This window comes from Sorangium sp. So ce385, assembly GCF_051474135.1.
GTDB lineage: Bacteria > Myxococcota_A > Polyangia > Polyangiales > Polyangiaceae > Sorangium > Sorangium cellulosum_D.
On the sequence record NZ_CP150337.1, the window covers coordinates 13878045 to 14108730 of the forward strand.

The 230686-nt window shown below is 72.3% G+C and carries 153 protein-coding genes, 1 other RNA gene and 1 pseudogene (2 of these 155 only partly in view); 85 read left to right on the forward strand and 70 right to left on the reverse strand.

All coding sequences use genetic code 11. From position 1 onward, the window contains the following. Both WME83_RS50860 and WME83_RS50865 read left to right on the forward strand, forming a co-directional pair. Positions 1-1777: the 3' portion of a protein kinase domain-containing protein gene (locus tag WME83_RS50860; protein WP_437316935.1), read on the forward strand. Its footprint begins 2546 nt before the window's first position; 1777 of the gene's 4323 nt are visible here — the last part of the coding sequence; its start codon lies off the left edge, out of view; its stop codon occupies positions 1775-1777. Between the two features lie 56 nt (positions 1778-1833). Further along, positions 1834-3306: a hypothetical protein gene (locus WME83_RS50865; RefSeq protein ID WP_437316936.1), complete on the forward strand. Its 1473-nt coding sequence runs from the start codon at positions 1834-1836 to the stop codon at positions 3304-3306. 88 nt (positions 3307-3394) lie between these two features. Here WME83_RS50865 and ffs read toward each other — a convergent pair. Then, positions 3395-3484: signal recognition particle sRNA small type (gene ffs, locus WME83_RS50870), an RNA gene on the reverse strand. Positions 3485-3788: 304 nt separating this feature from the next. Here ffs and WME83_RS50875 point away from each other — a divergent pair. Further along, on the forward strand, positions 3789-4577 hold the full coding sequence (locus WME83_RS50875) for a hypothetical protein (protein WP_437316937.1): 789 nt from the start codon (positions 3789-3791) through the stop codon (positions 4575-4577). Positions 4578-4667: 90 nt separating this feature from the next. Here the strand turns inward: WME83_RS50875 and WME83_RS50880 are convergent, their stop codons facing one another. Continuing rightward, positions 4668-5591 (reverse strand): hypothetical protein, encoded by a 924-nt coding sequence (locus WME83_RS50880; RefSeq protein WP_437316938.1) that lies wholly within the window; start codon positions 5589-5591, stop codon positions 4668-4670. 104 nt (positions 5592-5695) lie between these two features. Between WME83_RS50880 and def the strand changes: the two genes are divergently transcribed. Further along, complete coding sequence (gene def, locus WME83_RS50885; protein WP_437316939.1) at positions 5696-6271, forward strand: peptide deformylase; 576 nt, start codon at positions 5696-5698, stop codon at positions 6269-6271. A gap of 27 nt (positions 6272-6298) precedes the next feature. Beyond that, complete coding sequence (locus tag WME83_RS50890; RefSeq protein WP_437316940.1) at positions 6299-7891, forward strand: bifunctional metallophosphatase/5'-nucleotidase; 1593 nt, start codon at positions 6299-6301, stop codon at positions 7889-7891. A gap of 55 nt (positions 7892-7946) precedes the next feature. On the opposite strand, the gene WME83_RS50895 is transcribed toward WME83_RS50890, so the two are convergent. The 3 genes from WME83_RS50895 to dnaK all read right to left on the reverse strand — a co-directional run bounded on the left by WME83_RS50895 (position 7947) and on the right by dnaK (position 12809). Continuing rightward, on the reverse strand, positions 7947-8372 hold the full coding sequence (locus WME83_RS50895; RefSeq protein ID WP_020742079.1) for a TraR/DksA family transcriptional regulator: 426 nt from the start codon (positions 8370-8372) through the stop codon (positions 7947-7949). A 236-nt stretch (positions 8373-8608) separates the two neighbouring features. After that, positions 8609-10633, reverse strand: a complete 2025-nt coding sequence (locus WME83_RS50900) for a hypothetical protein (protein ID WP_437316941.1) — start codon at positions 10631-10633, stop codon at positions 8609-8611. A 256-nt stretch (positions 10634-10889) separates the two neighbouring features. Further along, positions 10890-12809 (reverse strand): molecular chaperone DnaK, encoded by a 1920-nt coding sequence (dnaK, locus tag WME83_RS50905; RefSeq protein ID WP_437316942.1) that lies wholly within the window; start codon positions 12807-12809, stop codon positions 10890-10892. A 565-nt stretch (positions 12810-13374) separates the two neighbouring features. Here dnaK and rpmE point away from each other — a divergent pair. The 5 genes from rpmE to WME83_RS50930 all read left to right on the forward strand — a co-directional run bounded on the left by rpmE (position 13375) and on the right by WME83_RS50930 (position 17371). After that, on the forward strand, positions 13375-13581 hold the full coding sequence (rpmE, locus tag WME83_RS50910; RefSeq protein WP_012241637.1) for a 50S ribosomal protein L31: 207 nt from the start codon (positions 13375-13377) through the stop codon (positions 13579-13581). A gap of 280 nt (positions 13582-13861) precedes the next feature. After that, positions 13862-14995: a DUF1385 domain-containing protein gene (locus tag WME83_RS50915; RefSeq protein ID WP_437316943.1), complete on the forward strand. Its 1134-nt coding sequence runs from the start codon at positions 13862-13864 to the stop codon at positions 14993-14995. Between the two features lie 60 nt (positions 14996-15055). Then, entirely contained in the window at positions 15056-16159 is a 1104-nt protein-coding gene (gene prfA, locus WME83_RS50920; protein ID WP_437316944.1) for a peptide chain release factor 1, read from the forward strand. Next, a complete protein-coding gene (locus WME83_RS50925; protein WP_437316945.1) occupies positions 16156-16719 on the forward strand; it encodes a hypothetical protein in 564 nt (187 codons plus the stop codon). The genes prfA and WME83_RS50925 overlap by 4 nt, the downstream gene beginning before the upstream one ends. 313 nt (positions 16720-17032) lie before the next feature. Beyond that, positions 17033-17371, forward strand: a complete 339-nt coding sequence (locus WME83_RS50930) for a histidine triad nucleotide-binding protein (RefSeq protein ID WP_437316946.1) — start codon at positions 17033-17035, stop codon at positions 17369-17371. Positions 17372-17386: 15 nt separating this feature from the next. Here WME83_RS50930 and WME83_RS50935 read toward each other — a convergent pair whose 3' ends face one another. Genes WME83_RS50935 through asd form a run of 3 tightly spaced genes read right to left on the reverse strand, consistent with a single transcriptional unit; the run spans position 17387 to position 22519 of the window. Then, positions 17387-19441 (reverse strand): FAD-binding protein, encoded by a 2055-nt coding sequence (locus WME83_RS50935; RefSeq protein WP_437316947.1) that lies wholly within the window; start codon positions 19439-19441, stop codon positions 17387-17389. Positions 19442-19463: 22 nt separating this feature from the next. Continuing rightward, complete coding sequence (locus WME83_RS50940) at positions 19464-21797, reverse strand: methyltransferase domain-containing protein (protein ID WP_437316948.1); 2334 nt, start codon at positions 21795-21797, stop codon at positions 19464-19466. Beyond that, positions 21794-22519 (reverse strand): archaetidylserine decarboxylase, encoded by a 726-nt coding sequence (asd, locus tag WME83_RS50945; RefSeq protein WP_437322141.1) that lies wholly within the window; start codon positions 22517-22519, stop codon positions 21794-21796. Before asd ends, WME83_RS50940 begins: the two co-directional genes overlap by 4 nt. 555 nt (positions 22520-23074) lie before the next feature. Between asd and WME83_RS50950 the strand changes: the two genes are divergently transcribed. After that, positions 23075-23917, forward strand: coding sequence for an MBL fold metallo-hydrolase (locus WME83_RS50950; protein WP_437316949.1), 843 nt, complete (start codon positions 23075-23077; stop codon positions 23915-23917). Positions 23918-23949: 32 nt separating this feature from the next. Beyond that, on the forward strand, positions 23950-25455 hold the full coding sequence (locus WME83_RS50955) for a sigma-54-dependent Fis family transcriptional regulator (protein ID WP_437316950.1): 1506 nt from the start codon (positions 23950-23952) through the stop codon (positions 25453-25455). Positions 25456-25540: 85 nt separating this feature from the next. On the opposite strand, the gene WME83_RS50960 is transcribed toward WME83_RS50955, so the two are convergent. The 4 genes from WME83_RS50960 to WME83_RS50975 all read right to left on the reverse strand — a co-directional run bounded on the left by WME83_RS50960 (position 25541) and on the right by WME83_RS50975 (position 32061). Further along, positions 25541-26146: a hypothetical protein gene (locus tag WME83_RS50960; protein ID WP_437316951.1), complete on the reverse strand. Its 606-nt coding sequence runs from the start codon at positions 26144-26146 to the stop codon at positions 25541-25543. A gap of 123 nt (positions 26147-26269) precedes the next feature. Continuing rightward, the gene (locus WME83_RS50965; RefSeq protein WP_437316952.1) at positions 26270-27760 is read right to left on the reverse strand and encodes a hypothetical protein; all 1491 of its coding nucleotides are present in this window, start codon (positions 27758-27760) and stop codon (positions 26270-26272) included. Between the two features lie 77 nt (positions 27761-27837). Further along, on the reverse strand, positions 27838-30699 hold the full coding sequence (locus WME83_RS50970) for a DUF4175 family protein (protein WP_437316953.1): 2862 nt from the start codon (positions 30697-30699) through the stop codon (positions 27838-27840). Between the two features lie 78 nt (positions 30700-30777). Next, positions 30778-32061 carry a GNAT family N-acetyltransferase gene (locus tag WME83_RS50975; RefSeq protein WP_437316954.1) on the reverse strand — a complete coding sequence of 428 codons (1284 nt, stop codon included), beginning with the start codon at positions 32059-32061 and terminating at the stop codon, positions 30778-30780. A gap of 208 nt (positions 32062-32269) precedes the next feature. On the opposite strand from WME83_RS50975, the gene WME83_RS50980 reads away from it, so the two are divergent. From WME83_RS50980 to WME83_RS50990, 3 genes are all read left to right on the forward strand, one after another. Further along, on the forward strand, positions 32270-34249 hold the full coding sequence (locus WME83_RS50980) for a DsbA family protein (protein ID WP_437316955.1): 1980 nt from the start codon (positions 32270-32272) through the stop codon (positions 34247-34249). 289 nt (positions 34250-34538) lie between these two features. Beyond that, complete coding sequence (locus tag WME83_RS50985) at positions 34539-35978, forward strand: DUF6882 domain-containing protein (RefSeq protein ID WP_437316956.1); 1440 nt, start codon at positions 34539-34541, stop codon at positions 35976-35978. A 124-nt stretch (positions 35979-36102) separates the two neighbouring features. Continuing rightward, the gene (locus tag WME83_RS50990) at positions 36103-37434 is read left to right on the forward strand and encodes a phosphoribosyltransferase family protein (RefSeq protein ID WP_437316957.1); all 1332 of its coding nucleotides are present in this window, start codon (positions 36103-36105) and stop codon (positions 37432-37434) included. A gap of 174 nt (positions 37435-37608) precedes the next feature. Here the strand turns inward: WME83_RS50990 and WME83_RS50995 are convergent, their stop codons facing one another. Continuing rightward, a complete protein-coding gene (locus WME83_RS50995) occupies positions 37609-39129 on the reverse strand; it encodes a hypothetical protein (RefSeq protein WP_437316958.1) in 1521 nt (506 codons plus the stop codon). Positions 39130-40014: 885 nt separating this feature from the next. Between WME83_RS50995 and WME83_RS51000 the strand changes: the two genes are divergently transcribed. The 9 genes from WME83_RS51000 (at position 40015) to WME83_RS51040 (ending at position 54382) form a co-directional block, all read left to right on the forward strand. Beyond that, the gene (locus tag WME83_RS51000) at positions 40015-41310 is read left to right on the forward strand and encodes a DUF1552 domain-containing protein (protein WP_437316959.1); all 1296 of its coding nucleotides are present in this window, start codon (positions 40015-40017) and stop codon (positions 41308-41310) included. Positions 41311-41369: 59 nt separating this feature from the next. Continuing rightward, the gene (locus WME83_RS51005; RefSeq protein ID WP_437316960.1) at positions 41370-43793 is read left to right on the forward strand and encodes a DUF1592 domain-containing protein; all 2424 of its coding nucleotides are present in this window, start codon (positions 41370-41372) and stop codon (positions 43791-43793) included. Positions 43794-44025: 232 nt separating this feature from the next. Continuing rightward, positions 44026-44568, forward strand: coding sequence for an inorganic diphosphatase (locus tag WME83_RS51010; RefSeq protein WP_020742099.1), 543 nt, complete (start codon positions 44026-44028; stop codon positions 44566-44568). 635 nt (positions 44569-45203) lie between these two features. After that, the gene (locus WME83_RS51015; RefSeq protein WP_437316961.1) at positions 45204-46901 is read left to right on the forward strand and encodes a DUF1592 domain-containing protein; all 1698 of its coding nucleotides are present in this window, start codon (positions 45204-45206) and stop codon (positions 46899-46901) included. 51 nt (positions 46902-46952) lie between these two features. Then, entirely contained in the window at positions 46953-48281 is a 1329-nt protein-coding gene (locus tag WME83_RS51020) for a DUF1552 domain-containing protein (protein ID WP_437316962.1), read from the forward strand. Positions 48282-48414: 133 nt separating this feature from the next. Beyond that, on the forward strand, positions 48415-49704 hold the full coding sequence (locus WME83_RS51025; RefSeq protein ID WP_437316963.1) for a DUF1552 domain-containing protein: 1290 nt from the start codon (positions 48415-48417) through the stop codon (positions 49702-49704). A 104-nt stretch (positions 49705-49808) separates the two neighbouring features. Continuing rightward, positions 49809-52199 carry a methyltransferase domain-containing protein gene (locus WME83_RS51030; protein ID WP_437316964.1) on the forward strand — a complete coding sequence of 797 codons (2391 nt, stop codon included), beginning with the start codon at positions 49809-49811 and terminating at the stop codon, positions 52197-52199. Positions 52200-52637: 438 nt separating this feature from the next. Next, on the forward strand, positions 52638-53315 hold the full coding sequence (locus WME83_RS51035) for a hypothetical protein (protein WP_437316965.1): 678 nt from the start codon (positions 52638-52640) through the stop codon (positions 53313-53315). A 263-nt stretch (positions 53316-53578) separates the two neighbouring features. After that, the gene (locus WME83_RS51040) at positions 53579-54382 is read left to right on the forward strand and encodes a phytanoyl-CoA dioxygenase family protein (protein WP_437316966.1); all 804 of its coding nucleotides are present in this window, start codon (positions 53579-53581) and stop codon (positions 54380-54382) included. A gap of 537 nt (positions 54383-54919) precedes the next feature. On the opposite strand, the gene miaA is transcribed toward WME83_RS51040, so the two are convergent. The 3 genes from miaA to WME83_RS51055 are packed head-to-tail and all read right to left on the reverse strand — an operon-like array spanning position 54920 to position 58823. Beyond that, positions 54920-56029, reverse strand: coding sequence for a tRNA (adenosine(37)-N6)-dimethylallyltransferase MiaA (gene miaA / locus WME83_RS51045; protein ID WP_437316967.1), 1110 nt, complete (start codon positions 56027-56029; stop codon positions 54920-54922). Next, positions 56026-58155: a DNA mismatch repair endonuclease MutL gene (gene mutL / locus WME83_RS51050; protein ID WP_437316968.1), complete on the reverse strand. Its 2130-nt coding sequence runs from the start codon at positions 58153-58155 to the stop codon at positions 56026-56028. Before mutL ends, miaA begins: the two co-directional genes overlap by 4 nt. Next, on the reverse strand, positions 58152-58823 hold the full coding sequence (locus WME83_RS51055) for a hypothetical protein (protein ID WP_437316969.1): 672 nt from the start codon (positions 58821-58823) through the stop codon (positions 58152-58154). The genes mutL and WME83_RS51055 overlap by 4 nt, the downstream gene beginning before the upstream one ends. Before the next feature lie 145 nt (positions 58824-58968). On the opposite strand from WME83_RS51055, the gene WME83_RS51060 reads away from it, so the two are divergent. Both WME83_RS51060 and rsmI read left to right on the forward strand, forming a co-directional pair. Then, positions 58969-60264 (forward strand): RNA polymerase factor sigma-32, encoded by a 1296-nt coding sequence (locus WME83_RS51060; RefSeq protein ID WP_437316970.1) that lies wholly within the window; start codon positions 58969-58971, stop codon positions 60262-60264. Positions 60265-60267: 3 nt separating this feature from the next. Next, positions 60268-61146 (forward strand): 16S rRNA (cytidine(1402)-2'-O)-methyltransferase, encoded by an 879-nt coding sequence (gene rsmI / locus WME83_RS51065; RefSeq protein ID WP_437316971.1) that lies wholly within the window; start codon positions 60268-60270, stop codon positions 61144-61146. 16 nt (positions 61147-61162) lie between these two features. On the opposite strand, the gene WME83_RS51070 is transcribed toward rsmI, so the two are convergent. Continuing rightward, positions 61163-62320, reverse strand: coding sequence for a mannose-1-phosphate guanylyltransferase (locus tag WME83_RS51070; protein ID WP_437316972.1), 1158 nt, complete (start codon positions 62318-62320; stop codon positions 61163-61165). A 66-nt stretch (positions 62321-62386) separates the two neighbouring features. Further along, on the reverse strand, positions 62387-63211 hold the full coding sequence (locus WME83_RS51075) for an undecaprenyl-diphosphate phosphatase (protein ID WP_437316973.1): 825 nt from the start codon (positions 63209-63211) through the stop codon (positions 62387-62389). A 302-nt stretch (positions 63212-63513) separates the two neighbouring features. Here WME83_RS51075 and WME83_RS51080 point away from each other — a divergent pair, with 302 nt between their 5' ends. Genes WME83_RS51080 through WME83_RS51095 form a run of 4 tightly spaced genes read left to right on the forward strand, consistent with a single transcriptional unit; the run spans position 63514 to position 66325 of the window. Continuing rightward, positions 63514-64020 carry an NADH-quinone oxidoreductase subunit A gene (locus WME83_RS51080; protein WP_437316974.1) on the forward strand — a complete coding sequence of 169 codons (507 nt, stop codon included), beginning with the start codon at positions 63514-63516 and terminating at the stop codon, positions 64018-64020. Beyond that, complete coding sequence (gene nuoB / locus WME83_RS51085; protein ID WP_437316975.1) at positions 64017-64565, forward strand: NADH-quinone oxidoreductase subunit NuoB; 549 nt, start codon at positions 64017-64019, stop codon at positions 64563-64565. The genes WME83_RS51080 and nuoB overlap by 4 nt, the downstream gene beginning before the upstream one ends. 48 nt (positions 64566-64613) lie before the next feature. Beyond that, complete coding sequence (locus WME83_RS51090; protein WP_437316976.1) at positions 64614-65162, forward strand: NADH-quinone oxidoreductase subunit C; 549 nt, start codon at positions 64614-64616, stop codon at positions 65160-65162. Next, the gene (locus WME83_RS51095; RefSeq protein WP_437316977.1) at positions 65159-66325 is read left to right on the forward strand and encodes an NADH-quinone oxidoreductase subunit D; all 1167 of its coding nucleotides are present in this window, start codon (positions 65159-65161) and stop codon (positions 66323-66325) included. Before WME83_RS51090 ends, WME83_RS51095 begins: the two co-directional genes overlap by 4 nt. Positions 66326-66343: 18 nt before the next feature. Here WME83_RS51095 and WME83_RS51100 read toward each other — a convergent pair whose 3' ends face one another. The 10 genes from WME83_RS51100 to WME83_RS51145 form a co-directional block, all read right to left on the reverse strand. After that, positions 66344-66934: a hypothetical protein gene (locus WME83_RS51100; protein WP_437316978.1), complete on the reverse strand. Its 591-nt coding sequence runs from the start codon at positions 66932-66934 to the stop codon at positions 66344-66346. Positions 66935-67179: 245 nt separating this feature from the next. Beyond that, a complete protein-coding gene (locus tag WME83_RS51105; protein WP_437316979.1) occupies positions 67180-67581 on the reverse strand; it encodes an MmcQ/YjbR family DNA-binding protein in 402 nt (133 codons plus the stop codon). Between the two features lie 60 nt (positions 67582-67641). Continuing rightward, positions 67642-68691 (reverse strand): methyltransferase, encoded by a 1050-nt coding sequence (locus WME83_RS51110; RefSeq protein ID WP_437316980.1) that lies wholly within the window; start codon positions 68689-68691, stop codon positions 67642-67644. A 190-nt stretch (positions 68692-68881) separates the two neighbouring features. Continuing rightward, the gene (locus WME83_RS51115) at positions 68882-69289 is read right to left on the reverse strand and encodes a hypothetical protein (protein WP_437316981.1); all 408 of its coding nucleotides are present in this window, start codon (positions 69287-69289) and stop codon (positions 68882-68884) included. Positions 69290-69708: 419 nt separating this feature from the next. Beyond that, positions 69709-70515, reverse strand: a complete 807-nt coding sequence (locus WME83_RS51120; protein WP_437316982.1) for an SDR family NAD(P)-dependent oxidoreductase — start codon at positions 70513-70515, stop codon at positions 69709-69711. A gap of 23 nt (positions 70516-70538) precedes the next feature. Next, the gene (locus tag WME83_RS51125; RefSeq protein ID WP_437316983.1) at positions 70539-71441 is read right to left on the reverse strand and encodes an oxidoreductase; all 903 of its coding nucleotides are present in this window, start codon (positions 71439-71441) and stop codon (positions 70539-70541) included. A gap of 31 nt (positions 71442-71472) precedes the next feature. After that, entirely contained in the window at positions 71473-72462 is a 990-nt protein-coding gene (locus WME83_RS51130; protein WP_437316984.1) for an AraC family transcriptional regulator ligand-binding domain-containing protein, read from the reverse strand. 77 nt (positions 72463-72539) lie between these two features. Then, positions 72540-73406 (reverse strand): helix-turn-helix domain-containing protein, encoded by an 867-nt coding sequence (locus WME83_RS51135; protein ID WP_437316985.1) that lies wholly within the window; start codon positions 73404-73406, stop codon positions 72540-72542. 225 nt (positions 73407-73631) lie between these two features. After that, positions 73632-74822 carry an SUMF1/EgtB/PvdO family nonheme iron enzyme gene (locus WME83_RS51140; RefSeq protein WP_437316986.1) on the reverse strand — a complete coding sequence of 397 codons (1191 nt, stop codon included), beginning with the start codon at positions 74820-74822 and terminating at the stop codon, positions 73632-73634. Positions 74823-74847: 25 nt separating this feature from the next. Next, entirely contained in the window at positions 74848-75393 is a 546-nt protein-coding gene (locus tag WME83_RS51145; protein ID WP_061621161.1) for a TlpA family protein disulfide reductase, read from the reverse strand. A 232-nt stretch (positions 75394-75625) separates the two neighbouring features. Here WME83_RS51145 and WME83_RS51150 point away from each other — a divergent pair, with 232 nt between their 5' ends. The 11 genes from WME83_RS51150 to WME83_RS51200 all read left to right on the forward strand — a co-directional run bounded on the left by WME83_RS51150 (position 75626) and on the right by WME83_RS51200 (position 98967). Further along, positions 75626-78316: a HEAT repeat domain-containing protein gene (locus WME83_RS51150; RefSeq protein ID WP_437316987.1), complete on the forward strand. Its 2691-nt coding sequence runs from the start codon at positions 75626-75628 to the stop codon at positions 78314-78316. 242 nt (positions 78317-78558) lie between these two features. Continuing rightward, complete coding sequence (locus WME83_RS51155; protein ID WP_437316988.1) at positions 78559-78939, forward strand: hypothetical protein; 381 nt, start codon at positions 78559-78561, stop codon at positions 78937-78939. Continuing rightward, entirely contained in the window at positions 78933-81179 is a 2247-nt protein-coding gene (locus WME83_RS51160; RefSeq protein WP_437316989.1) for a M20/M25/M40 family metallo-hydrolase, read from the forward strand. The genes WME83_RS51155 and WME83_RS51160 overlap by 7 nt, the downstream gene beginning before the upstream one ends. Beyond that, positions 81176-82297 (forward strand): formylglycine-generating enzyme family protein, encoded by a 1122-nt coding sequence (locus WME83_RS51165; RefSeq protein WP_437316990.1) that lies wholly within the window; start codon positions 81176-81178, stop codon positions 82295-82297. Before WME83_RS51160 ends, WME83_RS51165 begins: the two co-directional genes overlap by 4 nt. Positions 82298-82509: 212 nt before the next feature. Beyond that, the gene (locus WME83_RS51170; protein ID WP_437316991.1) at positions 82510-82986 is read left to right on the forward strand and encodes a hypothetical protein; all 477 of its coding nucleotides are present in this window, start codon (positions 82510-82512) and stop codon (positions 82984-82986) included. Between the two features lie 1053 nt (positions 82987-84039). Then, a complete protein-coding gene (locus WME83_RS51175; protein WP_437316992.1) occupies positions 84040-90570 on the forward strand; it encodes an RHS repeat-associated core domain-containing protein in 6531 nt (2176 codons plus the stop codon). A 747-nt stretch (positions 90571-91317) separates the two neighbouring features. Then, positions 91318-92370, forward strand: a complete 1053-nt coding sequence (locus WME83_RS51180) for a DUF1566 domain-containing protein (RefSeq protein ID WP_437316993.1) — start codon at positions 91318-91320, stop codon at positions 92368-92370. Positions 92371-92574: 204 nt separating this feature from the next. After that, the gene (locus WME83_RS51185; protein ID WP_437316994.1) at positions 92575-94140 is read left to right on the forward strand and encodes a protein kinase domain-containing protein; all 1566 of its coding nucleotides are present in this window, start codon (positions 92575-92577) and stop codon (positions 94138-94140) included. Between the two features lie 7 nt (positions 94141-94147). Continuing rightward, complete coding sequence (locus tag WME83_RS51190; RefSeq protein WP_437316995.1) at positions 94148-95212, forward strand: hypothetical protein; 1065 nt, start codon at positions 94148-94150, stop codon at positions 95210-95212. A gap of 350 nt (positions 95213-95562) precedes the next feature. Next, positions 95563-96078, forward strand: coding sequence for a hypothetical protein (locus WME83_RS51195; protein WP_437316996.1), 516 nt, complete (start codon positions 95563-95565; stop codon positions 96076-96078). A 558-nt stretch (positions 96079-96636) separates the two neighbouring features. After that, complete coding sequence (locus tag WME83_RS51200; protein ID WP_437316997.1) at positions 96637-98967, forward strand: LamG-like jellyroll fold domain-containing protein; 2331 nt, start codon at positions 96637-96639, stop codon at positions 98965-98967. 45 nt (positions 98968-99012) lie between these two features. On the opposite strand, the gene WME83_RS51205 is transcribed toward WME83_RS51200, so the two are convergent. From WME83_RS51205 to WME83_RS51215, 3 genes are all read right to left on the reverse strand, one after another. Beyond that, on the reverse strand, positions 99013-100854 hold the full coding sequence (locus WME83_RS51205) for a sigma 54-interacting transcriptional regulator (RefSeq protein WP_437316998.1): 1842 nt from the start codon (positions 100852-100854) through the stop codon (positions 99013-99015). Positions 100855-101060: 206 nt separating this feature from the next. Continuing rightward, positions 101061-101912, reverse strand: a complete 852-nt coding sequence (locus WME83_RS51210) for a ketopantoate reductase family protein (RefSeq protein WP_437316999.1) — start codon at positions 101910-101912, stop codon at positions 101061-101063. 8 nt (positions 101913-101920) lie between these two features. After that, complete coding sequence (locus tag WME83_RS51215) at positions 101921-103015, reverse strand: NADH:flavin oxidoreductase (protein WP_437317000.1); 1095 nt, start codon at positions 103013-103015, stop codon at positions 101921-101923. Between the two features lie 316 nt (positions 103016-103331). Here WME83_RS51215 and WME83_RS51220 point away from each other — a divergent pair, with 316 nt between their 5' ends. From WME83_RS51220 to WME83_RS51230, 3 genes are all read left to right on the forward strand, one after another. Beyond that, positions 103332-103907: a TetR family transcriptional regulator gene (locus tag WME83_RS51220; RefSeq protein ID WP_437317001.1), complete on the forward strand. Its 576-nt coding sequence runs from the start codon at positions 103332-103334 to the stop codon at positions 103905-103907. A gap of 324 nt (positions 103908-104231) precedes the next feature. Beyond that, complete coding sequence (locus WME83_RS51225; RefSeq protein WP_437317002.1) at positions 104232-104540, forward strand: hypothetical protein; 309 nt, start codon at positions 104232-104234, stop codon at positions 104538-104540. A gap of 158 nt (positions 104541-104698) precedes the next feature. Next, positions 104699-105670, forward strand: coding sequence for a trypsin-like serine peptidase (locus tag WME83_RS51230; RefSeq protein WP_437317003.1), 972 nt, complete (start codon positions 104699-104701; stop codon positions 105668-105670). Between the two features lie 136 nt (positions 105671-105806). Here WME83_RS51230 and WME83_RS51235 read toward each other — a convergent pair whose 3' ends face one another. Continuing rightward, positions 105807-106799 (reverse strand): fatty acid desaturase family protein, encoded by a 993-nt coding sequence (locus WME83_RS51235; RefSeq protein ID WP_437317004.1) that lies wholly within the window; start codon positions 106797-106799, stop codon positions 105807-105809. 192 nt (positions 106800-106991) lie between these two features. Between WME83_RS51235 and fumC the strand changes: the two genes are divergently transcribed. From fumC to WME83_RS51250, 3 genes are all read left to right on the forward strand, one after another. Beyond that, complete coding sequence (gene fumC / locus WME83_RS51240; RefSeq protein ID WP_437317005.1) at positions 106992-108392, forward strand: class II fumarate hydratase; 1401 nt, start codon at positions 106992-106994, stop codon at positions 108390-108392. 185 nt (positions 108393-108577) lie between these two features. Next, positions 108578-110119: a porin gene (locus WME83_RS51245; RefSeq protein ID WP_437317006.1), complete on the forward strand. Its 1542-nt coding sequence runs from the start codon at positions 108578-108580 to the stop codon at positions 110117-110119. 9 nt (positions 110120-110128) lie between these two features. After that, positions 110129-113692 (forward strand): PHP domain-containing protein, encoded by a 3564-nt coding sequence (locus WME83_RS51250; RefSeq protein ID WP_437317007.1) that lies wholly within the window; start codon positions 110129-110131, stop codon positions 113690-113692. A gap of 69 nt (positions 113693-113761) precedes the next feature. Here WME83_RS51250 and WME83_RS51255 read toward each other — a convergent pair whose 3' ends face one another. The 3 genes from WME83_RS51255 to WME83_RS51265 all read right to left on the reverse strand — a co-directional run bounded on the left by WME83_RS51255 (position 113762) and on the right by WME83_RS51265 (position 120199). Continuing rightward, positions 113762-118879, reverse strand: coding sequence for an AAA family ATPase (locus WME83_RS51255; RefSeq protein ID WP_437317008.1), 5118 nt, complete (start codon positions 118877-118879; stop codon positions 113762-113764). 139 nt (positions 118880-119018) lie between these two features. Next, positions 119019-119210, reverse strand: coding sequence for a hypothetical protein (locus WME83_RS51260; protein WP_437317009.1), 192 nt, complete (start codon positions 119208-119210; stop codon positions 119019-119021). Between the two features lie 167 nt (positions 119211-119377). After that, complete coding sequence (locus tag WME83_RS51265; protein ID WP_437317010.1) at positions 119378-120199, reverse strand: arylamine N-acetyltransferase family protein; 822 nt, start codon at positions 120197-120199, stop codon at positions 119378-119380. 86 nt (positions 120200-120285) lie between these two features. On the opposite strand from WME83_RS51265, the gene WME83_RS51270 reads away from it, so the two are divergent. Next, on the forward strand, positions 120286-121281 hold the full coding sequence (locus tag WME83_RS51270; protein WP_437317011.1) for a LysR substrate-binding domain-containing protein: 996 nt from the start codon (positions 120286-120288) through the stop codon (positions 121279-121281). Between the two features lie 302 nt (positions 121282-121583). Here WME83_RS51270 and WME83_RS51275 read toward each other — a convergent pair whose 3' ends face one another. Both WME83_RS51275 and WME83_RS51280 read right to left on the reverse strand, forming a co-directional pair. Next, positions 121584-123041: an HTTM domain-containing protein gene (locus WME83_RS51275; RefSeq protein WP_437317012.1), complete on the reverse strand. Its 1458-nt coding sequence runs from the start codon at positions 123039-123041 to the stop codon at positions 121584-121586. Then, positions 122932-123951 (reverse strand): hypothetical protein, encoded by a 1020-nt coding sequence (locus WME83_RS51280; protein ID WP_437317013.1) that lies wholly within the window; start codon positions 123949-123951, stop codon positions 122932-122934. Before WME83_RS51280 ends, WME83_RS51275 begins: the two co-directional genes overlap by 110 nt. A 461-nt stretch (positions 123952-124412) precedes the next feature. Between WME83_RS51280 and WME83_RS51285 the strand changes: the two genes are divergently transcribed. Further along, positions 124413-125450: an oxidoreductase gene (locus WME83_RS51285; protein ID WP_437317014.1), complete on the forward strand. Its 1038-nt coding sequence runs from the start codon at positions 124413-124415 to the stop codon at positions 125448-125450. 214 nt (positions 125451-125664) lie between these two features. Here the strand turns inward: WME83_RS51285 and sucD are convergent, their stop codons facing one another. The 5 genes from sucD to murA all read right to left on the reverse strand — a co-directional run bounded on the left by sucD (position 125665) and on the right by murA (position 131078). After that, complete coding sequence (sucD, locus tag WME83_RS51290) at positions 125665-126546, reverse strand: succinate--CoA ligase subunit alpha (RefSeq protein ID WP_020742152.1); 882 nt, start codon at positions 126544-126546, stop codon at positions 125665-125667. Between the two features lie 95 nt (positions 126547-126641). Then, a complete protein-coding gene (sucC, locus tag WME83_RS51295; protein WP_020742153.1) occupies positions 126642-127841 on the reverse strand; it encodes an ADP-forming succinate--CoA ligase subunit beta in 1200 nt (399 codons plus the stop codon). 259 nt (positions 127842-128100) lie between these two features. Continuing rightward, the gene (locus WME83_RS51300) at positions 128101-129051 is read right to left on the reverse strand and encodes a hypothetical protein (protein ID WP_437317015.1); all 951 of its coding nucleotides are present in this window, start codon (positions 129049-129051) and stop codon (positions 128101-128103) included. A gap of 126 nt (positions 129052-129177) precedes the next feature. Beyond that, the gene (gene hisG / locus WME83_RS51305; RefSeq protein ID WP_061626578.1) at positions 129178-129813 is read right to left on the reverse strand and encodes an ATP phosphoribosyltransferase; all 636 of its coding nucleotides are present in this window, start codon (positions 129811-129813) and stop codon (positions 129178-129180) included. Further along, positions 129810-131078 carry a UDP-N-acetylglucosamine 1-carboxyvinyltransferase gene (gene murA / locus WME83_RS51310; protein WP_437317016.1) on the reverse strand — a complete coding sequence of 423 codons (1269 nt, stop codon included), beginning with the start codon at positions 131076-131078 and terminating at the stop codon, positions 129810-129812. Before murA ends, hisG begins: the two co-directional genes overlap by 4 nt. A 185-nt stretch (positions 131079-131263) precedes the next feature. Between murA and WME83_RS51315 the strand changes: the two genes are divergently transcribed. Both WME83_RS51315 and WME83_RS51320 read left to right on the forward strand, forming a co-directional pair. Continuing rightward, positions 131264-132445 carry a thrombospondin type 3 repeat-containing protein gene (locus WME83_RS51315; RefSeq protein WP_437317017.1) on the forward strand — a complete coding sequence of 394 codons (1182 nt, stop codon included), beginning with the start codon at positions 131264-131266 and terminating at the stop codon, positions 132443-132445. Positions 132446-132496: 51 nt separating this feature from the next. Further along, complete coding sequence (locus WME83_RS51320; RefSeq protein WP_437317018.1) at positions 132497-132985, forward strand: DUF2452 domain-containing protein; 489 nt, start codon at positions 132497-132499, stop codon at positions 132983-132985. Between the two features lie 16 nt (positions 132986-133001). On the opposite strand, the gene WME83_RS51325 is transcribed toward WME83_RS51320, so the two are convergent. Further along, a complete protein-coding gene (locus WME83_RS51325) occupies positions 133002-133988 on the reverse strand; it encodes an NAD(P)H-quinone oxidoreductase (RefSeq protein WP_437317019.1) in 987 nt (328 codons plus the stop codon). A 9-nt stretch (positions 133989-133997) separates the two neighbouring features. Further along, the gene (locus tag WME83_RS51330) at positions 133998-135158 is read right to left on the reverse strand and encodes a serine/threonine-protein kinase (RefSeq protein WP_437317020.1); all 1161 of its coding nucleotides are present in this window, start codon (positions 135156-135158) and stop codon (positions 133998-134000) included. Between the two features lie 463 nt (positions 135159-135621). On the opposite strand from WME83_RS51330, the gene WME83_RS51335 reads away from it, so the two are divergent. The 5 genes from WME83_RS51335 to WME83_RS51355 all read left to right on the forward strand — a co-directional run bounded on the left by WME83_RS51335 (position 135622) and on the right by WME83_RS51355 (position 145283). Continuing rightward, positions 135622-137292 (forward strand): serine/threonine-protein kinase, encoded by a 1671-nt coding sequence (locus tag WME83_RS51335; protein WP_437317021.1) that lies wholly within the window; start codon positions 135622-135624, stop codon positions 137290-137292. A 349-nt stretch (positions 137293-137641) separates the two neighbouring features. Beyond that, positions 137642-140728, forward strand: a complete 3087-nt coding sequence (locus WME83_RS51340; protein WP_437317022.1) for an AAA family ATPase — start codon at positions 137642-137644, stop codon at positions 140726-140728. Positions 140729-140918: 190 nt separating this feature from the next. Continuing rightward, positions 140919-143159, forward strand: a complete 2241-nt coding sequence (locus WME83_RS51345) for an SLC26A/SulP transporter family protein (RefSeq protein WP_437317023.1) — start codon at positions 140919-140921, stop codon at positions 143157-143159. 222 nt (positions 143160-143381) lie between these two features. Beyond that, the gene (locus WME83_RS51350) at positions 143382-144350 is read left to right on the forward strand and encodes a polyamine ABC transporter substrate-binding protein (protein WP_437317024.1); all 969 of its coding nucleotides are present in this window, start codon (positions 143382-143384) and stop codon (positions 144348-144350) included. Between the two features lie 348 nt (positions 144351-144698). Beyond that, a complete protein-coding gene (locus tag WME83_RS51355; RefSeq protein ID WP_437317025.1) occupies positions 144699-145283 on the forward strand; it encodes a GNAT family N-acetyltransferase in 585 nt (194 codons plus the stop codon). Between the two features lie 443 nt (positions 145284-145726). On the opposite strand, the gene WME83_RS51360 is transcribed toward WME83_RS51355, so the two are convergent. The 4 genes from WME83_RS51360 to WME83_RS51375 all read right to left on the reverse strand — a co-directional run bounded on the left by WME83_RS51360 (position 145727) and on the right by WME83_RS51375 (position 152147). Further along, a complete protein-coding gene (locus WME83_RS51360; RefSeq protein ID WP_437317026.1) occupies positions 145727-148822 on the reverse strand; it encodes a TonB-dependent receptor domain-containing protein in 3096 nt (1031 codons plus the stop codon). A gap of 499 nt (positions 148823-149321) precedes the next feature. Continuing rightward, positions 149322-150149 carry an ABC transporter permease gene (locus WME83_RS51365; RefSeq protein ID WP_437317027.1) on the reverse strand — a complete coding sequence of 276 codons (828 nt, stop codon included), beginning with the start codon at positions 150147-150149 and terminating at the stop codon, positions 149322-149324. Continuing rightward, positions 150146-151039 carry an ABC transporter permease gene (locus WME83_RS51370; protein WP_437317028.1) on the reverse strand — a complete coding sequence of 298 codons (894 nt, stop codon included), beginning with the start codon at positions 151037-151039 and terminating at the stop codon, positions 150146-150148. The genes WME83_RS51365 and WME83_RS51370 overlap by 4 nt, the downstream gene beginning before the upstream one ends. Next, positions 151032-152147 carry an ABC transporter ATP-binding protein gene (locus tag WME83_RS51375; RefSeq protein ID WP_129580871.1) on the reverse strand — a complete coding sequence of 372 codons (1116 nt, stop codon included), beginning with the start codon at positions 152145-152147 and terminating at the stop codon, positions 151032-151034. The genes WME83_RS51370 and WME83_RS51375 overlap by 8 nt, the downstream gene beginning before the upstream one ends. 478 nt (positions 152148-152625) lie before the next feature. Here WME83_RS51375 and WME83_RS51380 point away from each other — a divergent pair, with 478 nt between their 5' ends. Further along, positions 152626-156459, forward strand: a complete 3834-nt coding sequence (locus WME83_RS51380) for a serine/threonine-protein kinase (protein ID WP_437317029.1) — start codon at positions 152626-152628, stop codon at positions 156457-156459. 22 nt (positions 156460-156481) lie between these two features. Here WME83_RS51380 and WME83_RS51385 read toward each other — a convergent pair whose 3' ends face one another. The 3 genes from WME83_RS51385 to WME83_RS51395 all read right to left on the reverse strand — a co-directional run bounded on the left by WME83_RS51385 (position 156482) and on the right by WME83_RS51395 (position 159054). Continuing rightward, positions 156482-156790: a hypothetical protein gene (locus tag WME83_RS51385; protein WP_020742172.1), complete on the reverse strand. Its 309-nt coding sequence runs from the start codon at positions 156788-156790 to the stop codon at positions 156482-156484. A gap of 147 nt (positions 156791-156937) precedes the next feature. Continuing rightward, complete coding sequence (gcvPB, locus tag WME83_RS51390; RefSeq protein ID WP_437317030.1) at positions 156938-158431, reverse strand: aminomethyl-transferring glycine dehydrogenase subunit GcvPB; 1494 nt, start codon at positions 158429-158431, stop codon at positions 156938-156940. Between the two features lie 14 nt (positions 158432-158445). Further along, a complete protein-coding gene (locus WME83_RS51395; RefSeq protein WP_437317031.1) occupies positions 158446-159054 on the reverse strand; it encodes a hypothetical protein in 609 nt (202 codons plus the stop codon). 278 nt (positions 159055-159332) lie between these two features. Between WME83_RS51395 and WME83_RS51400 the strand changes: the two genes are divergently transcribed. After that, the gene (locus WME83_RS51400; protein WP_437317032.1) at positions 159333-161000 is read left to right on the forward strand and encodes an FG-GAP repeat domain-containing protein; all 1668 of its coding nucleotides are present in this window, start codon (positions 159333-159335) and stop codon (positions 160998-161000) included. A gap of 91 nt (positions 161001-161091) precedes the next feature. On the opposite strand, the gene hemL is transcribed toward WME83_RS51400, so the two are convergent. Beyond that, a complete protein-coding gene (gene hemL, locus WME83_RS51405; RefSeq protein WP_437317033.1) occupies positions 161092-162408 on the reverse strand; it encodes a glutamate-1-semialdehyde 2,1-aminomutase in 1317 nt (438 codons plus the stop codon). A 391-nt stretch (positions 162409-162799) separates the two neighbouring features. Here hemL and WME83_RS51410 point away from each other — a divergent pair, with 391 nt between their 5' ends. After that, on the forward strand, positions 162800-164296 hold the full coding sequence (locus tag WME83_RS51410) for a serine/threonine-protein kinase (protein ID WP_437317034.1): 1497 nt from the start codon (positions 162800-162802) through the stop codon (positions 164294-164296). A gap of 29 nt (positions 164297-164325) precedes the next feature. Here the strand turns inward: WME83_RS51410 and WME83_RS51415 are convergent, their stop codons facing one another. Continuing rightward, positions 164326-164889 (reverse strand): GNAT family N-acetyltransferase, encoded by a 564-nt coding sequence (locus tag WME83_RS51415; RefSeq protein ID WP_437317035.1) that lies wholly within the window; start codon positions 164887-164889, stop codon positions 164326-164328. A gap of 107 nt (positions 164890-164996) precedes the next feature. Between WME83_RS51415 and WME83_RS51420 the strand changes: the two genes are divergently transcribed. After that, positions 164997-165548 carry a hypothetical protein gene (locus tag WME83_RS51420; RefSeq protein WP_437317036.1) on the forward strand — a complete coding sequence of 184 codons (552 nt, stop codon included), beginning with the start codon at positions 164997-164999 and terminating at the stop codon, positions 165546-165548. Between the two features lie 52 nt (positions 165549-165600). On the opposite strand, the gene WME83_RS51425 is transcribed toward WME83_RS51420, so the two are convergent. The 5 genes from WME83_RS51425 to WME83_RS51445 form a co-directional block, all read right to left on the reverse strand. Beyond that, the gene (locus WME83_RS51425; RefSeq protein ID WP_437317037.1) at positions 165601-166251 is read right to left on the reverse strand and encodes a glutathione S-transferase family protein; all 651 of its coding nucleotides are present in this window, start codon (positions 166249-166251) and stop codon (positions 165601-165603) included. Between the two features lie 73 nt (positions 166252-166324). Then, positions 166325-167656, reverse strand: a complete 1332-nt coding sequence (locus tag WME83_RS51430) for a hypothetical protein (RefSeq protein WP_437317038.1) — start codon at positions 167654-167656, stop codon at positions 166325-166327. Further along, the gene (locus tag WME83_RS51435) at positions 167623-167934 is read right to left on the reverse strand and encodes an Imm10 family immunity protein (RefSeq protein WP_437317039.1); all 312 of its coding nucleotides are present in this window, start codon (positions 167932-167934) and stop codon (positions 167623-167625) included. The genes WME83_RS51430 and WME83_RS51435 overlap by 34 nt, the downstream gene beginning before the upstream one ends. Positions 167935-168251: 317 nt before the next feature. Continuing rightward, on the reverse strand, positions 168252-173678 hold the full coding sequence (locus WME83_RS51440) for an FG-GAP-like repeat-containing protein (protein ID WP_437317040.1): 5427 nt from the start codon (positions 173676-173678) through the stop codon (positions 168252-168254). Beyond that, positions 173678-174439 carry a SpvB/TcaC N-terminal domain-containing protein gene (locus WME83_RS51445; RefSeq protein ID WP_437317041.1) on the reverse strand — a complete coding sequence of 254 codons (762 nt, stop codon included), beginning with the start codon at positions 174437-174439 and terminating at the stop codon, positions 173678-173680. Before WME83_RS51445 ends, WME83_RS51440 begins: the two co-directional genes overlap by 1 nt. 471 nt (positions 174440-174910) lie before the next feature. On the opposite strand from WME83_RS51445, the gene WME83_RS51450 reads away from it, so the two are divergent. The 4 genes from WME83_RS51450 to WME83_RS51465 all read left to right on the forward strand — a co-directional run bounded on the left by WME83_RS51450 (position 174911) and on the right by WME83_RS51465 (position 180882). After that, complete coding sequence (locus WME83_RS51450) at positions 174911-176401, forward strand: ferritin-like domain-containing protein (RefSeq protein WP_437317042.1); 1491 nt, start codon at positions 174911-174913, stop codon at positions 176399-176401. Between the two features lie 237 nt (positions 176402-176638). Then, on the forward strand, positions 176639-177832 hold the full coding sequence (locus WME83_RS51455; RefSeq protein ID WP_437317043.1) for a PAS domain-containing protein: 1194 nt from the start codon (positions 176639-176641) through the stop codon (positions 177830-177832). A gap of 256 nt (positions 177833-178088) precedes the next feature. Beyond that, the gene (locus WME83_RS51460) at positions 178089-179027 is read left to right on the forward strand and encodes a DUF4142 domain-containing protein (RefSeq protein ID WP_437317044.1); all 939 of its coding nucleotides are present in this window, start codon (positions 178089-178091) and stop codon (positions 179025-179027) included. Positions 179028-179412: 385 nt separating this feature from the next. Beyond that, a complete protein-coding gene (locus WME83_RS51465; RefSeq protein ID WP_437314353.1) occupies positions 179413-180882 on the forward strand; it encodes an IS4 family transposase in 1470 nt (489 codons plus the stop codon). A 31-nt stretch (positions 180883-180913) separates the two neighbouring features. Here WME83_RS51465 and WME83_RS51470 read toward each other — a convergent pair. Then, positions 180914-181006, reverse strand: a pseudogene (locus WME83_RS51470) (GNAT family N-acetyltransferase); the annotation flags it as partial. A 27-nt stretch (positions 181007-181033) separates the two neighbouring features. Further along, positions 181034-182476 (reverse strand): aldehyde dehydrogenase family protein, encoded by a 1443-nt coding sequence (locus WME83_RS51475; RefSeq protein WP_437317045.1) that lies wholly within the window; start codon positions 182474-182476, stop codon positions 181034-181036. 81 nt (positions 182477-182557) lie between these two features. Here WME83_RS51475 and WME83_RS51480 point away from each other — a divergent pair, with 81 nt between their 5' ends. The 8 genes from WME83_RS51480 to WME83_RS51515 all read left to right on the forward strand — a co-directional run bounded on the left by WME83_RS51480 (position 182558) and on the right by WME83_RS51515 (position 197401). Then, positions 182558-183979, forward strand: coding sequence for an aminotransferase class III-fold pyridoxal phosphate-dependent enzyme (locus WME83_RS51480; RefSeq protein ID WP_437317046.1), 1422 nt, complete (start codon positions 182558-182560; stop codon positions 183977-183979). Beyond that, entirely contained in the window at positions 183976-184959 is a 984-nt protein-coding gene (locus tag WME83_RS51485; RefSeq protein ID WP_437317047.1) for a hypothetical protein, read from the forward strand. Before WME83_RS51480 ends, WME83_RS51485 begins: the two co-directional genes overlap by 4 nt. Positions 184960-185177: 218 nt before the next feature. Further along, entirely contained in the window at positions 185178-186251 is a 1074-nt protein-coding gene (locus WME83_RS51490) for a formylglycine-generating enzyme family protein (RefSeq protein WP_437317048.1), read from the forward strand. Positions 186252-186368: 117 nt separating this feature from the next. Further along, a complete protein-coding gene (locus WME83_RS51495) occupies positions 186369-187820 on the forward strand; it encodes a protein kinase domain-containing protein (RefSeq protein WP_437317049.1) in 1452 nt (483 codons plus the stop codon). Between the two features lie 84 nt (positions 187821-187904). Then, on the forward strand, positions 187905-188960 hold the full coding sequence (locus WME83_RS51500; RefSeq protein ID WP_437317050.1) for a tetratricopeptide repeat protein: 1056 nt from the start codon (positions 187905-187907) through the stop codon (positions 188958-188960). Positions 188961-188973: 13 nt separating this feature from the next. Further along, positions 188974-191325 (forward strand): DUF2169 domain-containing protein, encoded by a 2352-nt coding sequence (locus WME83_RS51505; RefSeq protein ID WP_437317051.1) that lies wholly within the window; start codon positions 188974-188976, stop codon positions 191323-191325. A gap of 44 nt (positions 191326-191369) precedes the next feature. Then, positions 191370-192662, forward strand: coding sequence for a hypothetical protein (locus WME83_RS51510; protein WP_437317052.1), 1293 nt, complete (start codon positions 191370-191372; stop codon positions 192660-192662). Next, on the forward strand, positions 192659-197401 hold the full coding sequence (locus WME83_RS51515) for an RHS repeat-associated core domain-containing protein (protein ID WP_437317053.1): 4743 nt from the start codon (positions 192659-192661) through the stop codon (positions 197399-197401). The genes WME83_RS51510 and WME83_RS51515 overlap by 4 nt, the downstream gene beginning before the upstream one ends. Before the next feature lie 14 nt (positions 197402-197415). On the opposite strand, the gene WME83_RS51520 is transcribed toward WME83_RS51515, so the two are convergent. After that, positions 197416-199926 (reverse strand): type VI secretion system Vgr family protein, encoded by a 2511-nt coding sequence (locus tag WME83_RS51520; protein WP_437317054.1) that lies wholly within the window; start codon positions 199924-199926, stop codon positions 197416-197418. Positions 199927-200372: 446 nt separating this feature from the next. Between WME83_RS51520 and WME83_RS51525 the strand changes: the two genes are divergently transcribed. Genes WME83_RS51525 through WME83_RS51540 form a run of 4 tightly spaced genes read left to right on the forward strand, consistent with a single transcriptional unit; the run spans position 200373 to position 205981 of the window. Further along, positions 200373-201263: a formate dehydrogenase accessory sulfurtransferase FdhD gene (locus tag WME83_RS51525; protein ID WP_437317055.1), complete on the forward strand. Its 891-nt coding sequence runs from the start codon at positions 200373-200375 to the stop codon at positions 201261-201263. Further along, positions 201260-203584 carry an FdhF/YdeP family oxidoreductase gene (locus WME83_RS51530; protein ID WP_437317056.1) on the forward strand — a complete coding sequence of 775 codons (2325 nt, stop codon included), beginning with the start codon at positions 201260-201262 and terminating at the stop codon, positions 203582-203584. Before WME83_RS51525 ends, WME83_RS51530 begins: the two co-directional genes overlap by 4 nt. A gap of 34 nt (positions 203585-203618) precedes the next feature. Then, positions 203619-205025, forward strand: coding sequence for an aminotransferase class III-fold pyridoxal phosphate-dependent enzyme (locus WME83_RS51535; RefSeq protein ID WP_437317057.1), 1407 nt, complete (start codon positions 203619-203621; stop codon positions 205023-205025). Beyond that, entirely contained in the window at positions 205022-205981 is a 960-nt protein-coding gene (locus tag WME83_RS51540; protein WP_437317058.1) for a histone deacetylase family protein, read from the forward strand. Before WME83_RS51535 ends, WME83_RS51540 begins: the two co-directional genes overlap by 4 nt. Before the next feature lie 93 nt (positions 205982-206074). Here the strand turns inward: WME83_RS51540 and WME83_RS51545 are convergent, their stop codons facing one another. Together WME83_RS51545 and WME83_RS51550 are read right to left on the reverse strand one after the other, a co-directional pair. Then, positions 206075-207904 carry a toll/interleukin-1 receptor domain-containing protein gene (locus WME83_RS51545; RefSeq protein WP_437317059.1) on the reverse strand — a complete coding sequence of 610 codons (1830 nt, stop codon included), beginning with the start codon at positions 207902-207904 and terminating at the stop codon, positions 206075-206077. Between the two features lie 256 nt (positions 207905-208160). Next, the gene (locus WME83_RS51550) at positions 208161-208715 is read right to left on the reverse strand and encodes a Uma2 family endonuclease (protein ID WP_437317060.1); all 555 of its coding nucleotides are present in this window, start codon (positions 208713-208715) and stop codon (positions 208161-208163) included. Positions 208716-208930: 215 nt separating this feature from the next. Here WME83_RS51550 and WME83_RS51555 point away from each other — a divergent pair, with 215 nt between their 5' ends. From WME83_RS51555 to WME83_RS51575, 5 genes are all read left to right on the forward strand, one after another. After that, on the forward strand, positions 208931-209941 hold the full coding sequence (locus WME83_RS51555) for a GAF domain-containing protein (protein WP_437317061.1): 1011 nt from the start codon (positions 208931-208933) through the stop codon (positions 209939-209941). Positions 209942-209985: 44 nt separating this feature from the next. Continuing rightward, positions 209986-212682 carry a type VI secretion system Vgr family protein gene (locus tag WME83_RS51560; protein ID WP_437317062.1) on the forward strand — a complete coding sequence of 899 codons (2697 nt, stop codon included), beginning with the start codon at positions 209986-209988 and terminating at the stop codon, positions 212680-212682. 63 nt (positions 212683-212745) lie between these two features. Continuing rightward, a complete protein-coding gene (locus tag WME83_RS51565) occupies positions 212746-213180 on the forward strand; it encodes a DcrB-related protein (RefSeq protein WP_437317063.1) in 435 nt (144 codons plus the stop codon). Positions 213181-213193: 13 nt separating this feature from the next. Continuing rightward, positions 213194-214813, forward strand: coding sequence for a PAAR domain-containing protein (locus tag WME83_RS51570; protein ID WP_437317064.1), 1620 nt, complete (start codon positions 213194-213196; stop codon positions 214811-214813). Positions 214814-214824: 11 nt separating this feature from the next. Further along, entirely contained in the window at positions 214825-215154 is a 330-nt protein-coding gene (locus WME83_RS51575) for a hypothetical protein (RefSeq protein ID WP_437317065.1), read from the forward strand. Positions 215155-215181: 27 nt separating this feature from the next. On the opposite strand, the gene WME83_RS51580 is transcribed toward WME83_RS51575, so the two are convergent. Then, positions 215182-217437 carry a DUF2169 domain-containing protein gene (locus tag WME83_RS51580; RefSeq protein ID WP_437317066.1) on the reverse strand — a complete coding sequence of 752 codons (2256 nt, stop codon included), beginning with the start codon at positions 217435-217437 and terminating at the stop codon, positions 215182-215184. 40 nt (positions 217438-217477) lie between these two features. Continuing rightward, entirely contained in the window at positions 217478-218710 is a 1233-nt protein-coding gene (locus WME83_RS51585) for a hypothetical protein (RefSeq protein WP_437317067.1), read from the reverse strand. 57 nt (positions 218711-218767) lie between these two features. Between WME83_RS51585 and WME83_RS51590 the strand changes: the two genes are divergently transcribed. The 4 genes from WME83_RS51590 to WME83_RS51605 all read left to right on the forward strand — a co-directional run bounded on the left by WME83_RS51590 (position 218768) and on the right by WME83_RS51605 (position 224791). After that, on the forward strand, positions 218768-220120 hold the full coding sequence (locus WME83_RS51590; RefSeq protein ID WP_437317068.1) for an NAD(P)/FAD-dependent oxidoreductase: 1353 nt from the start codon (positions 218768-218770) through the stop codon (positions 220118-220120). Between the two features lie 110 nt (positions 220121-220230). Continuing rightward, a complete protein-coding gene (locus tag WME83_RS51595; protein ID WP_437317069.1) occupies positions 220231-221316 on the forward strand; it encodes a serine/threonine-protein kinase in 1086 nt (361 codons plus the stop codon). A gap of 54 nt (positions 221317-221370) precedes the next feature. Next, entirely contained in the window at positions 221371-222714 is a 1344-nt protein-coding gene (thrC, locus tag WME83_RS51600; protein WP_437317070.1) for a threonine synthase, read from the forward strand. A 157-nt stretch (positions 222715-222871) separates the two neighbouring features. Continuing rightward, positions 222872-224791 carry a sensor histidine kinase gene (locus tag WME83_RS51605; protein ID WP_437317071.1) on the forward strand — a complete coding sequence of 640 codons (1920 nt, stop codon included), beginning with the start codon at positions 222872-222874 and terminating at the stop codon, positions 224789-224791. 147 nt (positions 224792-224938) lie between these two features. On the opposite strand, the gene WME83_RS51610 is transcribed toward WME83_RS51605, so the two are convergent. The 5 genes from WME83_RS51610 to WME83_RS51630 all read right to left on the reverse strand — a co-directional run. Next, positions 224939-226783: an STAS domain-containing protein gene (locus WME83_RS51610; RefSeq protein ID WP_437317072.1), complete on the reverse strand. Its 1845-nt coding sequence runs from the start codon at positions 226781-226783 to the stop codon at positions 224939-224941. A 92-nt stretch (positions 226784-226875) separates the two neighbouring features. Continuing rightward, complete coding sequence (gspN, locus tag WME83_RS51615; RefSeq protein WP_437317073.1) at positions 226876-228174, reverse strand: type II secretion system protein GspN; 1299 nt, start codon at positions 228172-228174, stop codon at positions 226876-226878. Then, entirely contained in the window at positions 228171-228773 is a 603-nt protein-coding gene (gene gspM, locus WME83_RS51620) for a type II secretion system protein GspM (protein ID WP_437317074.1), read from the reverse strand. Before gspM ends, gspN begins: the two co-directional genes overlap by 4 nt. After that, entirely contained in the window at positions 228770-230284 is a 1515-nt protein-coding gene (pilM, locus tag WME83_RS51625) for a type IV pilus biogenesis protein PilM (protein WP_437317075.1), read from the reverse strand. Before pilM ends, gspM begins: the two co-directional genes overlap by 4 nt. 27 nt (positions 230285-230311) lie before the next feature. Beyond that, on the reverse strand, positions 230312-230686 hold the 3' portion of the coding sequence (locus WME83_RS51630) for a general secretion pathway protein GspK (protein ID WP_437317076.1). 1131 nt of this gene lie beyond the right edge of the window; the window shows 375 of its 1506 coding nt (coding positions 1132-1506); its start codon lies off the right edge, out of view; its stop codon occupies positions 230312-230314.

The window sequence follows — 230686 nt, forward strand, 5'->3', positions numbered from 1 at the left end:
CATCGACGTCGGCGCCCTCGAGCGGCGCGACGGCGAGCCGTGGATCCTGCACGAGGAGAAGCTCGCCCGGCTCTCGCTGCCGGCGACGATCCAGGGCGTCGTCCAGGCGCGGCTCGATCGGCTCGACGGCGAGGCGCGGGCCGTCCTGGCGCACGCGGCCGTGGTCGGCAGGACGTTCTGGAAGGGCGCGATCGACCACCTCCGCGGCGTCGCGCCGCAGGGCGCCGGCGCCTCGAGCACCGCAGACGTGCTGCGCCGGCTCCGGGATCAGCAGATCATCCGCGCGCGAGACGCGTCGACCTTCCCCGAGGACTGCGAGTACGTCTTCGCCGAGGCGGCGACCCAGGAGATCGCCTACGACACGCTCAGCCTCAAGGTGCGCCGCGCGATGCACCGCGCGGTCGCGGCCTGGCTCGACGGCATGTCGGCGGCCCCGCGGGGGCTCGGGGAGGTCGGGGCGGCGCTCGCGGCGCTGCACCACGACCGCGGCGGCGACGCGCGGAGCGCCGCGCTCGCCTACGCCCGCGCCGCGGCGAGCGCGGCGTCGCTCGGGCAGAACGCCGAGGCGCTGCGCCACTTCGAGCGGGCCCGGGAGATCCACGCGAGCGCCGAGGGCGGCCCCGAGGCGAGCGGCCCCGAGGCGCGCGGCCCGTCGGCGGCCGCGCCGGCGGGGGGCGAGCGCCGGCTGTTCGCGTGGCACGAGCGCGCCGGGCTCCTGCTCGACGCCGGCGACGCGCTCCGGCGGGCGGGCCGCCTCGACGAGGCGGAGCGCGCGTACCACGAGGCGCGGGCGCGGATCCTCCGCGTGGAGCGGCGCGCCTCCGCGCCGCCCGCGCGCGACCCGAGCGCGCCGCTGCTCTGGGACGCGCGCGTCGATTACCGCCTCGCCCTCGCGCTCAAGGTGCGCGGCGCGACGGCCGAGGCGCGCGCGCTCGTCGAGCGGGCGATCGCGCTCGCCGAGCGCGGCGGCGCCGCCCCGGAGGCGCTGCCGATGGTCGGCCTGCTCGCGGCGCTCCACCGGCGCGACGGCGATCTCGACGCCTGCCGCGCGGTCGCGCTCCGGAGCCTGCGCGTCTGCGCGGCGCTGCCGCCCGGCGACGGCCGCCGCCGCGAGGCCGCGTCGCAGCTGCTCCTCGCGCTCGGGACGGTGTTCTACTCGCGCGGACGGCTGGTGCAGGCCGAGCGCTGCTACCGCCAGGCCGCGCGCGCGGTCGACGATCGCGCGTCCCCGCAGGCGCTGAGCTTCGCGCTGAACGGCGTCGCGGCGGCGCTGTTCGCGAGGGGCGACCTCGGCGGCGCCCGCGAGGTGTTCGCCCGCGCGCTCGCGCTGAAGGAGCGGCTCGGCGATCTCCAGGCGATCGCGTCCGGGCACAACAACCTCGCGGAGGTCGAGCTCCGGCTCTCGCGCCCGCGCGCCGCGCTCGAGCACGCGCGGCGCGCGGTGACGCTGGGCGAGCAGGCCGGCGCGGGCGCAGACCTCCCGGACGCGTACCGCAACCTGGCCGCGGCGCTGCTCGCGGTCGGCCACGTCGGCGAGGCGCTCGAGTCCGGCTGCGCGGCGCTGCGCCTCGCCGAGGTGGGCGGCGGGCGCGTGTACCTCGCCGACGTGGCGCTCGGCCTCGCGACGATCTGCCGCGCGGGGCTGCGCGACGCCGCGACGCGCCCTCGCGCCGAGGCCGCCGTCGCGCAGCTCTCCGCCTCGCTGGCGGCGCATTTCGTGGAGGGCGAGCTCGCCGCGCGGGCGCGCGAGTGCCGCGCGGTGCTCGCGGGTTCCTGAGGGGCCGCGCCTTTTCTCGACAGGCAGCGCGGCGTGCCGCGCAGGAGACGTTCGTCATGATCAAGGCTTGGAATCAGGCAGCTCTCGTTTTGACCGCCGTGGCGGCGCTCGGCCCGGCGGCGCTCGGGTGCGCGTCGGACCCTGAACCGACGAAGGGCGCGTGCCCGGGCGCGCTCACGGCCTCCGGCGCGTGCGTCGGCGTCCCCGCCGGCGCGCTCTGCGACGGCGACTTCTGCGCCGGATCCGCCGATTGCGCCGAGGTGATCGAGGTCGCGAGTCCCGCGGCGCTCTCGCCGGCCGCCGCGGCGGCGGAGCCCGGGGCGTGCATCGCGCTCGGCCCCGGCGCGTATGGCGCCGTCGATCTGCCGCCCGGCGTGAGCCTGCTGGGCAGGGGCGCCGGCTCCGTGACCGTGGCGGCGGTCTCGCTCGCGGCCGGCGATGGCGCCGTCCTCCGCGGGCTCACGGTCGGCGAGGGCGGCGTCGCGCTCGCGGCCGGCGCGCGGGCGCGGATCGAGGCGGTGCGCGTCGCCGGGAGCGCGGCCGACGGCGTGACGGTCGGCCTCGGCGCGACGCTCGACCTCGTCGACGCGGCGATCGAGGGCTCGGCGCGCTACGGCCTGAGCGTGTTCGACGCCGACCGCGTCTCGGTGGTGCGGTCCGTCGTCTCCGGCTCGCGGGGGCCGGGGCTGTGGGCGCAGTGCACCGGCGGCTGCGACTGCGACGCGACGGTGGACCTCGAGGTCGAGGACGCGGTCCTCCGCGACAACAAGGTGGTCGGCGTGTCGCTCGTCGGGGCGCGCGCCTCGCTGTCCCGCGTCGAGGTGAGCGGCAACGGCCTGAGCGGGTTCGATCCGAGCGGCGGCGTCTCCGTGTCCGCCTGCGCGAGCCTCGAGGCGGCCTCCCTCAAGGTGGCCGACAACAGCGGCTTCGGTCTGCTGATCGACGGCGCGAGCGCGGCCATCGGCGGGGACGGCGCGGGGTTCGAGGTGAGCGGCAACCAGCCCGGGATCTGGATCCAGAACACGACGCCGGAGCAGCCCGTCGCGCTCCGCGGGGGCGTCCTCGAGAAGAACAGGGCCATCGGCCTGGGGATGAGCGGCGAAGCGCGCGGCATCATCATCGACGGCATGCGCATCGCCGGGACCTTGGCCGACTCGGCGGTGGTGAGCGCGAGCGGCGAGCACGCCCAGGAGGTCGTGGGCGACGGCGTGAGCTGGCAGGAGCGGGCGCAGGCGGCGATCCACGGGCTCGTCCTCAGCGGCAACGGGCTCGAGTCCAGCAACCCGTCCATCGACCCGTCGCGCCGGGCGAGCATGCTCATCGACGGCGACGTCGGCCGGGACAGCCGCCTCGGGGCCATCACGCTCGAGGGCGGCGACGAGGAGGCGGGCATCGTGCAGCAGCGCCTGGCCGCCGGCGGCGTCAGCCCGCTGCGGAGCACGGATGTCCCGCGCATCACGACGAGCCCGGACGCGCTCTTCTCCGTGCCCGTCGCGCCCATCGCGCCGACGGCGCTCGAAGCGCCCTGATGGGCCGGTCGTGCCCGCGGCGGCGACCTGGCACCGGGCTCCGCGAGCGCACCCGAGGTGGGTGCGGGAGCGCGTCGAGCCCACAAAAAGCAAGTGGGCCCGCCACACCCGCTTTCCGCTACCGTTGCTCCCTTCCGGGCCTGGCGGGGTTCACGGCGCGCTGTCGGCGGACCCATGAGGTCCAGGCTTTCGCCTGACGCACGGACTACGTAGTCGAACCTCTGCGCCGTGTCGAGCCCCATGAAGCGCGCCGCGGCGCTTCGTGAGCGCGACGGCGGCTCGGCCGCGCGGCGAACGCTCGAGGGTCTGCCTCCCCGCGCTCTCCCGCCGCGGGCCATCCGGCTGCAGTCGGAGCGCAATTCGGCGCCCGCGCGCGGGGTGGGGCGCCCGCGCGCGGGGTGGCGGGGTGGGTGGAGTGGCGCCGGAGCGCGCGTCGCCCGGGACTTGCCTCGTTCGGGAAGCCCCGTACGCTTGGAAGTGTCGTGGATCCGTTCGATTCCGAGGACGAGGGGCGGAGCAGCCGGCTGATTCCGGTGCTGCTCTTCACCGGCTCCGCAGCGCTGGCCGCGGCTGCGCTCCGGTTCGCCTGGCAGCAGCCGGTGATCATGGCGGCGGTGCTCGGCCTGGTCCTCGCGTTCGCCGCGGCCCGCTGGCTCGCTCGCCGCAAGCTGCGCCGGCTGCTCCGCTCGGGCGACGTGCGCTCGGTGCTGCAGCGCTGGTCGCCGACGCTGCACCGCATCCCGCACCCCGCCACGATGGCGCCGCTCATGACGGCGACGGCGTTCGCCGCCTACGGCTGGGTCGAGAAGGCGCGGGCCGCCATGGCGGCGGCCGAGCGGGGGCCGGCGTGGGACGCGGCGCTCGAGCACCGGCTCTTCCTGGACACGCTCCTCTACACGTTCGAGGGCGATCGCGACGCGGCCCTCGAGCGCGCCGGTCGCCTGGAGCGCCTCCCGCTCCCGAACGTCAGCTCTCCTTTCCGCGACCGGGTGGTCACCTTGCGGGCGGCTGCCGGCGCGCTCGCCCGCGCCTTCGCGCACACGAGCGTGCCGGGCGACCGCGCGCTCCTGGAGCGCGCGAGCGAGGTCAGCCCGCTCGTCTTCTGGGCCATGCGCTACGCCGCGGCCGTCATCGCCATCGACGAGGGCGAGCTCACCCGCGTCGGGGAGCTCCTTGCCAACGCGCCTTCGTGGCCGCAGGAGTCGACGTTCCGCGCCTTCCACGACGAGATCGCCGACCGCGCCGGCCTCCCGCGCGCGGCGAGCGCGTAGCGCGCCCGGCCGTCGCGCGTGGGCCGCGCGCCGCCGGCCGGCCCGCGCCGCCGCGCTCTCCGGCGGCGGCACGCTCGCCCGAGGGCCCGCTCAGCCCTGGAACAGCGTGCGGATGTAGCAGTACGCGCGCGCCTCGGGGGCGGCGCTCTCGGCGCCGTGCGGCGGGTCCGGCACGAACGCGCCGAGCGCGCCGAGCGCGCCGTCGATCGCGAACGTGCGCAGCACGATCCTCGCGCGCGCGCCCGCGAAGCACGGCTTGCGGTAGGCGACCTCCACCCTGCGGGCGAGCACCGCCGTGCCGTGCCCGTGCTGCGCGAGCCGCCGGAGCGCCGCCTCCGCGAAGAGCCGCGGGTACACGAGCGAGTTCACGTGCTGGTTCCCGTCCGTGTGATCCAGGCCGAACGCGATCGGGGTCGGATCCAGCGTCGGCTCCGGGTCGAACGGCTCCGCGCCCGCCGGCAGCCCCATCAGCGCCTCCGGCGAGCGCCAGGCGTAGCGCTCCGGCGGGACCGGCGGCAGGTCCGGCGCGTCGAAGCGCAGCACCTTGCGCGCGCCGGGCTCGGCGAAGGGCCGCGTGAACACGTGCTCCGCGAACACCCGGCCGACCTGGATCGGCTCGCCGGCGCCGGGCGGCGGTGGGCCGTAGGTCCGGCTGCGGCGCGCGCTGGCCGAGAGCCACATGGCCAGGATCAGCCGGTTCACCTCCGACGCGGCGTCCTCCGTGCGCGCGAGCTGGTAGCTGCCCTTGAGTTCCAGCGGCTCGCGCGCCGCGATCGGGCCGTCGCCGCCCTCGATGATGAGGCGGGTGAGGATCGGGATGATCCCCTGCGTGGTCATCAGCGCCTCGACGGGGCTCGCCCGCAGGAGCTTCACCCAGACCGCGGGCCCGAGGCCGTGCGGCAGCGCGTCCAGCATCACCCGTCCGTTCTGGCTGACGTCTTCGAAGCGGAGGTGCATCACGGCGGTCGCCTGCTGCTGCGCGGGGACGTGGGGCTCTTCGGGGAAGTCGTGCATGGCCCCTCTCCATAGCTGACGCTCCGGCGCGCCGCATGGCCGCGCGCGCGAGCGCGGCCCCGCGGGACGGGGGCGGCGGCGCGCCCGTATGGTACGATCGGCGCGTGACGCTCCTGAAAATCGCCCACATCGGCAACCCCGTCCTCAGGCAGCGAGCGCGCGAGGTCACGCCGGAAGAGCTCTCCTCTCCCGCCATGCAGGCGTTCATCGACGACCTGGTCGAGACGATGCGCGACGCGAACGGCGCGGGCATCGCCGCCCCTCAGGTCCACGCGCCGCTGCGCATCTTCGCGGTCGAGGTGCAGGACAACCCACGGTACCCGTACAAGCCCAACATCCCGCTCACGATCGTGGTCAACCCCGTGATCGAGCCGCTCACGCAGGAGACGTTCGAGAACTACGAGGGGTGCCTGAGCGTCCCGAACCTGAGGGGCGTCGTCGATCGCACTACCGAGATCCGCCTGACCGGCCTGGATCGCGACGGCAAGCCGATCGACCGCGTCGTGCGCGGGCTGTCGGCGGGCACCTTCCAGCACGAGAAGGACCACGTCGACGGCGTGCTCTTCGTCGACCGCGTGAAGGATCCCCGCACGCTCTGCACGTGGGCGGAGTTCGACCGCTACCACAAGCAGCCCTTCGTCGAGCGCATCGTCCCGTTCATCCAGCGGATGGGCGGCTGAGGTGCCTCGCCGCGCGGAGCCTGCGCGATGCCCCTGAGCGCGGAGCCTGCGCGACGGCACCGCGCCGCGCGCGCGATCGCCGCGCTCTCGCTCGGCGCGCTGGCGCTGCTGCCCCTCTCCGCGTGCGAGCCCAGGGAGGCGGCGACGGCCGCGAAGGCGCCGCCTCCGGCCGAGCGCGCGCCGGCGGCGGTCACCCTCCTCTACACGACCGACGAGCACGGGTGGCTCCTGCCCACCGCCGAGGGGGGCAGGGTCCTCGGCGGCGCGGCCGAGGTGCTGGCCGTGTGGCGCTCGCGGGAGGGCCATTGCGCGGGCCCTTTGCCCGGGGCTCCGCCCGATCTCCCGCCTTCGCCGGCCTGCAAGGACCCGTCGACGCTCGCGCTCTCCGGCGGCGACAACTGGACCGGCCCGGCGATCTCTTCCTATTTCATGGGCGCGCCGATGGCCGACGCGATGGCGCGGATGGGCTACGCCGCGTCGGCCTTCGGAAATCACGAGTTCGATTTCGGCAGGGACGCCTTTCTTCAGAACCGGACACGGTCTCGCGCCACCTACCTGGCCGCGAACCTGCGCGTGACCGATCCGGCGCTCTCCGCCTTCGCGTTGCCTTCCTTCGCCGTGTTCGAGCGGCGCGGGCTGCGCATCGGCGTCGTCGGCCTCTCGACCTCGCGCACCCGCGAGGCCGCGACGGCGAGCCGCTTCGAGGGAATCGATTTCGAGGGCGAGGAGGCGGCGCTCTCGCGCGCCATCCCCGAGGCGTGGCGCGCCGCGCCCGACGCGCTCGTGCTCGTCGCGCACCAGTGCCAGGACGTGCTCGCGCCGATCCTCGCGCGTCACCCCGAGTGGCGCCTGTCCTTCGTCGGCGCGGGGCACTGCCACAAGAAGGCCGAGCTGCGCGTCGGCGGCGTCCCGCTCGTCAACCCCGGCTGGCGGCTGCGCAGCTACGCCCGCGTCGCCCTCGAGATCGACCCCCGCCGTCCGCTCCAAGAGCGCGTGGTGTCGGTCGCCGCGGAGGTGGTCGACGTGGCCCACCCGGAGGGCGCGCCCGCGGCCCCGCCGGACGAGGCGCTCGCCAGGGCCGCCGCAGGCTGGCAGCGCGAGCTGGAGGCGGCGCTCGGCGAGCAGATCGGGTATTCGAGCGACGGCATGGAGCGCGACTCCGCCGAGATCCAGCGCTGGATCGCGGGGTCGTGGCGCGAGCAGCTCGGGGTCGACATCGCGATCCTCAACAAGGACGGCATCCGGCAGGCCGTCCCCAGGGGGCCCATCACGAAAGCGACGGTGTTCTCCGTCCTCCCGTTCGACAACAAGCTCGTCATCTGCTCGCTGCGGGGCAGCGACATCCTCGAGACGCTCCGCCACCGCGACGCGGTGCTCGTCGGCCTATCGCCTTCGGACGGCGGTCGTTATGTCCTGCACGACGGGCGCCTCTTGGACGAAAACCGCCGCTACACCGTCGCGACGATCGATTTCCTCTACTACGGTGGGGACGGCTTTCGCTTCCAGGCGCAGGACCCATCCCCGCAATGGACCGGGCTCGACTGGCGCGCGCCGGTGATCGCGTGGACCAAGGCGCTCGGCACGAGCTCGAGCGCCCCGCTGGACGCGCGCTTCCGCTAGCGCCGGCTGCACGCCCGCGCTCGGCGCGGGGCGTGCAGCGCGCTGGCGGTCGGGCTCAGGAGCCGCCGCCGGTCCGCTCCTCGCGCTCGATCTGCTCCTGGTAGGCGACGCTGTAGCGCGCCCACGGGCGCAGCTTGAGGCGGCGGTAGCCGATGGGCTCGCCGGTGCCCTCGCACATCCCGTAGGTCCCTTCCTTCATCTTGGCGAGCGCGCGATCGATCTCGGCGAGCACCCGGACATCGCGCTCCAGGAGCTTCGACGTCAGCGAGGTTGCGCCTTCGGCGTTCGCCTCGTCCATCTCGTCGCCGACCTCCCGCGAGACGTCGCGCTCTGCGTGCTGCCGCTCGTCGATGTTGGCGACGAGGCTCGCCCGGCGCTCCTCGAGCGCCTGCCTGAGCTCGCTCAGCTGCTCCGGCGTCAGCTCGGGCAGATCGGAGTCGTCCGTATCGGGCGCCGCGCGGCGCACGGGCGGCCTCGGCATGGGGGCTGCCGTCGTGGCGTTCCCGGACGTCTCCGGTCGCGCCGGGCTCGTTCCGTCGCGATTCGCACCTTCACGGTTGTTCATGGTTTCCTCTCATCTCTTCAGGGCGCTGGGCAATTCGCATACCGGTCTTGAACGTGGGCGGAGGGCGCACGCGCCGCGTGCGTCCTCCGGAGGACACGACCGAGCAGGAGCGGCCACGCTGGGCTCCTGGCTGTGATAGCGCATCCGCGGGCTTATGGCTTCGTGATGCCGGCCAGCTGGAGCCCCGCCGCGAGGAGGGCGCCGATGTCCTCGAGCACGGGCTTCGACACGTTGATGGCGATCTCGGCGCGCGGCGCGGCGCCGCCCTGATCCTGCGTCGTGATGAACATCAGCCCTTCGCCCTTGTGGGGGAGCTTCGCCAGCGCCTCGCCGAACCGCCGCGCCTCCGGCGGCAGCGCCATCGGCGCCGCGCCGGGGCTGTCCAGGGTCGTGAGGACGCTCTGCAGCGTGCGGGTGATCGGGGCGAGCGTCGAGAATCCACCCGAGACGAACTTCCCGGCCTTCAGCTTCTCGAGCCCCGGACGCGACGCGAGCGTGTCGGTGTCGGGGGCGCCCGCTTTCACCATGGCGAGCCGCCTCAGCAGCTCGCGCTTGTCGTGCCCGAACGCGATCCACGTCGTCTTCTCGTCGCCCATGAGGAGGAGGTGCAGCGTCACCGTGACCTTGGGCTTCGGCTTGGCCTTGCCGCCGGGGGCCTGCGCCGCGTCGGCGTCGGGCGACGGCAGCTCGCTCGCGATCTGGATCTCGACGGCGAGCGACGCCTTCCCGAGCTCCTTCGGCGCCTGCACCGTCTTGACCGTCGGCAGGTCCTTCGGATCGATGTCGAGCTCGGGGAGCCGCTTGCGCAGCGCGGGCGTGTTGTAGGCGGTGACGGCGTTCTTCAGGTACTTGATGAGCGCGTCCGGCGCCTCCTCGAACCCGAACAGGTTCCAGCCGACGAAGCCGCCCATCATGCCGTCGAGGAGCTCGTTCGGCGACGGCTTGCCGGTCTTCGCGGCGGCGGGCGGCGCGTCGACGTACCCGTGCGCGGACACGCTGGGCGTCCGGTTGATCGGCAGCGACAGGACGTCGGCGAGCGCCTTGCGATCGGCGGGCTTGCCGATCTTCTCCTTCTCGAGCCACCCCTCGAGCATCTCGCGCAGCGTATTCAGGATGCCGGTGTAGTGCGCCGGGTCGTAGCCGTGGTCGAAGAAGGCGCCGTGGCTGTCCTTCGGCACGCGCCAGTAGAGCGCCGGCGGGGGCGCGGCGCGGCTCGCGCCGTCGGCCATCGTCTTCGCGAGCCACGACGACTGGCCCCGCAGCTCCAGGGCCGCCGTGAGGTTCACGCAGGTCTGGTTGTCGACCTTGAGGTCGACGACCGCCCTGCTCGCGTCGTTGATCAGCGCCTCGAGCTCCGCCTGGACGGCGGTGGTCGCGTCGGTGAGCGCCCGGTCGAACTGGGGCTGCCCGATCGAGAGCTGGCTCTGCGCGAGGATCGGGAGCCCGCCGAGCTGCTGCTTGGCCATGTCGCCGTACTTCGTGCTGAGCGGGACGAAGCGGACCTCGCCGTGGAGGTCGCGCGCCTCGGGCGCGAGCGTCGGCAGCGTGCGCGCGAGGTACGGCCCGAGCGTCGTCACGTCCCGGTCTCGATCGCCGCAGAGGAGCCGCGCCGGCGTCGAGCCCGCGGACGCGGCGAGGAAGCAGCTCGACGACGCGGGCTCCTTGCCGCCGATCTTCCACAGGCCCGGCTTCACCTCGGTCAGGGTGGCGCCGGCCTCGAGCGCGCCCCTGGCCCGCTCCAGCGACGTGAGCCCGAGCGACACGGCCGCGACCGGGTTGCCCCGCTTCGAGCTGTCGTCGAGCGCGACGACGAGGTGGACCGGCGCGTCGAGCGCGACCACCGCGGCGAGCTGGTTGGCGTCGATCGAGGGGCTCACGAGCTCGCTCAGGACGCCCGCGGAGAGCCCCTGCGCGCCCGCCTCGGCGAGCGCCGGCGGCATCCCGGCGCAGGCGGCGACGCTCGACAGCGTGGCCGCCGGGTTGCTCCAGCGGAGCACGCCCACGATGTCGGCGGGCTCGGCGACCGGGGAGAGATCGAACGCGGGGCTCGCGGGCTGGGAGGGCCCGGCCTTGACCTCGCCTTGTGCTCCTGTCGGCGCGGCAGGCGTGGGGGCCGGCCCGCAGGCGACGGGACCGGCCATCAGGACCAGGGTGGCGAGCGGCAGGAGAGTTCGCATGAGCGCCGGTTATACGGCCCCCGGACATCCGAGTCGACGCCCAAGGCGCGCACCGCGGGGGAGAGGGCGGTCCGCGCCGCCCCGGAGGGTGAGGCGCGGCCGCAAATGCAAACGAGCGCGGACGAAGCCGCGCTCGTTGCTCGTTCACCGTTGTGCCGGTCGCGCCAGTACCATCGGGGACGCCGGTCGCGTGAGCCGCGTCGGTTACGCCGGTTGCGCCGGCGTAACCGGCCGAGGACCGCTCACCCCGCGGCCGTCAGTTCGACTCCTCGAACTCCGCGTCGATGACCGAGTCCTTCCCCTTGCCGCCGCCGGCGGGGGGCGGCGGCTGGCCGCCCGCGGCGCCGGGCGCGGCGCCTCCGCCGTCCTGCGGCGGGCCGGCCTTCTCGTACATGACGCTCGCGATGCGGTGCGCCTCCTTCTCGAGCCGCTCCAGCGCCGCGGTCACGGCCGCGTCGTCCTGCTTCTCGATGGCCGACCGGCTCTCGGCGATGATCCCGTTCAGCGCCGAGACGTCGCTCTCCGGCAGCTTCTCCTTGTTCTCGCTGATGGTCTTCTCCAGCGTGTAGCAGAGGTTGTCGAGCTTGTTGCGCCGCTCGATCTCCTCGCGGCGCCGCTTGTCCTCGGCCTCGTGCGCCGCCGCCTCGCTGACCATCCGGTTGATCTCGTCCTCCTTCAGGCCGCCCGACGCCGTGATCGTGATCCGCTGATCCTTGCCGGTGGCGGTGTCCTTGGCGTGCACCGACAGGATGCCGTTCGCGTCGATGTCGAAGGTCACCTCGATCTTCGGCACGCCGCGGGGCGCCGGCATGATGCCTTCCAGGTGGAAGCGGCCCAGGGTCCGGTTGTAGCGGGCCTCGGTGCGCTCGCCCTGGAGGACGTGGACCTCGACGCTCGGCTGGCTGTCGGTCGCGGTCGAGAAGATCTCCTTCTTCTGCGTCGGGATCGTCGTGTTCCTCGCGATCATCACGGTCATCACGCCGCCGAGCGTCTCGACGCCGAGCGAGAGCGGGGTGACGTCGAGCAGCACGAGGTCCTTCACGTCGCCCGAGAGCACGCCCGCCTGGACCGCGGCGCCGACGGCCACGACCTCGTCCGGGTTGACGCCCTTGTGCGGCTCCTTGCCGAAGAACTTCTTGACCGTCTCCTGGACCAGCGGGATGCGGGTCGAGCCGCCGACCAGGACGATCTCGTCGATCTGCTGCGGCGTCTTCTTCGCGTCCGCGAGCGCCTTGCGGGTCGGCTCGAGCGTGCGCTCGATGAGCGGCCGGATCATCTGCTCGAGCTTCGCCCGGGTGAGCTGCTTCTGGAGGTGCTTCGGCCCCGAGGCGTCCGCGGTGAGGAACGGCAGGTTGATCGTCGTCTCCTGCACGTTCGACAGCTCGATCTTCGCCTGCTCCGCGGCGTCCTTGAGCCGCTGTACGACCATCTTGTCGTTCGAGACGTCGATGCCCGTGTCCTTCTTGAACTCGGCCGCGAGCCAGTCCATGACGAGGTGGTCGACGTCGTCGCCGCCGAGGTGGGTGTCGCCGTTGGTCGAGATGACCTGCACGACGTTGTCGCCGACCTCGAGGATCGAGATGTCGAACGTGCCGCCGCCGAAGTCGTAGACGGCGATGACCTGCTCGTTCTTCTTGTCGAGCCCGTACGCGAGCGCGGCCGCCGTGGGCTCGTTGACGATGCGCTTCACCTCGAGGCCGGCGATGCGGCCGGCGTCCTTCGTGGCCTGCCGCTGCGAGTCGTTGAAGTACGCGGGCACGGTGATGACGGCCTCGGTCACCTTCTCGCCGAGGTAGTCCTCCGCGGCCTTCTTCAGCTTCTGCAGGACCTTCGCCGAGACCTCGGGGGGCGACATCTGCTTGCCGCGCACCTCGATCGAGGCGTCGCCGTTCTTGCCCTTGCTGACCTTGTACGGGACGCGCTTCGTCTCGTCCTGCACCTCCTCGGCGCGGCGACCCATGAAGCGCTTGGCGGAGTAGATGGTGTTGGTGGGGTTCGTGACCGCCTGGCGCTTGGCGATCTGCCCGACGAGCACCTCGCCCTTGTCGTCCCAGGCCACGACGGACGGCGTGAGGCGCGAGCCCTCCTCATTCACGATGACCTTGGGCTCCTTGCCCTCCATCACCGCGACGACGCTGTTGGTCGTGCCGAGATCGATGCCGATGATCTTGCCCATGACGTTGAACCCTCCGAGGAATGTTTGCGCGACGGCTTGGTCGCCGCCGGGGGGGCGAGAAGACCCGACCGGCCAGCAGGGCCCGGCTGACAGCTGCCGCGAGCCCCTGCTCCAGAGCCGTCAAAAACCGCTGGGAATTCGGATACTTTCGCCGGATTTCGCGAGCTCGCTGGCTCGCGACCGCGAAACTAACCATGTGCATCCGAGCGTCAACGCCGCCCCTAGCAATTGCCGTGCGCGCGGGCCAGCCGGGCCGGACGCTTGACGGGAGCGCCCTCGGGCCGCACGTAGAGCGTCCACGCTCCGCGCCGTCGAGCGCCTCCAGCCGGCGCTCCGGTTCGAGGTGCCGCGTCGGTGCGGAGCGGCGGGCTCCGCGGGCCACGCCAGGACCTCTCCGGCCGCGCGACCTCCTCACGCAACCCGCGCCGAACGCCCGTCCGGCAGACTCCGGCGCGGGAGCACGCCGCGGGAGCGCGTGAAGACGCGGCGCGCTGGAGGGGCTTCTTGCGGTCCGAGACGCCCTGAGCTATAGGCGCCCTCCCTCGCAACACCCGAAGGACTCACCATGAAGCCCGGCATCCACCCCGAGTACAAGGCCTCCACGATCACCTGCGCGTGCGGCGCCGTCGTCGAGACCCGCTCCACCCGCGGCAGCTTCACGACCGACGTGTGCTCCGCCTGCCACCCGTTCTACACGGGCAAGCACAAGATCATGGACGTCGCCGGCCGCGTCGACCGCTTCCGCAAGAAGTACGCGACCGCTGGCAAGTAGGCGGGCGGCTCGTCCCTTCCTCGACATCCCCTCTTTACAGATGCGCCCGTCACGCCGCCCCGCCCGGGGCGTGCCGACGGCCCGCGCTCGTCCCGAGCGCGCTGCCCGGCCCGAGCGGCCGACCTGCGCAGCGCGAGCGGCCGAGACGTCGCCCATCCACCTTCGCGGCGCTGATCGGCCAGGCCGATGCGAAAGCCGCGTGATGCGCTAGATTGGAACGCGTATGAGCGATCAGCCTGCACGTCCGTATATCGGCGGCCAAGCGGTGATTGAGGGGGTCATGATGCGATCGCCGAGCTCGGTCGCGATCGTCTGCCGGCGCCGCTCGGGGGAGCTCGTGGTGCGCGAGCAGCCGATGACCGCGGTTTCCAGGGGGCCGCGCACGTGGCCGTTCGTGCGGGGGGTCGCGACGCTCGTGGAGTCGCTGCGCCTCGGGTCTCAGGCGCTCCGCTGGTCCGCGGATCTCTACGAGCAGGATCTGGCGGCCGAAGAGGCGGCCCCGGCCAAGGGGCCGGCCTCCAAGCGCTCGAGCGCCGGCTCGGCGAGCGGAGCGAGCCTCACCTCCCTGGCGCTCAGCATGGCCGCGATCGCGACGCAGGACGTCGAGCCCGCGCAGGTCGCGGGCGGCCCGGCGCCCGGCGGCAGCGGCGCGGACGGAGGCGCGGATGGAAAGAAGAGAGGCGGGGGGATGGGCGTCATCCCGATCCTCTTCGCCGTCCTGCTCTTCGTGGCGGCGCCTCAGGCCGGCGCCGAGCTGGTCAACAAGGTCTTCGGCCTCGGGCTGGAGGTCACGTCGCCGGGGTTCCAGGCGATCACCGGCGTGGCGAAGCTCGCCATCGTCGTCGCCTACCTCCTTCTGATCCGCCAGATCTCCGAGGTCCGGCGCGTTTTCCAGTACCACGGGGCGGAGCACAAGGCGATCTCCACCTACGAGGCGCGCGAGGCGCTCGAGGTCGAGAACGCGCGCCGCAAGACGGCCATGCACCCCCGCTGCGGGACCACGTTCCTGGTGATGGTGGCGCTCGTGTCGATCGTGGTGTTCTCGGTGGCCGGGGCGTCCCTCGGGGCGTTCCTGCCCAAGCTGCCCGGCGGCCGGCTCGTCGAGAGCGTCGGCTTCTTCTTGATGAAGCTGCCGTTCCTCCCGCTGATCGCCGCGGTGACCTTCGAGATCCAGCGGCTCTTCGCCCGCTATTGCACCACCGGCCCGCTCCGCGTGCTGCTCTGGCCGGGGTTCCTGGTCCAGAAGATCACGACGGCGGAGCCGGACGACGCGCAGCTGGAGGTCGCCCTCGCCTCGCTCCGCGCGACGCTCTGGCGGGAGGAGTCGGTGACCGCGCCGGCCCAGCCCGATCGGGTGTTCGCGGACTACTCCAAGCTGCTGGCCGACCCCGGCTACGCTGGCGCCCACGGCTAGCGCGCGCCAGCGCCGCCGCACGCCGCCGCCGTCCACCTCCGCGTCGTCTTCGGATTGCAGATGCTACCTATCGCGAAACTCGAGGCGGTCCAGCGCCGCTTTCAGGAACTCGAGCACCTCATGTGCAGCCCGGCGGTGCTCTCCTCCCCGGCCGAGCTCCAGCGGCTCAACCGCGAGCGGACCGAGATCGAGCCCGTGGTCGTCGCCTTCGCGCGGCTGCGGGACGTCGAGCGGCGCATCGCCGAGGACCGCGAGGCGCTGAACGATCCCGACCTGTCCGAGCTCGCCCAGGCGGAGCTGCCCGAGCTCGAGACGGAGCGCGAGCGGCTCGCCAGCGAGCTCGAGGTGCTCCTCCTGCCGAAGGACCCGAACGACGCGCGCAACACCGTGATCGAGATCCGGAGCGGCGAGGGCGGCGAGGAGGCGGCGCTCTTCGCCGCCGACCTCTTCCGCATGCTCTGCCGCTACGCGGAGACGAAGCGGTGGAGGGTCGAGGTGCTCAACCTGAGCGAGGCCTCCGCCGGCGGCTACAAGGAGGTCGCGGCGCTGATCTCGGGGCAGGACGTGTACTCCCACCTCCGTTACGAGGGCGGCGTGCACCGCGTGCAGCGGGTCCCCTCGACGGAGACGCAGGGGCGGATCCACACCTCGACCGCGACCGTCGCCGTCCTGCCCGAGGCGGACGAGGTCGACGTGCACATCGACGACAAGGACCTGGAGATCTCGATCGCCGCGTCGGGCGGCCCCGGCGGGCAGGGCGTCAACACGACGAACAGCGCCGTGCAGATCAAGCACCTACCGACGGGCATGATCGTGAAGTGCCAGGACGAGCGCTCGCAGCTGAAGAACAAGGCGAAGGCGATGAAGGTGCTCCGGAGCCGGCTGCTCGAGATCGAGCAGCGCCGGCAGGAGGAGGCCCAGAGCGCGGAGCGAAGGACCATGGTCGGCACGGGGGAGCGCGCGCAGAAGGTGCGGACCTACAACTTCCCGCAGAACCGCGTGACGGATCACCGGATCGGCCTCACGCTGCACAAGCTCGACAAGATCATCGAGGGGGATCTCGACGAGCTCATCGGCGCGCTGCGCACGCACCGCCAGGCGGAGCTCCTGCGGCGCGGCGGGCTCTCGGGGCCCGCCGGCGGCGCGGTGGAGCCCCTCACGTGAGGGGGACGCCGCCCATCGATCTGGAGGCGCTGTTCGTCGCGCTCGTGCTGGCGCCGTCCACGTTCTCGCGGAACCGCTTCTACGCGCTCTATGCCGATCCCGAGGCGCGCCGGGTGCGGCGGCGGGCGGCGCTGCTCAGGAGCATCGTGCGGCAGCTGGTCGGCGGCGCGGGCCGCGCCGGGCTCGCGCCCGCGGCGAGCGGCGGCGCGCTCCTCACCTACGACGTGCCGTCGCTCGGGCTGAAGCGCACCGCCGCGCTCGACGACCTCGAGCTCGCCGTGCTCCGCATCGCGGTCGCGCGCGGGACGGTCCCCCGCGCCGTGCAGCAGGACGCCGGGGGCGCTGCGCCGAGCCCGGCGGCGGGCGCCGCGCTGCCCGACGACCTGCTCCCCGAGCCGGCGGACACCTCGCGGATCGAGCGCGCGCTCGCCCGGATGCTGCCCAGGGAAGGGCAGGGCGGCGCGCTGGAGGCCCCCGGCCAGGGAGAGCCGGGAGAGCCGGACCCGGCGACCAGGGCGCTGCCCCGCGACCGGGAGCGGCGCGACACGCAGGCGCCCTAGGACACCGAACGGGCTGAAACCCCGAGAAAATGAACCACAGAGGCACAGAGGACACAGAGAAAGAGAGAGCTCAGAATCCTTTCTTCATCCCTCTGCGCCCTCTGTGCCTCTGTGGTTCCAATCTCTTCACTCTCGGGCGTTTCAAGCTGATCGGCGCTCTAGCTCCCCGCCGAACGGCGGGCCAGGGATGGCGCGGACGCCTCGCGGGCCCGGCGGCCCCGAGCAGACCGCCGCGCGCCGTCCGCGGGGCGGCGGACCGAAATCCTGTTAGGGGTTCCTGACGCGCGGTACGGCGCGGTACTAGGAGGCGACCATGTGCATCTTCTGCAAGATCGCGAACAAGGAGATCCCGTCGAAGGTCGTGCTCGAGGACGAGCACGTCATCGCCTTCCACGACGTGAACCCGCAGGCGCCCACGCACGTGCTCGTCATCCCGAAGCGCCACATCGCGGGGATCGCCCAGGCCGCGCCCGAGGACGAGGCCGTCCTCGGGCGGCTGCTGCTCGCCGCGCGGCAGGTCGCAGAGAAGACCGGCATCGCGGAGGCCGGCTTCAGGACCGTCGTGAACAGCGGCGCGAACGCCGGCCAGACGGTCTTCCACCTGCACGTCCACGTCATCGGCGGCCGGCCCATGGCCTGGCCCCCCGGCTGAGGCGGCCGGCGCCGCTCAGCGGACGTCGCGGGCGGCGCTCACCACGGCGTCGAGCCACGCCGCCTCGGCCTGGCCGAGCGGCGGCTGCCGCGGCAGCGAGGTCGGCAGCGCGCGCGGCCGCGACGCGCCGTGGGCGCGCAGGTGCACGGACGTGACGGCGCCGACGCGCCCGCCGACGCCGAGGAGCAGCGCGAAGAGATCCGGACCGACGGCGCGCCGCGGGGCGGGGCGCACCGCGAGCTCGGCGCCCGACGCGAGGCGCGCGGTGAAGCCGGCGACGAGGTGATCGACCGGATCGCTCCACGGATCCGGCGCGCCGGGGGCGCCCGCCGCGATCCACGCGTCGAGCGTGAGCTCGCGCGAGGCCGCGCCGAAGTCGAGCGCCAGCGTGAGGCCGCGCTGCTCGAGCGCGCGCTCGACCTCGCCGAGGCGAGCTTCGCCGGCGGCGTGCACGAGCAGCGAGTCGCGGTCGATCACGGGCGACGCGGGCGGCGGCGGCACCGGGCGGCGCGCGGCGCGGGCGGCCTCGCGCGGGAGCAGGTTGCCCGGGTTCATGATGCCGGCGGGGTCGAAGACGCCCCGGAGGGCGTGGACGACGTCGGCGCCAAGGCCGAGCTCGGCGCCGAGCCGCGGCGCCTTGCTGCGGCCGACGCCGTGGTGGTGCGAGAGCGTGCCGCCGGCGTCGACCGCGGCGTCGAGGGCCGCCCGCCAGGCCGCGTCGTACTTCGCCTCGGCCTGCGCCACGGTCGGCGCGCTGCCCGCGAAGGTGAAGTAGATGCTGCAGCCGTCCGGGTAGGCGTGCGACAGGTGCGCCATCACGAAGACGTGGCGCCCGAGCGCCCCGCGCACCGCGCGGTAGAGCGCGTCGAGGCGCGACCAGGGCGCGGCGACCTCCATCGTGTCGCTGAACGCGCCGGCCATGAAGACCGGCGCCTGGCGGTAGCTCACGCTGTAGCGGTGCGCGAGCCAGTGGCGCGCCGGCTCCTCGCCGAGCGGCCTGGCCCCGGCGCGCCCGGCGATCGCCGCGGCGCGGGCGAGATCCTCGGCGCTCGCGCGGGCCGTGCCCTCGAAGATGAGGATGAGCGTCGCGCCGCGGAGCACGCGCGACCCGACGGCGTCCACGGCCTGGTTGAGGAGCCCCGGCGCGCGCAGGAGGCCGCGCAGCACGGCGGCGCCGGTGCCCGGGCCCCGCGCGCCGCGCGCCCGCGCGGCCGGCCCCTCGGTCGGCTCGTCGCCCGCGCCGGCGTGGCCGCGCTGCCGGCGCACGGCGCCGAGCCGGGCCATGAAGGAGTCGAACGGGTCGTAGAGCCGCGAGACCGCCGGGCGAAGGCCGGCCTGGAACATCTCGCGCATCGCGCTCCACCCGGCCTCCAGCGTGGGGAAGGAGAAGGCGGCGAACGCGCGCGCCGGCGGGGCGGGGTGCAGCCGGAGCGTCGCGGCGGTGACCACGCCGAGCACGCCCTCGCTGCCGATGAGGAGCGGCGTCAGATCCGGGCCGCGCGTCCGCCGATCGAAGCGGACGACCTCGCCGCGGCCGACGACGCACTCGAGCGACGCGACCATGTCCTCGATCTTGCCGTAGAGCCCCGAGCACTGGCCGGCGCTGCGCGCCGCGACCCAGCCGCCCACCGTCGAGCAGAGGATCGACGACGGGAAATGGCCGAGCGTGAAGCCCTCGGCGTTGAGCTCCTCCTCGAAGCGGATGCCGAGGGCGCCGGCCTCGATCTCGACCGAGGGGGCCTCGCGATCGAGCGAGCGGCGGCGGGAGAGCCGCTTCAGGTCGAGCACGACCGTGCGGTCGTCCGGCAGGACGCCGCCGCACACGCCCGAGCCCGCGCCGTACGGCACGAGCGGGAGCCCCTCGTCCGCGCAGAAGCGGACCACCCGGGCGACCTCCTCGGTGGACGCCGGCCAGAGGATCATCCCGGGCCGGTGCTCGGCGACGCGGCCCTCCGTGACGGCGAGGTGGTGCCGCGGCCAGAGATCGCGGGCGTAGGCGATCTGATCGACGGGGGAGGCGCTGGCCGGGATCCCCGGGAGCGCGCGCGAGATCGCGGCCTCGAAGCGCATGCGTCAGGAGCCCCCTAGCGCGTCAGCTGCGCTCGGCAAGGATGATGAGCCGCGGCGACTCCGAGCCGAAGAAGACGCCCGGATGCGCGGGGTGGCCGGTCACCTCGGTGACCTTGAAGCCGGCTTCGTGGAGCATCTTGCCGAGCTCGTGCAGCCCGTAGAGGCGGATCGAGTAGTCGATCTCGCGCGAGCGGCCGTCCTCGAACATGACCGTGCGCTTCACCTTGAGCCGGCTCGTGAAGAAATCGACCTGCATCTCATCCATGCAGACGCAGCCGTCCCCCTCGAACCAGACGAGGCTCGGCTGGCGGGACGCGACGTAGTCGCGGTTCACGATGTCGAGCAGGAGCATGCCGCCCGCGCGGAGGGCGCGGCGGATGCGGGCGAGCACGTCCGCGTTCTTCTCGTCGTCGAAGTAGCCGAAGCTCGTCGACCAGCAGTAGACGCCGTCGAAGGTCTCCTCGAACGTCATCTCGCGCATGTCGCCCTGGAGGAAGTTCAGCTTCTGGCCGCGGTCCTGCGCGTCGTCGGCGGCGCGGGCCAGCATGGCGAGCGACAGGTCGAAGCCGACCACGCTGTAGCCGCGGCTCGCGATCTCGATCGCGTGGCCGCCCGCGCCGCACGCGAGGTCGAGGATCACGGCGCCCTTCTCGACGCCGAGCCGCTCCTCGATGAAGTCGACCTCGCGGCGAACCACCTTGCTGTCGATCTTGTCGAGCGTGCGCAGGAAGTCGTCGCCGAAGAGCTCCTCCCACCACGGGCGCTTGCGGCGCGCGGCGGGCTCGGTCGACGGGCCGGAGTTCGGCTCGAGATCGAGCGGCTTGGCCGCGGGCGGCGCGGGGGGAGCGGAGATGCGCGCCGAGGGATCGCCGTGCGGCGGCGGCACGGACACGGGCGGCGGCGGCACCGACGTGAACGTCGCGAGATCCGGCGAGGCGAGCGCCTGCGCGCGCGGGCGCCGCGGCGGCGGCGGGGGCGGCGGCGGCGGCTTCTTGGGATGCGCCGCCTGGGCGTCGGCGCGGGCGGCCCGGCCCTCGTCGGTCAGCTCGGGCTCGACCTCCTCCAGCTCGACCTCGCTGCTCTTCGGCGGCAAGGTGATGCGCGTCGGGTCGACCTGCTGCGGCTCGCCTCCGCCTGCCCCGGGCGGGACGCTCGTCGCGTCGGCCCTGGCCTCGTCGGCCTGCTCGGGCTCGGGCTCGACCTCCGTGAGCTCTTCCGGGCTCGACCCGGGCCGCCAGTCGAGCGGGCGCGCCTCGATCTCCGGCGCCGAGGGCTGCGGCCGCCTGGGCTCGGGCTGGAGGGCGTCGAAGGCGGCGTCGCGCGCCGTCGGCGGGCCCTCCCCCGGGCCCTCCTGGTACGGGTCGAGGCCCAGCACAGTCTGGCGCGAGTCCGGCCCGATCCGGAACTGGAGCGGCGGCCACTCGTGCTCGGTCGGGTCGGTCAGCAGCGGCGGCCTGGCGGGCTCGGGCTGCGGCTCGGCCTGCGAGGTGACCGGCGGCAGGTTCGACTCGATGCTGAGGATCTGGAGCGGCCGGATCACCGCGACCGAGTCCGGGTCGATGATCAGCCCCGGCGTCGGCATCGGCGGGACGCTCGAGGACTTCGGCGACGGCCGGGGGACCGCCCGCGGCGCGACCAGCTCCGCCAGGTTCGGCGGCGGCGCCGGCTTGCTGGCGGTCTTGGGCACCTCGATCGCCGGCTCGCTGGGAGGCCTCGCGGCGGCGCTCAGCCATCCGTCGTCCTCCACCTCGTCGAGCCCCAGCGATCGCGGCGTCGCCGTGTCCGCTTGCGGGGCGCCCGCGTCGAGCGCGGCGTCCGCGTCGAGCGCGGCGCCCGCGTCGAGCGCGGCGCCCGGATCGTCGCCCTGCTGCGCCGCGTCTCCGGGCACGTTCACGAGCCGCCGCGAGCGGCGGCGCGCGGTCTTGGCGCCGTCGCCGCGCTCTGCCTCCGTGGCCCGCTCCACCTCCGCGGCCAGCGATTGCCAGGCCCGCCTCGAGGTGGGCGTTGCCGGCAGGGGGGTGCCGTGGCGCGAGCGCTCCGTCGGCGGCCCGGCGATGCGCGGATCGAGATCGAGGTCCGGGATCTCCGAGAGCGGCCGGCCGGAGCTCCCGTCGGCCATGCCCGGGATGACGTCGAGGCGCGGCAGCGGCGTGGTGGTCGCGAGCTGCGGGCGCACGCTGGGCGTGCGCTCGGGCCGCGGAGCGACGGACGAGCGCGCGGGGAGCGAGCTCTCTCCCTGCGGCGCGAGCGCGGCCGCGTTCCCTGCCTCGCCCGGCGGGGGCGCGCCGGGCTCTCCGGAGGCGCCGCCTTCCTGGGCGGCCTGGGCCAGGGGGTTGCGCGGCCGCTCGCTCGTCATTGCTTGCCCCCTCCGTCCATCGGCTCACCGTAGAGGACCGGCCCAGGAGCCCTGCTCCAGGGGGGCGACACCCCGCGCTCCACGAACAGGACCGCGGTGGAGCCGAGGTGGAACTTGCCGATCTCCTCGCCGCACGCGACCGGGAGGGCCGGCGAGATCGGGTGCACGCCGAGCGGCACGTCGCGCGCGTCGATGGCGCTCACCGTGATCCGTCCGACGATCATCGCGCCCACCATCACGACCGTCACGCGCCCCTGGCGCTCGGTGTCGATCACGATCGCGACGCGCCGGTTGCGCGCGAACAGGCCCGGGATGTGGCGCTCGCCGATCGCGTTCACCGGGAACAGCTCCCCCGGCATCGAGCGGATGAGGCTCACCTGGCCGGCGACGGGCGAGTGGACCCGGTGGTAGTCGCGGGGCGAGAGGTAGACGACCGCGAACTGCCCGCCGTCGTAGCGCGACGCCTCCGCGGGGTCGCCGACGAGGTCCTCCACGCGGTAAGGCTGCCCCTTGATGAGCAGGCGCCCGCCCTCGGTCACGGGGCCGAGCGACTCGATCCGGCCGTCGGCGGGGCTGGTGATGGCTCCGGGATCGGAGCAGACAGGGCGCATCCCCTCGCGGAGCTTGCGCGTGAAGAACGCGTCGAAGCTCTCGTAAGGGCTCGTCAGCACCTCGGCGGCGTCCATGTCGACGCGGTACGCGCGCGCGTAGAGCTTGACCACCGCGTTCAAGACGGCGGCGGGTGCTCTGGCGTCGCAGAGGCGGCCAACGGCCCGGGTAATGCGCTCTCGCGGAAGCACCCGCAACAGCTGTGCGGCGGCGTAGGTGGCAACGGTCATTGTGCGGAGCGGCGGTAACAATGCGGGAAAGAGAGCGGTGCAGGAATGCTAGGCCTCGGGACGGACCTCGGTCAACGCTCGGGTCAGGCGAACCTTTCCGCGCCGGCGCGGTCCCCCCATCCAGCGAAGGAGCTCAGCCTTGACGCGACGCGCGACGCTCAGCGCGATCCGTGGCGCGACGAAAGGCCCGTCCCCCGCGCTCCACGTTTCTCCACGTCGCCGCGAGGGCGTCAACCGCGAAGCGCCGCCCCACGCAAATGGCGGCGCGAGCGCCGGCAGACCGCGCCGGCCGCGCGCTCCATTCTGAAGCGCCGATCCGGACCCGGCGCTGCAACTTCGATCGGCCCGCCCGGGGGCAGCAGAAAAGCGGAGCGATTTCAAGTCCCTGCGCCCTGGCACGCCGCTCGCTGAAGGGAGCCCAGGAGGCACGCGACGACGATGGAGATCAGGTTCTGGGGGGTTCGCGGGAGCATCGCTTCGCCTGGGCCGGAGACGGCGGCGGTGGGCGGAAACACCAGCTGCGTGGCGGTCCGCTGCGGATCGACGCAGCTCATCCTCGACGCCGGGACGGGCGTTCGCAAGCTCGGAGATGCCCTGCTCCGGGAAGGGCCGGTGGAGGCCACGGTGCTGCTCTCCCACCTGCACTGGGACCACATCCAGGGCCTGCCGTTCTTCGTGCCGGCGTACCTGCCGAGCTCGAAGCTGTCGATCGTGGGCAGCGCGCACGGGGTCGGGACCCTCCGCGAGGCGCTGTCGGCGCAGATGGCGGCGCCGAGCTTCCCGGTCCGGCTCGACGAGCTGGGCGCCCAGATCGCCCTGCGCGAGACGCGGCCGGGCGAGGCGTTCGACGTGGGCGAGGTGCACGTGCGCACCGCCAAGCTCAACCACCCGGGCGGCGTGCTCGCCTACCGCCTCGAGCACGCGGGGAAGAGCCTCGTCTACGCGACCGACACCGAGCACTACGCCTGCGTCGATCCGGCGCTGCGCGCGCTCGCGGACGGCGCCGACGTGCTCATCTACGACGCGCAGTACACCCCGGAGGAGTACCGCGGCGACGCCGGGCGATCGAGGGTCGGATGGGGGCACTCGACGTACATCGCGGGCGCCGAGATCGCGCGGGCGTGCGGCGCGCGTCAGCTCGTACTCTTCCACCACGACCCGCAGCGGACGGACGCTGGCGTCGCCGAGATCGAGCGCCTCGCGCGCGAGCTCTTCCCTGCCTCGGTCGCCGCGCGCGAGGGGCTCTGCATCGACGTCGAGGCCGTCGCGCGGGCCGCGTGATGACGCGGGTGACGACAAGGGCGGCGACCTCTATGCTGGATCCTGCTCCGCTATCCATGTCGCGCCTCTCGCTGCTCGTCGATCTCGCCTCCCTCCTCGCCCGGGAGGTCGACTTCGACGCCCTCCTCGGCACGGCGTGCGAGCGGCTCGCGAAGGCGCTCCGCGCCGACCGCGCCACGATCTGGCTCGTCGACGCGGAGCGCGGCGATCTCGTCACGCGCGTCGCCGTGCTCCCCGAGCTCCCCGCGCTCAGGCAGCCGCTCGAGCGAGGCATCGCGGGGCACGTCGCCAGGACCGGCGAGGTCGTGCGCGTCGACGACGCGGCGCGCGATCCGCGCTTCGATCCGTCGGCCGATCGGGCGACGGGCTACACGACGCGCTCGATGCTCGTCGCGCCGATCCGCGAGGACGCCGCCGCGCCGATCCGCGGCGTCGTCCAGCTGCTGAACCGCGCGGGGGCGCCGTTCGACGAGGAGGACGAGCGCTACCTCGTCGCGCTCGCGACGCAGCTCGCCCGCGCGCTCCTCTTGACGACGCTCCGCGCGGCCGAGGGCGGCGGGCCGGGGGTCGTGCTGCAGGGGCCGTTCAACCGGATCGTCGGCCGCAGCGAGCGGCTCGCCGCCGTGTACGAGAAGGTCCAGCTCGCGGCGCAGACCGACGCGACCGTGCTCCTCCGCGGGGAGACCGGCACCGGCAAGAGCCTGTTCGCGCGGGCGATCCACGTCAACTCGCGGCGTCAGACGCGGCCCTTCGTCACGGTCGACTGCACGACGCTGCCGGCGCAGCTCGTCGAGAGCGAGCTCTTCGGCCACGAGCGCGGGGCGTTCACCGGCGCGGACCGGCGCGTGCCGGGCAAGGTCGAGCTCGCGGAGGGCGGCACGCTGTTCCTGGACGAGCTCGGGGATCTGCCGCTCGACATCCAGGGCAAGCTCCTGCGCTTCCTGCAGGATCGCTCGTTCGAGCGCGTCGGCGGTCGGCAGACGCTCCGCGCCGACGTGCGCGTCGTGTGCGCCACGCACTGCGACCTCGAGCGCGCGGTCGCCGAGGGCCGCTTCCGCAAGGACCTCTATTACCGCGCGCGCGTGGTCGAGATCGATCTGCCGGCCCTGCGCGAGCGCGGCCCCGAGGACGTCGAGACGCTGGCCCGCCACTTCGCGGACGTCTACGCGACGCGGTACGGCAGGCCCGCGCCGCGCTTCGATCTGGACGCGCTCCGCCACATCCGCGCCCACACCTGGCCGGGCAACGTGCGCGAGCTCGAGCACTGGGTGGAGAGCGCGATCGCCCTGGCGCCGGACGGCCGCATCTCCGCCGGGCACCTCCCGGCGCGCCGGCGCGGGGGGGCCCCGCCGCAGGCCGCCGCGGCGCCCGAGGGCGACGATCAGGTGGCGCTGCCGCTCGGCCTCACGCTCGACGAGGTGACGCGGCGCTACGTCGAGGCGATGGTCCGCGCGTGCGAGGGGAACAAGACGGAAGCGGCGAAGCGGCTCGGCGTCGGCAGGAACACCCTGGCGCGCGCGCTCCGCACGAAGAGCTGAGGCGGCCGCGCAAGCGCCTCCGGCGAGGCGCCCGCGCCGGGCGGGGGCCCGCGCCGGGGCGCCTCGGCGCGCCGGGAGGCCTGCGTCACTCCGGGTTCAGGCGGAACCAGAGGCCGACGCCGACGATCCCCGCGACGTAGGACGCCCGCCACCTCTCGATGGAGTCGACCCTCACGTGAGGGCGCTCCAGGACGGCGTGCAGCTCGAGGAAGCTGCGCAGCTCCAGGTGGCGGACGAGGGGCCACGCGGCGCCCCCGCGCAGGCCGGAGGTGACCATCCAGGAGAGCTCGCCGCCGTTCGTCGGCTTCAGGTCCTCGTCGACGTCCGCGGCGACGACCCCGGTCTGGAAGGAGGTGCACACGAAGACGGCCTCCTCGTGCCTGCAGATCGACATGACCCCGAGGCCGGCGGTGCTCTCCGGCCCCAGGATCGAGGCGGCGCTCGGGCCGCGGCCCAGCGCCCGGAGCACCCGCGCCTCGACCGACAGGGACGCGTCGAGCCAGCGGAGGGTGGCCTCCAGCGAGGGGCCGACGCTCGCCGCAGGCAGCAAGCCGAACGCCAGCACGGACGACGCGCCGAGCTCGCCGACCCTGCGCGGCGCCGAGGAGGGCGGCGTGTCGGCGGCGCGCGACCGGGCCGGCAGGGCGAGGCTCAGCGCGACCACGAGGGCGATGCGATCCAGGTTCGGCACGCGCGCGACCGTAGGAGCGCGCTCCAGCGCGACGGAAGCCGGAGCGCGCGCGCTCGCGCGGAAACCGGCGAGCGCACGCCATTGCGTCGAGCGGCGGTTTTTCCTCGCCTCGCGGTCGATTGATCAGCGCGCCCTGCGGCGCGCGGCCTCGCAGAGGGCCGACCGGGTGGGGTCGCTGGGGAGCTCCGGCGGCAGCTTCTCCTCGCAGGCCACCTCGGGGCTCAGCGGGTCGAGCGCGACGCCCGCCGAGAAGGCGCTGCCTCCGTCGGCGCCGCCGTGGAGCAGGCCGTGCAGCGACCACCACCGACCGTGGCGGCTGTTCACGTCCTCGACCCGCTCGACCAGCGGGGCGGCGCTCGCCCGCTCGCCGGAGGCCAGCAGGGCGGCGGCGAGGAAGCAGCGCACCGCCGGCTCGTGCGGCGCGAGCGCCTGCGCGCGGGCGTGCTGGACCGAGGCGGCGGCGTGGTGGCCGCGATCGTGGAGCAGCTGCCCGAGCCGCACCCGCTTGGCGACCTCCTGCCGGTGCGGCATGTCCCCGCCCGGCGCGAGGTCGGGCGGCACGCTCGCCGGCACCGTGGCGAGGTAGGCGCGCCACCGCTGGTCCCAGGCCGCGAGATCCGCGCCGGAGATGTCGGCGATCGCCCGCTCCAGATCCGCGTCGCTGCTCGCGTCCTTGAGCCGGCGCACGAGCTCGGGCAGCGCCGTGTCGCCCGCCTCCCTCGTCCAGTACCGGATGAAGCTCGCGACCTCGGCGAACACGATCGCCGCCTCCTCCGCGCTCGGGAGCATCGCGATCGAGGGGCCGATCTTGTCGAGCGGGCGCCCGAGGCCCTTCTGGATGCCGAGGAGGGCGACCGCGTCCGCGGACGGCACGTCGTCCAGCGGGTCGGGCTCGCGCCAGCGGACCTCCTCGCGCTTGGCCACGCCCTCCTGCAGCCACAGCGGGGCGTTGTCCCGCGTGCCGCGCGAGAGCGCGAGGTGCGTGATCTCGTGCGCGAGCGTGTCCAGCCAGGGGTAGCCGTTCGGCGTCGCGCGCGGCGAGAGCATCGTCACCCGCCCCCACTTGGCGATGGCGACGGTGCCCGTCGTGCGCGCCGCGTCCTCGGGCAGGCCCGTCATCGCGGAGAGCGTGAACTGATCCCGGACGAGATCGATCCGCAGCGGCCGGAGGAGCTCGACCCCGAGGTCCTTCGCGAGCACGTCGCGCGTCTTCGCGGCCACCTCGACGAGCAGCGGCACGAGCGCGCGATCGTCGTCGTCCTGGAGCCGCACCCACACGCCGCGCGCCTCGTCGTTCACGACGACCGTCGCCGCGGTGGCGCGGGCGCAGCCGCGCGCGATGTCGCCGAGCGCCGCGCCCTCCGCCGTCGCCGCGAGATCGGGGCGCGCGAGGATCGCCGCGGCGGCGTCGCAGTCGCCCTCGTAGATGGCGAGCCGGCCGCGCTCGAGCGCGAGCGCGGGATCGGCGGGATCCGTGCCCTCGAGGAGGCCCCGCGCCGCCGGGGCGTCGATCTCCAGGATCGCGGCCCGCGCCCGCGCCGCGCGATCGAGGTCGCCGACCGTGATGCGGCCGGACGCGGTCGCCGACACGGTCGCGAGCGCGGCGAGGACCACTGCCCGCAGGCCGCGCCTCGCGAGCGCCGTCGCCCCGCGCGGGGCCCTCGCCGGGGCCGCCATAGCGCCGGCGCGCGTCATTTCAGGAGCCCCTCCGCGTAGCGCTTGACCGCCTCGCGCAGCCGCGGCTCCGAGGCGCTCCCGAGCCCCTCGAGGACGCGCCGGCGGAACTCCTCGGGGCCCTTGTGCTTGTCCTTGTCCGGGATGTCGGCCTTCCTCGCCATGTCCCTGCTCCCTTCCGACTCGGCGTCGCCGTCCTGGCTCTGGTCGTCGCTGCGCGACATCTCGAGCAGCCGCTGCGCGTCGCGCTGGCGCTCGTTGCCCTGCTCGCCTTCCCCCTCGGAGAGGGCGCGCTGGGCGTCGCGCATCGCCTGCTCGGCCTCCTCGAGGCGCTCGAGCATCTCCTCCGGCATCCGGCCGTCGCCCTGCTCGCCCCGCCTGCGCAGCTCGCGCGCGCGATCCGCGAGCGAGCCCTCGCGCTGGCTCGAGCGCGCGAGGCCCTCCCGAGCCCGCTCCGACGCCGCCTGCCGCAGCTGGCGCAGCGCCTCCTCGGCCCACGCGAGCTCCCGGGCGAGCGCCTGCTGCGCCTCGCCCGCCTCGCGGCCGGCCCGCTCCTCGGGGAAGAAGCCGCCGCCCTGCGCGCCGAGCCGCTTCGCCTCGCCGAGCGAGCGCGCCGCGCCCTGGCCGCTCTCGACCGCCTCCTCGAGGCGGCCCTGCTCCAGCGCGCCGGCCATCGCCTCGGCCTGCTCCCTGCCGGCCGCCGCGGCGGACTCGGCCGATCCCGGCGCCCCGCCGGGCTGCGGCAGCTCCTGCACCGCCTCGCGGATCGCCTCCGCGCGCTTCTTCGCCTCCTCGCGGAGCGCCGCGACGTCCTCGGGCCGCGAGGCGCGCATGAGCTCCTCGGCGACCGCGTTCGTCTCGGCGGCGTGATCGCGCGCGAGGTCCTCGAGCTCCCGCTCGCTCTGCGCGACGCTCTCGTCGGCGCGCGAGGCCTCCCCGGGATCGGGCCCGCCGCGCGGCGCCCCGGACTCCACCCCGCCGCGGCCGCCGCCGCCGAACGAGGGATCCGGCCGCCGGAGCCGCGCCGCGAGGTCGCGCGCCGCGAGCTCGGCGTGCGCCCAGTCGCCGGCGCCGCGGGCGCGCGCGACCCTGCGCAGATCGCTCGCGACGATCTCGCCGAGATCGAGGCCGAGCTCGCCGAGCTTGCGCAGCTCGGCGCCCCCGCCGCCCAGCACGGTGACGGCCGCCTCGAGGCGGACCTCGCCGCCCTCGCGGTCGCCGCCGCCTCGAAGGAGCTCGGCCGCGGCCGCGGCCTCGTCCGCGACGTCGGCGAGCCGCTGCGCGACGGCCCGGGCGTCCCGGACGCCGAGGCCGCGCAGGCCGGCGTCGAAGGCGAGCAGCACGCCCTCGGTCTCGTCGAGCAGCTTCTGGTGCGCCGCGCGGGTGGTCGATTTCCGCTCGGCGGCGAGCGCCGCGTCGAGCCGGGCGAGCTGGCCGCGCGCGAGCGACGCGACGCGCCCCCGCACCCGGAGCCCGCCGTAGTCGGCGGAGAGCGCGCGCTCGACCTCCGCCTTCGCGGTCGCCTGCGCCTCGGCCTCGTGCGCCGCGTGCGCCGCGGCGCCGCCCGCCTCCGGCGTCCGCTGGCCGATGCGGTCCGCGAGCAGGTCGGTGAGCGCGTCGCGCGCCTTCGCGAGCGCGGCGTAGCGCCGCGCCTCGGGCTCGCCGACCTGCGGCGGGATGACCACGATCGCCTCGCTCCTGCCCCACTTCGGGCCCTCGATCGGATCGTTGTCGCGCGCCTCGATCCGCACCTCGATGGGCACGTACGTCCTGCGGAAGAACGGATCGCGCGCCTTGAGCTCGTAGCCGCCGCGGTCGATCCTCGCGTCCCCCGCCGGCCGCGAGAGCACCCGCCGCTCCTCCTTCGCGCCTGCGCGCAGGACGAGGTCGACCTCGCGCAGGCCGTGATCGTCGGTGATCTCGTAGCGGAGCGGGATGCTGGGCTCGTCGAGGAGCCTGACCGTGCGCGGCGCGCCCTCGAGCGTGACGCGCGGCGCGTCGTCCGGGATCGACACGACGCGCTGCGCGTCGGCCTGCCGGACGCGGACCTGCCCGAAGCGCGCGGCCGCCTGGAGCGTCGTCGAGTCGCCGAGGGTCCAGTGGGCGATCACGCCGCCCTTGCCGTCGTCGACGAACGGGACCTCGGCGCCGCCGTCGGTCAGCACGAGCGCGCGCCCTGCGCGGATCGGGCGGCCGCGCACCGTGATCACGGTCCCCCGCGGCTGCATCGTCGTCGCGAACGGCAGGAGCACCTCGGCGCCCTCGTGCAGGTACTCGGGCGGCGTGGCCGTCATCTCGACCTCCTCGAGCCACAGCAGATCGAGCGGCGCCTCGCCGCCGCGGGCGGCGAGGACGTCGAGCCCCTCGACGACGCGCGGCGGATCGATCGCGGCGGCGGCGAGCGCCGCCACGCCGAGGGCGAGGCCCGCGCTCGCCCACCGCGCGGCCGACCGCTGCGCGCGCGCGAGGATGCGCGCCCGCGAGGCGCGGCCGAGCAGCCGCCGGAGGTGCAAGCCGGCGAGCTCCGGCGACCCGACCCGATCGTCGACCGCGGCGCGATCCACGAGCGAGAGCGCCCGCAGGGTGGCCGCGCCGAGCGCCTCGTCCGTGCGGCCGACGATCTCGCGCACGGTGCGCCGGGCGTCGCCGCGCCGCCGCCGCGCGAGGACGACGCGCGCGACGATCGCCGCGAGCAGCAGCGCGAGGCCGGCGCCGGCGAGCCCGCGGGCGAGCGGGGAGCCCACGCGCGCCACGTGCGCCGCGCCGAACAGCCCCGCGAAGGCCGCGGCGGTGAGCGCGCGCCGCGCGGAGGGATCCACCTCCGCGTCCCAGATGGAGCGCAGCCGCGCGATGGACAGGGCCGGCGCCTCGTTATCCATGGAGAGGCAAGGGTAACCGGCGGCGGGAGGGGGTCCAGCGGATCGGTGGGATCCTCCGGGGGGCGGGCGCCCGGGCGGTCAGACGTCGAGCTCGCCGTCGGTCATGAACCAGCTGTCCGGGTCGAGGAGCACGCGCCGCAGCTCGTCCGGGAAGCTCGGGTCGAGGTGTACGATGAGCCACCGCGAGCCCACGCTCGGGGGGTGGGGGCGCGAGAAGAAGCCGAGCGCCCGCAGGCGCGCGCTGAGCGCGGGCGGCGTCACGAGGAGCATCCCCACGGAGACGTGCCCCTCGCGCCGCATCGCCCGGCAGAACTCGAGGAGCAGGGCGTCGAGCAGGGGGCCGCTGTCCTCGCAGAACACGTCGGTCATCTCGACCTTGTTGTTCCGCACCGAGTAGACGGCGTAGCCGAGCAGCCGCCCGTCGTGCCTGTCGAGCATGCAGAAGAAGCGGTACCGGACGTTGCCGAGCTGCGCGTAGCGCCAGTTCAGGAACTGGGCGCTCCGCTCGCCGACGATCGGCGACGGCTTCGCCCGCGACCACAGGTCGTCGAAGCGGTGGTCGGCGGCGTCCACGAGCTCGGTGCGCACGCGGCTGCCCCGCGCGAGCAGCGCCGCGGCGTCCCGGAGCGCCATCGAGGCGTCGACGGCGCGCCCGGCGGCGCGCACCAGGGCGTTGTCCGGCTTCACCGTCGCCCGCTGCACGGCGCGCTCGGCGGCCGTCGACAGCGCCTGCGTCAGGGGGGCGGGGGCGCCCGGCGCCGCCGGCTCCCAGAGCGCGCGCCAGCGGGGGTGGGGGACCGCCGAGGCGGCCCGCTCGGCGACCCGCTGCACCACCGCGCTCACGGTGCTCTGCTGCTCCCCGGCCGACGAGGCCGCGAGCTCGTTCAGCTTGTAGGCGGCCATGAGGGGCCGCACCCAGATGGTGGAGTCCGCGATCTTCTTGTAGCCGGCGCGCTGGAAGATCGGGAACGAGGCCTTGTTGGGGAAGCCGAACAGGAAGTCGACCCCGGCGTCGCGGCAGCCCTTCGCGAGCTCGCGCTGGATGCTCATGGCGGCCCCGGCGATGCGGTGCGCCTTGGTCACGCCGAAATCGCCGAGGACGCCGGCCTTGAGCTTCCGCCCGCTGACGTACACGTCGCGCGGGTAGAACGAGCCGCTGCCGATGATCGCCCGCTCCGGGCCGTGGAAGCCCATCCAGGTCCGCGGGGGGCCGGCCGGGTTCTGCTCCTGGAACCAGCGCATCCGCCGCTCCACGAACTCCTGCGAGACCTCGCCGTGGGCGAGGTTCTCTTTCCAGAGCTGCGCGAGGACGTCCCTGTGCTCGTCCGGCTGGACGCGGGCGGCGCTGTAGACCTTCTCCATGGCTTCCGGTGCGCTCTCCTGGCGCGGCCGAGCGGCGCGCCGGGCCCGTCATGGCCGAAGGCGGCGAGGGCGTCAATCGTGCCTGGCCCGGCGCATCCGTGGGCTTCGCCGCTCCCGCGGGCGACCGCGCGGACGCGTTCCGCGCCGGGCGCAGCGAGGCCGCGCGGCGACGGCCGGCGTCATCGCGGAACGCGAGTACACTCGCGCGATGCTCCGCCGCGCCCTCGCCGCCGTCGCCTGGCTCTCGCTGATCTTCGCCCTGGCCTGCAGCTCCGCGCGCCCGCCGTCCCCCCCGGGCGCGCCGCAGCCGGCGAAGGCCGCGCAGCCGACGGGCGCGGCCGCCGCGCGCCCGTCGCTCGACGAGCTCATGGTCGCGGAGGGCGACCCGGGCCCGGTGCCGGTGACCCGCGCCGATCCGGCGCGCGGCAGCCGGCTCGCGCCCGTGACGATCGTCGTGTTCTCCGATTTCGAGTGCCCCTTCTGCAAGCACCTGGGCGGCACGCTGCGGCAGCTGGAGCGGCGCTACGGCCCGGAGCAGCTGCGGATCGTGTGGAAGAACTTCCCGCTCGCCTTCCACAAGCAGGCTCGCCCGAGCGCCGAGGCGGCGATGGCGGTGTTCGCGCACGCCGGCCCCGGCGCCTTCTGGGCGTTTCACGACGCCATCTTCGGGGCGGACGAGCGGCTCTCGCCGGAGCTCGAAGCCACGGCGCTCCGGCGGGCCGGGGTGACGCCGGGCCAGGTCAAGCAGCTCGTCGAGCGGAGCGGGGCGGCGCGGAAGGTCGACGCCGACATGGCGCTCGCCGCGCGGCTCGGCGTGGACGGCACGCCGGCGTCGTTCATCAACGGCGTCCTCGTCGTCGGCGCGCAGCCGGCGGAGCGGTTCGCCGAGGTCATCGACGCGCAGCTCGCCGCGGCGCGCGCGCTCCGCGCCGGGGGGACGCCGCCGGAGCAGATCTACGCGGCGCTCGCGGCGAAGAACTTCGCGGCGCCCGCCGCGGATCCCGAGGAGGCGGCGGAGGAGGAAGAGCGCCGGGTGGTGCACCTCGTGCCCGTCGGCGACTCGCCCGTGCGCGGCAAGGACACGGCGCTCGTCACGATGGTGCTGTTCAGCGACTACCAGTGCCCGTTCTGCAGGCGGGTGACGCCGACGGTCGAGAAGCTCGCGGCGCAGTACGGCGACAAGCTGCGCGTCGTCTGGAAGGACAACCCGCTCCCGTTCCACCCGCGCGCCGAGCCCGCGGCGGAGCTCGCGCGGGAGGCGCGGGCCCAGAAGGGGGACGCGGCCTTCTGGCGGGCGAACGACCGCCTCCTCGCGCCCGAGGCCAGCCTCGACGACGCGGCGCTCGAGGCCCTCGCCGCGGAGCTCCAGCTGAACGTGGCGGCGGCGAAGCGCGCCGTCGCCTCGCGCAAGCACGCGGCCGCGATCGAGGCCGACATGGAGCTCGCCGACGATCTCGGCGCCTCGGGGACGCCGCACTTCTTCATCAACGGGCGCAGGCTGGTCGGCGCGCAGCCGATCGAGGAGTTCCAGGCGCTCATCGACGAGGAGATCGCCAAGGCGGAGGCGATGGTCGTGGCGGGGACGCCGCGCGCGAAGGTCTACGAGGCCATCCAGAAGCAGGCCGTCCCGCCGGCGCCCCCGCCGAAGGTGTCCGTGCCGCCGCCGCCCAAGGGCCACCCCGCCAAGGGGGCGGCCGCCGGCAAGGTGGTCATCCAGATGTTCTCCGACTTCCAGTGTCCTTTTTGCGCGCGCAGCGTCCCCACGATGGATGAGCTCATCAAGGCGTTCCCGGGCAAGGTCCGCGTGGTCTTTCGCCACCTGCCGCTCCCCTTCCACCCCGAAGCGCAGCTGGCCGCCGAAGCGACCATGGAGGCGCTCGCGCAGCAGGGGCAGGCCGGCTTCTGGAAGATGCACGATCGGCTCTTCAAGGCCCATGACGCCGCGAACCTCGATCGCGCGGCCCTGGAGCAGCACGCCGCGAGCATCGGGCTCGACGCGGCGCGCTTCGCCCGAGCCCTCGACGAGCGCACCCACCGTGCCGCCGTCGAGGCCGACGCGGAGGCCGCGCGGAGCGCCGGCATCACCGGGACTCCGGCGTTCGTGATCAACGGTTACCTGGTCAGCGGAGCCCAACCGCTCAGGAAATTCAAGAAGGTCGTGCGCCGGGCCCTCAGCGAGGCGAACTGAGCGCAAGCGACGCAAACAGAGGCAACTGGGCGCAAAAACGCACAGCAAAAACGCAAAGCAAAACGCAAGAACGACGGGCGCTGAACGCAAACGCACCTGCGCCGGAGGCGGCGTGAGCGCGCGGGGGCGCGGGGTGCGAGCTCGGGTGAAGGGCGCCGCGGCGGAGCGCTCGAGTGCGGGCTCCCGGGCGCGGCGCGCGGTGGACCTGGACCGCCTTTCCGTTCGACATGCGCGTTTCCCGGGGCGCGTCTGTCGGTATCGCCCGCCGAGCTCGTGATACGCTGTCCCAATGCCCAAACCGCGCGGTCGAAGGACATCGGCCGAACCCAGGCGCACCGTCAAGGCATCGAGCGGGCGGGCGCGCGCGCAGCCTCGTGACAAGGCGGGCCAGCGCGGCGTCGCCGAGGCGGGCTCGCCGGCCGCGGTTCGCGACAGGCACGAGCGGCCGACGGCCAGCGCGCGCGCCACGCCCGGGAAGGCGAAGGCAGCCGCCGCGCGGTCGGCCGCGCCGGCGAAGCGATCGGCCACGTCGCGGAACGTCGCCACGACGGAGCGCTCGGCGGCGCCGAGGAAGGGCGCCGCGACGGAGCGCGCGGCGGCGCCGAGGAAGGGCGCGGCGACGGAGCGCGCGGCGGCGAGGAAGGGCGCGGCGACGGAGCGGCCGGCGGCGAGGAAAGGCGCCGCGACGGAGCGGCCGGCGGCGAGGAAGGGCGCGGCGACGGAGCGGCCGGCGGCGAGGAAGGGCGCCGCGACGGAGCGGCCGGCGGCGAGGAAGGGCGCCGCGACGGAGCGGCCGGCGGCGCCGAGGCTCCGCCCCGCGAGGGCGCGCGCCGACGAGCACGCGCGCGCGGCGCCGCCGAAGCGGCGACCCCGCAGCGAAGAGCCCGCGAGCGAGGCGGACGACGCGGAGCTCTCGCCGCCCCGGCCGCCGGAGCTCGACTGGGACGACACGCCGTCCGACAGCGCCGAGGAGGCGCTCGCCCAGCGCTGGGCGGCGCGGGGCGAGGCGCTCTTCCAGCAGCTCGCCGAGCACGGCGCCTCGCAGCACGAGCACCGCGCCGACCTCAAGGACGGGCGCTTCGTCTGGATCGCGCCGGGCGGCCGCGTCTCCGCCGAGGCGAGGGCGCGCCTCCTGTGCAGCTGGTCGCGCACCACGTCGGTCGTCGTCATGGCGTGGGCGGACCCGCTCGTCAGCAGCGCGGGCGTCGAGCGCATCGATGGAATGCCCGCGGAGCAGGACAGCGTCGACGAGGAGGGCGCCTGGCAGATCGCGATGAGGGCGGCCGACGCCTGCGGCGCGGCATACCTCTACCGCGTGTCCTCGCCGCAGGCCTGGTACTTCGTCGCGCTCGACGATCTCACGTTCTCGCCGAAGCGCCCCTCGTTCCACCCCGGCGCGCCGGTCGGCCTCGTGCTGCGCGCCATCGGCGAGGTCCGCGAGGCGATCGCGTCGCGCGCCGAGCCCGCCGACGTCATCCGCGACAGGATCTCCGCGCTCAGCGACTCGCTGTTCCACCAGGCCAGGTACGCGTACCGCGACACCGACTGGGTCGCGCGCCTCGATCGGACCGGCTCCTGCCTGATGCACCTCGCCAAGCGCATCCCGCGCGCGTGCTTCAGCGCGGTCGCGGCCGGCCAGCGCGTCGACGAGTGGCTCGATCGCGAGCTCGCGATCGAGCTGATCAACGCCCTCTCGCTCATCGAGGACGAGTGGAGCCTGTTCGGCTGACGGTCCGCCGCGGCGCGCCGCGCGGCTGAGCCCGCGCCGGCGCGTCCCCTGCCGCGCGCTCCGCGCGGCACCGCTCTTGAAAGATCACCACGATCCAAGGGAGCGGAGGTGAGGGGAGGCGGCCATGGGTCGAGCGAAGCTGTTCCAGGATCGCAGGGACGCCGGGCGCAGGCTGGGGAAGCTGCTCTCGGGGTACAGGAGCGAGGCGCCGCTCGTCCTCGCCCTGCCGCGCGGCGGCGTCGAGGTGGGCTACGAGGTGGCGCGCGCCCTGGGCGCGCCGCTCGATGTGTGGATCGTGCGCAAGCTCGGCGCGCCCGGGCAGCCGGAGCTCGGCGTGGGCGCGATCTCCGAGGGGGGCGAGGTGTACATCGACCGGAGCCTCGTCGCGGTGCTCGGCATCGCCGACGCGGAGCTGGCCGACATCGCGGAGCAGCAGGCCGCCGAGGTGGAGCGCGGGGTGCGCCGGTTCCGGGGCGACAGGCCGATGCCCCGCGTCGAGGGGCGGACGGTCATCGTCGTGGACGACGGCATCGCGACCGGCGGCACGGTGCGGGCCGCGCTGCGCGACCTGCGCAAGCGCTCGCCGAGGCGGCTCGTGCTCGCGGCGCCGGTCGCCGCGCCGTCGAGCCTGTCGTCGCTCGCCCGCGAGGTCGACTCGATCGCCTGCATCGAGGAGGACCCCGGCCTCCAGGCGATCGGCGCCTACTACGAGGACTTCTCGCAGACCTCCGACGACGCGGTCGCGTGGCTGCTCGCGGAGGCGCGGCGCGAGCTGCCGCCGCCCGAGGGCGCGGAGCGGCCGCTCTTCGTCCAGGCGGGCGCGGCGGCGCTGCCCGGGGATCTCGCGATCCCGGAGCGCGCGATCGGCCTCGTGCTCTTCGCCCACGGCAGCGGCAGCAGCCGCAGGAGCCCTCGCAACCGCTCGGTCGCGGAGGCGCTCTGGCGGTGGGGGCTGGCCACGCTGCTGTTCGATCTGCTCACCGAGGAGGAGGCCGCGGAAGATCGCTCGAGCGCTGGCCTCCGCTTCGACATCGACCTGCTCGCCCGGCGGCTGCTCGGGGTGACGGACTGGGCGCTCGCGCGCCCCGAGCTCCGTCACCTGGGCGTCGGCTACTTCGGCGCCAGCACCGGCGCCGCGGCCGCGCTCGTCGCCGCGGCGGCGCGGCCTCGCGCCGTGGGCGCCGTGGTGTCGCGCGGCGGCAGGCCGGATCTCGCTGGCGCGGCCCTGACGCGGGTGCGGGCGCCGACGCTGCTCATCGTCGGCAGCGCGGACACCGCGGTGCTGGCGCTGAACCAGGGCGCGCTCGAGCGCCTCGCCGGCCCGCGCCGCCTCGCGGTGGTGCCCTCCGCGACGCACCTCTTCGAGGAGCCGGGCGCGCTCGCGGCGGTGGCCCGGCTCGCGGGGGAGTGGTTCGCGCAGCACCTGTCCCCGAGGGGCGACGAGGCGCGGGCGTGACGCGGAGGGCCGCCGCCGCCGGGTAGTGCTCAAATTTGCCCGGAGAGAGTTCACATGAAGGCGGGAAGGCAGGAAGATCATTGATCTTTTCTTCTCGCCTTCCCGCCTTCATGCTCACTTTTGAGCACTGCCCGCCGCCGGCCGGCGCGCTGTCGACGTCGAGCGACGCCGCGATCACCTCGACAGCCAGACCGTGTACGCGTGCGGCATGAACGGCGCGTCGTCGGGGTCGAACGGGCGGCTCCGGATCATGCTCCCCGCGTTGACGCCGACGATGAGCAGCCCCGCGAGGCCGTCGAGCCCGACCACGGTGCGCTGCGCGCGGCTCTCGCCGAAGATGCCGGCCACCTCGACGCGGCCGGCCTCGGCGCCCTGCCGGTCGACCTTCACGATCGCCCAGCGGAACAGCGCGGGCAGCTCCCAGTCGGCCACGAGGGTGATCTCGGCCGCCTCGAGGTCCGGCCCGCCGGCCGCGCCCTCCGCGGCGAGATCGAGCCAGAGGTAGGTCGCGCCGGTCGGCTCGATCGGGCGCAGGGGGGCGACCCGCCGCGGGAGCGTCGCGTAGGGCAGCGACCACTCGAAGCGCACCCGGCCGAAGTCGCCGAAGCGCGCCACGTCCGACAGGTGGGCGCCGTCGCTGCGGCTGCCCACGAACGCCCGCGCGATCGCGAACTCGAGGAGCAGGTCGTCGAGGTCCTTGCCGCGGGACCGGAGCGACGCCCGGAGCGCGTCGAACGTGTCGGGCTCGGCGCGGAAGCGCGCCGCGCCGCCGGGCGTGGGCTGCGCCGCGATGGCGAGCAGCGACATCGCGACCTGCGCCGGCGTCCCGGCGCCGTAGGCGTCGTCGAGGTACCACGGGAAGAGCAGGGCGCCGTCGAGGGCGCCGAGCGCCGCGCCCGTGAGCGCCCGCTCGGGCGCGCGCTGGAAGGCGTCGATCGCGGCGAGCTCCTCGGCCGGGCAGGGCGCCGCGATCGCGGCGAGGTAGCTCGCCGCCATGGCGAGCGCGCCCTCCTCGGCCCCGGCGTCGAGGCGCGTCGCGACGGCGTGGCCGAGCGCGTACGCCGCGTCGGACGCGCTCGAGCACCCGCCCCGCCCCGGCGCCGCGACGATGGCGAACGCGCTCGCGGCGTCGAACCGCTCGCCGATCGCCCTGAGGTCGTGCCCGACGCGCGCCGGGCGGCGCGGGCCGCGCTCCAGGTAGAGGTCGTACGCCGGGCTGCCGCCGCGCGCCCCGTCGGGGAGCGGCCGCGGCAGGCCGAGCGCGTCGTAGGCGCGCATCGCGGCCTCGAGGTCGGCGAGGCTCTCCAGGAGGGCGCTGCCGGGGACGCCCGCGGGCGCGTGCGCGCAGACGGGCAGCGCGAAGGAGCAGGCGCGCTGCGGGGCGTCGCGCTCGTCGGGGCGCTGGACCGGCGAGACCACGGGGCGGCCCTCGGCCGGCGGGTCGGCGGCCTCGTCGGCGGGCGCGGCGGGCTGCGCGCCCGACGCGGGCGGCGGCGGACCGGCCGGCGCCGCGTCCGCCGCCGCGTCCGGCGCGCGCGCTGCCGCCGCGGGGGGGCCGCCGAGGGCGGCGGCCAGCGCGAGCAGCGCGAGCGCGCAGGGGGCCTTGCGCCGCGGCCGGCGCGGCGCGGGCGCGCGCTCCCGCCGCCCGGGTGGGGCGTGCGCGGGGCACGGTCTCGTGGGGAGCGCTACAGCCATCTGGAGGCCCGCGGGCGAGGTCTACCCCGGCGGTGCGGCCCTAGGTCATCGCACGAGCGGCGCCTCCTGCCCATCCCGGGACGCGCTCCGCGCGGGCGGCGCGCGCGCGGCCGCGGCGCCGGGCCGGAAGGCGCCGGCGCGGCGTTCGCCGTCTCTCTGCGATGCTCGGACGGGGAGCGATTGAGCCGCCGAGGGGCCAAGGACGCCAGAAGAAGGGCCAGAGGAAGAAGGGGTCAACATCGTGGCGTCCTCGCGGGCTGATTCTGTGTCACCGCGCCGGACACTGCCGAGCTCGCCGCGCCGCTGCGCTCGAGCGAGGAGATGTTGAGTCCGCCAGCGCGCAGAGGATGTCATGAAGATAAAATGAAGGATTTCTCCTGGCGTCCTGGCGGTTTTATCTCCGTGTGACCGGATCGGATACGGACGAGCATCGCTGTGCCGTCCTATCCTGGAGGCGAGGAGATGTCGAGCGGCCGAGGTACAACAAAGGATGCCAGGAGGGTAAAATTATGACTCCTCCCGGCGTTCCTGGCGCGCTCGTGATGCTCTCTCTGCGTGAATGTGCCAGGCATTACCAGGCGCGGCGCTGAGATCCCTTCAGGCATTTCCGGACGTCCGCGGCACGTGTCTTGAATATCCGACGCTGCATGAAGGCCTGCGTCGCGCGTTTCGCGGCGAATCCGGTGCTATGCCGCAGAGGCTCACGCATTGTGCCGAATGCTCGCCGAACTCGTTCCGGTCCAGGATCATCCTCGAAATCAACTGGATCCCGCGCCCTGAACCGCTCCGGGTTCAGGCGACATGTGGCACTCTCGCGAGCGCGATGAATTCGAGTGCTCAGGCGCTGATCGCCTCGCGGGCACGGCGTCTGCAAAGCGCGCTCGCATGAACCGCATATCCCGACGTCGCTTCGCCGCCGGCCTGGGCGCTGGTCTCCTCGCCGCTCCGTTCCTCGGGAGGATGAGCCAGCTTCGCGCCGACGGTGGTACTGCGCGCAATCTCGTCATCTTTTTCTCACCCAACGGGACCCATCATCACCTCTGGCGCCCGACGGGCTCGGGATCGAGCTTCTCTTTCCCTGCGGGCTCGATCCTCGAGCCGCTCGCAGCGCACAAGTCCGATCTCATCATCTGCGACGGCATCGACTTCAAGGGCGTCGACAACCATGAGCCCGGCATGATCAACATGCTCACGGGCGGCGGGAACGCCGGCAGCGCGAGCCGCGGCCAGAGCGTCGACTGGTACGTCGCCCAGGAGCTCGGCGTCCGGCCGGTCAACCTCGGCATCTACACGAGCCCGTGGGGGACCGGCGCCCAGACCCGCATGTCCTACAGCGCGGCGGGGCAGTTCGCGCCCGTGATCGACGAGCCGCGGACAGCCTACAACCAGATCTTCGACGGCTTCACCGGCAACTCCGGCTCGACCGGAACGGGAGGTGGCGAGATCGATCCGAAGATGAAGCGCCGGCAGAGCATCCTGCGCGTCACGAACGGCGAGATGGAGGCGCTGCGCGCCGGCGTGCCCGCGCGCGAGCAGGCGAAGCTCGACGCGCACATCGACGGCCTCAAGCAGATCGCGCCCGGCGCGAGCACCGGCGCCGGCCCCGTCGCGGCGAGCTGCGGCACGGCGCCCCCGCCGCCGCCCTCGTTCAACCCGACCGACGAGGACGCCGTCCCCGACATCGCCGTCGCGCAGATGGACCTCGTCGCCGCGGCGCTCGCCTGCGGAAGGACCCGCGTCGCGACCGTCCAGTTCTCTCACACGGTCTCGCCGCTGCACCTCAGGTGGCTCGGCCTGTCCAGCCAGGACCATCACTCGCTCTCGCACGCGAGCTCGGGGGAGGACGTCGACAGGTTCCGCATCGCGGAGCGATGGTTCGCCGAGCAGTTCGCTTATCTCCTCAAGAAGCTGAAGTCGACCGCCGGCTCCGGCGGCGGCACCCTGCTCGACGAGACGCTCGTCGTGTGGGCCAAGGAGCTCGGCGACGCGCCGCTGCACCGGTGCGAGTCGGTCCCGTTCGTCCTCGCCGGCGGGGGAGCCTTCACGCCCGGCCGCTACGTCAAGTTCGGCGGCGCTCCCCACCAGCAGCTCCTGGTCTCCATCTGCCAGGCCATGGGCCTCAGCAACAGCACCTTCGGCGACGCCTCGAAGGGCACCGGCCCCCTGGACGGGCTCGCGTGACGCGCGGTCGTCCGCAGGTCCGTCCAACGAAAGCACTTGGGATTACGAGGAACAAGCTTATGAACACACACGCGAAGGGACCCTTCGACACGGCGGACGCGTCCGTCTCCCGGCCCCCGCCGGCGAGCGACCCCCCGCGGCGCCGGCGGACTCCGCGCCTCGGCTACGCGCTCCTGCTCTCGTGCGCCGCGCTGGGCGCCGCGGGCGCCGGCTGCAACGGCATGTTCGGCGGCGGCGACGAGACGAACGGCGGAGACGACACGGGCTCGCTCGACTCGGGGTGCGCCGACAACATCGAGTTCTTCAAGGCGAACCTCTGGGACCCGATCATGTCCTCGAAGTGCACCGTCTGCCACACCGAGAGCGGGCTCGCGAAGGGGACCCGCATGGTGTTCGACACCTCGGGCACCGACGAGGCGCTGCAGGCCAACTTCGAGGCGGTGCGCGCCATGGCCGCGCTCGAGGTGAACGGCGAGTCGACGCTCCTCCTGCGCCCCTCCGGACGGCACCCCGACGGCCACGCCGGCGGCGCGCTCATCCCGTTCCAGAGCGAGGAATACCAGTCCTTCGAGAAGTTCGTGAACCGCGTCAACCTGGGCGAGGGGTGCGAGGAGCAGCCGACGGCCTGCGAGCCCAACATGGTGTCCGGGCGGCGCGTCCTGCGCCGGCTGTCGCGCGTCGAGTTCGACAGGACCGTGGCCGACCTCCTCGGCGTCGACACGACCGGCTACATCCTCCCGACCGACGCGAACGTCGAGGGGTTCGACAACAACGCCGACGCGCTCCTCTACGCCGGGGCCGACGTCCAGCTCATGCGGGACGCCGCCGAGGACATCGCCGCAAAGGTGGCCGCGGCGCCGGGGTCGCTCGTCCCCTGTCCGATCGAGACCGGGGACGACGCGTGCGCGACCGAGTTCTTCGAGCGCTTCGGGCGCCTCGCCTTCCGCCGGGCGCTCACGCAAGAGGACCGATCGCGGTACATGGAGCTCTACAGAAGCGTGAAGGCCGACGAGGGCTTCGCCGGGGGCATCCAGGCGATGATCGCCGCCGCGCTCCAGTCGCCGTACTTCCTCTATCGCCCGGAGCTCGGCGTGGCCGCGCAGGACGGCACGTACCAGCTCCTGCCGCACGAGATCGCGTCTCAGCTCTCCTACATGATCTGGAGCTCGATGCCGGACGACGAGCTGCTCAGCAAGGCGGAGTCGGGCGAGCTCGCGACGGCGGCGGCCATCTCCGCCGAGGTCGACCGGATGATGCAGGATCCGCGGGCCGACGATGGCGTCCTCAGGTTCTTCAGGACCTGGCTCCAGCTGAGCGCCAAGCCGTCGAAGGACATGACCGCGTACCCGGAGTACACCGAGGAGATCCGGCAGGCGATCGAGAAGGAGACGGCGGCCTTCGTGCACCACCTCCTCCGGGATGGCTCCGGAGCGCTGAGCGAGATGTACACCGCGAACTACTCCTACGTGACCCCGGAGCTCGCGTCGTTCTACGGGCTCCCGGCGCCGGGCGGGGCCGCGGACCAGTACGGCACGACGCGCGTCGACCTCACCGGGTCGAACCGGATGGGCATCCTCACGCTCGGCAGCGTCCTCAGCACCCACGCGCACGCCGGCGAGTCGTCGCCGGTGCACCGCGGCAAGTTCGTGCGCGAGCAGCTCCTCTGCCAGCCGCTGCCGCCGCCGCCCGCGGGGCTCGACGTCAAGCCGCCCCAGCCCGATCCCACGAAGTCGACCCGCGAGCGCTTCTTCGAGCACTCCAACAACGAGGCGTGCGGCAGCTGCCACTCGCTCATCGACGGGATCGGCTTCGGCTTCGAGCACTTCGACGGCGTCGGCCGCTACCGCGACACCGACGACGGGCACCCGGTCGACGCGAGCGGCAACATCGTTGGGGCGGAGGGCACGAGCGGCCCGTTCGACGGCACCGGAGAGCTCGCCCAGAAGCTCGCGGAGAGCCCCGACGCGCAGGCGTGCTTCACCCTCCAGTGGCTCCGCTTCGGCTTCGGCGCCATGGACCAGGCCGAGCTCTCCTGCATGGCGGATCAGATCACCGGCCAGCTCGGGCCCGAGAACCTCACGGTCGCGGGCGTCATCAAGGCGATCGCGCAGTCGCCGCGCTTCATGAGGCGCCTCGACGAGGCGGCGGCGCAGCCGGATCCGTCGGAGGATCCCGGCGGCGGCGAGGAGGAGCCGTCGGGCACCGACAACGACGACCCGCCGCCGGTGAACTCGGACTTCGACGTCAAGGAGACCGTGGACACGGTGTGGGACGGCGGCGGCTGCAAGTCGGTCGACGTCACCAACGTGGGCGACGCGCCGGCGACCTGGGTGGTCACCCTGCAGACCGACGGCACGCCCACCGACGTGTGGAACGCCGTGGCCGAGGCGGGCAACGCCGGCGTGAAGTTCTCCGGCATGAGCTACAACGCCGAGCTCCTGCCGGGGGCGTCCGCGCGCTTCGGGTTCTGCTGGCGGGAGTGAGCCGCGGCGGCGCACCGCCGCCGCGTCAGGGGATGGTGCGCGGCCGCGCGTCAGGGGATGGCGTTCGGCCGCGCGCCCGCGCGCGCGTCATGCGTATCACGCGCGTCACAGAATGATGGCGCGCCCGGCGAGCGTGGCGGGCGCCACGTGGCGCGCCAATTTGCCTGGAATTCTGCTATCCTGCGCGCCCCTCGTCCACACCCAGGGCGGGGCGAAAGCCCAGGACGCCTCAATGACCCATCCGCTTCACGACATCCTGCTTCCCGACAGCCGGCACGATTTCTTTCCCGTGGTGATCGAGATCCCCAAGGGGTCGAAGTGCAAGTACGAGCTCGACAAGAAGACCGGGCTCTTGATGCTCGACCGCGTGCTCTACTCGTCCGTCCATTATCCGGCCAATTACGGCTTCATCCCCCAGACGCACGCGGGCGACGGCGACCCGCTCGACGTCCTCGTCCTCATGCAGGAGCCGGTCGTGCCGCTCACGATCGTGAGGGCGCGCGCCATCGGCGGCTTCTTCATGCGCGACGACAAGGGGGTCGACGACAAGATCATCGCGGTCGCCGTCGACGACCCGTCCGTGGCCCATTATCTGACCCACGAGGAGCTGCCCCCGCATGTGACCAAGGAGCTCATGCGATTCTTCATCGACTACAAGACGCTCGAGAACAAGCTCGCCGAGGTCGAGACGATGTACGACAGGAACCGCGCCCTGGAGGTCATCGAGGAGTCCGTCGCCAGCTATCGCTCGATCAGCGCCTGGTCCAAGGGCTGACGCGGCCCGGGCTGGGGGCCCGGTCACCGATGAGCATGGATGGATCGCGACCGGGGTGGATCACGCTTCCTGGACTTTCCCGCGTCCACCCCGGCAAAAACTCCGAAAAAATCCAGAAAATGGCCCAGGACCCCGGGTCGGCCCCGGGTCGGCATCGGGGGACGACGCGGCACAGGGGTTGCACTTCATCTCGCCGTGGATCGCTTTTCGACACTCACGGGAAATGGCGAGCTCGCTCAGCAGCTCGCCGCGGAACCCGAGGTCGAGGCGCGCCTGGCGATCCAGCGGCTCCGGTTCGGCTCTGGGTTCTCGGGCCGGTCGAGCTCGCCCGCATGGCGTACGACATCGTGAATCGGCTCGACGCTCTGCGTCGAGCGAGACTCCCTCTCTGGAGAGCGAACTCGGTCCTGTGACGATCCTGTGAACGATGAGGCCTGCGGAGACAGGTAGAAGCGCTGAATCAACCAACCGACGAATCGAGTCAGGGCACGTGGAAATCACGTGAGCTCGTGAGTTATCAAGGCGACACCGCTTGATCGGGGCTTGACAACATGAGAGACATCAGCTTTTCTCAAGCAATGATGAGCACGCTTAAGAGCTTAGTTTCGGCGAAGGCGTGTCGCCGCTATTCCGCAGTGGCACTGCTCCTCGCCGGCCCGCTCGGTTGCTTGGGCAATCTGGGCAACGTCGACGGCACCCCGTCCGAGGACGATCCGAGCGACACTCCGGACGATAAGCCGCCGATCGACGAGCCGCCGCCGCAGCCCCACGACATCCCCAAGGTGTCGGAGTGCGAGGTCGAGGACCTGAGCACCCCCGGCCCGCGCACGGTGCGGCGCCTGACGGTGGACCAGTTCGAGGCCACCGTGCGCGATCTCTTCCGGGATCCGAGCGTCGCCCTGCCGAGCATCTTCAACGATCCGCAGGTGCTCGGGTTCACGGCCGACGCGAACGCGCTCGTGATCCGCGACCTGACCGCCCAGCAGATCATGGACTGGGCCGAGGCGACCGCGGACTGGGCGGTGACGAACAAGCTCGACACCCTCACCTCGGCCACCTGCCGGACGACCGACGCGGCCTGCCGCGGCCAGTTCATCCGCGACTTCGGCCGCCGCGCGTTCCGCGAGCCGCTCCCGGAGGACCGCTTCTTGGCCTACGACGGCCTGTTCGGGGCGGAGGGCACGTTCGAGGACGGCGCCAAGGTGGTCGTGAGCGCCATGCTGCAGTCGCCGTACTTCCTGTACCGCCACGAGATCGGCAGGGAGGCGGGCGGCGGCATCTACGAGCTCAGCCCGCACGAGATCGCGAGCAACCTCTCGTACCTCTTGACCGGGACCATGCCGGACGAGGCGCTGCTGCAGGCCGCCGACGAGGCCGCCGCCGCGGGCACCACGCTGAGCAGCGAGCTGATCACCCAGCACGCGCTGCGCATCCTGGAAGACCCGTCGACGCGGCCGCTCGCCGAGGCGGAGATGATGCGGTTCATGCGCGGCTGGCTCCAGCTGAACCGCCTGGTCACCGCGGTGAAGGACAACACGGTCTTCAACCTCAGCGACGATCTGCGCAAGGACATGATGTCCGAGACGCAGGCGCTCATCGTGGACACCGCCTTCAACCTGAACGGCACGTTCGCCAACCTCCTGCAGGCGGACTACACGTTCATCAACAGCAGCCTGGCCACGCATTACGGCCTCGGCGGCGCCGGCGGCACCGAGCTCACCCGGGTGACGCTCGCCCCCGGGCAGCGCGATCGCGGCCTCCTGGCCCACGGCAGCTTCCTGACCGGGCACGGCGGCGCGAAGCTGTCCTCGCCGACCCAGCGCGGCAAGATGGTCCGCACGCGCCTGCTCTGCCAGCCGCTCGAGCCGCCGCCGCCCGGCGTCGATCCGAACATCAAGCCCCTGGAGACCCCGGCGACCACGCGCCAGATGGTCGAGCAGCATGCGGGCGTCGAGTTCTGCCACGCCTGCCACGTGAAGACGGACCCGATCGGCGTCGGCTTCGAGCACTACGACACGTTCGGCCGGTGGCGGAACGACGAGAACGGGATCCCCGTCGACGTGACCGGCACGATCGTCGAGCCGCCTTCCGGGGATGACTTCAATTTCAGCGGCGTGACCGAGCTGGCCGACTACCTCGCGGCGAGCGACGACGTCAAGGCGTGCATGGTCCGTTACTGGTCGTACTACGCGTTCGGCGACACCTGGGAGCAGGACGGCTGCACGTACGAGAAGGTCCAGCAGGAGGCGTCGGCCGACGAGTACCGCCTGAAGAGCGTGTGGCTCGCGCTGACGCGCACGCCGCACTTCACCCGCAGAGTTCAAGGTCCGTGACCCCACGGCTGCAAACAACGAAGAGATCGGTAGCAAGTGAAAGGATCGGTCATGCGCAGCCACAGTCGTAGGAACTTCCTTAAGGGTGTTGGGGCCAGCCTCGGGGCTAGCCTGCTGTTCTCGCCCTTCTATGACTCCATCGCCAACGCGGCTCCCGGGAAGAAGCCGAAGCGGCTCCTGATCTTCTTCACCATGGGGACGGCCCCCGAGGTCTGGAAGCCGAAGAGCGTCTCGGGGGAGACCCCCACGTTCAGCGAGGCCACCTCGCCGCTGGAGGAGGTCAAGGAGCACATCGTGATGCTGGACGGCCTCCCCAGCGGGAGCCCCGGCAACAACCACGGGTCCGCCGACGGCCTCACCGGGATGGGCTACTTCAGCAACGGCCCCTACGGGCTGATCTCGGTCGACCAGTACATCGTCGAGAAGCTGAAGGGCGCCGGGCTCGCGACCCCCATCCCCTCGCTCCTGCTCGGCGCCGACACGAGCGGCGGCAAGACGGGGTTCTACAAGAACACCAACCTGGTGCCGATCGGCTCGCCGATGTCCGCCTACTCGACCGTGTTCTCGGGGGTGACGCCGTCGAACCCGACGAACCCGAACCAGACCGACCCCGCCGCCGAGGATCGGCTGCGCCGGCGCAAGAGCATCCTCGACAACCTCAAGGGCGAGATCACGGCGCTCAAGGGGAACCTGGGCCAGGAGCAGCAGTTCAAGCTGGATCTGCACCTCGAGTCGCTCCGCCAGATCGAGAACCGGCTCTCGGGCTCGATGACCGGCGGGCCCGGCGGGCCCACCGGCGGCGCCTGCACCGTCCCGACGAGCCCCTCGGGCGACATGTCGAACCCGATGAAGGCCAACCAGCTTCATCTCGACATCATCGTGGGCGCCTTCGCGTGCGACATCACGCGCGTCGCGGCGATCCAGTGGGGCTCGGATCAGATGATGAACGTCAACCTGCCGGAGATCGGCCTGGCGGACGAGGAGCACAACGGCCTGATCCACGGCAACGACCCCGGGCACGCGAAGCTGATCAAGCTCGAGAAGTGGCTGCACGAGCAGTTCGTCGGCGTCATCAAGAAGCTGAAGGAGCTGCCCGAGGCCGACGGCTCCGGCTCGCTCCTCGACAACACGCTGATCGCCTGGTGCCGCGACATGGGCGACGCGCCGGCGCACACGCAGAACGAGATGAAGTTCGTCCTGGCGAGCGGCACCGGCGGCTACCTGAAGACCGCGCCGGGCGGCCGGTTCATCCGGAGCCAGGAGCGTCACGAGCGCGTGCTGCTCAGCCTGTGCGACGCGATGGGCGTCACGGACTACTCCGGCTTCGGCGATCCGGCCCTGGGCGCCAAGTCGCCGCTCCCGGGCCTGGCGGCTACCTGACACCAGGGGGCGCGAGCCCCCCCGCCGCGACAGGCGCGCCCCCACGCGCCTGTCGCGGCGGCTCCGGACCGCGCTCCGTCACGCGGCGCGCCAGCAAGCTCCAAGAAAATCGGTAGCGAGCGAAAGGTCGTTCATGCGCAGCCTTCATCGTCGAGCTTTTCTCAAGGGCCTGGGCGCCAGCGCCGGGGCCAGCTTCCTGTTCACGCCGTTCCTCGACTCCATCGCCCAGGCGGCGCCCGGGAAGAAGCCGAAGCGGCTCCTCCTGTTCTGCACGATGGGGACCGCGCCCCAGATCTGGAAGCCCACGAGCGTCTCCGGCGAGACCCCGACGTTCAGCGAGTCCACGTCGCCGCTCGCGGACGTGAAGCAGCACGTCGTGCTCGTGGACGGCCTCCCCAGCGGCAACCCCGGGAACAACCACGGCGCCCCCGACGGCCTCACCGGGCTCGGCTTCACCGACCCCACCAAGCAGATCTCCGTCGATCAGTTCATCGCGGACAAGCTGATCGCCGCCGGGACGAAGACGACCTTCCCCTCGCTCCTGCTCGGGGCCGAGAGCACGGTGAGCGGCGGGAAGTCGCCGTACTACCGCAAGGACAACCTGCCGACGATCGCGTCCCCGAAGTCCGCCTACTCCACCCTGTTCGGCTCGGCGATCCCGTCGAACACCACCTCGGACGAGGTGCTGCGCCGCCGCAGGAGCGTGCTCGACAACCTGAAGAACGAGATCAAGACGCTCGAGGGGAACCTCGGCGCCGAGCAGAAGTACAAGCTGGCGCTGCACCTCGATTCGATCCGGCAGATCGAGGAGCGGCTGTCGAACGCGTCGTCCGGCGGAGGCGGCGCCTGCAGCGCGCCGACGGCGCCGAGCGGCGACCCGAGCAACCCGCTGGAGGCCAACCTCCTGCACATGGATCTCATCGTCGGCGCGTTCGCGTGCGACATCACGCGGGTCGCCGCGATCCAGTGGGGCTCGGATCAGGCCATGAACGTCGAGCTGCCAGACATCGGGCTGCGGGGCGAGGAGCACGGCTCGATGATCCACACCGGCGCTCCGGCGCACCTCGACCTGATCAAGCTGGAGAAGTGGCTGGCGCAGCGGTTCGTCGATCTCATCAACAAGCTGAAGGCGATCCCCGAGGCCGACGGCTCCGGGACGCTCCTCGACAACACGCTGATCGCCTGGTGCCGCGACATGGGCGACTCGCCGAACCACAACCAGAACGAGATGAAGTTCGTCCTGGCGAGCGGCGAGGGCGGTTATCTGAAGACGAGCCCCGGCGGGCGCTACGTGCACAGCTCCGAGCGGCACGAGCGCGTGCTGCTCAGCCTCTGCGACGCGATGGGCGTCACGGACTTCAGCGGCTTCGGCGATCCGAACCTGCCGGCCAAGTCGCCGCTCCCGGGCCTCGCGGCCACCTGAGGCGGCCGGCGCGCGGCGCCCCGGCGCGGGCGCCGCCGCCATCCCGTGACCGCGCCGGCGGTGCGGTCTTTCCGCGCCCCGCGCCCGGCGTACACTCGTGAGCCATGACGACGAGCGCGGCGGCGGGGTACGAGGCGGATCAACGGCGAGACGACCTGTCCGCGTACGCGCGGTACCTGTCCGCGATGGACGCGTCCATGCGCCAGAAGGTCGCGCTCACGGCCGCGCACCTCCTGTGCGAGGGCCGCGTCGCCGACATGGGCATGGGCTCGGGGCAGGGCAGCGCCGCGCTGGCGCAGCTCTACCCGCGCCTCGAGGTGATCGGCGTCGACATCGATCCCACGGTCATCGAGCTCGCGCGCCGCGCTCACCGGCACCCGAACCTCAGCTTCCAGCTGGGCGACATCGCCACGGCGGTCTTCCCGCCCGAGAGCCTCGACGGGATCTTCGACTCGTCGGTGCTGCACCACGTGACCTCGTACGGCGGCTATCGCCACGCGAACGCCGCGGACGCGCTCTCGGCGCAGGTGGAGCAGCTCGCGCCGGGCGGCGTGCTGGTGGTGCGGGACTTCGTCGACCCGGGGCCGGAGCCGGTGCTGCTCGACGTGCCCACGGGCGACGGCGACGACGGCCCCGACCCGCGCAGCGCCTCGACCGCGGCGCTGCTCGAGCGGTTCGCCGGCGAGTTTCGATCGCTGTCGCCCGAGCCAGGTTTCCCGCTGGAGCGGCTCTCCCCCGGGCCGGCCGGCGCGCTTCCCGGGCTGCGCCCCGGGTGGCGGCGGTATCGGCTCGCCCACAAGCACGCGGTCGAGTTCGTGTTGCGGAAGGATTACCGCGCCGACTGGGAAGCCGAGGTCAAGGAGGAGTACACCTATTTCTCGCAAGCGCAGTTCGAGGCCCTCTTCGCCCGGCTCGGGCTGCGCGTGCTGTCGTCCACGCCGCTGCGCAACCCGTGGATCGTGCGCAACCGGTTCGCCGGCCGCTTCGAGCTGCGGGACGCCGCGGGCGCGCGGCTGCCGTATCCGCCCACGAACTACCTCATCGTCGGCGAGAAGGTGAAGGCCGGGCAGGGGGTCGCGTTCCGGCTCCGGCCGGCAGACGGCCCTCCGCGGTTCCTGCGGATCGAGCACCACCAGGATCGCGACACCGGCCGGGTGTTCGACCTGGCGGCGCGGCCCCACCCCACGCTGGACATCGTGCCGTTCTTCTTCGCCGGCGAGACGGCATACGTGCTGGCGAGGACGAGCTACCCGCGTCCGATCGCGCGCGCCTGCCGCGAGGAGACGCCCCCCCTCGACGGCAGCGGCCCGGCCGACTACCTGGCCGAGCCGATCGCGGTCGTGCAGACCGAGTTCCCGGTCGGCCACACGGTCGAGCGGGCGCTCGGGCGCGCGGCCGGCGTGCGGGCGGAGGCGATAAAGCGGATGATCCCGGGGACGACGTACTACCCGTCGCCCGGCGGCATCCTCGAAGAGGTGCGCTCGATGCTCGTGGAGGTCGAGCCCTCGTTCGTGAACGCGCCTTCCGAGGACGTCTCCGGGTTCGGCACCTCGGGCCGCATCCGCGCGATCGAGGCGCGCCAGCTGCTGCGCGCCGCGCAGGTCGGCGGCCTGCCCGACGCGCGGCTCGAGCTGAACGTCTACGACCTGCTGGCGCGCTTCGGATTGCCGTTCGGGCCGTGGATCGGCGACGACATCGCGCTCCCCGAGGGGCCCGCCGCGCCGCCCGGAGCGGGCGCGGCGGGCGCCGCGATCGCGACCGGGGGCGGCGGCGCGGTGGCCGTCGTGGAGCCGACGTCGCTGCGCGCCCTGCTCGAGCGCCCGAGCCGCCGGCGGTACGCGCGGGTGGACTCGGGCGCCAGCACCGGGTTCCTCGAGGTGCGGCGGGCGCGCTTCGAGGAGCTGGCCGAGGGCGGCGCCGTGGTGGCCGCGCGCGAGCTCGAGTACGTGGTGCCGCGGCCGCTCGGCGCGCTGACCGTCTCGACCGCGCTGCTCGCGCGCGCGCCGTCGGGGGAGGTGGTGCTCGGCGTGGACGACCACGACCTGCCCGCCGCCCAGAGCTTCTCGGGCAACAGCGAGCTCCTGGTCGCGCCGGCGTGGCGGCTGCCGCGGAGCGCGCGCACCCTCGCGGAGGCCGAGGCTTTCGTGCGGGCGCGGCTCCTTGTCGAGTACGGCGTCGAGGCGGGCGAGGCCGTCGAGCTCGGAGGCGCCTACCGCCCCTCGGCAGGGCTGACGCCGGAGCTCGTCCATCCCATCGCCTTCGTGGTCACCGGGGTGGCCGCGGAGGCGCCGCGTGCCCCGTCGGCCGCCACGTCCCCGTCGGTCGCCGCGCTCCCGGCCGCGCCTGCGTCCGCTTCGCTTCGGCGGCTTCACTGGGTGCCGTTGACCGCGCTGGTGGCGGGGCGGGAGCACCTGCCCGACGGTCACCTGCGGGTCGTGGCCCTGCGCGCGGCCCACGCGCTCGGCGCCGCGCTCTCGCCGCCGCGCCCGCAGTGATGGATTCCTCGCTGCAGGGCGGGTGAGCCGACGGCAGGCGCGTATCGGGTCCTCTCATCACGATATTTCGGGGAGCGATCGGGCGCGATCTCGGGTTGTCGCGGGCGGACGATCGCCTGCGCGCCGCGCCGGCGCGCGAAACAGACCCTCGTTATCGAGCCGCGGATGAGCGCAGGACGCGCTCCGAGCGCGGATGTCGATTGCGTTCCAGCTGCCTGATGCCTGGACGCAGCAATCGCGTGCGATGGACGGCGGTCTCGAGACCTCAGCTGCCCTCGCGCGCCGCGCTCTTTTGAGCGCAATCGGCGCGTCTTCGCGCGATGCGGCGCAGGGCTGACGCATCGAATGGCTGGCACGCGGGGCGCTTACAGCGCCGCACATCGCCGGCGATCGGCCGCCCCCCGCAGCGCACAGCGGGACGGAAAACCCATGGAACTTATGAGCAATTCCCTGAAGATCGCGATGGCGGGCCTCAGGCCCGCGAGCCGCTCCGTCCGACGCGAGGCGCTCGGGCAGGGCGTTCGAGCCGGCGCCGGTCGGGCCGGCTCGTTCGTCGCGCTGCGGGCGCGCCTGCTCGAGAGCCCCAGCCTGGCCGGCGCGCTCAGCTTCATGCAGGTCACCACCCGTTCGTGGGAGCCCCACGAGCTCGCGGCGTGGCTCCACGAGCACGTGGTCGAGCCCGGCTGGATGAAGGCCCCGCGCGCGCTGCGCGAGCCGGGCGCGGCGAGCGTGGAGCTCTGCGAGCTCGACGAGCGGCACCGCGAGGTCGCGGCGCTCACCGGATGTGCGCGCCGGCGCGTGGCGCTCGCGCTGCTCGATTTCGTGGCGCCGAACCCCGATCGCGGGTTCCTCCGCGCGGCGCTGTACAGCGCGCGCGTGCGGTGGAGCGTGGTCGAAGGCCGCTCGGGCTGGATCCCGGCGCCGCGCGAGAGCGACCTCCTGAGCGACATCGTGCTCAGCTTGTTCGCCGCGGAGATCCTCTCCGACGCGGAGCTCTACCGGAGCCACATGACCGTCTGCGCTGGCTGCGGCCGGGTCGCGTTCGCGCAGGAGCCGCGGCCGCGCGGCGCGGGTTGCCCGCGCTGCGACGGCGAGGTCAGGTGGCAGTCGCGCTGACAGCGAGGAATCGGCGCCGACGCGGCGTGCTCCGGACATCGAACAGGACCTCCGGACATAGAACAGGAGGCGCAGGACCTCCGGACATAGAACAGGATGAGCGCGCTCGTCCGTCCCCGCGCGCGTGCTCCAGCTGCCGAACGCGGCAACATCTCTCTCGAAGACGATGATTCCGGGAAAAGGTCGAATCGACGAGAATCGGCAGAGGGCGAGTGCTGAGCTTGACGACCTGGCGGGCGCCACTCCAAGCTTGGCGCCGAGCTATGAACCACGCCCGCCGCTCGAGCGCCGAACTGGATGAGCTTGCCCACGCAGCGCAGCGCGATGGGTTCTGTTTGATCAAGAGCCTCATCCCGAAGAGCCTGCTGCACTCGTGGCGCGACGCCTTCGCGCCGCTCCTCGACGCGCACGTCGCGCGCGAGGGGCACCTCAAGAACCGGGGGCCAGGGCGCTATTACGTGACGCTCCCGTTCAAAGTCCCCTTCGCGGAGCCGCGCATCTACGAAGACGAGACGATCCTGGGCGTCGTCGAGCGCCTGGTCGGCGCCGACATGATCATGGTCCAGCTCGCGACCGACACCCCGCTCCTCGGGTCCGATTACCAGGACGTCCACCGCGACACGCCGCCGCTCTTCCCGGAGACCGGCAAGGAGACGCCTGCATTCCAGCTCGCCGTCAACTTCCCCCTGGTCGACGTCACCGCCGAGAACGGCCCCATCGAGATCGCCCGTGGCACGCACATGCTCTCCAAGGCCGAGGGGATGCGGCGCCTCGAGCAGGGCGAGGTCGCGCTCGAGCCGATCACCATGGAGCTCGGCGACGTCATGGTCCGCGACGTTCGCGGCCTGCACCGCGGAACCCCGAACCGCTCGCGCGAGCCGCGGCCCATGGTCGTCATCGGCTACAGCCGCCGCTGGCTCTTCCGCCCGGAGGTCTCGATCCGGGTGCCCCGCGAGAGCCTCCCCCACCTGTCGGAGCGGGCGAAGCGCATGCTCCGCTTCAACCCGATCGTCGAGTCGCTCGACGGGCCCGACGAGACCGAGGTCTACCAGGCCTTCGCCTATTGACCCGCGCCGTCGCGCGCCGCCCGGACCGCCCGCGTCCGCGACGCCCCGTGGCTGCCGCGGGGCTCGTGGGAGGGCCGCCGAGCAGGAGGGCCAGGGCCGCCGCGCGGAGGGCCGCCGCGCGGCTCGATACGGTTCGTTAGCCTATCTAACTATCAATGCTCCGCGAGCGTGACGTACGCGACCGATGAGCCCTTGGCTGCTCATGGAAGGGTTTCCGCAGCGCAATATAGTTCGTTAGTCTAACTATCGAGGCTGTCGGCGAGCGTGACATGCCTGACCACCCGCTCCCTCGACCGCTCGTGAAGAAGCGCCTCGCAGCGCAATATATTTCGTTAGGCTATCTAACTATCGAGGCTGTCGGCGAGCGTGACATGCCTGACCGTCCGCTCCCTCAACCGCTCGTGAAGAAGCGCCTCGCAGCGCGATATGGTTCGTTAGCCTAACTATCGACGCTGTCTGCGAGCGTGACACGCCTGACCGCCCGCTCCGTCGACCGCTCGTGAAGGAGCGCCTCGCGGCGCGATATGGTTCGTTAGCCTAACTATCAACACTGTCTGCGAGCGTGACGTGTGCCACCGGCTGGTCCCTCAGCCAGGTGCGCTGCCGCCGCACGAAGACGCGCGTGGAGCGCACGATGGCCGGCGCGAGCTCCGCGGCCGGCAGGCCACCTTCCAGGTGCTCCTGCACCTCCCGGTAGCCGACCGAGCCCATCGCCCGCGCGCCGCCGTAGCCGCGCGCCAGGAGCGAGCGCACCTCGTCGACCCAGCCCTGCTCCAGCCACCCGGCGACGCGCGCCTCGATGCGGCGATCGAGCTCGGCGCGGTCCCGGTGCACCGCGAGCAGGCGCGCAGCGTGGCGGCGCTCCCGGAAGCCGTGCTCGGCGTGCCACGCGGTCTGTGTCCGGCCCGAGCGCTCGTAGATCTCCAGCGCCCGGCTCACGCGCACGAGATCGTTCGGCGCGAGGCGCGCCGCGCTCGCCGGATCCACCTCGGCCAGGCGCGCGTGGAGCGCAGCGCGCCCCTCGGCCTCGGCGATCGCGCGGTGGCGCGCCCGCACCTCGGGGTCGGCGGGCGGCGCGGGTGACAGGCCAAAGAGCAGCGCCTTCACCCACAGGAACGTGCCGCCGCAGACGATGGGCACCCGGCCCCGGCCGCGGATATCGCCGATCGCCGCCTCCGCGAGCTCCGCGAAGCGCTGGGCGTCGATCGCCTCCAGCGGATCGGCTGCGTCGATCAGGTGGTGCGGCGCGCGCGCCCGCTCAGCGGGCGTCGGCTTGCCGGAGCCGAGGTCGAATTCCCGGTAGATCTGCACGCTGTCGGCGCTCACCACCTCGCCGCCGAAGCGCTCCGCGAGCCGGATCGCGAGCTCGGTCTTGCCGCTCGCGGTCGGGCCGACCACGACGAGCAGCTCGCCCCGCGACGGCGGCGCGATCGTCTCCCACGACGGAGGCGCGGCGGCCTCGCACGGAGGCGCGGCGGCCTCGCGCGGCGGCGCGGCGGCCTCGCGCGGCGGCGCGGCGGCCTCGCGCGGCGGCGCGGCGGCCTCGCGCGGCGGCGCGGCGGCCTCGCGCGGCGGCGCGGCGGCCTCGTGCGGCGGCGCGGCGGCCGCGCTCGCCTCCGGGGCGAGCCCGCGCTCGGCCTCGATCACCGCCGCCCCACGCGGTGCTCCAGCTCCGGCCAGCCGACGCGCATCACGATCGGCCGGCCGTGCGGGCAGTGGCCGGCGAAATCCACCTCGTCGAGCGCCGCGAGCAGCGCGCGCGCCTCGTCCGGCGCCACCGGGTCGCCGGCGCGCAGCGAGCCGTGGCAGGCCATCGTCGCCAGCGCCAGATCCACCGCGCCCGAGAAGGCGCGCTCGCCCGAGTGGCTCAGCTCGTCCACGAGGTCGCGCACGAGGCGCTCGGGGGCCGCGCGGCGGAGCAGCGTCGGCACCGCGTGCACCGCGAGCTGCGCCGCGCCCGCCGGGCGGACGTCGAGCCCGAGCCGCGCGATCGCCTCCTGCGCCTCCTCGACCAGCGACACCTCCGCGGGCGCCGCCGGGACGAGCACCGGGAAGAGCAGCTTCTGCGTCGCGACGTCACGCCCGTCGTACGCCGCGCGCAGCCGGTGAAACGTCACGCGCTCCGCCGCCGCGTGCTGGTCGAGGAAGTAGATCCCGTCCGGGCCCTCGCACACGAAGTAGGTGTTGCGCACCTGCGCGAGGAAACGCAGCGATTTCCAGGCGAGGACGCGCTCGGCCGCGGCGAGCACGGGCCCGCCGCCGGTCGGGTACGGCACGGGCGGCGCGCCGGGCACGGTCGCCGGCCCGCCCGGCACGGTCGCCAGCCCGCCCGGAGCGACCCCCGGCTCGTCTGGCGCGATTCCCGGGGCGCCCGGAGCGATCGCCGGCTCGACCGCCCCGCCGCGCCGTTCGGCGAGCGCGATGTCGTCCCACACCCCGAGCTGCGCCGGCGCGCCGGCGCAGCTCGTCGCGGACCCGGGGCGCGCGGCCGCCGGGCGCCCCGGCGGGATCCCGACGAGATCGCCGCCGAGGCCCCACGGGTCGGCCGGCGGCTCCTGACGCTCGCTCGGCGCGCCCGCCGCGGGCACCCCCGCGGAGGGCGCCCCCGGGGAGGGCGCCGCCGCGGAGGTACCGCTCGACCAGACCCAGGCGTCTCCGGGCGGCGAGGCCGCGTCCTCGAAGAGCTTGCCCTTGCGGCCCTGGAAGCCGCCGGGGGCCGGCGCGGGGAGGCCGAACGCCGCGGCCACCTGCGCGGCGACGATCTTGTAGAGCGCGTCGGCGACGGCGCGGCCGTCGGCGAAGCGGACCTCGGCCTTCTGCGGGTGGACGTTCACGTCCACGAGCTCGGGAGGAAGATCGATGAACACCGCGCCGATGGGGTACCGGCCCGGCTCGAGCACGCTGCCGTAGGCGAGCGCGATCGAGCGCGCCAGCGACCGGTCGCGCACGTGCCGCCCGTTCACGAACATCCACAGCCAGCCGGCGCCCGAGCGGGCGCGCTCCGGCCGCGACACGAACGCCTCGACCGTGAGCGGCCCCCGCTGCCCGGCGCACGTCGCGAGCTCCTCGCCCGCGAGCATCGCGCGCACCCGCTCCGCGCGGCTCGCGGTGCGCAGCCACTCCCGCGCGACGCGCCCGTCGCGCGAGAGCACCAGCGTCACGCCCGGCTCGCCGAGCGCGACCGCCTGCGCGATCTCGGTCACGTGCGCCGACTCGGTCCCGACGGCGCGCAGGAACTTGCGCCGCGCGGGGACGTTGTAGAAGAGGTCGCGCACCTCGACCACGGTGCCGGCGGCGCACCCGCAGGGGACGACCTGCGCCGCGCCGCCGCCCTCGATCCGGATCTCCGTCCCCTCCGACTCGCCGTCGCGCCGCGTGCGCAGCGAGAAGCGGCTCACCGAGGCGATGCTCGGGAGCGCCTCGCCGCGGAAGCCGAAGCTCTGGATGCAGCGGAGGTCGTCGATCCGCGCGATCTTGCTCGTGGCGTGGCGCAGCACCGCGAGCGACGCGTCCTCGCGGCTCATCCCGCACCCGTCGTCCGCGATGCGCACCAGGCCGACGCCGCCCCCCTCGATGTCGACGCGGATGCGGCGCGCGCCCGCGTCGAGCGCGTTCTCGACGAGCTCCTTGACCACGCTCGCCGGCCGCTCGACCACCTCGCCGGCCGCGATCTGGTTGGCGAGGTCGTCCGGCAGGACGGCGACCCTTCGCGCCTCGGGCTGGGCGGGCTTCGATCGAGGATCCGCGCCGGCGATCCTCTCCGCGGTGCTCATGGCTCGTCGCCGGGGTCGACCGTCGTCCGGGCGACCGCCTGGAAGTAGACCTTGGTGCGCTCCCGCGTCAGCGCCAGCGCGGCGGAGCCGAGGATGGCCAGCTCGAAGACCACGAAGCGCACCCGCTCGGCGGTCCACCAGAGGCCGGGGTTCGTGAGGCCGGCGCGCTCGGGGACGTCCGGCGGCAGGAGCGCCCCCGCCTGCGCCACCATGTCGATCCACGCGCCGCGGACGCCCCGGGTGAGCGCGTAATCGACCGCGGCGAAGGCCAGGTTGGCGAAGAGGACCTGGAGCACGAAGCCGCGCGTGCCGGGCCGCCCGCCGAGCGCCAGGCCGCTCGCGATGACGAGCAGCCCGCCGAGGAGCACCTTGCCGATGCTGAGCGGGAAGGAGACGTCCTGGTACAGGCTGAGGGCGCGCGCCTGGGCCGCCTCGAGCACCAGGTAGGTGAACTGGAATGGCTCCCCCTGGTCGCGTGCTTGCTGGGCGACGGCCATCACGTCGGGGGCCATGCCGCCGCGCAGGTACATGGCCGTCCCGCATCCCGCCATGAAGCCGCGCACGCCGATGAGCCAGGTGAGCAGCATGGTGGCCACCAGGTACCAGGGGCGCAGCGAGCGCAGGCGCGGGGGGCGGTGCGAGTCCACGTGGAGGCTGCCGTGTAGCACGTTCTCCGATCCCGCGCGCTCTCTTCCTTACCTGGCTTACCCGCGGAGTGCGGAGCGGGTAGCCTCGGATCGCGAGGTGCCTGCGCGCCGGCGCAGGTGGCGCGGTGCGGCGGGCCTGTACTAGAACTTCGAGGACGAGGTCCTGGTGGCGAAGAGCAAGAGCGAGCCGCGAACGAAGCGAACGAAGGGGACCGGTGCGCCGCAGCCCGCGGGGGCGGCGGAGGCGGGCCCGCTGCCCGAGCCGGAGGACGAAGGCGCGGACCGGAGCGCGGGCACGGACGAGGTCGCGGACGCGGCCCCCCGGCCCGCCGCGAAGCGCCGCGCGCGCTCCGCGGCGAAGAACGCCGGCGGCGCGCGCGCCGAGGCGCAGCCCGCGGCCAGCGACGACGACGGCGCGCGCGACGACGAGGACGAGGGGGACGCCCCGCCCGAGAGCGGCGCCGCGCCGGCCGGCGACGTCGACGAGGGCGACGTCGTGGAGGTCGTCGGCGAGGTCATCGACGACGCGAGCCTCGATCTGAACGACATCGAGCTCCCGCGCGCCGCGCGCGGCGGCGCCGCCGGCGAGGGGCGCGGCGGCGACGCGGCGCTGTCGCGCACGGACCCGCTGCAGGCCTACCTGCGCGAGGTGCAGCGCCACCCGCTGCTCACGGCGGACGAGGAGAAGGAGCTGACGATCAAGTACTCGAAGACGCAGGACGTCGCGACCGCCGCGCGGCTCGTGACGGCGAACCTGCGGCTCGTGGTCAAGCTCGCGTACGAGTACCGGCGCGCCTACAAGAACATCATGGACCTCATCCAGGAGGGGAACATCGGCCTGATGCAGGCCGTGAAGCGCTACGACCCGTACCGCGGCGTGAAGCTCTCCTCGTACGCGGCGTGGTGGATCCGCGCGTACATCCTGCGCTTCATCCTCAACAACTGGCGCCTGGTGAAGCTCGGCACGACGCAGGCGCAGCGGAAGCTCTTCTTCAACCTCAACAAGGAGAAGGCGAAGCTCTCGGCGATGGGCATCGAGCCGACGGCGGCGGAGATCGCGAAGCGCCTCTCGGTCGAGGAGAAGGAGGTGGTCGACATGGACCGCCGCCTCGCCAGCGGCGAGGCGTCGCTCGACGCCCCGGTCGGCGATCTCGAGGGCCGGACGATCCCGCGCGTCGAGCTGCTCGTCTCGTCGGGGGCGAGCCCGGACAGCGCGTTCGAGGCGAGCGAGATGGGGATGCTCGTCCACGACCGGCTCTCGAAGTTCCGCGAGACGCTGAAGGGCAAGGACGTGATCATCTTCGACAAGCGCATGGCCGCGGAGGATCCGCTCACGCTCCAGGAGCTCGGCAACGAGTTCGGCATCTCGCGCGAGCGCGTGCGCCAGCTCGAGGCGCGGCTCCAGTCGAAGCTGCGGACGTACCTGCAGGAGGAGCTCGGCGACGCCGTCGAAGCGGACTAGGCCTTGTCGACCGACGGCGAGCAGGGCGGGGCGAGCGATCGCGGGTGCCTCTACGTGGTGGCGACGCCGATCGGGAACCTCGGCGACATCACGCTGCGCGCGGTCGAGACGCTGCGCGCGGCGGACCGGATCCTCGCCGAGGACACGCGGCGCGCCCGCGCGCTGCTCGGCCACCTCGGCGTCGCGGGCAAGCCGGTCGACCGGTTCGACGCGCACGCCTCCGAGGCGGACGCCGCGCGCGCGGCCGCGCGGCTCGCGGCGGGCGAGTCGATCGCCTTCATGACCGACGCCGGCACGCCCGTCGTGAGCGATCCGGGGACGGCGCTCGTGCGCGCGGCCAAGGACGCCGGGGCGCGCGTCGTGGCGATCCCCGGGCCGAGCGCGGTGATGGCCGCGGTGAGCGCGTCGGGGCTCGTGACCGGGGGCTTCCGCTTCGTGGGGTTCTTGCCCCGCGGCGGGCGCGAGCGGCGCGAGGCGCTGGCCCTCGTCACGTCGACGCCGGAGGCGGTGGTGCTGTTCGAGTCGCCGCGCCGCTTCCGCGAGACGCTGGCCGAGCTGGCCGAGCGCATGCGCGGCCGCCGCGCGGTCGTCGCGCGCGAGCTGACGAAGGTGCACGAGGAGATCCTCGGCGGCACCGTGGAGGAGCTCGCGGCGCTCGAGCGGGAGTGGCTCGGCGAGATCACGCTGGTGCTCGCGCCCGCCGAGCCGGCCGCGGAGGGCGCGCGCCCGAGCGACGAGGAGCTCGACGCGCGCATCGACCGCGAGCTCGCCCAGGGGAGGCGGGCGAAGCACATCGCCGAGGAGCTGTCGGTCGAGCTCGGGCTCCCGCGGCGCGAGCTCTACGCGCGGGCGGTGGCGCGGCGGGGGGAGCCGCGCGGGTAGGGCGGGCGGCGCGCCGTCAGGTGTGCCGCCCCTGCCCCCGCGCCTTGAGGGCGTCGACCACGCGCTTCACGTCCTGCGCCCGGTCGCGCGGCACGATCAGGAGCGCGTCGTCGGTCTCGACCACCACGAGGTCCTCCACGCCGACGAGCGCGATCACCCGGCGATCGTCCGGCGCGCCGCCGGAGCGCGCGCGCAGATCGACCACGTGGTTGCCCTGCGCGTCGACCAGCACCGACCCCGCGGGCGCGCTGTTGCCGCGCTCGTCCTTCTCGGCGAGCTCCCAGGCGCTCTGCCAGCTGCCGACGTCGCTCCAGCCGAAATCGCCGGGCACCACCGCGAGCCCGGCGACGTGCTCCATCACGCCGTGATCGACGCTCACGGCCGGCAGCCGCGGGAACACCCGCAGCACCGCCTCCGCCTCGGCGGCGGCGCCCTGCGCGGCGGCGCGGTCGATCTCGTCGAGCCCCTCGGCGAGCGCCGGCAGGTGGGCGCGGATCGCCGCCCGCATGTCGCCCGCGCGGAAGATGAACATCCCCGCGTTCCAGAGGAAGCGGCCGCTCGCCACGAACTCCGCGGCGCGCTCGCGGCTCGGCTTCTCGACGAAGCGCAGCACTTTGCAGGGCGACGCGGGCGCCGCCGGCGCCGCGCTCCCGGCGCCGTCCGCGCCCTCCGCCTCGATGTAGCCGAAGCCCGTCTCCGGGTGCGTCGGGCGGATGCCGATCGTCGTGATCGCGCCGCCCCGCGCCGAGGCGACGGCGGCCTCCAGCACCTCGAGGAACCGCGGCACGTCGGCGATGTGGTGATCGCTCGGGAGCACGACCACGATCGCCTCGGGGTCCTCGCGCGCGATCGTCGCCGCCGCCCAGCCGATGCACGGCGCCGTGTTGCGCGGCGCGGGCTCGACGAGCAGGCGCCGCTCGGAGACGTCGGGCAGCGCGGCCCGCGTGGGCGCCACGAGGTGCTGGCCGGTCGCGATCCAGACGCGCTCCCAGCCGGCGCTCCCCGCGCCTCCGCACAGCGGGAGCACCCGGCGCGCCGTCGCGGTGATGAGCGGCTCGCCGCCGAGCAGCGGCAGGAGCTGCTTCGGGCGCGCCGCGCGCGACGCCGGCCAGAAGCGCGTGCCCGCGCCGCCGGCGAGGATCAGGACATGGACGGGGGTCTCGGTCGAGCTCATGGGCGATCGTCGAGGGTGACACGCCGAAGGGTAACGCAGGGACGCGGCGCCGTGGCAGGGGGCCGCTCAGGTGGGGCCCGGCAGCGCGTGCGCGTAGGCCACCATCGCGAGGCCGAGCGGGACGACCCACAGCGCGAGCGCGCCCGTGCGCCGCCGCTCGGCGAGCGCGCGGAGCGCGGCGGCCGCCGCGAGGGCGCTCAGGAAGGCGGCGAGCAGGCTCAGCGCCGCGGCGCCCGCCCCGGGCGGCGCGGCGGTGAACGCGGGCGCCTCCGCGAGCGCCGCGGCGGCGAGCGCGGGGATGCTCAGCGCGAGCGCGAGCTCGACGGCGCGCGCGGGCCGGACGCCGAGCCAGAGCAGGAGCACGAGCGCCGCCCCGACGCGCGACCCGCCCGGCAACGCCGCGGCCCCGTGCGCCGCGCCGACCGCGAGCATCCCGACGAGCGACGGCGCGTCGGTCGCGTCGCGCCCCTCGCGCCGCGGCGCGATCGCGGTGCTCGCGAGCGCCGCGCCGGTCGCGAGCAGGCCGAGCCCCACCGCGAGCGGATCCTGCCCCCACAGCGCGACGTACGGCCGGAGCGCCGCGGCGACGATCAGGCTCGCGGCGGCGCCCAGCGCGAGCAGCCCCGCGTCGCGCGCCGGCGGCGACGTCCGGAAGAGCGACGGCCGCGCGAGCGCGCGGGCGCCCTCGCCGAGCGCGCGGAGGAGCCGCCGCCGCGCCGCGACCGCGAGCGCCGCGGCCGCCGCGAGCGCCTGCGCGGCGGCGGTCCAACCATCGCCGTCGGCCGCGCGGAGCCAGAGCCGCGCCGCCGCCGCGTGCCCCGTGGCCGAGACGGGCAGCGCCTGCGCCGCCCCGTCCACGGCCGCGAGCACCGCCACGTCCACGAGACCCACGCTCGACCGATACCCCAGCGCGGCGCGTCCTGTCGATCCCGAGCAGCGGCTCCGAGGCGCTTCGAGCAGCGGCCCTGCGAGCCGCCTCACCCTGCGCCGCGCCCCAGCGCGGCGCGGCGCGGGGGTCGAGCCGCGCGCAGCCCCGGCGCGGCCCGATCCAACGGCGCGAGGGAGCGGGCTCAGCGCGCTCTCTCCTGGGTCTGCTGGCTTGCCGCGCTTCGTCTTTTCACCTACATACCGCCTCTGATCTGGCGCTCTCTCGCCCGGAGCGAGGGAGGGCGAGCCGAGCGAGGTTCCGTCCGATGTTGATGGCATATGCCAGCGTTGCCGCGTTCTTCCTGGTGGCGATCGGCTTCGTCCTCGGCTCTCTGCTGTTCGGGAAGCTGCTGCGCCCGAGCAACCCGTACGCCGAGAAGGTCGAGACGTACGAGTGCGGTGAGGCGCCCGTCGGGCCCGCGTGGTTCAACTTCAACCCGCGTTTTTACATCATCGCGCTCGTCTACATCGTCTTCGACGTCGAGATCGCCTTCATCTATCCGGTCGCCGCGGTGTTCAAGCGCTGGGTGGACCAGGGCAGCGGCCTCTTCGCGCTGATCGAGATCTTCCTCTTCGTGGCCATCCTGATGCTCGGCTTCGCCTACGTCTGGGCGAAGGGCGATCTCAACTGGATCCGCGCCATCAAGGGCGATCCGCGCGGGGCCCAGAACGTGAGCAGCCGGTCCCGGGCGCGCGCGCCGGTCGCGAGCGCGGCGGGCGAGGGCGCGCCGGTCGGGGCGGCCCCGGTCGCCGACGGAGGTGCGGAGTCATGACATCGAACCTGAACCTGATGGCCCCGCCCCGCGGGTGGGAGGCGAAGTACGAGAGCGACGGCGGCGGCGTCATCACGACGAGCGTCGACCAGACGGTGAACTGGCTGCTCAACTGGGGGCGGTCGAACAGCGTCTGGTACATGCTCTTCGGCCTGGCCTGCTGCGCCATCGAGCTCATGCAGACCGGCGGCCCCCGCGGCGACCTCGAGCGCTTCGGCGCGGCCCCGCGGCCGAGCCCCCGCTCGAGCGATCTCTTCATCATCGCGGGGACGCTGACGTACAAGATGGCGACCCGGGTGAAGCGCCTGTATGACCAGATGTCGGAGCCCCGCTACGTCATCTCCATGGGCAGCTGCTCGAACTGCGGCGGCCTCTTCCAGTACGCCTACTCGGTCTGCAAGGGCGTCGATCAGATCATCCCGGTCGACGTCTACGTGCCCGGCTGCCCGCCGCGCCCCGAGGCGCTCCTCGAAGGGCTCCTGAAGATCCAGGAGAAGATCAAGAGCGAGCGCACCCTCAGCCGCCGCGGCGCGACGGGCGGCTGAGCCGCCTTCCGTGCTCGTCTCCATGCTCGTTCCGCGCTCCCGCACCCCATGACACCCGAAGAGATCTTCCAGGCGCTCCAGGCGAAGCTCGGCGAAGACGCGGTCTTCGACCTCCACCCCGTGTCCGCGAAGGATCGCGACGCCTGGCTCCAGGTCGCGCCGGAGAAGATCCAGGCCGTGGGCCAGCACCTGCGCGAGGCGCCGGAGCTCGCCTTCGATTACCTGGAGTGCATCACCGGGGTCGACTACCCCGATCTCAAGAAGATCGTGGTCGTCTATCACATCTATTCGTATGCGAAGAAGCACCGGGTCGTCCTCAAGGCGTTCCTCGACCGGGAGAGCCCGGCGATGCCGACGCTCGTCGACGTGTGGTCGGCCGCGAACTGGCAGGAGCGCGAGTGCTTCGATCTGCTCGGCGTGCGCTTCGAGGGGCACCCGGACCTCCGGCGCCTGCTCCTGCCCGACGACTGGGAGGGGCACCCGCTCCGCAAGGACTGGCAGGAGAAGGCCGAATACCACGGCATCCCGACGCATCGGCCGAACCCCGTCGAGCTCTTCAAGATCAAGCTGCCGAAGAAGGAGGCGGAGGCGACATGAGCCAGGTCATCTTCAGCGTCGACCGCGGGGGCGCGGGCCCGGGGAGCGATCTCGACGACGAGATGACCCTCAACATGGGGCCTCACCACCCGTCGACCCACGGGGTGCTCCGCTTCGTCATCTCGACGGACGGCGAGATCATCCGCAAGGCGGTGCCGGACGTCGGCTACCTGCACCGGAGCATCGAGAAGATCGGCGAGCGCTGCACCTACAGCGGCTTCATGCCTTATACCGACCGCGTCGATTACGTCGCGGCGATGTTCGCCAACGAGGCCTGGGCGAGCGCCTGCGAGAAGCTGATGGGCATCGAGGTGCCGAAGCGGGCGCAGTACCTGCGCGTCATCTCCTGCGAGCTCAACCGGATCGGCAGCCACATGATCGCGCTCGGCGCGATGGCCATGGACGTCGGCGCGGTCACCCCCTTCCCCTGGGCGCTGCGCGAGCGCGAGCACGTCAACGATTTCATCGAAGAGCTGTGCGGCGCGCGGCTCACCTTCAACTACCACCGCATCGGCGGCGTCTCGTTCGACATGCCGAAGGGGTGGGCCGACAAGGTGAGGCGGTGGCTCGACCGCTTCGAGCCGATCATGGTCGAGTTCGACCGGCTCATCAGCCTGAACGACATCTTCATCAAGCGGCTCGCCAACGTCGCCGTGGTGACGGCCGAGGAGGCGAAGGACTGGGGCCTCGTCGGCCCCAACCTGCGCGCGTCCGGCGTGCCATGGGATCTCCGCAAGGAAGACGGCTATTCGGTGTACCCGGAGCTCGAGTTCGACGTCCCCGTGGGCCGCGGGCGCTACGGGACGGTGGGGGACTGCTGGGACCGGTTCTACGTGCGGGTCGAGGAGTGCCGCGAGTCGGCGAAGATCCTCCGCCAGGCGCTCGACAAGATCGACGAGCACCCGGAGGACGACATCCTGGGCAAGCTGCCCAAGAAGATGAGGCCCGACGGCGAGGCCTACGCGCGCATCGAGAGCGCCCGCGGCGACATGGGGTGTTACGTGATCGGGCGGGGCGCGGAGGAGGCGTACCGGGCGCGGTTCCGGACCGGGAGCTTCACCGCGATGGCCATGATCGAGGCCAAGAGCCCGGGGCTATTCTTGGCCGATCTCGTGGCGCTCATCGCCAGCTTCGACGTCGTGGCGCCCGAGATCGACCGGTAGCCGGGCGAGAACGGAGCCTCAGGGCTCCTCGCCGCCGGTATCCGGGCCGAACAGCTCCGGACACTTCTCGTTGACGACATCGCACTCCGGGGGCAGCTCGAGGGACTCGAGGTCCGACTCGCACGTGAGCGCCTTGATCATCGCGAACTGGCTGTCCGTGCAGGCCTTGAACTCGGCGACCGTGGCGGTGCACCCCGCGAAGTCCTGCGCGGTGCACAACTCCTCTTCCGCAGGCTCCTCGGGCTCGTTGATGCACTGTTCCTTGGCGGTCTCGCAGTCGAGGCCGGAGTCGGGCGTGGCGGCGGCGATCAGGCCGGCGAGCTCGCACGCGTCCTCCTTCGTGATGTCCGCGGCCGACGCGGCGACCGCGTCGCACGTCGCCTGCGCCTCCTCGTCCGTCAGGTCGCCGAGCTGCTTGTCGTCGAGGTCGCCCCCGGTCTCGCCGCCGTTGCCGCCGGTGCCGTCCGTGCCGCCGTTGCCGCCGTCGCCGCCGGTGCCGCTGCTGCTGCTGGTGCCGCTGCTGCCGGGATTGCCCTCCTCGCCATCATCGCCGCACGCAACGAGCGCGAGCCCCACCATCAGCATCCCAAGAACCTTCATCCGTGTCATCGAGCGCTCCATCATCGAGAATGTTCACCTGAGAGTCCGCGCGGCGCTGGAGGACGGCTCCGTCGAAGGAAGCGAACGGGCTGAATCGTCGACCCGGCAGGCGCGCGGCGCGTGAACATACTACGACCCCGATCGATTTTTCCTTCCCCGTCGGAAAAAAAAGACAGCGCCCTCCGGCGCCGGCATCGCCGCGCGCGGCCGAGGCGCTCGCCGTCTCCGCGCTGCGCCGCGCGTCCCGGCGTCCGTCACGTCGCGCGCCCGCGTCTCCGCGGACGTGAGGGAGCCCCCGGCGGCGCCGCGGGTTCCACGCTGCGGCCCGCGTCCCGCTGCGCGGCCACGCGCTTCGGCGCCACGCGGCGGAAGGCCCCCACGAGCAGCTCCTCCAGGAGCGCCGGGTCGACGCGACGGAGCTCCACCCGCGTCCAGCCCTGGTGTCCCCACGGCGTCACCGAGAAGACGTCGGGCTGCGCCTGCACCAGGCTGTCCTGCTCCTCCAGGGACAGCTTCAGGACCGCCTGCTCCTGCGCCACCCAGTGGGTCGCGAAGATCTTCCCCCGCACGCGGAACGACGGCTTGCCGAAGTGGTCCTGCTCCTCGGCCTCGGGCAGGGACAGCGCGAGCTTTCGAAATTCGTCGGAAGAGACCACGGCGGTGCACCTCGGCGAGGGGGGATGGGTCGCTCTCGTGACGTTATCTCAGGCCTTATCTCAGGCCCGCGCCGCCTCGAAGATCCGGTAGAAGCTCGGCGTCTCGCGCACGCCCTTCACGGAGAGCCCGGCGGCCTCGAGCAGCGCGCGGTACTCGGCCTCGGTGCGCTCGCGCCCTCCCGTGTTCACGAGCATGTTGATGTCGCTGAACGTGAGGACCCACTCGAGCGCCGCGTTCCCGCGCTGGGCGGGGGCGGGCGGCTCCACGACGAGCAGGCGCGCCGCGCCGTCCATCGCCTCGCGGCACTTGCCCAGGATCGTCAGGCTCCGGGCGTCGTCCCAGTCGTGGATCACGCTCTTGAGCACGTAGACGTCGGCGGCCGGCGGCGCCGCGTCGAAGCAGCTCCCCGCGACGAAGGAGGCGCGGGCGGCGACGCCGCGCGACGCGAACAGCTGGAGCGCCCCCTCGCGCGCGTGCTCGAGATCGAAGACGACCCCCTCCACGCCGGGGTGGGCCTCCAGGATCGCGCAGAGCAGCGCGCCGTAGCCGCCGCCCACGTCGACCACCCGGCGCGCGCCGCGCAGATCGGCGGCCCCGACGATGCCGGGCGCGACCCCGCGGGTGAGCTCCACCATCGCCTGGTGGAAGATCGCGGCGGCGGCCGGGTCGCGCCCCATCTCGTCGAAGTGCTCGGTCCCGGACGGCGCCGCCGCGTCTCCGGCGCCCCACGCCATCCGGCCGGTGCGGACGCAGTCGGTCAAGCGGCCCCAGGCCGTCCACACGCCCGCCCCGCCCATGAGCCGGGACCACGCGCGCCGCGAGGTCGGGGAGCTCGTCTCGAGGCATCGCCCCATCTCGGTGAGCTCGAAGCGGTCCCCGCGGGGGGCGAGCAGCTCGAGCGTGACGAGGGCCCGGAGCAGGCGCTCCGTCGCGTCGGGGTGCGTGCCGAGCCGCGCCGCGACCGCGCTGCTCGGGAGCGGCCCGTCGGCGAGGACGTCGGCGACGCCGAGCTCCGCGGCCGCGTGGACGACCTGCGGCACCCAGAGGCTCATGATCATCTGGTTGAGGCGGACGGCAGGGGGCAGATTCGTGGGAGACCCGGTCGACATGGTGTTCGCTCCTTCGGGGCCTACCTTGGGGAGCGCGGCGCCGGGGGTATTGTAAAGATTTTACCTCGCCTCTTCCGGGTCGCCCGACGGCGCGTCGGCCGCGCCGCACCGCCGCCTCGGGGACACCAGCGCGTCGCGCGCCGACGGCGGCGAGGCGGGCGGCGCCGGGGGCGCCGGCGGTGAGGGAGGCTCAGAGCGCCTTCGGCTTTTGATTCGAGTAGTGTTTGACCTCGAGCTCGATACATTCGCCGTTCAAGACGACGAACCTCAGGTAGCCATCCGTGCCGAGCGACGAGGCCACATGAATCATCCTCTCGTCGTCGGAGCTGCAGCTCGTACTATCGCCGAAGGCGTCCCTCGCCTGACAGTGCATGTCCCAGCCGCTCGACAGCACCCGAACTCCGCAGCCGATGAACTCATTGGCATCTGCGCTGTTCCTCGTGCTGCCGAGGTTGCCGGTCGCATGCGCATTCGAGCCGTCCAGGCTCACGATGACGCTCGTCGTCTGGGTGGTCTTGAGCCCGGCCCACGCGAACGAGCTCGCTCCGAGCGCGCCGACCACCAGCATACCGAGGATCGCCTTCTTCTTGTGGATCATGATCTCTCCAATCTGTCCGGCTTTGTCTCTGAACCGCGAATCGCGGACGAGGTCGACCTGTGCGCCGCGGCTCGCGCACGACGAACCGTGCATCGCCGCGATCGGCGCTCACCTCGCCAACCCGCGCTCCTGTGCGTTGGCAAAGTTCGGTCCAAGAGCATTGCCGGTATGGCTCAGGCCCTCGCGCGGCGACTTCGCGCTGTTTGCGCGCCCCCGCACGGGCGTACCGGGCATGCGCTGGGCGTGATCGCCGCGGATGGAGGGGGGCGCGCGCCGTGACATGTCACGGATCCAGCGTGACATGTCACGGATCCAGCGTGACATGTCACGGCGCGAGCACGCCGTACGCCGCGGCCGACGGCGGCCCGAGCCGATCGAGCGGGCCACCCCGCATCGCCCGTGCGCCGCTCCCCTCGCCGTCACAGCGTCGGCGTGGCCCCGCCATCGATGCGAAAGGTCGTCCCCGTCATGAAGTCCGTCAGCGGACTTGCGAGGAAGCAAACCGCTGCGGCGATGTCGGCCGGCACGCCGAGGCGATCCACCGTCTGATGAACCGCGTTCTTCAACACCCACGCACGTCCTTCGGCGGGATCGGTCATGCCTTGCCGGGCGGCGACCTCGCGGAACCACACGTCGAGGCTGGGCGTGGAGATGAGCCCGGGCATGATGCCGTTCGACGTCACGCCGGTGCCGGCCAGGGCCTTCGACAGACTCAGCGTGAAGTTGTTGAGCGCCGCCTTCGATGCGCCGTAGGCGCCGAGCTGCGCGTGCGGTGAGATCGCGTTGCGCGACGAGATCTGGATGACGCGGCCCCACCGGCGCTCCCGCATCCCCGGCACGAACGCATGCACGAGCCGCACGGCAGGGACCGTGTTGCTCTTGTACTCGTCGAGCCACTCCTCGAGCGGCGCGTCGAACCAGGACGCGTGGGCCACGTTCGTCGAGCCGCCCGCGTTGTTGACCAGGATGTCGATGCCGCCAAAGGCGCGCTCGGCGGCGCCGATGACGCTGCTCAGACCATCGGCGGTCGACAGGTCACCGATCGCAACGGCCGCGCGTCCTCCCGCCGTGGTGATCTCGTCCGCGACGGCCCGCGCGCGTTCGGCGTTGCGCCCGTGCACGACGACCGCGACGCCCTCGCGTGCCAAGAGCCGCGCCGCCTCCGCGCCGATGCCCGAGCTCGAGCCGGTGACGAGCGCGCGCTTGTCTTGCAGGTGAAGATCCATGGTGTCCTCCCTTCGCGCTCTCTTCAGGTGTGGTGCAGCTCCAGCATCGCTCGGCCAACGTCGGTGTCGGCGAAGTCGGGCATGCCGTCGGCGTCGGTGCTCGCGCTGAGGGCCCGGTGGGCATCGTCGCTGGCGCCGAGCTCTCGCAGCGTCAGCTTGGCGAGCACGTACGCGTCGCTCCCCAGCAGCAGGCGTCGCGGCTGCCGATCCATCGACGCGAGCTCGAGCAGCGCCTTCGCGGCTCGCTCGGGCACGCCGCGCGCCGCGCCGGGGTTGCCCCGGAGCCGCTTGTTGGTCGCGCCCACGGTGGCCTCGTAGTCAGGCTGCGACGCGTAGATCTTCATCGAGCCGCCAGCCCAGTCGGTGGCGAAGCCGCCCGGCTCGACGATGGTGACCTGGATGCCGAGCGGCGCGACCTCGTTGATCACGACCTCGCTGAAGCCCGCGACGGCGAACTTCGCCGCCTGGTACGCGCTCAGGCCCGGCGTGCCCCCGCGCCGTCCGCCGATGGAGCTGATCTGCAGGATGCGCCCGCTGCGTTGCTCGCGCATCACGGGCAGGACCGCCCGCGTGACATGCACGACGCCGTAGAAATTTGTGTCGATCTGCGCGCGGAGATCGTCGAGCGGGAGATCTTCGGCCGAGTCGATGTTCGCGTAGCCCGCATTGTTGACGAGCACGTCGATGCGACCGAAGGCGTCGACCGCCTCTTTGACCGCGCGCGCGGCCTGCTCGGGCTGCGTGACGTCGAGCGCCACCGCCTTCACGCGGTCGCCGTGCTGTTTCACGACGTCATCGAGATCGGCGGGCTTGCGCGCCGTGGCGACGACGCGGTGCCCGGCGGCGAGCACGGCATGGACGAGGGCGCGGCCGAGCCCCCGCGAGCTTCCGGTGATGAACCAAACTTGCGCATTGTTCTCTGCCATGCACGAAACATCGTGCGCAGAGCGCCAGCCTTCAAATCCGATCGCGCCACAGATGAATCGAATCACGCCAGCGCTTCGGGGTCTTCCCCTCCCAGGCTCGGAACGCCCGCGTGAAGGAGTTGACCTCGTCGAAGCCGAGCAGGAAGGCGATCTCGCTGACGTCGACGCCGTCGGTGCGCAGGAGGCGCAGCGCGGTGTCGTGCCGGACCTCGTCGAGCACGTGCTGAAAGCTGACCCCCAGCTCGCCCAGGCGCCGCTGCAACGTGCGCGTGCTGAGCGACAGCTCGCGCGCCACCTTCGCGAGGCTCGGTCGCTCGCCCGACATGCGGCGAGCGACCACCGCGCGGACCTGCTCGACGAACGAGCCATGCTCGAGGGGCGCGAGCTTCTGGTCGAGGCTGGGGACGAGCACCTGCAGCAGGTCGGCGTTGTGCGTGATGAACGGCGTCGTCAGGAGGCGCTCCTCGAGGACGAGCGCGTCGCGCTTCGCGCGGAACCGCAGCGGACACCCGAAGAAGCGCAGCAGCATCGGCTCGTCGCTGCGCGCCCGAGAGAGCTCGACGCGCGTCGGCGCGAGCGCGAGCCCGCTGCCTCGCCGCAAGAGCACGAGGAGCGAGGCGAGCGATGCGTCGACCAGGCGCGGTGGCATGGGGCCGGGCGCGTGCCGGTAGGTCGTGTGAATCGCCACCTCCTTCCCCTTCGTGTCGATGGCCATGTCCTTCGGCCCGCAAAGCCGCTTGTAGCGGGCGAGCTTGGCCAGGGCGGTGCCGAGGTCGGGCGAGTGCAGCGCCGCGAGCGACGAGATGTCGTACTCGTGCACCTGCGTCTCCGTCGCCAAACGGAGCCCGACGTCGTGCGGCGACGACGCGCCGAGCGCTCCCCAGAACGCGAAGAACTGCTCGGTGCTCAGCGCGCCGCTGGACGGCGCCCGCGCGGCGGCGGTCGCACGGGCCACGTCCGCTCCGACGCGCGCGAGCCGATCGCGCACCGCGGACGAGAGGCGGACGAGGTCACCGTTCATCGCAAGGAACGTATCATCGCAAGGAACGTATCATCGCAAAGGACGTACCGAAATCGAGTCGCCACGACCCGAAGGGATCAGGGGCTCATGCCGGAGAGCTCGATCAGCGTGGCGCGGGCCTTGGTCGGGGTCGTCCCGGTGAACTGCTTCACGTCCCGCGCGAGGTGCGCCTGGTCGTAGTAGCCGAACCGCTGCGCGAGCTCGGCCCAGGTCCCGGAGGCGCCTGCCTTGAGGTGCTGCACGAGTCGCTCGAAGCGCACCAGGCGGGCGAGGAGCTTGGGAGGGACGCCGACGTGCTCGCGGAACAGGTCGATCACGTGCTTCTGGCTGTAGCCGAGCTCGCGCGCGAGCGCCCGCATGTCGACCGCGCCCCCGCGCTCCTCGATCCGCCGGAGCGCCCACGGCACCACGCCGAGCGCGTGCCGCGCCTCGTCGACGCGCTCGCCGAGCGCGCGCTCGATCAGGTCGAAGCGCGCGTCCCAGGTGGGGAGCTCCTCGAGGCGCTCGGCCAGGCGGGCGTGCCTCCTCGGCAGGAGATCGCGCGCGGAGATCACGCGCCCGGTGAGCTCCGCCATCGGCACGCCGAAGAGGAGCCGCGCCCCGATGGGGGTGAGGTTCACCTGGATCCCGCGCTGGAGGCCGTCGTGCTCGGTGACCGTGAAGGTGTCGTCGAGCCCCGCGACGAAGCCGCCCGGGTACGAGGCGTGGCGGCGAGCGCTGCCGGCGTCGAACACGCGAATCGGCGGCCCGAACTCGATGATGACGACGACCTGCGGCAACGGGAACTCGGCCCGCCGCAGCGGCCCGGGCGTCTCCTCCGTGTAACCGCAGCAGTCGCGCAGGTAGGGGCGGAGGCGCGGCGCCGTGGGCCGGGTCGCCATCTCCCAGCGGCTCTCACCGGACGTGCCGCGCGCGATCCGCGCGCGCTGAGCCAGCGCTTGCATCGAGGGGCAAGGCTACCCCTCGGCGCAGGCGCGATCCAGCCGCGCGCCTCGGTCGCAGGCGGGCGCCTCCTCCCCGAGGCGGAGACCCCCCGCCGAGCCGCACGAGGAGACTGGCTCTCTTCTTCCTGTGTTCCTGTGGATACGGACAGCCGCGCGATCGCGCGCTCGCGAGGGGAAAGACGCCGCGTGAGCGCGGAAAGAGCCCCGCCGCGGCGCCCGGGCGCGTCAGTGGACCGTCTTACAGCACCTGAACCCGAGGTGGTAATTCACGTGCCACGCGTTCTCCATCGGCTCCACGTGCCAGCGCGGGCTGAAGGAGCAGTGATCGGGATACGTCTCCTGCCCCTTCGGCCGGGGGGCGTCGTGCGCGCGGGCGACCTCGACATAGAACCAGGCGCTCCCCTTGAGCTGGCTGTACACCTTGCCGTCGTCCCGGTCGCGGCGGGTCATGATCTCGGCCACGTTGCCGTGCTGATCGAAGACCCCGAACCGCGAGCGGCACGCGGGGTAGGCGCCCGCCGGCTCGGTGTCGGTCGCGCACGTCTCGTAGGCGGAGCGCGCGGTGTCGGCGTCGCACGGCGTGCCGTCGATGTCGCGGTGCCGCGTCTGGGTGTGGCAGACGGCGAGGTCGAGCGCGTCGCCGTAGGCGTACGTCCGCGGCGCGCCGCCCTCCGGGTCGCCGCGGCACGCGAGGCTCCACTCGTCCTCGGTGCAGAGGCGCTTGCCCTGGAGGCTGCACACGGACGCCGCCTGCGTCGGGCTCGCCCACACCATCGGCAGCTCGCACGGCTTGTTGGGGAACTCGAAGATGTCGATGCAGAACTCGGCCGGCCGCGCCTTCCCCCGGACGGTCTTGAAGACGGGCACCATGTTCTCGTGGCCGCCGCAGCGGGCGCGCTGCTCCTCCGTCTGGAGCACCACGCCGCGCAGCCCCTCGAGGCATTGCTCCTTCGAGCGCGTGTGCCGCGCGAGCGCCCGGTTGCCCTGGTTGATGCGCGACGGCCCGCCGCCGCCGAAGTTCTTCTCCAGGAAGAGCTCGGGGTTCCTGAACTTGCGCTCCCGCGGCGTGAGCTCCTTCAGCGAGAAGAGCCGCACCAGGTCCTCGCGCGCCTCGTGGTGGATCGCCATCGGATCCCCGGCCGGCGGCGCGCCGGCCGCCGGAGGCGCGCCGGGAGACCCAACCGCCGGAGGCGCGCCGGGAGACCCAACCGCCGGAGGCGCGCCGGCCGACCCAGCCGCCGGCGGGGCCGCGCTCCCCGGGCCGGACGCCGCGGGGCCCGGCGAGGGCGCCGCGGGGCTGGCCGCCGGCGCGGCGGCGTCGCCGGGGCCGCGATCGGGCTCGCCGCGGGAGCAGGCGGCCGCGGCCGCGGTGAGCGCCGCGAGCGCGACGCGCGAGGGTCGGGAGGGGCGTGACACGTGGAGCGAGGTCCGTGGAGCGAGGTCAGAGGGTCGCCGCGACGATCTCGGAGAGGCTCGCCTCGTCGACGATGCCGGTCAGGTAGGCCGCGACGTTCCCCTGCCGGTCGATCACCACGAGGCTCGGCAGCTTGTCCACCCCGTACCGGACCGACGCCTCCTTGGCGTCGTCGATGAGGATCGGATACGAGAGGCCCTTCTTGAGGGCGTATTGGCTGGCCACGTGGGGCGGATCGTCCACGTTGACGCCGAGCACCACGAGCCCCTTCTTCTCGTACCGGCGCGCGATCCGGTCGAGGATCGGCGCCTGGACCGCGCAGGGGCCGCACCAGGTGGCCCAGAAGTCGAGGATCACCGGCTGGCCCTTGAGCTCGGCGAGCTGCATGCGCGCGCCGGGCTCGCCGTTGGCCGCGACCGGCAGCGTCACGTCGGGGGCCACCGCGCCGACCATGCCCCCGACCCCAGGCGCAAGCCGCGGCAGGATCGCAAGGCCGAAGAGCGCGCTCAGGGCGATGAGCACCGCGACTGCAGGGTAGAGAATCTTACCGGAATTGGACTCGGGTTCGGCCATACGGGGCCCTGGGCTTCATAGCAAATCTTTGGGCCTACGTCCGAGCGGCTCTGGTACGGTCCGGCGCCTCGACCGGCCAGGCGCTGCGCCGCCTGGCCCGGGGTCGGGGGCGCAGCGCGGCTCGCCGCGCGACGCCGCCGCCGCCGCCGGTGGGGGTCGGGGGCGCAGCGCGGTTCGCCGCGCGCTGCCACCGCCGTCCGGGTAACGTCGTCGCCCGCGCGCTGGAGGAACCATGCTGGATCGTCCGAATCTTTCACGAGAAAATCCCGCGGGGCCCCGCGGGCGGCGCCCGCCGCCCGGGCTCCCCCCGGCCAAGCGGGCGGCCAAGTGGCCCCCCGATGACAACGACCTGCCCGGAGCCCCGCCGGCGCCCGCCGGCGGCGGCTTCGCGGACGACGGCAACTTCAAGCGCGGCCGGTTCAGCCCGGTGTCGATCGTCGTCGGCCTCCTCCTCGCGCTCGGCGCCGCGGGCGCCATCTGGTTCGGCGTCAAGCAGGACAGCCAGAAGATGACGGTCGACGCCATCTCGAAGGAGAAGAAGAACATCTTCGTCCTGCCGAAGAAGGACCAGCTGCCCCTCTGGCGGAAGTGGGCCGCCTCGAACGCCGAGCCGTCACTCCAGCAGGAGGCGCTCATGCAGCTCGCGTGGGCCGGCGACCCCGAGGGCGTCACGCACGCGACGACGGCGCTCTCGCTCCCGGACCACCGCGTGAAGGGCGTCGCCGCGCAGGTGCTCGCCTACTACGGCTCGCCCAAGGCCGACAGCGCCAAGCCCGCGCTGCTCGAGGCGCTCAAGGTCGCGGACGAGAGCGACCGGCCCCAGATCGTCTGGGCCCTCGTCGAGCTCAAGGAGCCGGCCGCGTTCAAGGACGCGATGGACCAGTACCGCAAGGGGTTCCTCTCGAAGGTCGAGCGGCTCGGCGGCGGCATCGCCTTCGATCCCGAGAAGCTCGCCGGCCTCGTGTCGCTCGACGAGCTCGCGAAGCTCGCGAGCGACGAGAGCGCGTCGGTGCGGCAGCTCGTCGCGACGGTCCTGTCGCGCAACGCCGAGCCCAAGTGGACGAGCGCGCTGATCACGCTCGTGAAGGACAAGGACGTCGAGGTCGCGCGCGAGGCCGCGAACGGCCTCGGGCGCATCGGCGACGAGACGGCGCGCGCCCCGCTCCTCGAGGCGCTCTCGAACGCCGACAAGGACAGCCGCCAGCGCTTCCTCGAGGCGCTGCGCGACGGCATCGGCGGCGAGGGGCTCGTCCTCGCCCTCGACAGCGTGAAGTCGGACCCCGAGGAGACGACCTGGTTCCAGACGAAGCAGATCATGGAGATGCTGCGCGAGCTCGCCGATCCGCGCGCGGCCGACCCGCTCGTGAAGTGGATCGAGGCGAAGAAGCCGCCGCTGCACTGGCAGGGCGAGGCGGGGACGCGGCTCGCCGAGGTCGGCGACATCCGCGGCGCCAAGTACATCGGCGAGCGGATGCTGGCCGACCCGCTCAAGCTCTACAAGCTCGAGAAGTTCTGGGAGGCGGACGAGGGCGGGCACCTGTCGCGCACCGACCTGCCGCGCGTCGTCGGCGCCCGCATGCTCGCCGACCTCGCCACGATCCACGCGGACAAGGCCGCCGAGCTCAAGGCCGCGGCCGAGTCGCCGGTCATCCTGTGGCTCAAGGATCGCCCGCAGCCGCACGCGAACGGCCTGCGCTTCCTCGCCACGATCCGCTCCGAGAAGATCCTGAAGGACATGCGCGACTGGGCCTTCCCGACGGACCCGCTCCCGAAGGAGGGGCAGCAGCCGCCGTTCCCGGCGGCGTTCGAGACCGCGCAGAGCGCGCTCCGGTACGTCGGGCGCATGAAGGACGAGCCCTCCTTCCCGCGGCTGCTCGAGCAGTTCAGGCGGAAGAAGGACCCGAAGATGGACATCACCCAGGACGGGCTCCAGGGCGCCGGCCTCGCGATGATGGGCATGGCGCTCCGCGCGGTCGCCTACGGCGCGGCGCAGGGGCTCGCCGAGTGGGGCGACCCGCGCGCGGTCGAGCCGCTGACGAAGCTCATCGAGGACGAGACGTGGCACGAGGAGGCCCGCCAGGCCGCGTGCGAGGCGCTCGCCTGGTGCGCCGACGACAAGACGATGGTCGAGGTGGCGAAGAAGGCGAAGGATTTCGCGAGCAAGAAGGAGCCGCGCAAGCAGCTCATCGGCGCCTGTTACGCGTCCGCGCTCGCGCTCCGGCCGGTGCCCAGCGCCGCCGGCGAGCTCGTCCCGCTGCTCACGGCCGACGTCGAGCCCGGGGTGCGCATGGCCGTCGCGCGCGCCATCGGCATCGGCGGCTTCGACGAGGCGGCGCAGGGCCAGCTCTTCGAGAAGCTCAAGGACGTCGAGGTCCGGAACGCGGCGGCGCTCGCGCTCATCCTCGGCGGCACGAGCGACACCGCGGCGCGGACGGTCGCGATGTACGCCGACTTCGACAAGGGCGCGCTCGACGACCTCAAGGACCACTACTACCGCGCGTTCGGCTACTGGTCGGACGAGGACTTCAAGCGCGGCAACCTCTACCGGTACGTCGCGAACGCCGAGGCGATCACGCGGGTGAAGGTCGCGGACGCGCCGCAGGAGTGGGCGCGGCAGCGGCTCCAGGCCCAGTTCGACAACCTGAAGTACGACAACGGCCCGCACTCCGAGACGCGCGTCGTCCTGCGCTACCGGCTCTACCAGGCGGCCAAGAGCGGCGACGGCGAGCAGAAGAAGGGCGCGATCGAGACGCTCAAGTTCATGAAGGAGAAGGGCGCGCTCATGGCCCTGCGGCACGAGCCGGGCGACACCGGCGCGCTCGCGAAGCGCGCGTTCCACGAGCTCATGAACCCGAAGGCCACCGTGGCCGAGGACCTGAGCGCGCTCGCCCCGGCCAAGGGCGGGAACGCCGACGTGCAGTAGCGGCGCGCGCCTGCGCGATCGGGCGAGGGGCCCGGGAGCTCTCGAGGGAGGCCGTCCTCCCCCGGGGATCCCGGGCTTCCTGTTTTTGTCGAGGCTGCGCGGACGAGCCCGCGCCCGGCGCGTCGGGGAGGGCCTGGCGACGGGCGGCCGGCGCGTGTCGGGCTGGACAAAGCGCGCGTTTCGGAAGAGTGTTCGCGCCGAGGTGCACTGTGCCTACCTGGCGTGATGAGCTCATCGAGGCCGTGAAATCGAAGGCGGAGCGCGAGTCGGAAGAGCTCGCGCGGCACAAGAAGCGGGTCGCCGAGGCGCTCGCGGCCGCGGAGTCGGCCGTGTCGCAGGGGGCCGAGTCGCTGAAGTTCGCGCACGAGAGGCTGCAGGAGAAGGGGCAGCCGGTCGTGCTCTCGCAGGAGCAGGACAAGCACCGGCTCGCGCTCGGCGATTTCAGCCTGGCGCTGGAGCTCCTGCGGGAGTCGGCGATCGTCCGGGTGACCTTCGGCGACGGCAAGCCGCGCGAGTTCGATTTCGCGAAGGACAGGCACATCGCGCCCGCCGACGTGGAGGAGTACATCGGGCGCCGCGCGCTCGAGCTGGTCCGCGCGGCGCAGAAGGCCTCGCCGTGGTGACCGCCGGGCGCGCCGCGGGGCTCCGCCCGGGCCTCGTCGCGGGGCTGCTCGCCGCGCTCGGGGCCTGCGCTCCTGCGGCCGCGCCGCCCCGCGAGGCGGCCGCGCCGCCGGCATCGGCGCCGGCCGCCGCCGCGGCGCCTGCCGCGCCGGCTTCGATCGATCTCGACCCCGCCGCGGAGGCGCGGATCAAGGCGGACGTCGCGTACCTCGCGTCGCCCGAGCTCGCGGGGCGCGCCACCGGCGAGCCGGGCGCCGAGCTCGCGGCCGACTTCATCGCGCGCCGCTTCGCCGAGCTCAAGCTCGCGCCGCTGGGCGGGCAGGGGGGCGACGCGAAGGCGTACCGGCAGGCGTTCGAGGCGCGGGTGGGCGCCGACGTGGCGCCGGCGGCGCTCTCGGTGCAGCGCGCGGGCCGGAAGCAGGGCGTCGAGGCCGGCAAGCTGGTCACGGCCGACGGGAGCGCGAGCGGCACGGCCTCGGGGGCCGCGGTGCTCGTGGGCCACGGCGTGACCGCGGCGGCGCTCTCCTGGGACGACTACGGCGGCCGCGACATCGAGGGGAAGATCGCGGTCGTGCTCGACGGCGTGCCCACGCTGGGCGGCGGCGCGGAGGCGGCGCCGCGGGCGGGGGCGGCGAAGGCAGATCCGCACGGCGGCGCGGCGCAGGCCGGCCCTGCCGGGGCGGCGCACGGCGGCGCGGCGAAGGCCGACCCGCACGGCGGCGCGGCGCAGGCCGGCCCTGCCGGGGCGGCGCACGGCGGCGCGGCGAAGGCAGACCCGCACGGCGGCGCGGCGCAGGCCGGCCCTGCCGGGGCGGCGCACGGCGGCGCGGCGAAGGCCGATCCGCACGGCGGCGCGGCGCACGCGGACCCGCATGGCGCAGCGCACGCGGATCCGCATCACGCGCCGTCGCCGCGGCCGGCCGACGCGCTCCGCGACTTCGGCAGTGTCCGCTACAAGCTCCGCACCGCCCGCGAGCACAAGGCCGCCGGCGTGATCCTCGTCGCGGCGGGCGACGAGCTCCCGCGCGTGTCGGACGACGCGGCGAGCATGGGCATCCCTGCCGTGGTGATCACGCGCTCCGCGGCCCGGGCGCTGTTCCCGACGGCCGGGCTTCCGCCGCCCGCGAAGCCCGAGGCCGCGAAGCAGGCCGCCGCCAAGCCCGCGGCCGCGAAGCAGGCCCCGGCGAAGGCCCCTGGGCCGAAGCCGCTCGACGGCGTCACCGTCGAGATCACGACCAAGGTCACCCCGCGGATGGCGCCGGCGTCCAACGTGATCGGCCTGCTCCCGGCGCGGGACGGCTCCCCGCACGCCGGCGAGTACGTCGTCGTCGGGGCGCACTTCGATCACCTCGGCCACGGCGGCAACGCGTACTCGCGCGCGCCCGGCGTACACGCGGTGCACCCGGGGGCCGACGACAACGCTTCGGGGACCGCGATGCTCCTGGAGGTCGCGCGGCGGTTCGCCTCGCTGCCCGCGCGGCCGGACCGCAACCTGCTGTTCATCGCGTTCGGCGCCGAGGAGCTCGGCACCCTCGGCTCGCGCCACTTCGTCGATCACCCGCCGGCGCCGCTCCAGGGGACGAAGTCCGTCGTGGCGATGATCAACGCGGACATGGTCGGCCGGATGCGGGAGGACAAGCTCCTCGTCGACGGCCTCGGCACCTCGCCCGACTGGAAGCCGATCGTGGACGACGCGGCCCGCGGGCTCGGCCTCGCGCTCCAGTTCGGCGTCGAGGGGTTCGGCGCGAGCGATCACACCTCGTTCACCGCGTCGCGCGTCCCGGTCGCCTTCCTGTTCACGGGCGTCCACGAGGACTACCACCGGCCGAGCGACACGGCGGACAAGATCAACGCCGCGGGCGTCTCGCGCTGCGCGGTCCTCGCGGCGCGGATGGCGCTCGCCCTCGCGCAGCGCGACGCGCGGATGGCGTTCACCGACCCGCCGGCCGACCCTCACCGCAACATGCGCCGCGGCTTCCGCGCGTCGCTCGGCACGATGCCGGACTACGCGTACCAGGGGCCCGGCGTGAAGCTCACGGGCGTGCGGCCCGACGCGCCGGCCACGCGCGCCGGGATGCAGGCGGGGGACGTGATCGTGCGCATCGGCGCCCACGCGATCACCAACATCCACGACTTCATGTTCGCGCTCGGCGAGCTCGAGCCGGGCCGCGAGGTCGTGATCGAGGTGGAGCGCGGCGGCACCCGGGTGCCGCTCAAGGTCATCCCCGCCCCCGGCCGATGAGCCGGCGCCGCCGCCGCGTCGCGCCGCCGGCCGCTCCGCGCCGGCGGCGCAGGGCCCTCTGCCGGCGCTGCGCGGGGGGCCTCGTCCTGCTGTGCGGCCTCGCGGCGGCGCTCCTCGGCTGCGACCGCCGCGAGCCCGCCGCGACCGACGCCGCGGCCCCCGCTGCGCCCGCGAGCGCCGGCGCCGCGGCGGACGCCGAGCCCGCGCCACCCGACGGCGCCGCGGCGGAGCCGCAGGACGCCGCGGCGCTGTCCGACGCCGCGGAGCTGCCCGACGCGGCGACGCTGTCCGACGCCGACGCGGCCCTCGACGGCGCGGCCGCGTCGGCCGACGGCGGCGTGTCGGACGCCGGGCTGCCCGGCACCTCCGCGGGGTGCCCGGACGACATGGTCCTCGTCGACGGCGACTACTGCCCCCTGGTCGAGCAGATCTGCCTGAAGCACCACAAGGAGTTCGAGAAGGACCAGGCGCGGCGGGCGAGCCCGTACGGCGACGTGGAGGGCTCGACCACCGTCAGCGAGCGCTGCCTCGAGTACAAGCAGCCGACCGCGTGCCTCTCGAAGAAGCGCGCGCCGATGCGTTACTGCGTCGACCGGTACGAGTGGCCCAACAGGAAGGGCGAGCTCCCTGCGCTGCTCGTCTCGTGGCGCGAGGCCGTCAAGGCGTGCGAGGGCGTCGGCAAGCGCCTCTGCACCGAGGACGAGTTCAACTTCGCCTGCGAGGGCGAGGAGATGCTCCCGTACACGTACGGGTTCGTGCGGGACGCGACGAAGTGCAACATCGACCGGCCGTTCCGCCAGCGCGAGCTGACGCTCTACCGCTACGAGCGGTGCATGCGGCACCCCAAGTGCAAGGCGGAGCTCGAGCGGCTCGATCAGCGCGTCCCGGCCGGCTCGATGCCGGCGTGCGTGTCGCCGTTCGGCGCCTACGACCTCAACGGCAACATCAACGAGTGGGTCGTGCGGCCGGGCCGCAAGTCCCCGGATCGGAGCGGGCTCAAGGGCGGCTGGTGGGGCCCGATGCGCGGCCGATGCCGTCCGACGGTGGGGTTCCACAAGGAAGAGGATTACGGCTACGAGCAGGGGTTTCGTTGCTGCAAGGATGCTGCGCCGCGGTGAGCGCGCGGTGGCGCCTTCATTTTGGGGGGCGCGTGGCCGCCGACCGGGGGTACGCTCGCGTCCAGCGGGCCCGCGACGCGGCGCTCGCCGGCGAAGGGCCTGCCGTTGCTCCTCCGGGGGCCGGGGCTCAGATCTCAGCGGCGGGTCGGCACCGGCCCGCTGCTCACGCGGGGAAAGCCCCGCACCTGCGGGAGACCTTGATGATGCGATCCATGTGGTTCACCAGCGTCCGCTCGGCCGCGGCGGTCGTCCTTGCTCTCGGAGGCCTCGGGCTCCTGTCCTCCGCGTGCCGGGGCAGCGAGGCCGAGGATCCGTCGAGCCAGCAGTACAACGCCTACAACCAGCAGCCTGGGTACCAGCAGCCGGGGCAGTACCAGCAGCCCGGGTACCAGCAGCCTGGGCAGTACCAGCAGCCGGGGCAGTACCAGCAGCCTGGGCAGTACCAGCAGCCCGGGTATCAGCAGCCTGGGCAGTACCAGCAGCCGGGCACGACCGCTCCGGCGACGACCGCGCAGCCGAGCCCGCTCGCGCTCCCGTGTACGAACGACATGGTCTGCGGCACGCACAAGTGCAACACGGCGGTGGGCAAGTGCGCCTTCCCGTGCGCCGCGAACACCGACTGCGCGGCGGGCTTCTCGTGCATGGGCGCCGGCTCGGCGACGGCGATCTGCGTTCCCGGCGGGCAGTAGGGGGCGCGTGGTCGTGCGCTGATCCGCGCTTTGCTTCCGTCTCGTCCCCTGGTTTTCGTGAGGGTGGCGCCTTCTTCGGCGCCGCCGCGGCGATCGGCGCTCGCCGGGGCAGCCGAACCTGGCCTGGGGGGCTGGCGCGTCCAGTCCCTCGGGGCAGCGGAGCTGCCTGCCGCGACCCGGAACCGGTCTGCCGGGATGGTTGACCTTCCCTGAGGGACCGGATCCGGTTTCGGCGGGGCAGCTGAGCATGGCCGAGGAACCGGATCCGGTCTCTCGGGGATAGCTGAGCATGGCCGGGGGGACCGGATCCGGTCTCTCGGGGGTAGCTGAGCATGGCCCGGGCGACCGGATCCGGTCTCTCGGGGATAGCTGAGCATGGCCCGGGCGACCGGATCCGGTCTCTCGGGGATAGCTGAGCATGGCCCGGGCGACCGGATCCGGTCTCTCGGGGGTAGCTGAGCATGGCCCGGGCGACCGGATCCGGTCTCTCGGGGGCAGCTGAGCATGGCCCGGGGAACCGGATCCGGTCTCGGCGGGGCAGCCGACCTGCCTGCCTCCCGGCCCGCCGCACGGCGCGGAGCCCGGGGGGCGTTGTCCCGCAGGCGCTTGCGCACTTCCGCAATGAATCACGTCCCGGGCGACGCCGCCGCCTTCGAGGCGGTGTCTGCTGCCTCATGCCGCGCGGCGTGATCGCCACGCATCCTGGCCCCGCTCTTGCTGTCGGCGCGCGTCACGCGGCCCACGGCCCGTTCGGGGCGGCGCAGCGGCGACGAGGCGAGACGCGGACGGGGAGCGGCGCGGGTGTGCCTCACGCCGCCGGACGCCAGCGAGGAACCTCAAGAACAGGCATATCTCATGAGCATTCACACGAGACGGCGCACACGTGCGCCTTTGGCCACGCACGATTTCGCGATGTCACGCCGTGCCACGGCCTGGCGAAAGTATCACTTTTCGCACGCGGGGGTATGCCTCGCCGCTTGCGTGCTCGCCGTTGCGGCGTGCTCAGACTCGCCGCGCGAGCCAAGGCTCTCTCTCGGGCCAAGGCTCTCTCTCTTGAATGGAGACCTCGACATCGAAGGGCCCGTCCACCCCGAGGACGACCTGCTCGGCACGATCTGCCCGGCCTACGACGCCACAGAGCTCCCTGCCGACCTGCCGCGCTCCGAGACGGTCGCAGCAGGCGCGATCGGCGGGACCTTCTCGGCCTCGAGCACCGGCGAGGCGACGTACACGATGCCGCTCGCCGTTCCTCCGGGGCGCGCCGGCATGCAGCCGGAGCTCGCGGTGAGCTACGACAGCTCGGGCGGAGAGGGTGTGCTCGGCATGGGGTTCTCCGTGACGGGGCTGTCCGCGGTGACGCGGTGCCCGCGCACGATCGCGCAGGACGGCGAGATCCGGGCCATTCATTACGATCAAGATGATGCGCTCTGCCTCGACGGAAAGCGCCTTGTCGAGGTGGGCAGGGCGGGGGATCTCGTGGAGTACCGCACGTTCCCCGATACCTTCACCAAGGTGATCGCCAGCTATGAAGGCTGGGATTGGGAAAAGGGCCCGATGTACCTCCGCGCGTACACGAAGTCAGGGCGGATCATCGAGTACGGGAACGAGCCGAGCGGCCGGGTCATGGCCAAACTCGGTGTCGTCCGAGCGTGGTGGGTGACGCGCGTGAGCGACCGCTATGGAAACACGATGGACACGCGGTACAAGAGCGAGGAGCACCCGACGGAGAAGTACACCGTCGAGCACGCGCCGCTGCGGATCGATTACACCGGTCATCCGTCGTCCCCGGCGACGCGCGCCGTCGAGTTCGTGTACGGCGAGCCGCAGTGGGGGGGCCGCGTGCTCTACTCGCGTGGGATGGAGCTCCGGAGCTCGTGGCGCCTCGACGAGATCCGGATGCTCGGGCCGGGCGACGCGCTCGTCCGGAATTACCGCTTCTTGTTCGACGACGCACCCGCGACAGGGCGGCGGCTGCTCCAGCAGGTCGAGGAGTGCGCGTCGGACGGCGTGTGCAAGCCGCCGACACGCTTCGGGTGGCACCACGGCACGAAGGGGTTCTCCTGGCTGGCGACGCCGCTCGAGGTCCCCACCTCCGATCGCGGCAGCAGCATGCTGATGGACGCGACGGGTGACGGGCTCGACGACATCGTGATGTCCGACGACGAGCTCGCGATGTACGAGGACGTCGAGGTGCCGTTGACCACCTGGTTCCTCGCTCCGAACCGGCTGTCGGAGGGGGTCTCGACCGCCTTCAACGTGGACAGGCTGGTGGCCGAGGTCACTCACCTGGATCCGGACACACCCTTTCAGCCCGAGGTCGGCACGCCCATCGACTACAATCAAGATGGGCTCACCGACATCTTCATGCACGACCTGCAGGGTCGATGGCCGAACTGGCACGTCCTCCTCGCGGAGCGCGAGGGCAACTTCACGCGCCTCGACACCGAGGTCGCTCGCATGTACCCGCTCGGGTCGGCGTGGACGCCGGGCAGCATCAAGAGCCCGACGCATTCGGCACACCTGGCCGACGTCGACGGCGACGGCGTCTCCGACCTCATCCAGTGCGGCGACGACGGCATCAGCATGGCCTGGTGGGTGCACCTCTGGCGCCCCAGCGGCCCGGACGGACCGGGGTTCGAGCCCGCGCCGAGCCCGATCCCCGCGCTGTACGCGTACCCGTGCAACGCGGACCTGCACACGGTGGACGCGGACAGCGACGGCAAGATCGATCTGCTCGTGCACACGGCGGTGTGGATCGACGACGTGACGGTGACCTTCGGCACCACGTACGACGCGGTGACGTACCAGAGCCCGGGCGCGTGGTCGATCACCCCGACCGGCCTCCCGGTCCGGCTCCCCGGCGGCCGCATGCTCTTCCTCGACGTGAACGGCGACGGCCTGTCGGACGCGGTCCAGACCGGCCTCCCGGACCGGCAGCTGCGCACCTACGTGAACACTGGCGACGGGTTCGCCGCTGCCGTGAACAGCCTGCCCGAGGTCTGGCTCGAGGCCGACCGGTTCGCGAGCCTCGCCGTTCCGATCGACTGGAACGACGACGGCCGCCAGGACCTGCTCATGCCGATGGCGGAGCCGGGCGGGGTGCCCGCGTGGATGATCCTCGAGTCGACGGGCAGGGTCGGAGACGGCACCTTCACGCTGGTGGACTCGCACCTGCCGGTCGAGCCCCTCATGCTCGACTCCGAGGTCACGCTCGCCCACGCGCAAGCTCCGCGGGTGACGGACCTGAACGGCGATGGCGTCCAGGATGTGCTGATGTCGGTGGGACGTTTCTTCCGCATCTTCCCGAACCTGCTCAAGGACGAGGATCTCCTCGCGAGCGTGACCGACGGCATGAGCTCGCTCGATCCGGACGACCCCGGCTTCCTGCCGAACGTGACGATCAGCTACAGCCACCTGTCGTCGCCGCACGCTTCGGACGGGTTGTCGCCGCTGCCGGACGAGCAGAAGATTTACAACCCGATGGAGAACGCCGTTAAGGAGCAGTGCGCCTACCCGCTCCGCTGCGCCCTCGGCCCGCGGGCGGTGGTCAGCGGTTACACGCTCAACAACGGCGCGAACGCCGAGCGGCGCTTCCAGATCGCCTACAGGAACGGCCGTTACCACCGGCTCGGCCGTGGCTTCCTCGGCTTCGGCAAGCGGATCGTGCGCGATCTCGACACCGGCTCCGGGACCGTGGAGTTTTATGACAACGTGACGTTCGACAAGGACCTCAACGTCTTCCCCTACGCGCATCAGGTCATGCGGGAGGTGCGCTACAGCCCTCCCGAGACCCATGATCAAGCGCCCTCCGGGATCGTCGAGCTCTCGCACACGAGCTCGCTGATCCAGACCGTCAAGACGAACGGCGGCGGCACGTACTTCACGTTGCCGGTCTTCCGCAGGGACGTCAGGGGACAGGGAGAGTACTCGCCGGCCGGAGAGCAGAGCCTGGAGGCGTACGCGATCGACCGGGCGGGGTTCCCGCCGATCCTCATGAGCGACGCGACGATCGCCTATGGCCATTACGACGAGTTCGGCAACATCCTCGCCGAGTCGTCGTCTACGGCGGGGGCGGATTTCTCGCTCCTGGTCAAGCGGAAGTACACCAACGACACCGCTGCATGGCTGATCGGCAAGCTGGACGCCGTGAGCGAGTGCAGCAGCGCCTCGGGGATCGACCAGTGCCGCACGATGTCGCGCACGTACAACACGCGCGGACAGGTCATCCGGGAGTCCGTCGGCACCGAGGGCGACCCGCAGACGGAGCTCCACCTCACGTACACGCGCGACGTGTACGGCAACCTCGGGATCACCCGCTCCGTCGATGCGTTCGGCGCGCGCCGCAACTCCTGCATCTCGTACGACGAAGAGCGCATCTTCCCGTACGCGCGCTCGAACGCGGAGGGGCACGTCACGCGGATGAAGTTCGACCCCGGCCTCGGCGTCAGGACGGCGCTGGTCGATCCGAACCACCTCGTCACGCGCTGGGCGGTCGACGGCTTCGGGCGGGTCACGAAGGAGATCCGGCCGGGCGAGGAGGATGAGGTGATCACCACGTTCACGCGAACGAAGGACGGCGGCGCGTCCGGCACCGAGTGGAACGTGAAGGTGCGAACGCAGGAGACCGGCGGTCGCGATGACACTGTAGAGCTCGACAGCCTCGGGCGTCCGGTCCGGTGGTGGACGCATCGCTCCGACGCGGGCGCCGGCGCCGACGAGCGCGTCATGCAGGAGATCGTCTTCGATGCGCTGGGCGAGCGTGTGGCGCGGCGATCGCTGCCCGCCGGCGAGGACACGCCGCGCGATGCGCTGCGCTACGACGACACTACCTACGACGGCATGGGCCGCATCAAGACGCACCGGACGCCGTGGGGCACCACGACGAGGTACACGTACCTGAGCACGACCGTCGAGGTGGACGGTCCACGCGGCGTGACGACCACGATCAAGAACGACGCGCTCGGCCGGCCGGTGTCGATCACCGACGCGATGCTGGGGGAGACGCTTTATAGCTACGGACCGTTCGGCGGGCTGTGGACGGTGACCGATCCGGGCGGCGCGGTGACGACGACCGAGCGCGATGCTTACGGCCGCGTGCGAAAGCTCACGGATCCCGACCGCGGCGAGACGATCTCGCACTACAGCGGGTTCGGGCTGCCGACGTACGCGAAGGACGCGCTGGGGCGGGAGCGCTGGTTCGAGTACGATCGCCTCGGCCGCATGACGGCGCGCGTCGACAAGGAGGAGGGCAGCGATAGCACCTACCGCACCACGTGGACGTGGGACCGCGGGGCGACGGGGAAGGGCAAGATCGCCGAGGTCGAGAGCCCCGAGCATCACAAGACGACCTACACCTATGACCCGCTCGGGCGGCTCGAGACCAAGCGGCTGGCGCTCGAGGGCGAGACGTTCACGACGACCTTCGGCTATACCCCCTCGAACCAACTCAACCTCATCTCGTACCCCGCGAGCGACGGCGGGGAGCCGTTCTCGGTCCTCTACGAGCTCGATCCGCACGGCCACGTCCTCGAGGCGCGGAACGCCGAGACCGGCGATCCGTACTGGGCGCTGAAGGAGACGGACCGGGCCGGGCGGATCCGGACCGAGGAGTTCGGCAACGGCGTCGTCACCGAGCGCTCGTACCACGCGACGAAGAACCGCCTGGAGAGCCTGCGCACGACGAAGGGCGCCGTGGAGCTCCAGAACCTGGCGTACACGTACGACGACAGGCTCAACCTCGAGACCAGGAAGGACCTACGCCAGACGAAGACGGAGTACTTCTTCTACGACAAGCTCGATCGCCTGAGGTGCTCGCAGTTCCGCGATCTGCCCCGCTGCCTGTTCGTGGACACGTACGCGCCGAATGGCAACATCGACTCCAAGGTGGGCATCGGCACGTACGAGTACGACCCCGACCAGCCGCACGCGGTGGTCCAGGCGGGGGACAGGTTCTACGGCTATGACGCCGTCGGCAACCAGATCTCGAGGCCCGGCGCGACGGTCTCGTACACGCCGTTCGACAAGCCGGAGACGTTCACGCTCGACGGTGGCGCGACGATCGAGCTCGACTACGACGGCGATCAGAACCGCATCCGGAAGACGACGCCGGACGAGGTGACCCTCTACGTGGGCGACCTGTACGAGCGGGTCACCCGGCTCGCTCCGGGCGCTGGCGAGCCGAGCGTCGAGCACCGGTACTCCGTGCTGGTGAACGGGCGGCAGGTGGCGCTCGTGACGCGCGCCGCGGGGGCGCCGGGCACGACGCTGTACCTGCATCGCGACAACCTGGGCTCGATCGACGTGATCACGGACACCACCGGCGGCGTGCACGAGCGGCGCAGCTACCAGGCGTGGGGCAAGCGCCGCTGGCCGAGCTGGGAGAGCGCGGCTCCGGGCTGGTTCGGCAGCTCCCCTGTCCGGCAGGGGTTCACGGGGCACGAGGGCGACGGCGAACTCGGGCTCATCAACATGCGGGGACGGATGTACGATCCCGTGATCGGGCGCTTCTTGACGCCGGATCCGCTTGTTGCGAATCCGCTGTCCGGGCAGAGCCTCAATCCGTACAGCTACGTCCTCAACAACCCGCTGGCGTACGTGGATCCGAACGGCTTCCAGGAGGCGTCTCCGGAGGACCGGGATGCGTCACGGCCACCGCCCGTCATGCACATCCCGTGGGAGAGGCTCGGCTGGGGGCCGGAAGAGATTGCCGTCGGCAAGCGCCCGGAGCAAAAGGCGCAGTCCGATAGCGATACCAACACCACGGGTGCCGAAGTCGGCGTCGTCGCGCCTCCTGTCGACGTGAACATCTACGGAACGAGCTCGGGGTACGTGCCCGAACCGGCGGCATCCACGCCGGATCAAAGCACGGTCGGCAGCGTGGTGGGCGAGGGCCTGCTCGGCGTCGGGGAAGGCCTCGGCGAGCTCACCATCGAGCTCGGGCGGTCGCTGGTGCTCAGCGCGCTGACGTTCGGCGGCTACGGCGCCTACGAGTTCGGGACTGCGATGTGGGACGGGTACAAGGAGGACGGCGTGGTCGGGGCGCTGAACGCCGTGAATCCCCTGTACCACGCGCTGAGGGCCGGAACGGACACAGTCCTCGCGGCCGTGGGAGGCGACTACCGCGCCGCGGGCGCGGCGGGGACCAAGGCGGTCGTGCTCACCCTGGGCGCGGCCGTCGGGCTCGGCGAGGGACTCACGGCGGTGAGCGGAAGAGCCTTGGCGACGAGGGTGGCGACGGGAGAAGGTTGGCTCGTCAGCAGGGGGGTCTTCAAGAACAGACACGGGCAGCTGACGAACGGCCGTTACATTCTTGACGAGCTGGGCATGGCTCCTCATACGGTAGGCAGCCTTGCCGAAGGCAGGAGCCAGTTCTTGTACGGAGTGAACGAGAAGCAACTCGTCCTTGATGCGGCGGATTATGCCGATCAGGCAAACCTGTGGAGAGGAAGCGACAATAGCAAGGCAAGGATTGTTTTCGACGATTATATCGGAGTGCATGCCGGGACAGGTCAGAGAACGAATGTGCTGAACCTTTACCGCACCGAAACGGGTTTCGTTCACGGTGCGCCGGGGAGTCCGCTATGAAACAGGATCTCAGCGATGTATTCCGGTACGGGCACGCGGCGTCGGCGAATTGGACGCGTGAGAAGGTCCGCGAGACCCTCCGAGCGCTGGCAGCACGCTCGCCAGGCTCCTGGATGGACTGGGAGCCTGGCGATGAGCAGTGGGGCCGTGTTCTCGACGCTGACAATAAGGTTTTGGCTCTTGTGTGTGCGTGTGTTCCGATAGGTGCAGCCCGGGATGACGTCCCGATCGCGGAGCTACCGAGCGCTGTGACATGGATCCAATTCAGGCACATGCACGAACATATATATCGAATTTCCCCAGAGCTTCTTGAGGAGGTGTTTGGACGCAAAATCTCGCGAAACGTCGACTACGAAGACCTGTCGATGAACGATCTGTGGTGGGCAACCGTGTCCTGACCGGAACGGGTCTCATCCACGGTGCGCCGGGGTGTCCGCTATGAAGCGCGAGGTCTCGGAGAGCATCGACTATGGGGCCCTATCGCTGGACGAACTGTGGTGGGCAACGGTGACCTGACATCCACCGCACCAAGTCGGACTCACCCACGGTGCGCCTGCGCCGGGGCGTCCTCTATGAAGCAGGATCTCAGCGATTGTGGAGCGTCAGTAAAGAAGTTACTGTCGCTTGACACAGCGATCCGGAGAGAGTTCGCGCAAAGGCGCAGCGCCGAAGGCGCACGTTTTCCGAGAGGATCACATGGGAATGGCTTCAGAGCGAAAACTCGCTCGTGCGCGGACGGAGAGAGCCATGAAGCTCGGCATCGGGACGGGTGGAGCGGCTCTCTTGATGGGCGTGTCGCTCGGGTGCAATGCGGTCCTCGACATCGATGCGGGCGTGCCTCGCGACGCCCCCGCCTGCGATGACGAAAGCCGGGCGCATTGGCGCCCGAACGACCTCAAGGCGGATCGGTGGAATGTGGGCGAGTCGGACGTCACCGTGCTCGATCCGGTGACGTCGCTCCGATGGGAGCGCGGCGTGGCGCTGGGCAAGCTCACCTGGGATGAGGCGAACGTGTACTGCGAGACCTCCGATCTGGGTGGGTATGACGACTGGCGGCTGCCGTCGCGCATCGAGCTGGTCTCGATCGTGAATTATGAGGCCAGCTCTCCGGCCATCGCGGAGGACGTATTCACCGGGACGGTCCACGACGATTACCTCTGGTCGCTGCCCATGGCGGACGTCTCACCCAAACAGGCGTGGAGCGTACACGTCGAAGATGGCGATGTCGGGAGCGCCGAGACGGAGAAGAAGGCGTGTCCGCCGGAAGAGGAGAGTCCGGAAGAGGAGAGTCCGGAAGAGGATCCGGCACACGAGAACGAGAACTGCCAAGAGCAGGTGCGCAATCGCGTCCGTTGCGTTCGAACGGAGAAGACCGTGAGCCAAGAGCGCTGCGGGTACGAGCTCGGCGTGACCGGGGAGACCGTGATAGACAACGATACGCGCCTGACGTGGCAGCGTGAGCTGAAGGACGATCTCCCCCAGGACCGGGCGGTGGAGTTTTGCGAAGATTTCGAGCTGGCCGGGATCACATCATGGCGGCTGCCGACCGTCCAACAGCTGCAAACGATCGTGGACCACTCCACATCCCATCCAGCGATCGACCGGGAATGGTTCCCCGAGCCAGAATCGGCCCCGCCAGGGTACTGGTCGTCGACCGCGTACGCCGGCGACGTCAACCGAGATCCGCCGGTCGATCCGTCCGAGCTCCGCGCGTGGTGGGTGAGCTTCCGGGTGGGGTATGCCACCAACCAGCGGATCGGGACCCACGGCCGCGTTCGCTGTGTTTACGATGGGCCTTGAAGCTCGCCCGTGACTCGGCCCATCGCGCCCGTCTGCCGGGCGCCGGTCCTCGGACATGCGGCCGGACGGCAGGCCACGGCGGCATCGCCTGACCTTGGTTCATTCGTCGAGCTGACCCCTTGCTGCCCCGGCAAGGATGCTGTCCCCTGGCAGGGCCTCTCTTCCGGGGTCTCGCGCCTGCCGTCCCGGACCCGCGCCTGCTCGATGGACACTCTCGTCAAGATCGGTGACGTCCTCCTTGGCAAGTACAGGGTCGAGCGCGTGCTCGGACAAGGCGGCATGGGCCTCGTCGTCGCGGCCCGCCACCTCCAGCTCGGCGAGCTGTTCGCCATCAAGTTCCTCCTGCCGTCCACGCCCGAGCAGCCCGGGCAGATCGAGCGCTTCGTGCGCGAGGCGCGCGCCGCGGCTCGCCTCCGGAGCGACCACGTGGCCCGGGTCCATGACGTCGGCCGCACCGAGGCGGGCGCGCCGTACATGGTGCTGGAGTACCTCCAGGGCAGCGACCTGCGGGACCTCGTCCGCGAGGAGGGGCCGCTGCCGGTCGAGGACGCGGTGCTGTTCGTCCTGCAGGCCTGCGACGCGATCGCCGAGGCGCACGCGGCCGGGATCGTGCATCGCGATCTCAAGCCGGCCAATCTCTTCCTGATCCGCCGCCCGAACGGCAGCCCGAGCGTCAAGGTCCTCGACTTCGGGGTCTCCAAGCAAACGGGTGTCGACGAGGTGGAGCTGACCACCACGGGCGCCATGCTCGGGTCCCCGGTGTACATGGCGCCCGAGCAGGTCGCATGCGCGAAGTCGGTCGACGCGCGGGCCGACATCTGGGCGATGGGGGTCGTGCTGTACGAGCTCGTGACGGGCCGAAAGCCGTTCGACGCCGAGACCGTCCTCAAGCTCGTCGCGCTGGTGATGCAGGCAGAGCCGGCGCTGCCGTCCGAGCTGCGGCCGGACCTGCCGCGGTCCGTCGAGGCGGTGATCCTGCGCTGCATGCGCAAGCGGCCCGAGGAGCGGTTCCAGAGCATCGGCGAGCTCGCGGCGGCGCTGCGCGAGGCCCTGCCCAAGGCCGCCTTCGCGGCGCTGGCCGGCGCGACGCTCGCCCATCCGGCGCGGTCGCTCGCGGCGTCGGCGCCGGGCTCGACGCCGGCGAGCGTGCCCTCGCTGGCGTTGGAGCCGACGTCCGTGGCGCCTCGCGGCCCTTCGTCCACGATGGCGACCCTCTCGATCGAGGCGCGGGAGGCGCTTGCCGCGCACGTCGCGGCCACGCCGGAGAGCGCGCCTGCGATCGTCGAGCCGAGCACGACCGTCCGTGAGCCCACGCCGACGCTCCGCGAGCCCGCCCTCGATGCGCGGAGGACCGCCGGGGGCGCGCCGGCCCCGCGCCGGAAGGCGGCCATGGCCGTCGGGGCGGCGGTGGGGCTCGCGGTTCTGGGCGGCGGAGCCTGGTGGTTCGTCCGCGGTCGCTCGTCCGGGACCGCTGCGGCGCCCGCGACGGCGGCGCCGGCGGCCGCCGCGCCTGTCGACGCTGCCGCGCCTGTCGACGCTGCCGCGCCTGCGGAGGCCGCGGCGCTCGCCGGAGCGGCGGCGCCCGTCGAGGGGGCGACGCCTGCGCCGCCCGTGCGCAGCACGGTGGAGGCGGCCGCGAGCGCAGCCTCGCAGCAAGGCCCCGCTCCTTCGGGCGCGCCGACCGCGAAAGCCGCGCCGGCCGCCGCGCGCGCGCCGTCCGCGCGGCCGGGGGGGACGGGCTCCTCGACCCAGCGGCCTACCCTCTGGTGATGTGATCATGGCCAGTCTCCCGTCACGTGCCTGCACGCTCGCCCTGACCCTGCTGCTCGTCCCCGCATCGGCGCGGGCGCAGCCCGCCGATCCGAGGACGATGGCGGCGGCCCAGTCCCTCTTCGAGCAGGCCGTCGTGGAGATGGACAGGAAGGACTACGCGAGCGCCTGCCCCAAGCTCGAGCAAACGACGCAGATGCTCCCCGAGGCGCTCGGGGCCAAGGAGACGCTCGCGCGGTGCTACGAGGCCCAGGGCCGGCTCGCGAGCGCGTGGGCGCAGTACGGGCTCGTGGAGGCGCTCGCGAGCCGCGCCGGCCAGACCCAGCGCGCCGCCGCGGCGGGCAAGCGGGCGGCGGCCTTGAAGCCGAGGCTCGCGACCTTGACGGTGGAGCTGCCGGACGCCGTCCGCCGCCTGCCAGGGATCTCGATCGCCAGCGATGGGCTCGCGCTCGGCGCCGCCGTCTGGGGGACGGCGCTGGCGGTCGACAGGGGCGAGCACGTGATCGAGGCCAAGGCGCCGGGGCATCGCCCCTGGTCGAGCAAGGTCGTGGTCGGCGAGGACGGCGCGCACGCGCGCGTGGAGGTGCCCATGCTCGAGGCGGAGGAAGCTGCTCCCGCGCCCGTGAGCTCCGCGCCCGCGCCCGTGAGCTCCGCGCCCGCGCCCGTGAGCTCCGCGCCCGCGCCCGCGCCCGTGCGCTCCGCGCCCCCTCCCGCGGCGCGCCCCTGGCAGCGGCCTGTCGGCTTCGCGGCGGTCATCACCGGGGCCGTGGGGCTCGGGGCGACCGGCGTGCTCGCGGCGCTCGCCGTCGAAAAGAAGAACGCAAGCAATGAGGAGGGTCATTGCGACGCGCGGAACACCTGCGATGAGATCGGGCTCGACCTGCGCGCTCAGGCGATGGCTCTCGGGAACGGGGCGACGGCGGCGCTCGTGGTCGGCAGCGTGCTGGCCGCGGGAGGCGTGGTGCTGCTCGTCACCGCACCTTCGCGGAAGGACAGGTCAGAGACGACGGGGGGCATCCGGTGGGAAGTCGGCCTTTCGCCGGCGCGGGTCGGGGTACGAGGCGCGTGGTGAAGGCGGGAGCGACGAGCTTGCCCAGGTGCGTGGGCAACCGTCGGTCCTCGTCCGGACGTCCAGCGTAGCCGGAGCCCCACGTCGCTTCTTCGCGGCGTCGCGCCCTCCCGGCGACGAAGTAGGCAATTTTTGCGTACCTGGGCCGCGAGCACGAAAGCAAGCTTTGCCGAGTCGGCAAGAGCTGCTCGGCCCCAGGCGCCTCCTCGCTCGCGGTCCGGCCGCGGACAAGCGCTTCCGGCCGGATGCACGCGTGTTGAACAACATGGAACGAGCCCTGCAAATGCGACCGTCGACCCACCGAGTCTCGACACGAGCGTGAACGACTCGGGAACGACATCGAGGGGAGAACCATGAAAAGCATTTCGATCGTCACGAGGATCATGACGCTCGGCGGGCTCGGTCTCGTCGTCGCCGCATGCGCTGTGGATCACGCCGGGGAAGGCCCCGCCGACTCCAGCGCTGCCGAGGAGAGCGCCGCGACGGTCGCACCTCGAGACGCCGCCGCCAAGGAACAGCTCGATATCGCCCTGGCGGAGAGCGGCCTGACGGAAGCAGAGTTGATCGACTACGCGATTCGGGCCGAGGCAGAGCGCTCGTGCGACGACGCGCGCTCGATCGTCGAGGAGATCCACAGCGACGGAGCGCAGCGCGTCCGAAAGGCGCTCCCTCTCGGAGAGGCGGCCGTCGCGACGAGCGCCGCGGCCGGCCCATGTCAGGCGACGTGCACCATCTGCGGTGGAGATTGCTTGTTCGACGGCGTCGTGAAGAAAGCGGGGAAGGTGGTCTGGGACGGAGCGTCGTGCTGGTGCCAGGGCACCATCTATCCCTGGGATTACTGGAACTCCTGCGCGCCGTCGTGCCCCTAGCCCGCTGATCCGCGCGAGCCGGCTGCGCCTCGTCCCCGATCGCCGATCCTCTCGTCTTCCGCGCCATCGACGTCGTTCGAGCCATCGGCTGCCTCCGTGTCGGCCTCGACCACGCACCCCGTGGCGACGAGGCCGACTCCGATCGCGAGCAGCGACGCGCGACGCCCCCCCCAATGCTCTTCATGACCATGATTCTCCTGTCGCAGTCCAGGAGATGCGGCGCGCTCGGGTGCTCTGGCGCCGTTCCTTCCCTTCGCCTGGAGCGCCGGAGCCTCGACCGTACCGGGCCGAATCGGTGCGCAGCACACCGCGGATCGTGCCGCGCGGCGCCGAGCGCGAGCGCCGTGTCATGCCGCGCGCCGGGCGGCGGGCGGAGCGCGCCGGCGCCGAGCAACGCTTGCCGAGGTGAGCAAGGCTTGCGTTCGCTCTGCGGCCCGGTGAGCAACGACTGCGTGGTCGGCGCTGCGTCCGCGCGCTGCGCCTGCGCCGCGACCTGGCCCGCGAGTTGCCATGACGGGATGCGGATTGCAGCTCAACACATCACAGCGAGACAGCGCAATGCGTACACAACATGGTTCTTCGAGGACAGGGGACATCGGCGGCGCGCCGCGCGCGGCCCAGCCGGACGCCGCCGGCGCCTTCTCGACCCGCGCGCAGCGGGCCTGGCGATCGCGCCTGCGCCGGGCCACGATGGCCCTCGCGGCGACGGTCGCGGCGGGCTGCGCGGACACGGGCGCGCCGCGACCGGCCGAGCCTGTCGACGGGGCCTCGGCGCCGCTCGCGGCACCTCTGCCGTCGCCGGTCGGGCTATGGCACCTGGATGAGGATTGCTCGAGCGTGGTCGTGACCGACGCATCGGCCACCGGCGCGCACGGCGAGAGGCACAACGGGGCGGGGTGCGGCGCGGGCCGCGTCGATCGTGGCGCCACCTTCGACGGCGCCGACGCTCGCATCGAGATCCCGGACCACGAGGCCTTCCACTTCACGACGCAGATGACCGCCGCCGCGTGGGTGAAGCCGTCGAGCACCTCGGGCCTCCGGACCATCGTGAACAAGTGGTACGCGATGGACTCGTACGCGCTGTACCTCCAGGACGGCCAGTTCCGGTTCAGCGTCGCCTTCCCCGGCGGCAGCTGGGGCACGACGGTCGACGTCGCCGCTCCGGCGACGCCGGGGGTGTGGTCGCACGTGGCGGGGGTCTACGACGGCACGCGCGTCTCGCTATACGTGAACGGCGCCCTGGCGGCGTCGGCCACCGTCTCGACGGAGCCCCGGGCGCTGCAGGCCTCCACGCGCCCCATCGTCATCGGCAACCACCCCTCCTGGAACGCCTACGCGGGCGCGATCGACGAGGTTCGCCTCTACGATGTCCCGCTGACCGACGCGCAGGTCAAGGCGCTCACCAGGAACACCTACTATGTCGCGACCAACGGGCTCGACACGAACCCGGGCACGCTGGCCAAGCCCTTCGCGACGCTCGCGAAGGCGGGGCAGGCGGCGGAGATCGGCGATACGGTCTATGTCCGCGGCGGCACCTACTCTACCAGCAGCGCGAACCCGGTGAGGCTCGACAACGTCGGGACCGAGGAAGAGCACATCGTCCTCCAGCCCTATCCCGGCGAGTCGGTCGTGCTCGACGGCAGCCAGGGAGGAAACACCCTCCTGCAGATCCGAGGAGAGTACTACGACATCCTCGGGTTCGAGATCCGCAACGCGAAGGGGATCGCCATCGCCCTCAGGAGCTGGGGCGACGGCGATACGAGGAGCGGCAAGCACATCCGCATCGCGGGGAACACGATCCACGGCTCGTTCAAGGGCGCCGTGTACCCCGGGCTCGAGTCGACGCACATGCGGTTCGAGAACAACGTCGTTTACGACAACGCGAAGATCAACGAGAACAACGCCCAGATCTGCCACCAGGGCGGGTGGCCGTCGGCGGTCAACCTGACCCGGGGCCACGACGAGGTCGTGGGCAACACGATCTTCGAGAACTTCGGGGAGGGCATCGGCGCCTACGGGACGAGCCACCACGTCGCCGACAACGTGCTGCACGACAACTACAGCGTCGACCTCTACCTCAACAACCTCGCCGACTCGATCGTCGAGCGCAACTTCATCTACTCGCTGAGCAAGCCGGCGTTCCACCGGCTCTCCTGCCCGTACGGCGTGAGCTGCCCCGCGCGGCCGACCGGCGACGCGGCCTGCCCGTGGGCCGGGGACCTGCGGGTCCCCGCCGCGGCGACGGGGATCGCGCTCGCGAACGAGGACCCGAACGACGTCCTCCTGGACAACAACGTCGTCCGGAACAACATCGTCGTCGGCCCCGACCCCGGCGCCAACCCCCCGCCGCTCCCCCGCCGCTCCGGCCTCCAGCTGAGCGCGTGGAGCGGCACGGGGCCGAGCGACATGGGCAGCACCAGGATCGTGAACAACACGGTGGTGTGCGCCGCGGGCTCGGAGCTGTTCGGCATCCGGGGCGCCGCGCCCTCCGCCGAGGGCGGGCAAGCGCAGGTCGCCAACAACATCTTCTACCAGCTGAGGAGCGACAAGCCGCTGACGAGGTTCGGTCACACCGTCAGGATCAACTTCGCCAGCAACAACTGGTTCGGCGGCAACGGGAGCTCCTCGCCGGGAGGCTCGGGGCAGAGCGCGAGCGACGTGATCGGCAATCCGCTGCTCGTCCACGAGACAGGCACCGAGCCGGACGACTTCCGGCTGCAGGGCGGCTCACCCGCCAGGAACCAGGGGACCCTCCTCCCCGACGTCCTGGAGGACTTCTTCGGCACCCCGCGTCCCCAGGAGGGCGCTTACGACATCGGCGCCCACGAGGTGGCGGTGAGCCTCTTCGACCAGCCGGTCTCCCTGTCCGGCCGGCCGAGCTCGCGGTGAGCGGACCGCACGCCGGCAAGGCGGCGCGCTGGGGGCCCGGCGCCCTCAGGACGGCCGCTTCGCCGGGCGCGCCGCGAGGCCGTACTGCTTCAGCTTGAACACGAAGGTCCGCGTCGGCATCCCGATGAGCTCCGCCGCGCGCGTCTGCACCCCGCCCGTCGCCTCGAGCGCCTCCTGCATCCGGCGCCGCTCGAGCTCCTTCAGCTCCTCGGCGATCGGCCGGAAGCGCGGCGGCGGCGAGGGCGCGCCCGGCGGAGACGACGGCGTGCCTCCGCCGGCCGGCGTGCCTCCGCCGGCGGACGCGCCCCCGCCGGCCGGCGCGGCGGCGCCCCGCCCCGCGATGCGATCCGGCAGGTTCCACAGCTCGACGACCTCGCCCTCCGCGGTGGCCGCCGCGAACTCCATCGCGTTCTTCAGCTCGCGCACGTTGCCCGGGAACGCATACGCCGCCAGGGTCGACAGCGCGGCCTCCGAGAGCGCGACCGGCGCCTTGCCGCCGCGGGCGCGCGCCTCGGCCAGGAAGAGGCGCGCCAGGATCGGGACCTCGCGCGGGCGGTGCCGTAGCGGCGGCAGCTCGACAACCGCCGTGCTCAGCCGGAAGAGCAGGTCTTCCCGGAAGCGGCCCGCGCGGCTCTCGGCCTCGAGGTCGCGGTTCGTCGCGGCCACGATGCGGAAATCGACCTCGCGCTCCCGCACGTCGCCGAGGCGCGTGATCCGCTTCGCCTCGAGCGCGCGCAGCAGCTTGGCCTGCGCGCCGAGCGGCAGCTCGCCGATCTCGTCGAGGAACACCGTGCCCCCGTGCGCCCGCTCGAGCAGCCCCGGCTTCGGCGCGCGCGCGTCCGAGAACGCGCCGCGCTCGTACCCGAACAGCTCGCTCTCGACGAGCGTCTCCGGCAGGGCGGCGCAGTTCAGCGTGATCATCGGCTTGCTCGCCCGCGCCGACCAGTGGTGCAGCGCGGCCGCGGCGTTCTCCTTGCCGGCCCCGGTCTCGCCGAGGACGAGCACCGAGAGATCGCTCGCCGCGAGCCGGCGGATCAGCTCGAACACGCGGATCATCGCCGGATCCGCGAGCACGACCTCGCGCTCGCCGACGCGGTGCCGGACGGCGGTGTCCGCGGCGAGCGCCACCGCCCCCGGCCCCGCGATCGCGGCCGCCGCGGCGGCGCCGGAGACGAGCGTCTCGGCGTCGCCTCCGTCGGCCGGGTACGAGGCGACGCCGCCCCGGGCCCCGGGCGCGAGGGGGGCGAGCGTCTCCAGGAGCTCGAGGATCGCCGCGCGCGCCCCCTCGGCGCCGAGCTCGGGCATCAGGACGACCAGCTGCGCGCCGCCGCTCCAGGCGAGGACATCGATGAGCCGCAGCGCCGACGCGGCCATGACCCCGACGGCGTCCCTGTCCTGGACGCCGCCGGTCGACACGGCGGCCACGGCGAGCGGCCTGCCGTAATCGCCTGCGCGCTCGAGCTCTTCCTCGAGGCGCCGGCGCCAGCGGCCCGCGTCGACGGTGGCGCGATCCGGCGTCCGGGGCTCGCGCCGGAGGATCAGCAGGGCGTCGCCGATGGCGACCACGTCGCCGGAGGAGAGGAGGCGCGAGCCCTCCAGGCGCTCGCCGTTGACGAGCGTCCCATTGTGGCTCTTCAGGTCGATGAGCTGCACCTCGCCGTCCACGACGAGGAATTTCGCGTGCCGCCGGGACGCCGCGGCGGCGGTGACGCAGATCTCCGCGTCGGTGGCGCGTCCGACGAAGAGCACGCCCTCCCTGGGCAGCGGGCACCGCCGCGACGAGGAGCCGTCGATCACGAGGAGATATGCGGCGGTATCCAGCTCGCCGCCGGAGAGGTCGCCCCGCTGGAGGCTCTCGGTCTTCGCGCTCGCGGGCGACTTACCCACCGTGTCGCCCGCCGCGCCGAGCGGGCTCCCGCGCGCGCCGCCTCCGTGAAACCGCCGTCGCGATCATGATGGCTTGAATACCCCTCGATTGCCGCTGGCGTCCAGCGATGACGGCCCGGTGGCTCGCCAGCGGGTCGAGCGTCGCGCCCTTCGCGCCATCGAACGTGGCTCGATGCGCGGAAGGGCGATTGCGCGCGCCGTCCTCGTCAGGGCCGGATGGCGAGCAGCGCCGGCGTTCGGCCAGGCGCCGCGGCGGCGATCGCGTCGATCAGCGCGCGCGGCTCGCCGGGCCCGGTGGCGCCCGTCTTGCGGATCGCCTCGATGCGGCTGAGCGTCCACACGAGCGCTGCCGCCGCCGGCGTGGGCAAGCGGCTCAGCGCGGCGATCGGCGCCGGCGTGAGGGTGTTTCCGAGCTCGCGCACCACGCGGAGCCCCTCCTCCAGGGCGCGCGCCACGTCCATCGCTTCGGCCCACGACACGCCTGCCTTTCGCGCGTGCGCGGCGACGACGGCGACCATCACCGGCGCGACGAGCGCCGCATGGGTGCGCAGCCAGCTCTCCATGTCGGGCTCCACGACGGCGGGGATGCCCGCGTCCGTGAAGACCTTCGCCCAGGCCGCGTCCGTCACCGGGGTGACCATGCCTCGGGTGACGATCCTCGACGTCAGCTTGCCGTCATCGAGGGTCGCCAGGATCGCGGGGAACCCGAAGGCGACGCGCGCCGCGCCCACGGCGTCGCGGAGGCGGCCGAGCGGCTCGAAGGTGTTGAACATGAACATCACCGTCTTCGCCGCGCTGGCGGCCAGCGCGGGGAGCACCTCGTCCACCTGATGCGCGAGCACCGTCACGAGCACGAGGTCCCACGCCGCCGCCTGGTCGAGCGCGGCGCTCACGCCCACCGCGGCGCGCTCCCCCGCGGCGGTCACGATGGCCTCGTCCTGCCGCAGCTGCGCGAGCCGCGCCCCACGAGCGACCACCGTCACCTCGTGCCCCGCCCGCGCGAGCTGGAACGCGAACGTGCTTCCGATCCTACCAGCGCCCACAATGGCAATCTTCATGATCCACCTCAGAAGTAAACGCCGAGGCTCTCCCTCGTGAAATTGGTCAGCTCATCGTTGCGCCCCGCCTTGATCTTCTCCACCCAGGCGGGGTCGCTCAGCAGGGAGCGCCCGACGGCGACCAGATCGAAATCCCCGCGCTCGAGGCGGCGCACGAGCTCACCGAGCCCCTGGGGCACGGAGGCTTCGCCCGCGATACTCCCGAAGAGATCCCCCGACAGCCCGACGGAGCCCACGGTGATGGTGGGCTTCCCGGTGATCTTCTTCGCCCACCCCGCGGTGTTGAGATCGGAGCCGGCGAACTCGGGCTCCCAGTAACGCCGCTGGGACATGTGGAAGATATCGACGCCCGCCTCCGAAAGAGGCAAGAGCCATTGCTCCATCTCCTGCGGCGTCTTCGCCATCTTGTGATCGTAGGCGCCGATCTTCCACTGCGAGAGGCGGAGGATCACCACCATCTCCGGACCGACGGCCTCGCGAACCGCCTTGAGGACCTCCTCGGCGAAGCGTGTCCTCTCGCCGAGGGTCTTTCCCCCGTACTCGTCGGTGCGCTGGTTCGTCACCTCGTAGAAGAACTGATCGATGAGGTACCCGTGGGCGCCGTGCAGCTCGACGGCGTCGAAGCCGAGGCGCTTCGCGTCCGCCGCCGCCTTGCCGTAGGCCCGCACCGCGGCCTGCACGTCCTCGCGGGACATGTTCGCGGGGCCCTCCAGATCCGCGGGCTCCTCGTAGCCGTCGGGGTTCCGCTGCGCGAGCCCGACGTGCCACAGCTGGGGAGCCATCTTTCCCCCCTCCCTGTGCACGGCGTCGATGACCTTCTTCCAGCCGTCCAGCGCCCGCTCGCCGTAGAAATGCGGGACGTCGCGCAGATGGAGCTTGCCCGGCCGCTCCACGGCCGTCCCCTCCGACAGGATCAGCCCGACGCCGCCGGCCGCGCGCCGCGCGTAATAGGCGACGTTCGGCTCGCCGGGCGCGTTCCCCGGCGATTTCTGGCGCGTCATGGGCGCCATGACGAGCCGGTTCTCGAGCGTCAGCCCCTTCAGCTGAAATGGCCTGAAGAGCGCGCTGACGTCCTCGTGCTTGTTCGGATCCCGATCCGTCATCTCTCCGTCCTTCCTCCGGTCCCCCGCCGCCGCCGTCGCGCGCCTCGAGCTGCGCCCCGGCACCTCGGCGGCGACCGCGCCTGCCATCGTGACCGCCCCTCGGCGCCGCGGCCGGCGTGATTCGGGTAACAAACCAACTGGATGGTTGAAAACCTAGGGAGCGGCCCCGGCCCTGTCAACGGGGCGGGGCGATGTCGCGCGGCGGGGAGACGTCGTCGCTGCGCAAGCCGCTCGCTTGCCGCTACACTGTCCTCGTGAACGGCGGTCCCGCGCCCTTGCACCGCGCCCCGGCGTGGGCACCCTGAAGGATCGACCCATGCCCTACGATTCGGCGGCGACCAAGAAGAGGCTCCTCGACGCCGCGCTCGACGAGTTCGCCGAGCGAGGCCTGGCCGGCGCGCGCGTGGACCGCATCGCCGACAAGGCGTCGGCGAACAAGCAGGCCATCTACGCTTACTTCGGCTCGAAGGAGGACCTGTTCCGCAGCGTGCTCGAGGAGCGGTGCAAGAGCGTGTTCGACGCCGTGCCGTTCGACCCGTCGGACCTCCCGGCGTTCGTCGCCGGCGTCTTCGACCACCTGGTCGAGAACCCGAAGAGCGTGCGGATGATGATGTGGAGGCAGCTGGAGCTCCCCGACGAGGCGGAGCACGAGGCGGCGGCCGCCAAGGTGTGCGCGCTCGGCGCGGCCCACGAGCTCGGGGTCACCTCCAAGCAGTGCGCCGAGGACCTGTTCGTCCTCCTCCTCGGGCTGCCGATGGCGTGGTTCACGTTCGCCTCGAGCCAGCCGGCGGCGAGGGGCGCGGCGGCGCAGCAGCGGCTGCACGCCTTCAGGCGCTCGATGATCGCGGCGGCGGAGGCGATCGTGAAGACGATGGCGGAGAAGAAGCGATAGAGGGCGTGGACCCTCTGGGGGTCGGGCGAGGCGGGCACGCTCCGCATCAGGGCTGGAGGCGCAACGTTGATGAAGCCGGAACCCCCGTCCGGCGGAGCCGCCCGTCCGCCGCGACCGACCCGTCCGCCCGGGCGTCTGGCCGGGTCGGGCAACGTTGATCTCGGGGCGCGAGGGCCTGCCGGGCTCACCTGACCCTCGGCGCCCCACCGGCTCAGGACGTCGCATGTGCACGCCGGGGACAAGCGTCACAGGCGTGACTCTCGCATACCTGCGCGGGCAGATCGGACCACCCCCGATCGGCCATCTAGCCTGTGGAGGTGTGACATGTTGAACCGAATCGTGCTATTCGTCGCGCTCCTCGCGCCTGCGACGGCCCTCGCTGCCGACCAGGCCGCGGTAGATGAGGCCGACGGCTCCGAAAAGAGCATCTGCGACCAGATCGGGCCCGATCCTGACAAATGCGCGCAGGCTTGGCGATATTGCCACTGGGACGCGCGCGATGGTCGCTGCGAGAACAACGTCCCCGTTTCCGGCTGTTACAGCATCTTCGATCCGCATGCTTGCAACGCCACGTTCGGTTGTGTGTGGGATGAGGAGGACCCGCTCGGCGCGCGGTGCGAGCCGACCGGTTGATGAATCCGCTCGAGACCGGTGTCCCCGCCGGGGGCCGCTCGCCTCGATCTCGCCCCCACCCGGGAGCGGCGGCCCCGACCGGGCCGCCGCTCGCCGTCCCAGGTCCGCCGCCCGCGGCGGTGGCGGCGCGGGCTGCGCGTCGAACGCCGTAGAGGCCGATGCGCCCGTTCCTGATGGCGTATAGCGTGCTCTGCTGCTGCGACGCCCTCCATTGCACCGACGATGGGGGGCCGGTGACCTACGGCGAAGCCGGATCGAGCGTCGTCTACGGACGGGATGATCGCAAGGAACAGCGCGATTACCCCGTCGGCTCGCCCATCGATGGCTGGGCTCGGTCCTCAGCGATCGTGGTCGCGAGGTCTGCGCTCCACAGGAGCGGAGACTCCGGGATCGCGCTCGGCGCCGGGGAGGCTCTCTCCGCTTTCATGGAGTCGATCGGCAGGCCGCTCTGCCCCGAAGAACCGTTCAAGGACGAGCCTGTCCTCGGCGGCTTCTGCTCCGCGTTCCTCGTCGCGTCCGACCTGCTGATCACGGCTGGTCACTGTGTCAGCGCCCCGGGGGTGTGCCCGCACATCGCCTTCGTCTTCGGCGCCAGCTACGACCGGCCAGGCAGGGATCCGAGCCGGGTCGGCCCGGACGACGTGTATCTCTGTCGTGACATACGGAAGCTGGCCGCGCGGGGCGAGCAGGGCGACTACGCCGTGGTGCGCCTCGATCGTCCGGTCGTGGGCCGCGAGCCGCTGCGCTTGCGTCGCGCCGGGAAGGTCGATGATGACGAAGAGCTGATCCTCATCGGCAATCCGATGGGCCTGCCCACCAAGATCGCGGCGCACGGGGAGGTCCTGGACAACGCTTCAGCGTGTTGCTTCAAGGCGAGCACCGACAGCTACGGCGGCGGGTCCGGCTCGGTGGTCCTCGGCGCAAATTCGAGGCTCGTCGAAGGCGTCCTCGTACGAGGCGAGACCGATTTCGTGGAGGCGAGCGGCTGCTGGGCATCCAAGGTCTGCCCGACCGAGGGGTCGCCTTGCCGCGGAGAAGACGTTACCCGGGCATCCGAGTTTGCGGCCTCCGTCCCCGAGGGAGCATGCGCCCGCCAACAGCCGCGCAGCCGCTCTACAGACCGGCCTTAGCGCGGCCCCTCCGCCTCGACGATCCTTCTCTTGCCCGGCTCGTGCGCCGACCGGGCCTTCGAGGCGGGCGGGGGTGCCGGCCTCGGTACGCGGAGCCGGCCGGCGCTGCGCGGGCGTCGTCGAGGGGGAACGAGGCTCAGGCGGTGACGCCCGGCTGGATGCCGTTCATCGCCATCATCTTCTGCCGCTCGGCCTCCTTGTTGAGGCCGCGGTAGCGCTCGTCGAGCTTCGCGATGTCGAGCTTCAGGATCCGGCCGTACAGCTCGAGGGCGATGCCGACGATCGACGGGTGGCACGCGGACTTCACCCGCTCATCGTAATAGGGATACGCCGCCACGTGGAAGCGGCGCAGGTTGTAGAACGGGATGCCCGGGAACTTGTGGTGCTCGTTGTGGTACGTGACGTTGTTCCAGATGAAATTGGTGAAGTGCGCGCTGGTCCCGTACGTGCGCGAGCTGTACGCGTCCTCCCCGGGGAGCATCTCGTAGTGCTCGATCATCGAGGTCACGCTGGCGAGGATCGCGCCGAAGATGAACGGCAGCGCATAGAAGAAGAAGAACACCTGCCGCGGCATGATCCAGAAGAAGAAGGCCATGAGGCCCCAGAAGCCGAGGATCTCCAGGTTCATCTTGACGCGCTGGAGCGCCGACAGCCGCTTCACGTAGCGCGCCATGCAGCCGAGGAAGTACAGCGGGTAGGCGAACGTGTAGACCGCGAGGAGCAGGAGCTTCGCGAGGACGGGGTTCCGCGTGTAGTCCGTGACGACGAAGTTGTCGACGTCGGGGTACGTGTTCGCGATCTTGTGATGGTGAAGGTGGTAGTTCGTGTACAGCGTCACGCTCATCCCGGTCGGCGCCCAGCAGACCAGGGCGATGAGGTACGAGACGAGCTTCGATCGCGAGCAGCTGCCGTGGACGGCGTCGTGCGCGACCGCGCCGAGGCCGCGGACGAGGTTGGCAATCGCGAACGAGACGACGATCCCGATCGGGATGGCGAGCGGGTGGTGCTGCGTCGCGTACAGCACCCACGTGAGCGCGGCCCAGATGCCGAAATGAAGCGGAATCTTGAGCAGGTAAATCGGGTTGCGCTTGTAGGCAGCCTGCAGCAGCTCCCGCGGTACCGTGTCCATGCCGGCCATACTGATCTCCGTGTTTCTCGCGCGTGCGCGGCCCGGAACTTCGCAAAAAACAGGCGAGAAAACAAGAGCACGCCCGCTTTTTACCCCCGCTCACCCCCGCGGCGCGAATGCCGTTACGCAGGACGCCGGGGGCCGGGGGTCGCGCCGCTTGAGGGGCGCGCCCACTGCCGCTAAGACGCGGCGATGGGGACTCGCATCGAAAAGGACAGCTTCGGGCCGATCGAGGTGCAGGCCGACCGCTACTGGGGGGCGCAGACGCAGCGATCCCTGGAGAACTTCCGGATCGGCGGCGAGCGCTTCCCGCGGGAGATGATCGCCGCGCTCGCCACGGTCAAGAAGGCCGCGGCGCTCGTCAACCGCGACCTCGGGCTCCTGCCAGCGGACAAATGCGGGCTCATCGTCGCGGCGGCCGACGAGGTGATCGCGGGCAAGCTCGACGACCACTTCCCGCTCGTCGTCTGGCAGACGGGCAGCGGCACCCAGACCAACATGAACGTGAACGAGGTCATCGGGAACCGAGCGATCGAGCTCAGCGGCGGCGCGATGGGCTCGAAGTCGCCGATCCACCCGAACGACGACGTGAACCGGTCCCAGAGCTCGAACGACGTGTTCCCGACGGCCATGCACGTCGTCGCCGCGCTCCAGATCGAGCGCCGCCTGCTCCCGGAGGTCCGGCGGCTCCGCGACACCCTGGCGCAGAAGAGCGCGGCGTTCGCGGACATCGTCAAGATCGGCCGCACGCACCTGCAGGACGCGACGCCGCTGACGCTGGGGCAGGAGTTCTCCGGCTACGTCGCGCAGCTCGACGCCGGCATCGCCGCGATCGAGCGGGCGCTGCCGCCGCTGCATGAGCTCGCGCTCGGGGGCACGGCGGTCGGGACGGGGCTGAACGCCCACCCGGAGTTCCCGGCGCGCGTCGCGGCGAAGATCGCCGAGCTCACCGGGGCGCCGTTCGTCACCGCGCCGAACAAGTTCCAGGCGCTCGCGTCGCACGACGCGCTCGTGGCGGCGCACGGCGCCCTGAAGACGCTCGCCTGCAGCCTGATCAAGATCGCGAACGACGTCCGCTGGCTCGCGAGCGGGCCGCGCTGCGGCATCGGCGAGATCACCCTCCCCGAGAACGAGCCGGGCAGCTCGATCATGCCGGGCAAGGTGAACCCCACCCAGGCCGAGGCGATGACGATGCTCTGCGCGCAGGTGCTCGGCAACGACGTCGCGGTCGGAGTCGGCGGGGCGAGCGGCAATTTCGAGCTCAACGTGTACAAGCCGCTCATCATCCACAACGTGCTGCAGTCGATCCGGCTGCTCGCCGACGGCTGCGCGTCGTTCGACGAGCACTGCGCGCGCGGCATCGCGCCGAACCGCGAGCGGATCGCCCGCAACGTCCGCGAGAGCCTGATGCTGGTGACCGCGCTCAACCCGCACGTGGGCTACGACAACGCCGCGAAGATCGCCAAGAAGGCGCACGCGGAAGGGACCACCCTGCGCGAGGCGGCGCTCGCGCTCGGGCTGCTCGACGCGCGGACGTTCGATGAGGTCGTGAGGCCGGAGCGCATGATCGGTCCGTCCGCGGACAAGGAGTGATCGCGGCGCGGGGCGATCGCCCGTGGCGGGAGAGCGCGCGCCTCGCGCCGCCGCGCTCGCGCCCGCGCCCGCCCGCGCGTTGACACCCCGTCGCGTCCTGCGATAGACGAACAGCGCCTGCCAGCGGCGCCCGCTGCAGCTCCGCAGCGATTCCCACCCTCGCCGCCGGCCGACAGGGGAGGCCGATGACAGCTTGCGCATGGACGCGCCGCGGCGCGGATCCTCGGTGGTCCAGGGCGAGGCGGCGCTCGGGCGGCGCTGCCACCGCCGCCTTCGTCGCCGCGGCGGCGCTCGGGTGTCCGCCGGCAGCCGCGCAGCCGAGCCGGCCGCTGCCGGTCCAGCCTCCGGCCGCCGACCCGCTCCCCGTGCCGCTGCCCGCCGCGCCGGGGCCGCCCGCCGGCGCCATCTCGGTCGTGCCCCCCGGCGACCCCGCGCCCGCCCCGCCGTCGGCCGCCCCCGCGACGCCGCCCGACGCGGCCGCGCCGCCCGCCGCCGCGCCGCCCGCCGCCGCGGCGCTGCCGCCCGCCGGCGACGCCTTGCCGCCCGCCGGCGCCGCCTTGCCGCCGCCCGCGGGCGCGGCGCTGCCGCCCGCCGGCGCCGTGGCCGCCACGCCGGGCGCGGCGGCCGCGCCGTCGCCCGCCGGCTCCGACGCCGCGCCGCCGTCCGATGGCGCCGCGGGGCCGCCGTTCCAGCTCAGCATCGGCCGGCTCCTGCTCTCGCCGCTCGTGCTCGTGCAGGCGCAGGCCGTGCCGTACGTCGGCGACGACGCCTACCTCCAGGCGGGCGACGTCGCCGAAGGGCAGGGGTTCCGCGTCCGGCGCGCCCGCGTCGGCTTCGCGGGCACGCTCGCCGGGTACGTGCCGTTCGCGGTCTCGGGCGAGCTCGCCGCGGGCGCGGACGGCGCGCCGCGGCTCTCCGAGGCGTGGATCGGCTACGCCCACTTCCCGTTCGCGCACCTCTATTTCGGCGCGCACGACGTGCCGTTCAGCCGCTCGGCGATGACGGGCGCCGGCGAGGGCGCGCTCCTCGAGCGGCCGTTCGCCGTGCGCGCCATGGCGCCCTTCCGCCAGGTCGGCCTCCACGTCGAGGGGCACTTCCGGGACAGGACGTTCAGCTACTTCGCCGGCATCTTCAACGGCTTCCAGCGCTCGGATCAGTTCTTCGCCGGCTACGTCGAGAACGCCGCGCTCTCCGGCAACCGCTTCGACCACGTCGCCTACGTCGCCCGCCTCGCCACCGAGCCGCTCGGCCCCCTCCCGCGCTCGCTGCAGGACCTCGCCGTGTCGCGCCCCCGCCTCGGCGCGGGCGCGAGCTACTTCTTCAGCGACGGCGGGACGCGCGACATCCACGGCGTTGGCGCCGACGTCCTGTTCCAGGCCGCCGGCGCGCACGCGCTCGCCGAGCTCCTCTGGAACCAGAGCGACCCCGAGAGCGCCCCGACGCAGCCGCTCGGCCAGCTCGCCCCGGTCACCTCGCTCGGCCTCGTCGGCGAGGTGGGCTATTTCGTGAGGCGCATCAAGCTCGGCGTGACCGCCCGGTTCGAGTGGCTCGATCCCAACCTCGATCTCGACGACGAGACCGACAGCTGGGCGCTCACCGCCGGCGCGAGCTACCACTTCATCGACAACGTGCTCAAGGCGCAGGCCGACTTCACCCACCGGCAGGAGATCCACGGCGTCGCGCTCGACAACGACGCCGTGGCGCTAGGGCTCCAGCTCAACCTGTAGCGGCCCGCCATGCGAACCCGCCGCCCCGTCCCCGTTCTGCTCGCGCCGCGCTCCGCCCTCGGCCTCGCCGGCCTCGCCGGCCTGATCGGCCTGGCCGGCTGCGACGCGCCGAACCTCCTGCGCGCCAAGCCGATCGAGAACCGGTTCGAGCTCGTCGGCGGGCCGGTGGCGATGGCCGATGTCGGCGATTTCCTTCTGGAAAACGACGAGATCCGGGTCGCGATCCTCGGGGCGCGCCACTCGCCGGGGCCGGGCGTCTACGGCGGCTCGCTGGTCGACGCCGACCTGCGCCGCCCCGATCCGCGCTTCGCGAGCGCGTCGGGGCGCGATCGCTTCGCCGAGTCGTTCCCGGTGGCCAACCTGCTCGTGCCGGATCCGGGCGCCACCGAGGTCTTCGTGGCGAAGGACGGCTCCGACGGGCAGGAGGCGATCGTCCGCGTCGAGGGCGACGGCGGGTTCCTCTTCCACGCGCTCGGCGTGCTGAAGACCCAGGAGGACCTGCTCGGCCTCCTGTTCGACGGCCTGAAGCCGGAGATGCGCTTCCGCACCGACTACATCCTTCGCCCGGGCGAGCGGTTCGTCACGATCCGCACGACGCTGCTCCTGCCGGACAGGGCGGTGGGGTGCCCGAGCGTCGGCGCCTGCGCGCTCGAGTGCGAGAACGGCCTCGCGGCGGGCGAGGACGGCTGCCCCACGTGCGCCTGCGGCGAGCCGCTCTCGCTCGACAACTACGCGGGGCCGTCGGACATCTTCCGGGGCATCCTCGGCGACGTCCGCGACCAGGATCCCGAGCGGAAGGGCGGCATCGTCGCCGGCGATTTCGTCTTCTTCGGCAACCAGAACGACATCTTCGGCCCCGGCATCGGGTTCGACGAGGAGAAGGCGGTGTTCGACGCCCTCTTCTCCGGCCGGGACACCTTCCAGCGGCCGCTCAGCTTCGACTTCGTGGCCGCGGCGGGCGGCGACGTCAGCTACGGCTACTTCACCAAGGCGCGGCCGGGCGACCCGCCCTCCACGGTCAACGTGCCCGTCTTCACGAGCGCGGCGACCGCCTTCCTGAGCGCCGGCAAGAGCTGCCTCGCCGCGGGCGACGACGACGAGGCGTGCGACCACAAGCGGTCGTTCACCTACGAGCGTTACTTCGCCGTGGGCGAGGGCGACATCGCGAGCGTCGCCGAGGTGGTCTACGGCGCCCGCGGCGCGCCGACGGGCGCGATCGAGGGCGCGGTCCTCTGGCGGTCGACCGGCGAGCCCGTGCCGAACGCGCGCGTCCACGTCTTCCGCGACCCCGACCCCGCCGCGCGCTTCGCGACCGTCGATGAGCTGGTCGAGGCGAGCCTCGCGCGCTCGGGCGACGTGGGGCTCGTCAGCTCCATCGACGCCGACCTCGGGCTCGATCCGGTGGAGGACGGCGATTTCCGCGCGCGGATCGAGCCCGGCGGCTACCTGCTCGTCGCGGAGAGCCCGGGCGGCGCGGCGGTGTCCGCGCCGATCCGCGTGGCGCTCGGCGCGGGGGCGACGGTGTCGGTCGCGGCGGAGCTGCCGAGCCCCGCGCGGATCGCGTACCGGGTCGTCGACGAGGGCGGCCGGCTCTCGCCGGCCAAGCTGACGTTCGTCGCGCTCGACGCCGCGGGGCGGCCGCGCGAGGGCGACGGGACGCGGCGGGTCTACCTCGGCCACGGCCGCCTCGGCAGCGGCGTCCGGCAGATCGAGCGCTCGGCGACGGGCGAGGGCTCGGTCGAGATCGAGCCGGGCCGCTACCGCGTGCTCGTCACGCGCGGGCCCGAGTTCGGCCGGTTCGAGGTCCCGGACCTCGAGGTGCGCGCCGGGGAGATGCGGCGGATCGAGGCGGTCGTGCCGCGCGAGGTCGACTCGACGGGCTGGATGTCGATCGACATGCACCTGCACCAGCGCGCGAGCTTCGACAGCGGCATGCCGCTCGAGGAGCGGGTGACCTCGGCGGTCGTCGAGGGGCTCGAGGTCGCGGTGGCGACCGATCACGACGTGCACACCGATCTCGAGCCGGCGGTGCGGCAGCTGGGGCTCGAGCCGCTCTTGAAGACGGCGGTCGGCGCCGAGGTCTCGACGCTCGAGCTCGGCCATTTCATCGGCTTCCCGCTCCGTTACGACGAGCTCGCGGTGCCGGATCACGGCGTCTTCGACTGGGTCTGCCGCCCGGGCGGGGGCGTGATCGACGGCGTCCGCGGCACGGCGGCGGACGGCGAGGACGCGCTCGTGATCGTGGCGCACCCGCGCGACGGGTTCATCGGGTACATCGACCAGCTCGGCGTCGACCCGTTCACGCTGGACCGGACGATCCCCACGCTCGAGAAGGGCAACCCGCTGTTCCAGGCGGGCAGCTGCGATTTCGACGCGATGGAGGTCTTCAACGCGAAGCGGTTCGATCTGCTCCGGACCCCCACGGTGCAGGAGGTGGTCGATTTCAACCGCTGCCTGTCCCGGATCGACGCCGCGCGGGACGAGGCGTCGCTCGCCGCGGCGTGCGGCGGGATCCCCGTGGAGCTGCCGGCGTGCCTGCCCGGCGAGCGGTACGCGGTGTGCCAGCAGCGCGCCCGCTCGGCGCTCGCCTGGCAGGTCACGAAGCGGATCCTGACGAGGACGCCCGAGGAGCAGGACGCGATCTGGGGGTTCGACCGGACGGCAGCCGAGGGGGAGGCGCTCTGCCTTGTCGGCGAGGGGGGCGCGGTCCCGGAGGAGGACGCGGATCGGCCGTGCACATTCCATGCGGGCCAGGTCGACGATCTGTTCCGCTACCTCGACCACGGCTTCTCGCCGACGCAGCTCGGGAGCAGCGACAGCCACGGCGCGTCGCCGGAGCCGGGGTTTCCGCGCACCTATTTCCGCTCGCCGACCGACCTGCCCGCGGCGGTCGATCTGGGCGGGGTCACCGGCGCGCTGCGCGCGGGCAGCGCGTTCGCGACGTACGGCCCGTTCGTCCGCGCGGGCGTGGGCGGCGCGACGTACGGCGGGGTGGCGCGGATCGAGGGCGACACGGTGCCGCTCGATCTGCGGATCGAGACGGCGAGCTGGTTCGGCGTGGATCGCGTCGAGGTGTACGTGAGCGGCCGGCTGGTCCGGGTGCTCGAGCCCACGGCGGGCCCGTCGGCGATCGTGGACGTCGACGAGCGGCTCGAGCTGCCGGCGCCGGCGTCGGACGGCTGGGTCGTGGTGGTGGCGATGGGGTTGCGCGACGAGAACCTCCTCACGCCGGTCGCGCTGCCGGTGTCGTTCGGCGAGCTGCAGCTGCCGCGCGTGGCGAGCCTCGCGTTCACGCAGGTCGAGGCGCTCTCGCGGTTCTTCACGGCGTCTCCGCCGGTCCCCGACTGGTACCCGGTGGCGCCGTATGCGGTCACGAACCCCATCTTCCTGGACCGGGACGGCAACGGCGTTTACGACGCCCCGCGCGGCCCGCCTCCGTTCTGCGCGAGGCCCTGCGATCCGAGCGTGATCGACCCGTCGCAGTGCCCGAAAGGGCAGGAGTGCTTGCTGGAGGAGCGGGTGTGCGGGATCTTCGTGCTGGGCCGCTGCGAGGACGAGCAGGCGTCGCGGTAGCGGCCGCGCGACGGGCGCGCGGCCGCGCACGCCTCACCGCGCGAGGGCGACGCGGAGCGCGCCGCAGGCTCAGTGGACCGGTCCGGCGCTGGACGGCGCGAGCGCGTGGGCCACGGCGCTCTGCAGCGTCGAGCGGGTGACGATGCCGCGAAGGTCGATCCCGCCCTGCACGAGCGCGCGGGCGACCTCCGGCTGCATCCCCGTCAAGATCGCCCGCGCGCCGAGCAGCCGCAGCGCCGAGGCGGTGCGGATCAGCGTGTCGGCGACCCCGGCGTCGACGTGCTTCAGGCCGGTGATGTCGATGATCACCACGGACGGGTTGTGGCGCTGGACGCCGGCGAGGGTCGCCTCCAGCACCTGGGCGGCGCGCGCCGCGTCCATCGTTCCGATGAGCGGCATGACCAGGACGCGATCGGTGATGGGGATGATGGGCGTCGCCATCTCCGAGAGGCGCAGGCGCTGCACCTCGATGATCTCCTCCTGGAGGGCCGCCCGGGCCCGTTCGGCGCGCTCGCGCTCGCGGAGCTCTTCGAGCAGCCGCTCATTGGCCTGGTTCAGCTCGTCCGCCTTCTGCGACAGGCGTTCGTTGACCGAGCAGAGCTCCTCGGTGCGCCGCTGCACCTCGCTCTCGAGCCGGTCGCTCATGGCGCGATGTCCCTCGGAGATCTCCTGCAGGCGGCTGTAGAGCAGCGCGTTCTCGAGCGCCGCTGCGATCTGCGCGCCCAGCAGGCGGAGCAGCTCGGTTTGCTCCGGGGTGAAGGCGCCGCTCGCGAGCGCGTTCTCCACGTACAGCACGCCCGTGAGCCGGTTCTGGTGGATGAGCGGAAGCCCCATCACCGATTTCGGCCGGCGCGCGGCGAGGTAAGGATCCGCCGCGAAGCGAGGGCTCCCCTCGGCGCCGTCCAGGATGACGAGCTCTCGCGTGCGCGCCACGTAGTGCACGACGCTGATCGGCAGATCCGAGGACTCCTCCAGCGGACGCCGGAGCTCCACCTCGACCGATTCGGGGTCGATCGTGATGGCCGCCTCGATGACCAGCCGGTCCTCGCGCGCGAGCACCAGATAGCCGCGCTGGCCGCCGGCGCTCGAGAGGACGGCGCGCATCACGCGATCGAGCGCCTTCCCGAGCACGAGCTCGCTGGAGATCGCGTGCGTCGCCTGCAGCACCGCCGCGACGTCGACGAGCTTGTTGAGGAGCGGGTGGTTCACCGAGATGGTGCTCGATCTGGAGATGGCCTGATCGCGCTCCGCCGCGGGCGCTCTATCCGCGGGGAGCGCGTCGAGCCCGTGCTGCCGGATCAGCGCCGCGGCCTTTCGCTCGGCCCCCCACTGCCGGTAGGCGTGCATCGCCGCGTTCAGGTAGAGCGCCGCGATGCGCCGCCGGCCCTTGCGGGCGTAGTACAGCCCGGCCAGCTCCGACGCGAGCGCTTCGTACTGGATGAACTCGCTCTGACGGGCGGCGTCGATGGCGTCGTCGTAGAGCTCCATCGCCTCGGCGTCGCGGCCGGAGGCGCGCGCCATCTCGCCGAGCACCAGGAGGTGCTTCGCGCGGAAGTTGTCAGGGCACTGGGTCGCCCAGAGCTCGAGCTTCTTGAGCGACGCGGAGAGCGCCTCGGCGTGCCGCTCGCGCTCGCGCTCGTCGCGCTCGCCGAGCGCGACGAGCGTGAGCGCGAGATAGAAGTGGTATGTCGCCTCGATCGGCATCGCCATGACGGCCCCGAGGACCGGGCGCGCAGCCTCCGCGGCAGCGAGCGCCGCATCGGGCCGGCCGTGGGCGTAGAGCAGGATGAGCCGGATGATGTGATAAAAGGCGATACCGCACCCGAAGCTCGCCCGGGTGAGGGCGGCCAGGCACTCCTCCTCGGGGAAGCCCTCCTCGCTCAGCGAGACGTCGTCCGCGGTGAGCCCCTTCAGATTGCGCAGGAATTGCTGCTCCAGCCGAATGGTCTCGAGGACGGCGCGGTTGCCTGTCTTTCGCGCGAACGACGCGAAGCGCTCGGCGACGCGATGGACCTCCTCCAGCGGGTCGCCCTTCTCGTACACCTGCCAGACGGTCTCGAAGGCCAGGTAACTCGCGTACACCAGATCGCCGGCCTCGAGGCAGGCGAGGAACGCCCTCTCCAGGATGGGCAGGTCGTTCCGGATGTGCTGGACCCAGAAGTTGATGTGATCGCCGTGGAGGTGCAGCAGCGTCCCGCGCAGCGAGATGTCTCCGAGCTTCTCGTTCAGCCGTATCGACATCTCCGAGAAGCGGAATCCAGAGGGGATATCGCCGAACGCCGAGACCAGCATCAGCCCGTACACGCTGTACGCGAAGCACGACGACTCGGTGTTGCCGTGCCGCAGCGACAGGTTGAGCATCTTCAGCGCGATGAGCGGGAACACGCCCGGCCGCCCGATGTACGCGCAGGGGGCGCAGTCGGCGAGCAGGTCGATGATCGCGCGGATGTGCTCATCGGCGAGCAGCGGCGCGTGCAGGATGTCCTCGATGCTCCTGCCCGCCATGCTCTCGGGGATCTGCGCGATCTCGGCCGAGACGGCGGCGCCGATCTCCTCGCTGGCCCCGGGGATCTCGACGCCGAACAGGCGCAGCGCCTCCTGTCCCACCGTGACGCCCTCGTCGTAGCGGCCGGCCACCTGATAGAGCTTCATCCGCAGGCTCTGGACCCGCGCCCGATCGAGGTTGGACCGCGCCGTGTCGAGCAGGCGCTGGAACAGCGCCTCTGCCTCGGCGAAGCGGCCGCACAGGTACTCGCACTCGGCCGCCTCCACCGTGAGCGCCCAGCGCAGCGCGCGATCCCCGGAGGCGACGTCGTCTCCGATCGCGCTCCGTCCGGCGCTGAAGTACTCCGCCGCGGCCCCATAGGCGGTCGCGCTCTTGGCCTTCCTCCCGGCGCGCAGGTTCAGGCGCCCGAGCAGCTCGCGCTCGCCGGGATCGGAGACGAGGGGGGCGCCGTAGTTCAGGTGGTTCACGATATCGAAGAGCTGCTCTTCCGGCGCCTCGCCGTGCTGACTGGCCAGCATCAGGCGGCCGACGCGCAGGTGGGCAGCGCGCTTGTGCTCGTCCGCGATGAAGGCGTACGCCGCCTGCTGGACGCGATCGTGCAAGAACTGGTAGGAGACGGCCAGCGACGCCTCGCTCGCGGGATCGCCCTGGGATGGCTCTCCCGGCTGGACGAGCCGGTAGTCTGCGTCGATGGGGAGCAGGACCCCTTCCTGCATGGCCTCCCACAGGTCCTGCGCCACCTGCGCGGCGGTCTGCTCGGAGATCGTCGCGAGCGTGCGCAGGTCGAACCTGTGCCCGATGCACGCCGCGAGCTTCAGGGCGCGCTGGGTGGGCGGCGAGAGCCTCTGCAGCTTGGCGAGCATGAAATCGACGACGTTGTCCGTCACGGCGCGCGATTCGATGGCCGCGAGGCTCCAGGTCCATCTGCCGGTCTCCGGCTCGCAGCGGAGGAGCCCGTCGTCGCTCAACATCCGCAGAAACTGCCCGATGAAGAACGGGTTGCCCTGCGTCTTCCCGTGAATGAGCTCGGCGAGCTGCGCGACGTCCTGCGCCGCGCGGCCCAGGGCGTCCGAGACGAGCGCCGTAACGTCCTCCGGCGAGAGCGGCGCGAGGGGGATGTCCGTCACCGCCGCGCCCGCGGCGCGTACGGCGTCGAGGGTGATGATGAGCGGGTGCGCCGGGCTCACCTCGTTATCGCGGTACGCCCCGACGACCAGGAGGTGGCTCGTGTCGGGGTCGGTGAGCAGGAGACGCAGCAGCCGGAGCGACGCCGGATCTGCCCATTGCAGGTCGTCGAGGAACAGGACCAGCGGGTGCGACGGGGCGGCGAGCACGCCGAGGAGGCTCCGGAAAACCATGTCGAACCGGTTCTGCGACTCGGAGGGGCCGAGCGCCGCGACCGGGGGCGCGTCGCCGATGATGAGCGCGAGCTCGGGGATGAGCTCGATCAGAACCCCGGCGCTCGCGCCGAGCGCCGCGTCGAGCTCTGCTCTCAAGCGGGACAGCGCCTCGGTCGGCTCGGAGAGGATCTGCTGCACGAGGCCCCTGAACGCCTGGACGATCGAGGCGCAGGGCACGCCGCGGTTCAGCTGGTCGAATTTCCCGTGCGCGAAGTGCCCCCCGACCCTGGCGATCGCTTTGTAGCTCTCGTGGACCAGCGCGCTCTTGCCGACGCCGGAGTATCCGGCGACGAGCACGAGCTCCGCCGCGCCGCCTCGGACCCGCTCGAAGGCGGCGAGGAGCCGGTGCCGCTCCACGTCCCGGCCGTAGATCTTCTGCGGGACGCGCAGCTCGTAGCTGCGATCGCTCCGCCCGATCGAGAAGGGATGCACCCGGCCCGTCTGCTCGAGGGAGCGCAGGCACTCCGCGAGGTCGGCCTTGACGCCGTACGCGCTCTGGTACCGGTCCTCGGGGGCCTTGGCGAGGAGCTTCATGACGATCTCGGACACCGGCTGAGGCACGTCCCCGCGGCGCTCGTGCGGCGGCACGGGCGGCCGCGCGATGTGGCTGTAGAGGAGGTCCATGGGATCGGCGTCCGAGAACGGCAGCGCGCCGGTCAGCATCTCGTACAGGGTGACGCCGAACGAGTAGAGATCCGCGCGGTAGTCGATGCCCCTGTTCATGCGTCCGGTCTGCTCGGGCGATATGTACGCGAGCGTCCCTTGCAGGGTGGAGACCGAGGTCGGCTGCTGGAATTCCTGCTGGAGCCGCGACGCGGCGCCGAAATCGATGAGCGTGGCTCGGCGTAGGTCCGAGCTGATGATGATATTCCTGGGATTGATGTCCTTGTGCGTGATGTGACAGCGGTGCACCGCGCCGATGGCGTCGGCAATGGCGACCGAGAGCGCCAGCGCCGTGCGCAGATCCAGCCGGCGATCGTGGAGGAGCGCCCTCAGGGTCGTGCCCTCGACCGCCTCCGTGACGAGGGCGAGGCCGCCGCGGGTCCTCTCGAGCGAGCACACCCGCACCACGGCATCGAGGTCCAGATCGCGGAGCAGACCGAACTCGTGCCGCAACAGGGCGAGATCGCGGACGCTCGGGTGCTCGCCCTTCAGCGTCTTGATGACGACCGGCCGCTGGTCCGCGGTGCGGCGGCCGCGGTACACATGGGTCTTGCTACCTTCGTGGATCAGCTGCTCGACAACAACTCCTGGCAAATCGATCGACGCTGTGGTGCCCATACGTGCATGTGCTCGATCTCGTGATGGCCCTGACACTCTGTTTCGTCTGGTCGATCACGAGCCGAGAGCATGAATATAGAACAATCTTCGTCGGGATCGCGCTAAGAACGCACGTGATGAAGAATCGATGTGTGCCGGGTCACGCTCTCGCGTCCAGCGCATCTTGTGCGCCGGGCAGGTCGAGCTCCGGCGGTCGGCTCACCTGGACGACGACCATGTCGGGGCGCGTGCTCATCTCCCCGAGCTGGCGGTCGGTGAGCCACGCCTCGAGGTCGAGCGACCCGCGCACGCCGGTCCTCGGATCCAGCACATGGACGTCGAGCTCGCCCACGTTCTTGTAGTGCAGCTTCCTCCGCCACGAGAAGGGTGGCGCGGCTCGGGGGTGCCAAGGCGCAAGAAAGAGAGGAGAGGATTGAGCGCTCCTCACTTTCTCTCTGTCTCTTCTTGCGCCTTTGCGCCTTTGCGCCTTTGCGTTAAATCTCTCCTCTCCCGCTCGCTTCACCCGGGCGACGCGAGCCGGCGCAAGGCCTCGTGGATGCCGTCCAGGCCTGAAAGGTCGAGCCCGAACTCCCCCTCGAGCACCTCGCGCAGCGCGCCCGCGCTCGCGAGCGTGCGCTGCTCGACGCCTCCGTCGCGGCGCCGGTACGTGAGCTCGCGATCGAACAGCGTGACGCGGCCTTCGGCGGTCGGTCGCGCCACGACCAGGCTCCGCACGAAGAGCGACTCGGGGTTCGTCGAGACCCACCAGTTGAACAGGTCGTAGTCGGCGGGGAGCTGCTCGGTGAGATCGAACCAGTAGAGCGCGCGCCAGGCCTCACCCGACTTCACCTCGAGCGCCTGACCGCCGTCCTCTCCGCGCAACCGGAAGGTCTCGAGCGGCGTCTCCTGCTCGACGTCGTGCACCAGCTTGAGCGGCGCGACCGGCGCGAGCACCCCGAACCCGACGTCGGCGAGGTACGTCCCCTCCGCCAGCTCGACGCGGAGCAGCATGTGGCTTCGCGGCCTGGTCTCTCCCTCGGGCACGTTCCACCGCACGCGCGCCGCGAGCCCGCGCACCTCGAACCCGAGCGCGCGCAGCGCGTGCGCGAGCAGCCCGTTCTGCTCGTAGCAGTACCCGCCGCGGCGGCCGCGCACGAGCTTGCGTTCGAGCGCCGCGGGGGAGAGGTCGACGCGCCGCCCCGACCACGGGTCGAGGTTCTCGAACGGGATCGCGCGCGGATGCAGGGCGTGGACGGCGCGCAGCGTGTCCAGCGTTGGCGCGCGGGGGCCGTCGTAGCCGATGCGCGCGAGGTAGGCGTCGAGCAGGGAAGGATCGTTCATGCGACCATCCTGCTACGTGGACGATCTGGCCGGTAGAGGCCTCCATTTGAACGGATCGTCCACCAGGTGGTACGATCGTCCGGGCGATGGACGAATGGGACGACCTCGCGCTGTTCGTGCGGATCGCGGAGCACGGCGGGCTGTCGGCGGCGGGGCGCGCGCTCGGCGTGCCCAAGTCCAGCCTGAGCCGGCGTCTCCAGCTCCTCGAGGAGCGGCTCGGGGTGCGGCTCGTCCAGCGCACCTCGCGCAAGTTCATCATCACCGACGTGGGCGAAGAGGTGCTCGAGCACGCGCGCGCGATGCGCGTCGCGGCGGACGCCGTCGAGAGCGTGGCGCGCCGCCGCGTCGCGGAGCCCAGCGGGATGATCCGGCTCACCTGCTCGATCGGCATGAGCAAGCACCTCGTCGCGCCGCTCTTGCCGCGCTTCATGGTGCGTCATCCGAAGGTGGACGTGTTCCTCCACGCGACGAATCGCCTCGTCGATCTGGTCGAGGAGCGCTTCGACCTCGCGCTCCGCGGCTATGGCGGCCCGCTGCCCGACACCGGGCTCGTGCAGCGGCTGCTCTCGCCGACGCCGTGGGTGCTCATGGCCGCGCCGCGCTACCTCGACGCGCGCGGCGCGCCCGCGACGCCGGGCGAGCTCCGCGCGCATCCCGGGCTGCTGCTCGGCGGGCCGAGCTCACGCGCGGTCTGGCGGTTGCGCTCCGGCGAGGCGACCGAGGAGGTCCCGTTCGTGCCGCGCCTGCGCACCGACGACTCCGTGACGCTCCTGGGCGCGGCGGTGGCGGGCCTCGGCATCGCCGCGCTGCCCGAGTACTCGTGCGGCGACGAGCGCGCGCGGGGGGAGCTGCGGCGCGTGCTGCCCGAGTGGCAAGTCGGCGATCACCGCGTGACGATGCTGATGCCCTCGCGCCGCGGCGAGCTCCCGGCGGTGCGCGCGCTCGCGGACTTCTTTGCGGTCGAGATCCCGCGGCTCGTGGAGCGCGGGACCTCGACTTCCGGCTCAAGCAGATCTTCCCCGGTTCGCGAGAGAAGGAACCGCAGAGGCACAAAGGACACAGAGGGAAGAGAAGAGGGATAAAAACCTCTTCTCTGTCACCCGTCACCCGTCTCCCGTCCCCGTCCCCGTCCCCGTCTCCCGTCTCCCGTCTCCCGTCTCCCGTCTCCCGTCTCCCGTCTCCCGTCTCCCGTCTCCCGTCTCCCGTCTCCCGTCTCCCGTGCTCCTCTTCGTGCGCGTGCGCGTGCGCGTGCGCGCTGACTCCGGGCAATCGCGCACGCGCACGCGCACGCGCACGAAGAGGGAAGAGGGAAGAGGGAAGAGGGAAGACGGAAGACGGAAGACGGAAGACGGAAGAGGGGGTCTCAGCCCGAGCTGAAACCGCTCTAGGGTGGCTGCACGACCGCGAGGAGCCCTCTCGGCTGCGACCCGAGGTCCAGCGTCGGGTCGACGAGATCGCGGTACGGCCCTCCGTTCAGCGACGCGACGACCCTGGCCGTGACGATCGGCCTCACCCCGAAGTCCTCCCGCCAGCGGTCGGCCACGTGGTGCGCGAAATCGACGATCATGTCCGGCCGCGTGCTCATCTCCCCGATCTGGCGGTCGGTGAGCCACGCCTCGAGGTCGAGCGACTCGCGCACGCCGGTCCTCGGATCCAGCACGCGGACGTCGAGCTCGCTCACGTTCTTGTCGCGCAGCTTCATCCGCCACGAGAACCGGTGTCCGGCCTCGTTCCAGGCGACGTCGCCCGGGTAGGCCCAGTGGCGGAGCGGCACCGCGAGGTGGACCAGGAGGTACCCGTGGAGCAGCGCGAGCGGCAGGCGGCGCCGCCGCCCCGCCGCGGGCGAGGGGACCTCGGCGCCGTCGCCCGGGCGGTCCGCGCGCCGGAAGAGGAACGGCAGACGCCGCCTCGGCCACGAGGGATCGGCGAAGAGCACGAGCGAGGCGATCATCGCGTAGGGGAAGATCCCGATCTTGAAGAGCAGAGCGTTGGAGAGGTTGAAGACCACGGCGAGCGCCGCGCCGATCGGGAAGGTTCGTCGAGAGAAGAGCAGAAAGCCCATCGAGAGGTCGATGAGCAGCCCTGCCCACGAGAGCGCGAGCCCCGCGGCCGGCGCGGCGAGGAGCGGCCCGACGAGGGGCGCGCCGCGGTGCTCGGCGAGCCACATCGTGAGCGGCTGTCCCTGGAGCCAGTCGCCGTTCAGCTTCGCGACGCCGCCGTAGAAGTAGACGATCGCGATCTGGGCCTTGAGAGCGAACAGGTAGAGGCGCGGCGCCGTCTCGGCGGGCGCGCCGGCCGGCGAGGCGCGGCGCGCGCGGAGGCGATCGAGCGAGAGGGCGCGGTGCGCCGGGGCGACGGCGAGCAGCAGGCCGAGGAGGCAGAGGAGATAGAGGTGGTTGAGGTACTGGGCCTTGTCGAGGAGGAAGACGTACGTGAGCGCGGCGCAGAGGAGCGCGGCGCTCACCCGGTAGAACAGCCCGGCGGCGCAGAGGAGCGAGAGGACGAAGACGGCGGCGAAGTGCCAGTACATCCCCGTCCCGCCCCAGGGGCGGATGAAGGGGACGAAGCTGAAGAAGAAGCCGGGCTCGATGTAATAGCGGTAGATCCGATCGTGGAGGACGTACCGGACGACCTCCCACGCGATCAGGCCGCCATAGGCGACGCGGAAGACGGCGAGCGAGGCGGCGTCGACCTCGGCGGTGAGGTAAGCCGCCCAGCGCCGCGCGAGGGCCCTAGTGGCGGTGGTGGGGGTGGTGGTGGTGCTTGCCCTTGTGCCTGTGCTTGTGCTTGCCGTGCACGTGGATGTGGACCGCTCGCCCGTCGTCGTCGTCGTCGTCGTCATCGTGGACCACCACCACGCCCGGGGCCGCATTGACCTTCACGCCCACGTTCCACGTCGTCGCCACGATCACGTTCAGGGCCGGCGCGGCCGGGCCGACCACGACGTGCACGCCGGGGCGGTAACCGACGAGCACCACGTCGGCGTGGGTCGGGTGCGCCACGACGACGGTGAGCTTCACGGGGTTCACCTTGGCGGCGACCGTGCCGACGGCGTAGAGGCCGCCCGGGCCGGGGTTCAGCACGACGAGCTCGGAGCTCGCGCCCACGAAGCCAAGCTTGATCTTGCGGTCGCCGACGGGGACCGGCTTCAGGTTCGCGTCGAGCACGTACACCCGCACCTGACCGGAGGCCTTGTCCGCGACCACCTCGATGGTGTCGTCGCCGACCACCTGGATGACCCCGCCGTTCGGGCCCGTCTTGCCCGCGGGGATGGGCCTCTTCTCGGCCTTTCGCGCGCCCTCGACGATGACCCTCGTGCCCCCTGCGGGCACGTGGAGCGTGCCAATCCACGGCTTCCCGGCGACGACGATGTCGTACTTCACCGGAGTGAGGTCGGCCTCGAGCTTGGGCCCGGCCGCGACGAGGAGCCCTGTCTTCGCGTCGAGCGCGAGCGGGATCTTCTCCTCGCCGTTCGGCCCTTTCCAGGTGAGCGTGCCGCTCACGTCCTTGTCGATGGGCTTGCCGTCGGGCCCCGTCACGATGGCCCGCACGGCGCCGTCGGGCGCGATCTCCCAGCCGACCGAGCCGCCGTCGTGCTCCTCGGTGAGCGGCTCTTCGAGGGCGACCGGGACCGCTTCGACCGACTCCTCGGTCACGCTGGCCTCGGCGCTGCTCTTGCAGCCGGCCGCGAGGGAGCTGCCGGCGATCAGGGCGGTCAGGGCGACCGCGGAAACGACGCGCTTGGCGTACATCAAAGCCTCCAAGCGGAGGAGGTTATCGCAAAGAGCGCTGCCGCGTCTCCGTGAACGCTCTCACGCAGCGGCGATGAGGGGCAGGGGCGACGACATCGGAGGCGTGGTGACCACCTCTCCCGCGATCCTCGGTCGCGCGGAGACTCTGCGGTGAGATCGTGAGCGTCGAAGGAGCCCTTTGGCGGTGCGACACACGGAATCACGATCGCTGTGGACGCTCGTGGCGGTTCGCCCGTCGCGAGCGTGAGGGTTGCGGACGCGCTGGGCGGTTCGCCCGTCGCGAGCGTGAGGGTTGCGGACGCTCGTGGCGGTTCGCCCGCCGCGATCGCGCGGGTTGCGGACGCCCCTGGCGGCCCGCCAGCGCCGTCGCGCGCCGCCTCCGGCGCGCAGCGGCCCCCTGCGCCGCCGGGCTTCCCCCCCGTGGCGCTTCGGGCTAGCGTCCGCGGCGAGCTCGCCCAGCCATGTCCCAGCGCGTCTATGTCGGCCTCGTCGGCTACGGCCTCGCCGGCGCCGTCTTTCACGCCCCGCTGATCCGGGCCATCCCGCGGCTGCGCCTCGCCGCCATCGCGACCCGACGGGAGGGCCAGGTCATGACCGATCACTCGGGTGTCGCCGTGCACCCGACGCCCGAGGTGCTGATCGCCGAGCCGGGGATCGACCTCGTGGTCATCGCCTCACCCAACGAGACGCATTTCCCGCTCGCGCGCGCGGCGCTCGAGGCGGGCAAGCACGTGGTCGTCGACAAGCCGTTCACGATCACGAGCGCCGAGGCGGACGAGCTCATCGCGCTGGCCGCCCGCCGCGGCCGGCTCCTCTCGGTGTTCCAGAACCGCCGCTGGGACGCGGATTTCCGCACCGTGCGCCGCTGCGTCGAGCAGGGCCTGCTCGGCGAGGTGGCCTCGTACGAGGCGCACTTCGACCGGTTCCGCCCCGCCATCAAGCAAGGCTGGCGGGAGGAGGCGGCCCCGGGCTCGGGCATCCTGTACGACCTCGGCGCGCACCTGATCGACCAGGCCCTCGTGCTCTTCGGCCCGCCGCGCGCCGTCACCGCCGACCTCCTGGCGCAGCGGCCCGAGGCGCGCACCGTCGACTATTTCCACCTCACGCTCGACTACGGCCGGCGCCGGGTGATCGTGCGCTCCTCGACGCTTTCGTGCGAGCCTGGCCCGCGCTTCGCGGTCCACGGCGACGGCGGGAGCTTCCTCAAGTACGGCATCGACGGCCAGGAGGATGCCCTCAAGGCGGGCAAGCGCCCCGGCACGCCGGAGTGGGGCCGGGAGGACCCGCGCTGGTTCGGCACGCTGGTCACCGCGACCGGCGAGCGCCGCGCGATCGAGAGCCTGCCCGGCGCCTACGAGGCCTATTACGAGGGCATCGCGGACGCGATCCTCGACGGCGCCCCGCCGCCGGTGCGCGCCGAGGAGTCGCGCGACGTGATTCGCATCATCGAGGCCGCGATCAGGAGCTCGGCCGAGCGCCGGACGATCCCGCTCGAGTGAGCCGTCGCGACCGGATCAACCTCAAATAAATCCAGCGTAGGCCCCCGGCGAGGGGGCTCGTGGCGCGGGGTGGGGGATGGGCCGATGTCTGAGGCGTAGACATGGCTCATCCGGCTTGCCGGATGAGCCATGTCTACGCCGAGTTCGGCGGGGCCCCCACCCCGCGCCACGAGCCCCCTCGCCGGGGGCCGGGCGGAGACGGGGGCCGGGCAGCTCAGCGCGCCGCCGCCAGCGCCGCCTGCATCGCGACGCCCATCTCGGCCGGCGTGGCGGCCACCTTGGCCCCCGCCGCCTCGAGCGCCGCGATCTTCTCGGCCGCGGTGCCCTCGCCGCCCGCGATGATCGCGCCGGCGTGGCCCATGCGCTTGCCCGGAGGCGCCGCGCGGCCGGCGATGAACGCGGCCACCGGCTTCTTCATGTTCTTCTTGATCCACGCCGCGGCCCGCTGCTCCGCCGTGCCGCCGATCTCGCCGATGAGCACGACCCCGTGCGTCTCGGGATCCTGGTTGAAGAGCTCGAGCACGTCGATGAAGTCCATGCCGCCGACCGGGTCGCCGCCGATGCCCACGCAGCTCGACTGGCCGATGCCGAGCGCGCTCAGCTGGCCGACCGCCTCGTAGGTCAGCGTCCCCGAGCGGGAGAGCACGCCGATGTTCCCCTTCTTGTGGATGTGGCCCGGCATGATCCCGATCTTGCACTCGCCCGGCGTGATCACCCCCGGACAGTTCGGCCCGATGAGGCGCGCCGGCTTCCCCTCGAGGAAGCGACGCACCCGCACCATGTCGAGCACCGGCACGCCGTCGGTGATGCAGATGACGAGCTTGCAGCCCGCGTCCACGGCCTCGGTGATCGCGTCCGCGGCGCCGACCGGCGGCACGAAGATGCACGAGACGTCGGCGCCCTCGTTGCGCACGGCCTGCTCGACCGTGTCGAAGATCGGCACCTTGTCTTCGAAGCGCTGGCCGCCGCGACCGGGCGTCACGCCGGCGACGACCTTGGTCCCGTACTCGATGCAGGCGCGGGCGTGCTGCGACCCGTAGGCGCCCGTGATGCCCTGAAAGACGACCCGCGTGTCCTTGTTGACGAGGATGCTCATCGCTTGATTACTCTACCTTCAACGTGGACAGGAGCTCGGCAATCGCCGGTCGCTCGCTGCTCAACTGGGTTCGGGGCTCGGTGCTCGCGGGCGCCCTAGGCGCCGCTCTGGGCCTTGCCGCGCGTGGCGGCGACGATCTTCTGCGCGCCGTCGGCCATGGAGCTCGCCGACTGGATGGTCAGGCCGCTCTCGTCGAGCAGCTTGCGGCCGGCCTCGACGTTGGTCCCCTCGAGGCGGACCACGAGAGGCACCTTGAGCCCGAGCTCCTTCGCCGCGGCGATGACCCCGGCCGCGACGACGTCGCAGCGCATGATGCCGCCGAAGATGTTCACGAAGATGCCGCGGACCCGCTCGCTCTTGAGGATGATCTGGAACGCGGTCTTGACCTGCTCCTGCGAGGCGCCGCCGCCGACGTCGAGGAAGTTCGCCGGCCTGCCGCCGTAATGGAGGATGATATCCATCGTCGCCATCGCGAGCCCGGCGCCGTTCACGAGGCAGCCGATGTCGCCGTCGAGCGACACGTAGGACAGCCCGGACCGCTTCGCCTGGAGCTCGACCGGATCCTCCTCGTCGACGTCGCGCATCGCGTTCCACTCGGGGTGCCGATACTCGGCGTTGTCGTCGAAGCTCACCTTCGCGTCGAGCGCGAAGACGTCCCCCGCGCCGGTCACGACGAGCGGGTTGATCTCGAGCAGCGAGCAGTCCTCCGCGGTGAAGCACGCGTAGAGCGAGGCCACGAGCTTGAGGAACTGGCGCTGCGTCTCCTTCGCGGTGAGCCCGAGCGCGATCGCGAGCTGCCGCCCCTGGTACGGGGCGAGGCCGAGCACCGGATCGATGAAGAGCTTGAAGATCTTCTCCGGCGTGCTGTGGGCCACCTCCTCGATGTCCATGCCGCCCTCGGTCGAGGCGATCACCGCGATGCGGCGGCGCTCGCGATCGACCAGCATCGCGAAGTAGAGCTCGCGCGCGATGTCGAGGCCCTGCTCGATGTAGAGCCGGCGGACCTTCTGCCCCTCGGGGCCCGTCTGCTTGGTGACGAGCTGCATGCCGAGGATCTTCTCGGCGAGGGCGGTCGCTTCGGCGCTGCCGCCCTTCGCGACCTTCACGCCGCCGCCCTTGCCGCGGCCGCCCGCGTGGATCTGCGCCTTCACGACGACGACCGGGTTGCCCGTCTGCGCGATCAGCCGATCGGCGATCGGCGCCACCTCGCTCGCCTGGAAAGCGGGCTCCCCTTTCGGTACCGGCACCCCGTAGCGGGCGAAGAGCTGCTTGCCTTGATACTCGTGGATTTTCATGAGAGGGGCCGCAACCCTATCACAAGGGCGAGCCCCGCAAGGCGCGAAAAACAGCGGCGTCGGTCGCGTGTTACGTGGTTACGTGGTGGCGTGGTTGCGCGCTCGCTCCGTTTCGAGTGTTTCGCGCCGGCCGCCGCATCGATGGAAAAGTGCGACGCCGCGGCGCTCGAAGCCGTCTGCCTCCGTCGCTGTCAGGCGCGCGGCGACGGGCGCTGACGGCGACGGCGTCCCGCGCCGCAGCGCCGCTGCCGTCTTCTCGTCACTTGGCGGCGTACGGGGGCGGCTCGGGCCGGCGGAGGGCCACGAGGGCGAACAGGCCGGGCAGGATGTCGTCCTCGACCTTGGAGGCCTTGCCTTCGAGGCTGATCTTGAGCTCGTCGAACGGCGAGAAGGTGAGCCCGGCGCTCGCGGAGACGCTCGGCTGGGGCGCGAACAGGAACGCAGAGAGCGCGCCCTCGTGCTCGTGGAGAGCCTGGACTCGGAAGAGCGGATGGATTGGCAACGTCGGAAGGACATTGGCGATGATCTCGCCGCCCACCCACGGCTTGAGCTCGATCGCGCCGGCCTCGTCCGCCGCGCCGACCAGCCCGACGCTGCCGTCGATCGACACCGACAGCGCCTCGGCCGGGTAGAGCTCCAGGGCCACGACCGCCGAGTAGAAATCGATCGTCGGATAGAACGCCACGCCCGACCACGTCGACCAGAGCGCCTGCATCGTGGTCAGGCCGGCGCCGAACGTCGGCGCGTCGACGTCGAGGTCGAAGCCGCCGAAGACGTTGATCTCGTATCCCTCACCGAGGACGAGCCCGGGCTCGACGCCGAGCATCCGGCCAGGGACCGTGCTGATCATCGTCGAGAAGGTCGGGAAGTAGTTGGTCCAGCTGTCCCAGTCCTCGATGCCAATCGCGTGCGAGACGATGCCCAGCCGGAGGTGGTAGTCCTCGCGGCCGATCTGCAGCATCGCCCACTCGGGCGGGCCGATCTTGAGCTCCTGCGCGGGCAGCGACCACTCGGGGTAGACGAACGCCGGCAGGCCGAACGCCGGCAGGCCGAGCGGCGCCGAGGCGGCCTGCACGTCGAGATCGAGCCGGAAATACAGCGACTCGCTCGCGAGCCGCAGCCCGACCTCGGCCTGGGCGACGGCGTCGAGGCGGAGGGCCCCCGGGGGATCGCGGTGCACGCCGGCGACGACGGCGGTCCCCCCGCCCACCCACGCGTCGATGTCGGCCGGGAGCGCGGCGAAGTGCGGTAGCAGCTGGGCCTCCTCTCTCTCGTGTCTCGGGTGGGCGGCGGGCTCATCCTCGTCCGCGAGCGGCGGCGGGCGCGCCCGCGGCGGTCACCGCGCCGCGCCGGCCGTCGCGGCCCGCAGGCGCTCGACCAGCGGGCGCACGGCGTCGCTCCGCAGCTTGTACGACGCGCGGTTCGCGATGAGAAGGGTGCTCACCTCGGTGACCGTCTCGAGCACCTCGAGGCGATTTTCGCGCAGCGTGGCGCCCGTCTCGACGATATCGACGATCAGGTGGGAGAGGCCGACGAGCGGCGCGAGCTCCACGGAGCCGTGGACGGGGATGATCTCGGCCACCACGCCCTTGCTCGCGAAGTGATCCCCGGCGATCCGCGGGTACTTCGTGGCCACGCGCGGCAGGTCGGGGATCGGCGTCCCCTCCGGCCCGGCCACGACGAGGCGGCAGCGGCCGATCCCGAGATCGAGCGGCGTGTAGAGATCGTGGCGGCGCTCGAGGAGCGTGTCGCGGCCGGAGACCCCGAGGTCGGCGGCGCCGTACTCGACGTAGGTCGGCACGTCGTCGGGCTTCAGGAACACGTACCGGAAGGCGCCGTCCGCCGTGGGCCGGACCAGGCGGCGATCGCTCTCCTGGAGCGGCGTGCTGTCGAGGCCGGCGCGCTGCACGAGCGGGATCAGATCCTTCAGGATCCGCCCCTTGGGCACGGCGATGGTGAGCGGCTTGGTCATCCGGCCCGCCCCTCGATCCGCACCGTGTCGGCGCCGAGCTGCGCGAGCTTGCGCTCCATGAACTCGTAGCCGCGGTCCAGGTGGTAGACGCGCAGCACCTCGGTCTCGCCCTCGGTCGCCACGAGGCCGGCGATGACGAGCGAGGCGCTCGCGCGCAGATCCGTCGCCATCACGGTCGCGCCCGACAGCGGCGCGCCGCCGTGGACGTGCGCCGTGTGGCCGTCCACGTCGATGTGCGCCCCCATGCGCGCGAGCTCCGGCACGTGCATGAAGCGGTTCTCGAAGATGGTCTCGACGATGCGCGACGTGCCCTGCGCGAGGCACATCAGGACCATGAACTGCGCCTGCATGTCGGTCGGGAAGCCGGGGTGCGGCGCGGTCGTGACGTCGACGGCGCGCAGCGGCCGGCCGTCGCGGCGGACGCGCACGCAGTCGCCCTCGCGGCCCACCTCGACGCCCGCCTGGCGGAGCTTGGCCGCGACCGCCTCGAGGTCCTCGAGCGGCGCGTTCTCGATCAGCACGTCGCCGCCGGCGGCGGCCGCCGCGACCATGTACGTGCCGGCCTCGATCCGATCCGAGATGATCGCGTGGTCGAACGGCTCGAGCTCGTCGGCGCCCTCGATGTGGATGACGTCCGTGCCGGCGCCGCTCACGCGCGCGCCCATCTTGTTGAGCACCCGACCGAGCTCCTCGACCTCGGGCTCGCGGGCGCAGTTCACCAGCGTGGTGCGGCCCTTCGCGAGCGCGGCGGCCATCATCAGGTTCTCGGTGCCGGTCACCGTCGGCAGATCGAACACGACCTCGGCGCCGCGCAGCCGCTTGCACTCCGCGACGATGTAGCCGCGCGACAGCCGGATCGTCGCGCCGAGCGCCTCGAGCCCCTTGAGGTGCTGGTCGACCGGGCGCGTGCCGATCTGGCAGCCGCCGGGGAGCGACACCTTGGCGCGGCCGAAGCGCGCGAGCAGCGGGCCGAGGACCATCACGCTCGCGCGCATCTGCTTGACGAGCTCGTACGGGGCCTCGGGCCGCACGTTGTCGCCGGCGCCGACCTTGACGAGCGGGGCCGCGACCTCGACGTTGCGGCCGAGGAACCGGAGCAGCGCGGAGGTCGTGTCGATGTCGCGGAGCGCGGGCACGTTGCGGAGCAGGCTCTCGCCGTCCGAGAGCAGCGTCGCGCAGAGGATCGGCAGCGCCGCGTTCTTCGCGCCGCTGATGCGGATCTTGCCGGAGAGCGGCTTGCCGCCCCGGATCCGGATGGAGTCCATGCCCCCGCTATCGCACAACCCGCGGCGGAACGCGATGTTTCGGGGGACGCCGGCCGCCGCTCGCGTTGCTGTCCGCCGCGCGGGCGGGGGCGCGGCGCTGGCGCGGGCGGGGGCGGGGGCGGCGCGGCGCGCCGGGGGCGACTCGGGCCCCACTTTCCCCGGCGCTGGTCTAGTCTCCTCCGGCCATGCGACCGAGCGCCATCGCCCTGTCCTCGCTGCTCGCCGTCTCCGTGGCCTCGGCCGCCGCCGCCCAGCCGTCGGCGGACCTCCGCGGGTTCCGCGCCTCGATCGACCCCGGGTCCGGCGTCTACACGGAGCCCGCCGCCACCCCGGACACGGGCGAGTGGAGCGCGAGCCTCTGGGCCTCCTACGCCTACCGCCCCATCGTGCTCCGTCATCCGGCCTCGGACGAGGCCCGCTTCGACGTCCTCCGTCACCAGGTCAGCGCGGACTTCGCGGCCGGCGTGGGCATCGCGCGGCGCCTGCTCGTGGGGCTCACGCTGCCGGTGGTCCTCTACCAGTCCGGGGACGCGCCCACGTCCGACGCCACGCGGGTGCTCGGCGACACGTGGGTCCCGGCGCAGGCGCTCGGCGATCTCGGCCTCGTCGGCAAGCTCACGCTCGTGCAGCCCACGGGCGGCGAGCTCGGGGGGCTCGCGCTCGCGCTGCACGAGCGCTTCACGCTGCCCACGGGCGACGAGGCGTCGTTCGTGGGCGAGGGGAGCGTCACGAACGAGCTCAGGCTCCTCGCCGAGTACCGCCTGATCGCGTTCGGCGCGCACCTCGCGGCCGGGCTCAAGCTCCGCGCCGACGAGGCCCGCTTCGGGTGCCGGGCGACCCCGCCCACCGCCGCGGGGGACCCGTGCCCCACGGCGTTCGGCCACGAGCTCCCCTTCGGCCTGGGCCTCTCGTTCCGGCCGCAGATCCTGGGCATCGACCCGGAGGGGCGCGCCACGTTCTTCCTGGAGGCGCACGGGCACCTGCCGCTCTCGCCGATCGCGCCGTTCGAGAACCAGGAGACGGCCGCGCTGGAGCTCGGCATCGCGGCGCGCTACGCGCTCGGCGACGTCTCGTTCCTGGGCGGCGTCGGCACCGCGCTCGTCGGCGGCGTCGGCACCTCGCCGCTGCGCGCCGTCCTCTCGGTCGCGTGGACCCCGCGCGTCCACGACGCCGACGGCGACGGCGTGGACGACAAGGCCGACCAGTGCGGCGAGCTCGCGGAGGATCGCGACGGCTTCCAGGACGGGGACGGCTGCCCCGAGGGGGACAACGACGAGGACGGCGTCTTCGACGACGAGGACCGCTGCCCGGCGCAGAAGGAAGACGAGGACGGCGTCGAGGACGAGGACGGCTGCCCCGACCCGTGATGGCGCCGCTACAGCGCGCGGGCGCGCGCTGCACTAAGCTCCGGTCTCCGCATGAGCGACGACGGTTTCACGAAACACGGCGGCGGCCGCCACGAGGGGCCCGCCCGCACCTCGCCGTACCCCCTGAGCCGGCTCTCCGCGCCGCACGAGCTCGTCGACGTGGCGCGCGAGATCCAGCAGGCCGACGCGCTGCTCGGCGCGGTCACCGGCGGCAAGCTCGCGCAGATCGCCCGGCAGATCCGGTCGCTGCAGGAGCAGGCGCGGCAGGTCCTCGAGGCGGCGCAGCGCGACAGCGAGCTCCACCGGGCGGCGTGCAATTTCAAGAAGCGGCCCGGCCACGTCTACCACCTCTACCGGCGCGGCGACGGCGTCCGCTACCTCTCGATGCTCTCGCCCGAGGAGTGGGGCGGCGCGCCGCCGCACGCGTTCGAGGGCTCGTACCGGCTCGAGCTCGACATGTCGTGGACGCCGGCCGACGAGGCCGAAGCGCACGACGCCGAGGCCGGCGCGCTCGCCAAGCTGCTCGGCCCCGGCAAGTGACGCCGCGCCCGCCCGCTCACGCGCCGATGCGGAGCAGCACCTTCCCGAACGACGCGTTGCTGGCCATGTAAATGTGCGCCGCGGCGGCATCGTCGATCGCGAAGACCCGGTCGACGACGGGCCGCACGGCGCGGCGCGCGAGCCACGGGGAGATGTGCCGCTCGAGCGCCTGCGCCGCCGCGATCTTCTCCTCGAGCGGGCGCGAGCGGAGCACGGTGCCGATCAGCTCGACGCGCTTGCGCAGGAGCTCGCGCAGGTCGAGCTCCGCGGACGCGCCGGCCGTCAGCCCGACGAGCGCGATGCGGGCCCGGGGCGCGCACGCCTTGAGGTCCTCGGCGACGTACGCGCCGCCGACGAGGTCGAGCACCACGTCGACGCCCGCGCCGCGCGTCGCCTTCAGCACCTCGTCGGCGAACCTCCCGCCGGGCGCCGCGATCCCGGCGTCGAGCCCGAGCTCCCGGCAGCGGTCCAGCTTGTCCTGCGTGCGCGACGTCCCCACGACGAAGCACCCGAGGGCGCGGGCGATCTGGAGGCCGGCCGTGCCCACGCCGCTGCCGGCAGCGTGCACGAGCACGCGCTCGCCGGGGGCGAGCCGCGCGCGCGTGACGAGCGCGTCGTAGGCGGTGACGAACGCCTCGGGGACCGCCGCCGCCTCCTCGTCGGAGAGCCCGTCCGGCACCGGCGCGACCTCGCGCTCGTGGGCGACGATGCGCTCGGCGTAGGCGCCGCCCGGGACCAGGCCGAAGACGCGATCGCCGGGCGCGAAGCGGCGCGCGCCCTTGCCCGCGGCCTCGACGACGCCGGCGTACTCGAGCCCCGGCACGTCGGGCGGCGCGCCGGGCGGCGCCGGGTACATGCCGAGCCGCTGCAGCAGATCGGCGCGGTTCACGCCGGCGAAGCGGACGGCGACGCGCACGTGCCCCTCGGGCACTTCGGGCGCGTCCACCTCGCGCACCTCGAGGACCTCGGGACCGCCCGGCTCGCGGATGACGACGGCTCGCATGATCGCCGCTCAGTCTTCCATGGGCGGCGGGAGCACGCTCTTCCGGTAGAAGTACTCCACCTTCTCCGAGTCCGGATCGACCGGCTCGCCCGCCGGCTCGGGCGGCGCGCCGCCGCCGATCGCCGCCTCGATCTGCACCTGCTCGAGCGCGTCCATCATCGAGGCCGCGCTCGGGAAGCGCTCGTCGCGGTCGAGCGCGAGCGCGCGCATCGTCGCGACGTCGAGCGAGTGCGGCACCTCCGGCCGCAGCATGCGCGGGCGGATCGGCTTGACGCGCTGGATCTCGGCGAGCAGCGCCGCCGGCGTGGGCGCCTTGAACGGCAGCTGCCCGGTGAGCATCACGTAGAGCAGCATGCCCACCGAGTAGAGGTCCGCGCGCGCGTCGAGGTCGCGGACGCCCTGGGCCTGCTCCGGCGCCATGAAGGCCGGCGTGCCGGCCACCGAGTGGCTCCCCGCGGCGCCCGTCGACACGAGGATCGACGACGCGGGCCCGGTGTTGAACGCCTCGGCGACGCCGAAGTCGAGCACCTTCACGGTGAGCGGGCCGCGCTCGCCGCCGACGAGGCAGATGTTGTCCGGCTTGAGATCGCGGTGGAGGATGCCCTCGTTGTGCGTGACGACGAGCGCGCTCAGGACCTGGACGGCGACGTCCAGCACGACGGGGATGGGCATCGGGCGCTCGCGCCCGAGCCGCTCGGTGATCGTCTCGCCCTCGAGCCGCTCCATCACGAGGTAGGGCGTGCCGTCCTCGAGCACGCCGAGATCGTACACCTCGACGATGTTCGGGTGGCCGAAGCGGCCGGCGACGGCGGCCTCGTTGTGGAAGCGGGCGATCGCCGTCTTGCTCTGCGCGTACTGGGCGCGGAGCGTCTTGATCGCGACCCGGCGCCGCAGGCCGATGTGGATCGCGTCGTAGACCATCCCCATCCCGCCCTTGGCGATGACGCCGAGGATGCGGTAGCGATCGTGCAGCAGCCGGCCGACGAGCGGGGCCTCCTTCGTCGGCCGGGGCTGATCCGGGTCGATGTCGGGCGGCAGCGGGCCGTCCACCGGCCACAGCGACTCGCCCCGGCTCGTCGGCGGCACCCGCGTCGAGGAGGGCGGGGCGACGCTCGGCGTGAGCGCCGTGCCGTGCACCGGGCACCTCTCGGTGTCCGACGGGTGCGGCAACCCGCACGCCTGGCATCGGATGAAGTGCTGCGGCGGCATCGGGGACCCGGTCAGAGTACGGGTACATCCGCCCATGCAGCAAGCTCGTTCAGGGACCCAGCGTCCCGGCCGGGGGCGCCCGCCCACAGCGTGTGGTCGGGTAGCCAACGAATGTCATCTTCAGCAGCTGGGTTGGATCGGCCCGCAGCTTACGGTAGGCTCAGCTCAAACGTGCCGCAGCCGGTCCGGAAGCCAAGCCGACGAGCGCGGGCGGTACCGCAGCGAGGGTAGGTCCCAGAAATTGCGCCAGAACGGACACCAGCACGTCAACCAGAACGTAAGCCAGAACGTCAGCAGAACGTAAGTCGCGCATAGGTCGAACGTCAGCCGAACGTAGGGCGGCGCGGGACGGGCACGGGGTACGCTTTCCCCGAGTGCCAGCAGTGGGGGCCAGCGGGATGGGAAGGGGAAAGAGACAGAGGCCATGAGCACGGCGGAGAAGCTTTCGGACGGTGCCTCGGCCAGCGGAGAGTCCGACCCGCTGCTGGGAAAGGTCTTGAATCAGAAGTTCAAGATCCACTCCCTGCTCGCGACGGGCGGGATGGGCGTCATCTATCGCGGAGAGCAGATCGCCCTCGAGCGCCAGGTCGCGATCAAGGTCCTGACGCCGACGAACTCATCCAATCAAATCGACCCCAACTTTCATAAGCGCTTCTTCCTCGAGGCGAGCATCCTCGCCCGGCTCCAGCACCCGAACATCGTCACGGTCTTCGACTACGGCCGAGTCGAGAACATGGAGCCCGAGCGGTACTTCATGGCCATGGAGTTCCTCGAGGGCGAGACGCTCTTCCGGCGGCTGCGCAAGGCCGGCCGCCTGTCGGCGCCCGACGCGATGGGCGTCGCCCGGCAGATCGCGCGCGGGCTCCGCGAGGCGCACAAGCACGGGGTGGTGCACCGCGACCTGAAGCCGTCGAACGTCATGCTCGTCCCCGGCGAGGACACCGGGGAGCTCGTCAAGATCCTCGACTTCGGCCTCGTCAAGGTGCTCGCGGACGACTCGGAGGAGCTCACGCAGCAGGGCTCGTTCCTCGGCTCGCCGCGCTTCATGTCCCCCGAGCAGATCTCGCACGGCAAGGTCGATCTCCGGACGGACGTCTACTCGCTCGGCGTCATCGTGTATCAGATGCTCTGCGGGAAGGTCCCGTTCGAGGCGCAGAACTCGGTCCAGATCCTGATCGCCCACCTCCAGCAGCCCGTCCCGCGGATGCGCGAGCGCAACCCCGAGGCCGACGTGCCCGAGCCGCTCGAGGCGTTCGTGCTGCGCTGCCTGTCGAAGGATCCGGAGGGCCGTCCGGCCAACATGGAGGCCTTCATCCGCGGCCTCGCCGAGTGCGCGCAGGCGATGGGCCTGTCCCCGGCGTTCGGCTCGACGGGCCTCGTCACCATGGACTCCACCGGCGCCGGCAGGATGCCGACGCCGATGCCGCCCGTGCGCGTGATGACCGCGATCCCCGCGAGCCCGTCGCCGCCGTCGTCGTCCGGCGGCGCGGCCTCGCCGGTGGACGACGCGTCGCTCGGCGCCGCCTCGCGCCCGGCCGACGCGGCGCCGCAGGGCCGCAAGGGCATCGTGCTCGTCGCGGTGGGGGTCCTCGCCGTCGCGGGCATCGGGGTCGCGATGTCGCAGATGCGCCCGAGCGAGCCGCCGCCGGCCCCGGCCCAGCCGGAGAAGCCGCAGGTCGCCCCGGCCCCGCCGCCCGCCGACGGCGGGACGTTCGTGCTGATGGTCGAGTCGATGCCCTCCGGCGCCGAGGTCCTCGAAGACGGCAAGCCCCTCGGGACCACGCCGCTCCAGCTCTCGATCGCGAACAGCTCGGTGCGCGCCAACCCCCGCCGGCTGACCGTCCGGCAGGAGGGGTACGAGCCGTACTCGATCGTCCAGGGCCCGTCGGATCAGTCGGTTCGCCTGGTCGCCACGCTCACGAAGCGCGCGGCCGCGCCGACGAGCTCGCCGGCCGCGCCGACGCCGCCGCCCCCCGTCGCCCCGGCGCCGCGGCCCTACTCCGGGCGGCCCGCCGCGAGGCCCACGCCGACGCCCGACGCGCCGCCCCCCGCTGCTCCGTCTCCCCGGCCGCTGGACATTCAAATCGAGCGATGATCCGAAAGCGCCCCGCACGCCGCCTCGTCGTCTCCCCGTCTGTCCTCGCCGCGCGACCGCTCTGGGCGGATGTCCCAGCCGACGTGGAGGCGCCGAATTCCAGGCTCTCCGCCGCGGCGCACCGCCCGCGAGGCGCCGGTGTGCTGCGCTCTGCGGAACGGGCGCACGCTCGCCGGCCCGCGAGGCGCCGGGCCGGCGGTGCGAGGGTAGGCGCCGCCGTCGCCGTCGCCGCCGATCGAAGATCCCGGTATTCATCTGTTCCCGCCGGCAGTAGACTCCAGGCTCTGCGTCCCGCAGACGCGCTTCCCAGGCCGATTCCAAGCGGGATCCGTTGCTGAGGAGCAAGGAAATGAACCCGCTCGTCCCCGACTTCATCATCCAGCAAGACGCTCTCGGCAACACCGAGGGCAGCTTCACGGGGGCGGTGCTGATGATCGACATCCCCGGCTTCACCGAGCTCACGGAGAAGCTGATGCAGCACGGGCGCGCGGGCGCGGAGACGCTCGCGGGCACGCTCCGGTACTACTTCGACCCGCTCATCGCCGCGGTCCACCACGCCGGAGGCTTCATCACGAACTTCGCGGGCGACGCGTTCACGGCGCTGTTCCAGGACACGCCCGACCGCAAGGTCGCCGAGTACGTGCTCGGCGCGGCGCTCTCGATGCGCGACCTCTTCGCCGAGCACCCCGAGCGCGACACGCCCTTCGGCAGCTTCCCGTTCTCGTTCCGGATGGGGCTCGCGTGGGGCTCGGTCGAGTGGGGCATCGTCCGCATCTCCCCGGAGCGCGCGTACTATCACTTCCACGGGCAGGCGCTCGCCGCGTGCGTCGCGATCGAGCGGCAGGCGCAGAAGGGGGACATCCTCCTCGACCGCGCGCTCTGCGATCGCATCCCGCCCGCGAGCGCGAAGTACCACGGCGAGGGCGTCTACAAGCTCGGCGACGTGCCCGCGCCCCGGCTGCCGCAGGTCCCGCGCAACCCGCCGCGCGGCGACGGCGCCGCGTTCGTGGCGAGGGGCGTCGCGGACATGCCGCCGGAGGGCGAGTTCCGCAACGTCACGAGCGTCTTCCTCTCGTTCGAGCAGATCCCGAGCTTCGCGGAGCTCACGCGCCTGCTGCACGAGCTCTCGGAGCTCTACGGCGGCACCTTTACCGGCATCGACGCGGGCGATCTCGGCATCGCCGCGCTGATCCACTTCGGCGCGCCGATCACGCACGAGAACGACAACGATCGCGCGCTCGACTTCGCCCTCGAGCTGAAGAAGCGCGGCCTCCGGCAGATGCGCCTCCGCGCGGGGATCACGCGCGACGTCCGCTACGCCGGCTTCAACGGCGGCACCGAGCGGCACGAGTTCGCGTGCATCGGCCGCGCGACGAACCTCGCCGCGCGCCTCGTCGCGAAGGCCCCCTGGTCGGCGATCTGGGCCGACGAGCAGGTCTTCCGCGCCGGCGAGACGAGCTACCAGTGGACGACGGAGAACATCTTCCGGTTCAAGGGCTTCGACCTGCCCATCCTCGTCTACTCGCTCGAGCGCCGCCGCATCTCGGTCCAGAAGGAGTTCTACGACCTCGGCCTCATCGGCCGCGAGGCGGAGATCGAGCAGCTCTCGCGCTACGTCAGCCCGATCTTCGAGGGCAGGCCGGCCGGGATCATCTACATCGACGGCGAGCCGGGGCTCGGGAAGAGCTACCTCGTGCAGCGCTTCCGCCACCGGTGCGAGGAGCACCAGAGCGACCGGCCCTTCCTGTGGATCGACGCGCGCTGCGACCAGACGCTCCAGAGCTCGCTGAACGCGTTCGAGTTCGCGCTGAAGGAGTACTTCTGGGAGTCCTCCGCGCTCGGCAAGGAAGAGAAGCTCACGAACTTCGACGACGCGTTCGAGTACCTCCTCGAACGGCTGCCCGAGAGCCAGAGCGCGCTGAAGCGCGAGCTCGACCGCGCGCGCTCGGTGTTCGCCGCGCTCATCGGCATCCGCTGGGAGGACTCGCCGTACGAGCGCCTGCACCCGAAGCTCCGGTACACGAGCACGCTCTCGGCGCTCTCCTTCGTCTTCCTCGCCGAGGCGTCGCTCCAGCCGGTGATCCTGCACCTCGAGGACGCGCACTGGGCCGACGAGGACTCGCTCGAGGCGGTGCGCGTGATCGCGCGCGCGTGCCGGGGGCTGCCCATCGCGATCATCTGCACGACGCGGCGCAAGGACGACGGCACGCCGGTGCGCATCCCGCTCGACCCGGGGATCTCCGAGAAGGTGATCGAGCTGAAGCCGCTGCCGCGCGAGCAGCTGCTCGCGCTCGCGGTCCCGTTCTTCGGCGGCCCGATGCCGGACATGCTCGCGACGCTCCTCTGCGAGACCGCGGGCGGCAACCCGTTCTTCGCGCAGGAGATCCTCGCCTACTGGCTCGAGGACGGGCGCTACGGCTCGAGCTCGAGCTCCATCTCGATCTCGAACACGTTCATGCCGCCGAAGAACGTGAACAGCCTGCTCATCTCGCGGCTCGACCGGCTCGACGCGAAGGTGAAGCAGACGATCGTCGCCGCGGCGGTCCTCGGGCGCGAGTTCGACCTGCGCGTGCTCGCGCTGATGCTCCCCGACGCCTCCGTGCTCGAGGAGCACGTGCGCATCGGCGAGGCGCAGTGCATCTGGTCGCAGATGACGGAGCGGCGCTTCCAGTTCAGCAACGCGCTCCTCCGCAACGCGGCCTACGAGATGCAGTCGCGCGCGCGCCTGCAGGAGCTCCACCGGCTCGCCGCCGAGGCGATCGAGAGCCTGTACGGCGACGACCTCGAGGACCAGCTCGTCGCGCTCGGCCGGCACTGGCGCCGCGCGGGCAAGGTCGATCACGCGCGCCGCTACTTCCTCGCGGGCGCCCGCAAGGCGGCGGCGCGCTACGCCCACGAGGAGGCGACGCGCCTCTACCGCGTCTACTTCAAGCTCTCGCCGGAGCCGACGCCCGAGAGCGTCGTCGTGCGCTACGAGTTCGCCCGAGACGTGCTCGAGGCGCGGGGCCGGTACCAGGAGGCGCGGCAGGAGCACATCCGCGTGCTCACCGACGCGCAGAAGCTCGGCGATCGCGCGTCCGAGTCGCTCGGCTTCCTCGGCCTCGGCCGCACGCACTGGGCGATGCAGCAGCCGGACGACGCGCGCACGTACTGGGAGGAAGGGCTGCGCGCCGCGCGTGAGGCGGGCAACCTCCCGGCCGAGGGGCTCACGCTCGCGAGCCTCGGGATGGCCTACGCCGTCCAGGGCCGGTACGACGCCGCCCGCACGCTCTATTCGCGCGCGATCGCCATCGAGCGGCAGATCGGCAACCGGCGCGAGGAGGCGCGGCTCCTCGCCGAGTTCGCGAAGCTGCACCGGCTGAGCGGTCACCTCGGCGAGGCCGAGGCCCTGCAGGAGCAGGCCGCGGCGATCGAGCGTGAGCTGGGCGCCTCTTGAGCCGCCGGGGCGGGGGGCCGCGGCGCCCCCCGCCCGCCACGCCGCCACCATCGTCGCCCCGACCCTCGCTGCCGCATACCTGCCCGGCTGCAGAATCGCTATGCTCGGCTCGCCTGCGGGTCGACGCTAGCGCCCCTCGGCCTAGCGCGGCGCGGATTTCGCCACATCGTCCGAGAGGTCTCTCAAGAGCATGACACAGCAGGAAGCAGGGGACGTTGCGGAGCCGGTGCGTGAGGAGCAGCGCGGGTCGGCGAAGCGGCTCAAGCTGGTCCAGGCGGCCCTGGCCGCCGCGGTCTCGGGGACGCTGGTCGTCACCTTCGACATCTCGCTGGCGGCGCTCGTGTTCACGCACGACTTCGCGGACCGGCTGTCGAAGGGGATCGGGATCTTCCTTGTCAGCTCCGTGATCGTCGGGGTGATCGTCGCCCTCCTCAGCTCCTTCCGCCCCGTCATCGCCGCGCCGCAGGAGGACGCCGCCGTCATCTTCGCCTCGATGGCCTCGGCCATCGCGGCGGGCGTCCACAAGGTCGACCCGAACGCCGACGCGTTCCCGACGGTGATCGTCGCGATCGCGCTCACGTCGGTCGTCGCCGGCGGCTTCTTCCTGCTGCTCGGCATCCTCCGGCTCGGGGTGCTGGTCCGCTTCATCCCCTACCCGGTGGCCGGCGGCTTCCTCGCCGGCGCCGGCTGGCTGCTCGTCCAGGGGTCGCTCTCGGTCATGTCCGGCAAGCCGGCCACGCTGCCGATGCTGCCGGAGCTGTTCGCGAGCTCGCTCGACAAGGTCCTCACCGGCCTCCTGTTCGGCCTGCTGCTCGTGGCGCTCCTCCGGCGCTACACGAACCTCTTGCTCCTGCCGATCCTGCTCGTCGGGTCGACGGGCGTCTTCTACCTCATGCTCACCCTCGCCGGCTCGAGCGTGACGCAGGCGTTCGCGGACGGGTGGCTCCTCGGGCCGTTCCCGCGCGAGGGGCTCTGGCCGCCGGTCGAGGCCTCGGATCTCCAGAAGGTGAACTGGCCCGTCCTGTTCGACAGCGGCGGCAACATGGTGGCGGTGACCGTCATGGCGGCCATCACCGTGCTCCTCAGCGCGTCCGGCGTGGAGCTCGCCACCGAGCAGGAGATCGACCTCGATCGCGAGCTCAGGGCCACCGGGGTCGCGAACATCGTCGGGAGCATGTTCGGGTGCGTCGTCGGGTACATGTCGATGCCCGAGTCGTCGATGAACTTCAAGACCGGCGCGAACACCCGGCTCGCCGGCCTCTTCGCGGCGTCGGTCAGCGCGCTCGTGCTGATCATCGGCGCCGACGCGATCAGCTATTACCCGCGCCCGGTGCTCGGGGGGCTCATCGCGTACCTCGGCTTCCACTTCCTGATCAACACGCTGTACGAGGGCTATTTCCGGCTGCGCCGGACCGAGTACCTCGTCGTGGTTCTCATCCTCTTCGTCGTCGCGGTCTGGGGCTTCCTCCTCGGCGTCGCCGTGGGGCTCGGCGTCTCGCTCATCCTGTTCGCGCTCAGTTACAGCCGCATCGAGGTTATCCGCAACGCCATCTCCGGCGTGCACCTCCGCAGCAACGTGGCCCGCAGCGACGGCGAGGAGATGACGCTGATGGAGCGCGCCAAGCAGCTGTACATCCTCCAGCTGCAGGGCTATGTGTTCTTCGGTACGGCGTACAACCTCCTCACCAGCGCCCAGCAGCGCATCCAGAGCACGGACGCGGAGATCCGGTATCTGCTCCTCGACTTCCGGCACGTCAACGGGCTCGACTCCTCGGCCATCGCCAGCTTCCTCCGGCTCCGCCGCCTCGCGAAGGCGAACAGCGTAAGGCTCATCCTCACCGAGGTCCCGGCGGACATCCGGAATCACCTCGAGCGCGGCGAGGTCGTGATCGAGAACGACGACGTGTGCCGGATCTACCCGGATCTGGACCGCGGCCTGGAGGCGTGTGAGAACGAGATCATCCAGGAGGCGCCCCCGAGCATGCTGCCGCCGCCCATGCTCTTCTACGACCTCCAGGACGTCTTCAACGGCAGGGAAGATATGCTGCGCTTCCTGGGCTACCTGGAGCGCGTCGAGGCGCCGGCCGGGTTCGACCTGTTCCGGCAGGGGGACGTCTCGAAGGATCTCTACCTCATCGAGAGCGGTGAACTGACGGCGTGGCTCGAGATCGACGGGAAGAAGATCAAGCGGCTCCGCACCATGGGGCCGGGCTCCGTGGTCGGCGAGTCCGGGCTCTACATGGGCGAGAAGCGCTCCGCGACGGTGACCGCGAGCCGCCAGGCCACGCTCTACAGGCTCTCGGAGGAGGCGCTGCGGCGGCTCACCGACGAGGCGCCCGAGCTGGCAGCCGCGTTCCACCACTTCGTGGTCACGTTGCTCGCGCGTCGAATCGTCCACTCGACTGGTCCTGTCAAATCATTGTTCAACTAGTGCGAAGAACGTCCAGTCATGCCGCGTCCCCGCGAGATGCCTTGAACAAGAAGGAGAAAGGACGGACTAATGCAATACCGACGTAGACCCCTGGTGCTTGCTTCGCTGCTGCTGGGGGTCCTTTCGCTTATGGCTTGCGGCAAGAAGGAGTCCCCGCCTCCGGGGCAGGAGCCGGCCGCCGGCGCCAAACCAGCCGCGCCCGCCGAAACAGGCGAGCTGAACTTGCTGATCTTCCCAGACTACATCGACGAGAAGATCATCAAGGAGTTCGAGGCACAGACCAAGGCCCAGGTGCGCCTGACCAGGTACGACTCCACCGAGGAGATGGAGAGCAAGCTGGCGTACGCGGGCGCTGACAGCCAGTACGACGTCGTGATCATGGCCAGCCAGATCCTGCCCAGGATGGTGCGGCGCAACCTGGTCAGGCCGCTGGATCACGCGCAGATCCCGAACCTCAAGAACCTCGAGTCGCGGTTCGCCGGGCCCGGGTTCGACGACGGCAACAAGCACGGCGTGCCGTACCAGTGGGGCACCGTCGGCATCGTCTACAACAAGAAGAAGCTGCCCAACCTCGACCCTTCCTGGTCGGTGCTGCTCGACCCGCAGAAGCTGGCGGGGACGTTCGTGCTGCTCGACGAGCAGCGGGACATGCTGGGCTCGGTGCTCAAGTACAAGGGGCACTCGAGCAACACGACGAACGCCGACGAGATCCGGGAGGCCGGGCGCGTCCTCAAGGAAGTGAAGAAGCAGCCGAAGTGCCTCGGCTTCAAGGGCGGCGTGGGCGCCATGGAGGACGTCAGGGCGGGCTCCGTCGACATGGCGGTCGTCTGGAACGGGGACGCGCAGAAGCAGATCGAGCAGGACAAGGAGCGCCTCGCGTTCGTGATCCCCAAGGAAGGCTCGGTCATCTGGGTCGACGTGATGACGATCGCGGCGAAGGCGCCTCACCCCGAGCTGGCCCACAAGTTCATCAATCACGTGCTCACGCCGGAGGGCGGCGCGCAGCTCTCGATGTACACGAAGTACGCGACGCCCAACGCCGCCGCACAAGGGAAGCTGCCGGACGCCGATCGCACGAACACGCTCATCTATCCGACGAAGGAGGTGGCGGATCGCCTGGAGCACCACCGCGACCTCGGCGAGGCGGCGAAGGTGTTTGACGAGGTCTGGACGGAAGTGAAGTCACAGTAGCGCCATCGTGCCGTCACCATCGATGGTGGCGCGGCGCGCGACCGCGGGCTCAGGGAGGCACCTCTGCCCACGTGAACGGACACGCACCTGCCGTGAAGTCGCCTGTCTGACCCTGCGTGGCCGGCGGCGCGCTGGCTCTCCCCTGGACACTCCCCATGTGAGGCGGAGCGCGACCTCGTGTGAGGCGCGACGCGCGGGCCGCGCGGGGCGCTGATCGCCGCGCGACGTGCGATGCGCGGCGCGTCAGCGTGCGCGGCGGACACAATCCGAGCACGCGCACGCCAGATTGCTGCGCGGCGCGCCGCGGAACGATGATAGGCTGGGCGTTATACCTGGGAGAAGCCCCTGATGAGTAGCCCTCTCGACCTTCCGTTCGCCGTTCATCCTCGACTCGAGACAGAGCGCCTGATCCTGCGTGAGATCGTGGAATCCGACGCAGAAGCCCTGTTCGCCGTCTGCTCGGACGATGAGTGGTTGAGGCTGTGGGGCGCTCCCGTCCACAAGACGGTCGCCGACACAAGGAAGATGATCGGCATGCTCAAGCGCGCGCACCAGGAGGGGTCGCAGCTGCGATGGGGCATCAGCGTCCGAGGGTCGGACCACCTGATCGGCGCCGCCGGGTTCTTCCGCTTCCTGACGCCGCACTACCGCGCCGAGATCACGTACGAGCAGGCGAAGACGGCCAGCGGCAAGGGGTACATGACGGAGGCGCTGCGCGCGGTCGTGCGGTTCGGGTTCGAGCAGCTCGACCTGCACACGATCGAGGCGGGCATCGACCCCGAGCACGGCCCGTCGCTCCGGGTCGCGGAGCGGGTGGGCTTCCAGCGCGAAGGGTACCTCCGGGAGAACTACTTCTTCCAGGGGAAGTTCTACGACACGATCCTGTGTACGATGTTCAGCCCCAAGCCGGCGCAGCGGCCGTACAACAAGTGACGGGGCTTCTGCGGGTCTCGTAGGCTTCCAGGTCGTCCCGAGCTTCCCGGCCCCCGGAGCGGGGGGTCGTCGCGCGGGGCGGGGGATGGGCTGAACTCGCCTGGGGCGTCCTGTCCCCGTCGTGCAAGGCACGACGGAGACAGGACGCCACTCGGGCTCAAACATCAGCCCATCTCCCACCCCGCGCGACGACCCCCCGCCCCGGGGGCCTTCGTTTGTCCATGAAGAGAGGCGCTTCCGCGCTGGAACGCATCGACGAGCGTGATGCCGCGTGACGGAGCGCGCCGCGTGACGGTGGGTGTCGTTTGGCGGCGGCCGCCCGACGGTGCGTGCCACCTGCCGGCGGGCCGCTGGACGAGCTCGGGGGGACAAAAGGACAGCGCCCCTCCGCCGAACGGGGAGGGGCGCTCTGCGACGCTGGCAGCCGCCAGCGCCGGCGCTGCTCAGAGGCTCATGTTGAGCGAGGCGAGGAACGTACGGCCGCTCTGCGGGAACTTCGCGATGGTGTACTGCGCGGCCGTCGGCGCCGTCCAGCGCCAGTCGCCGACGTTGTAGACGCCGACGTTGTACCGGAGGTTGCCGACGTCCAGCTGCCCGGAGACGACGATGTCCCAGATCACGGCCGGCTCGGTCTGGGTCTGGTCAGGTATTATGCCGCCCACCGGAAGCGGCTCCCCCTGGTACGTCTTCACGTTGCGGTCGTACCGCGGCGCCTCGACCGTCAAGCGCGACGCCAGGACGACCGCCTTGCCGAAGAGCGGGGCCGCGCCGCGGGCCGACGCCATGTGCTCCGGCGAGTTCGGGACGTTGCGCAGCTTGTTGACGCCGCTGTCCTCCAGGTACCGCGCCTTCGCATAGGAGTACGAGAGCGACGCCATCCACCCCTGGCGCCACTCGCGGCGCAGCTCGGCCTCGCCACCGACGACCAAGATCGGAACATCGGTATTGTTGTAGTCGGTCGGGTCGTCTTCGGTGTTGCTCCCCTCCTGGAAGATCAGGTTGCTCAGGTGGTTCACGTACCCCGCGCCGAGCGCCGAGACCGTGGAGGAGAGCCGGTGCGTGAACTCGACCTCGCCCGACCAGACGTTCTCGGGTTGGAGCTCCGGCGAGGGCCTGTACGTCACGCGCGGACCGCCCTCCGGCGTGAGCGGAGGAAAAGCATACCCGTAGAACAGCTCCTGGATGGAGGGCGCGCGGAACGCGCGGCCGCCGGTGATCTTCAGGTTGCCCTGCTCGTACGGTTTGATGATGAGCGCGATCCTGGGGCTCGGGACGGGCGTCGCGTCCTCCAGCGTCGAGTAGTAGTCGAAGCGTGAGCCCGCCGAGATGCGGAGCCGCTCCGACGGCGTGATGTCGACGAGCGCGTACGCAGCGAAGATCCGGTAAGGGTGCTTGTCGAGAGCGGTCGTATCTTCGCCGGCGCCCAGCGGGAGGTAGACGAAGTCATACTGACCGGTGCCGTCGATGGCCGTGTCGACGCCCTGCTGCGCGGCGGTGAAGTGCAGCTGCGCCTCGGCGCCCGCGGTGATCTTCAGCTGCTGGATCGGGCTGAACTCGACCCGTTGCTCCGCGAGCAACCAGATGTCGTCGAACTTCTCCTTGTCATAGACCTCGCTCATGCCCGGCGCGGCGAACGGCGGGTAGTACCAGAGCCTGTCTCTGAACTGGTACATGTTGATGCTCGCGCGGGTCAGCGTCGCGAGCTTGTCCCCGAAGCGCGGCGAGAGCGAGAGCTCGAGGAACCCACGGGTGTCCTTGTAGTACGTCTTGTCGACGCCGAGCTGCGTCGTCGCGACGCCGTTGGGGACCGTCTTGTCGCGGGAGTTCAGGTACCACTGCGCCGAGAACGACTTCAGCCAGAGCCGCCCCTGGAAGGTCCCCACGGTGAACTTGTCGTTACCCCGGGAGTGACCGTCGAAGTCGTAACGGTTCGGGTCGTAGACCCACTGGCCGTCAACGCGGTTCGGCGGGGGGTCGCTGGACGTGAAGTGATTCTTGTAATCGCCGAAGTAGTAATCCCGCCCGAGGCTACGCGCGGCGCCGACGGACGCCCAGACGCCCGAGTCGCGCCCGAGCGGCAGCTGGAACGACGCGCGCCCGCGGATCACCGAGTTGTCGGCGGTGCCCACGCCGAAGCCCACGCTGCTCGCCGTCGGGCGGCCCTTGGTCACGATGTTGACGACGCCGGAGAACGCGCCCGTACCGTAGAGCACCGAGCCGGGGCCCCTCACGATCTCGATCCGCTCCACGTCCTCCAGGTCCGTCCGGGCGAGGTAGTCGAAGTACGACAGGTTGACCCAGCTGTCGTTCATCGAGTGGCCGTTGAGCAGCGTCAGCATGCGGTTGCCGAAGTCGCCCGGCAGGTTGATGCCGCGGATGCCCGCGAAGGTGTACACGCCGTCGTACGTCGTGTAGACGCCGCGCACGCCGCGGAGCGCCTCGGCGACGGTCGGATAACCCATCGCGCGCAGCTCCTGCCCGGGGATGATGGTGACCGAGCCGGGGGCGTCCTCGACGGCCTCCGTCGAACGAGACGCGGCCTCGACCTCCTCGAGCTGCCGGAGCGAGATGTCGATCCGGGTCTGCTGGCTCGCCACGACGGTCGCGACCTGCTCCACCGGGCGGAAGCCGCGGAGCGAGACGCGCACCCGGCGCTGGCCGCTCTGCACGTTGAGGACCGCCGGCGTGAAGCCCATCGGCTTGCCGTCGACCTCGACGAGCGCGTCGCGCTCGTCCGCGTTGACCACCAGGCTGCCCGTGAGCGGGTTCAGGCGGTAGCGCGCGGTCACCGTGCTCGCGGCCGCGACGTTCACGTCCTGCTCCGACGGCTGATACCCCTCCTGCGAGAGGTACAGGCGGTGCCGGCCCGGCGGGAGCGTGAGGTCGCACGGCGCGGTGCACGCCGGCGGGCCGCTCGCGTCGTTGACGCGCACCGTCGTGCCCGCCGTCTCGCCCACCACGCGCACCGTCCCGATGATGCGCTTCAGCTTGACCTCGACGTTCGTCTGCTCGCCGAGCTTCGCCTCGACGTTCTCGACCTCCGCCGGCTCGTAGCCCTCGAGATCGACGATGATCTTGTGCTTGGTGTTGGGCGGGAAGCCGAGGAGGCGCGGCGTGTTGCCGCGGCCGCCGAGATCACGGCGGTTGATGTACACCGTCGCTCCCGGCGGGTCCGTCGTCACCTTGATGACGGCGACGTTCGGCCGTATGCGCGCGAGCGCCTCCTCGATGGCGGGCCTGCGCGCCGCGTTGGGCTCCTGCTCGAGCGCCTGAACGTAGTAGCGGAACGCGTCGGGGTACTCCCCGAGCGCCTCGTACGTTCGTGCGATGTTGAAGATGACGTTGCGGTTCGGCACGAGCCGGTTCGACACCAGGAAGTGCTCCAGGGCGCCCCGGTAATCGGCTTTGGCGTAACGCTCCGTGGCAATCCTGAAGTGTAGATCGGCCTCATCGGCCAGATCGTCCGCCCAGGCAGGCCGACCGGAGAATGTGAGGAGTGAAACGAGTATGAGTAGGAGTGCGGAACGACGAAAGCTCATCTTTCGATCTCGATTCCCAGCGGTCGTAGTGGAGCGCAAGGCGCCGTCCGCCGGGGCCCAGCAGTCACGCTGAGACACGGCGAGCTTCGGACGAACAGCCGCATTGCCGGGTCAGCTTACCGTAAGCCGTGAGCCGATCCAACCTGTTCGCACAAGCGGCGGACGCCCCCACGTCCACGTCGCCGCCGCTGTGTAGGCGCTTCTGCGCGGGCCGCGTGACCGCGTGAGCGGGACGCGGCCGAGCCCAGCGCGCGGGGCTCGCCGCGCGCGCGGATCTCCCCGGAACCGCTCGCGCTTCCGCGCGCCCCGAGGCAAGCGCCCGAGCTCGGGCTTGCTCGCGCGCCACGCCGCGCCCGAGCCGAGCCGCAGCGCGCCGGCTCGCGCCGCGGCACATGCATAAGCGATCGTGAGGCGCCGGCGCTCGCGCGGCGCGGCGGCGGCGGCGCGGGCCCTCAGCGGTGGAGCGACTCGAGCTCGGCCGTGGAGCGGCGGCGACCGCTCAATCGTGCCGCCAGCGGGTCAGCCGCTCCAGCACCATGATGAACACGATCACCCCGAACACGAGGATCGTCGAGATCGCGAACAGGTCCGTCCGCATCCCCCGCACCTGAGAGTGATAGACGAAGAGCGGGAGCGTGACCGAGCGGGGGCCGGACGTGAAGAAGCTGATCACGAAGTCGTTGAGCGACATCGTGAATGCGAGCATCGCGCCCCCCACGATGGCCGGCCAGAGGAGGGGGAGCGTGACCCTCCGGAAATGGATCCAGGACGAGGCGTAGAGATCCATCGCGGCCTCGCTCAGCGTCGGTCCGATGGAGATGAGCCGGCTGCGGACGATGAGCGTGACGAACGCGATCTCGAACGTCACGTGGCCGATGATCATCGTCGTCATGCCCAGGTCGAACCAGTCCACCACCCGGCGGAGCAGGTTGAACGCCATGACCAGCACCGCCGCGAAGGTGATGTCCGGCGCGACCGCCGGGATGTCCACGATCGACTCGAGCAGGCGGCTCACGGAGGTCGTCCATGGAAAGCGCATCCCGAGCGCGAGCAGCGTCCCGAGGACGGTCGAGACGAGCGTGGAGGCGCCGCCGAGCAGCAAGGTATTCACCGCGACCTCGCGGATCTCCCGGGCGCGCCGGCTGGTCTCGGGATCGGCGAAGAGATCGACGTACCAGCGCACCGAGAAGCCCGTCCAGAGCAGGCCCCGCTCCGCGGCGTTGAACGAGTACATGGCCACCGCGAGCAGCGGCACGTAGAGGAGCCCGAAGCCGAGGAAGGCGGCGATCGTCGTCAGCGCGCGCCAGGGACCGCGACCGCTCTTCACAGGATCTCCACGGAGCGCCCGTTGCGGCGATACAGGGAGACGCCGCCCAGGGTCATGACGATGAGCAGGAGGCTCAGCGCCGCGCCATAGGGGATGTTCCGGCCGGGGCCGAACTGGTGCTGGATCAGGTTGCCTATCAGCCAGTGCTTCGCGCCGCCGAGCATGTCGCTCACCACGAAGACGCTCATCGCGGGGACGAACGTCAGGATCACGGCGACGCTGAGGCCGGGGAGCGTCTGGGGCAAGATCGCGGCGAAGAAGACGCGGAGCCGCGTGGCGTAGAGGTCCTGCGCCGCCTCGACGAGCGACCAGTCGAGGCGGTCGATGCTCGTGTAGAGGGGGACCACCGCGAACGGCAGGGAGGCCGCGACGAGGCCGAGCGTGACCGCGACCCAGCTGGGGTAGATGTCGCGGCCGGGGTCGATCCAGCCGAGCCACGCGGCGAGCTTGGCGGGGGGCAGCTGCGCCGAGAGGAGGAGCTTCCAGCTGAACGTGCGGATGACGAGGTTCGTGCAGAGCGGGACGAAGACGAGCGCGAGCCAGAAGAACCGCCGGCGCTGCGAGCCGCGGGCGATGAAGAAGCCCATCGGATACGCGAGGAGCACGGACGCGGTCGTGGCGACCAGCGCGAGGACGATGCTCCGGATGAGGATGCGCGCGTTCTCGCCCGACGCGGAGCCGAAGATGCGCGCGAACGACTCGAGCGTCAGCTCCCAGATCAGCGCGCCGTCGGCGTCGCGCTTCACGAACGACACGACGAGGAGGGCGAGGCTCGGCAGCAGGAGGAACACGGACAGCCACGAGACGCCGCCCGCGATGAGCAGGAAGCCTCGCGCGAGCAGCCGCCGCCGCGTCGTCAGCTGGCCATACCAGACCGTGGGCTCAGTCACTGAGCACCTCGAGCCGCTCGGCGGGCAGGGCGAGCCAGACGGACGAGCCGGGCTTGAGCATCGAGCGGGGGCTGAGCTGCACGCGCAGCGGCCCGGGCTCGATGATGAGCTCGACGTGGTCGCCGCGGTAGAAGCTCTCGCGCACCACGCCGCGCACGCCGTTCTCCGGCGGCTCGCTGTCGCAGAGCTCGATCCACTCGGGGTGGATCGCGAGCGTGCCGAACTCCCACTGAGGCGTGGTCTGGACCCTCAGCGCGCCCACCGTCGTGAAGACGAGCGTGGCGCCGACGCGCTGCGCCGAGATGAGGTTGGCCGCGCCGAAGAACTCGGCGGCGAAGCGGCTCTGCGGCCGCTCGTAGACCTCGGCCGTCGCGCCCTGCTGCTCGATGCGGCCCTTGTTCATCAGCACGATGCGGTCCGAGACGGTCATCGCCTCGTCCTGATCGTGAGTGACGAGCACGAACGTCTTCCCGAGCGCGCGCTGGAGGCGGCGCAGGTCGAGCTGGACCTCGGCGCGCAGCTTCGCGTCGAGGGCCGACATCGGCTCGTCGAGCAGCAGCACCTCAGGCTCGTTGACGACCGCGCGCGCGAGCGCGACTCGCTGCTTCTGACCGCCCGAGATCTGGTGCGGATATCGCTCCGCGAGGTCATCGAGCTTGAGCATCGAGAGGCTCGAGCGCACGCGCTCGCGCACCTCGGGATCAGGGATGCTGCGCGACCTCAGGCCGAAGGCCACGTTCTCGAACACGGTGAGATGCGGGAACAGGGCATAGTTCTGGAACACCGTGTTCACCGGCCTGCGGTTCGCCGGCAGGTGGTCAACCGCCCTGCCCGCGAGGAGGATGCGCCCCCGGTCGGAGCGATCGAGCCCCGCGATGATGCGGAGCAGCGTGGTCTTTCCGCAGCCGGACGGCCCGAGCAGCGTGACGAACTCGCCGGCCTCCGCCTTGAACGACACGTCGTTCAGTATCTGTGTCTTCCCGAAGCTCTTGCTGACATTCTCTACAACGAGGCTGCATCCCGGGTTGCTCTCGGCCGCGCTCTCGCTCGGGGGCCTCGTGATGCGCCGCGCCGACGACGAGAAGAAGTCTCTCAACCTCTGGATCACCCCAGCAAACCCTTTGCGCGTGGCGCTCTCGGAACCGCTTCCGAAGCCTCGGAGCGTACTACGCAGACCATGATGCCCTCCCGTTGTCAACTGGGTGCGCGCCGGGCTGACCGGCTGAGCGGCGCGCGCCGGACCGGGTTCTTCTCGCTCGCAGGCCGGGTACGCTACCGCCCTTCCCCTGGGCGTGCCACCTTTCTGCCGATCCTGCTCGCGGCGTGACGCGCGCGTCACGCAGGCCCGGCGCGCGCCGCGCAGGCCCGGCGCGCGGCCCGCGGCCCGGCGCGCGCCGCGCGGCTCCTGCGCCCTCGCCGCGCCTCCCGCGCGCTGCTGGCGCGCGCATCCGGCGCGCTTCCCACCCGCGTCCCGCGCGCTTCCTGCGCGCTTCCCACGCGCTTCCCACGCGCTTCCCACGCGCTTCCCACGCGCTTCCCACGCGCTGCTTGCCACCGCTCGGCGCCGGTGATTTCTTGGTCCACGCATGGGCCTGAGGAACGCGAGACCCGAGTTCGGAGGCACGCGTCGCTTCCAGGTCGTTCGCGTCGTGGGCGTCGGCGGGATGGGGGTTGTCTACGAGGCCTTCGACCGCGACCGGAAGGGGCGCGTCGCGCTCAAGATCCTCCGCAATCTGAGCGCCGAGGCGCGCCTCCGGTTCAAGAACGAGTTCCGTTCGCTGCAGGACATCCAGCACCCGAACCTGGTCAGCCTCGGCGAGCTCCACGAGGAAGAGGGGCAGCTCTTCTTCACGATGGAGCTCATCCGGGGCGTCGACTTCGTGGTGCACGTGCGGCTCCACGAGGAGGGCGACGCCGGGCCGCGGGGCGAGCCCGCGGGCGGCGGGCGGCGCTCCACCCTGCCGTCGATCCCCCTCTGGCACGGGCAGGGCCCCGCGCCCGAGCAACTGCCCCGCATCAAGCGCCCCTTCCACGAGGCCCGCCTCCGCTCGGCGCTCGCCCAGCTCGCCCAGGGCCTCGCGGCGGTGCACGCGGCCTACAAGGTCCACCGCGACATCAAGCCTTCCAACGTGCTCGTCACCGCCGAAGAGCGGGTGGTCCTCCTCGACTTCGGCTTCGTCGCCGACGCGAGCGGCCCGGGGCGCGAGCAGGCCGTCGTCGGGACGCTCCACTACATGGCGCCCGAGCAGGCCGAGGGGAAGGCGGCCGGGCCCGAGGCGGACATCTACAGCGCGGGGGTCATGCTCTACCTCGCCCTGACCGGGGTCTATCCGTTCCAGACGGCGCCCAAGGCGACGATGGACATGATGCGGCGGGCCGAGCCGCCGCCGCCGAGCCGGCTCGTCGAGGACATGCCGCCGGACATCGACGAGCTCTGCGTGGACATGCTCCGCATCGACCCGGCCGCCCGCCCGACCGCGCGCGACGTGCTGCGGCGGCTCCGGGTGCAGGAGCTCATCGAGGAGCCGCCGGTCCTCTCGCAGCGCATCGGCTTCGTCGGCCGGCACAGCGAGCTCGCCGCGCTCGAGGGCGCGTTCGCGGAGGCGCGGATGGGCCGCTCCGTCACGCGGTTCCTCGAGGGCGAGTCGGGCGTCGGCAAGAGCGCGCTCCTGCGCCGGTTCCTGGAGCGCATCGACAAGGACGCGCTCGTCCTGGCCGGGCGCTGCTACGAGCGCGAGGCGGTCCCCTACAAGGCGGTGGACGAGCTCATCGACGCGCTGAGCCGGCACCTCGTGCGCCGCCCGCCCGAGGAGGTCAAGGCGCTCCTGCCGCCCAACGCGGGCCTGCTCGGCACGGTGTTCCCGGTGCTCCGCACGGTCCCCGCCATCACCGAGGCGCGCGCGCGGCGCAAGGCGATCGACCCGCCCGAGATCCGCGCCCTCGTCTTCGCCGCGCTGCGGGAGCTGCTCGGCAGGCTCGCGGCCGAGCGGCCGCTCGTGCTCGCGATCGACGATCTCCAGTGGGCCGACGCCGACAGCGTCGCGCTGCTCTCGGAGGTCATGCGCCCGTGGACCGAGGCCGATCTCAGCGCCGCGGCCAGGCCGGGCTCGTTCGCCGGCCTCGACGGGCCCGCGTGCGCGGGCGCGCCGCCCGTCGATCCCGCGCGCCCGCGCGCCATGATGCTCGTCGCGGCGGTGCGGACCGCCTCCGAGACGGCGCCGCCGGTCTCGCGGCAGCTCGGGGTGCCGATCGACGCGCTCGGGCACATCATCCTCCACCGCCTGTCGCTCGCCGAGGCGCAGGAGCTCTGCGCGCTCCTGCTCCGGGGCGCGCCGGTCGGCCGTCCGCTCAGCATCGAGGCGATCGCGCAGGAGGCCGGCGGCCACCCGCTGTTCATCGACGCCCTGCTGCGCCACCGGATGGCGCAGGACAACGACGGCGGCCCGGTGCGCCTCGACGACGTCCTCTGGGCGCGGATCAGCCGGCTGGACCCGCGGGCGCGCCAGCTGCTCGAGCTCGTCGTCTGCGCCGGCGCGCCGGTGCTGACGTCGGTGGCCGCGCACGCCATGGCGGCCGATTTCGCGGAGCTCACGCGGGTGCTCTCGGCGCTGCGCGCGGCGAACCTCGTGCGGACCGGCGGCTCGGGGCAGGACGAGTTCGTCGAGCCGTTTCACAACCGCATCCGGGAGACCGTCACGAGCCGGCTCGACGAGCAGACGGCGCGCAGCTGGCACGGCCGGCTCGCGCTGGCGCTGGAGGCCTCGGGGCGCGCGGAGCTCGAGGCGCTGGCCGAGCACTGGCGCGCCGCCGGGGACTCCGAGCGCGCCGCCGGCTACGCGGTGCGCGCGGGCGAGCAGGCCGAGGCCGCGTTCGCGTTCGACCACGCGGCGCGCCTCTACCGGATGGCGATCGATCTCCACCTGCCCGGCGGGGCGGAGCGGCGGGTCGTGCTCGCCAAGCTCGGCGACGCGCTGAGCAGCGCCGGCCGCGGCGCCAAGGCCGCGGAGGCGTACATGGCCGCGAGCGACGGCGCCCCCGAGGCCGAGGCGATCGATCTCGGGCGCCGCGCCGCCGAGAACCTCCTCCGCGCCGGCTACGTCGACGCCGGCATGGCGGGCCTGCGCTCGGTGCTCGGCGCGGTGGGCATGCAGGTGCCGAAGACGCCGGAGCTCGCGGTCGCGTCGCTGATGCTGCGGCGCGCGCAGGTGCGCCTGCGCGGGCTCAACTTCGTCGAGCGGCCGGCCGACGAGGTCTCGCCGGAGGATCTCATGCGCATCGACGTCTGCTGGTCGGCCGCGATGGGGCTCGCGATCGTCGATCCCACGCGCGGCGCCGACTTCCAGGCGCGCAACCTGCTGCTCTCGCTCAAGGCGGGGGAGCCTTACCGCGTGACCCGCGCCCTCGCCTTCGAGGCGACCTACCTCGCGATCGACGGCGGCCCGTCCGTCTCCCGCGTGACCGACCTGCTCTCGACGGCGAGCGCGATCGCGTCGCGCATCGGCCGGCCTCACGCGCTCGGCCTCGTCGGCTTCGTCAGCGGCGTCACGTCCACGCTGTTCGGCCGCTGGCACCAGGGCGTGGCGGATCTCGATCGGGCGGACGTCATCTTTCGCGAGCGCTGCACCGGCGTCACGTGGGAGCGGAGCTGGGCGCACACGTTCTCGGCCTGGGCGCTCTGGTATGGCGGCGAGACGCGCGAGTTCATGCGTCGGGTCCCGATGTACCTGCAGGCGGCCGACGAGCGCGGCGACCGTTACCTCGCCACGAGCCTGCGCTCCTCGCAGAGCAACGCCTACTGGCTGGTGGGGGACGACCCCGACGCTGCGCAGCGCCAGGCGCAGGACGCGATCCGGAGCTGGTCCAAGGCGGGCTTCCAGCTGCAGAGTTACTTCGACCTCGTCGCCCGCGCGCACATCGGCCTGTACCGGGGCGACGGCGAGGCCACGCACCGCCTCTTCGCCGAGCAGCGCGCGGGCCTCGAGAGCTCGCTGGTCCTGCGCATCCAGGCCGTGCGCATCATCATCACCCACCTCCGGGCCTGCGCCGCGCTGGCCGCCGCCGCCGCCGTCACGCCGGCCGACGCGGAGCCGCTCTACGAGGAGGCGACGCGCGCCGCCCGGAAGATCGAGGCCGAGCACATGCCCTGGGCCGACCCGTTCGCCGCGGCGGTGCGCGCCGCGGTCGCCGCCGCCCGAGGCGAGGCGGAGCCGGCGGCGCAGCAGCTCGCCGAGGCCGTGCGCGGCTTCGAGGCCGCCGGGATGGCCCTCTACGCCGCGGCGGCGCGGCGCCGCCACGGCGAGCTGCTCCAGGGCGACGAGGGCCGCGCCGCCGTCGCCGCCGCGAACGGCTGGATGCAGGAGCAGGGCATCGTGAGCCCCGACCGCATGACGAGCATGCTCATGCCGGGCTTCGCAAAATAGCCCTGGGACAGGCGCTCGCCCGTCAGGGCTTCACGCGGAGGACGGCCGTGCCCTTCTGCTTCCCGTAGAGCTGCTTGATCTCGATCTTGTACTCGCCCGGGGACGACGCGCTGAACTCGACCGGCGACGCGCTCTGCGGCTTCCCGGTGGGCAGGTCGCGCAGCACGCGCTCGATGATGATCTTCCCCGAGGGCGAGCGGATCTTGATGTTGAACGGCGGCGTCGCCTCGTCGTAGGCGCGGAACACCAGGCGCACGGTGTCTCCAACCGAGACCGGGGTGGTCTGGCTGATCGTCTCGATGTCGCCCTCGTTCTCAACGGTATCGGCCACGCGTCGCTCGTCCCGTGAGGTACCGCACCACGGACCCTCGGCGCTCATTGTAGACGCGACCGGCGGAGATTCGCGAATTTGGAGCGCCCGTCCGCCCGGCGCCGCCCGCCGGAGGCGGCCGCGCCCCGGCCGCCTCCTCCGGGAGGGTCACGTCCTCGACCACCGCAGGCGCGGCTGGCGCGCGGCCCGGGCCTCGTCGAGGCGGCCCACCACCGTCCCGTGCGGCGCCTGCTTCACGAGGTCCGGCGTCTCCTGCGCCTCCTTGAGGATGCTCAGCATCGCGGCCGCGAACTCGTCGAGGGTCTCGCGGGTCTCGGTCTCGGTCGGCTCGATCATCAGGGCGCCCGGCACGACCAGCGGGAAGTAGACCGTGGGCGCGTGGAAGCCGTAGTCGAGCAGCCGCTTCGCGATGTCGAGCGTCTTGACCCCGGTCTCCTTCTCGATCTGGCTGTCCGAGAGCACCACCTCGTGCATGCACGGCTGCGGCACCGGCGCGAGGTAGTGGTCCTTCAGCTTGGCCCAGAGGTAGCGCGCGTTCAGCACGGCCAGGCTGCTCGCCGCCGTGAGCCCCTCGCCGCCCATCTCCCGGATGTACGTGTACGCGCGGATGAACATCCCGAAGTTGCCGGTGAACGCCCGGAGCCGCCCGACGCTCTGGGGCCGATCGCGGTCCCACGCGAACCCGTCGCCGCGCCGCACGAGGACGGGCGCGGGCTGGAACGGCTCCAGGTGCTTCTTGAAGCAGACCGGCCCGGAGCCGGGGCCGCCGCCGCCGTGCGGCGTCGTGAACGTCTTGTGCAGGTTGATGTGGATGACGTCCATCCCGACGTCGCCCGGCCGCGCGTGCCCCATGATGGCGTTCGTGTTCGCGCCGTCGCCGTAGACGAGCCCCCCCTTGTCGTGGATGAGCTTGATGATCGCCGGCAGGTGCGTCTCGTACGCCCCGAGGGTGTTCGGGTTCGTGATCATCAGCCCGCAGACGTCGCCGTCCGACCCCTCGCGCTCGATCGCGGCGAGGACCTGCTCGGGGTGGGTGATGCCGTCGGCGGTCTTCTCGATCCTGACGGCGACGAGCCCGTTGAGCGCGCAGCTCGCCGGGTTCGTGCCGTGGGCGCTCTCCGGGATGAACACCTTCCGCGGCGAGCGCCCCTTCGACTCGTGGAACGCCCGCATCATCATCAGCCCCGCGAGCTCGCCCTGCGCGCCCGCCGACGGCTGCAGCGAGCAGCCGTCCATCCCGCTGACCTCGCAGAGCGCCTCCTGCAGGCGCCACATCACCTCGAGCGAGCCCTGGCTGAGCTCGTCGGGCGTCATCGGGTGCAGCTTCGCGAAGCCCGGGATGCGCGCGGCCCACTCGTTGATCTTCGGGTTGTACTTCATCGTGCACGACCCGAGCGGGTACATCTGCCCGTCGATGCAGAAGTTCCACTGCGAGAGCCGGACGAAGTGCCGGAAGGCCTCCGGCTCGCTCACCTCCGGCAGGCCGGCCGGCTCCTTGCGCGCGAGCGCGCCGTAGTGGGCGCCGGGATCGACGTCGGGCACGTCGAGCGGCGGGAGCGACGCGCCGGTCCTGCCCGGCGTGCCTCGCTCGAAGATGGGGGGTTCGCGGAACTGAATGCCTCGCGGCTGCGGCTGGGTCATCGGGGGCTGTTATGTCAGAGGCCGGGGGGCTCGGCAGGTGCTTCTTCGGAGGGGGAGGCGGGGGGCTCGGGCTTCCCGGACTCCTGGTTGTCGCTGTCCCAGTCGCCGCCGCCGATGTCGGAGCTGTCGGAGCCCCCGATCGACTGCAGGTCCGGCATCATGTTGCGCTGCTTGACCGCTTCCCAGGGCTCGCCGACCTCATCCTTGTTGCGGCCGATCTCGCCCACGATCTTGTCGTCGACGTTCTCGCCCTCCGGCCGCGTGTACTTGAAGTACCCCCGGCCTTCCTTGGTCGAGTTGGGCCCGATGGCGCCGATGACGCGCTCCTTCCAGCTGAACTTGATGAGGTCGCCCGCCACCGACCCGTGCAGCTCGCCCCACCGATCCTTGACGGGCCGGAGCCAGCGGCCCTCGATGGAGTCGGAGTTCGGGTCCCGGACGAGGTGCAGGTAGCCGTAGAGCTCGCTGTAATAGACGCCCGTCCAGTCGCCTCCTTCGGGCATGTCCCCGGCCTCCACCTTGGCCGTCTTCGGTGCGGGGTTCGAGCTGCAGCCCAGCGCCGTCGTCCCCAGCAGCAGGGCACAGGCGGCGCCGGCAATCCAAAGCCGTCGCGATACGTTCATGGCGGCGGAGCCTAGCACAGCACCTACCCGCACCCATACCGGCAACCTGACGCAACCTCATGACGGACGGCAGGTCGACCAGCGCGCGCCACGTCGGGGACATGCAGCCTACCTCCCCTCCTGAAGGAGGAGCGTAACGTACCGTTCAGCGCATCCGCGACCGCGTCAAATTTCCGCTTCACCTCTTCTTCGGCCGCGAAGCGCTGGTAAGCTTCCAGGCCATGATGAAGTCCTTTGTCTGCAACCGAGGTTTTGTAATTCCCGGCAGAATCGCTCTCTTGACCAGCGTCCTCGCTCTTGCCGCCTGCGAGGGGCAGCTCGGCAACGTCGACGGCACCCTGCCCGACGACGACGACGGCGGCGGCAGCAGCGGCTCCTGGGCCAATCCCCGCCCGGTGCCCGGGGGCTCCAAGCCGCTGCCGGCGGTCGCGTCGTGCGCGCCGGCGTCGAGCGGCTCCGCCGACGTCGCGGAACCGCAGCTGCTCCTCCAGCTCTCCGACGACGACGAGAGCGCGTGGCTCGGGTCGCCGGCGGTCGCCGATCTGGACGGCGACGGCGAGAACGAGATCCTGGTGACGCACAACGGCAACATCGTCGCCTGGGGCCCCGACGGCGCCCAGAAGTGGCGGTTCGACGAGTCGCGGGAGTACGGCCGCATCTGGGCGAGCCCGCTCGTCGCGGATTTCCGTGGCGACGCGCAGCTCGAGGTGGTGATCGCGGCGCGCACCCGGATCTACATGCTCGACTCGAGCGGCCAGGTGGTGGACGGCTGGCCCGTCGCCTGGAACGACGAGATCCGCGCCCTCGCCGCCGGCGACGTCGACGGCGACGGCCAGCTCGACGTCGTGGCCGCGAGCACCGACAGGACCCCCGACGTCCTGATGGCCTTCCACGCGAGCGGGGCGCCGGTCGCCGGCTTCCCGCCGATCTCGAGCGGCACGATCGGGTGCGACGCCCGCCGCAGCGACGACGCCGAGTGCTGGATCGTGGGCGTCTACGACCAGAACCTGGCCATCGGCGACCTCGACGGAGACGGCGCGCAGGACATCGTCTCGCCGATGGACAACTCCTATGCCGGGTTCTACCACGGCACGGGGGAGGCCTTCGACGCGAATCCCATGTTCGAGGGCCGCCCGAAGACGCCGGGCGTGCGGTACATGCACGACCTCGCGCTCGCGCAGCAGGGCTTCGGCGACAGCAGGGACCTGCAGGCCTATTTCAAGAACTCGGCCCCTGCGATCGCGGACGTGGACGGCGACGGCGCGCCGGAGGTCATCATGCTCGCGGCGGCCGAGGACGTCGACATGTCGGACCAGTCCCAGGGCGTCGGCCTGTGGGTGGTCCGCAACGACGCGAGCCGCATCCCGGGCTGGGAGAGCCCGTTCTACGCGCCGGACTACCTGTCCGGCGGCGAGGACCTCGGCGGCAACATCGTGGCGGCGACGCAGCAGGTGACCGTCGCCGACCTCGACGCGACGCGCGCCGGCCCCGAGATGATCTTCGCGGGCCTCGACGGGCGGATCCACGCGGTCTACGCCGACAAGAGCGAGTACTGGGACGTCGAGTACACGGACGACACGCAGGTGCTCACCGGCGGCGTCGTGGTCGGGGACCTCTCGGGCGACGGCATCCCCGAGGTCGTGTTCAACACCTACTCGACCGAGGAGAACAGGAGCCACCTGTTCATCCTCAACGCGGGCGGCAAGCTCCTCCACAAGATCCCGCTGCCGCGGCTCGGCGCGATGCCCGTGCCCACGCTCGCCGACGTGAACGGCGACGGCACGCTCGAGATCGTCGTGTCGCTCCGCGAGATCGGGTGGATCGACGGGCAGACCCCGGAGCCGAACACGTACGTGTACACGGTGCCGCAGTCGTCGACGAACTGCCTGCTCTGGCCGACCGCCCGCGGCAACCTCTATAGAAACGGCTGGGTGCGCGCGGACTGACCGACGCGCGCCGCGAGCGCCCGCGCGGGCGCTCGCGGGAGGGGCCGATCGCCGCGGCGGCCGGCCCCTCGCCGTTCCGGCCCGCCTGGCCTCAGGCCGCGAGCGCCTCGCGGCAGGCGGCGACGGTCCGCTCGACGTCCTCCTCGGTGTGCGCGCCGCTCAGGAACGCCGCCTCGTACTGCGACGGGGGCCAGTAGACGCCGCGCGCGAGCATGCCGGCGTGGAAGGCGCTGAAGCGCTTCGTGTCGGAGGTCGCGGCGTCGGCCCAGGAGCGGACCGGGCCTTTCGTGAAGAACAGCGTGATCATCGAGCCGACCCGCTGGACGCACGCGGTCGCGCCGGCGCCCTCGGCGGCGGCCCTGAGGCCCTGCTCGAGCGACGCGCCGAGCTTCTCGAGCCGCGCGTAGAGGTCGGGCGTGAGGCGCTCGAGCGTCGCGAGCCCGGCGGTGACCGCCAGCGGGTTGCCGCTGAGCGTGCCGGCCTGGTACACGGGGCCGAGCGGCGAGACGACGCGCATCACGTCGGCGCGGCCGCCGTAGGCCGCGAGGGGCATGCCGCCGCCGACGATCTTGCCGAGCGTGGTCAGGTCGGGCCGGAGGCCGAAGCGCTCCTGCGCGCCGCCGCGGGCGAGGCGGCAGCCGGTCATCACCTCGTCGAAGATCGAGAGCGCGCCGTGCTTGCGGCAGAGGTCGATCACGAGGGCGAGGAAGCCGGGCTCCGGCGGGACGCAGCCCATGTTGCCGACCACGGGCTCGAGGATGACCGCGGCGATGTCGCCGCCGCGCGCCGCGAAGGCGGCCTCGAGGGCGGCCGGGTCGTTGTAGGGCAGGGAGAGGGTGGCGCGGGCGACGCTCTCGGGGACGCCGGCGGAGTCGGGCGCGCCGAAGGTGGCGAGCCCGCTGCCCGCCTTGACGAGCAGGTGGTCGGCGTGGCCGTGGTAACAGCCCTCGAACTTGATGATGGCGTCGCGGCCGGTGAAGCCGCGCGCGACGCGGATGGCGCTCATCGTGGCCTCGGTGCCGCTGGAGACGCAGCGCAGCATGTCGATGCTCGGGTAGAGCTCGCGGATCTTCTCGGCGAAGCGGACCTCGAGCTCGGTCGGGGCGCCGAACGAGAGGCCGCCGAGGGCCGCCTCGCGGACGGCCTCCACCACGGCGGGGTTCGCGTGGCCGAGGATGGCCGGCCCCCAGGAGCCGACGTAGTCGATGTACTCGGCGCCGTCGGCGTCGAACAGCCGCGCTCCCTGCGCGCGGGCGATGAAGAGGGGGTCGCCGCCGACGGCGCGGAAGGCCCGCACCGGGCTGTTCACGCCGCCGGGCAGGACGGCGGCGGCGCGGTCGAACAGGGCTTTGGAGGCGGGGGCTCGGCCCCCGCGGGCAGGCGGAGGGGCGCTCTTCTCGTTCGTCATCGTGCTCCGGGCCATAGCAGGGGCAGGGCGGGGGAGCGAAGCGGATCGAGGCCGCCGGGCGCGGGCGAGGTCGCCGGGCGCGGGGCGCCGCGGGCGCAGGACGCGCGGCGTCGCGGCGCCGGACGCGCGGCGTCGCGGTCTCCGGGCGTGCGGCGTCGCGAGCGCCGGGCGCGCCGCGTCGCGGCCCGTCGGGCGCGTGGTGCGGGGACCGGAGGTGGCACGGCGCGACGGTCCGGGGGGCCCGCGGGCGGCCTTCGATCCACACGATCCTTTGCTGCGCGGCCGCGCTTGGCTATGGTGAGCGCCTGGAGAGAGGGGGCCGCGACCTGCGGCCCGAGCTGCTCCTGGGGACCGCGGGCGCGGCTCCCCGAGCACAAGCGTCTGGTGAGCCATGCGGATCTCCGAGGACCCCGCTCCGGGGCAGCGTCTCGGGCGATATGAGCTTCTGCGCCTCATCGGCGAGGGCGGGATGGCCCAGGTCTGGGCCGCGCGCATGGAGGGCTCCCGCGGCTTCCACAAGGTCGTCGCGCTGAAGACGCTCATCCCGGCGCTCGCGCGCGATCCGCAGTTCCAGCGCATGTTCCTCGACGAGGCGAACCTCGCCGCGAAGATCCACCACCGCAACGTGGTGGAGATCCTCGACCTCGGCGACACCGACGGCGTGCTCTTCCTCGTGATGGAGTGGATCGACGGGCAGACGATGCAGCGGCTGCTCCGGCCGGGCCTGCGCCCGATGCCGATCTCCCCGGCGATGGCGGCGCGCGTCGTGGCCGACGCGGCGCACGGGCTGCACGCGGCGCACGAGCTCCACGACGAGCGCGGGGTGCCGCTCGGCATCGTGCACCGGGACGTCTGCCCGCAGAACATCCTCATCGATCGCGACGGCACGGTGAAGGTGGCCGATTTCGGGATCGTGAAGGCGTTCGAGCGGCTGGGCGACACGACGCAGACCGGCGAGATCAAGGGCAAGGGCGAGTACATGTCGCCCGAGCAGGCGCAGGGGCACCCGGTCGACCGCCGCTCGGACATCTTCTCGCTCGGCGTGGTGCTCTTCGAGGCGGTGACGGGCGCGCTCCCGTTCCAGGTGCTGCACGACCTCGTGCTGCCGCAGACCGGGTCGTCGGAGCCGCCGCGGCCCACGCTGATCGCGCCGCAGTGCCCGCGGGATCTCGAGGAGATCATCCTGAAGGCGCTCGCGCGCGACCCGCAGCAGCGCTTCCAGACGGCGGGCGAGATGGCGAGCGCGCTGGAGGACTTCCTGATGCGCCGGTCGGGCGTGATCACGACCGCGCACGTCGCGGAGCTCCTGATGGCGCGCTGCGGGGACAAGCTCGAGGAGGAGCGGCAGCGGATCGCGGACGCGATCGTCCCGCAGCAGCGCCCGGGGTGGCGGCCGAAGCCGGGGGCGACGCTGAGCGTCGGGCCGCCGTCGGAGGGCCGCTCGCGGAACGCGCGCACGGCGCCGCGTCGGGGGATCGGCGGGCTGATGCGCGCCGGCAGCGACGCGCTGCGCCCGGTGGCGCTGCCGTGGCTCGTGGCGGCGGTCTCCACGGGCGTCGCGGTGGCGTCGCTCATGTTCGTCGCGCTGAGCCGGCCGAGGGATCAGCGGCCGATCGTGGATCCGATCGCGGTGCAGACCCAGCCGAGCGCCGCGGTGGTGAAGCTGAACGGCGTGGTGCTCGGCGTGGGCAGCCAGGTCATCGCCCGGCCGAAGCCGGGGGTGTCGCTCGTGGTGGAGGCGCGGTCGAGCGACGGCGTCTCGCAGACGGTGGAGATCACGTCGGAGTCGCCCGCGCGGATCCAGATCAACCTGGACCCGACGAAGGGCGAGCCCGGCCCCGGGACCGCGGCGCCGCCGGGCAGCGGGCGCGCGCCGGCGGCGAAGTAGCCGCGGGGGTGGAGGCCGGCGGGCGCGGGTCACGTCGGGGCGTCCGCGAGCTCGCCGCGCAGGAGGCCGTAGAGCGCGGTGTCGGTGTACCGCCCGTCGTAGTACCAGTTCTGGCGCTGCCGCCCCTCGAGCGCGAAGCCGAGGCGCTCGAGCACGCGCGCGGAGGCGCGGTTCTCCGGATCGATCTGCGCCTCGACGCGGTGGAGCTCCATGGACTCGAAGCCGAAGCGGATCACGGCGCGCAGCGCCTCGGTCATGATCCCCCGGTTCCAGAACGCGGGCAGGAGGTCGTAGCCGATCTCTGCCCAGCGATGGGGCTTGTTCCAGCGCCAGAAGCCGCCGGTGCCGACGAGCTCTCCGTTCTCCTTGAGGGTGATGCCCCAGCGGATCGAGGTGTTCTCTCGGACGCCGGTCATGATGGTGGCGATGCGCCGCTCCGAGTCCGCGAGCGAGCCGTCCGGCCCGCGGCCGGCGTAGCGCACCACCTCCGGATCCGACTGGATGCGGAAGATGCGCTCGACGTCGCTCGGCGCGATCGCGCGGAGCGCCAGGCGCGGCGTCGTGAGGACGGGGAACGGGTCGAACGATGCCATCGGCCGATGGCATCAGCGGAGGTCTCCGGGCGTCAAGCGCGCGGCACGGGCCGAGCGGCCTTGACGTCGCCGTGCGCTCGGCCGACACGTCTCGGGGAGGACTTCGCATGGCGCCGCTCGAGGAACTGGGTGCGGAGCCGCTCGCCGCGCTCGAGGAGGCGGAGGGCGCCGGCGGCGAGCGCGGGGCGGCGGGCGGCAAGAGCGCTGGCGGCGAGAGCGGCGACGGCGAGCGCGGGGCGCCGGGGCGCCGGGTCCGCTTTGCGCGCGGGGTGACCGAGCTGCCCGGCGACCTGCCGGTGGTGGTGCTCCACGAGGACGCGATCCTGCGCTGGCGGCCCACGCCGAGGCGGCCGGACGGCGCGCCCGCGCGGCTCTCCGAGGTGGCGGTGGGCGCGGCGATCGCGGTCGAGCATGGCGGCATCTGGGACGAGGGCCTCGTCCTCGGCCGCGTGGTGCGCCCGGCGCGCGCGGGCGGCTTCCGGGTCGATGGCGACGTGGAGCACTACCCGTCGGTCGCCGAAGCCGAGCGGGCGCACGGCCCGCTCGAGCCGGGAGAGGCGCAGGATCTGCCGGCGACGACGGTCGGCGATCCGGCGTTCGAGCTGGGCGAGCCGATCGGGCGCGACGCGCGCGGGATCGGCCGCAGGGCGAGGCGATAGCCGCGAGCGACGCACAGCGAGGCGGTAGCCGCGGCCGCGCCTGCCGCGTCGCTCAACCGAGGTCGCTGAGCGCGTCGCCGCCCGCCTCGGTCCAGCTGTCGCGGCTGCGCAGCCGCTCGCGGTAGGCGATCACCTTCGGCCAGCGCCCGGCGTCGTCGAGGTGCGAACCGCGGAGCAGCGAGAGGGCGGCGCCCACGGAGCAGTCCGTGAGCGACATCGAGCTCTTGAGCAGGTACCGGTCCTCGAGCTCTGCCTCGAGCAGATCGAGCGAGCGCGTCGCCTCGTCGCTGGCCCGCTTGACGACCGCCTCGGCGAGGGCGGGGAGGCCCGTCTTCGGCGCGACGACGTTGGTCCACCAGATCGCGCTGCAGTGCGGGGTCAGGTGCGCGCTGTCGAAGAACAGCCACTGGAGCGCCCTGGCCTCGGACGTCGCCACGTCGGGCCAGCGCGTCGTCCCGTGCGTGCGGCCGAGGTAGGCGATGATGGCGTTCGACTCGCGGAGCACGAGCGGGCCGTCCTCGAGGACGGGCACCTTCCGGTGCGGGTTCAGCCGGGCGAACGTTTCGGCGCGCTGCTCGCCTCGAAACAGGTCGACCTCGACCGGTTCGTAGGCGAGCCCGAGCTCGGCGAGGGCGAGGCGCACCTTGAGCGCGTTGGGCGAGTGGCGGAACGTGTAGAGGCGCATGCCGGCGCAGTAGCGCATGCGGCCGGAGGGCGCGAGCGGGCGCGGTGGAGGGGATGTTGAGCGCGCGGGGGAGCGTGAGCGTCTGGCGGGATCAGGCGATGCCGGTGACGAGCGGATCGACCGGAGCGGGCTCGGGCTTCACGGGGCCGGCATCCGGCTTCTTGTCGGGCCGAGGAGACGCCGGCGTGGAGCGTGTCGCCGTGTACAGATTGGGGAATCGACCTTCGGGATCGTCGTAATAGAAGAGGAACCGGCCAATGCGGACGGCTTCGTCGTAATGGCGGAAGAGCAGCTTGGCGGCGCGCGCCTGATAGCCTTTCCAGAGCGTCTGCTCGGGCGTCGACGTGGCGCCGAGCAGGCGCAGGATCTGCTCTGCGAGGGCGCTCGCTTCCTGCTCGTCCTCGCTGCGGAAATTCCTCTTGTCGTCTTTGATGGCGTCGCGGTGCTTGCGGTACATTTCGGCGACGCCCGACAGGTCGTTGGCGAGGTCGAGGTGGCCGCTGCCCGCGCGCAGGTGCGCGAGCTGGGCGGTGGCCTCCGCGTCGCCGTCGAGGTGGTACTCGAGGGTCTTCAGCATGCGCGCGCGTATCTCGTAGGCGCGCTCGACGAGGGTGGCCGGGAGCGCCGCCCCGGAGTGCGTGGCCGAGGTGAGGAGGAGCTTGTGCCGGGCGAACCAGGTCGCCCAGGCGACGCTCTCGAGCCCGTCGATGAGCGCGGCGTCGAGCGCGCCCGCCGCGGCGATGGCCGCAATGCGCTGGCGCAGCTGCGGCGCGGCGAGCGTCTGGGCCACGCCGATGGCCTGCACGGCGGCTGCCTGGAGATCGATCCGCGGCGTGTCCAGCCCGGCGAGCGGTATCGCGTCCAGGTCGGGCTTCACGCGCTGGAAGGCCGCCTCCGCGATATGGATCTGGGTGGGTTCGACGGCGGTTGTCCCTGATTTGTTCGGGTTCTTGGGTTTGGGCATGGACGCAAGGACTAAGTCGCGCGGGAGAGAATGCTGCGAGCGAGCACGAAATGGGCGCGATTCACGAATATCGTCGTGCGGTTGCAGGATGGCAGGGAGAGGTCGCGCGGAGCTTCGCCGGAGGTGGTGCAGGACGTTGCGGGAAGCGCGCGGGGCTTGGCCGGAGGTGGTGCAGGACGTTGCGGGAAGCGCGCGGGGCTTGGCCGGAGGTGGTGCAGGACGTTGCGGGAAGCGCGCGGGGCTTGGCCGGAGGTGGTGCAGGACGTTGAGGGAAGCGCGCGGGGCTTGGCCGGAGGTGGTGCAGGACGTTGAGGGAAGCGCGCGGGGCTTGGCCGGAGGTGGTGCAGGACGTTGCGGGAAGCGCGCGGGGCTTGGCCGGAGGTGGTGCAGGACGTTGAGGGAAGCGCGCGGGGCTTGGCCGCAGGTCACGATCGCCGACGTGCGCGCGTTGCGCTCCACGAGCAGCTGATAGACGTCGAGGCTCTGTTCGCAGCCATCGGCTCTAGCGCGAAGTTTTCAATGGCGGTCCGGAGACGACCGGATCGAGCGTCGCTTTCCTCGGTGCACAGGCAATACGTATCTAGTCCGAGCTGCCGATCCTGCTCGTTCGAAGACAAGGATTTCTGAATCTCGAGGCGCATCCCGCCGCCGTCGGATTGTTCGGTAAGTATAACAACGTACGTGTTGAGGTCAGGATCATTCGCAGCTACTAGCGCTTTTGCTTTGAATCTGCGCATGTGGCTGTCATCCCGCAGTTTGATGCTGCATGGTGCCCGGGGTGCGCTATGGATGGCGCTCCTTTAGCTCCAGAAACACTTGCCCGATGACACCCTCGTCCATGCACCGGAACTCGGGTAGCTCGTTGCCAAGCGCAGATCTGAGCAGTGCTTCCCACTCCGGCTTCGTTGGTCTTCGTCCAAATGTGGCTTGATACTCCGCTGTGACGGCGCTTATCGCTTCCCCCAGCGTGTCCAGTGGAGCATCGCCAATTACGTCCTCCGTACCTTGAACCTTCCACCATCCCATTGTTGTGCTCCTCGAGAGAATGCAAAATCTACCGAATGTAGACTTGTGGGTTCAATAGGCTAAAATTCGGTGAAACCGTTCGGGCAATCTCAACAGGTGCCGATATGGACAAAGAGCCGGGCGAGGAGTTGTAGATCATCCTGCCCTCAGACATGGCTTGCCGGATAAGCGAGGTCTCCAGAGACCGTGCTTGTGCATCCGGTAAGAGATCCGAGATCACTTGCATCCCGCGGAAGGGGCCCGGAGGATGAACAGCGTGCTCGCCCAGGCGTCTCAGTGGATTGTTTGAGATTCCATAATATACTGGATCTCCGACATCGTCCACCAGTTGATAGACATACCGGCCAGACGCTCCCCCCCTTATGGCACCTGTGGCGAGGGTCGATTCCTCCGCGAGCGCCCCCAGCCCTCTCCCCGCGCCGAACACGGTGGCGGCACCGAGGATGACGGTCTTCACCCCCGCCGCGCCGGCAGCGCGGTAGTCATCCCGATCGATGGCGAGCGCCGTGTCCGCCGCTCCCCGCCCGATCTGGTAGAGCGGGTTGACGGCGTTCAGCGCGCCGACGACGCCGTCCTCCTTGTACCCGTCCCACACGGCCCGGCCGAGCTCGTACGTGCCGTAGCCGCCGAACGTGAGCGCGCTCAGCACCAGCGACCGCGCGACGCCGAGCGCCAGCTCGCCCGTGCCCTCGCCCGCGCCGAGCAAGCCCTCGCCGACCACGCTGGCGGCGCTCGCGTGCTCCGGCGACGACGGCGCCGGCTGGGGCACGAAGCCCGCGCTGGTGCCGTAGACGCCGACGTCGATCGGCGGCACGGCGCCGCCGACCTCGGCGCCCGCAGCGTTGGCGTCGGCATCGGACCGCGCCTCGTGCTCCGGGAACCTGGCGACCACCACCTCTTCGATCGGCGGCAGCCCCAGCTCGTCCGACGTGAACTCCGCGCCGGCCGCGCGCGATGATCCACCCCGGTCCTCCGGAACCGCCTCCTGAAAGCCGCTCGGGTCGACGTACGCCAGCGGGTTGTTCAGCACGTAGCTGTAGGCGTTCCAGCTCTGGCCGAAGAGCGGCCTGGAGATGACCGGATCGGGCGTCGTGAACCTCCCGATCTTCGGGTCGTACAGCCGCCCCTTCATGTGGACGAGCCCGAGCTCGTCGTCGCTCCCGTGCCCGGTGAACCCGCGCGCCAGCAGCGCCGGCGGCGCCTCCGCTGCCGGCGCGCGCCGCCACGTCACCGGATCTCGGCGTGCGCCGAACGCGTCGTAGCTGCGCCGCTCCACCTCCCTGCCCGCGTCCTCGCCGCGCCCCTCGGTGAGCAGGTCGACCGAGCCGAGGTGGTCGACGTGGATGTACAGCGTCCGCGCCTCCTCGCCGGCCCTCTTCGTGACCACCGCCACGGCGCGCTCGCTGGAGCGCACCGTGTACCGATGCTCCACGGCGCCCGTCGCGAGGTCGGTGACCCGCTCGTACAGGTCGCCGGCATAGACCGTCTGCTCCGCGGGCGTGGTCTTCCTGATCCGCCGCTGATCGCCGTCGTAGTCGACGTCGACCGTACCCGTCCCGCCAGCGAGCGTGATGCTCGCCGGCAAGTCGAACGCCGTGTACCGGATCTCCGCGACGCCCGGCCTCCGGATCTGGTTGCCCACGGCGTCGTACGCGAACACGTCGGCCCCGACCGTCTTCACCGCGTGCGGGTGCTCCGGGTCGTACGTGTACTCGCCGACGTCGGGTTTCTCTCGGATATTCCCGTTCGGCGCGTACGTCGTCTCGAACAGGCAGAACCGCTCATTCCGCGAGGCGCACGTCAGCCGATCGAGCTTGTCGTACCGAAAGTGCTCGGTCCTCTCCAGCCGATCGTCGCGCCGCGAGGTGAGGTTGAGCCGGTCGTCGTACCCGTACCAGAGGTCCTGGAGCACGACGTGGTCCTTCATCGTGGCCACCCGGCGCAGCCGGCCTTTGGTCTCGTGGTACGACCGCTCCGTGGTCACCCCGTTGCCGAACTCTTCAATCCGGATCCGGCCGGCCTCGTCGGTGTCCTCGAGCCGCCAGAACATCTCTCGGGAGCGTTCGTTCCGCAGGCCCACCAGGTGGCCATGCGCATCGAAGATGCGCCGCACCCCGAAGCGCCGCTCCCCCTCCGCCTGTGGGTACCAGAGCCGGAACGGCCGGCTGTGCCCGTCGTAATCGACCGCGGTGGCGAACCGCTCGCCCTCGATCGCCAGCTCCTCCTCGCGCAACCTCCCCAGCGCGTCGTACCGGTACGTCGTCCTGTGCCCTTCAGGGCTGGCCACCTCGGCGAGCTTGCCCACCCCGCGCTCGGCCTCGTCCCAGGTCCAGGTCGTCGTGCCGTCTTCGTCGCTGCGCTCCACGGCCCGGCCGAGGCGGTCGTGCTTCCAGCTCACCTCTCGCCCGAGCGCATCCACCGTCGAGGTCTGCTGGCCGAACCCATCGTAGTGCGCGACGGTCGTCCCGCGATCCGGGTCGATGTGCCGGCGCACCCGGCCGTACGCGTCGCGCTCCGTCGTCGTCTTCGCCCCGCCCGGGTCGGTGACCGTCCACAAGCCGCCGAACGGGCCGTACGCATACGACGTGACGCCCCCTTCCGGATCGACGATCCGCACCGGCCGCCCGAGCGCATCGTTCTCGATCGTGGTCACGCGCCCGCCCGGGCCTTCCACCTCCACCGTCCTGCCGAGATACCGGTAGCGCGTCTCCGCCCCCCACGCCGCGCGATGCCAGGCGATCCGGCCCATCGCGTCGTGCCCGTACGTCTCGTCCTGCATCCGCTCGCGCGGCGTGCCCTCGGCCGCGGGCAGCGACCGCCGCGCCACGCGCTCGCCGCTCTGATCGAACGCGATCTCCTGCACCACGCGCTCCGCCGGCCCGTCGCCGGTGCGCGCCTTGTACGCCCACCCCCGGATCGGCCGCCCAAACCCGTCGAGCTCCACCGTCACGTCGGCGCCGCCGTCGGTCGCGGTCCTGCGCAGCACCCGCCACGCGTCGCCCCGCGGCCCGCCGTCGCGCGTGCGCGAGAGCGTCGCGCGCGTGGTCGTCCCGTCGGGCCGGCGCTCCTCGGTGATGCGCCCGAGGCCGTCGTGCGCCCATTGCGTCGCGAGGCCGTTCGGATCCACCACGGCCTCGATCACCCCGTGGCCCGCGTCGTACCTCGTGTACGTCACGTGCCCTTCCGGGTTCCGCTGCGCGTACGGGAAGATCCCCTCGGCGTCGTACGAGACGCACGCCTTCCGCCGCCCTCCGAAGGCGTCCTCCGCCCTCGTGTGGATCACGTTGCCGAACGCGTCGCGCGTGTACCGCACGCTGACCTGGGTCTCCAGATCGCCGTCGTCGCTGCCCGTCGACTCGGTGCGCACGCGCCCGTGCCGGTCGTACGTGCGCGAGCTCGTGCGGCACTGCTCGATCGACAGCGCGCGGCTGCACTCCTGCTGCGTCTCCAGCAACCCGATGAGCCACGCGTCCTCGTCGTTCCGGAACGTCCGCTTCACCTTCAGCGTGAGGTCGACGCCCGCGGTCGACGTGCTCTCCTCCCGGATGTTGCCGAACGCATCCCACGCGCTCACGAGCCTCTCCGTACGGCTCACGAGCTGCGCCGGCGCATACCACGACTCGCGAACGTACTCTTCCAGCGTCTTGCCGCTGTCCCGCCGGTGCTCGCCCTGCTCCCGCCGCTGCTTTTGATACACCGGCAGCGTGAAGTAGCTCTTGCCGCGGACGGTCAGGATCGCGTGGATCAGCCGCTCGGTATACGAGAGCTCGACCCTGGAAACGCCTTTCTGCGGCGGCTCGGGGGTCCACCGCCATTCCCGGACGACGTGACCCGCCAGGGGAAAGCTGCGGTCCGACGGATCGAACGTGACGTTGTCGAAGAACTCGGCGCTGCCCGCGCCCGAAGCGGCGTCGCGCACGATGCGCGCGCCGAAGCCGAGGAAGCCGCGGCCCAGCCGGTGGTACCTGCCGTTTCTGTAGGCCACCTGGAAGGTGCGCAGCCGATCCGCGCCGTTGTTCAGCGCATACCTGCTCACCACGCGCCGCGGCCCGAGCGCGCACCGCACCGGGTAATCGCACGCGCCGTCGCCCGGCTCGCCGGTGTCGTACCGGGGCAGGTACGTCCTCTTCTCGCCGCGCACGCCCGGCTCTGCGGCCGACAGGTGGCTGTACTCGATCTGCACCTTGGGCACGTGCGCCGCATCCTCCGGGTCGTACGCGCTCATGCCGTCGCTCGCGGTCCACAGGAGGTCCTCCTCGTGCAGCCGGCTGCGGAACACCCGCAGCTCCTTCCCCACGGCCAGCACCACGTCCTGGTTGCCGTCGCCGTCGACGTCGGTGACGCGCGGTGCCCACGGGTGCGCGAGCGTGATCTCGCGGTCGATCAGCACCTCGCTCACGGGCAGGCGCGCGTCGGTCACCACGAAGGTCCCGTCGCCGGTGCTGCCCGTCGCCTGCAAGATCTTCCACAGGACGGGCCCGCCGGGCTCGCGCATCGGCATCAGCAGGTCCTGCCGCCCGTCGCCGTTGTGATCGATCGGCGCCGCCAGCTTTGCGAACGCGTCGGCGTCGAACACGAACGAGGGCAGGCTGCTCACGCCGGCCGCGAAGCCGTCGCCCGTGTTGATGAACGTGCGCAGCTGGCCATCGTCGAAGCCCGTCTCCACCGCGTCCGGCAGCCCGTCGCCGTTCACGTCGAGCAAGATCACCCGCCCGCCGCTGCCGGCCTCGAGCACCGGCAGCCCCGTCGCCCGCTTCGCCCACTCGCCCGGCCGCACGAAGGACAGCGCGTCGAACGTGGTGCCGAACAGGGTCCCGTTGCCCGTGAGCGTCGCCTCGTAGACGAGCAGGTCGACCTTCCCGTCGCCGTCGACGTCGGCGAGGTGCATCTCGGCGTTGCAAGGGTGCCCGCGCAGCGCCGGGATCCGGCTCGGCTCCGGCTCGAAGCCCGACGCCGCCGGACGCCACAGGTGCAGCGTCCACTCGGTGAACACGCTCCCGGTGTCCTCGCACTGGAGCAGGTCGGCGACGCCATCGCCGTCGACGTCGGCGAGGTGCGCCGAGGCGTCGCGGCTGTTCAGATCGAGCGGCGGCGGGGCGTCGGTCCCGAACTTGCGCCGGATTCCGGTGCTCTTCCGCCGGAACGTCCCCTCCGGCGTCGCGAGCAGCACGTGCCAATCGGGATACCGGCCATGGACGTCGTGCAGGAAGATATCCATCCTCCCATCGTCGTTGTAATCGATCGGCCTGCCGAGCTCCGGCTGCACCGGTGACGGCGGCGCGTAATGCATCTCCTGATGCGCGAGCACGAGCGCGCCGAAGGCCGAAGGGCCCCCTTCGGCCATGCGGTTCGGCGCGACGAAGAAATTCGAAATGGGGGTATCGTCGTCGACCGGCAGGTCCAGATCCGTCGTCACGAGGTCGTCGCGCCCGTCGCCGGTCGCATCCATCGTCATCAGGCTGCCGCCGCGCGCGGGTGCCCCGTGTACTCGATCCGCCGCGGCGCGTGCTCGACCGTGTAGCCCTCGCTCGCGCTCGTCTCGTTCTGGTAGCGGATGTCGATCGTATTGCCGCTCCGATCGCTCACCCGCGTCACCCACCATGCGCGGATGACACCCCCTTTCGCGAGCACCTGCCCGCTCGGCTCCCCGCCGTACTCGAGGATGCGCCCCGCCCGGGTGAACACCCGCACTCGCTTCGGCCCTCTCGCCCGGTCCCACCCGTCCTCGTAGCTCGCGATCACCCGCGCGAACGTGTCCGGGACCGTCCGGTACTCGACGACCTCGCCGCCACCGCCGACCTCCACCAGCCGCTTGCCATCGAGGCAGAGCGCGTCGCCCTCGTCGTACCGCACCGCCCGGATCTCGCCGTCCTGCGCCAGGTTCCGCGGACACCGCATCACCGCCGACAGCCCGGTCACGGAGAACCCCATGCCGAGCACGCCCTCACCCGATGCGCTGTCGTACTGCACCGCGAGCTCAGGCTCCATCCCGGCGCGCCCCGGCGGCACGGCGAGCGGAATCGTATACGTCGCCTCTCCGGTGCTCGTCACGCCGAACGACCCGGCGATCGCGCCTGCCTCGACCGTCGCCGAGTGCGGCAGCTCTGCCGGAAATGGCGACGCCGCCTCGTCGGGCTCCGGGCAGGGCGTGTCCGGCAGCTCCAGCCACGAGGCGGGTATCCGCGGCGAATCCGAGCACGCCGTCACGGCGAGCACGCACGCCGCGACGAGCAGCGCTGCCAGGAGCCAGCGATGCGCGCGCCTCTGCTGACCACGAGGGCCGCGAGACCGCCACGGCACACAGGGCGACACGCTGGCGGCAAGAGATGATCTGGCTCTCATTTGCAATGCTCTCCCTGAAAGCGCGCCGCTTCCGTATCTCCGGTGTGGGATGCGATCAACCTCGCTCACGGCTGGCGAACGCCGAGACGACGGAATGGACGTCGAATATCCGTCCCGTCCCCACGAGCGCTCCGAGGAACGTCGGCGCGCTGGCGTGCGGCGCTCCATGCGTGCGATGAGCGATCGCAAAGCAACAGCATCCGGTCACGCCGGCAGCGTCGCGCCGCATGCGCCGAGCTCGCCGACGCTCGCGACCCATGGAGATCGTCCTCGGCGTTCACGCGCACCTCTCGCCGCACCGTGAGCCCGACCGTCGGCCGCGCGCCCCTCTGCTACCCTCGCGGGATGGACCGCCACCGCTCGCTCCGCATGACCCTCCTCCTCGCCGCCGGCGCCGCCGGCTGCTCCAGCGCGAAGAGCCGCGACATCGCGGTCGTCACGCTCGCCGAGCCGCAGGCCACGGCCGACGACGCCGGCGCCGCGGATGACCCGGCGGCGCCCGCGCCCCGGCCGCAGCGCAGCGCGGGCTGGGTGAAGGAAGCGGACGGCACCGTGCACCGCGCGTCGCCGGTCCGCTGCGACGCCACCATCGCGCAGCGCGCGTGCGCCGGCACCGAGCGATCGTTTCAATGCAAGACCGACGCCGACTGCACGGAGGGGCCGCGCGGCAAATGCGTGAGCTCCTTCGGGCAGATAGGCCCCTATTGCGGCTGCGAGTACGCCTGCGAGACCGACGCCGAGTGCGGCCCGTCCGAGGTGTGCGTGTGCAAGGGGACTGGCGCGCTCCGAGAGGAGCACTCCGTCTGCGCGAAGGCCCTGTGCGCGGTCGACGCGGATTGCCCTGGCAGCACCTGCGGCCTGTCGGCGTACTTCAACGGGTGCTGGGAGCAGGTCACGCTCGCCTGCCGGACCAAGGACGACGCTTGCCAGAGCGACGCCGACTGCGCGCCCGACGCGAACCCGGGGGTCGCCTGCGTCGTCCCCGACATCGAGGGAGAGAGCGCGCGCTGGGAGTGTGCCGGGATCTCCTGCGCCATCGGCCGCCCCCTCGTCGTCGAGGGAGCGGCGCGCGCCGCGCCGCGCGCCGCGCGCGACGACTGGCGCGCGCCCGCGGCGCTCGACGTCGCCTCCCTCCCGCCCGAGGTGCGCGAGCGCGCCGCGGCGCACTACGCCGCCGTCGCCGCGCTCGAGCACGCGTCGATCGCGAGCTTCGCCCGCTTCTCCCTGCAGCTCCTCGCGCTCGGCGCGCCGGCCGCCCTCGTCGGCGAGGCGCACCGCGCCGCGCTCGATGAGCTGGAGCACGCGCGCCTCGCGTACGACATCGCCTCGCGCCTCGCGGGCCGGGCGATCGGCCCGGGGCCGCTGCTCGAGGCGGCGACGGCGCCCGTCGGCGCCGGCGTCGCGGAGGTGGTGGAGGCGCTCGTCGAGGAGGGCTGCGTCGGCGAGACGCTGGGCGCCGCCGAGGGCCGGGAGCTCTCGCGGATCGCCGCGGACCCGGCGCTCGCGGCCGCGCTCGCGCGCATCGCCGCCGACGAGGAGCGGCACGCGGCGCTGTCGTGGAGGGCGCTCTCGTGGATGCTCGCGACGTTCGGCGAGCCGGCGCGCGCCGCGGCGGAGCGGGCGTTCTCCCGCGCCGCCGCGCGGTTCGCGGCCGACCCCGCGCCGGGGCTCCTCGCGCACGAGGCGCTCGGCCTGCTCGCGGCGCCCGCGCTCGGGGCGCTGCGCCGCGAGGTGCTCGCCGAGGTCGTCGCCCCCTGCCGCGCGGCGCTCCCGGGGCTGTCGCGCGACAGCGCTCCTGCCGCCCCGTCGAGCTTGCCGCGAGGCGCCTCCGCCTGACCGACGAAAAGCGCGCAGGCCGCCGCAACGGTGGCTCCGATGACGCGCGCCCGCGGAGCGACATCATGAGTTGCCTGACAGCGCTGTAGCCCGAGCGGTGATGTCGCCTCCGCGACGCGGCAGACGGAGCGCGGACTGGCGAAGAGGCGCGCGCGTCGGCCGAGCGAACGCGCTTCTCAAGCGAGACGGGCCTCTGCTACAACGCGACCTCGTCGCTCGCGTGCGCTGGGAGGGAACGTGGCGGACCAGGGATCATCCAAGGATTCACTTCAAGCATTCTTCGCTTCCTGCCCGGACATGCTGTTCGTCGCAGGACGGGATGGCAGCCTGCAGCAGGTCAGCGGAGCGCTGCGGCGCGCCCTGGGTCCGGCGGCCGCGCCGGGGGCGACGCTCGCGTCGCTCGTCGACGAGGCCGATCGGGAGCCGCTCGCGGCGGCCTGGTCACGGCTGCAGCAGAGCGCGGAGCCGCTCCGGCTCGCCCTGCGCTTCCGCGACGCGCGCGGCGCCGAGCAGGCCCTGACGTGCAGCGCGACCCAATCGCCCGACGGCGACGCGATCTACGGCTCGCTCCAGAGCGCGCCCGCGCCGGAGGCGAGCCGCTCGCTGAAGGAGCGCATCCTGGATCAGGTGGTCGCTCACCTCCCCATCGCGCTCTGGGCGGTCGATCGCGAGGGCAGGTTCGGCTACCAGGAGGGCAGGGCGCTCGAGAAGCTCGGCCTTACGCCGCACCAGTGCGACGGCGTGAGCCTCTTCGAGGCGCAGGAGGGGAGCGAGCTCGCCGGCGAGGTGAAGCGAGCGCTCGCCGGGGAGCCGATCCACACCTGCGATGAGGTGCAGGGCGCTCACTGGGACAGCTGGGTCGTCCCGCTCCGCGGCGGCGGCGGCGAGATCGAGGGGGCGGTCGGGGTGGCGCTCGACATCTCGCCGGCGAAATCCGCCGAGGAGGAGCTCCGCTCGCGGCTGCGGCAGATCGAGAAGCAGCAGGAGGTGATCCGCAATCTCTCGACGCCGATCATCGAGGTGTGGAGCGGGGTGCTCACCCTGCCGATGGTCGGCATCGTGGACAGCGTGCGGACCGCGGACGTGATGGACAGCGTGCTCCAGCGCATCGTCGAGCAGCAGGCGCGCTTCGCCATCCTGGACCTCACCGGCGTCGAGATGGTGGACACGCGGGTGGCGAGCCACCTGATCGAGCTCGTGACGGCGATCCGGCTCCTCGGCGCCGAGGGGATCGTGGCCGGCATCAAGCCGAACGTGGCCCAGACGATGGTCGCGCTCGGGCTCGATCTCTCGCAGATCGTCACGCAGCGGAACCTGCGGGCCGCCCTCAGCTACTGCATCCGGAAGATGAACCCCCCGCAACTCACGCCCTCGCCGAGCCCCGCTCTTGTCAGCGCCAAGCAGAGCTCCGCGACCGCGGAACGCGGGTAGATCCCGTTGTGCGTGCCGGGGTCACCCCTTCGGTGGATTCGGCATCATGTGGGATGAACGGGGCGATTCTCGAAGCGTGCGTTCGAAGCAGATTCGCCACGGTCGTAGCAAGTTGCCACAGTGTGGGCGGCTACGGTCCCCAGGATTTCGGGGAAAAACGTGCTGTCGTCTTGTGCACCGATTTTGCACACGGGCCGGCACCTGAACACACCTGAGGAGGTCCTTATCTATGGTCGTATCGCGCAACGTTCTCGTCTTGACGGTCGGTCTTGCTCTCGGCGCCGGTTGCTCCAACCAGCCCGCGGCGAGCGACCCGAGCACGGTGAACGCACCGCCGCCGGCCCCGACCCCGGCTCCGACCACGCCGCCGGAGACGGCGCCGGCCCCTCCGCCGAGCGCTGACGCGCAGGCGGGGACGGCGCAGCCGGATGCCACCACGAGCACGACGCCGAGCGCGCCCGCGGAGGCGCCGCTCACCGACGAGCAGATCGTCGCCGTGCTCGACGCCGCGAACAAGAAGGAGATCGACGAGGCGCAGCTCGCGCAGACCAAGGCCAAGAACAAGGACGTGAAGGCCTACGCCAGGGTCATCGTCCAGCACCACAACGATGCGAAGGCGAAGCAGGCCAAGCTGGTCAAGAAGCTCGGCATCACGGCGGCCGAGTCGGACAAGAGCAAGCAGCTCGCCACCGAGACGCAGCAGGCGGTCGAGCAGCTGAAGGCCCTCCAGGGTGCCGACTTCGATCAGCAGTTCGTGCAGCTCATGGTCAAGGACCACCAGACGACGCTCGACCTCATCGATCGGCGCATCCTGCAGGACGCGAAGAACGCGGATCTGAAGGCGATGCTCGAGAAGGATCTCCGGCCGACGATCGAGAAGCACCTGAAGGACGCGGAGGCGCTCGCGCAGAAGCTCGGCCCTGCGGGGGCCACGGGCGCGGGCGCGACGACCGGCGCGACGGGCGCTGCGGCCCCGGGGGGCGCGAGCGGCGCTTCCACGACGGCGGGCGCCGGGGCCCAGGGCGGCACGACCGGCGCACAGCGCGCCGCCGGCGCGCAGTCGGGGAACCAGGCCGGCCAGACCGGCGTGACGGCGGGGAGCCCGGGCGGCCAGGGCGGCGTGCAGCCGCCGGCGGCGACCCCGGCCGCCGGCGCCGGCGCGGGCACGAAGGGGGCCTCGCCCGGGACGAAGTAGTCCCCGCGGCCCACGGCATCGTCAGGGCGGGCGCGCGGTATCGATCGTGCGCCCGGGGTGGCGATAGAGACGCGCGCAGCTGGTCCGGGGACCGGCTGCGCGCGTCGCCGTTTCTGCGGCATCGGGTCGGAAAGGACTCGATGTCGAATCGTATCGTCTTCGTTCCCCGTCTCCGTCCCCGTCTCCCGTCTTCCGTCTTCCGTCTCCCGTCTTCGTCTCCCGTCCCCCGTCCCCCGTGCGCGTCCTTCGTGCGCGTGCGCGTGCGCGTGCGCGTGCGCGATTCTTCGGAATTAGCGTGCACGCGCACGCGCACGCCTGAAGATCCCGCACATCTTGATCCTTTTCGTCCGCGCCAAGCGTCCGAAAGGAGATGAGAAATTCGGGTTTGTCAGCGGCGGCACAGTCGATCGCCGATGAGTTCCAGGCGGTACAGCTGGGCGATGCTCGCCTTCACGAGCGTGTCCGCCGGATCGTGACGCGGCTCAGCGAGTCCCCTGGGGATAGTCTTCCCGACGCGATGAAGACGGACGCGGAGCTGGAGGGGCTCTACCGCCTCCTCGGCAACAAACGCGTCGCGTATGGTGCGCTCGTGAGAGCGCACGCGGAGCAGACCGTCGAACGCATGGCCGGGCATAGGACGGTCCGTGCGGTGCACGACACGACCGAGTTCGAGTTCGACGGCGAGGTCGAGCGCAAGGGGCTCGGCCCGCTGCGTGGCCGCAGCGAAGCGCGCGGCTTCTTTGCGCACGCGACGCTGGCGGTGGCCGAGGATGCGGTCAACCTGCCGCTCGGTCTGATCGGGCTGGAATGCTGGGCACGCACGAGCTCGCCGCGGTCCGGGCAGCGCAAGAAAAAGCTGAACGGCGGCGACTACGCGCGCATCGACGACAAGGAATCCACCCGCTGGGCGCGGCAAGTGGAGGAGGTCGAGCGAACGGTCGAGGGTCGCTGCTCGCTGGTGCACGTGATGGATCGCGAGGCGGATGCCTACCCGCTCTTGAGCGCGATGAGCCAACAAGGCCGGCGCTTCGTCGTACGCGTTGCGCGTGACCGGCTGGTGTGGGAGCTGGATGACCAGGACGAGCCGCTCGAGGACATCGGCCTGATGCCACTGAGCGAGGCGCTGGGCGAGCTGCCCATCAAGCTGGAGCGCGAGGTCGCGCTCTCCAAACGCCGCGCCAGCTCTGCGCCACGGCAGGGGCGCGCGCATCCCGACCGCCACGCTCGGCCGGCGACGTTGGGCATCAGCGCCACGCGCTTGGCGCTGCGGCGCCCGCCGTACCTGTCCGAGCAGATGCCCCACGAGCTCGGGGTAAACCTCGTGGTCGTGCGGGAGCTCGATGCGCCTGCCGGACAGGAGCCGGTAGCTTGGGTGCTGGCCACCAACGAGCCGATCCAGACCAAGGAGCAGATCGCAGCGGTGGTCGACCACTACCGCGCCCGATGGCTCATCGAGGAGTTTTTCAAGGCCCTGAAGACCGGCTGCTCCTTCGAAACGCGCCAGCTCGAGAGCTTTGAGAGTCTGACGAACGCGCTGGCCCTCTTCGTCCCGATCGCCTGGCAGATGTTGCAGCTGCGCGCGCTGTCGCGGCTCCGACCCAACGCTCCGGCCGACGAGGTGCTCAACCCAGCGCAAACGGCGCTGCTACGGCAGTTTCAGCCCAAGAAGATGCCCACCGAAGGCGCCACCGTGCGCGACGCGCTCTATGCCGTCGCTGGCCTTGGAGGTCACCTCAAGCAGAACGGTGCGCCCGGATGGCAGACGCTTGCGCGAGGCATGCAAACCTTGTTGACGTTGGAAGCCGGCTGGAATGCCGCGGCCGAGATTTCCCGCCAAACTATGGGGAAGATGTGATCAATCCTCAGACGCGCACGCGCACGCGCACGAAGACGGAAGAGGGGAGACGGAAGACGGAAGAGGGGAGAGGGAAGAGGGGAGAGGGAAGAGGGAAGAGGGAAGAGGGGAGAGGGAAGGAAGGCAGCTTCAACCCATCCTCGCTCCCGGCTCAGCCCAGCGCCACCCAGACCGACTTGAGCTGCGTGAGCTCATCCAGCACCGCCCGCCCGTTCTCCCGCCCGAAGCCCGACTGCTTGTATCCGCCGTACGGGCTCGCCGCGTCGAACCGGTTGTACGTGTTGATCCAGATCGTCCCCGCCGCGAGCCGCGCCGCCAGCGCGTGCGCCTTGCCCACGTCGCGCGTCCAGATGCCCGCCGCCAGGCCGTACTCGGTCGCGTTCGCGACGCGCGCCGCCTCCTCGACGTCGTCGAAGGGGATGACCGCCAGCACCGGGCCGAAGATCTCCTCGCGGGCGATGGCCATCGACGGAGACACCGCCGAGAACACCGTCGGCTCCACGAAGTACCCCGGCCCCTCGCGGCGCCCGCCGATCTCGCGGCGCGCCCCCTCGGCCGCGCCCCGATCGATGTAGCCGAGCACCTTCGTGAAGTGCGCCTCGGAGACGAGGGGACCCATCTGCGTCGACGGATCCAGCGGATCGCCCGGCACGAGCCGGCGCGCGCCGCTCGTGACCGTCTCCAGCACGCGATCGTGCACCGACCGCTCGACGAGGAGCCGGCTCCCCGCCGTGCAGAGCTCGCCCTGGTTGTAGAAGATGGCCGTCACCGCCGCCTTCGCCGCGCTCTCCACGTCCGCGTCCGCGAAGACGATGTTCGGGCTCTTGCCGCCGAGCTCCAGCGACAGCTTCTTCAGCGTGCCCGCCGCCGCGCGCATGATCGTCCGGCCCGTCTCCGTGCCGCCCGTGAACGAGATCTTCGCGACCCTCGGGTGCTCCACGAGCGCCGCGCCCGCCTCCTCGCCGTGCCCCGTGACCACGTTGACGACGCCCGGCGGCACCCCCGCCTCCGCGAGGATGCGCGCGAGCTCCAGCGTCGTCAGGCTCGCCTCCTCCGGCGGCTTGACCACCACCGTGTTGCCCACCGAGAGCGCCGGCGCCACCTTCCGCGCCGCGAGCAGCAGCGGGAAATTCCACGGGATGATCGCGCCGATGACGCCGAGCGGCTCGCGCACCGTGTAGTTCAAGAACGGCCCCCGCACCGGGATCGTCTCGCCGCCGAGCTTCGTCGCCCACCCGGAGAAATAGAAGAACGTGTCCGCCGTCCGCGGCACGTCGATCGTCCGCGCCGCCGTGATCGGCTTGCCCGTGTCCACGGCCTCGAGGCGCGCGAGCTCCTCGCTCCGCGCGAGGATCAGCTCCCCAGCCTTCCACAGGATGCGCGCGCGCTCGTTCGGATCCATCGCCGCCCAGCGCGGAAACGCCGCGCGCGCGGACGCGACGGCGGCGTCGACGTCCTCCCGCCGGCCGCGGGCGAGCCGCGCGAGCGACCCGCCGGTCGCGGGGTTCGCGGTCTCGAACGTCTCGCCGGAGAGGGCCTCCCTGTCGGCGTTGTCGATCCAGAGCTTCTTCACGGTCTCGCGCGTCTCGGGCATGCCCTCGTCGTAAACCCGCGCACCCGGGCACGGCAAGCGGCGATGACACGGGCCCTGCCGTGCGGGATACTCGTCCTGCCCATGGACCTCTCCGACCGCCCCACGCTGCCGTCCGTCCCTCCGCGAAGAGTCGTCACCGAGCTGCCGGGGCCGAAGGCGCGCGCCTACATGGCGCGCGGCGGCTTCGACATGCAGTCGCGCTACCGCGCCGTCGTGATGGACGACACCGCGAGCCGGGGGTGCTCGCTCGTCGACGTGGACGGCAACGTGTTCCTCGACCTGTTCGCGAACTTCGCGCTCGGCGCGCTCGGCTACAACCACCCCGCGCTCGTCGAGGCGGCCCACGGCGAGGCGTTCATCCGCGCCGTCGCGAACCCGACGTCGACGCCGTTCGTGACGACGCCGGCCTGGTTCGAGTTCGTGGAGGCGCTCGAGCAGCGGTACGCCCCGCGCGGCATGGCGCGCGTCTTCTGCGTGGACGCGGGGGGCGAGGGCGTCGAGTCGGCGCTCAAGGCGGCGTTCATCCGGCACGGCGAGCGCCGCCGGGAGGCCGCCGGCCTGCCGAAGAACCCGCTGGAGCTGCCGGAGGAGCAGCAGCAGCGCATCCTCGACAACGCCGGGACCGACGCGGTCGTCGTGTCGTTCTCCGGCGCGTTCCACGGCCGCGGCCTCGGGCCGATGTCCGCGACGCACTCCAAGGTCATCCACAAGGCCGACCTGCCCGCGTTCCCCTGGCCCACGGCGCCGTTCCCCGCGAGCCGCTTCCCGCTCGCGCGCTTCGCCGACCAGAACGACCGCGCCGAGGCCGAGGCGCTCGCCGCCCTGGAGCGGCTCCTCGACGCGCACCAGGGCAGGGTGGCGGCCGTGATCGTCGAGCCCGTGCAGTCCGAGGGCGGCGACCGGCACGCGAGCCCGGTCTTCTTCCGCCGCGCGCAGGAGCTCGCCGGCAAGGCGGGCGCGGCGTTCATCCTGGACGAGGTGCAGACGGGCCTCGGGATCAGCGGCACGCTGTGGGCGCACGAGCAGCTCGACCTGCCGCGCCCGCCCGATCTGATGTGCTTCGGCAAGAAGATGCAGATGGGCGGGTTCTTCGCGACGTCGGCGTACGACGTCGCGCAGTTCGGGCGCATGTACCAGACGCGCAACGGCGACCGCGCGCGGGCCGCGGTCGCGCTGGCGACGCTCCGCGCGATCGAGTCCGAGCAGCTGCTCGCCAACGTGCGCGCGACCGGCCGCCACTTCCTCGCGCGGCTCGAGGAGCTCTGCGAGCGCTACCCCGCGCTCGCGACCGAGCCGCGCGGCCGCGGCTTCCTGCTCGCGTTCGACCTGCCGACGACCGCGGCGCGCGACGACTTCCTCGCGCGCGCGCTCCGCCGCGGGGTGTTCGCGAGCTACACGGGGACGCGATCGGTGCGGCTCCGCCCGCACCTCATCACGACGACCGCGGACGTCGACGAGGCGGCCTCGGTGTTCGACGCCGTGCTGCGCGAGATGGCCGGATGATCGTCGACCCGCGCGACGTGCGCCCGGGGGAGGGGCCGGAGAAGGTCGCGCGGGCGCTCGCGCGGTTCTCCGTGGTCGAGGCGCAGGACGACGCCGCGTTCGACGAGGGCTACCGCGCGCTCGACGAGGTCTTCGGGCCGAAGGGCGAGATCGAGCGCCGCGAGGTGCTCGCGGCGTGGTTCGCCGGGCAGCACACGGACCCGGCGGCGCCGATCGAGGCGAGGTACCACATGCTGCTCGCGCGCAGCGTGGACGACGGGCGCCTCGCCGGCGTGCGCGACGGCTACGTCACGCTCGACCGCGCCGCGCGGCGCTGCGTGATGCTGCTCTCGCACGCCCTCGTCCTGCCGGCGTACCGCCGCTCCGGCCTCGCCGCCCTGCTGCGCGCGGCGCCCGTCGCGCTCGCGCGCCGCGCGCTCGAAGGCGCGGGGCTCGGCGGCGGCGGCGCGGAGGTGATGCTCGCCGCCGAGATGGAGGCCGTCGACCCGGACGACCGCGACACGGTGGTGCGGCTCATCGCCTACGGCCGCGCGGGGTTCTCGATCATCCCGCCGGCGGTGCTCCCGTACGCGCAGCCCGATTTCCGCGACCTCGCGGCGCTCGGCGTGGCGCCGGTGCCGCTGCCGCTGCTCGCGGTGGTGCGCCAGGTCGGCGAGGAGGGGCGCGACGACATCCCGCGCGCCCGGGCCGAGTCGTTCCTGCGCCACTACCAGGCCGTCCACGCCGCCGAGGTGAGCCAGGGCGAGCTCGCGCCGATCCGCGAGAACGCGCTCGCGCGCCTCGCGGCGTTCCCGGGCGAGCGCGTGCCCCTGATCCGGATCCCGCAGGGCACGGATGAGATCGCCGGCTTCGCGCCGGTGCTCCGGAGCGCGGTGATGCCGCTGTTCCCGCCGGCGTGGCGCGGCAAGGCGCCGCTCGACGCGCCGGACCGGGAGCTCGAGCGGCTCGTCGCCGCGTGGTCCTCGGGCGAAGGCGCATAACGCGGCAGCTCGGCAGCTCGGCAGCGCGGCGAACGCGGCAGCTCGCCCCGGGCGGCGCGCCCTGCGCCGCAGCGCGGGAGCATGGATATCTGCTATGGGTGGAGTTTCCGCCGAGCCGCGCGGTGCGTGAGCGGCGCGGCACGGCGCCGCCGTGATCGCGAGACGCCCGGGCGGGCGCAGGCGCGAGGGGCGCGGCGGAGAGGAACACCAGGAGAGCGATGGGTCGTCGAGGGTACGTGAGGTGGTTGGGGGCAGCGTGGGTGATCGTGGCCTGGGGGTGTACGGCGCTCGCGGGGGTGAATGAGGACTATTATGTGATGAGCGACGAGGCCGGCGGCGGAGGCGGGACCGCGGCCAGCGTCGGCGGCGGCGGAGCGGGCGACGGCGGGGCGGGTGACGGCGGGGCGGGCGGCGGCGGCGGAGCCGAGGAGAGCGCGCCGAGCTGCCGCGCGCTGGCGGCCACGTGCGGGCCGCTGCAAGACGAGGATTGCTGCGCGAGCCGGCCGGTGCCCGGAGGGAGCTTCGATCGGAGCAACGACCCCGCGGCTCCGGCGCAGGTGAGCGACTTCTCCCTGGATCGATTCGAGGTGACGGTGGGCAGGTTCCGGGCGTTCGTGGAGGCCTATCCGGACAGCCGGCCTGCCAGCGGGGCGGGGGCGCACCCGCGGATCGACGGGAGCGGCTGGGATCCGGCGTGGGACGCGGATCTGCCCGCGGATCAGGGCGCGTTGACGGCGGCATTGAAGTGCCATTCGTCATCCATCCCGACGTGGACCGATACCGTCGCGTCGAACGAGGAGCTGCCGATCAACTGCCTGAGCTGGTTCATGGCGTTCGCGTTCTGCGCCTGGGATGGAGGCCGGCTGCCCACGGAGGCGGAGTGGAACTACGCGGCGGCAGGCGGCGCCGAGCAGCGGGTGTATCCGTGGTCGCAGCCGCCGAGCGATACGACCCTCGAACCGGACCGCGCGGCGTATGCGTGCGTCGTGGATGGCGCCATGGGATGCACGGACGCGGATTACCTGAGCGTCGGGCAGACATCGCCGCAGGGCGACGGGCGATGGGGCCATGCGGACATGGCAGGGAACATGTGGGAGTGGGTGCTGGACTGGCAAGCGGCGTATTCGGAGCCGTGCGACGATTGCGCCCAGCTGACGCCCGACACGAGCCGCGTTTACCGCGGCGGAGCGTGGGATGTTCAGACGCCAGCGCTGCGCTCGTCCGCTCGCTTCGGCGACGCGCCAGGGACGCGGTGGTACAACCACGGAGTCCGATGTGCGAGGACGCCGTGACCCCGCGCGCCGGGGTAAGATGTTCTCTCCTGCCGAGTCGTCTCCTCCGCTGCGCCGCCGGAGCGCACGATTCTTACCGTCCTTGACGCTATCGTCCGTTCACGGCACTCTGACTCGGTGTCGGCCAGCTTCCCCGAAGGCACGCTCTTTGCGCGCCGCTACCGCGTCGTGCGGCTCATCGCGGCGGGCTCGATGGGGACGGTCTACGAGGTGATGCACCTCGGGACGGAGCGGCGCCGGGCGCTGAAGGTGATGCACGCGCACCTGTTCCAGCAGGCGGATATGCGCGAGCGCTTCCTGCGCGAGGCGCGGATCGCGGCGAACGTGCAGAGCGACTACATCGTCGACGTCTTCGACGCGGAGGTCGACGAGGCGACCGGGATGCCCTTCCTGGTCATGGAGCTGCTCCGGGGCGAGTCGCTCGCCGAGCGGCTCGAGCGCGTCGGGGGCCTGCCGCCCGCCGAGGTGATGACCTACCTGACCCAGATCGCGCGGGTCCTCGACCAGACGCACGCAGCGTCCATCGTGCATCGGGACCTGAAGCCCGAGAACGTGTTCCTCACGCAGCGGCAGGACGGGACGCCGTGCGTGAAGATCCTCGATTTCGGGATCGCGAAGCTCGTCGCGGAGGGCACGGGCGCGGCCGGCGCCACGCGCACCCTCGGGACCCCGCTCTACATGGCGCCCGAGCAGTTCCGCGCCCGCTCGCGGCTCACGGGCGCGGCGGACATCTACGCGCTGGGCATGATGGCGTACTCGCTGCTCGTGGGGATCCCTTACTGGGTCGCGGAGGCGAGCAGCGCGGAGGACGTGATCGGCTTCGCGATGGTGGCCGTCGGCGGCCCGGGGGAGCCTCCGGTGCAGCGGGCGGCGGCGCAGGGCGTGGCCCTGCCGCCGGGGTTCGACGCGTGGTTCTTCCGGGCGGCGGCGGTGGACCCGGCGGCGCGGTTCCGCACGGCGACGGAGGCGGTGCAGGCCCTCGGCGACGCGCTCGGCCTCGCCGCGAGCGGCGCGCTCCCTGCGGCCCTCGCGGGCGCTTCGCCCGGGGCCGGCGCGAGCGTCGCCGCGACGGCCCCCGTACCGGCGGTCGGCCCGGAGCGCGAGCGCGCCTCCGTCGCGCCGCGGCCGCCGTTCGCGGGCACCTCGATGGGCGCCGCCGCGATGTCCGTGCCGGCGCGGCCGCGGCGGGGACCGCTCACCGCGGCGCTCGTGCTGCTCGGGTTCGGGGCGCTCGGCGTGGCGGGCCGCGTCGCGCTCCACGGGCTGAGCGACGGCGCGCCGGCCGGGGTCGCGACGCCCGAGGTCGCGGCGGCGAGCCCGGGCGCCGTCGGGGCGAGCGCGGCGCCGCCGCCCGGGGCCGCGGTCGTGTCCCCCGTCGCCGCGGAGCCGCCCGGCGCGCCGGAGGCGGCGAGCGCCGCGCCGGAGGAGGCGAGCGCTGCGCCGGCCGCGCCTGCGAGCGCGAGCGCGGGCGCTGGCGCGTCCGCGAGCGCGGCGCCGAGGTCGGCGGCGAGCTCCCAGCGGCCGCCGCCTCCGCCGAAATCGCCTCGCCGCCTGTTCGGGCGAGACTGAGGCGCCATGTGCTCTGCGACGCCCCTCGCGCCCCAGCCCACGCCGCACGGTGCGCGCCCCGTCGCCCGCTGAAATGAGCGACTCATGATCCGTTCGTCCCGCAGGTATCCGCATCTCCTCTGGGCCATCCTCCCTCTCGTCGTCTCCACGCCGGCGCTGGCGCAGGACATCGCGTCCGCGGAGGTCCTCTTCGAGCGCGGCCTCGCCGACATGGATGCGGGCCGGTACGAGACAGGCTGCAAGGCGCTCGCGGAGAGCCAGCGCCTCGATCCCCGGCCGGGCACGCTCTTCACGCTGGCCTTCTGCGAGTCGAAATGGGGCCGCGTCGCGACCGCGGTGGCGCGCCTCGGCGATTACCTGAGGCTCGTGGAGGGGCTGCCTCCGGATCAGAAGGCCCGGCAGCGCGAGCGGGCGGAGGCGGCGGCCGCAGAGCGCGCGCGGCTGGCCCCGCGCGTGCCGGAGCTCACGCTGTCGCTGCCCCCAGGGGCCCCGGCGGGCACGGTGGTGACGCGCGACGGCCTCGTGCTGGGCGAGGCCTCGATCGGCGTCGCGCTGCCGGTCGATCCGGGAGAGCACGTGGTGTCGACCCGGGCTCCGGGAGGCCCCGTATGGGAACAGCGCATCGCGATCGCCGAGCGCGAGAAGAAGCAGATCGCGCTCGAGGTGAAGCGCGCGACAGGGGCGGTCGCGCCGGCGCCGCCCTCTCCCGGCGGCGAGGCCGCGGCCGCCCCGGCGCCCTCTCCGGGCGGCGAGGAGGTCTCGTCGGGGCGGCGAGCGGCCGTGTACGTGGCGGGCGGGGTCGGCGTCGCGGGGGTCGTCCTGGGCGGGGTCATGGGGGCGCTCACGTTCGGCCAGCGGGGGACCATCGCGGATCACTGCGGCGCCGGCGTCGGAGCCCGCGACGCGAGGGCGTGCGATACGACGGGGTACGACGCGGCGCAGAGCGCGAGCACGACAGGCCTCCTGAGCACCATCGGCTTCGGCGTGGGGCTGGCCGGGCTGGGCGCGGCGGCGGTGCTCTACTGGACCGAGCCGAAGGGCGCGAGCCCGAAGGCGGGCGCGGCGCCGACGTGGGTCAGCACGGGCGTGCTCGCGGCAGGTCCCGCGGGAACGGTGGTGGGGGTCCGCGGGGCGTGGTGAGCGGAGGGCCGTCGTGACGCTCCACGGGCCGGTCCGGCCTGCGCTCGCGCCCGATCAGGTGATCGCGCTGCCCGGCGCGGCGGCCGCCGCGGTCGCGTGGCGGACCCGGGGGCAGCTCCACGTCACCGTGATCGCGAAGGCGACGTTCGCGTTCGCGCACGACGCGGAGATGCCGAGGACCGCGCCGCAGGAGATCGTCGACGCGGAGGTCCATCACGGGAACGACCCGTCGAGGAGCGTCCGCTTCACGAGCGACCTCGTCCCCTACCTGGGGCGCGCCGATGTGGTCTTCACCGGACACGCCCACGCGCCGCCCGGGACCTCGGTGCTCTCGTTGCCGGTGCGCCTCGCGGTCTTCGACCAGGGCCGTGAGGTCCTCGACAAGCGCCTGCTCGTCCAGGACAGGGCTCCCTTCCGGTCGTCGCCCGTCGTGTACGAGCGGGCGGTCCGCGGGGCGAACGGGCAGGAGAACCCGCTCGGCGTCGGTGCGGGCCCGGCCCCGGAGCCGCCGACCCTGGTCGACCCCCAGGCGCCCCAGCGGCCGGCGGGATACGGCCCGATCGCGCGCGCGTGGCCTGCGCGCGCGAGGCTGCTCGGGAGCACGCCGCGATCGAGGATCGACGGCCCCATCCCGGAGATCCCGGAGCATTTCGACTGGTCTTACTTCCAGTCGGCGCCTCCGGATCAGAGGGTCGATTTCCTGCGCGGCGGGGAGTGGATCGTGCTCCAGGGGCTGCATCCGACGGTGCCTCACCTGAGGATGCGCCTGCCCGAGGTGCGGGGCCTCGCGCGCGTCCACGGCCTCTCCGCCTTCGGGGTGAGCGACGGCCAGGCGCTCGCCCTGCAGGCCGACACGCTGCGCATCGACGGCGACGAGCAGCGCTGCACCCTGGTGTTCCGGCGGAGCTTTCCCCTCGCGAGCGAGGCCGCGCTCGCGAGGGTGCGCGTCGTCGCGGGCGTCGAGCAGGCCGGAGCGGCCCTCGCGTGGCCCTCTCGGCTCGACGACCGCGCCCTGCCGGGGCAGGGCGCCGCCCCCGCGAGCGGCGTCGCGCCCGCTGCGGTCGCGGTCGCGCCGGGCGCGATCGGGAGCGCGCTGAGAGGCGTGGCCGCGGCCGCGATGACGGCCGAGATCGCGGAGGGCGCGCTGCCCGCCGCGCCGCGTCCGGTGCACCCGTTCCGCCCCGAGGGCGCGCCGGTCGGCCCGGTGGGCGGCGACGCTGCGCCGGTGCAGGCGCCGGCGCAGCGCCCTGGCCCGAGCGCGCCCGCGGACGAACGAGGAGCAGCGCCGCGCCCCGCCCGCGGAAAGGCGCCGCTCTGGGCTCGCTCCACGCTGGACGTCGGAGAGCTGCCGGACCAGGCGCCGCAGGGCGCGCGCGCCCTCCCGTTCCAGGTGCGGCCTGCCGGCGGGCTGCTGCCGGCGCCGCCGCTGAGCGCCGTTGCGGCGCGCGCGCTCAAGGTGCGCATCGCTTCGGGCACGGCGGAGGTCTCGGTCGATCGGCCCGAGGGCGCCGACTCCGGGAGCGCGCTGCCGTTCGTTCCGCCCGCCGTGCTCCCGGCGCCGGCTCACGGGGCCGGGACGGCGCCGGAGCCCCCCCTGCAAGGCGTTGCGGACGAGGACACCTGGGCCTCCTGGGACGCCGCTCCCGGTCCGGGATCCGGCGCGCCGGCGCCGCTGCTCCTCGCAGCGGGCGAGGCTCCGCCGGGCGCCTCGCCGGCAGCGGCGTGGGCCGCTCCGGCGCCGACCCAGTACACCGCGTGGCCGGCCGAGCCGGCGCTGCTGACGCCCGCCGCCGAGCCCGCGCCGGCCGCGCCGGCCGCGCCGGCGCCGGCCCCCGGCACGGTGCCGTACTTCAGCCCGGAGGCGATCGCGCGCCCGGCGGCGCCGGCCGCGCCGGAGCCACCGGCCGCCCCGGAGCCCGGGCCCGCGCCGCCCGAGCCCGACCCGGCCGACTTCCCGCTCGAGCGCTTCGCCGCCATCACCGCCGAGATCGCGGAGGCGCGCGCCCCGCGCGCGGAGGTGCTGGCCGCCCACGAGCTCGGCGGGCCCGCGTGGAGCGCGATCGACCGGCACTGGACGGCGGCGCTCAAGAAGGACGCCGCGCACGGCGCGGGCCGCCTGCGGAGCGCGTACGACGGCGCCTACGTGGCCGCCGTGGAGCGCTTCCGCGGGCCGATCACCCCGGCGGAGTACGCGCGCCTCGTCGTGGGCGTGGAGCGCAAGCAGAGCGACGGCGTCCTCGACGAGCTCGGGATCCAGCGCCCGGCGCTGATGCACGTGATGCGCGTCTGGACGAAGAAGGTGGCCGCGGATCCGAGGCTCTTCGGCGAGGTGGGCGCGGCGCTCACCGCGCTGCGGGCGCGGTGACGTGACCGTCGCGAACGACCTCTGGCCAGGAGGGCCTGCCTGCGATGTGGCGCAAGCTCGATGAACTGAAGGCGACGCTGGACGAGTTCGTCGACCAGCGCGAGCACCTCCTCCTGGTCGTGAGCTGCGCCGACCCGGAGCTCGCCTATGTGCTGAAGACCCTCGAGGGGATGGACGACGCGTCGCCCTCGGACCTCTTCCTCGTCTTCGGCGAGCCGTTCACCGGCGCGGCCGAGTACGCCGCGGCGATCATGAAGGGCCTCCGGGTCCAGATGGAGATCGTCAAGGCGCCCCGCGCGGCGGCGGGCGAGGCCCCGCTCCCGCCGCTGCCCGCCGTCTGCGACGACGCGGAGGCGCCGCCGACCGCGCGGCTGCGCGCGGCGATCGATCACGTCTCCTCGCTCCTCCCGGCGCAGGGCGGGCACCGCGTGATCTGGGGGTTTCTGCCGCTCCAGATCGCCGATCGCGAGGGCTACGCGCGGCTCGTCGGCGAGTTCGTGCCCGCGCGGGGCCCCGAGCCGTGGATGCGGGGCCTGCGCGTCGTCGCGCGCGACGACCGCGCCGATCCATTCCTGCTGCCCCCGCTGCGCAAGAGCAAGGCGCCGGGGGTCCTGCTCTACGAGATCGACATGAGCACGGCGGCGCTCAACGACGCGCTCGTCAAGGAGGCCGGCGACCGGAGCTTGCCCGTCGCCGATCGCATGCAGGCGCTGCTCCAGCTCGCGGGGCTCGATTATGCCTACCGGCGCTACCCGCAGGCGCTCGAGAAGTACGGCGCGCTCTACAGGTATTATGCGGCGCACGACGCGCCGGTGATGCAGGCCGTAATCATCCAGGGCGCGGGCGACGTGCTCCGGCAGATGGGCGACCTCAAGGAGGCCAGGGCGAAGTACCACCAGGGGCTTGCGCTGGTGATGCACCAGAAGGCGCTGCCGATCCTGCTCAACCTCACCGCCGCGATCGGCGACGTCGCCCTGGAGCTCAGGGACCACCGCGACGCGGAGGGGTTCTCGGGCCTCGCCGCGCAGATCGCCGGCAAGCTCATGAACCCGTTCGCCAAGGCCGACGCCCTGGAGAAGCAGGGCATCGCGCGCGACCGCATGGGCGACGCCACGGGCGCCGTGGTGGTGTGGCGCGAGGCGGCGACGCTGGCGAAGACCTTCGCGTACCACGAGCGGCACCGCTCGGCGCTGGAGCGCCTGATCCCGGCGTACCGGGGCATGGGCATGGAGGACGAGCGCCGCGCCTGCGAGGCCGAGCTCAAGGCCGCGGCGCAGGCGGTGAAGGCGGAGGCGCGCGAGGCGCACGAGCACCCGCTGCAGGGGACCACGACGTGAGCAGCGCGCAGCAGGGCAACCCGGCCAAGGGAGCTGCCTCGGCGGCGGCGGACGAGGCGCAGGGGCCGAAGCCGCTGATCACGCCGACCGGGGACGCGTCGCTGGATGTGCTGATCGGCGACATCAACGACGCGCACGCGGCGTTCCAGCCCTTGTCGGACCCGGAGGCGACGGACCTGGACAAGGCGAACGCGGCGATCGGCGGGACGCTGAACGCGGTCATGCTGCCGATCACGCTGCTGAACGACGGCTTCGCGCTGGCGACGCGGGACATCGGCAAGCTGATCGAGCTGCCGGCGGCGACGCTGGGGATGCTGCACCTCGGGATCCCGCACGTGCACCTGCACCCGCCGGCGATGCCGATCCCGCTGCCGAGCTTCGGGCCTGTGGCGCTGGCGGGGTGCGCGTCGGTGCTGATCAACGGGGTCCCCGCGGCGCGGGCGGGGGACGTGGGGATATCGCTGCTATGCGGGACGTTCGCGCCGCCGTTCCAGGTGTTCACCGGATCGAGCAAGGTGTTCTTCGGCGGGGCGCGGGCGGCGCGGATGCTCGACATCACGATGCACTGCATGCCCGGGGCCGGGGCGGCCAAGGCGATGAGCACCTTGATGAAGGTGGTCTCCGTCGGGGCGGGCGTGGTCGGGGTCGGGGCGGAGGTGCTCGACGCGGTGACCACGGCGGAGCGCGCCAAGCGGCTGCGGGCGAAGAAGGTCGAGCCGAAGGCGATCGACCCGGCCGAGGCGGCGCAGATGACGCCGGAAGAGCTGGCGGAGGCACAGGCAGACGCGGCGGCCGAGGCGGCGGCCGAGCAGCAGGACAACCTCGAAGAGGCGGCCGCGGAGGAGGCGTCGGCGAAGAACACCGGGATCCAGGCGGGCCTGGACGCGGCGGCGCTGGCGCTGAGCCTGCTGATGGGGATGGATCCGGGGACGCCGCCGTGCATCGGCGCGGTGCTGACGGGGCACCCGAACGTGCTGATCGGCGGGTTTCCGATGCCGCCGTGGTCGGCGGTGGCGCGCGGGCTCGGGAAGCTCGGCAAGAAACCCAAGAAGCGTGGGCCGCGCATCCGCCCGAAGCTCAAATGCCTGTTTACGGGTCACCCCATCGATCCCGTGACGGGCGCCAACGTCGACCTGTTTGTCGACTTCCAGGACCCGGACAGCCCGATCGATTTCTGCTGGAGCCGCCATTACACGAGCGCAGACATCGCCCGCGAGGGGCCGATGGGCCGCGGCTTCCGGCACAGCTACGAGCGGAGCCTGGCGATCGATCTCGATCTCGTGGTGTATACCGATGCCGAAGGGAAGGAGTTTCCCTTTCCGGCCATCGGGCCCGGCGAGCCTGCCGTATCGCGCGAGGGCTATACGCTGGAGGCCCGCATGGAGGACGGCGCGCTGGTCTACGAGGTCTCGCACGCTGTCGAGCCGACCCTGGAGTTCGTGCGCCGGGCCGGGCACGACGTGGCGCCGCGGCTCGCGCGGATCGTCGCGTGGAACGGGCGGGCGGAGCTGTCGTACGACGAGCAAGGCCGGCTCGCGGGGATGCTCGAGACCGGGCGTGCGGGCGCGAAGGCGACGCGGCTTTCATATGACGCGCGCGGCCGCCTCGTCGAGGTGCGCCGCGGGGCGCCGGGTGAGCGGGAGCTGCCGGTCATCGCGAGGTATGGATACGATCATGCCGGGTGCCTGACGGGGTGGCAGGACGCGCTCGGGGCGTGCGGGAGCTATGCATACGACCGCGAGGGTCGGATCGTGCGGATGACGGATCGCATCGGGTATAGCTTCCATTTCACGTACGACGCGGATGGGCGCTGCGTCGAGGAGCACGGCGACGACGGCCTGTGGCGCGTCGCGCATCGCTATGAGCCGGAGAAGAGACGCACGCTGGTCACCGAGTCGGACGGGGGAGAATGGATCTACGAGTACGATGAGCACGGGACGCTCGTGGCCGTTCAGGATCCGTACGGTGGCAGGCGGGCGTGGATCCTCGATGATGAGGGCCGGATCGAGCGAGAGGTCGGGCCCGATGGCCGGACGAACCTGACCTTTCTTTATGACGAGAGCGGGTACCACTACGGCGTCGTCGATCGTTTCGGCCATGAGCACCCGCCGCTCGACGAGGAGCCCAACCCACCGAACCCGCTCGAAGAGACGGTGCCGACGACGCCGCTGGAGCAGCAATGGGGCGCCGACGCGGACGAGGCGTCGCCGCTGGACCTCGCCACGACCGCGGCAGTGCCTTCCCAGAGGCGGGATGCTCTCGGACGGGTGATCGACGAGATCGATCCCGCCGGGCACCGAAGCGCGTGGGGGTACGACGCCAACGGCAACGTGACGCGCTGGATCGACCGTGATGGGCGCGAGCACCGGACGATCGTGACCTCGTGGGATCTCGTCGGCGCCGAGATCGACCCGCTCGGCCATCAAACGCGCTACGAGTACACGCCGCGCGAGGAGGTCGCCCGGGTGGTCGACCCCAGCGGAGGCGAGATCCGGTACGAGTACGACCTGAAGGATCGGCTCGTGCGCGTCGTGCGGGACGGCTCCGTGTTCGAGGAGTACGAATACGATCTCGGAGATCATCTGATCGAGAAGCGCGACGGCGCGGGCAACGTGCTGCTCCGCTGCGCGATCGGGGATGATGGTCTCGAGCGCGAGCGTCGGCTCTCCTCGGGGGAGGTGGTTCGTTATGACCATGACGCGCGCGGGCGGGTCACGCGCGCGTCGAGCGACGGCGCCGACGTGCGGCGCGAGTTCGACGAGCAAGGGCGGCTGCTCTCCGATGAGCGGAACGGTCGTGGCGTGCGGCACCGGTTCGCGTCCCACGGCGTCGAGGAGACGATCTACTTCGGTCGCTTCGCCGTCGCCTACCGGAGGGCGGAGGACGGCGCCCGCCTCGTCGAGGCCCCGGTAGGCGGCGTCCATGAGATCAAGCGCACCCACGACGGGAGCGTCTTGGTCAAGCTCGGCAACGGAACGAGCGCGCGCGCGTCCTATGATGAAGAAGGTCGCTGCCTGGGACGTGAGCTCGAGCGGGTGCGGGACGGCAAGGTCGCGCGGTGGTCGGTGCGCTACACCTACTCGGCCGAGAGCGAGCTACGCCGTGTCGAGGACAGCTTCCGCGGCGTCACCACGTACAGCTACGACCTCGCGCATCGCGTCGTCGGCGAGACGACGGCGGACGGCGCGACGAGGGCCATCGTGCAGGACGCGGCCGGCAACGTGGTGCAGAAGCCCGACCTACCGCGCGTGCACCTCCTCCCGGGGAACCGTATCAGCAGCGCTGGCTCGGAGCGCTTCGACCATGATGCCCGCGAGCGTCTCCGCGAGCACGTGGCCGAGGGCGGGCGAGCGACGCGCTACCGCTACAACAGCCTGGACGCGCTGGTCGGCGTCACGTGCGGTGAAGGGGCCCCGGAGATCGTGCTCGCCTATGATGGCCTCGGCCGCCTCGTGAGCAGGACCCGGGGGGACGAGCGCACCGAGTACTTCTGGGACGGCAACCGACTCGCGGCCGAGATCGGACCGACCGGCGCGTTGCGCCTCTATGTCTATCCTCATCCAGGCGCGCTCGTCCCGCTCCTGTTCATCGACTACGCCAGTGTCGCCGCGGATCCAGGCACCGGTCGTATCTACTATCCGATCGGCAATCAGATCGGCGTCCCCCTCCACATCGAGGACGGGAACGGGCAGGTGGTCTGGCAGGCGGAGCGCGTGGATCCGTACGGGGCGGTCTCCGTCTCGCCTGGCGCCTTGGTCACCTACGGGCTTCGCTTCCCCGGGCACTTCTTTGATGAGGACACGGGGTTGCACTACAACCGGTTCCGCCATTATCTCCCGCGCCTCGGCCGCTATCTCCAGGGCGATCCAATCGGGCAATCGGGTGGAATCAACCTGTACGCGTACGTCGCGAACCCGCTCGTGGACGTGGACATCCTCGGGCTCGCGAAGGGGCACCCCAAACCCAAGCCCAAGGGGAAGACACCTGGTGCAATTCCGAAGATCTTGGGTGGTGTCAAGAAGTCCAAGCCCAAGAAGGCCACGCTCACAATGGTGGTCCGGAAGCTCCCCACGCCCAAAAAAGCGCCATCCGGCTGGGCCGCGAACGACAAGGCCAAGCTGGAGGAGCATTTTCGGAACCTGGAAGAGGCTTACGCGGAGTATAAGAAGACGATCGATAATGCGGTGAGCAAAGCCGATCCGACGTCCAAGAACAAGCACCACAAAGCGCTCATCAACAAGGCCAAGGGGGCGAACGCTTCCATCGGCGAGACGATCGGCGAGGTGGCCGCGGCGAACTACATGCTCACAAAATACCCGAGCTACCGGATGAAGGTGGGCTATCAAAAGGCGGTCGGTCTCGACCAGGTGTGGGTGGACACGAAGTCGAGCTCTATCATCGTCGTCGAGGCCAAGGCCCATAAAGCCGGGGTGTCGCGCTCCCAGTACGGCGACCAGATGTCTCATTCGTGGATCTACCAACGAGCCAAGAATGTCGGCCCGACCGGCGACTTGATCCGCGACGCGTTCAACGGGAAGAACAGCTACGATGTCCGTGGTCTGTTCATCGAGGCGACCCCCACGGGGGTCACCGCGAGCCCCCGGGACATATGGCATCAGGTGAGCAACCAGCAGCTCGCGAATTCCAATTGGCCTTTGAGCGTCGATAGCGTTAATGGGGTGGCGATCTATACCCCTTCGCCTGGGACGAAGGTGGGATCTGGCAGGGATTATGATTGAGCCGCGCTCCTGCCTCAGTTCAGCTTGATCAGCGCCGCCTTCACGTCGACCAGCTCGCCGCCGTCCACCGTGACGGTGCTCCCGCCCTTGATGGTGATCTTCGACGCCTCCAGGCTGATGTTCGCCCCCTTGATGGCGATATCCCCGCTGAACGAGATCACGAGCTTGCCGCCGACGAGGCTCATCTCGGTCTTCGCCTGAAGGTCGACCTTCGGCGAGCTGACCAGGGCCGACGTCTTCGCGCCCACCTCGAGCTTGTCCGAGGCCAGCGCCTGCGTGGTCTCCGCGCCGATCTGCTGCGTCTTCGCGGCGACGATCTGCTCGCCCTGCGACACGATCTGCTGCTTGCCCTTCGCGGCGATGGTCTGCTCGCCGTCGACCTGGACCCCGTGGTTCCCCTTCACGAAGAGCCCGTGATCCGCGTCGTAGCTGGTCCCCTGGACCCCGACGACGTGGATCGATTGCTTGCCCTCGACCGAGACCGCGTCGTCGCCCGTCACGGCCGCCGCGCGGTTTCCGGTGACGGCCTCGGTGGAGTTCCCCTTCACCGCGAGCGTCCGGTTGCCCGTGACCCCGACGCTCTGGTCGCCCTGCACGCCGACGCTCTGGTCGCCCTGCACGCCGACGCTCTGGCTCCCCTGCACCCCGACGCTCTGGTCGCCCTGGACCCCGACACCCTGGTTGCCGCCGACGCTCGTGTCCTGGTCCCCGCCGACGCCGATCGTCTGGTTGCCGCCCACGGTGACCGTCTCGTTCGCGCCGACCACCTCCGCGTTGTTCGCGCCGACCATGGTGCTCCGGTCCGCGCCCGTCGCCTCGCTCCGGTTCGCGCCGACGCTCGAGGTGCTGTCGACCGCCACCGTCTCGCTGCGGCTATCGCCGACCTCGCTGTTCCAGTCCTTCGGCGTGTGCAGCAGGATCTGCTGCGCCCCCGCGGTGTCGTCGAACCTGAGCTCGTTGTGCGTGCCGCCGCCCGGGCTCGTGTCCGTCTTGAAGGTGCTCACCGTCGGCACCACCGTCGGCGGCACGTTCTGGCCGTTGTACACGCGGCCGACCACGATCGGCCGGTCCGGGTCCCCGTCCTCGAAGTCGACGATCACCTCCGCGCCCACGCGCGGGTGGAACACGCCGCCTTGCCCGCCGCCCGCGAACGCCTGGCTCACCCGCACCCAGCACGACGACGGCTCCTTGCCCTGCCGCTCGCCGTCCTGATCCCAGTGGAAGCGCAGCCGCACGCACCCGATCTCCGCGCCCGGCGGCCCGCCGATGTGGATCTCCTGCCCCGACGCCGACGGCTCCGCCGTGACGAACGCCGTCTGCGAGCCCACGATGCGCGGCTTGCGCGTCACGCGCGCGGGCCGGAAGCGCGACTCGGCGGCCGAGCCCGCCCTGCCGCGCCGGGCGCACTCGAACGCGCACCGGTAGGGCACCACGTCCTCCGGCGCGTTCATGTTCGACGACGGCGGCAGCACCCCCGGCTGCTCGCCGCGCACGTCGAGCCGCGTGACCAGGTACTCGCCCTCGTGCCGCGGCCGCTCGTGCTCCAGGGCGAAGATCATCCCCGCCGCGAGCACGCGGCTCGGACCTTCGCCCACCGCGTAGCTCGCCTCGACCTCGAGCCGCTCGCGCCGCGCCGCGGCGAGCGGCCTGCCCTGGTCCGGCGTGTCGGGATAACGCCCCGGGTACTCGTGCTCGACGAGATCCCCGCCGCCCGCGTCCTCCTCGACCGACATGCTCAGCGCCGGCTTCTTCCAGTTGTAGTCCTGCAGCGTGACCTTGCGGGCGCGCAGGCGCGCGCCGAGCTTCATCGTGGTCACCTCCCGGCCGCGGAGGTTCGCGCCGAGCGGCAGGAACGGCTCGAGCCGCGCGCGGCCCGTGTCCTTGTCCGAGAGCACCAGCAGGCACGCGCCGGCGCCGTTCTCGAAGTGGTAACCGATGCCCTCCTCCTCGAGCAGGCGCGACACGAAGGCGAGATCGCTCTCGTTGTACTGGACGCAGTAGCGCCTGGGCGCGACCGCGTCGATGCGCGAGGTGTCCGACACGCGCCAGGTGAAGAGCTCCTGCGCCGGCTTGAAGTCGGCCATGCCGTCGTCGGGCTCCACCCCGCCGCCTTGCTGGAGGGCAGGGTCGCCCTGGAGGACCGCGTCGATGATCTGCCGCGTGGTCTTCTCGAGGAAGATGCGGCACCGCGTGCGGTGCGCCGCGCGCGCGAGCGGCGGCGAGAGCACGAGCCGGTAGGCCATGCCCCCGTGGATCGGGCCGAGCTCCTCCGCCTCGGTGATGATGCCGTGGACGACGCGGTAGGCGGGCACGGTGCCCGTCGCGATGCGGAGCGTCGCCCGGGCCTGGATCAGCTCCTCCGGATCGACCTCGGGCGCAGGATCGCGGGTGATCGCGGTGATCTCGTACCGATAGAGCGCCGAGATGCCCTCCGTACCCCGGAAGCTGACGACGCGCAGGTGGTCCCAGGGACCGGAAGGCCCGGAGGCGCCTTCCCATGCGAAGGTAAAATCGAGATCACTCAACCGGTCGCTCTCTTTCTTTCTCGCCTCGTCGAGGGCCCCGTCGACCGCGCGGATGGTCCTCTGCCCGCATCGAGCAGGCGTCGCGCGCGAGCGCAGGAATGCACTCCAGCCCATGCGACCATAACAGAACGCCGTCCCGGGCGTCCTCGCCTGGGTCGATGCGTCGAGGCCGGGATCGCGCCTCGTCGGCGCCTCCGTCCTACACGGGCGCTCCCAGCGCGTCTGGCACGTGAGCCTGACTGCCGCGACGGCCCGCGTGAGCCTGAGTGCCGCGACTGCCCACGTGGCCCTGGAGGCTGCGACCACCTGCCTTCGGACCGCGCGCGCCGGGCGCTCGCGCCATGCGGGCAAGCGCTGCCGTACGGCGCTCTTCTCGGCCCGTGACCGCCGCTCCCGCTCGACGGCCCACCGCGAGGGAATAGGATGTAGGGAGGCCGGACGCTGCCATGCCCTCAAGCACCACCCACGTTTCGATCCGCAGGATCACCGACGAGAGCGCCTCGGACGTCGAGGACCAGCTCGCCGTCGAGGCGCCGCTCGAGATCGTCGTCGTCGCGCGCGCCGCGCACGCTGCGCACGTCGACAGCGCGCGCCCCTCGGCCTTGCACGAGCGCGCCCCGCGCCGGCTCGGGATCACGATGCGCACGCCCGGCAACGACCGCGAGCTCGCGATCGGGCTCCTGTTCGCCGAGGGGATCATCGCCCGCGCGGCCGACGTGGTCGACGTCGACGAGCTCTCCGGCCCCTCGGGCGACCTCGTGCGCGTCGCGCTCGCCGAGGAGGTGACCGTCGATCTCGGGCGCAGCGAGCGCGCGCTCGCGGTCGCGAACGCGAGCTGCGGCGTCTGCGGCAAGGCGTCGATCGACGTCGCGTCGTGCGCGCCGCCCGCGCCGCTCGCGCGGGGCGTGCCGCGGATCGCGCCGGGCGTCGTGCACGGGCTCGCCGCGCGGCTCCGCGGCGCGCAGCCGGTGTTCGGGCGGACCGGGGGGCTGCACGCGGCGGCCCTCTTCGACGCGGGCGGCGCCCTCGCCGACCTCCGCGAGGACGTCGGGCGCCACAACGCGGTCGACAAGCTGATCGGCGCCGCGCTGCTCGCCGGGCGGCTGCCCGACCCGGGCGCGGTGCTCATGGTCAGCGGGCGCGCCGGGTTCGAGCTCGTGCAGAAGGCGCTCCGGGCCTCCATCCCCGTGATGGTCGCGGTGGGCGCGCCGTCGAGCCTGGCCGCCGAGCTCGCGGCGGCGCACGGGATGACGCTCGTCGGCTTCGCGCGCGACGGCCGGTTCAACGTCTACGCGGGCCGGGAGCGCATCGCGGCCCCGGCGGAGGCGGCGTCGTGACGGCGCGGGACGCGCTGCGCGACGTGCAGGCCGAGCCGCCGCTCGAGGCCGAGGCGCCCCGGCTCGGCGAGCGCAGCGCGGCGGCCGGCGGGCTCGCGGCGGTCGGGGCGACGCTGCAGCACGCGGTCTCCGAGATGGGGGTCATGCGCGCCGTGCGCACGCTCCTGCACGTGAACCAGGGCGAGGGCTTCGATTGCCCCGGCTGCGCGTGGCCCGAGCCCGAGGAGAACCGCTCGCCCGCCGAGTTTTGTGAAAACGGCGCGAAGGCGGTCGCGGAGGAGGCGACGCTCCGGCGGGTCATGCCGGAGTTCTTCCGCAAGCACAGCGTCGAGGAGCTCTCACGGCAGTCGGACCACTGGCTCGGCAAGCAGGGGCGGCTCGTTCACCCGATGCTGCTCGAGGAGGGCGCGTCGCACTACCGCCCGGTGTCGTGGGACGAGGCGCTCGAGCTCGTCGCCTCGTCGCTGCGCGCCCTCCGCTCGCCGGACGAGGCGGTCTTCTACACGTCGGGGCGCACGAGCAACGAGGCGGCGTTCCTCTACCAGCTGTTCGTGCGCGAGTACGGGACGAACAACCTGCCCGACTGCTCGAACATGTGCCACGAGTCGAGCGGCGTGGGCCTCCGCGAGGCCATCGGGGTCGGCAAGGGGACCGTCTCCCTCCACGACTTCGAGCGGGCCGACGCGATCTTCGTCGTCGGGCAGAACCCGGGGACGAACCACCCGCGCATGCTCTCGACGCTGCGCGAGGCGCGGCTCCGCGGGTGCGAGATCGTGACCGTGAACCCGCTCCCCGAGGTGGGCAACGAGCGCTTCCAGCACCCGCAGCACCCGCTCGATCTCGTCGGCTCGGGGGTGCCGCTCTCGACGCTCTTCGTCCAGGTGCGCATCAACGGCGACGTCGCGCTCTTCACCGGGATCATCAAGGAGATGCTCGAGGAGGAGGAGCGGCGGCCGGGCGCCGTGCTCGATCGCGCGTTCATCGAGCGCCACACCCACGGCTTCGAGGCGTTCGCGGCCGCCGTGCGCGCCGCGCCGTGGGGCGACATCGTCGAGCAGAGCGGGGTCCCGCGCGACCGGATCCGGGCGGCGGCCGAGGTCGCGATGCGGTCCGAGCGCACGATCGCGTGCTGGGCCATGGGCCTCACGCAGCACCAGAACGGCGTGGCCAACGTGCAGCAGGTCATGAACTTCCTGCTCCTGCGCGGCAACGTCGGGCGGCCCGGCGCGGGCCCGTGCCCGGTGCGCGGGCACAGCAACGTGCAGGGCGACCGGACGATGGGGATCTGGGAGCGGCCGCCGGCCGAGCTGCTCGACCGGATCGAGGAGAACTTCGGCTTCTCGCCGCCGCGCCGCCACGGCCTCGACACCGTCGCCGCGATCGCCGCGATGGCCGACGGGCGCGCGCGCGTGTTCTTCGCGCTGGGCGGCAACTTCCTCTCGGCGACGCCGGACACGGCCTTCACCGCCCGCGCCCTCGCCCGGTGCGACCTCACGGCGCACGTGTCCACCAAGCTGAACCGGGCGCACCTCGTGACGGGCCGGCGCGCGCTCATCCTGCCCTGCCTCGGGCGCACCGAGCGCGACGTGCAGGCGGGCAAGCCGCAGTTCGTGACGGTCGAGAACTCGATGGGCGTCGTCTCGAGCTCGCGCGGCAACCTCCCGCCCGCCTCGGAGCTCTTGCGGAGCGAGGTGGCGATCGTGGCGGGGCTCGCCCGCGCGACGCTGGGCGCGCGCTCGCGCGTGCCGTGGGAGGCGCTCACGGGCGATTACGATCGGATCCGCGATCTCATCGAGCGCACCATCGACGGGTTCGACGACTTCAACGCGAGGGTCAAGGACCCGCGCGGCTTCGCCCTGCCGAACGCCGCGGCGCGGCGCGAGTTCCGGACCGCCACGGGCAAGGCGAACTTCCTGGTCCACCCGCTCCCGCGGCACGAGCTCGAGCCGGGCGAGCTCTTGATGATGACGATCCGGAGCCACGACCAGTACAACACGACCATCTACGGGCTCGACGACCGCTACCGCGGCGTCCACGGCGGGCGGCGCGTCGTGTTCATGAACGCCGAGGACGCGGCCGAGCGCGGGCTCGCGCAGGGGGACCTTGTCGACATCACGAGCCGCTTCTCCGACGGGGAGCGCGCGGCGCGCGCGTTCCGGGTCGTGCTCTACACGATCCCCCGCGGCAACGTGGCGGCCTATTTCCCCGAGGCCAACGTGCTCGTGCCGCTCGGCAGCATCGCCGACAAGAGCAACACCCCCGCGTCGAAATCGATCGTGGTGCGCGTCCGGCCGGCCGTCGCGAGCGACGGAACCGCGTGACGCTCCGCCGCGTCCGTTGCATTGGAGCCCGACCATGAACGCACCGCCCAGCATCTCTCCGCCCATCCCCGGTGAGCCCGAGCGCGCTTCCATGCGCACGGCCGTCCCGGGGCCCGCGTCCGAGGCGCTCCGCGCCCGCCACCATCGCTACCAGGACGCGCGGCCGATCCACCTCTACCAGGACGCGCGGAAGAGCCTGGGCAACTACATGGTCGACGTGGACGGCAACGTCCTGCTCGACGTCTACGGCCACATCGCCGCCGTGCCCATCGGCTATAACCACCCGGATCTGCTCGCCGCGTGGCGCGATGGCCGCTTCGACTGGTGCGCCGGTTACCGCTCGGCGCTCGGGGTCGCGCCCGCGCCCGAGTGGGTCGACATCGTCGAGAAGACGCTGATGCGCGTGGCGCCGAAGGGGCACTCGCACGTGTTCACCTTCACCACGGGCGCGGAGGCGGTGGAGAACGCGCTCAAGGCCGCGTTCATCCGGCTCGCCCGGCGCCGGCGCGGCGGGGCGCAGCCGAGCGACGCCGACCTCGCCGCCTGCATGCTCAACCGGCAGCCCGGCGTGAACGCCTTCAAGGTGATCTCCTTCGAGGGCGGGTTTCACGGCCGCAGCATGGGCGCCCTCTCGGCGACGCGGAGCAAGCCGATCCACAAGCTCGATATCCCGGCGTTCGACTGGCCCGTCGTGCCGTTCCCTGCGCTCCAGTTCCCCGAGGCGGCCCACGCCGAGCAGAACCGCGCCGCCGAGGCGCGCTCGCTCGAGGCGGTCAAGGCGGCGATCGACGCGCACCCGGACGAGGTCGCCGCGGTCATCATCGAGCCGATCCAGGGCGAGGGCGGCGATCGCCACGCGAGCCCGGCGTTCTTCCAGGCGCTCCGCCGCCTCACCTCGGAGCGCGGCGTCGCGCTCATCATCGACGAGGTGCAGACCTGCGGCGGCGGGACCGGCGCGCTGTGGGCGCACGAGGCGTGGGACCTGCCCGAGCCGCCGGACATGGTGACGTTCTCCAAGAAGATGCAGCTCGGCGGCTTCTACTGCCGCGAGGAGCTCGCGCCGATCGAGCCGCTGCGCATCTTCAACACCTGGCTCGGCGATCCGCTCCGCGGCGCGCAGCTCGAGGTGATCCTCGAGGTCATCGAGCGCGACCGGCTCCTCGAGAACACGCGGGCGACCGGCCAGCGCCTCATCGCCGGGCTCGAGGACCTCTGCGTCCGGTACCCGGGGGTGCTCTCGGGCGCGCGGGGCAGCGGCACCTTCGCCGCGGTCGACTTCCCCCATGCCGCCCGCCGCGACGCGGCGCTCACCGCGCTGCGGAACCGCGGCCTCGAGGTGGGCGGCTCGGGCGAGCGCACGCTCCGCTTCCGGCCGGCGCTCGTCTTCGCCCCGCGCCACGTCGCCGAGGCGCTCGATCTGCTCGAGTCGGTCTGCAAGTGACCGGCGCCTCGCCTCCGATCCGGGTGTTCCACTCGCCGCGCTATTTCGCGGACATCGGCGAGCACGTCATGCCGATGCGCAAGTTCGCTCTGGTGCGCGAGGCGATCGAGCGGAGCGGCCTCTGCGCGCGGATTGAAGAGCCCGAGCCGGTCGGCGACGAGGACCTGCTCCGCGTCCACACGCCCGAGTACGTCCGGGCGATCGCGACCGGCGAGCCCCGGGCGCTGGCCGAGTCCCAGAAGTTCCCGTGGTCGCCGGCGCTCGCCGGGGCGGTGCGCTTCACGAACGGCGGCTGCATCGCGGCGGCCTTCGCGGCGCTCGAGGACGGCGTCGCGGGCAACCTCGCGAGCGGCTTTCACCACGCGCACGCCGATCACGGCGAGGGCTTCTGCACCTTCAACGGCCTCGTCGTCGCGATGGAGCGCGCGCGCGCCGAGGGGCGCATCCGCCGCGCCCTGGTGGTCGACATGGACCTCCATTACGGCAACGGCACCGCGTCGCTGCTCGCCTCGCGGCCGTGGGCGTTCCAGCTCTCCATCTACGGCAACTGGTACAAGCAGAACCGGGCGTACCGGGACGTCGAGGCCGAGCGCGCGCCGGACACGGAGAACAGCTGGTCGGTCCCGGTGCCGGGCGGGAGCGGGGGCGCCGTTTATCTCGAGATCCTGGAGCGGCACCTCGGCCCGGCGATCGACCGCGCCGCGCCCGACCTGATCCTGTACCAGGCCGGCGCGGACCCGTACCGCGAGGACCCGTATTCGCCGCTCGACCTGACGCACGACGACCTCCGCGCGCGCGACGAGATCGTGTTCCGGGCCGCGCTCGACCGCCGCATCCCGATCGCGTGGGTCCTCGCGGGCGGCTACACGCCCGACGTGAGCCGGGTGGTCGACGTGCACCTCGGCACGTTCGTGGCGGCGGTGCGGGCGAGGGAGGCGCTTCGCGACGAGCCGTGATCCGGTGAGGCGGCGCCGTTCGATCGGGGCGCCTCCCGCGTCCGGCGATCGAGCTCCACGCGTGTCCCTGCACAGGGCATTGGGCCAGCTCGATCACTTCGGGTTTTGCTTCAGGTAATCGCAGGCGGTCGGATGGCCAGCATCGCAGCCTCTGCGATAAAGCTCCCTCGCGCGCGTGAGGTCTCTGGGGACACCTCTGCCGTTCAGATACGCATACCCGAGGTTGGCGCAGCCGACTGCTATGCCCGAATCGCAGCTCTTTTGGTAGAGCTCGGCGGCGCGCGTGAGGTTCACGGGGACTCCGCGGCCTCGCTCGTACGCGACGCCCAGGTTGACGCAGCCAGACGGATCTCCGCCGTCGCAAGCGATCCGGAGAAGCTCGACCGCGCGCACGAGGTCGACCTCGACGCCCACGCCTTGGTCGTAGGCGTGGCCCAAGAACCCGCAGCCGTGCGCTGACCCGCTGTCACAGCTCTTACGGAAGAGCTCGAACGCGAACGCCAGATCGACGGGAACCCCGTCGCCCTTCCGATAGACAAACCCCAGGTTGGCGCAGCCGAGCATGTCTCCGCCGTCGCAAGCCTTTCGGAAGAGCTCGGCCGCGCGCGCAGCGTTCCGCGGCACGCCTTGGCCCTTCAAATGCAGGATGCCGAGATCCGTACAACTCGCCACCGCTCCGCCGTCGCAGCCCTTGCCATAAAGATCAGCCGCTCGTGTTACCTCTCTCGGGACTCCCGCGCCGTTCAGGTACGCCGTTCCGAGATACTTGCACCCCAGCGCGTCTCCGGCGTCGCACGCCTTGCGAAAGAGCTCGGCCGCGAGCGCTTCATCTTTCGAGACACCTCGGCCCTTGGCGCAGGAGAGCCCGAACTCCGCACAGCCGGTCGCGTTCCCGCCATCGCAAGCCTTGCGGGAGAGCTCGGCTGTGCGCCGCTCGTCTTTCGAGACGCCGCGGCCGTGGGCATAGGCAAGCGCGAGCGCCGCGCAGCTCCATGCGCTTCCGCCGTCGCAGCCCTTGCGGAAGAGCTCGGCCGCGAGGGCGTAGTCTCTGTCGACACCGAGACCTCGCTCGTAGGCTCGGCCGAGCTCGCCGCAGCCCACCGCGTCTCCGCCTTCGCAACCCTTGCGGTAGAGCGCCGCCGCAGCAGCAGTATCCACGGGGACGCCCCGCCCGTCCTCGTGCGCCAGCCCTAGCCTGGTGCACGCCCTCGCCTCGTCGCCGCTGCACGCCTTGCGGTAGAGCCGGGCGGCGCGTGCCTCGTCCTTCGGAACGTCGTCGCCCGCCTGATAGGCCGCGGCCCGCTCGAAGCAGCGCGAGGCGCTGAGGCACTTCACGCTGTCGACGGCGGAGCGACCCGGGGCCGTCCGCGCGCCGAGCAGGACGAGCGCCGTGAGCCCGGCGAGCCCGGCGAGCGAAGCGCCCAGCGCGACCGCGACGCGGCGGCTGCGCACGGCGGCGTGCTCCGTCGCCTGGACGTGCGCCGCCTGCACCCCGGCGAGCCGCTCGACGACGTGGCGAATGCCGAGCGCCACACGGGCCCACGCCTCGTCGCGCGACGGCCAGGAGGTGACCGGGAGGCGGCTGTCGGGGAGCGGAGGGAGGCGCCCGAGCTGGGTGTGCTCCCAGTCGGATGGCCGGAGCAGGATGGGGATCACCTGCGCCTCGCCGCGCTGCCAGCGCTCGAGGGCCCTGGCCATCTCGCGGTCGTGGCAGTCGTCGGAGGCGAAGAACGAGGCGCTGACGAGCAGGAGAATGAGCTGGGTGGACCGAACGTGGCTGTCGACGAGCGTCCGCCAGCGCTGCCCCGGCGCGACATGCTCCATGTGCCAGGCGCTGATCAGGCCCTGACGTCGCATCACGGCCAGGTGCTGTTCCAGCTCGCGCCGGAGCTCTACGTCCTGCGGCGCATACGAGATGAACACCTCGACGGGTCGCCGAGAATCACCGTTTATGCTCAAGCGGTCCTCCCCCGCGAGGGCCGGATGCCGCGGAGCTCTCCCGCCCACGAGTCCCGGGCTTCAGATCTCCTCGCGATGGGCCCGATGGTCACATGGCCAGAGAGGGGCGTCCAGCGCGCGTCCGCTCCCGAATGTGGCCGCGTGGTGTGACCGGAGTTCGAGCGAGGATGAGGAAGCGAGGAGGCAGCTTCGAGCCATCGCGGCGCTGGCGCGGCGCAGCTCACTCCGCGCCCCGCGCGCGCCCGCTCGTCCACCACTCCGCGACGTCGAGCTCCACCGCGTCGAAGGGCTCTGCGCGCACCCGCGCCTCCCCGACGACGACGCCGAGCTCCAGCCACTTCCCCTCGTGGAGCCGGCTCCAGGTGAACGTCTGCGCCTCGAGGTCGACGTACCAGAGCCAGCCGACGCCGATCCGCGCGTAGAACGGCCGCTTGGTGCCCTGCGTGTACGCGCGCATCCGCGGAGAGAAGATCTCGCAGATACAGTCGGGAGCGATGCGAATCGACTCCTCGTCGGGCAGCTCGGGCAAGCGCTCGCGCTTCCATCCCGCGATGTCGGGCGAGAACTCCGGCGAGCCTTCGAGCTCGATGCCGGGCTCCGGCAGGATCCACCAGCCACCGGGCCCGCCGGGGCTGCGGTCGTAGGGGTCGAGGAGCTCATGATCGATGAGCGACAGCACGCGCTGGTGCCGGGAACGCGGGCGCGGGTGCGTGTAGAGCACGCCCTCGATGATCTCGCCCTTGATGTGCGGCGGGAGCGTCTCGAGGTCGGCCATCGTTGCGGGATCGCGCCTTCGCGCGGGATCAGCCATCCCGCCGATTCTGCCCGCCGCGCGAGGGCACGACAACGCGGGCGCGCGCCCGGCGGGGGGCGCCCCGCGCGCCTCCGGCAAATCCGCGCGGCGCAGGTGAATGCTCCCGCGCCCCGGGTTCCGCGGGGCGCGACGCAGTGCAGCGCCGGCGCGGCGGCCTTTGCTGGTAGACTTTCGCAATGGCCGACCTCAACGACCCCGTCCGCCTGGCCGAGCTGCACGGCGCCATGCTGCGCACGGACGCGGACGCCATCCTCGACGCCTGCGTCGCGCGGGCCGCCAGGCTCGCGCGCGCGCCGATCGCTCTCGTGAGCCTCGTCGTCCGCCACATCCAGCTCCTGCGCGCCCACCACGGCCTGCCCCTGGAGCTCGCCGTGAGCTGCGCGACCTCGCGGAGCAACTCCTTCTGCCAGCTCGTCGTGCGCGACGAGGCGCCGCTCCTCGTCGAGGACGCGCTGCGCGACGAGCGCGTGCCGAAGGAGCTCGTCGAGCACTACGGCATCCGCGCGTACGCCGGGGTGCCGGTGCGCGTGCGCGGGCACGCGATCGGCTCGCTGTGCGTCCTCGACGTCGTGCCCCGCCGCTTCGACCCGCGCACCATCGACGGCCTCGATCAGCTCGCCATCGAGGTCGCCGGCCGCCTCTCCGACCTCGTCGAGCGCGACGCGCCGATCGGCAGCGCCGACCTGCAGGAGCGCCTCGTCCGCATCGAGCAGGCCACGCGCGTGCTGGAGCGCGCGCTCCTGTCCCTCGCCCCGGTCATCGCCGCGGCGCAGAACGCGGCGGGGGTGCGGCCGCAGGCGCCGGTCGACGCGATGCACGCGACCCCGTCGGCGCTCGTGACGATCACCAGCCTGCGCGCGGCCGTCGGGTGCTGGCGCGACATGGGCTCCGTCGCGGAGGAGCTCTGCGACGAGGCCGCGGCCGTCGCGAGCTCCGCCCCCGCGGCGTCCGGCCTCGTCGCGGCGGCCCGGGCGCTCGCGCGCGGCATGGCCGAGGTGGGCCCGCTCGTCCGCCTCGCCGAGGGCGTGCTCGAGGGGACGCTCGAGGAGACCGCCGCCGAGCGGGGGCGGTCGCTCGTGCTGCGCGGCGCGATCGAGGCGCACGAGGCCGCCTGCGCGGCGGTAAACGAGATCCGCGCCGGCGCCCTGCGCGCGCGCGCGGCGACGGGCAGCGGCGCGGCGCCGTGATCTAGATCGCGCCGAGCCCATGCTCTACGCTCGGCGTTCCGTCCATGTCGCGCCTCTCGCTCTCGTTCGCGTCCAAGGAAGAATCGCTCTCAGTGCGATGGTTCTCGGTCCGGGAGCGGATCTCGTCGCTCTTCGAGGTGTCGATACTGGCCGTCTCCGAGATCGAGGATCTCGATCTCGACAGCCTCGTGGGCAAGGCCGCCGCCTTCAAGGCCGAGTCGGCCGTCCTGCACTCGGTCGTCCCCGCCCGGGTCTGGGCCGGGCTCTGCGCCCAGATGGAGCAGGTGCAGGTCGAGCCGACGGGGCTCTCCACCTACCGGCTGCGCATCGTGCCTTTGCTGTTCCGGGCGACGCTCCGGCGCAACAGCCGCATTTTCCAGCACATGACCATCCCCGACATCGTGCTCCTGGTGCTCAAGGAGTGGGAGATCGAGCCGGAGGTGGCGCTGGGCGCGAAGTACCCCGCCCATGAATACCGCGTGCAGTACGGCGAGACCGATTACGCGTTCATCTGCCGGCTGCTCGAGGAGGCGGGCATCTCCTTTTACTTCTCGCACCGCGCGGACGGCGGCCGCATGGGCGCCGAGCTCACCCGCCTCGTCCTGAGCGACGCCCCGCAGCGGAGGGAGCGGCGCTCCGGCGCTCCCATCGCCTACGTCGACAACCCGAACCAGTCGTCCGGGCGCGAGTACGTGAGCGAGCTCGTCGTGAGCCACGAGGTGCGGCCCGGCCACGTCACGCTCCGCGACTTCGATTTCAGGACGAGGCCCGATGTCCAGCTCTTCGCCGAGGCGCGGGACGGGCTCGAGGACGAGCTCCGCTACGAGCAGTACCACTACGCGCCAGGGGCGTTCGTGGTCGAGCCGGGCAAGGGCGGCGACACGCCGGTCGCCGACGACAGGGGCGTCGCGCGGGTCGACATCAAGGAGGCGGAGGCGCTCGCGGCGAGGAGCCTCGAGGGCGAGCGCGGCGGCCGGCGCTCCGTCCGGTACCGCACCAACGCCCTCGATCTTTGCCCCGGCGTCGTCCTGTCGCTCGGCGGGCACCCCCGCAAGGAGCTCGCCCCGGACCAGGCGCTGCTCGTCGTCGCGTCCACGTTCGAGGGCGATCACAGCGGCGAGTGGACCATGACCGGCGAGGCCGTGTTCGCGCAGCAGCCCTACCGCCCCGCGCGGCGGACGCCGAAGCCGCGGGTCGTGGGCGTGCAGAGCGCGATCGTGGTCGGCCCTCCGGGCGAGGAGATCCACACCGACGAGTTCGGCCGCGTGCGCGTGCAGTTCCACTGGGACCGCGAGGGGCGGTTCAGCGACGCGAGCTCGTGCTGGATCCGCGTCAGCCAGGGCTGGGCCGGGAGCCGCTACGGGCTCGTGGCCCTCCCCCGCGTCGGGCAGGAGGTCCTCGTCGATTTCTTCGACGGCGACCCCGACCGGCCGGTGATCGTGGGCCGCGTCTTCAACAGCACCACGCGCGTGCCGTACACGCTGCCCGCCGAGAAGACCAAGAGCGGGTGGAAGAGCGACTCCTCCCCGGGCTCGGGCGGGTTCAACGAGCTCTCCTTCGACGACGCCGCGGGGCGCGAGCTCATCCACGTCCAGGCGCAGCGCGACTACACCGAGATCATCAAGCGGGATCAGAGCTCGACCGTGCTCTCGAACCGCTCGGCCAGCGTGACCGGCGCCGACGCCGTCACCGTCGGGGGGAGCCAGAGCGTCAACGTCGTCAAGAGCCAGAGCCACACGATCGGCGAGCAGCAGATCAACCAGATCGGCGAGGGTCGCACGTCGATCGTGGGCACCTCCGACGCGGTCGACGCCGGCGACAGCCAGAGCGTCACGGTCGGCGACGGCGTCGGGTACACGATCAACAAGGACAAGACCGTCCAGATCACGAACGGCGTCGCGTCGATCAAGATCACGCCGGAGGGCATCTTCATCGACGCGCAGGGCAAGCTCGAGATCTCGGCGGGCGGGCTGCTCAAGCTGTCCGGCGCGGAGGTGCAGATCGACGGCGGGCCGAACGTGCTCATCAACACCACGTCCGCGAAGGCGCCCGCGGTGGCGACGATCGGCAAGGCCAGGGCGCCGAGCGCGCCGGGGCGGCCGGGCGGCGGCGGCGAGACGAGCGCGCCGGCCGAGGTGATGCGCGGCGGCGGCGCCGTCGAGGCGCCGGGGGGCATCGAGGACGTCGAGGTGGAGGGCGCTGCGTCGCGGCTCGACCGCGCCGTCTCCTCGCCGCCGCTCACCCCGGCCGCGGCCCCGGCGTCCCTGCAGATCGGGCCCGCCGCCGGCGCGGCGATCCAGGAGGCGGTGCGCGCGCCCTCGGCGTCGCTCGCCGCGCTGGTGGCGACGGGGAGCGGCGCCCTGGAGCTCTTCCGGCTCGCCAAGGGGGAGAGCCTCGCCTCGCTGCCGTCGACGCTGGACGTGCTCGGTCCGGTGCTCACGGCGACGCTGCCCGCGCTCGGCGGCCTGAGCGCGGGCGACCTCGGGACGCTCGTGAACGCGGGCAGCGCGGCCGGCATCTTCCACGTCGGCGGCGCGGGCGGGCAGGTGGCGCAGTTCCTGGCGCTGCGGACCGCGGCGGCGCCGCGGTCGGTGAACGGCGCGGCGGTGAAGACCGCGGCGCAGGCGACCGAGGCCTCGGGCGTGCCCGAGGAGCGGGCGTACGCAGGGGCGCTGTCGATGCAGGGCGTGGCCCTCTACCGCGGCGACCTCCAGGGCGGCTTCGCCAAGGTGGAGCCGTGACGCCCGGGGCCCGCTGGATCTCGGAGAGCGAGCGCTGCGCCTTGCAGCGTGGAGACGGAGACGATGCCGCGTTATGACCACACCGACGTGTCCTTCGACGTGCCGCGCGACTGGGAGGACCGCTCGGTGGTGGTCTTCGCCGCGCCGGCGAAGCCCGGCCAGGGGATGATCTCCAACCTGGTCATGACGCGGGACACGCTGGCCGCGGGCGAGGACATCCGGCGATACGGCGACCGGCAGCTCGTCGAGATGGCGCAGCGGCTCGACGGCTTCCAGCTCTACGCGCGGCAGGAGATCACGCTCGGCGGTCAGCCGGCCGTGGAGATCCGGTTCGCGTGGAGGGGGCAGAGCGGGCCGATCGAGCAGCGGCTCGTGTTCGTCGGGGGGCGCAAGCCGACGGTGCTCAGCTTCACCGCGACCATGCCGAAGAGCGAGGCCGCGCGGCTGAACCCGGTGTTCGATCGCATCCTCGCGAGCGTGAAGCTGGGCCAGGGCTGAGGGCTGCGAGGCCGTGAGCGCCCTCGAAGCGGCCCGGATGGGCGATGAGATCGGCCACTCGTCCGCGTGGGCCGGCCTCCTCGCGGGGGCGTGCGTCGGGCTCGCGATCGGCGGCGCGATCCTGTTCTCCGTGGCCACCGGCGGCGCCGGGGCGGTCCTCATCGGCGCGGCGGTCGCCGGCGGCGTCGGGCTCGGCGCCGGCGGCGCGCTGGCCGGCGCCGAGATCGGCAAGATGTTCGAGGGGTCCCCGTGCGGGGAGATCGCGACGGGATCGCCGGACACGCGCATCGAGGGGCGCGCCGCCGCGCGCGCCGAGCTCGACGTCCTCGAGCACGGCGGCAAGAAGGTGGCGCAGGGCAGCGCCACCGTCTTCGTCAACGGGAAGCACCTGGGCCGCAGGACCGAGAAGGCCCAGTGCGGCGGCGTCGTCAGCCAGGCGGCCGTCCACACGTTCATCGGCGGCGAGACGCTGACGCTCGTGCCCGTCGAGGAGGAGGTGCCGTCGTGGCTCCTGACGACCCTGCGATGGACCGCGCTGATCGCGGGCGGGGCGGCGCTCGTCCTGACGGGCGTCGGCGCGGGCGTCGTCGTCGCGGGGCTGGGGCTCGCCGGCTCGCTGGCCGGCGCGTTCGTCGGCGCGCACGTGGGCGAGGCGGTGGGCGGCCTCTTTGGCGAGCGCGCCGCGCGCGTCGGCGAGATCCTCGGCGAGTTCGGCGGCGGCCTCCTCGGCGGCATCGGCGCCGCGAAGCTCGGCGAGCGGTTCGGGTGGATCCGCCCGCCCGCCGCGGAGGAGGTCCCGCTCGGCCGGAAGGGGCCGCCGAGCCCGGAGGAGGTGGCCCGGGCGCGCGCCTGGACCGACGAGCAGATGGCCGCGGGGCCCGCGGCGGATCCCGCGGCGGCCGCCAAGCTCGAGGCGAGGATCGCGGAGAACCGCGCGGCCTACGAGCGGGTGCAGCGGGGCGAGCTGGAGCACCCGAACACGACCCCCGAGCGGCTCAAGCTGGCCGTCGAGGGCGACACCGACGGCCAGCGCGTGCCGCTCACGTACAAGGATCGCGCGCAGTTCGACAGGCTGCAGTCGGACATCCGGAACGTCTTCGAGTCGGAGGGCATCACCGACGCGACGGTGAAGCAGCTCGGCTCGGCCACGGACGGGTTCAAGGGCAACCCGGACAAGCCGTTCGGGTTCTGGTCGCCCAAATCGGACACCGATTTCGCGATCCACAGCGATCAGGCGCTGGTCCAGGCGCAGCAGGCGGGCGCGCCGTACAACGCCAAATACGGCATATTCAAGAACGGCGAGGCGCCGAGCGCGCTCAATCCAGAGGGGAAGCCGGGGCTCTCGAACACGTCGCTCGGGAGCAAGCTCAACGCGGTGGCAGAGCGGTGGAACGTGGAGATCTACGGTGAGCCCAACCCGAGCAACGGCGGCTTCGACTTCAAGCTCAACGGCCCGCGAGAGCCGAACAGCGACTTCCCGACGATCTATCGCGGGCCCGATGCGGTCGGCGCGGCGCCCCCCGCCGCGCGGCCGACGCCCCCCGCCGAGCGGCAGGCGCCGGCCGGCAGCGCCGGGACGGCCGGCGCGGGCGGGGCGGGCGTCTCGACCGATCCGCGGGACGGCGGCCGCTGAGGAGAGGTGAGATGAGCAAGACGGCAAGCACGACGCTCGCGTGGTCCTTCAAGAGCGAGCTCTCCCAGGACGAGATGCTCAGGCGGCTCGACGCGCGGTGGCCGTCGGCGTGGGCGATCTCGGACAGCCACCATCACGGCGACTACGTCGGCGGCAAGCTCACGCCGGAGGCGGCGGCGCGCATCTACGAGGACGGCCCCAGGTTCGTGGTGCACCTGCGCTTCGCCTCGGCGGGCGGCGACGTGAAGCGGCAGCTCCTCGAGGCGCAGCAGCGGCTCATCGTCGAGGTGCTCCCGCTCGTCGGCGCGAGCGACGTCTGGCCCACGGAGCCGCTCGACTGACGCTCCCCGCCCCGGCCTCCGGGCGCCTCAGTCCGACGTGCGCGCAGGCCGCAGCTCGTCCGCGGTGAAGACCCGCCCGAGCGCGAGCGCCTTGAGCGCGTAGCGGCTCGGCTCGAGCTGATCCTGCCGGAGGTGCGCCTCCGCGAGGACGCGCACCTTCAGGCTCGTCATCAGGGGCAGCCGGTGCTCCAGGGCCTTCGGCAGGTACAGCGGCAGCGCGCCCTGCCCGCCCGCCGCGAGCAGCGCGCGGATCCACACGTCGCCGAGCACCTTGCGGGTCTGGTAGCGCCGCTGCTCGAGCAGCAGCCGCTCGGTGTGCGCCTCGATCTGGCCCGACGGCAGCGGGCGGCTCGACTGGGCGAGCTGCTCCTTCAGCTGCTGGTTCAGCCGGTCCACGACGCCGGTCGAGCTCTGGAGGTAGGGCGACTTGAGCAGCTCCCCGATGGAGTCGAGGGCGTCCTTGAGCTGCTTGTCGGGGCCCGCGAGCGGCGTGACCACGGCGACGGTGGCCTTGAGCGCCTCGATCTCGTCGAACGGGAACCGCGCCTCGCCGGTCACGAGCACGAGCGGCGGCGTGAACCGCCGCCTGTCGCCGATCGACGCGAGGAGCGCCTGCGGCACGCCGCTCGGCTCGATCGGCGACCCGTCGGTGAGCACGCCGAGGACGTCGTGGCGGTCCTTCGCCGCGGCCGCGTCGTCGGCGGGCAGGTCGTAGCGGGGGTCGAGCTCCTCGAAGTCGAGCTCGAGGATCAGCTCGCTCCACCGAGCGCGGACGCGCGGCAGCGCGGCGGGATCGAACCAGAGGAGCTCGACGATGTCGTCGGCCAGCGCGGCCGCGGGCCTCGGCGGCGCCACCCTGGCCCTCGAGGGGCGGTCGTCCTCGGCCGGGGCGGGCAGCGAGGCGCGGGCCGCGCTCTCGGCGGCCCCGAACTTCTGGCCCACCGTCATCGCCGGCGGCCCGTCGTTCGTTCCCCAGGAGCCTCGGCTCCCGAGCGGCGCCATGGCGGGGGGCGGCGGCGTGGCCGGCGCCTGCTCGAGGGGGCCGGCCGGCGGAGACGGCGCGGACCACCGCGACGGCGGCGCCGCCATGAGCGCCCCGAGGTCGCCCTGGGCCGCGGGCGCGCGGAACGGGAGCCCGCCGCTCGGGGGGCTCGAGTGGGGCGCGCTGTCGGCCCCGCGCTCCTCCGTCTTCCAGGGCAGCACCGGAGCGTGCTCGGAGCGCAGCCCGGGGAGCTGCGTCTGCGACGTGCTCGGGGGGCGCGGCGCGACGTGCCCGGAGCTCGGGGGCACGGACCTCTCGGCCTCGCCGCGCGCGGCCTGCGGCGGCTCCAGGCCCACCACCACGCGCCCGTGCTCCTCCGGGTGCTCCAGCGCGATCTGCGCGCGCCAGGTGAGGGAGCAGCGCCCCCGCGCGGTGTCGATCCAGAGCGTGTCGCAGCGCATGGGCACCGGTCGAGCGCCGCCTCGCCGGCCCTCGAGGGTCGCCGTCGGGCGAAGGCCGGGCAGCTGGGTCACGAGGCGCGGGTGCTCGGGGTGGAGGTTCTCGAGCACGAGGCGCTCGTCCTCGCGCAGCGACGGGAGCTGCTGATCGGGCGGGGCGATGTTGAAGTAGCCGGGGTCGAACCCGGCGGGCAGCGGCTTGCGGCTCCAGTCGCGGTGCGACCAGCCGGCCGCGTGGCGGCCGAGCTTCTCGACGCGCGACGGCCACGTCGGGGCGATCGGACCGAAGCCCGTGGGCTCGATCGCCTTGCTCATGTCGGAGACGAGCAGCCCCGGCGGCTGGAGGTTGGGCACGGCGACCTGCCCGTAGGCGTTCCGCGCGCCGACGCTCACCCCGGCCGGATTCCACGAGCCCGGCCCTCCCGCCGCGCGCTCGTAGACCAGCGGCATCTGCGCGAACGGCGGGCCCTCGTGGAGCGTCCCGTCCTGGGCGAAGATGCGGTCGCACCACACCTCGATCGACTTGTCCAGGTCGCCCACCGCGAGCCTGGCCAGGAGCGAGCGCGCCGGCGCCTTGCCCGGCGCGAACGCGAAGCCGACGAGCACGACGTCGGCGCGCGGCTTCGCGGGCGCGAGATCGCTCATCGACTGCAGGCTCCTCGACGGCGCGTCCTCCCACGCCGCGTCGTGGGGGGTCGGCGCCTCCTGGTCGGGGGCGAGCGGCGACTCGCCCGGGCGGAGCAGGAACGTCGCCTTGCAGACGACGGTGAGCACCCACGAGCCCGCGGAGGGTTGCCAGAGGATCGACGCGACGGGGACGGGCGCGGCGGCGAATACGTTCATGAGGGAGGGGGGTCTCCGGGGCGCTCTCGCGCCCGCTCGTTCACTGCGGCGTCGCGGCCCCGGGCGGCGCCGGCAGCTCGCGGGTGATCTCGCCCGCGTCGGCGCCCTCGGGCGGCGGCTCCGACCCCGGCGAGACCGGCGTGCCCTCCCAGGTCGCGCTCTTGTCCCGGCTCCCGTAGACGTACGGCGGGCGGGCCTCCAGCTCCCGCGCGATGCGGGCGAGCTCCTCGTCGAGGAAGCGCGGGTTCGCGGCCAGCCGCTCGCGGATGCCGCTGTTCAGGTAGCCGCGGATGTCGGGGCTCTCCGGGTAGTACTTCGTGAACACGTTGTACCGGAAGAGCGGCTTCAGCCGGTGCACGTCCTTCGGCCCGGTCGGCAGCGGCAGGAGCTCGACGAAGCTCTTCCGCTTCGCCCGCTCCTCCAGCCGGTCGAGCACGAGCTGGAGGCTGTTCTCGAGCAGGTGCGGCGCGCAGTGATCCGCGAAATCGTCGTAGAGCAGCCGCATCAGCGCGCGCGCCTCGTCGATCGGCAGCTGCGCTTGCCGCTCGCGGCCCATGCGCCGGACGAGGACCATGAACGGAGAAGGCTGGTTGCCCGTCGCCCGGATCTCCTCGGGATCGCGGAAGTCCGGCTGGCGGTAGGGGAAATGGCGCGGGTTGATCGCGTCGAACCCGCCGCGGCCGTAGAACAGGATGCGCTGCCACGACAGGCGCTCTTCGGGCGTGAAGTACTCGACCTCGGCCGCGAGATCGACGTTCATCCCGAAGTACTTGCCCGGGGCCGAGGGCGCGGGGAGCGTGATCTTCCCCATCGCGTGGAGGTCGGCGAGGTACTGCATGGCGAGCTCGACCGGGGAGATGCGCAGCCAGTACGACAGCACCGTCCCCCGCGCCTCGGGGATCATGAAGATGTGGGCGAGGTAGATGACGCAGAGATCCGGCGCGTACGCCGGATTGACGAGCACGGTCCCATCGCGCACGCCGCGCACCTTTCCGTCCGCGTCTCGCGCCACGAGCAGGAAGTAGCGCATGTACGTGCCCGACGGCTCGGGCGTGAACGGGTCGTCGCGCAGGAACGCGTGGATCGCCTCCTTGCGCTCCATCTCTCCATGAGGCCCGAAGCAGTCCCAGAGGATCTGATACGCCGTGTCGAAGTCCGGGTCGGAAGGGTCCTCGATCGACCAGATCTGGTATTTGCGGGTTTCGCGCTCGATCATCTCCACCACGTCCTGGTGGAAGAGATCCTTCATGCAGAGCCGGACACGTCGCTTCAAGCAGGGCTCCTGGGGTCCATGGTGCCAGACGGAGCGTTCATCTGATAGGTAATCATCGTGACCCAGGCAGCTCTCGTCGACACGCGCACGCAGATCGATTCCGCTCGCTCCGTGTGGAGCGAGGCGGGCCCGGTCTATGAGCCCGCCCCGCCGCTCCGCGGGGACGCGGCGGCCGATGTGGCCATCATCGGGGGCGGATTCACCGGCGTCTCCACGGCATACCATCTAATCCGCAGATTTCCGAGCCTCCGCGTCATGATCCTCGAGGCGCGCCACCTCGCCAACGGCGCGAGCGGGCGCAACGGCGGGATGATGCTGAACTGGATTAACGGCGTGAGCTACCGCGAGCCGGAGCTCACGCGCCGCGTCTACGAGGCCACGCGCGCGGGCATCGACGGCATCGTCGGGATGATCCAGGAGCACAATCTCCCGGTGCGTTACCGGCGCGACGGCTGCATGGAGGTCCTCACCGACGCGCGCCGGGCCGAGGCGGCGCACGCGCGGGCGGAGCAGCTCGCCGGGTGGGGCATTCCGCTACAGTACCTGGACGGCGCGGCGCTCGCGAAGCGGCTCGGCGTCCGCGGGGCGGCCGGGGCCGTGCTGGACGCGACCGAGGGGCAGCTCAACGGGGTCGACCTGCTGCGCAGCCTCCGGCCGCTGCTCCTCGGGTGGGGGGTCGCCCTCCACGAGGACACACCGGTGCTCCGGATCCGGGAGGGGCGCACGATCGAGCTGACCACGCCGGGCGGGGTCGTCCGGGCCTCGGCCATCGTGCTCGCCACGAACGGCTACACGCCGCGGCTCGGCTACTTCAAGACCGGCATCTTCCCGCTGCACTCGCACGTGCTCGCGACCGAGCCGCTCGACGCCGAGGCGCGCGCCGCGCTCGGCTGGGGGCAGGTCGCCGGCTTCAGCGACGACCACGACCGGATCGCGTACGCCAGCATGACCCCCGCCGGCGAGCTCGTGTTCGGCGGGGGCAGCAACGCGGCGTACGCCTACCTCTACGGGAACCGGACCTCCTACCCCGGCTCACCCGACTCGGCCGCGAAGGCGTTCGAGGCGATCCGGCGCCGGCTGGTCGGCTACTTCCCCGCGGCCGAGCGGGTCCGGATCGCGCACCGCTGGACGGGCACGCTCGGCATCACGATGAGCCGGATCTGCAGCATGGGGGTGCGCGGCGAGCACCGGAACGTGTACTACGCGCTCGGCTACAGCGGCCACGGCGTGACGCTCGGCAACCTCGCGGGCCGCGTGCTCTGCGACATCTACGCGGGCGACGACGCGCGGTGGCGGGACCTGCCTTTCTACATGTACCCGCTCGGGGGCGTCCCGCCCGAGCCGCTGCGCTGGCTCGGCTATCACGTCTACACCAAGCTGACGGGGCGCTCGCCGCGCAAGGCGGCGTGAGCGCGGCGCCCGCGCGGCGCCCACGCAGGCGCGGGGCGCGCCGCGCCAGGCGCGCGCGCGTGCGGAGCGCTTGCGTGGCCGGAGCGCGGGGCGCTATTCGAAGCGGGGCCATGTTCTGCGCGCGCTGCCACCGGGAGTACGACGCGGGCCATCGCTTTTGCCCCTACGACGGCGCGGAGCTCGCCGAGGCGCGGCGCATCGACCTGTTCCGGTACAAGCCGACCCGGCTGCGGGGGACGATCCTCGGGGAGCGCTACGAGGTGCGCGGCTACCTCGGCAAGGGCGCGATGGCGCGCGTCTACCTCGCGATCGAGATCGAGACCGGACAGCCGGTCGCGATCAAGGTCCTGGAGGCGTTCGCGGCCCGCGCGGAGCGGACGCGCGAGCGGTTCGTGCGCGAGGCGCAGAGCGCGGCGAAGATCGGGCACCCGAACATCGTCAAGGTGCTCGACGCCGGCACGCGCGCCGCCGACGGCGCGCCGTACATCGTGATGGAGTACCTCTTCGGCGAGTCGCTCGGCGACTGGCTCCGGCGCGAGCGCCGCATGGACGCGGACCTCGCCATCCCGGTGCTCTCCCAGGCCGCGTCCGGGCTCGCCGCCGCGCACCGGGTCGGGATCATCCACCGCGACGTGAAGCCCGACAACCTCTACCTCGTCGGCGCGCAGGGGGACCCGTACGCGGTCAAGGTGCTCGATTTCGGCCTGGCGAAGATCCAGGACGCCGATCACATCACGGCGACCGGCACCGCGGTGGGCACCCTCGAGTACATGGCGCCCGAGCAGGTCGTGAGCGACAGGCCCGACGCCCGCACCGACGTCTACGGGCTCGGCGTCGTCATGTTCCGGACTTTCACCGGCGAGCTCCCGTTCCCGCGCTCGGAGCAGTCCGAGCTCCTCGCCCGGCAGCTCGTGACCCCGCCGCCCCGCCCCTCGGAGAAGCGGAAGAGCATCGACCCGCTGGTCGAGTCCGTGATCCTGAAGGCGATCCGCAAGCGCCCGGAGAACCGCTATCCCTCGATGGAGGCGTTCCTCGACGACCTCGAGCGGCTGTCCGGCGAGCGGGACGGGCCGCTCTCGGCGGACGAGCCGCTCCCCGAGCCGGACGACGTCTACGTCCCGCAGGGATCGTTTGCCAGGAACGCGGCGATCTACTTCTATAGGCGGCTCGGCATGGAAGCCCCACGCTTCGACTGAACCGAACACCACCTCCCGCGGGCGCTTCCCGCCACCCAGGAGATCCGTATTGCCATGGCCTACTCTGCTGCATTCCGATGTCTGACCGGCTGTCCCGGCAGCTACCCGCTGACGCAGCCCCTCTACCGTTGCCCGACCTGCGGCGGCCTGCTCGACGTCGCGCACGACATCGACGCGCTCCGCGACCGGAGCCCCGCGACGTGGATGAAGCTCTTCGACGAGCGCTACAAGCGCACGGTGTGGCCCTACGGCTCCGGGGTCTGGGGCAAGCGGGAGTGGGTCGCGCCCCAGGTCCCGGACGAGGCCATCGTGTCGATGGATGAGGGGGGCACCAACCTCTTCTGGGCGGATCGCTACGGCCGCTCGCTCGGGCTCGACGACGTCTGGGTGAAGCTCTGCGGCAACAGCCATACGGGGTCGTTCAAGGACCTCGGGATGACGGTGCTCGTCTCGGTGGTGAACAAGGCGATCCGCGAGGGCCTCGAGGTGCGCGCGATCGCGTGCGCGTCGACGGGGGACACGTCGGCCTCGCTCGCGGCGTACGGCGCGGCGGCCGGCCTGCCCGTCGTCGTGCTGCTGCCGCGGGGCAAGGTGTCGATGGCGCAGCTGGTGCAGCCGATCGCGTCGGGGGCGCTGGTGCTCTCGCTCGACACGGACTTCGACGGCTGCATGGCCATCGTGCAGCGGCTCTCGGCCGACGGCGTGGTCTACCTGGCGAACTCGATGAACGCCCTGCGCCTCGAGGGCCAGAAGACCGTGGCCATCGAGATCGTGCAGCAGTTCGACTGGACGCTGCCCGACTGGGTCGTCCTGCCGAGCGGCAACCTGGGCAACGCCTACGCGCTCTACGCCGGCTTCAAGATGCTGAAGGACCTCGGCCTGACGACGCGCTTCCCGCGCCTGTGCGTGGCGCAGTCGGCGCGGGCCAACCCGCTCTACCGGGCGTGGGCCGAGGGGCGCAGCGAGGTCGTGCCGATGAAGGCGGGCGAGACGCTGGCGAGCGCGATCCAGATCGGCAACCCGGTGAGCGCGCCGCGGGCGATGATGGCGCTCCAGGCGATGAACGGGGTCGCGGAGGAGGTGACCGAGGACGAGCTCTGCGACGCGGCGGCGCGCGCCGACCGGACCGGGATGTACACCTGCCCGCACACGGCGGTCGCCCTCGCCGCGCTGGAGAAGCTCGTGAAGAAGGGCCTCGTCGAGAAGCGCCAGCGGGTCGTCGTGGTCTCGACCGCGAACGGCCTCAAGTTCACGGAGTTCAAGGTGAAATACCACGAGCGCGCGCTCCCGGACGTGACGAGCCGGTACGCCAACCCGCCGGTCGAGCTGCCGCCCGACTACGACCGCGTCCTCGCCGCTCTGGACAAACACGCCGCGCAGACCGGCAAGAAGGGCTGAGCGGCGCCGGCGCGCGGATGCGCTGAGCGGCCGCGGCGTGCGAGGATCGGCGCGCCCGATCGGGGCCGGGGGGGCTGGCGAGCCCGCGCGGGACGGCGGCGCGGGCGCGCCTTGACGCGCTCGCCCCCCCCGGCATCCTCGTCGGGCAGAGGCCTCCGTGGACATCCGCCACCGCACGCTGCTCTCGTTCGCCCCGCTCCTGACGGTGGCGGTCGCGCTGGCGGTCTCCCTCCCCTTGGTGAACGCGACGCTCTCGCGGATCTCCGCGCAGCAGCTCGCTCTCCTCGGCGATCTCGTCGACCTGCAGGACATGGAGCTCGCGGTGATCACCCAGCGCGAGACCGTCGGCCAGGCGCTGCGCGGGTTCGACGTCTCGCTGTACACGACCGATGACGCGTCCCGCCGGGACCAGACGCTCGTCCATTTCAACCGCGCGCGGGGCGAGCGGGGCTCGCCGCAAGACCAGCTGTGGCAGCACCTCGGCGCGGTGTACGCGGAGCTCGACGCGCAGCACGCGGCGATCTTCGACGCGCTGCAGGAGGGCGACGCGGCGCGGGCGACGTCGGTGTTCTACGGCGAGGCCCAGGAGCTGACCTTCGTGCTCCTCTCGAGCGCGCGGGCGGGCCAGGCGCAGCACAAGGAGGCGCTGAGCGAGCTCGAGGCGAGGGGCCGCACGCTCAAGCAGCGCGCGCTGCTCGGGCTCGCCGCGGGCGTGGGCGGCAGCATCCTCCTGGCGCTGACCTTCGGCTGGCTCCTGAGCCGCGAGATCGTGCGCCCCATCGAGCGCCTCGCCGCGGACGCCGCGCGCTACGCCTCGGGCGACGTCTCCGGGGAGCTCAGCCCCGCCGGAAAGATAAAGCAGATCAAGCACTTGCGCGACGCCTTCCAGCACCTGCTCGGCGTCACCCTGGCGCGGCAGGAGCGGCTCCAGCAGGCGTACGCGGACGTCTCGGACCGGGCGGCGCGCGAGCAGCAGCTCCGGGAGACGGTGCAGGCCCTCAACGAGGATCTGGAGCGCGCCAAGGGCGAGCTGGAGCGGCGCGTGGCGGCGCGGACCGCGGAGCTCCTCGTGGCCAACGAGCGGCTCCAGGTCGAGCTCGCCGAGCGCGGCCGCGCGGAGGCGGCGCTGAAGGCGAGCGAGGAGCAGCTCCGGCAGCTGAACGAGGCGCTGGAGCAGCGGGTCGTCGAGCGGACGACGGAGCTCGCGGCGGCCCAGCGCCAGGTCCTCGACACGGCGCGGCGCGCCGGCATGGCGGAGATCGCCACGAACGTGGTGCACAACATCGGCAACGTGCTGAACACCGTCAACGTGTCCGCCAAGCTCATCGCGGAGGAGCTCGGCGGCCTCCGGCTGGAGAAGCTCGAGCGGGCGGCGCAGCTCCTGGCGAGCCACCGGGAGGACCCCGGCAGGTTCCTCACCGAGGACGAGCGCGGGCGGCACCTCATCGCCTACCTGGAGGCGCTGTCCGCCGCGCTGGAGGGCGATCGGCGGCGCATCCTGCGCTACGTGGATGAGCTCGGAAAGAGCGTCGACCACATCAAGGACATCGTCCGGACGCAGCAGACCTACGCCGGCACCACCACGGTGGTCGAGCCGGTGCAGCTCTCGGAGCTCCTGGAGGACGCCCTCCGGATGAGCGACGCGGCGCTGTCGCGCCCGCACCTCAAGGTCGTGCGAGAGCTCGCGTGCCCGCGCCCGGTCTACGTCGACAAGCACAAGCTGCTGCAGATCCTGATGAACCTCATCAGCAACGCGAAGCACGCGATGGACGAGCTGCCCGGCAGGGAGCACGCGCTCACGCTGCGGATCGAGGCGCGCGGGGCGGGCAGGGACGGCGCGGTGCGGATCTGCGTGCAGGACACGGGGGTGGGCATCGCGAAGGAGCACCTGACGCGGATCTTCTCCCACGGGTTCACGACGCGCCGGGGCGGCCACGGCTTCGGGCTGCACAGCTGCGCGCTCGCCGCCGAGGAGATGAGCGGCGTGCTGTCGGTGGAGAGCGACGGCGTCGGGCGCGGGGCCACCTTCACGCTCGAGCTCCCGGTGCGGATCGGGAGCGCCGCCGCCCGCTCCTAGGACACCGATGAAACCCGAGAGAATGAACCACAGAGGGCACAGAGGAAGAGAGAAGAGAGCTCAGAATCTTTTCTTCATCCTCTGTGCCCTCTGTGCCTCTGTGGTTCCAATCTCTTCTTGCTGGGGCGCTTCAAGCTGATCGGCGCTCTACCTGCGCCGCCGCGCGCGGCGCCGCCTCGGCCTGCCGCGGGCGCCCGCGGACGTCATCGCCGAGGCGATGCCGTTCTGCAGGGTGTTGTGCGTGACGATCCCGCTCATGTCGACGCCGAGCTCGACGAGCGTCCTGGCCACGTCGGGGCTCAGGCCCGTGATGATCACCTCCGAGCCGAGCAGGCGCACCGCGGTGGCGGCGCTGAGGAGCTCGTCGGCGCACTGGCCGTCGATCCGCGGCACCCCGGTGATGTCGAGGATCGCGACGTGCGCGCGGCGGGAGGCGACGCCGCGGACCAGCGTCTCCTGCACGCGGCGCGCCCGCTGCGCGTCGAGGGCGCCGACGAGCGGCATCACGACGATGTCGTCGCTGATGGGGATGAGCGGGGTCGACAGGGCCGCGAGGATCTCGTTCTGCGCCCGCAGCGCCTCCTCGCGGGTGCGCCGCGCCTCGGTCTCCGCCGCCGCGCGCTTGCGCTCGGTGACGTCCCGCACGATCACGACCGCCTCGGCCCGGTCGCTGCCGGCGATCCGGACCTCGTAGTCGCGCGTGCCCTCGCGGAGCTGCTCCTGGTACTCGAAGACGTGCGTCGCCTCGTCGGCGAGCGCCCGGCCGACGAGCTCGGTGATCTGCTCCGCCACGCGGGCGGGGAACACGTCGGCGACGTGCCGGTGCAGGAAATCCTCGGCGCGGAGCGACGGCCTCGACTCCCGGGACGCCTTGAAGTCGAGGCAGACGCCGTCGCTGCTGAGCCGGAGGATCGTGTCGGGGATGGCGTAGAGCAGCGCGCGGTTGTTCGCCTCGCTCCGGCGCAGGGCCGCCTCGACGCGCTTGCTGCCGATGAAGTGGCCGGCCTTGGCGGCGATCGCGAGCAGCACGTCGAGCAGCCCCGGGTCGGGCTCGCGCGGCTCGGCGTCCATGAGCTCCAGCACGGCCGCGACCTGCGCGTCGGCGCGGACCGCGATGGGGAGCTCGACCGCGAAGCGGAGGCCTGCGCCGCGCGCCGCCCGCGCGCGCGGGTCGTCCTCGACCGCGTCGAGGTCGCAGAACCAGGTCGGCTCCCCCTGGGCGAGCGCGCGGCCGGGCAGCCCCGCGTCGCGGGCGAGCTGCGCGCCCCGGGTCGCCGCCTCGAGCGCGGCCGCGTCGTCGGGCGCGGCGCTCCAGGTGTGCTCGCAGCGCAGGCCGCCGCTCTCGCCGTCGCCGAGCCACAGGGCGCCGAACCGGAAGCCGAGCGTCTCCCCGAGCGCGCCGAGGAGCGCGAGGATGCCCTCGGACAGCGTCGTCGACTCGACGAGGATCCGCGTCACCGTGTACTGCGCCGACACCTTGTGGTTCGCCTCGGACAGGGCGCGGCGCTGGTTCCACTTCTCGGTGAGCGCGTAGGCCATCTGCCGGACCTCGTTCGGGTCGAACGGCTTGGCGAGGATGAGCAGGTTGTCGGTGTTCCCGAACCGGGTGGCGATCTCCTCCCAGGAGTAATCCGAGTACGCCGAGCAGATGACCGCCTGGATGGCGCCGTCCTCCTGCCAGATGCGCGAGAGCGTCTCGATGCCGTCCCACCCCGGCGGCATGCGCACGTCGACGAAGGCGAGGGCGTACGGCGCGCCGCGCTGCCGCGCCTCGCGCACCTTCTCCAGCCCCTCGGCGCCCTGCGTCGCGGTCGTGAGCTCGAACCTCACCGGCCGCCGGCCGGGCGCCTCGCGGAACAGCGCCGACTCGAGGCGGTCGAAGGTCGACGGCTCCGCGTCGGACCGGAGGATCCTGCGGAAATCTTCGTGGATGGCCTCGTTGTCGTCGATCAGCAGAATGCGCCGGTTCTGCTGCCACCTGGGGTCCCGCATGGGCTCGTCCTCGGAGCGTGAATCCAGGTCCTACCCGTCCCTGGAGCGTGAGGTCCAGGTCCTACCCGTCCCTGGCGCGTGAGGTCCAGGCCCTATTCCGGCGGCGGCGGGTCGCCCTCGGCGGGCGGCGCGGGCGTCGGCCGCGACCGCGGCTCGGGCGACTCGTCCTCGGTGGACGGCGGCGGCGGCATCGGCGGGGGCATCGCCGGCGGCGGGCTCCCCTGCTCCTCGCTGTCCCGCGGCGGGGCCTCCGAGGCGCCGAGCGGCAGGTTCACGCCGCCGGGCTTCCTCGTGGTCGCGGCCGAGCTCGGCGCGTCGGCCTTGCCGCGGCCCCGCGCCGCGGGCGAGTCGGCGGCGTGCGGATCGAACCGCGGCCGCTTCAGCACGCCGTGGACGTGCCAGCCGTAGAAGCCGTCCGAGCGCTTCGACCGCTTCATCTTGGGCTGCTGCATCTCGATCAGCCCGGGCACGTTCGACCCCGGGGCGCCGAGCAGCGACTTGGTGAGGTCGTTCTTCGACCGGTAGGCGTCGGTGAACTTGAAGCGGACGTAGAGGTCCGCCGTGGAGTTGTTCCACGGCTCGCGCATGGTGACCTTGCCGTCGCCGTCGAGCTCGAGGTCCTGGCCGTTCGCGGACATCTTCGTGACCTTGAGGACGCCGTCCTTCGCCTCGGCCGACAGCACGAGCTCGCCCAGCTTGGCCTCGGGCAGCGCGATGAGCCCCTGGATCTTCGTCTTGCCGTCGCCGACCGAGACCTCCTTGGCCGAGACCTCGAGCGCGCCGCTCGCCTTGTTGAACTTGCCGTCGGGCGCGCTGAGATCGAGGTTCGCGCTCAGCGTGCCGGCGATCGGCAGGCCGAGGATGTCCCCGAGCGGCCCCACCTGCGCGAGCTCCACGTCCGAGACCTCGACGTGCACGTCGCCGCCCGACTTGCCCATCGGGACCACGCCCTCGACCTCCCCGCCGAACACGCTCGCCCAGAACGAGACCCGCATCCGCCCGATCAGGAGGGGCAGGATCTTCACCCGGGCGTGCGCCTCCTCGATCTCGATGACGCTCGGCTTCGGCGCGCTGTCCTTGGCGGCGTCGCCGGAGGTGGAGGTGAAGGCGGCGGCGCCGGTCGGCCTGCCCGAGCCGAGCTCGCTCGGGGGCAGGATGAGCCGCACGCCCTTCATCTCCACGCCCGTGAACCAGTACGCGTCGAGCTCGTCGATCTCGAGGCGCTGCGGCGGGCCGGAGCCCCGCTTCTGCTGCGCGCGGTCGAACTCGGCGATCAGCCGGTCCTTGAGCCGGTCGTACGGGAACGTGAGGTAGCCGAAGAGGCCCAGGCAGAAGAGGTAAAAGAGCGGGTAAGCCGCCCATTTCGCGATCTTGACGAGCCGCGCCTTCATGGCTCTTGCTCCTCCTGCTCGTCGGCGGCCGGGGGCGCGGACGGCGCGGGGCTCGCCGGCTGGGGGTCGCCCTTCCGGTCGAACGCGGAGACGCCGAGCTCCACCTCGTACGAGTCCGGCTCGCCGGCGCGCGGCTTGATGTTCAGCTTCGTCACCGCGACCGGGTGGCCCGAGGTCTCGATGCGCTCGAGCATCTTGGCGAGGCCGAGCATCCCGATCCTGTGCATCTTCACCACCGTGACCCGCTCGGTGTACTTCTTGCCGTGCGGGACGTCGGGGCGATCCTGCGACTCGGCCGCGGTGAGCCCCTGCTGCTTCGCCGCGTCCTCGATGAAGCCGGCGAGGGCCGGCGCCGGCCGCGCGTAGCGCGCGAGCAGCGCGTCCTTCTGCGCCTTGCGCTCGCTGACCTTCCCCGAGGCCTCGTAGATCTGCTGGAGCAGGTCGCGGATCTCCTGGTTCTCGGTGCGCCTGCCGGAGGCGATGCTCGCGAGCCCGATCGGCACGAGCAGGAACACGAGCACCCCCAGGAATCCGACGAGGATGGTGAGGAGCCGGCGCTCGCGCGGCTCCAGCTTGTCGAGTCGCTCGCGGAGCGTCATCGCGATCCCTCTGGCTTCTCCGGCGCGCCCGCCGAGGCGCTGTCCGCCGCGTCGGCGCCGGTCTTCTTCTTCTTCTTGTCCTCGCACTTGAGATCCAGCTCGAGGACGTACTTGTGCCTGCCCTCCGTGAACTGGCTCGTCCGGCCGACCTTCACGTCGCGGAAGCAGCGGTGTTCCTTCATGTGATCCGCGATGATCTGCGCGTCCGACACCGACGGGACGACGCCCTGGAGGGTCACGTGGCCGCGGTTCACGTCGAGCTCGAGCACGTCGTGGGTGATCTCCTTCGGCACGGCCTTCGAGAGCTGCACCATGACGTCGAACGCGTCGACGCGGGGCATCGGGTCCTCGTCGGCCGCGCCGGGGCCCTGGTCGAGCAGCTCGCGGGCCTTCACCGGGTCGCTCGTCTCCTCGCCGAGCACGTCGTGCGAGGCGGTCGCGAGCGACGCGAGCAGGAGCTCCCGCTCGGCGCTCAGGGTGCGCAGCTCCGCGACGATGGAGAACCCGAAGCTCAGCGCGATGACGGTGCCGAGGCCGGCGAGGATCGGGATCTTCTCGCGCAGGAACGGGTAGCTGCGCTCGGCCTCGAGCGCGCCCCTCCTCAGGTTGAACCCCCGGGTCTTCGGCGTGAGCCCGAGCGCCAGCCCGAGCGCCTTGGCGAAGCGGGGCAGGGCCGCGGCCTGCTCCGGCGTGAGCCCTTCGACCCGCGGGGCCGGCAGCGGCAGGATCGTGAGGCCGAGCTGGGTGGACAGGAACACCTCGGCGCCCTGCGCGCTCGCGCCGCCGCCGACGAGGTACATCCCGGCGAGCGGCTCGCCGCCGAGGTTGCGCCACGCCGCGAGCGTCTGGCGGAGCTCGCGCGCGAGCGCCGGCGCCGTGCCGGGGAGCCCGGCCGTCCCGCGCGACAGCGTCCGGGCGAAGACCGGCTCCCCGCCGGAGAGGATCACGATCTCGGAGGTGAGGTGGTCGAGGTCGAGCAGCGCGATCGGCACGTTCGCGCCGGCGGGCGACGGCGAGGCGAGCTCCGGCATCACGGCCTCGAGGTTGGCGAGCGCCACCGCGCCGAGCGCGACGCGCTCCGGCTCGAAGCCGAGCGCCTCCTTCACGACGGTGATGCGCTCGCGCACGTCGTCGGCGCGCGCGATGGCGGCGAAGACCGGCAGCGTCTCGACGCCGGGCGGCCGCTTGAGCAGGCGGTAGTCGAAGACCGCGTCCTCCATCTCGAACGGCACCGTGGCCTCGAGCTCGAAGCCGAGGACGTTCTCGACCTCCTTCTGCGCGGCCGCGGGCAGGTCGAGGCGGCGGTAGAACGACTTCTCCCCGGAGATCGCGATGGCGGCGGCGTCGGGGCGGTGGAGCCCCACCGCGGCGCGGATCGCCTCGGCCTCGGAGACCGCGTCCGTGATGGGCGCCTCGCCGAGGGCCTCGACGAAGACCTTCCTGTACGAGGTGCGGATGAGCGCCGTCCGCACCACGGATTTCCCAGCATCTATCCCGAGCAGCCTGTGCATTTCCGCGCTTCTTCCCGGAGGGGTGTCCTATTCGATGCGATAGTAGATGATCGTCCCGGCGGGGTTCGACCGTACCTGTTGTTCGTACGATTCCGGCGTCGGGGGGGCCCCGGTCGAGCTGCCGTTCGTCGGGTTGGGGTTGCCCCCGGCGCCGCCGGGATCCTTGTTGTTCTGGTCGGTATCGGTGATCTTCGTCGCCCCCGTGAGATCGACCACCGCATGGATGCGCACGCGCGTCTCACGCTTGTTCCCCGGGACGACGCCGTCGGCATAGATGCTCAGGAAGTTGCTCCTGTTGCCGAGGGCCTTCGTGGCGTTCGGCTTGAACTTCACCGCCTCGACGCCCATCGCCTTGAGCTGCTGGCCGAGCATCGCCCCGAGCGTATTGCCGGCCTTCTGGGT

Excerpts from the sequence above, each read along its gene's own strand:
- WME83_RS50865 (WP_437316936.1), top strand. The coding sequence starts at position 1,834 with ATGATCAAGGCTTGGAATCAGGCAGCTCTCGTTTTGACCGCCGTGGCG.
- WME83_RS50880 (WP_437316938.1), bottom strand. The coding sequence starts at position 5,591 with ATGCACGACTTCCCCGAAGAGCCCCACGTCCCCGCGCAGCAGCAGGCG.
- WME83_RS50890 (WP_437316940.1), top strand. The coding sequence starts at position 6,299 with ATGCCCCTGAGCGCGGAGCCTGCGCGACGGCACCGCGCCGCGCGCGCG.
- WME83_RS50895 (WP_020742079.1), bottom strand. The coding sequence starts at position 8,372 with ATGCCGAGGCCGCCCGTGCGCCGCGCGGCGCCCGATACGGACGACTCC.
- WME83_RS50900 (WP_437316941.1), bottom strand. The coding sequence starts at position 10,633 with ATGCGAACTCTCCTGCCGCTCGCCACCCTGGTCCTGATGGCCGGTCCC.
- dnaK (WP_437316942.1), bottom strand. The coding sequence starts at position 12,809 with ATGGGCAAGATCATCGGCATCGATCTCGGCACGACCAACAGCGTCGTC.
- rpmE (WP_012241637.1), top strand. The coding sequence starts at position 13,375 with ATGAAGCCCGGCATCCACCCCGAGTACAAGGCCTCCACGATCACCTGC.
- WME83_RS50915 (WP_437316943.1), top strand. The coding sequence starts at position 13,862 with ATGATGCGATCGCCGAGCTCGGTCGCGATCGTCTGCCGGCGCCGCTCG.
- prfA (WP_437316944.1), top strand. The coding sequence starts at position 15,056 with ATGCTACCTATCGCGAAACTCGAGGCGGTCCAGCGCCGCTTTCAGGAA.
- WME83_RS50930 (WP_437316946.1), top strand. The coding sequence starts at position 17,033 with ATGTGCATCTTCTGCAAGATCGCGAACAAGGAGATCCCGTCGAAGGTC.
- WME83_RS50935 (WP_437316947.1), bottom strand. The coding sequence starts at position 19,441 with ATGCGCTTCGAGGCCGCGATCTCGCGCGCGCTCCCGGGGATCCCGGCC.
- WME83_RS50940 (WP_437316948.1), bottom strand. The coding sequence starts at position 21,797 with ATGACGAGCGAGCGGCCGCGCAACCCCCTGGCCCAGGCCGCCCAGGAA.
- WME83_RS50950 (WP_437316949.1), top strand. The coding sequence starts at position 23,075 with ATGGAGATCAGGTTCTGGGGGGTTCGCGGGAGCATCGCTTCGCCTGGG.
- WME83_RS50955 (WP_437316950.1), top strand. The coding sequence starts at position 23,950 with ATGCTGGATCCTGCTCCGCTATCCATGTCGCGCCTCTCGCTGCTCGTC.
- WME83_RS50970 (WP_437316953.1), bottom strand. The coding sequence starts at position 30,699 with ATGGATAACGAGGCGCCGGCCCTGTCCATCGCGCGGCTGCGCTCCATC.
- WME83_RS50975 (WP_437316954.1), bottom strand. The coding sequence starts at position 32,061 with ATGGAGAAGGTCTACAGCGCCGCCCGCGTCCAGCCGGACGAGCACAGG.
- WME83_RS50980 (WP_437316955.1), top strand. The coding sequence starts at position 32,270 with ATGCTCCGCCGCGCCCTCGCCGCCGTCGCCTGGCTCTCGCTGATCTTC.
- WME83_RS50985 (WP_437316956.1), top strand. The coding sequence starts at position 34,539 with ATGCCCAAACCGCGCGGTCGAAGGACATCGGCCGAACCCAGGCGCACC.
- WME83_RS50990 (WP_437316957.1), top strand. The coding sequence starts at position 36,103 with ATGGGTCGAGCGAAGCTGTTCCAGGATCGCAGGGACGCCGGGCGCAGG.
- WME83_RS50995 (WP_437316958.1), bottom strand. The coding sequence starts at position 39,129 with ATGGCTGTAGCGCTCCCCACGAGACCGTGCCCCGCGCACGCCCCACCC.
- WME83_RS51000 (WP_437316959.1), top strand. The coding sequence starts at position 40,015 with ATGAACCGCATATCCCGACGTCGCTTCGCCGCCGGCCTGGGCGCTGGT.
- WME83_RS51005 (WP_437316960.1), top strand. The coding sequence starts at position 41,370 with ATGAACACACACGCGAAGGGACCCTTCGACACGGCGGACGCGTCCGTC.
- WME83_RS51010 (WP_020742099.1), top strand. The coding sequence starts at position 44,026 with ATGACCCATCCGCTTCACGACATCCTGCTTCCCGACAGCCGGCACGAT.
- WME83_RS51020 (WP_437316962.1), top strand. The coding sequence starts at position 46,953 with ATGCGCAGCCACAGTCGTAGGAACTTCCTTAAGGGTGTTGGGGCCAGC.
- WME83_RS51025 (WP_437316963.1), top strand. The coding sequence starts at position 48,415 with ATGCGCAGCCTTCATCGTCGAGCTTTTCTCAAGGGCCTGGGCGCCAGC.
- WME83_RS51030 (WP_437316964.1), top strand. The coding sequence starts at position 49,809 with ATGACGACGAGCGCGGCGGCGGGGTACGAGGCGGATCAACGGCGAGAC.
- WME83_RS51035 (WP_437316965.1), top strand. The coding sequence starts at position 52,638 with ATGAGCAATTCCCTGAAGATCGCGATGGCGGGCCTCAGGCCCGCGAGC.
- WME83_RS51040 (WP_437316966.1), top strand. The coding sequence starts at position 53,579 with ATGAACCACGCCCGCCGCTCGAGCGCCGAACTGGATGAGCTTGCCCAC.
- mutL (WP_437316968.1), bottom strand. The coding sequence starts at position 58,155 with ATGAGCACCGCGGAGAGGATCGCCGGCGCGGATCCTCGATCGAAGCCC.
- WME83_RS51070 (WP_437316972.1), bottom strand. The coding sequence starts at position 62,320 with ATGAGCTCGACCGAGACCCCCGTCCATGTCCTGATCCTCGCCGGCGGC.
- WME83_RS51080 (WP_437316974.1), top strand. The coding sequence starts at position 63,514 with ATGTTGATGGCATATGCCAGCGTTGCCGCGTTCTTCCTGGTGGCGATC.
- nuoB (WP_437316975.1), top strand. The coding sequence starts at position 64,017 with ATGACATCGAACCTGAACCTGATGGCCCCGCCCCGCGGGTGGGAGGCG.
- WME83_RS51090 (WP_437316976.1), top strand. The coding sequence starts at position 64,614 with ATGACACCCGAAGAGATCTTCCAGGCGCTCCAGGCGAAGCTCGGCGAA.
- WME83_RS51095 (WP_437316977.1), top strand. The coding sequence starts at position 65,159 with ATGAGCCAGGTCATCTTCAGCGTCGACCGCGGGGGCGCGGGCCCGGGG.
- WME83_RS51100 (WP_437316978.1), bottom strand. The coding sequence starts at position 66,934 with ATGACACGGATGAAGGTTCTTGGGATGCTGATGGTGGGGCTCGCGCTC.
- WME83_RS51110 (WP_437316980.1), bottom strand. The coding sequence starts at position 68,691 with ATGTCGACCGGGTCTCCCACGAATCTGCCCCCTGCCGTCCGCCTCAAC.
- WME83_RS51115 (WP_437316981.1), bottom strand. The coding sequence starts at position 69,289 with ATGATCCACAAGAAGAAGGCGATCCTCGGTATGCTGGTGGTCGGCGCG.
- WME83_RS51120 (WP_437316982.1), bottom strand. The coding sequence starts at position 70,515 with ATGGATCTTCACCTGCAAGACAAGCGCGCGCTCGTCACCGGCTCGAGC.
- WME83_RS51125 (WP_437316983.1), bottom strand. The coding sequence starts at position 71,441 with ATGGCAGAGAACAATGCGCAAGTTTGGTTCATCACCGGAAGCTCGCGG.
- WME83_RS51130 (WP_437316984.1), bottom strand. The coding sequence starts at position 72,462 with ATGAACGGTGACCTCGTCCGCCTCTCGTCCGCGGTGCGCGATCGGCTC.
- WME83_RS51135 (WP_437316985.1), bottom strand. The coding sequence starts at position 73,406 with ATGCAAGCGCTGGCTCAGCGCGCGCGGATCGCGCGCGGCACGTCCGGT.
- WME83_RS51145 (WP_061621161.1), bottom strand. The coding sequence starts at position 75,393 with ATGGCCGAACCCGAGTCCAATTCCGGTAAGATTCTCTACCCTGCAGTC.
- WME83_RS51150 (WP_437316987.1), top strand. The coding sequence starts at position 75,626 with ATGCTGGATCGTCCGAATCTTTCACGAGAAAATCCCGCGGGGCCCCGC.
- WME83_RS51165 (WP_437316990.1), top strand. The coding sequence starts at position 81,176 with ATGAGCCGGCGCCGCCGCCGCGTCGCGCCGCCGGCCGCTCCGCGCCGG.
- WME83_RS51170 (WP_437316991.1), top strand. The coding sequence starts at position 82,510 with ATGTGGTTCACCAGCGTCCGCTCGGCCGCGGCGGTCGTCCTTGCTCTC.
- WME83_RS51180 (WP_437316993.1), top strand. The coding sequence starts at position 91,318 with ATGAAGCTCGGCATCGGGACGGGTGGAGCGGCTCTCTTGATGGGCGTG.
- WME83_RS51185 (WP_437316994.1), top strand. The coding sequence starts at position 92,575 with ATGGACACTCTCGTCAAGATCGGTGACGTCCTCCTTGGCAAGTACAGG.
- WME83_RS51190 (WP_437316995.1), top strand. The coding sequence starts at position 94,148 with ATGGCCAGTCTCCCGTCACGTGCCTGCACGCTCGCCCTGACCCTGCTG.
- WME83_RS51195 (WP_437316996.1), top strand. The coding sequence starts at position 95,563 with ATGAAAAGCATTTCGATCGTCACGAGGATCATGACGCTCGGCGGGCTC.
- WME83_RS51200 (WP_437316997.1), top strand. The coding sequence starts at position 96,637 with ATGCGTACACAACATGGTTCTTCGAGGACAGGGGACATCGGCGGCGCG.
- WME83_RS51210 (WP_437316999.1), bottom strand. The coding sequence starts at position 101,912 with ATGAAGATTGCCATTGTGGGCGCTGGTAGGATCGGAAGCACGTTCGCG.
- WME83_RS51215 (WP_437317000.1), bottom strand. The coding sequence starts at position 103,015 with ATGACGGATCGGGATCCGAACAAGCACGAGGACGTCAGCGCGCTCTTC.
- WME83_RS51220 (WP_437317001.1), top strand. The coding sequence starts at position 103,332 with ATGCCCTACGATTCGGCGGCGACCAAGAAGAGGCTCCTCGACGCCGCG.
- WME83_RS51225 (WP_437317002.1), top strand. The coding sequence starts at position 104,232 with ATGTTGAACCGAATCGTGCTATTCGTCGCGCTCCTCGCGCCTGCGACG.
- WME83_RS51230 (WP_437317003.1), top strand. The coding sequence starts at position 104,699 with ATGCGCCCGTTCCTGATGGCGTATAGCGTGCTCTGCTGCTGCGACGCC.
- WME83_RS51235 (WP_437317004.1), bottom strand. The coding sequence starts at position 106,799 with ATGGACACGGTACCGCGGGAGCTGCTGCAGGCTGCCTACAAGCGCAAC.
- fumC (WP_437317005.1), top strand. The coding sequence starts at position 106,992 with ATGGGGACTCGCATCGAAAAGGACAGCTTCGGGCCGATCGAGGTGCAG.
- WME83_RS51245 (WP_437317006.1), top strand. The coding sequence starts at position 108,578 with ATGACAGCTTGCGCATGGACGCGCCGCGGCGCGGATCCTCGGTGGTCC.
- WME83_RS51250 (WP_437317007.1), top strand. The coding sequence starts at position 110,129 with ATGCGAACCCGCCGCCCCGTCCCCGTTCTGCTCGCGCCGCGCTCCGCC.
- WME83_RS51255 (WP_437317008.1), bottom strand. The coding sequence starts at position 118,879 with ATGGGCACCACAGCGTCGATCGATTTGCCAGGAGTTGTTGTCGAGCAG.
- WME83_RS51265 (WP_437317010.1), bottom strand. The coding sequence starts at position 120,199 with ATGAACGATCCTTCCCTGCTCGACGCCTACCTCGCGCGCATCGGCTAC.
- WME83_RS51270 (WP_437317011.1), top strand. The coding sequence starts at position 120,286 with ATGGACGAATGGGACGACCTCGCGCTGTTCGTGCGGATCGCGGAGCAC.
- WME83_RS51275 (WP_437317012.1), bottom strand. The coding sequence starts at position 123,041 with ATGACGACGACGACGACGACGACGGGCGAGCGGTCCACATCCACGTGC.
- WME83_RS51280 (WP_437317013.1), bottom strand. The coding sequence starts at position 123,951 with ATGTACGCCAAGCGCGTCGTTTCCGCGGTCGCCCTGACCGCCCTGATC.
- WME83_RS51285 (WP_437317014.1), top strand. The coding sequence starts at position 124,413 with ATGTCCCAGCGCGTCTATGTCGGCCTCGTCGGCTACGGCCTCGCCGGC.
- sucD (WP_020742152.1), bottom strand. The coding sequence starts at position 126,546 with ATGAGCATCCTCGTCAACAAGGACACGCGGGTCGTCTTTCAGGGCATC.
- sucC (WP_020742153.1), bottom strand. The coding sequence starts at position 127,841 with ATGAAAATCCACGAGTATCAAGGCAAGCAGCTCTTCGCCCGCTACGGG.
- hisG (WP_061626578.1), bottom strand. The coding sequence starts at position 129,813 with ATGACCAAGCCGCTCACCATCGCCGTGCCCAAGGGGCGGATCCTGAAG.
- murA (WP_437317016.1), bottom strand. The coding sequence starts at position 131,078 with ATGGACTCCATCCGGATCCGGGGCGGCAAGCCGCTCTCCGGCAAGATC.
- WME83_RS51315 (WP_437317017.1), top strand. The coding sequence starts at position 131,264 with ATGCGACCGAGCGCCATCGCCCTGTCCTCGCTGCTCGCCGTCTCCGTG.
- WME83_RS51320 (WP_437317018.1), top strand. The coding sequence starts at position 132,497 with ATGAGCGACGACGGTTTCACGAAACACGGCGGCGGCCGCCACGAGGGG.
- WME83_RS51325 (WP_437317019.1), bottom strand. The coding sequence starts at position 133,988 with ATGCGAGCCGTCGTCATCCGCGAGCCGGGCGGTCCCGAGGTCCTCGAG.
- WME83_RS51335 (WP_437317021.1), top strand. The coding sequence starts at position 135,622 with ATGAGCACGGCGGAGAAGCTTTCGGACGGTGCCTCGGCCAGCGGAGAG.
- WME83_RS51340 (WP_437317022.1), top strand. The coding sequence starts at position 137,642 with ATGAACCCGCTCGTCCCCGACTTCATCATCCAGCAAGACGCTCTCGGC.
- WME83_RS51345 (WP_437317023.1), top strand. The coding sequence starts at position 140,919 with ATGACACAGCAGGAAGCAGGGGACGTTGCGGAGCCGGTGCGTGAGGAG.
- WME83_RS51355 (WP_437317025.1), top strand. The coding sequence starts at position 144,699 with ATGAGTAGCCCTCTCGACCTTCCGTTCGCCGTTCATCCTCGACTCGAG.
- WME83_RS51360 (WP_437317026.1), bottom strand. The coding sequence starts at position 148,822 with ATGAGCTTTCGTCGTTCCGCACTCCTACTCATACTCGTTTCACTCCTC.
- WME83_RS51380 (WP_437317029.1), top strand. The coding sequence starts at position 152,626 with ATGGGCCTGAGGAACGCGAGACCCGAGTTCGGAGGCACGCGTCGCTTC.
- gcvPB (WP_437317030.1), bottom strand. The coding sequence starts at position 158,431 with ATGACCCAGCCGCAGCCGCGAGGCATTCAGTTCCGCGAACCCCCCATC.
- WME83_RS51395 (WP_437317031.1), bottom strand. The coding sequence starts at position 159,054 with ATGAACGTATCGCGACGGCTTTGGATTGCCGGCGCCGCCTGTGCCCTG.
- hemL (WP_437317033.1), bottom strand. The coding sequence starts at position 162,408 with ATGACGAACGAGAAGAGCGCCCCTCCGCCTGCCCGCGGGGGCCGAGCC.
- WME83_RS51410 (WP_437317034.1), top strand. The coding sequence starts at position 162,800 with ATGCGGATCTCCGAGGACCCCGCTCCGGGGCAGCGTCTCGGGCGATAT.
- WME83_RS51415 (WP_437317035.1), bottom strand. The coding sequence starts at position 164,889 with ATGGCATCGTTCGACCCGTTCCCCGTCCTCACGACGCCGCGCCTGGCG.
- WME83_RS51420 (WP_437317036.1), top strand. The coding sequence starts at position 164,997 with ATGGCGCCGCTCGAGGAACTGGGTGCGGAGCCGCTCGCCGCGCTCGAG.
- WME83_RS51425 (WP_437317037.1), bottom strand. The coding sequence starts at position 166,251 with ATGCGCTACTGCGCCGGCATGCGCCTCTACACGTTCCGCCACTCGCCC.
- WME83_RS51435 (WP_437317039.1), bottom strand. The coding sequence starts at position 167,934 with ATGCGCAGATTCAAAGCAAAAGCGCTAGTAGCTGCGAATGATCCTGAC.
- WME83_RS51440 (WP_437317040.1), bottom strand. The coding sequence starts at position 173,678 with ATGACGATGGATGCGACCGGCGACGGGCGCGACGACCTCGTGACGACG.
- WME83_RS51450 (WP_437317042.1), top strand. The coding sequence starts at position 174,911 with ATGGACCGCCACCGCTCGCTCCGCATGACCCTCCTCCTCGCCGCCGGC.
- WME83_RS51475 (WP_437317045.1), bottom strand. The coding sequence starts at position 182,476 with ATGCCCGAGACGCGCGAGACCGTGAAGAAGCTCTGGATCGACAACGCC.
- WME83_RS51480 (WP_437317046.1), top strand. The coding sequence starts at position 182,558 with ATGGACCTCTCCGACCGCCCCACGCTGCCGTCCGTCCCTCCGCGAAGA.
- WME83_RS51485 (WP_437317047.1), top strand. The coding sequence starts at position 183,976 with ATGATCGTCGACCCGCGCGACGTGCGCCCGGGGGAGGGGCCGGAGAAG.
- WME83_RS51490 (WP_437317048.1), top strand. The coding sequence starts at position 185,178 with ATGGGTCGTCGAGGGTACGTGAGGTGGTTGGGGGCAGCGTGGGTGATC.
- WME83_RS51500 (WP_437317050.1), top strand. The coding sequence starts at position 187,905 with ATGATCCGTTCGTCCCGCAGGTATCCGCATCTCCTCTGGGCCATCCTC.
- WME83_RS51510 (WP_437317052.1), top strand. The coding sequence starts at position 191,370 with ATGTGGCGCAAGCTCGATGAACTGAAGGCGACGCTGGACGAGTTCGTC.
- WME83_RS51525 (WP_437317055.1), top strand. The coding sequence starts at position 200,373 with ATGCCCTCAAGCACCACCCACGTTTCGATCCGCAGGATCACCGACGAG.
- WME83_RS51535 (WP_437317057.1), top strand. The coding sequence starts at position 203,619 with ATGAACGCACCGCCCAGCATCTCTCCGCCCATCCCCGGTGAGCCCGAG.
- WME83_RS51550 (WP_437317060.1), bottom strand. The coding sequence starts at position 208,715 with ATGGCCGACCTCGAGACGCTCCCGCCGCACATCAAGGGCGAGATCATC.
- WME83_RS51555 (WP_437317061.1), top strand. The coding sequence starts at position 208,931 with ATGGCCGACCTCAACGACCCCGTCCGCCTGGCCGAGCTGCACGGCGCC.
- WME83_RS51560 (WP_437317062.1), top strand. The coding sequence starts at position 209,986 with ATGTCGCGCCTCTCGCTCTCGTTCGCGTCCAAGGAAGAATCGCTCTCA.
- WME83_RS51565 (WP_437317063.1), top strand. The coding sequence starts at position 212,746 with ATGCCGCGTTATGACCACACCGACGTGTCCTTCGACGTGCCGCGCGAC.
- WME83_RS51575 (WP_437317065.1), top strand. The coding sequence starts at position 214,825 with ATGAGCAAGACGGCAAGCACGACGCTCGCGTGGTCCTTCAAGAGCGAG.
- WME83_RS51580 (WP_437317066.1), bottom strand. The coding sequence starts at position 217,437 with ATGAACGTATTCGCCGCCGCGCCCGTCCCCGTCGCGTCGATCCTCTGG.
- WME83_RS51595 (WP_437317069.1), top strand. The coding sequence starts at position 220,231 with ATGTTCTGCGCGCGCTGCCACCGGGAGTACGACGCGGGCCATCGCTTT.
- thrC (WP_437317070.1), top strand. The coding sequence starts at position 221,371 with ATGGCCTACTCTGCTGCATTCCGATGTCTGACCGGCTGTCCCGGCAGC.
- WME83_RS51610 (WP_437317072.1), bottom strand. The coding sequence starts at position 226,783 with ATGCGGGACCCCAGGTGGCAGCAGAACCGGCGCATTCTGCTGATCGAC.
- gspN (WP_437317073.1), bottom strand. The coding sequence starts at position 228,174 with ATGAAGGCGCGGCTCGTCAAGATCGCGAAATGGGCGGCTTACCCGCTC.
- gspM (WP_437317074.1), bottom strand. The coding sequence starts at position 228,773 with ATGACGCTCCGCGAGCGACTCGACAAGCTGGAGCCGCGCGAGCGCCGG.
- pilM (WP_437317075.1), bottom strand. The coding sequence starts at position 230,284 with ATGCACAGGCTGCTCGGGATAGATGCTGGGAAATCCGTGGTGCGGACG.